General features: G+C 68.6%; 155 protein-coding genes, 2 tRNA genes and 2 pseudogenes (2 of these 159 cut by a window edge). 66 read left to right on the forward strand and 93 right to left on the reverse strand.

The window, feature by feature from the left end; all coding sequences use genetic code 11:
* Positions 1–1924, forward strand: the 3' portion of a protein-coding gene (lptF, locus tag OXI49_08645; GenBank protein ID MDE2690567.1) for an LPS export ABC transporter permease LptF. 518 nt of this gene lie to the left of the window's left edge; only the last 1924 of its 2442 coding nucleotides appear in the window; the start codon falls outside the window, past its left edge; the stop codon is at positions 1922–1924.
* Between the two features lie 15 nt (positions 1925–1939).
* Here the strand turns inward: lptF and metK are convergent, their stop codons facing one another.
* Positions 1940–3121, reverse strand: coding sequence for a methionine adenosyltransferase (gene metK / locus OXI49_08650; GenBank protein MDE2690568.1), 1182 nt, complete (start codon positions 3119–3121; stop codon positions 1940–1942).
* 89 nt (positions 3122–3210) lie between these two features.
* Here metK and OXI49_08655 point away from each other — a divergent pair, with 89 nt between their 5' ends.
* Positions 3211–4035 (forward strand): RNA methyltransferase, encoded by an 825-nt coding sequence (locus OXI49_08655; GenBank protein ID MDE2690569.1) that lies wholly within the window; start codon positions 3211–3213, stop codon positions 4033–4035.
* Positions 4036–4128: 93 nt separating this feature from the next.
* On the opposite strand, the gene OXI49_08660 is transcribed toward OXI49_08655, so the two are convergent.
* Both OXI49_08660 and OXI49_08665 read right to left on the reverse strand, forming a co-directional pair.
* Positions 4129–5049, reverse strand: coding sequence for an electron transfer flavoprotein subunit alpha/FixB family protein (locus OXI49_08660; protein ID MDE2690570.1), 921 nt, complete (start codon positions 5047–5049; stop codon positions 4129–4131).
* An 8-nt stretch (positions 5050–5057) separates the two neighbouring features.
* Positions 5058–5870 carry an electron transfer flavoprotein subunit beta gene (locus tag OXI49_08665; GenBank protein MDE2690571.1) on the reverse strand — a complete coding sequence of 271 codons (813 nt, stop codon included), beginning with the start codon at positions 5868–5870 and terminating at the stop codon, positions 5058–5060.
* 147 nt (positions 5871–6017) lie between these two features.
* Between OXI49_08665 and OXI49_08670 the strand changes: the two genes are divergently transcribed.
* The 7 genes from OXI49_08670 (at position 6018) to rpsT (ending at position 11255) form a co-directional block, all read left to right on the forward strand.
* Positions 6018–6740 carry a MotA/TolQ/ExbB proton channel family protein gene (locus OXI49_08670; GenBank protein MDE2690572.1) on the forward strand — a complete coding sequence of 241 codons (723 nt, stop codon included), beginning with the start codon at positions 6018–6020 and terminating at the stop codon, positions 6738–6740.
* Positions 6741–6762: 22 nt separating this feature from the next.
* Entirely contained in the window at positions 6763–7182 is a 420-nt protein-coding gene (locus tag OXI49_08675) for a biopolymer transporter ExbD (protein ID MDE2690573.1), read from the forward strand.
* Between the two features lie 13 nt (positions 7183–7195).
* On the forward strand, positions 7196–7966 hold the full coding sequence (locus OXI49_08680; protein MDE2690574.1) for an energy transducer TonB: 771 nt from the start codon (positions 7196–7198) through the stop codon (positions 7964–7966).
* 17 nt (positions 7967–7983) lie between these two features.
* Positions 7984–9366: a hypothetical protein gene (locus OXI49_08685; GenBank protein ID MDE2690575.1), complete on the forward strand. Its 1383-nt coding sequence runs from the start codon at positions 7984–7986 to the stop codon at positions 9364–9366.
* 107 nt (positions 9367–9473) lie between these two features.
* Positions 9474–10052, forward strand: coding sequence for an OmpA family protein (locus OXI49_08690; protein ID MDE2690576.1), 579 nt, complete (start codon positions 9474–9476; stop codon positions 10050–10052).
* 83 nt (positions 10053–10135) lie between these two features.
* Positions 10136–10879: a tol-pal system protein YbgF gene (gene ybgF / locus OXI49_08695; protein ID MDE2690577.1), complete on the forward strand. Its 744-nt coding sequence runs from the start codon at positions 10136–10138 to the stop codon at positions 10877–10879.
* A gap of 76 nt (positions 10880–10955) precedes the next feature.
* On the forward strand, positions 10956–11255 hold the full coding sequence (rpsT, locus tag OXI49_08700) for a 30S ribosomal protein S20 (protein ID MDE2690578.1): 300 nt from the start codon (positions 10956–10958) through the stop codon (positions 11253–11255).
* 26 nt (positions 11256–11281) lie between these two features.
* On the opposite strand, the gene OXI49_08705 is transcribed toward rpsT, so the two are convergent.
* The 7 genes from OXI49_08705 to OXI49_08735 all read right to left on the reverse strand — a co-directional run bounded on the left by OXI49_08705 (position 11282) and on the right by OXI49_08735 (position 15479).
* Entirely contained in the window at positions 11282–11833 is a 552-nt protein-coding gene (locus tag OXI49_08705; protein ID MDE2690579.1) for an LptE family protein, read from the reverse strand.
* Between the two features lie 22 nt (positions 11834–11855).
* On the reverse strand, positions 11856–12359 hold the full coding sequence (gene nusB / locus OXI49_08710) for a transcription antitermination factor NusB (protein MDE2690580.1): 504 nt from the start codon (positions 12357–12359) through the stop codon (positions 11856–11858).
* Positions 12360–12372: 13 nt separating this feature from the next.
* Entirely contained in the window at positions 12373–12840 is a 468-nt protein-coding gene (gene ribH / locus OXI49_08715; GenBank protein ID MDE2690581.1) for a 6,7-dimethyl-8-ribityllumazine synthase, read from the reverse strand.
* Between the two features lie 21 nt (positions 12841–12861).
* A tRNA-Pro gene (locus OXI49_08720) sits at positions 12862–12938 on the reverse strand.
* A gap of 67 nt (positions 12939–13005) precedes the next feature.
* A complete protein-coding gene (locus tag OXI49_08725) occupies positions 13006–13482 on the reverse strand; it encodes a MerR family transcriptional regulator (protein MDE2690582.1) in 477 nt (158 codons plus the stop codon).
* Between the two features lie 111 nt (positions 13483–13593).
* Entirely contained in the window at positions 13594–14931 is a 1338-nt protein-coding gene (gene der, locus OXI49_08730; protein MDE2690583.1) for a ribosome biogenesis GTPase Der, read from the reverse strand.
* Between the two features lie 20 nt (positions 14932–14951).
* Positions 14952–15479 (reverse strand): hypothetical protein, encoded by a 528-nt coding sequence (locus OXI49_08735; GenBank protein ID MDE2690584.1) that lies wholly within the window; start codon positions 15477–15479, stop codon positions 14952–14954.
* Positions 15480–15553: 74 nt separating this feature from the next.
* On the opposite strand from OXI49_08735, the gene OXI49_08740 reads away from it, so the two are divergent.
* A tRNA-Leu gene (locus OXI49_08740) sits at positions 15554–15640 on the forward strand.
* A gap of 8 nt (positions 15641–15648) precedes the next feature.
* Here OXI49_08740 and rsmD read toward each other — a convergent pair.
* The 6 genes from rsmD to OXI49_08770 form a co-directional block, all read right to left on the reverse strand.
* Positions 15649–16221, reverse strand: coding sequence for a 16S rRNA (guanine(966)-N(2))-methyltransferase RsmD (gene rsmD / locus OXI49_08745; GenBank protein MDE2690585.1), 573 nt, complete (start codon positions 16219–16221; stop codon positions 15649–15651).
* Entirely contained in the window at positions 16218–17933 is a 1716-nt protein-coding gene (locus tag OXI49_08750) for an amidohydrolase (GenBank protein ID MDE2690586.1), read from the reverse strand. Before OXI49_08750 ends, rsmD begins: the two co-directional genes overlap by 4 nt.
* Entirely contained in the window at positions 17933–19711 is a 1779-nt protein-coding gene (locus OXI49_08755; GenBank protein ID MDE2690587.1) for a LysM peptidoglycan-binding domain-containing protein, read from the reverse strand. Before OXI49_08755 ends, OXI49_08750 begins: the two co-directional genes overlap by 1 nt.
* A gap of 78 nt (positions 19712–19789) precedes the next feature.
* Positions 19790–21247, reverse strand: coding sequence for an adenosylhomocysteinase (ahcY, locus tag OXI49_08760; GenBank protein MDE2690588.1), 1458 nt, complete (start codon positions 21245–21247; stop codon positions 19790–19792).
* Between the two features lie 235 nt (positions 21248–21482).
* Positions 21483–22505, reverse strand: coding sequence for an LLM class flavin-dependent oxidoreductase (locus OXI49_08765; GenBank protein MDE2690589.1), 1023 nt, complete (start codon positions 22503–22505; stop codon positions 21483–21485).
* Complete coding sequence (locus OXI49_08770) at positions 22506–23357, reverse strand: PIG-L family deacetylase (GenBank protein MDE2690590.1); 852 nt, start codon at positions 23355–23357, stop codon at positions 22506–22508.
* A 53-nt stretch (positions 23358–23410) separates the two neighbouring features.
* Here OXI49_08770 and OXI49_08775 point away from each other — a divergent pair, with 53 nt between their 5' ends.
* Positions 23411–25213 (forward strand): VWA domain-containing protein, encoded by a 1803-nt coding sequence (locus tag OXI49_08775; GenBank protein MDE2690591.1) that lies wholly within the window; start codon positions 23411–23413, stop codon positions 25211–25213.
* On the opposite strand, the gene OXI49_08780 is transcribed toward OXI49_08775, so the two are convergent.
* Genes OXI49_08780 through OXI49_08795 form a run of 4 tightly spaced genes read right to left on the reverse strand, consistent with a single transcriptional unit; the run spans position 25200 to position 29304 of the window.
* Positions 25200–26195 (reverse strand): sugar-binding protein, encoded by a 996-nt coding sequence (locus OXI49_08780; GenBank protein ID MDE2690592.1) that lies wholly within the window; start codon positions 26193–26195, stop codon positions 25200–25202. The two genes, OXI49_08775 and OXI49_08780, sit on opposite strands and share 14 nt — an antisense overlap.
* Entirely contained in the window at positions 26192–27100 is a 909-nt protein-coding gene (locus OXI49_08785) for an ABC transporter permease (GenBank protein MDE2690593.1), read from the reverse strand. The genes OXI49_08780 and OXI49_08785 overlap by 4 nt, the downstream gene beginning before the upstream one ends.
* Positions 27101–27132: 32 nt before the next feature.
* Positions 27133–27867: an ATP-binding cassette domain-containing protein gene (locus tag OXI49_08790; GenBank protein ID MDE2690594.1), complete on the reverse strand. Its 735-nt coding sequence runs from the start codon at positions 27865–27867 to the stop codon at positions 27133–27135.
* 15 nt (positions 27868–27882) lie between these two features.
* Entirely contained in the window at positions 27883–29304 is a 1422-nt protein-coding gene (locus tag OXI49_08795) for a divalent metal cation transporter (GenBank protein ID MDE2690595.1), read from the reverse strand.
* A gap of 23 nt (positions 29305–29327) precedes the next feature.
* Between OXI49_08795 and OXI49_08800 the strand changes: the two genes are divergently transcribed.
* The gene (locus OXI49_08800; GenBank protein MDE2690596.1) at positions 29328–31634 is read left to right on the forward strand and encodes a c-type cytochrome; all 2307 of its coding nucleotides are present in this window, start codon (positions 29328–29330) and stop codon (positions 31632–31634) included.
* A gap of 208 nt (positions 31635–31842) precedes the next feature.
* Here OXI49_08800 and OXI49_08805 read toward each other — a convergent pair whose 3' ends face one another.
* From OXI49_08805 to OXI49_08835, 7 genes are all read right to left on the reverse strand, one after another.
* Positions 31843–35172: an efflux RND transporter permease subunit gene (locus tag OXI49_08805; GenBank protein ID MDE2690597.1), complete on the reverse strand. Its 3330-nt coding sequence runs from the start codon at positions 35170–35172 to the stop codon at positions 31843–31845.
* Positions 35173–35206: 34 nt separating this feature from the next.
* On the reverse strand, positions 35207–36754 hold the full coding sequence (locus tag OXI49_08810; GenBank protein MDE2690598.1) for an efflux RND transporter periplasmic adaptor subunit: 1548 nt from the start codon (positions 36752–36754) through the stop codon (positions 35207–35209).
* Complete coding sequence (locus tag OXI49_08815) at positions 36751–39999, reverse strand: efflux RND transporter permease subunit (GenBank protein MDE2690599.1); 3249 nt, start codon at positions 39997–39999, stop codon at positions 36751–36753. The genes OXI49_08810 and OXI49_08815 overlap by 4 nt, the downstream gene beginning before the upstream one ends.
* A 23-nt stretch (positions 40000–40022) precedes the next feature.
* Positions 40023–40586, reverse strand: coding sequence for a hypothetical protein (locus OXI49_08820; protein MDE2690600.1), 564 nt, complete (start codon positions 40584–40586; stop codon positions 40023–40025).
* Between the two features lie 26 nt (positions 40587–40612).
* The gene (locus OXI49_08825; GenBank protein ID MDE2690601.1) at positions 40613–41035 is read right to left on the reverse strand and encodes a hypothetical protein; all 423 of its coding nucleotides are present in this window, start codon (positions 41033–41035) and stop codon (positions 40613–40615) included.
* Complete coding sequence (locus tag OXI49_08830; GenBank protein ID MDE2690602.1) at positions 41032–41661, reverse strand: sigma-70 family RNA polymerase sigma factor; 630 nt, start codon at positions 41659–41661, stop codon at positions 41032–41034. The genes OXI49_08825 and OXI49_08830 overlap by 4 nt, the downstream gene beginning before the upstream one ends.
* A 74-nt stretch (positions 41662–41735) precedes the next feature.
* Positions 41736–43169, reverse strand: a complete 1434-nt coding sequence (locus OXI49_08835) for an HD domain-containing protein (GenBank protein ID MDE2690603.1) — start codon at positions 43167–43169, stop codon at positions 41736–41738.
* A gap of 109 nt (positions 43170–43278) precedes the next feature.
* Here OXI49_08835 and OXI49_08840 point away from each other — a divergent pair, with 109 nt between their 5' ends.
* Both OXI49_08840 and OXI49_08845 read left to right on the forward strand, forming a co-directional pair.
* The gene (locus tag OXI49_08840) at positions 43279–44355 is read left to right on the forward strand and encodes a tetratricopeptide repeat protein (GenBank protein ID MDE2690604.1); all 1077 of its coding nucleotides are present in this window, start codon (positions 43279–43281) and stop codon (positions 44353–44355) included.
* A gap of 4 nt (positions 44356–44359) precedes the next feature.
* The gene (locus OXI49_08845; GenBank protein ID MDE2690605.1) at positions 44360–46867 is read left to right on the forward strand and encodes a S9 family peptidase; all 2508 of its coding nucleotides are present in this window, start codon (positions 44360–44362) and stop codon (positions 46865–46867) included.
* 65 nt (positions 46868–46932) lie between these two features.
* Here OXI49_08845 and OXI49_08850 read toward each other — a convergent pair whose 3' ends face one another.
* The 6 genes from OXI49_08850 to OXI49_08875 all read right to left on the reverse strand — a co-directional run bounded on the left by OXI49_08850 (position 46933) and on the right by OXI49_08875 (position 55545).
* A complete protein-coding gene (locus tag OXI49_08850) occupies positions 46933–50373 on the reverse strand; it encodes an ABC transporter permease (GenBank protein MDE2690606.1) in 3441 nt (1146 codons plus the stop codon).
* Between the two features lie 4 nt (positions 50374–50377).
* Positions 50378–51079, reverse strand: coding sequence for an ABC transporter ATP-binding protein (locus OXI49_08855; GenBank protein MDE2690607.1), 702 nt, complete (start codon positions 51077–51079; stop codon positions 50378–50380).
* Entirely contained in the window at positions 51072–52436 is a 1365-nt protein-coding gene (locus tag OXI49_08860; protein ID MDE2690608.1) for a glycosyltransferase family 4 protein, read from the reverse strand. Before OXI49_08860 ends, OXI49_08855 begins: the two co-directional genes overlap by 8 nt.
* A 76-nt stretch (positions 52437–52512) precedes the next feature.
* Positions 52513–53979 carry a sodium:solute symporter family protein gene (locus tag OXI49_08865; GenBank protein MDE2690609.1) on the reverse strand — a complete coding sequence of 489 codons (1467 nt, stop codon included), beginning with the start codon at positions 53977–53979 and terminating at the stop codon, positions 52513–52515.
* Entirely contained in the window at positions 53976–54227 is a 252-nt protein-coding gene (locus tag OXI49_08870) for a hypothetical protein (GenBank protein ID MDE2690610.1), read from the reverse strand. The genes OXI49_08865 and OXI49_08870 overlap by 4 nt, the downstream gene beginning before the upstream one ends.
* 25 nt (positions 54228–54252) lie before the next feature.
* Positions 54253–55545, reverse strand: coding sequence for a tryptophan 7-halogenase (locus OXI49_08875; GenBank protein MDE2690611.1), 1293 nt, complete (start codon positions 55543–55545; stop codon positions 54253–54255).
* 157 nt (positions 55546–55702) lie between these two features.
* On the opposite strand from OXI49_08875, the gene OXI49_08880 reads away from it, so the two are divergent.
* On the forward strand, positions 55703–58096 hold the full coding sequence (locus tag OXI49_08880; protein MDE2690612.1) for a TonB-dependent receptor: 2394 nt from the start codon (positions 55703–55705) through the stop codon (positions 58094–58096).
* Positions 58097–58227: 131 nt separating this feature from the next.
* On the opposite strand, the gene OXI49_08885 is transcribed toward OXI49_08880, so the two are convergent.
* The 8 genes from OXI49_08885 to OXI49_08920 all read right to left on the reverse strand — a co-directional run bounded on the left by OXI49_08885 (position 58228) and on the right by OXI49_08920 (position 67750).
* On the reverse strand, positions 58228–59586 hold the full coding sequence (locus OXI49_08885) for a coproporphyrinogen-III oxidase family protein (protein MDE2690613.1): 1359 nt from the start codon (positions 59584–59586) through the stop codon (positions 58228–58230).
* A 16-nt stretch (positions 59587–59602) separates the two neighbouring features.
* Positions 59603–60832 (reverse strand): PQQ-binding-like beta-propeller repeat protein, encoded by a 1230-nt coding sequence (locus tag OXI49_08890; GenBank protein ID MDE2690614.1) that lies wholly within the window; start codon positions 60830–60832, stop codon positions 59603–59605.
* Between the two features lie 52 nt (positions 60833–60884).
* Positions 60885–62111, reverse strand: coding sequence for an iron-containing alcohol dehydrogenase (locus OXI49_08895; GenBank protein MDE2690615.1), 1227 nt, complete (start codon positions 62109–62111; stop codon positions 60885–60887).
* A gap of 21 nt (positions 62112–62132) precedes the next feature.
* On the reverse strand, positions 62133–63569 hold the full coding sequence (locus OXI49_08900) for a PQQ-binding-like beta-propeller repeat protein (GenBank protein MDE2690616.1): 1437 nt from the start codon (positions 63567–63569) through the stop codon (positions 62133–62135).
* Between the two features lie 168 nt (positions 63570–63737).
* Positions 63738–65111: a PQQ-binding-like beta-propeller repeat protein gene (locus tag OXI49_08905; GenBank protein ID MDE2690617.1), complete on the reverse strand. Its 1374-nt coding sequence runs from the start codon at positions 65109–65111 to the stop codon at positions 63738–63740.
* 23 nt (positions 65112–65134) lie between these two features.
* Positions 65135–66235: an NAD-dependent epimerase/dehydratase family protein gene (locus OXI49_08910; GenBank protein ID MDE2690618.1), complete on the reverse strand. Its 1101-nt coding sequence runs from the start codon at positions 66233–66235 to the stop codon at positions 65135–65137.
* Positions 66236–66282: 47 nt separating this feature from the next.
* Positions 66283–66702, reverse strand: a complete 420-nt coding sequence (locus OXI49_08915; GenBank protein ID MDE2690619.1) for a VOC family protein — start codon at positions 66700–66702, stop codon at positions 66283–66285.
* Between the two features lie 106 nt (positions 66703–66808).
* The gene (locus tag OXI49_08920; protein ID MDE2690620.1) at positions 66809–67750 is read right to left on the reverse strand and encodes an LLM class F420-dependent oxidoreductase; all 942 of its coding nucleotides are present in this window, start codon (positions 67748–67750) and stop codon (positions 66809–66811) included.
* Positions 67751–67905: 155 nt separating this feature from the next.
* Between OXI49_08920 and OXI49_08925 the strand changes: the two genes are divergently transcribed.
* Together OXI49_08925 and OXI49_08930 are read left to right on the forward strand one after the other, a co-directional pair.
* On the forward strand, positions 67906–69039 hold the full coding sequence (locus OXI49_08925) for a CaiB/BaiF CoA-transferase family protein (protein MDE2690621.1): 1134 nt from the start codon (positions 67906–67908) through the stop codon (positions 69037–69039).
* A 59-nt stretch (positions 69040–69098) separates the two neighbouring features.
* Entirely contained in the window at positions 69099–70553 is a 1455-nt protein-coding gene (locus OXI49_08930; protein MDE2690622.1) for a PhoPQ-activated pathogenicity-related family protein, read from the forward strand.
* A 150-nt stretch (positions 70554–70703) separates the two neighbouring features.
* On the opposite strand, the gene OXI49_08935 is transcribed toward OXI49_08930, so the two are convergent.
* Both OXI49_08935 and OXI49_08940 read right to left on the reverse strand, forming a co-directional pair.
* Positions 70704–72608, reverse strand: a complete 1905-nt coding sequence (locus OXI49_08935; GenBank protein ID MDE2690623.1) for a sulfatase-like hydrolase/transferase — start codon at positions 72606–72608, stop codon at positions 70704–70706.
* Positions 72608–73822: a CoA transferase gene (locus OXI49_08940; GenBank protein ID MDE2690624.1), complete on the reverse strand. Its 1215-nt coding sequence runs from the start codon at positions 73820–73822 to the stop codon at positions 72608–72610. The genes OXI49_08935 and OXI49_08940 overlap by 1 nt, the downstream gene beginning before the upstream one ends.
* Positions 73823–73948: 126 nt before the next feature.
* On the opposite strand from OXI49_08940, the gene OXI49_08945 reads away from it, so the two are divergent.
* Together OXI49_08945 and OXI49_08950 are read left to right on the forward strand one after the other, a co-directional pair.
* On the forward strand, positions 73949–74956 hold the full coding sequence (locus tag OXI49_08945) for a TIGR03617 family F420-dependent LLM class oxidoreductase (GenBank protein ID MDE2690625.1): 1008 nt from the start codon (positions 73949–73951) through the stop codon (positions 74954–74956).
* 35 nt (positions 74957–74991) lie between these two features.
* Positions 74992–76581, forward strand: a complete 1590-nt coding sequence (locus OXI49_08950; GenBank protein MDE2690626.1) for an AMP-binding protein — start codon at positions 74992–74994, stop codon at positions 76579–76581.
* A 63-nt stretch (positions 76582–76644) separates the two neighbouring features.
* Here the strand turns inward: OXI49_08950 and OXI49_08955 are convergent, their stop codons facing one another.
* Positions 76645–78123, reverse strand: a complete 1479-nt coding sequence (locus OXI49_08955; protein ID MDE2690627.1) for an oligopeptide:H+ symporter — start codon at positions 78121–78123, stop codon at positions 76645–76647.
* 14 nt (positions 78124–78137) lie between these two features.
* Positions 78138–80168, reverse strand: a complete 2031-nt coding sequence (locus OXI49_08960; protein MDE2690628.1) for an ATP-dependent DNA helicase — start codon at positions 80166–80168, stop codon at positions 78138–78140.
* Positions 80169–80238: 70 nt separating this feature from the next.
* On the opposite strand from OXI49_08960, the gene OXI49_08965 reads away from it, so the two are divergent.
* Entirely contained in the window at positions 80239–81237 is a 999-nt protein-coding gene (locus tag OXI49_08965; protein MDE2690629.1) for a glutathione S-transferase, read from the forward strand.
* A gap of 4 nt (positions 81238–81241) precedes the next feature.
* On the opposite strand, the gene OXI49_08970 is transcribed toward OXI49_08965, so the two are convergent.
* The gene (locus OXI49_08970) at positions 81242–82012 is read right to left on the reverse strand and encodes an enoyl-CoA hydratase-related protein (GenBank protein ID MDE2690630.1); all 771 of its coding nucleotides are present in this window, start codon (positions 82010–82012) and stop codon (positions 81242–81244) included.
* A 43-nt stretch (positions 82013–82055) separates the two neighbouring features.
* Here OXI49_08970 and OXI49_08975 point away from each other — a divergent pair, with 43 nt between their 5' ends.
* Genes OXI49_08975 through OXI49_08990 form a run of 4 tightly spaced genes read left to right on the forward strand, consistent with a single transcriptional unit; the run spans position 82056 to position 89992 of the window.
* Positions 82056–85115: a TonB-dependent receptor gene (locus OXI49_08975; GenBank protein ID MDE2690631.1), complete on the forward strand. Its 3060-nt coding sequence runs from the start codon at positions 82056–82058 to the stop codon at positions 85113–85115.
* 40 nt (positions 85116–85155) lie between these two features.
* Complete coding sequence (locus OXI49_08980; protein MDE2690632.1) at positions 85156–86376, forward strand: CHAT domain-containing protein; 1221 nt, start codon at positions 85156–85158, stop codon at positions 86374–86376.
* 21 nt (positions 86377–86397) lie between these two features.
* Positions 86398–86889, forward strand: coding sequence for a hypothetical protein (locus OXI49_08985; GenBank protein MDE2690633.1), 492 nt, complete (start codon positions 86398–86400; stop codon positions 86887–86889).
* A 52-nt stretch (positions 86890–86941) separates the two neighbouring features.
* Positions 86942–89992 carry a TonB-dependent receptor gene (locus OXI49_08990; protein ID MDE2690634.1) on the forward strand — a complete coding sequence of 1017 codons (3051 nt, stop codon included), beginning with the start codon at positions 86942–86944 and terminating at the stop codon, positions 89990–89992.
* 346 nt (positions 89993–90338) lie between these two features.
* Here OXI49_08990 and OXI49_08995 read toward each other — a convergent pair whose 3' ends face one another.
* Together OXI49_08995 and OXI49_09000 are read right to left on the reverse strand one after the other, a co-directional pair.
* Entirely contained in the window at positions 90339–91475 is a 1137-nt protein-coding gene (locus tag OXI49_08995) for an acyl-CoA dehydrogenase family protein (GenBank protein ID MDE2690635.1), read from the reverse strand.
* The gene (locus OXI49_09000; protein ID MDE2690636.1) at positions 91475–92662 is read right to left on the reverse strand and encodes an acyl-CoA dehydrogenase family protein; all 1188 of its coding nucleotides are present in this window, start codon (positions 92660–92662) and stop codon (positions 91475–91477) included. The genes OXI49_08995 and OXI49_09000 overlap by 1 nt, the downstream gene beginning before the upstream one ends.
* Positions 92663–92761: 99 nt before the next feature.
* Between OXI49_09000 and OXI49_09005 the strand changes: the two genes are divergently transcribed.
* Entirely contained in the window at positions 92762–94354 is a 1593-nt protein-coding gene (locus tag OXI49_09005; GenBank protein ID MDE2690637.1) for a peptide chain release factor 3, read from the forward strand.
* 41 nt (positions 94355–94395) lie between these two features.
* Here the strand turns inward: OXI49_09005 and OXI49_09010 are convergent, their stop codons facing one another.
* From OXI49_09010 to rnhA, 3 genes and pseudogenes are all read right to left on the reverse strand, one after another.
* The gene (locus OXI49_09010; GenBank protein ID MDE2690638.1) at positions 94396–96207 is read right to left on the reverse strand and encodes a PKD domain-containing protein; all 1812 of its coding nucleotides are present in this window, start codon (positions 96205–96207) and stop codon (positions 94396–94398) included.
* Between the two features lie 207 nt (positions 96208–96414).
* Positions 96415–96777, reverse strand: coding sequence for a ribonuclease HI (locus tag OXI49_09015; protein ID MDE2690639.1), 363 nt, complete (start codon positions 96775–96777; stop codon positions 96415–96417).
* Positions 96778–96879: 102 nt separating this feature from the next.
* A pseudogene (gene rnhA / locus OXI49_09020) lies at positions 96880–97326 on the reverse strand (ribonuclease HI).
* Positions 97327–97409: 83 nt separating this feature from the next.
* Here rnhA and OXI49_09025 point away from each other — a divergent pair.
* From OXI49_09025 to clpA, 6 genes and pseudogenes are all read left to right on the forward strand, one after another.
* The gene (locus tag OXI49_09025; protein MDE2690640.1) at positions 97410–100580 is read left to right on the forward strand and encodes a glycosyl hydrolase; all 3171 of its coding nucleotides are present in this window, start codon (positions 97410–97412) and stop codon (positions 100578–100580) included.
* 26 nt (positions 100581–100606) lie between these two features.
* A complete protein-coding gene (locus OXI49_09030; GenBank protein MDE2690641.1) occupies positions 100607–102820 on the forward strand; it encodes a DUF5916 domain-containing protein in 2214 nt (737 codons plus the stop codon).
* Between the two features lie 73 nt (positions 102821–102893).
* Positions 102894–104471 carry a gamma-glutamyltransferase gene (gene ggt, locus OXI49_09035; GenBank protein MDE2690642.1) on the forward strand — a complete coding sequence of 526 codons (1578 nt, stop codon included), beginning with the start codon at positions 102894–102896 and terminating at the stop codon, positions 104469–104471.
* 38 nt (positions 104472–104509) lie between these two features.
* On the forward strand, positions 104510–105706 hold the full coding sequence (locus OXI49_09040) for a GNAT family N-acetyltransferase (protein ID MDE2690643.1): 1197 nt from the start codon (positions 104510–104512) through the stop codon (positions 105704–105706).
* Between the two features lie 33 nt (positions 105707–105739).
* Positions 105740–106069, forward strand: a pseudogene (locus OXI49_09045) (ATP-dependent Clp protease adaptor ClpS).
* 95 nt (positions 106070–106164) lie between these two features.
* Entirely contained in the window at positions 106165–108561 is a 2397-nt protein-coding gene (gene clpA, locus OXI49_09050) for an ATP-dependent Clp protease ATP-binding subunit ClpA (protein ID MDE2690644.1), read from the forward strand.
* Here clpA and OXI49_09055 read toward each other — a convergent pair.
* Genes OXI49_09055 through OXI49_09065 form a run of 3 tightly spaced genes read right to left on the reverse strand, consistent with a single transcriptional unit; the run spans position 108558 to position 112153 of the window.
* Positions 108558–109736, reverse strand: a complete 1179-nt coding sequence (locus OXI49_09055) for an LLM class flavin-dependent oxidoreductase (protein ID MDE2690645.1) — start codon at positions 109734–109736, stop codon at positions 108558–108560. The two genes, clpA and OXI49_09055, sit on opposite strands and share 4 nt — an antisense overlap.
* Before the next feature lie 21 nt (positions 109737–109757).
* The gene (locus tag OXI49_09060; GenBank protein MDE2690646.1) at positions 109758–110579 is read right to left on the reverse strand and encodes a DUF1080 domain-containing protein; all 822 of its coding nucleotides are present in this window, start codon (positions 110577–110579) and stop codon (positions 109758–109760) included.
* Between the two features lie 20 nt (positions 110580–110599).
* Positions 110600–112153, reverse strand: coding sequence for a propionyl-CoA carboxylase (locus tag OXI49_09065; protein MDE2690647.1), 1554 nt, complete (start codon positions 112151–112153; stop codon positions 110600–110602).
* Between the two features lie 156 nt (positions 112154–112309).
* On the opposite strand from OXI49_09065, the gene OXI49_09070 reads away from it, so the two are divergent.
* Positions 112310–113944, forward strand: a complete 1635-nt coding sequence (locus OXI49_09070) for an FAD-binding oxidoreductase (GenBank protein MDE2690648.1) — start codon at positions 112310–112312, stop codon at positions 113942–113944.
* Positions 113945–114037: 93 nt separating this feature from the next.
* Here OXI49_09070 and OXI49_09075 read toward each other — a convergent pair whose 3' ends face one another.
* Positions 114038–114598 carry a gamma-glutamylcyclotransferase gene (locus tag OXI49_09075; GenBank protein ID MDE2690649.1) on the reverse strand — a complete coding sequence of 187 codons (561 nt, stop codon included), beginning with the start codon at positions 114596–114598 and terminating at the stop codon, positions 114038–114040.
* An 89-nt stretch (positions 114599–114687) separates the two neighbouring features.
* Between OXI49_09075 and gshB the strand changes: the two genes are divergently transcribed.
* Positions 114688–115641 (forward strand): glutathione synthase, encoded by a 954-nt coding sequence (gene gshB, locus OXI49_09080; GenBank protein MDE2690650.1) that lies wholly within the window; start codon positions 114688–114690, stop codon positions 115639–115641.
* Positions 115642–115645: 4 nt separating this feature from the next.
* Here the strand turns inward: gshB and gor are convergent, their stop codons facing one another.
* The gene (gene gor, locus OXI49_09085) at positions 115646–117013 is read right to left on the reverse strand and encodes a glutathione-disulfide reductase (protein ID MDE2690651.1); all 1368 of its coding nucleotides are present in this window, start codon (positions 117011–117013) and stop codon (positions 115646–115648) included.
* Positions 117014–117072: 59 nt separating this feature from the next.
* On the opposite strand from gor, the gene OXI49_09090 reads away from it, so the two are divergent.
* Complete coding sequence (locus OXI49_09090) at positions 117073–117972, forward strand: DUF368 domain-containing protein (protein MDE2690652.1); 900 nt, start codon at positions 117073–117075, stop codon at positions 117970–117972.
* Between the two features lie 92 nt (positions 117973–118064).
* Positions 118065–119369: an amidohydrolase family protein gene (locus tag OXI49_09095; protein ID MDE2690653.1), complete on the forward strand. Its 1305-nt coding sequence runs from the start codon at positions 118065–118067 to the stop codon at positions 119367–119369.
* Between the two features lie 12 nt (positions 119370–119381).
* Here OXI49_09095 and OXI49_09100 read toward each other — a convergent pair whose 3' ends face one another.
* Positions 119382–120173: an enoyl-CoA hydratase/isomerase family protein gene (locus OXI49_09100; GenBank protein MDE2690654.1), complete on the reverse strand. Its 792-nt coding sequence runs from the start codon at positions 120171–120173 to the stop codon at positions 119382–119384.
* A 99-nt stretch (positions 120174–120272) separates the two neighbouring features.
* On the opposite strand from OXI49_09100, the gene OXI49_09105 reads away from it, so the two are divergent.
* The 3 genes from OXI49_09105 (at position 120273) to OXI49_09115 (ending at position 123493) form a co-directional block, all read left to right on the forward strand.
* Positions 120273–121076: an MBL fold metallo-hydrolase gene (locus OXI49_09105; GenBank protein MDE2690655.1), complete on the forward strand. Its 804-nt coding sequence runs from the start codon at positions 120273–120275 to the stop codon at positions 121074–121076.
* Positions 121077–121151: 75 nt separating this feature from the next.
* Complete coding sequence (locus OXI49_09110) at positions 121152–122267, forward strand: acyl-CoA/acyl-ACP dehydrogenase (protein MDE2690656.1); 1116 nt, start codon at positions 121152–121154, stop codon at positions 122265–122267.
* Positions 122267–123493: an acyl-CoA dehydrogenase family protein gene (locus tag OXI49_09115; protein ID MDE2690657.1), complete on the forward strand. Its 1227-nt coding sequence runs from the start codon at positions 122267–122269 to the stop codon at positions 123491–123493. The genes OXI49_09110 and OXI49_09115 overlap by 1 nt, the downstream gene beginning before the upstream one ends.
* Positions 123494–123537: 44 nt before the next feature.
* Here OXI49_09115 and OXI49_09120 read toward each other — a convergent pair whose 3' ends face one another.
* The 14 genes from OXI49_09120 to OXI49_09185 all read right to left on the reverse strand — a co-directional run bounded on the left by OXI49_09120 (position 123538) and on the right by OXI49_09185 (position 145481).
* On the reverse strand, positions 123538–127197 hold the full coding sequence (locus OXI49_09120; GenBank protein ID MDE2690658.1) for a hypothetical protein: 3660 nt from the start codon (positions 127195–127197) through the stop codon (positions 123538–123540).
* Between the two features lie 13 nt (positions 127198–127210).
* Positions 127211–129373 carry a VWA domain-containing protein gene (locus tag OXI49_09125; GenBank protein ID MDE2690659.1) on the reverse strand — a complete coding sequence of 721 codons (2163 nt, stop codon included), beginning with the start codon at positions 129371–129373 and terminating at the stop codon, positions 127211–127213.
* Between the two features lie 12 nt (positions 129374–129385).
* Positions 129386–130279 carry a DUF58 domain-containing protein gene (locus OXI49_09130; GenBank protein MDE2690660.1) on the reverse strand — a complete coding sequence of 298 codons (894 nt, stop codon included), beginning with the start codon at positions 130277–130279 and terminating at the stop codon, positions 129386–129388.
* Positions 130280–130387: 108 nt separating this feature from the next.
* Complete coding sequence (locus OXI49_09135) at positions 130388–131458, reverse strand: MoxR family ATPase (protein ID MDE2690661.1); 1071 nt, start codon at positions 131456–131458, stop codon at positions 130388–130390.
* Between the two features lie 49 nt (positions 131459–131507).
* Complete coding sequence (locus OXI49_09140; GenBank protein MDE2690662.1) at positions 131508–132326, reverse strand: DUF4159 domain-containing protein; 819 nt, start codon at positions 132324–132326, stop codon at positions 131508–131510.
* The gene (locus tag OXI49_09145; GenBank protein ID MDE2690663.1) at positions 132323–135094 is read right to left on the reverse strand and encodes a tetratricopeptide repeat protein; all 2772 of its coding nucleotides are present in this window, start codon (positions 135092–135094) and stop codon (positions 132323–132325) included. Before OXI49_09145 ends, OXI49_09140 begins: the two co-directional genes overlap by 4 nt.
* On the reverse strand, positions 135091–136122 hold the full coding sequence (locus OXI49_09150; GenBank protein ID MDE2690664.1) for a hypothetical protein: 1032 nt from the start codon (positions 136120–136122) through the stop codon (positions 135091–135093). Before OXI49_09150 ends, OXI49_09145 begins: the two co-directional genes overlap by 4 nt.
* Positions 136119–138437, reverse strand: a complete 2319-nt coding sequence (locus tag OXI49_09155) for a hypothetical protein (GenBank protein ID MDE2690665.1) — start codon at positions 138435–138437, stop codon at positions 136119–136121. The genes OXI49_09150 and OXI49_09155 overlap by 4 nt, the downstream gene beginning before the upstream one ends.
* A gap of 43 nt (positions 138438–138480) precedes the next feature.
* Positions 138481–139365 carry a DUF4159 domain-containing protein gene (locus tag OXI49_09160; GenBank protein ID MDE2690666.1) on the reverse strand — a complete coding sequence of 295 codons (885 nt, stop codon included), beginning with the start codon at positions 139363–139365 and terminating at the stop codon, positions 138481–138483.
* Positions 139366–139451: 86 nt separating this feature from the next.
* Positions 139452–140153 (reverse strand): hypothetical protein, encoded by a 702-nt coding sequence (locus OXI49_09165; GenBank protein MDE2690667.1) that lies wholly within the window; start codon positions 140151–140153, stop codon positions 139452–139454.
* Positions 140150–140791 (reverse strand): isochorismatase family protein, encoded by a 642-nt coding sequence (locus OXI49_09170; GenBank protein ID MDE2690668.1) that lies wholly within the window; start codon positions 140789–140791, stop codon positions 140150–140152. Before OXI49_09170 ends, OXI49_09165 begins: the two co-directional genes overlap by 4 nt.
* Before the next feature lie 77 nt (positions 140792–140868).
* Entirely contained in the window at positions 140869–142203 is a 1335-nt protein-coding gene (locus OXI49_09175; GenBank protein ID MDE2690669.1) for a hypothetical protein, read from the reverse strand.
* Positions 142200–143207 carry a tRNA (adenosine(37)-N6)-dimethylallyltransferase MiaA gene (gene miaA / locus OXI49_09180; GenBank protein MDE2690670.1) on the reverse strand — a complete coding sequence of 336 codons (1008 nt, stop codon included), beginning with the start codon at positions 143205–143207 and terminating at the stop codon, positions 142200–142202. Before miaA ends, OXI49_09175 begins: the two co-directional genes overlap by 4 nt.
* A 27-nt stretch (positions 143208–143234) precedes the next feature.
* Positions 143235–145481, reverse strand: coding sequence for a DNA internalization-related competence protein ComEC/Rec2 (locus OXI49_09185; protein ID MDE2690671.1), 2247 nt, complete (start codon positions 145479–145481; stop codon positions 143235–143237).
* A 155-nt stretch (positions 145482–145636) separates the two neighbouring features.
* Here OXI49_09185 and dnaE point away from each other — a divergent pair, with 155 nt between their 5' ends.
* Together dnaE and OXI49_09195 are read left to right on the forward strand one after the other, a co-directional pair.
* Positions 145637–149446, forward strand: coding sequence for a DNA polymerase III subunit alpha (gene dnaE, locus OXI49_09190; GenBank protein ID MDE2690672.1), 3810 nt, complete (start codon positions 145637–145639; stop codon positions 149444–149446).
* Positions 149404–150870, forward strand: coding sequence for a hypothetical protein (locus OXI49_09195; protein MDE2690673.1), 1467 nt, complete (start codon positions 149404–149406; stop codon positions 150868–150870). The genes dnaE and OXI49_09195 overlap by 43 nt, the downstream gene beginning before the upstream one ends.
* Here OXI49_09195 and OXI49_09200 read toward each other — a convergent pair.
* Complete coding sequence (locus tag OXI49_09200) at positions 150867–154076, reverse strand: c-type cytochrome (protein ID MDE2690674.1); 3210 nt, start codon at positions 154074–154076, stop codon at positions 150867–150869. The genes OXI49_09195 and OXI49_09200 overlap by 4 nt on opposite strands.
* Positions 154042–155145 carry a hypothetical protein gene (locus OXI49_09205; GenBank protein ID MDE2690675.1) on the reverse strand — a complete coding sequence of 368 codons (1104 nt, stop codon included), beginning with the start codon at positions 155143–155145 and terminating at the stop codon, positions 154042–154044. The genes OXI49_09200 and OXI49_09205 overlap by 35 nt, the downstream gene beginning before the upstream one ends.
* Before the next feature lie 182 nt (positions 155146–155327).
* Here OXI49_09205 and OXI49_09210 point away from each other — a divergent pair, with 182 nt between their 5' ends.
* Positions 155328–155825, forward strand: a complete 498-nt coding sequence (locus OXI49_09210) for a peroxiredoxin (protein ID MDE2690676.1) — start codon at positions 155328–155330, stop codon at positions 155823–155825.
* Between the two features lie 109 nt (positions 155826–155934).
* On the opposite strand, the gene OXI49_09215 is transcribed toward OXI49_09210, so the two are convergent.
* Genes OXI49_09215 through OXI49_09230 form a run of 4 tightly spaced genes read right to left on the reverse strand, consistent with a single transcriptional unit; the run spans position 155935 to position 161628 of the window.
* Positions 155935–156390, reverse strand: a complete 456-nt coding sequence (locus OXI49_09215) for a VOC family protein (GenBank protein MDE2690677.1) — start codon at positions 156388–156390, stop codon at positions 155935–155937.
* Positions 156391–156448: 58 nt separating this feature from the next.
* Positions 156449–158116: a VWA domain-containing protein gene (locus tag OXI49_09220; GenBank protein ID MDE2690678.1), complete on the reverse strand. Its 1668-nt coding sequence runs from the start codon at positions 158114–158116 to the stop codon at positions 156449–156451.
* 15 nt (positions 158117–158131) lie between these two features.
* Entirely contained in the window at positions 158132–159817 is a 1686-nt protein-coding gene (locus OXI49_09225; GenBank protein MDE2690679.1) for a VWA domain-containing protein, read from the reverse strand.
* A gap of 38 nt (positions 159818–159855) precedes the next feature.
* Positions 159856–161628, reverse strand: a complete 1773-nt coding sequence (locus tag OXI49_09230; GenBank protein MDE2690680.1) for a VWA domain-containing protein — start codon at positions 161626–161628, stop codon at positions 159856–159858.
* A gap of 105 nt (positions 161629–161733) precedes the next feature.
* Here OXI49_09230 and OXI49_09235 point away from each other — a divergent pair, with 105 nt between their 5' ends.
* Complete coding sequence (locus OXI49_09235; protein ID MDE2690681.1) at positions 161734–163221, forward strand: amidase; 1488 nt, start codon at positions 161734–161736, stop codon at positions 163219–163221.
* On the opposite strand, the gene OXI49_09240 is transcribed toward OXI49_09235, so the two are convergent.
* From OXI49_09240 to OXI49_09250, 3 genes are read right to left on the reverse strand one after another with little or no spacing between them, the layout of a single operon-like run.
* Positions 163215–164159, reverse strand: a complete 945-nt coding sequence (locus OXI49_09240; GenBank protein ID MDE2690682.1) for a phenylalanine 4-monooxygenase — start codon at positions 164157–164159, stop codon at positions 163215–163217. The genes OXI49_09235 and OXI49_09240 overlap by 7 nt on opposite strands.
* Positions 164156–165316, reverse strand: a complete 1161-nt coding sequence (gene hppD, locus OXI49_09245) for a 4-hydroxyphenylpyruvate dioxygenase (GenBank protein ID MDE2690683.1) — start codon at positions 165314–165316, stop codon at positions 164156–164158. Before hppD ends, OXI49_09240 begins: the two co-directional genes overlap by 4 nt.
* Positions 165317–165353: 37 nt before the next feature.
* Positions 165354–166523: a PLP-dependent aminotransferase family protein gene (locus OXI49_09250; protein ID MDE2690684.1), complete on the reverse strand. Its 1170-nt coding sequence runs from the start codon at positions 166521–166523 to the stop codon at positions 165354–165356.
* A gap of 181 nt (positions 166524–166704) precedes the next feature.
* Here OXI49_09250 and OXI49_09255 point away from each other — a divergent pair, with 181 nt between their 5' ends.
* The 4 genes from OXI49_09255 to OXI49_09270 are packed head-to-tail and all read left to right on the forward strand — an operon-like array spanning position 166705 to position 170936.
* On the forward strand, positions 166705–167262 hold the full coding sequence (locus tag OXI49_09255) for an Lrp/AsnC family transcriptional regulator (GenBank protein ID MDE2690685.1): 558 nt from the start codon (positions 166705–166707) through the stop codon (positions 167260–167262).
* Positions 167263–167287: 25 nt separating this feature from the next.
* A complete protein-coding gene (locus OXI49_09260; GenBank protein MDE2690686.1) occupies positions 167288–168841 on the forward strand; it encodes an acetolactate synthase large subunit in 1554 nt (517 codons plus the stop codon).
* Positions 168838–169875, forward strand: coding sequence for an isocitrate/isopropylmalate family dehydrogenase (locus tag OXI49_09265; GenBank protein ID MDE2690687.1), 1038 nt, complete (start codon positions 168838–168840; stop codon positions 169873–169875). The genes OXI49_09260 and OXI49_09265 overlap by 4 nt, the downstream gene beginning before the upstream one ends.
* Positions 169872–170936, forward strand: a complete 1065-nt coding sequence (locus OXI49_09270) for an isocitrate/isopropylmalate family dehydrogenase (protein MDE2690688.1) — start codon at positions 169872–169874, stop codon at positions 170934–170936. The genes OXI49_09265 and OXI49_09270 overlap by 4 nt, the downstream gene beginning before the upstream one ends.
* Here the strand turns inward: OXI49_09270 and OXI49_09275 are convergent.
* Positions 170933–173236 (reverse strand): transporter substrate-binding domain-containing protein, encoded by a 2304-nt coding sequence (locus tag OXI49_09275; GenBank protein ID MDE2690689.1) that lies wholly within the window; start codon positions 173234–173236, stop codon positions 170933–170935. The genes OXI49_09270 and OXI49_09275 overlap by 4 nt on opposite strands.
* Entirely contained in the window at positions 173233–174033 is an 801-nt protein-coding gene (locus OXI49_09280; protein MDE2690690.1) for a DNA alkylation repair protein, read from the reverse strand. The genes OXI49_09275 and OXI49_09280 overlap by 4 nt, the downstream gene beginning before the upstream one ends.
* 38 nt (positions 174034–174071) lie before the next feature.
* On the opposite strand from OXI49_09280, the gene OXI49_09285 reads away from it, so the two are divergent.
* On the forward strand, positions 174072–176552 hold the full coding sequence (locus OXI49_09285; GenBank protein ID MDE2690691.1) for a thioredoxin domain-containing protein: 2481 nt from the start codon (positions 174072–174074) through the stop codon (positions 176550–176552).
* On the opposite strand, the gene OXI49_09290 is transcribed toward OXI49_09285, so the two are convergent.
* From OXI49_09290 to OXI49_09305, 4 genes are all read right to left on the reverse strand, one after another.
* A complete protein-coding gene (locus OXI49_09290) occupies positions 176542–177882 on the reverse strand; it encodes a PQQ-binding-like beta-propeller repeat protein (protein ID MDE2690692.1) in 1341 nt (446 codons plus the stop codon). The genes OXI49_09285 and OXI49_09290 overlap by 11 nt on opposite strands.
* Before the next feature lie 19 nt (positions 177883–177901).
* Entirely contained in the window at positions 177902–178789 is an 888-nt protein-coding gene (locus tag OXI49_09295) for an MBL fold metallo-hydrolase (GenBank protein ID MDE2690693.1), read from the reverse strand.
* Between the two features lie 119 nt (positions 178790–178908).
* The gene (locus OXI49_09300; GenBank protein ID MDE2690694.1) at positions 178909–179823 is read right to left on the reverse strand and encodes a hypothetical protein; all 915 of its coding nucleotides are present in this window, start codon (positions 179821–179823) and stop codon (positions 178909–178911) included.
* 101 nt (positions 179824–179924) lie between these two features.
* Positions 179925–180767, reverse strand: a complete 843-nt coding sequence (locus OXI49_09305) for a DUF4159 domain-containing protein (protein ID MDE2690695.1) — start codon at positions 180765–180767, stop codon at positions 179925–179927.
* 85 nt (positions 180768–180852) lie between these two features.
* On the opposite strand from OXI49_09305, the gene OXI49_09310 reads away from it, so the two are divergent.
* Positions 180853–181719, forward strand: a complete 867-nt coding sequence (locus OXI49_09310; GenBank protein ID MDE2690696.1) for a TIM barrel protein — start codon at positions 180853–180855, stop codon at positions 181717–181719.
* A 56-nt stretch (positions 181720–181775) separates the two neighbouring features.
* Here the strand turns inward: OXI49_09310 and OXI49_09315 are convergent, their stop codons facing one another.
* Positions 181776–183053, reverse strand: a complete 1278-nt coding sequence (locus tag OXI49_09315; GenBank protein ID MDE2690697.1) for an MFS transporter — start codon at positions 183051–183053, stop codon at positions 181776–181778.
* A 52-nt stretch (positions 183054–183105) separates the two neighbouring features.
* On the opposite strand from OXI49_09315, the gene OXI49_09320 reads away from it, so the two are divergent.
* The 6 genes from OXI49_09320 (at position 183106) to OXI49_09345 (ending at position 197287) form a co-directional block, all read left to right on the forward strand.
* A complete protein-coding gene (locus OXI49_09320) occupies positions 183106–185622 on the forward strand; it encodes a CoA transferase (GenBank protein MDE2690698.1) in 2517 nt (838 codons plus the stop codon).
* 12 nt (positions 185623–185634) lie between these two features.
* The gene (locus OXI49_09325) at positions 185635–187371 is read left to right on the forward strand and encodes a CRTAC1 family protein (GenBank protein MDE2690699.1); all 1737 of its coding nucleotides are present in this window, start codon (positions 185635–185637) and stop codon (positions 187369–187371) included.
* Entirely contained in the window at positions 187368–189170 is a 1803-nt protein-coding gene (locus OXI49_09330) for a tetratricopeptide repeat protein (protein MDE2690700.1), read from the forward strand. The genes OXI49_09325 and OXI49_09330 overlap by 4 nt, the downstream gene beginning before the upstream one ends.
* Positions 189171–189172: 2 nt before the next feature.
* A complete protein-coding gene (locus tag OXI49_09335; GenBank protein ID MDE2690701.1) occupies positions 189173–191419 on the forward strand; it encodes a CRTAC1 family protein in 2247 nt (748 codons plus the stop codon).
* Between the two features lie 192 nt (positions 191420–191611).
* Entirely contained in the window at positions 191612–195238 is a 3627-nt protein-coding gene (locus OXI49_09340) for a TonB-dependent receptor (protein ID MDE2690702.1), read from the forward strand.
* Positions 195239–197050: 1812 nt separating this feature from the next.
* On the forward strand, positions 197051–197287 hold the full coding sequence (locus OXI49_09345) for a type II toxin-antitoxin system prevent-host-death family antitoxin (protein MDE2690703.1): 237 nt from the start codon (positions 197051–197053) through the stop codon (positions 197285–197287).
* Between the two features lie 41 nt (positions 197288–197328).
* Here the strand turns inward: OXI49_09345 and OXI49_09350 are convergent, their stop codons facing one another.
* Positions 197329–197925, reverse strand: a complete 597-nt coding sequence (locus OXI49_09350) for a hypothetical protein (GenBank protein MDE2690704.1) — start codon at positions 197923–197925, stop codon at positions 197329–197331.
* A 546-nt stretch (positions 197926–198471) separates the two neighbouring features.
* On the opposite strand from OXI49_09350, the gene OXI49_09355 reads away from it, so the two are divergent.
* The 4 genes from OXI49_09355 (at position 198472) to OXI49_09370 (ending at position 209769) form a co-directional block, all read left to right on the forward strand.
* Positions 198472–202176: a carboxypeptidase regulatory-like domain-containing protein gene (locus OXI49_09355; protein MDE2690705.1), complete on the forward strand. Its 3705-nt coding sequence runs from the start codon at positions 198472–198474 to the stop codon at positions 202174–202176.
* A 213-nt stretch (positions 202177–202389) separates the two neighbouring features.
* Positions 202390–206091 (forward strand): carboxypeptidase-like regulatory domain-containing protein, encoded by a 3702-nt coding sequence (locus OXI49_09360; GenBank protein MDE2690706.1) that lies wholly within the window; start codon positions 202390–202392, stop codon positions 206089–206091.
* Positions 206092–206287: 196 nt separating this feature from the next.
* Positions 206288–208036 carry a CRTAC1 family protein gene (locus OXI49_09365; protein MDE2690707.1) on the forward strand — a complete coding sequence of 583 codons (1749 nt, stop codon included), beginning with the start codon at positions 206288–206290 and terminating at the stop codon, positions 208034–208036.
* Positions 208033–209769, forward strand: coding sequence for a tetratricopeptide repeat protein (locus tag OXI49_09370; GenBank protein MDE2690708.1), 1737 nt, complete (start codon positions 208033–208035; stop codon positions 209767–209769). Before OXI49_09365 ends, OXI49_09370 begins: the two co-directional genes overlap by 4 nt.
* A gap of 228 nt (positions 209770–209997) precedes the next feature.
* On the opposite strand, the gene purU is transcribed toward OXI49_09370, so the two are convergent.
* Positions 209998–210891 carry a formyltetrahydrofolate deformylase gene (gene purU / locus OXI49_09375; GenBank protein MDE2690709.1) on the reverse strand — a complete coding sequence of 298 codons (894 nt, stop codon included), beginning with the start codon at positions 210889–210891 and terminating at the stop codon, positions 209998–210000.
* Between the two features lie 22 nt (positions 210892–210913).
* On the opposite strand from purU, the gene OXI49_09380 reads away from it, so the two are divergent.
* Genes OXI49_09380 through OXI49_09395 form a run of 4 tightly spaced genes read left to right on the forward strand, consistent with a single transcriptional unit; the run spans position 210914 to position 220786 of the window.
* On the forward strand, positions 210914–213235 hold the full coding sequence (locus OXI49_09380) for a PSD1 and planctomycete cytochrome C domain-containing protein (protein ID MDE2690710.1): 2322 nt from the start codon (positions 210914–210916) through the stop codon (positions 213233–213235).
* Between the two features lie 27 nt (positions 213236–213262).
* On the forward strand, positions 213263–214741 hold the full coding sequence (locus tag OXI49_09385) for a DUF1501 domain-containing protein (protein ID MDE2690711.1): 1479 nt from the start codon (positions 213263–213265) through the stop codon (positions 214739–214741).
* Between the two features lie 36 nt (positions 214742–214777).
* The gene (locus OXI49_09390) at positions 214778–217741 is read left to right on the forward strand and encodes a VWA domain-containing protein (protein ID MDE2690712.1); all 2964 of its coding nucleotides are present in this window, start codon (positions 214778–214780) and stop codon (positions 217739–217741) included.
* A gap of 6 nt (positions 217742–217747) precedes the next feature.
* A complete protein-coding gene (locus OXI49_09395) occupies positions 217748–220786 on the forward strand; it encodes a VWA domain-containing protein (protein MDE2690713.1) in 3039 nt (1012 codons plus the stop codon).
* Here OXI49_09395 and OXI49_09400 read toward each other — a convergent pair.
* Both OXI49_09400 and OXI49_09405 read right to left on the reverse strand, forming a co-directional pair.
* Positions 220783–221643, reverse strand: coding sequence for a fumarylacetoacetate hydrolase family protein (locus tag OXI49_09400; protein ID MDE2690714.1), 861 nt, complete (start codon positions 221641–221643; stop codon positions 220783–220785). The two genes, OXI49_09395 and OXI49_09400, sit on opposite strands and share 4 nt — an antisense overlap.
* The gene (locus tag OXI49_09405; protein ID MDE2690715.1) at positions 221640–223634 is read right to left on the reverse strand and encodes a pyrroloquinoline quinone-dependent dehydrogenase; all 1995 of its coding nucleotides are present in this window, start codon (positions 223632–223634) and stop codon (positions 221640–221642) included. The genes OXI49_09400 and OXI49_09405 overlap by 4 nt, the downstream gene beginning before the upstream one ends.
* Positions 223635–223875: 241 nt before the next feature.
* Here OXI49_09405 and OXI49_09410 point away from each other — a divergent pair, with 241 nt between their 5' ends.
* The gene (locus tag OXI49_09410) at positions 223876–225324 is read left to right on the forward strand and encodes a M20/M25/M40 family metallo-hydrolase (GenBank protein ID MDE2690716.1); all 1449 of its coding nucleotides are present in this window, start codon (positions 223876–223878) and stop codon (positions 225322–225324) included.
* 6 nt (positions 225325–225330) lie between these two features.
* Positions 225331–226914: a carboxylesterase family protein gene (locus OXI49_09415; protein ID MDE2690717.1), complete on the forward strand. Its 1584-nt coding sequence runs from the start codon at positions 225331–225333 to the stop codon at positions 226912–226914.
* Positions 226915–226923: 9 nt separating this feature from the next.
* Here OXI49_09415 and OXI49_09420 read toward each other — a convergent pair whose 3' ends face one another.
* Positions 226924–227598: a hypothetical protein gene (locus OXI49_09420; protein ID MDE2690718.1), complete on the reverse strand. Its 675-nt coding sequence runs from the start codon at positions 227596–227598 to the stop codon at positions 226924–226926.
* Here OXI49_09420 and OXI49_09425 point away from each other — a divergent pair.
* Positions 227597–228658 carry a cytochrome c gene (locus OXI49_09425; GenBank protein MDE2690719.1) on the forward strand — a complete coding sequence of 354 codons (1062 nt, stop codon included), beginning with the start codon at positions 227597–227599 and terminating at the stop codon, positions 228656–228658. The genes OXI49_09420 and OXI49_09425 overlap by 2 nt on opposite strands.
* A gap of 72 nt (positions 228659–228730) precedes the next feature.
* Here OXI49_09425 and serC read toward each other — a convergent pair whose 3' ends face one another.
* Positions 228731–229867 (reverse strand): 3-phosphoserine/phosphohydroxythreonine transaminase, encoded by a 1137-nt coding sequence (gene serC / locus OXI49_09430; GenBank protein MDE2690720.1) that lies wholly within the window; start codon positions 229865–229867, stop codon positions 228731–228733.
* Between the two features lie 155 nt (positions 229868–230022).
* Here serC and OXI49_09435 point away from each other — a divergent pair, with 155 nt between their 5' ends.
* Positions 230023–230686, forward strand: partial view of a molybdopterin-dependent oxidoreductase gene (locus OXI49_09435; GenBank protein ID MDE2690721.1) — the beginning only. It continues 1481 nt past the right edge of the window; the window shows 664 of its 2145 coding nt (coding positions 1–664); the start codon lies at positions 230023–230025; its stop codon lies beyond the right edge, outside the window.

Raw genomic sequence — 230686 nt, forward strand, 5'->3', positions numbered from 1 at the left:
GAACGGCCAAGGCTGGCGAGGTGTCTTTCTCGCCGACGCCGTGCCGGGCCCGGAACAGCAGGTGATCGTGGGCGAGACCGGCCGGATCAACCTGAACCAGGCCACCGGCCAGGCGGTCCTGCGGTTCGGCGTCGCCGACGTCCACGAGGTGGACACCAACAACCCGGGCGCCTACCAGCTCCAGCGACTCAGGGACGCCAACATCGCACTCGAGGACAGCCTCTTCCGGCACGAAGAGCGGCTGGTACTGGCGAAGGACGTCCGTTCCATGACTCTCCCCGAGCTCATCGAACGCACCGTGGAGCCCGGAAGGACCGCGTCGGAGCGGAACAGGGCGCTGGTCGAGATCCACAAGAAGTTCGCTATCCCGGCGGCCTGTCTGGTGTTCGGGCTCTACGGAATCCCGCTCGGTTTCCGGAACCGGCGGGGCGGCCGCTCTTCCGGTTTCCTCGTGTCGGTCGGCATTTTCCTCTTCTATTACGTCCTGCTGGGGAACGGAGAGGAGGCGGCAGCGAGCGGTCAGCTTCCCCCCTGGCTGGCCATGTGGGCGCCGAACATCGTTCTGAGCGTCCTCGGCACGTTCCTGCTGTGGCGCCGCAACCGGGACAAGAGCCTCATGATCAGCGCTCTCGACCGATTTGCGCGGGATCACCTGTGGCGGCGCTTCGCTCGCCTCGGGCGCCGGCGGGAGCTCCTGGGACGCAGGCGGCGCGCCCGGGAGCACCGGCTCGCGCGCGTACGGCCGCAGTCGCTGGCCTCCTCCCCCACTCCGGCTCGCGTGAAGGTCCGCGTGGAACCACCGGCCTTCCGCTTCCCCGGAGTCTTGGACCGTTACATCTTCGGCGTGTTCGTCCGGGTGCTGGCCGTGACGATCATGGCCGCGCTCGCCGTCTTCATCGTCTCGGACTTCACCCAGCTCGTCGACGAGATGCTCCGGAACAATGTCCGTTCCATTGTCTTCGTCGAGTACTACCAGTACCTGTCCCTCCAGGTCTTCTACGACAACGCGCCCGTTCTCGTCCTGGTCACGACGCTCGTCACCTTCGGCTTGCTGTCCCAGCGCAACGAAGTCGTAGCCGCCAAGGCGCTTGGGTTCAGCCTCTTTCGACTGGCCGTGCCGGCCCTGTTCGCAGCGGTCGGCGTCGCCCTCCTGAGCGCCGCCCTGGAGAACTCTGTGCTACCGGCCTCGAACGCGAAGGTCGTTGAAATGAGGGATCGGATACAGGGCGGTACCGGCCCGGTCAAGAGCTATCACCGGGCCGATCGTCAGTGGCGCTTCGCCCAGGAAGAGAACGGTGGCGGCTACATCTACAACTACCGGCACTACGACGCGGACCGCGCCACGTTGCAGCGCCTCCAGGTGTTCCGTTTCGACGCTCAACACAGGCTCACCCGGCGTCTCTACGCTGCCGCGGCCCGATACATCCCTGGCGACGACCAGGGCCGCTGGGAACTGGTGAATGCCTGGATTCGGGAGTTCGACGGACTGAGAATCACCAACAGCCAGCGATTCGCCGGTCCCCAGCCGGTGGATCTTCCGGAGGAACCGGACTTCTTCAACACGGAGGTGAAGTACGCGGAGCAGATGAACCGGCTCGAACTCCGCCGCCATATCGACGAACTCGTGGCCGCGGGAACGGACGTACCGGAGCTGGAGATGCAGCTCCACAACAAGACCGCGATGCCTGTCGTCAGCCTGGTGATGGCCCTGGTCGCGCTGCCTTTTGCCTTCCGCCTGGGCCGCCAGGGCGCCCTGTACGGCATTGGCATTTCCATCGTCGTGGGAATCGTGTACTACACCGTGATCAGCGTCTTCACGACACTGGGCCAGTCCGAGGCCCTGCCGCCGCTGATCGCTGCCTGGAGCCCCAACGCCCTGTTCGCGACGCTGGCGCTCTACCTCTTCCTGGGCGTGCGGACCTAAGCGTCGGCCGCCGGCTCAGGCGACCGCGCGACGAAGCGTGGGGGCCCGGTCGACCCGCTCCCAGGGGAACTCGGACCGCCCGAAATGGCCATAGGCCGCGGTCTGGAGGTAGCGCGGCTGACGCAGATGCAGCTCGTCGATGATCGCGAGTGGCTCGAGAGCGAACTCACTCACGACGATCTCCTCGAGCAGCCGGTCGGAGAGCCCCTCGCGGGCGGTGCCGAAGGAGTCCACGTAGACCGAAACCGGCCTGGCGACACCGATGGCGTACGCCAGTTGCACCTCCAGCCGATCGGCCATCCCGGCCGCCACGAGATTCTTCGCCACGTAGCGGGCCATGTAGCTGGCGGAGCGGTCCACCTTGGTCGGATCCTTGCCGGAGAACGCGCCGCCGCCGTGGTGACCGACGCCACCGTAGGTATCGACGATGATCTTCCGGCCCGTCAGCCCGCAGTCCCCCTGCGGACCGCCGGTCACGAAGTTGCCGGTCGGATTGACGTGGAGCTTTGTTTTTCGGGCGCCGTCCTCGCGATACAGATCGCCCGGTAGCGAGGCCCGCACCACATGTTCACGCACGACCCGTTCGATCTCATCGTGCTCGACACCGGCCGCGTGCTGAGTGGAAACGACGACTGTGTGGACCCGGTGGGCTTTCCCATCCTCCCCGTACTCGACGGTGACCTGGGACTTTCCGTCCGGACGCAGCCAGTCGAAGTCCCCCGAACGGCGCAGTTCGGCGAGCCGCCGCGTCAGGCGATGCGCCAGCTCGATCGGCAGCGGCATGAAGTCGGCCGTCTCACGGCAGGCGTAGCCGAACATCATTCCCTGGTCACCGGCGCCGCCCTTGTCGACACCGAGGGCGATGTCCGCGGATTGCTCGTCGAGCCGAACCTGCACTTCGCAGTCGTCGGCGCCGAAGCCGGCCCCCCTGTCGCCATAGCCGATGTCGCGGATCGTCTTTCGCGCCACGGCCTCGTAGTCGATCTCGTCGTCGCCGGAACGAAGCGTGATTTCGCCAGCGAGCACCACGAGGTCGGTGCTGACCAGCGTCTCGCACGCCACTCGGGCCCTCGGATCCCGGCTCAGTGCGGCATCGAGGACGGCGTCCGAGATCTGGTCCGCGACCTTGTCGGGATGTCCCTCGGTAACCGACTCGGAAGTGAACAACCGGCGCATTCCGGTCGCGGGCCTCGACATGGGCCGCGACACTAGCAAGTTCCAGGACAGAATCCACGCCCGGGGGCTTCCCACGCGAGCCGGCATCGGTCCATAACATCGCCAGCGTCATGATCCGCAGCCGGAGCAACCCACAGGTCAGGACGATTCGTCGACTGCGCAGCAGCTACGGCCGCAGGAACGCGGATCTCCTCCTTCTCGAGGGCCCGCACCTCGCAACAGCCGCCGCCGAAGCCGGCCTCACCGTGCGGCACCTACTGGTCACCCCCGACTTCCAGGTACGGCACGCCGAACTCGTAGACCGTGTCGAGCACGAGTCCGGTACCCGTGCCGCCCCGATCGACCCAGAGCGTCTCCGCGAACAGGCGGACGCGGACGCTCCCCAGGGAATCGCCGCCATCGCCGAACCGCCTCGCACCTGGAAGACGGCCGAGAGCACAGCCCCCCCGCTTGATCCCGGCCTTCATCTCTACGCCGACGGCATCCAGGATCCGGGCAACCTCGGCGCCATGGCCCGATCAGCCGAAGCCGCCGGCGCCGCGTCCCTGCTTCTCTCCCCGGGCACCGCCCGGGCCAGTCACCCTCGAGCACTCCGAGCCTCCGCCGGCAGTCTGCTACGTATTCGGCTATGGACCGACGTCGGCGTGGACCAACTCCCTCCCGATGCCCGCTGTCTGGCCCTGACGCCCGACTCCGCGGATCCGGAGTCGCCGCCCTCCGTCCCCCTGTTCTCCAGCGACGGCGAACCCCTGCCCCTCTCCCCCACCGACGCGCTCATTCTGGCCGTCGGCAGCGAGAGCAGAGGCCTTTCGGCCCCACTCCTGGATCGTGCCGACCTCCTCCTCTCCATTCCCACTGTCGCTGCCGTCCAGTCCCTGAACGCCACCGTCGCAGCCTCGCTCGCCTTGTTCGAACTTCGCCGCCTGCTCGACTAGCAGAGCGACCTCTTCCCACTTTCTCCGATCAGCCAACCCGTCCGGAGCTTCCGATGGCGCGCCGTCCGACGCCGTCATGTCAGCCGGGGGCCGCTACGCCGACTGACGTCGCGCCTTCAACAGGCGCGTCAACGCCGGCGCGACGTCGTGGAGGTCGGCGACGATGCCGTAGTCGGCGACGCTGAAGATCGGCGCCTCGGGGTCCTTGTTGATGGCGACGATGATGCGAGAGCCGCTCATGCCCATCAAGTGCTGGATCGAGCCGGATACGCCGAGGGCGACGTAGAGGTTGGGAGTGACGATGTGGCCGCTCGAGCCGACCTGGTGCTCGCGAGGCAACCAGCCGTTGTCGACCACGGGCCGGCTTGCTCCGAGTTCGGCGTCGAGCGCCGCGGCCAGGTCGGCCGCGACGGAGACCTCGTCGGGTCCGCCGACCCCGCGACCGGCCGTCACGATCCGCTCCGCGCTGGCCAGATCGACGCCGCCGCCGCTCGCCGCTTCGCGACCGAGGATCTCCCGCTCCTGGTGTTCTTCGATGTCGGCCGGCCGACCGACCTCGAAGACGCCGTGCGGCGACGGTGCGGGACCGGCGCCGCCGAACGCGCCGACCTGCACCGTGGCGACGACCGTTCGCTTCTTCGGTCGAACGTCGGCCCGGAGCCTGGCCTGGAAGATGGACCGACGGAAACGGAGGCCGCCGTCATCGTCGAGCGACGCCCCGCTGACCGAGGCGACGTAGGCGGCACCGAGCCGTACCGCAAGTCGTGGCGCGTACTCGGCCGACTGGTAGGTGTGCGGCAGGAGAACGACGATCGGCCGCTCCGGATCCTCACCGTCCCCCTGCGAGATCAGGGCGTGAAGCGCTTCGGCGTAGAGTCCCGGCGCATAGGGCCCGAGACGCTCCTCCTCCAGAAGGGCGACCCCGCAGTTCCCGCCGAGCGCTCGTCCGCAAGCGCGGACTTCCTGCGTCCCCGGTCCGCCGCGAGTGTCTTCGACCAGCCATACGGCGGGCACTGGCGCGTTCAGAGCACCGCCTCCCGCTCGAGATGCGCGATCAGCTCCCCCGCGGCCGCTTCGGCCGAAGCGCCGTCGATCACCACGCCGCCGGCGCCGGCCGGCGGTAGGCTGACGGCCTCGATTTCAATCCCGGCGCCCGCCGCACCCACCAGCCCGGGATCGACGCCCAGAACCGAGCAATCCTCGCGGCGTAGCGGCTTCTTGCGGGCCTGGAGCGTTCCCCGCAGGGAAGCGAAACGCGGTCTGTTGATGCCGGCCTGAATCGCCAGTACGGCCGGCAGCTTCAACCCCAGGACCTCGTTCATGCCGCCTTCCAGCTCGCGCACGATACGCAGCGACCTGCTGCGGGAGTCCAGTTCGACTGCCATGATCAGCCAGGCGTAGGGACAGCTCAGGACTTCGGCGATCACCGCCGGAGTCGCCGCCTGCCCGAGATCGTCCGACTGGGCTCCGGTCAGCACGAGGTCGCACCGCTCTCCCGCCAGCGCCGCCGCCAGGGCGTGTCCGTCGGCGATCGCGTCGCCTCCCTGCAGCGCCTCGTCCGCAACGTGAACGGCGCGGTCGGCACCCAGCGCCAGGGCCTTTCTCAGAGCTTCCTCGACCCGTGCCGGACCGAGGCTGAACACGACAAGCTCGGGGCGCTCCTCCCCGCGCGACACCTCCGCTTCGGCAAGCAGAAGCGCCTCCTCCAGCGCACACAAGTCACAACTGGAGATCACCCAGTTCAGATCGCTGTCGTCGATCCACCGTCCGGAGTCCGCGATCCGCAGTTGCGAATCCGTATCCGGTACCTGTTTGACGCAGACTCCGATCCTCAACCTCTCCTCCCGCGCCTCTCTCCAAAGACACTCCGCCTGTGGCGCGCGAGCATAGCGTCGCACCCGCGAGTGCCGAAGCCGGCTCCCGGCCGGGCCCGGTACGCCAAGCTATAGACGTCTGTCTATCTCTCTGGTACTTTCCTGACGGTGCTTTCGTACGCCATTCCCGTTGCCACCCTGATGGCCCCCGGCGATTCTGCGGTCATTCACTTCTTTCTGCGCTCGGGTCCGGTGGCGTGGATCGTGCTCAGCATCCTGGCGCTCATGTCGCTTTCCTCCTGGTACGTGCTGTTCCAGCGACTGCTGCTGTTCCGGCGCACCGGCCGGCAGAATCGGAGTTTCCTGGCCCTCTTCCGCAAGGCCGCCCGCTTCAGCGACATCGGCAAGGCCGCGTCGGACCACAAAGCCTCCTCCCTGGTCGGGCTGTTTCAGGCCGGCTACCTGGAGATCGACACACAGATCAAGGCGTTGCGCGAGCCTCACGGAGACGACGAGGGTCTGCGCCTGCAATCGCTGATGGGCCTCGAACGGACTCTCCGCCGGGCTGCCAACGTCGAACTCCGGGTCCTCGCACGGAACACGTCCTGGCTGGCGACGACCGCCGCGGCGGCCCCCTTCATCGGCCTGTTCGGCACGGTATGGGGAATCATGATCGCCTTCAACGACATTGGAACCTCCGGCACGGCCACGATCACCGCGGTCGCTCCCGGCATCGCCGAAGCGCTGGTGAACACGGCCGCCGGCCTGGTTGCTGCCATCCCCGCCCTGGTCGGTTACAACTACCTGGCGACCAGGCTCCGGCAGTTGCGCGCCGAAATGGACGACTTCACCCTTGAGTTCCTGAATCTGGCCGAACGGAACTTCGGCTGAGCCGGCTCCCGGAGGGAACAGAATGGCGTTCTTCCAGGACACCGACAGCGACGATTCGGTCCTCGCCGACATCAACGTCACGCCCCTGGTGGACGTCATGCTCGTCCTGCTGATCATCTTCATGATCGCGACGCCGATGCTGCACCAGGGCGTCGAGGTGACGCTGCCGGAGATGGAGTCTCCCGCGTCGCTGGCCATCCGGGACGAGGATCCGATGATTCTCACCATCGCCCGGAACGATCTCGTCTACATCAAGGACGAACCGGTGGCCACGGCGCTGCTGGTCGACCGGCTGCTGCCGATGCTCGAGCTCCGCGACTACGAAGCGGTGTTCGTCAAGGGAGACGAGGACGTCCCCTACGGAAGGATCATCGACGTGCTCGACGTTCTTGAGCGTGCGGACATCCATCGCGTGTCCCTCGTCGTACAACCAGCGGATTGAGGCCCGAGGCCCTTTGCAGAACCAGGACGACCGCACGCTTCCGCTCGAACGCGCTCTCGCGGGCCGGGAGCGGCGCGGCCAGAGCCTGAGCCGGCCCTGTCTGGCGGCATCGCTGGCCCTGCACATCACTCTGATCGGCGGGCTCCTGTTCGGACCCGGGCTGTTCGCCGAGCGGACCCAACTCGAACGGCAGCCGCTCGAGATCGTCCGCCTGCCGACCATCCGGCCGGAGCCCATTCCACCACCGCCGCCGCAGGAAGAACCGGAACCGGCGTCCGTTCCCGAACCCGAGCCGGAACCGGCGCCCGAGGAGCCGCCACCCGACGTTCCGACCCTGGCCCCCGAAGCGCCCGAACCGGAACCGCAGCCTGAACCGCCGCCACCGGAGCCGGAGCCTGAACCAGAGCCCGAACCGCGCCCGCGGCTGGAGCGGCCGTTTCAGCCCGAACGCACCGTGGACGACTCGCTGGCGGGTACTGACGATGCCGAAGTACCGGCGATCGGCTACGACAGCGAGGACTTCACCTACGCCTACTACACATCCCGGCTGATGGCCGCGATCAAGGCCCGCTGGACAAGACCCCCGATCGAGGGGGTGGAGGCGGTCGTCTTCTTCCGGATCGCGACCGACGGCACCGTCAGCGACCTGGAGCTTCTCCTGTCGTCCGGGGTCACGCGATTCGACAATGCCGGTTTGAGGGCGATCGAACTCGCCTCGCCGGTGCCGCCGCTGCCGGTCAGCTTCCGGAAGCCCAGCCTGGGTGTCACGATGACGATCCGGTGACGACACAGGAGCCAACGATGAGAGTTCCAATCCTTCGCATGATGGTCCTGGCCACCGCGGCCTGCCTCCTCGCCGTGGCTCCCGTCCTGCCGCAAACCGCGCCGGAGGCCGCCGCGGCGGATCCCGCGCCCCTTCCGTCGGACCTCCAACTCGTCCTCGAGCCCGACGCGGCGGTGCGTCTGAATCTCGCGTTGCCCCGCGCCGGACGCCCTCCCGGCGCGAGACCGGAGTTCCTCGACGCGATGGGCGAACTCGAGCAGACCCTCCGCGAAGATCTGGCTTTCACCCAACTGTTCGATGTCCAGGGTCCGGAGGTGCTTTCCGCGGTCCGCTTGAGCGGCGACCGCGCCAGAGACCTCGAGCAGTACCGCGCATACGGCAACGAGGTCGCTCTCCTGACGGAGTTCAAGCTGAACGGAGACGAGTTGATCCTCGAGGGGCGGGTCTACGATCTGGCGAGCGGCCAGTTCATCCTTGGCAAGCGGTTCAGCGGGGGCATCGATCTGGCACGGCGCATCGCGCACGCCCTTTCCGACGAGATCGTCCTCTACTTCACCGGTCGCCGCGGCATCGCGATGACCTCGATCGCCTTTGTCTCGGACCGGGAAGGCCAGGCGAGCAAGGAGATCTTCCTGATGGACTACGACGGTCACGCCCAGCGCCGGATCACCGGCCACATTTCGACCAGTCTCTCGCCGGTCTGGGCCGTCGACGGCAGCGGACTCGCCTATCTCTCGTACTTCCAGGGACGTCCCGGCGTCTACTGGGCCGACCTGACGACCGGCCGCAAGACGCCGATCGTCTTCGAGGAGCAGCCGGCGTACTCGCCGAGCGTCTGCCCGGACGGCGAAACCGTCCTCTTTTCCCGCCCCGTCCGCCGCAGCGGAAAGAGCAGCACGGAGGTCTTCTCCATCGAGCGCGGGGGCGGCTCTCCTCGGCAGATCACACGCTCGAGCGGCGAGGACACGAACCCCGACTGTTCACCGAACGGCAGCCGTATCGCCTTCACGTCCAGCCGCTCCGGAACCCCGCAGATCTACGTGATGGGCATGGACGGCGACGATCTCCAGCGAGTGACCGTCAATGGCCGGTACAACGAAGGGGCCTCCTGGCATCCCGACGGCAGCAAGCTCGTGTACGCGCGACGTACCGAACGCGGCGACCGGTTCGACATCGCGGTTGTCGACCTGGTGACCGGTCAGGATCAACTGCTGACAGCCGCGCCCGGCAGCCACGAGTACCCCACGTTCTCCCCCAATGGCGAGTGGATCGTCTTCGAGTCCCGCCAGCGCGGACGCGGTCGCCAGATCTACATCATGAGCGGCGACGGCCGCTACCTGCGCCAGGTGACCACGCGCGGCAACAACTACTCGCCCTCGTGGTCCGGCTACTTCGACTGAAGCTGAAGGGGCACCGGAGAATCCGCTGTTGCCGCCCGAGCACCGCTCTGGTAGTGTCCGTGCAACCGAAATGTTTCAGGTTTCCAGGCTTTAGGAGTAGTCCCCGCATGTTGGCCAGAAGGTTCTCTGCACTCTTCCTGTCGGCTCTCGTTCTGCTGGCCATCGGTGCCTGCAAGAAAGCCGAACCCGAACCGCCGCCGCCACCGCCACCGCCGGCTCCCGCGCCCGAGCCGCCGCCGCCGGAACCCGTACCGCCACCACCGGAACCGCCCGTCGAGCCGGCGTACGTCTCGCCGTGGTCCGAGGACATCGTGGAAGCGAACGACGAAGTCCATGAGAAGGGTCTGCTGGGCGACGTCTACTTCGAGTTCGACAAGGCGACACTGACCGACGCGACACGGTCCCAGCTCGGCAAGAACGCCGACTTTCTCAAGAGCCAGGATGGCGAGGACTTCGTCATCACGATCGAAGGCCACTGCGACGAGCGGGGCACGAACGACTACAACCTGGCCCTTGGCGACCGCAGGGCGAACTCGGCACGCGACTACCTCACCTCCCTCGGCATTTCCGGCGATCGCCTGAAGACGATCAGCTACGGAGAGGAGCGGCCACAGTGCGAGGAGTCGAACGAGGACTGCTGGCAACTGAACCGGCGCGCCTACTTCCGCGTAACCGACCGCATGTGACGCGGCTGGCGCGAGGACGCGCCAGCCGGATACTGGCGGGTGTTCTGCTGGTGCCGGCGTTAGCCTGCACCTCGTCTACCCAGTTGACGGAACTGGAGGCCGGGCTGGCGGCCCTTGAGCAGCAGGTCGCTTCCTTCCGGTCCCAAACGCCCACCCGCGACGACCTGACCGTCGTAGCTCGTGCCGTCGAAGAACTGCTGGAGAGCGACGTCAGCGCCAGGGCGGACCTGAAGGAGGATCTCCGCCAGATCATCGCCGAGATTGAAGCCCTGCGAACCTCGACCCAGGAACAGCGACGGACCCTCAACGCGTCTCTTGAACGAATCGGCCAGGTGAGCGACGAGTTCGACCTCCTTCAGGGCCAGCTTGAGCGCCAGGAAACGATCCTGGCCACGCTCAGCGAGCGGCTTGAGGCCAGCCGCCAGACCCCTCCCGCCCAGTCCGTGGAGCCGAAGACGCTGTACGACGCCGCCTACCAGCGCTACCTGAGCGGAGACTACGAACAGGCAGCGACCGGCTTCGAGCGGTATCTCGACACCTTCCCCGACGGCGAGGACGCGGACAGCGCCCAGTACTGGCTTGGGGAGTCGTACATGGGACAGGGGAGGTTTCGCACGGCGATCGACGAACTCGGCCGGGTCGCTGAACGCTACCCGTCCAGTGACAAGGTCGCTAGCTCCATGCTGCGCATTGGCGTGGCGCACATCGAACTCGGCGAACGCGAGTTGGGCAACGAGATGTTGCTCCGCGTCAGGCAGGAGTATCCGGACTCGGACGAGGCGGCCCTGGCCCTGCAGCAACTCGACAACCCGGCCGACCAACTGTAAACTGCGCCGCCGGCGCTGGTAACCCAAGGCTCGGCCAACACGAACCCTACGGCCCCGAGCCCAGAGAGAACACGAAATGGCGAACAGCAAGCAGGCCGAGAAGCGCATCCGGCAGTCCCTCATCCGGCGAGATCGGAACCGGGCCGCGATGTCCAGACTCCGCACCTCGATCAAACAGCTCCGCACCGCCGCGGACAGCGACGTGACGAAGGCGCACGAGCTTCTCCCATCGACGCTCAGCCTGATCGACGCGACGGCCCGAAGAGGCGCGATCCACCCGAACGCGGCGGCCCGACGCAAGTCGCGCCTGACCAGGCTCGTGAATCGTCGCGCCGAGGCGGCCGCCACGGCAGCACCCGCCGAATCTTCCGACTGAATCGTCCGCGGCGGCGCGGATCGTAGTCAGAATCCCTCGAGCAGGTCCGTCACCATCGTGTCGGCGAAGCGTTCGGCGCTGTCTTCGATGGCGATGTTCTCACGGTCGAAGAAGTCGCTGTCGGCGCTCTCGACCTCGTAGCTCTCCTTGAACTGGTAGCGATCGTTCGCCCAGATCACCTCCCCTTCCTCGCCGGTCGGCGTGGGAATCCGCCGGAACGAAACGTCAGTCACGATCGCCAGTTCGTACTCTTGGGCGCGGCCGTCGCTCGTGAACGTGATCGGCGCCACGCGGAATGCCGTCACCGCGCCGCGAATCACAGCGTCCGCCTCGTCCTCGGTCGCCACCAGTTCGAACCGCGGCCGGGTCACGAGTTCGTCGGCGATCGCCTGAGTGAGGAACTGCTCGACCTCGACCCGAATGGTCCGGTTCTCGAACGGCTCCAGGAACACCCGCCGAATGTCCTCGGGGATGTTCGAGGCCTTGCCCACCAGGGTGTAGCCGCAGCCGGTCAGCGCCAGGCCGACGGCAAGGACGGAAACCACCGCCACGAGTCGCACCGGCCATGCCGCCTTCATCGCCATCAGCCTAGCAGCAGGGTCAGCGGCTGGCATCCCGGCCCAGGGTGGCCAACAGAGCGTCCAGGATTCCGTTGACGAACCTCCCCGACTGCTCGGAACCGAACTTCTTGGCCAGCTCGATCGCCTCGTCGATCACCACGACAGCAGGCACGTCCGGCTGGTGACGTAGCTCGTAGACGGCAAGCCGCAGGACATTCCGGTCGACCAGGGGCATTCTCTCCAGCCGCCAGTTCTCCGCCTGCTCATCGATCAGCGCGTCGATCGATTCCTGGTTGACGAGGCTGCCTTCCAGTAACGTGCGCGCGTAATCCAGCGCCAGCTTCGAGGCCCGCAGCGTGGCGCCCGCGTCGGCGGTTTCGGCGCGGAACGCATGGACATCGAACTCGCGGACCAACTGCGGTGGCTCAAGCCGCCCGACTTCGCGCTGGTAGAGCATCTGCAGCGCCATCTCACGTGCCTGGCGGCGTTTTCCCGCCGGGGCACGGCCAGTCGTCTGGGCTGCCGCGACTCCCGTCCTGGTCATCGCCTCGTCCTGGTCATGGCCTCAACGACCGCAGCAGAACCGCCATCTCCAGGGCAGCTTCCGCGGCCTCCTGGCCCTTGTTGCCCGCCTTGCCGCCCGCCCGAGCCACCGCCTGGTCCGCATCATCGCAAGTCAGAACACCAAAGCCGACGGCGAGTCCGGTCCGTGCCGTGACTCGCGCACATCCGGCCGCGCACTCGCTGCAGATGTACTCGAAGTGCGGCGTCTCGCCCTGGATCACCGCTCCAAGCGCCACCAGGGCATCGAACCGCCCGGTATCCGCCAGGGCGTCCAGAGCGGCCGGCACCTCCCAGGCGCCAGGGACCCGGACCAACTCGATGTTCTCGTCCAGGACACCGTGCCGCAGCAGCGCCTCTCGCGCGCCGGCGATCAGTCCTTCAACGATGGCGCCGTTGAATCGCGCCGCGACCAGACCGAGCCGGAAGCCAGCCGCATCGGCTGCGGTCTTCACGTCGTGCACGGGCCGTCACCAGGGGGTGGATGGTCGGGACGGCGAGATTCGAACTCGCGACCCCCTGAACCCCATTCAGGTACGCTACCAGACTGCGCCACGTCCCGACCGAAGGGCATTCTCTATTGGATTGCGGCCCTTTGGCAACACGGTAGCGCCATACCGCGTTCACCGCTAGTCGCTTTCGGCGCCCGCTTCCGGCCTGAGTTCGGCGACGAGCTGGCGAGCCTGAGCGACCAGCGCCGCCACTCCACCTTCCAGCCGCTCGACGCGTCGGGCAAGGGCCCCGATCTCGCTCGTGTCGACGGGCGGAGCCTCATCGACCGGCGAACCCTCGTCGACGGCCGCGTCCTCCTCCACCTCGTCCGCCGGCGACTGACCACCATTCGGCCCGTCTTCCGTTGCAGGAAGCAGGGGCCGGCCGCGGAGCCGACCGTCCTCCAGTTCCGCCGCCAGCTTCTTCTTGGCCCTTGCGATCGTGTAGCCCTCGTCGTAGAGGAGCTCCTTGATCCGACGAATCGTCTCCAGATCCTCTGCATCGAAGTCACCGCGGCCCCCGCCGGCTTTCCTCGAGGCCAGGGCCGGGAACTCCGTCTGCCAGTAACGGAGTACGTAGGGCTGGATATCCAGCAACCGGCACGCATCGGCGATCTTGTACTGCTTGGAAATGAGGGGCCTCCCCGGCTACGCGTCAACTACGCCCGAGCGCGACCGAGAAAGGAGGGCAGTTTCCGGCTGGAGTGCGACCGTACGAACGAAGGATTATACGAAACGCGAAGATCCGCGGCTTGCGTCGGCGTCGCCCCTCCGCTCCCGCACCACGATCCGAAGCGGAACTCCGTCGAGCCCGAACGTCTGCCTGATGCCGTTCTCGAGATACCTGCGGTAGTTGTGGCCGCGCTTGAGACGTCGGTTCGCGAACAGGAGAAAGGTGGGAGGCGCGCCGGCCACCTGGGTCGCGTAGAAGAGCCGCCAGGGCCTCCCGCGCTCCGCCGGCGGTTGATGACGAGCCACGATCCGGCGAACTTCGCGGTTGAGTTCGGACGTGGGCACCTCCAGGCGATGCCGTTCACCGACCCGGTCGAGCGCGGGCATGACGTTTCCCACTCCCCGACCGGTCAGGGCGGAGACGTTGACTCGAGCCGGTTTGGCGAACAGTTCGGAAAGCCGGTCCCAGCCCGACTCCAGCCGCTCCCGCTTCTCTTCGTCCACGAGATCCCACTTGTTGCAGGCCACCACGGCTGAGCGGCCCGCCTGCCAGGCCACGTCGCCGATCGCAAGATCGCCGGAACCTATGCCCTCGCTCGCGTCCACGACCAGGACCACGAGTTCCGCCCGCTCTATCTGGCGACGGGCAAGCATCACCGCCAGGTCCTCGGGGGCGTCCTGGACCTGGGAACGCCGCCGGATGCCTGCCGTGTCGACGAGCAAGTAGTCCGGACCGCTGTCGCGCTCCAGCAGACTATCGATCGGGTCCCTGGTAGTGCCGGCAGTGGGAGAGACGAGCGTCCGTTCCCTGCCCAGCAGGCGATTGACCAGCGAGGACTTGCCTACGTTCGGCCGGCCCACGACCGCGACAGGCGGCGCCGGCGGCACGACCACACCGGAGGCTGCCGGAAGATGTCCGGCCATCTCCCTGTGCAGGGACTCGAAACCGGCGCCATGCTCCGCCGACAGGAGCACCAGCGCGTCGCCCCCCAGGGCGTAGAACTCGTGGTAGCCCTCCGTGGCGGCCCGCGTATCGGCCTTGTTGACGACCACGACGATCGGCCGGCCGCTGGTCCGGAGGCGCTCCATCACCTGTTCGTCCGCGGCCGCCAGCCCGTCCCTGCCGTCAACGACCAGTAGCAGGACGTCGCTCTCTTCGACCGCGAACTCGACCTGCGCGTTCAGGCCCAGAGGGTCGTCGCCCGGGACCAGGCCGCCCGTGTCGATCAACTCGACGGCGCCGTGCCCCTCCAGCTCGAAACGCCCGACGAGGCGGTCTCGCGTGACCCCCGGCGTGCCGTGGACGATCGCCTGCCGGCGACCGATCAGCCGGTTGAAGAGTGTCGATTTGCCAACATTCGGGCGACCGACGATGGCGATCGCGGCGGGCATGGGGAAGGACGATCGCGCTGCTACGACTCGAACTGATGTTCGATGCGCCGATCGATCACCATCCAGCCCTCGTCGCGGCGCTTGAACTGGTAGCGAACGCGGTAGCGATCCGTGGCGGACGACAGCAGCCGTTCCGTGCCGCTCGCGAGCGAGTCGATGTCCCAAACCTCGATCGTCGTCACCGCCGCGTTGGAGTACCGCCAGACGTTGATCCGCTCGATCTCGAAACTCTTGAGCATCGGGCGCAGGGTGCGGCTTGCCTCCATCTCGAGATCGTGGACGCGTTTCCTGACGGTGGCGATCTCCTTGGGCACGGCACCCGAGGCAAGTGCGTCAAAGTCTCCCTCGGCGTAGGCGTTACCGAGCTTGGGCAGGTAGTCGGCCAGGACGATCTCGATCGCGATTCGATCCTCCTCGGAGGCGCCGTCCGGCCCCGTCTCAGCGCAACCAGCAGCTCCGCCGGCGAGCAGAATCGCCGAAATCACGACCGTTGGGGCGGACGCCCTGGGAAGACGGGCGAACGGACACACCTGGGTTGAGATGCTCATGAGATGAGACTAGCAGCCTGCTGCTGATGAGCCGATATGCGGATAGAATCCCGCTCCGGCTCAGGCCGCAGCCTGCGAAAGTGGCGGAATTGGTAGACGCGCAAGATTCAGGATCTTGTGGTAGCAATACCGTGGGGGTTCGAGTCCCCCCTTTCGCACCACGGCCCGCTCAGGTGTAGATGGCCAGCGCGCTGTCCCCGTAGCGCTTGTGCCGCCGCAGCCTGAACCTCCCGGCTGCCGCCGGCGGCGGGTGCCGGCTGGAATGTTCCAGGACGATCTCGCCCCCGTCCACGACCACCGCGGAGACGACGCCGAGCAACTCGCAAACGCCGGCCGCTTCGTAGGGCGGATCGACGAACACGAGGTCGAACGCGACTTCCCCGTCCACCACCTTCTCCAGGTCCCCCGGCAGAACCGCTGCCGCCAGACGTAGATCGTCCGCGCCGAGCGCTTCCCGGCTCTCCCTCATGCAGGCCTGGGCGAGGGAACTCCGATCGACCGCCAGGGCGAAGCCGGCGCCGCGAGACAGGGCTTCGAACGAGACGGCTCCAGAGCCGGCATAGAGCTCCAGCACGCGACTGCCGTTGACGCGATCGCCCCAATGGGAGAACAGGGCCTCGCGCACGCGCGCCTGGGTCGGGCGGGCGCCCTCTGGCGCCGCCAGCCGGCGCCCGCGCCAGTAGCCGCCAAGCACCTTCACGCCCCCCGGGCGCTTCGCCGCGGCGGACCGGCGACGGCTCATCCGGTGGGCGACGGGGACAACGGCAGGCGGTACGCGAGCCGGCCGCCGACGATGGTGTAGACGACCCGGGTCCCCGGGATCTCCTCCTCCGGGATGGTCATGATGTCCCGCGACAGGACGGTCAGATCGGCGTACTTGCCGACTTCCAGGCTTCCCTTCGTGCCCTCCTCGAAAGCCGCATAAGCGGCGTCGATCGTGTAGGAGCGCAGGGCCTCTTCGCGGGTCATCCGCTGTTCCCCGTAGAAGACCTCGCCATTCGCCATCCGGCGAGTGACCGCGGCATGGAACGACGCGATCGGATCGACATCCTCGACCGGCGCGTCCGTGCCGTTCGTAACGACGGCGCCGGAGTCGATCAGGTCCCGCCAGACGTAGGCGCCCTCCGCGCTCCGCTGCTCGCCGAGACGATCCGGCACCCAGGGCCCGTCAGACGTGCAGTGCACAGCCTGCATCGAGGCGATCACGCCAAGTTCGGCAAACCGGGGCACATCGTCGGGATGGAGGTGCTGAGCGTGCTCAACGCGCCAACGCTTCGTCCGGTCGCCGGCCAGAGCCCGCTCGAACAGATCCAGGGTCTCCCGATTGGCCCGATCACCGATCGCATGGACACAGAGCTGGAAGTCATGTTCCCGCGCCAGCCGGGCGGTTTCCTCCATCACGCCGAGACTCGTCGTGTTCAGCCCTGCGGACTGCGGCATGTCCTCGTAAGGATCGAGCAGCCAGGCGCCGTGCGATCCCAACGCCCCATCGATCAACCGCTTGATCCCCCGGACGGTGAGGAAGCCGTCGCCGCGGTCGATCATCCGATAGCGGCCCAATCTCTCGGCCAACGCCTCGTTGTTCTCGCTCACCATCACCCAGAGCCGCAGCGGCAAGGCGCCGTCGTCCGCCAGCTGCCGATAGGCGTCGATCAGTCCGAAACTGGAGCCCGCGTCCTGGAAGCTCGTGATGCCCTTGGCCAGGCACTCTTCGCCAGCCAGCCGCACGACCTGCCGCGCGTAGCTAGGCTCGAGGCTCTCCGAACGCAGCCCGGCGACGAGGGTCTCGGCGGTCTCCCTGAGCGCGCCGGTCGGCCGACCGTCCGCGTCCCGTACGATCTCCCCGCCCTCCGGATCGGCCGTCGCGGCATCGATGCCGGCCAACTCCATCGCCCTCGCGTTCGCGAACGCCATGTGGCCGCTGGCATGACCGAGAAGCACGGGGTTCTCCGGAGACACTGCGCTCAGGCGGTGGTGCGTCGGCAGTCCCTGAACCGCCGGAACCGGCGGATCGGACCACTTCGACTGGTGCCAGCCCCTGCCCAGGATCCAGGCTCCCGGCTCTGCCTCCGTTACTGCTTCCGCGACCTGCGCGACGATCTCGTCCCAGGTTCGCGCCCCATCGAGCGCCAACTGGAGCCGGGCCTCCCCAACGCCCCAGAAATGGCCGTGTCCCTCGATGAACCCGGGAACGCCCAGCCGCCCCTCCAGATCAACGACCTCCGTGTCCGGCCCGATCCACGACCGCGCCTCGCCGCTCGAGCCGACGAAGACGATCCGACCGCCGGAAGCGGCAAGCGCCTCTACCTCTGCCGGAACCGCCAGGGTCACCAGGCGGCCGTTCAGGACCACCAGGTCCGCCGGATCCGGACCGCCTCCCCCACAGCCGGTCAGGGCGACTCCGAGCAGCGCCCCGAGGACCGGACCGCAGCGCGCACCGGCACTGGGGTCCATCATCCCGCCGGGATGCGCAACGTCTGGCCGACGATGATCCGGCTGCCCCGCAAACCGTTCGCCCGCTGGATCTCCGCCGTGGACGTTCCGAAGGTCCGCGCCAACTGGCTCAACGTGTCGCCGCGCCGGACCCGGTAGACGACTTCCTTGCCGCCCGCCGGGATCCGCAGGCGTTGCCCGGCATGGATCAGGTCGGGCCTGCGCAGGTCGTTCGCCGCTACCACCGTGGCGACCGTCACGCCGTACTTGCGGGCGATGCGATTGACCGACTCGCCGCGCACCACGACGTGGACGATCTCAGTCTGAGCAGGTTGCTCCGTCCTCGAAGCCCTCTCCGCGGGCGGATCGACCGCGGCTCGCCGGATCGGCGGCGGGGCCGCGCGACCGGAACCGGGTGTCGGGATCCGGAGGCGCTGACCGACGTAGATCCGGTCCGCCCGCGGCAGGCGGTTGGCGCGCTGGATCGCGGAAACGGAGGATCCGAATCGCCGGGCGATCCCCCCCAGGGTGTCGCCCCGCCGCACCCGGTAGCCAAACGCCGCCTGCCGATCGGGCTTGCGCTCGGACGGCAACTCGGCGTAGGCCAGTTCGAACTGCTCCCCCGTTCCCGCCGGCACTCGCAACGGATACCGGGGCGGCACCAGCAGGGAGCCGGCAAGCACCGAACGGTCGAGCGCCGGGTTCAGCTCCGCCAGATCGTCCATGTCCACGCCGGTGGCGGACGCCAGGTCGGTCAGGGCGACGTAGCGCTCCCGATCGACGACGTCGAACCGGATTTCGGGGAACGGCTCGACGCCGGGGAAGTACCGCTCACGCTCCGCGAAGACGATCACGGCCGCCAGGAACTCGGGATAGAAGTTCCGGGAGGCGAAGCCGAACGTCCTGGACCGGTACTTCTCGGCGATCACGCCGATGTCCCGCGTGTCCAACCGCCGCACGGCCCTCGCCATGCCGCCGGCGCCGTGGTTGTACGCTGTCAGCGCCAGCGGCCACGCCTCCAGCGACTCGTGGTCCTGGCGGAGCTTGCGAGCCGCGCCTTCAGCCGCGAGCAGAACATCCGAGCGGGCATCGACGGCCTCGTCCATCTGCAGAAAGGCCCGGCCGGTCGAGGCGGTGAACTGCCAGGCGCCCGACGCACCGACCTTGGAACGGGCGCGGTAGTTGAACATCGACTCGACGAAAGGCAGGCAGCGGATCTCGACCGGCAGGCCGTACTCCGTGAGGATTCGCCGAATCCCCGGCATGAACATCCCGGAGATCTCGATCGCCTCTTCGAAACGGTTGCGCAGCCCGCGCTGCGAGCGGATCAGGCCGGCTGCTCTCCTGTACTTCGCCCTGCCCCCGTCGATGTGCTCCATGCGACCGGGTATGGCGCGGAGATCCGCCGGCAGACCCGACGCCGGCCGTCCCGCCGCGAGATCGCGCAGCGCCTTGGCGATCCGGTTCATCTCGGCGCGAACGCGCCTGATCCGTGTCCGGTCGATCTCGAGTTCGGACGAACCCATCGCCCGCAGATCGCCCATGTCGACGACGCTGTAGACGACGTCCAGGTGCCGCTCGTCGTGCAGGATGACCTGATCGCTGCTGTAGGTAGCGAACACGTCCTTCCAGAACTCGACCGCAGCCTCGAGGTTCTCCGGCAACGGGAACAGCGCCGGATCGACCGCCGCGTGGTAGCGCTCCTCGGCCGCGGCTACCGACGCGACCAGAACCAGCGCCGCACCGCAAACCAGGATCAGCCCGGGAAGCCGGGCGCCACTCCTTCGGTTGCTCTGCATCGAGACCCGTATCTTACTGAAAAACAGGGACTTACGCATCTCCGAGGGTCCTCGTTCCGGATTCGCTACGGGCAGCGATCAGTACCGGTAGTCGTCCCGCTTGTACGGACCGTTCACCTGCACGCCGATGTACGAGGCCTGCTCCTCGCTGAGCTCGGTCAACCGGACGCCGAGATGGTCCAGATGGAGGCGGGCAACCTCCTCGTCGAGGTGTCTCGGCAGGAGATACACCCTGTTCTCCCGGGGCTGATCCCCTCTTGACTGGGCCGTGCGGTGCAGGTCGATCTGGGCCAGCACCTGGTTGGCGAAGGAAGTCGACATGACGAAACTCGGGTGGCCGGTCGCGCAGCCGAGATTCAGCAGCCGGCCTTCGGCGAGAACCAGGAGGCTCCGGCCGTCCGGGAAGATCCACTCGTCGACCTGGTCCTTGATGTTGCGGTTCGTGATGCCCGGCAGCCGCTTCAGGCCGGCCATGTCGATCTCGTTGTCGAAGTGGCCGATGTTGCCCACCACCGCCTTGTCCTTCATCCGCGCCATGTGTCCGGCGGTGATGACGTTCCGGTTTCCGGTGCAGGTGACGAAGATGTCGGCGGTCTCCACGACGTCTTCCAGGCGCGCGACCTGGTAGCCCTCCATCGCGGCCTGGAGCGCGCAGATGGGGTCGATCTCCGTGACGATCACCCGGCAGCCCTGGCCGCGCAGCGACTGCGCGCAGCCCTTGCCGACCTCCCCGTAGCCGCAGACGACCGCCGCCTTGCCGCCGAGCATCACGTCGGTGGCGCGGTTCAGGCCGTCGATCAGGGAGTGCCGGCAACCGTAGACGTTGTCGAACTTGGACTTCGTGACCGAGTCATTGACGTTGAACGTCGGGCATAGCAGCGTCCCCGCTTCTTCCAGCTCGTACAGGCGGAGAACTCCGGTCGTCGTTTCCTCGCTGATTCCCCGCAGCCCGCCGGCCATCCGCGTGAAGTAGTTCCCGTCCCAGGAGCGGACGCGCCGGATCAGATCGAGAATGACGCCCCACTCCTCGGGCTCGGTCTCCGGGTCGAAGTCAGGCACGTCGCCGCCGCGCTCGTACTCCACGCCGCGGTGAATGAGCAGCGTGGCATCGCCGCCGTCGTCGACGATCAGGGTCGGCCCGCTCGCGTTCGGCCAGTCCAGCGCGCGCAGCGTGCACCACCAGTACTCCGGCAGCGTCTCGCCCTTCCAGGCGAACACTGGCACGCCCTTCGGGTCCGCGGCGCTGCCGCCCCGCTCCGGCGGACCCACGACCACCGCCGCGGCCGCCTCGTCCTGGGTCGAGAAGATGTTGCAGGACGCCCAGCGCACCTCGGCTCCGAGGTCGATCAGGGTCTCGATCAGCACCGCCGTCTGCACCGTCATGTGCAGGCTGCCGGTGATCCGCGCGCCGGCGAGCGGCCGCTCCGCACGGTACCGGCCGCGCAGCTCCATGAGCCCCGGCATCTCGTGCTCGGCGAGTTCGATCTGCCTGCGGCCGGCATCGGCCAGCGAAAGGTCGGCGACGGAGTAGTCCATGCCGCTGGAGGCCGGGAAGATCTCCCGCTCCGCTCCGCTCCTGGGCGCTGCCGCCGCTCCGTCCGTAACGGTCAGCCTGTCTGTAATCGTCATCGTCTCGGCTCTCCAGGGACCCGAAGAGCGGGTCCGCGGTCAATCGTCGGCATGGGCCAGGGTTCCGGCGGAGAGTACGCGCGCGGCGACTCCCTCGCTCCGCGTTCGGCAGATGGGATCCTCAGGCTTCAGGGCCGGGCTGTCAACCGGCCAGCGCCACGGCGTCGGCGAGCAGTTCGTAGGACCGCAGCCGCGCCTTGAAGCTGGGACAGATCGTCAGCACGACGAGTTCGTCGACTCCGAGCCGGCCGGCGAGCTCGCGCGCCCGCGCGGCCACCGCGTCCGGCTCCCCGACCAGGCTGCGGGCCCGCATCCTCTCGATCATGACCCGGTCGGCCTCCGTGAACTCGTACGCCTCCGCTTCCTCCAGGCTCGGGAACGGCCCCGGTCGGCCTTGCGTCAGCCGGATCCACCAGAGAGACCGGCTCAGCGACTGGCGCCGCGCTTCCTCCTCCGTGTCCGCGACCATCGCGCTGACGCCGACGCTTGCCCGCGGCTCGGGGTGCCGCTCCGACGGTCGATACTCGCTCCGGTAGAGCTCGAGCGCGGCCTCGGCATCGCGGGGCTGGATGAAATGGGCAAAGCTGTAGGGGCAACCGAAGTGGGCCGCGAACCGCGCGGAGCCGAGGCTTGAGCCAAGCAGCCAGACCTCCGGCTGGGTCTCGCCCTGGGGCATCGCCCGGACGCCGTTCAGCCGAGCGTCCTCGTGACCCCGGCCCAGATAGCCGAGGAGGTCGGCGACCTGCTCCGGGTAGTGCTGCACCCCGAGCCGTCCCGGCCCGTGCGCGAGCAGGTGCGCAGTGAACCGATCGGATCCGGGCGCCCTGCCGATACCCAGGTCGATCCGGCCTGGATACAGGATCTCCAGCATGCGGAACACCTCGGCCACCTTGAGCGCGCTGTAGTGGCTCAGCATGACGCCGCCCGAGCCCACCCGCATGCGGCTGGTCGCCGCGGCCACCTGGCCGATCAGGGCCTCGGGCGCCGCGCAGGCCAGCGACTGCGAGTTGTGGTGCTCCGCCAGCCAGTACCGGCGATACCCGAGGCGATCCGTCGCTCGGGCGAGTTCCACCGCCTCGCGGATCGCGGCCGCCGGGGTGCTCCCGGCCCGCACCGGGCATTGATCGAGAACGCTGAGCGCCAGCGACGGCGGCGCCTCAGCCATTCAGTATGCCGTGGACCGCCGGAAGCGCTCCACTACTCTGCCGTTCTCGCGCTCAGCGCGCGCCAGCAGCCGCGCCGCCCACTCCTTGCGCTGCTCCTCGACGGCTGCCGGATCGTAGCGATCCACCATCGACCCGAACTGGCTGATGTGCGCCGCCGAGGCCCGGGCCTTCGTCTCCGCCACTTCCGTGATGTCGACGGTGTAGTTCGGATTCGCGCTGTAGTAGAAGAACACGAGCGGCACGTTCCAGGCCTCGAAACCCTCCGCCTCCAGCTCCGGGAAGTACAGCCGCCAGCGCGCCGCGCGGATCGCGTCGACCGTGATGATCGCGCCCGAACGGTGATCCGACTTGTGGTACTGCTCGAAGGGCGAGCCCGGATCGACGGAGAACAGGGCATCGGGCTGGAACCGCCGGATCTCACGGGCCACCTGCCGCGTCAGCTCGCGACGGTCGACGTACTCCAGCATGCCGTCGTCGTGGCCGAGCCAGACGATGTTCTCCTTCGGGATGCCGAGAATCCGGCATGCCTCCTCCTCCTCGGCCCGGCGGATCGCCTTCAGGCGGTCCTTCGTCATCGAAGGATCCCGGGAACCGGCATTGTCCGTCGTGTAGACCACGACCTGGATGTCGTTGCCGCTAGCGGCCAGGATGGCCAGTGTGCCGCCGGAGGTGAAGGTCTCGTCGTCAGGGTGCGGCGTCACGACCAGGATGCGACGGCCGGACCACTCCTCGATCCGGTCATCTCCCTCGTAGGTAGGCTCCGGGCGAGAGACCTGGGCTCCGAGTTGCGTCACCGCGAAGACGGCGACCACGGCCGCGACCAGCAGCCGCGCCACGGTCGAAGAGAACACTGTCGTGGGGCCTTTCGCGCCCGCCGGGACCATCGCCTCAGTATAGTGAATCCATGGCACTCCCCCGGCTGCGTCGACGACTCGCCACGACCCTGCTCGCGCTACCGGCTATCGCTCCCATTCCTGCGACCGCGCAGCAGGTGGAAGCACCGGATTCTCCAGCCGCAACGATCGCCGAACAGGTGGACGTGAGGATCGTGAACATCGACGTGCATGTCACGAATCGCCGGGGTCGGCCGATCGCCGACCTCACGGCGGCCGACTTCGAGGTCTACGAGGACGCCCAACGGGTCGAGATCACGAACTTCCTGAATGCCGCCGCACGTGACGACCTGGAGTGGACAGACGGGGGCGAGCTCGAGCCGCCCACGGACACCGAGGCGCCCCTGATGGTGGCGCTCTACGTCGACCGCTACCGGACAAGCCACGGCAACCTGCTTCGGATCGAGGACGACCTTGCCTCCTTCCTGAGCGCCCGACGCGATCAGGGAGGCCGCATCCGTTTTCTGCTCGCCACGGGAGACCCGGAACTGAACGTTCGGGTTCCCTTCAGCGACGACCCGCAGGAGTTGCTTGGCGCCCTGGAGCAACTGCGCGAGGAGCCGCGTTCCGGCCTCCACGACGACGATCTGCTCCGCCGCCGAACCCTGAGTGAGATCCGGACCGCCTACGAGACCTGTATTCAGCCCCCCGCCAGCGACTTCAACCCCGGCTGTGTTCCGTGCGTCGACACCTGGGGCGCGCTTCTTGGCGCAGCAAACCAGTACGCCGCCGAAATGCAAACACGGGCCGCAACCTCGGTCTCCGCACTCGCCGAACTGACCACCGCGCTCGGCGGCCTGCCGGGCCCCAAGGCTCTCGTCTACGTCAGCGATGGATTGCCCCAGCGTCCAGGAGCGGACCTGTTCCACTACCTGGGCCAGATCTGCGCCGATCGGCGGTCCGAGACCGATGCCCTGGAGCGCGAGTGGGACGACACGACCCGCTTCAATCGCTTCAGCGCCTTCAGCAACGCAAACCGGGTCACCATCTACCCGGTGGACGCCGGCGGCGTCCGAGCCTCGTCGTCGGTCGATTCGACCCTCGCCGGCCCGGTTGGCAGCGTCGAGGGATTCAGCGGCACGAGTGACTCGAGACTGTCGACGGTTCTCGTGCCCAGCACCGAGAACGACCGCCTGCGGGTCGACAACCTGCAGGGGACACTGAGCCTGCTGGCGGACGAAACGGGCGGCCAGGCGGTCTTCAACCAGGCGAATCCGGCGAATGCCCTCGAGGACATCGCGTCGGACTTCGGCTCCTACTACTCCCTTGGCTACCGGGCCCCGCCAAACCGGCGCCATCCGATCCGCCAGATCGAGGTCCGCCTGACCAGACCGAGACAGGGCTGGCAGGTGCGCTACCGGCGCTCCTACGTTCTCAAGTCGGACGACCAGCGGCTGGCGGACCGGCTCTTTGCCGCCCTGAAGCTCGACGAGCAGACCAACCCCCTTGCCGCGGAGGTGACGTTCGGAGAGCCCTCGCTGGCCGCCGACGCGGACCGGAGCACGTTGCCCGTCGAGGTCGAAGTCCCCGTTTCGGCGGTCACCTTCCTTCCCGGACCCTCCGGCACATCGGGAGCGGTGCGCATCTTCCTCGTCGCCGAGGCCGAAGACGGCCGCCGCACGCCGATGCGACAGAAGACCCTTGCCCTGAACGAGGCGCAGCTTCAGGCCGGACGGGCGAACACCGTCGTGGTGAACGTAGATCTCCCGCCGGGAAAGTTCGCGGTCGCGGTCGGCGTCCGTGACGAAGCGTCGGGCCGCGGCAGCTACCTGGTGAGGGACGTCGAACTGCCCGCCGCCGTCAACGCTCCCTGAACGCCTCGACGTCTTCGGCGCTGGTCAGGACGTCCAGGCCGGTGTAGATCGGATCATCGACCGGCGCACCGTTCACCAGCTCGAGCAGCACTTCCATCGACCGGTAGCCCATGGCATACGGGCGCTGCCCCACCTGTCCGTGGCTCAGGCCCTCGGCCAGCAGGTCCAGTTGCATCGGCAGCACGTCCGCACCCATGATCACGAGGTCCCCGGAATCGATCCGGTCCCGGTACGGTTCGACGGCCTGCCGGTAGGCCTGGTCCACGAACTGCGGGAAGCCGCCGGTGATCGAGAACACGTCGAGGTATGGCTCGGAGGCCAGCACGTCGGCCATCTGCTGTACGGCCAGCGGAAAGTCGTCGTTCGTGTAGAGCGGGCAGGCCGCTACCTCCGTCCAACCGTTTCGACCGTCCAGCCGTTCACCCGGCGGTGCGGCCGAGGCAGTACCTGCCAGCGTGTCCCGGAGCCCCTGCATCCGCTCGTTGTGGTTCATTGCCGCAGCACCGCCCGACTGAATGCAGATGCGGCCGCCTTCAGGCTTGAACTCCTGGAGCAGCTTCGCTTGCTCGACGCCCATGGCGCGGTTCTCCGTACCGATGTATGTCGTGCGCAGCCCGGCGTCGTCGACCAGGAGATCGGAGTCCCAGGTGATCACCGGGATCCCGGTTTCGCGAGCGCGCGCCAGCGCGCGCGCCATCGCCGTCGCGTTCGAGGGCGATACTGCGATCCCGTCGACCCGGCGGGTGATCAGATCTTCGACCACCTGAACCTGGTCCGCCTCCGTGTGCTCGCTGGGACCGATGTACAGGCAGTCGACGTCCTCGAGGTCCGCGGCCGCCTGCATGCAGCCGTCGCGGGCGAGGTCGAAGAACGGGTTGTTCATCGCCTTCGGCACCAGGGCGAACGTGTAGCCGGACTCTTCGCGGGCACAGCCTCCCACCGCCAAGGCAAAGGCCAGAGCCACCGCCACGCCACGATTCATCGCCTGGCCCGTCTCATTCGCTCGACCAGCATAGCGACGATGATCGAACCCCCGATGAAGGCCCCCTGCCAGTACGGGTCCACACCGAGCAACAGCAGGCTGTTGCGGATCAGTTCGATCAGCGCCGCGCCGGCCACCGCGCCGAACGCGCCGCCTTCCCCGCCCATCAGATTGGCGCCGCCGATCACGGCCGAAGCGATAACGCGCAGTTCGTAGTTCTGGCCCAGCGCATTCGTGACCGCTCCCAGCCAGCCGATCATCAGGATCGCCGAAACCCCGGCAAGCAGGGAACTGAGCACGTAGACGGTGAGCTTTACCCGGGCCACGGGCACGCCCGCCAGCCGGGTCGAATCCTCGTTGCCGCCGACCGCGAGCACATGCCGCGCCAGCCGGCTGTAGCGGAACCACGCTGCCGCGCAAAGTGCCGCCAAGACAAGCAGCCAGACGGGGTTCGCCACTCCCAGGAAGCGGCCGCCGCCCAGCGCGAGCAGCAGGTCCTCGTCGGGACCGAAGTCATGGATCATCCGGTTGTTCGAGATGACGAGCGCCAGCGACCGCGCGATGCTCAACATGCCGAGCGTGACGACGAAGGGCGACAGGCGGAAGTACGCCACCAGCGAACCGTTGACGATCCCGCACAGCAGGGCGCAGCCGAGTCCCGCCGCCGCCGCCACGATCAGCGGTTGCCCCGACCCCAGAACGAGACCGGTGACGATTCCTACGAGCCCCATGACGGAGCCGACCGAAAGGTCGATGCCGCCGGTCGCGATGACCGCCGTCTGTCCGAGGGCGATCAGCCCGATGAACGCGAAGTTCCGGCTGATGTTGAAGATGTTGTCGGCGCTCGCGAACGGCTCGGAGACCAGGCTCATCACGCCGGCCAGAGCCGCGACGGTCAGAGTCACCCACAGCGACTGCGGCGCTCGGAGGAGGCTCCTCACGCGGCTTCGAGCGCGCCGGTGATCAGCGCGGTCACCTCCTCCGGCGACGACTCTGCGACCGCCTTGTCCGCCACCTTTCGCCCTCTTCTCAGGACGACGACGCGGTCCGCGACCGCGAAGACGTCCGACATCCGGTGGGAGATCAGGAGCACCGAAACGCCCCGGTCGCGCAGGCTGCGAATGAGCTCCAGTACTTCGGCGATCTGACGCACGCTGATGGCCGCGGTCGGCTCGTCCAGCAGCATGAGGCGTGGCGCACTCAGCCGAGCCCGCGCCAGCGCCGTGGCCTGGCGCTGCCCGCCCGACATCCTCCGCACGAGATCGTCCGGGCGGGTGTCGGAACCGAGCTCGTCGAACAGTTCGGCGGACCTCTTTCGCATGGCCGCGTGGTCCAGCACCGGCAGGATCCCGAACAGCCTGCGGTGCAACTCGCGGCCCAGGAACACGTTGGCCGTCGCGGAGAGGTTGTCGCAAAGGGCGAGGTCCTGGTAAACGGCCTCGATGCCGTTCTCCCGCGCCGAGAGGGGCGTGAGTTCGACCGGCTGCCCGTCCCAGCGGAGCTCGCCCGACGTCGACGCGAAGTTCCCCGCGACGATCTTGAGCAAGGTGGACTTGCCGGCGCCGTTGTCGCCCATCAGTCCGACGACTTCACCCGGGGCGAGTTCCAGGTCGACGCCCTGCAGCGCCTCGACCGCGCCGAACCGCATGCCGACCGACCGGAGTTCAAGCATTGAACGATCCGGTCGTCAGCCGGTCAGGCGTCCGAAGTAGCCCGGCCCCTGGGTCCAGACGTACCAGGCCATGAAACCGGTCAGGAACAGCGTCACGCCGACCATCAGGGCCCACCACAGCCAGCCGCGGGTCCCTTCCGGCCGGTCCTTTCCCAGATAGCCGCGCTTTCGCTGCAGGATGACGAAGCCGATGTAGGCGGCCGGCAGGAACAGGCCGCAGACGATGTTCGTCGGCACGGCCAGCCAGACCGCGATGTCGCCCCAGAACACGGGACCGAGCACGCCGGGCGCGGGAAGCAGCATGGCCAGCCGGTGCTTCGTGCTGCCAAACTCCCAACCGAACAGCTCGCAGGCCACGAACCCGGTCGCCAGCATGTGCAGGGTGATCGTCGACAGCGCCATGCCGAGCACGCCCAGGTCGAACACCACGCGTCCCACCGCGGGTCCCGCGACGGCCGCCAGGGACTGCGCCGCCTCGACGGGACTCAGCCGCACGCCGTCGTAGGCGGGATCGAGGTGAATCGTGTTCGCAGCGGCGATCACCATCAGGCTTGCGGCCAGGACGTAGGGCACGAAGGTCCCGGTCCACAGGTCGAACCTGGCCAGCGACCTGTGCTCCCTCGACCAGCCGCGGGCGAGCAGTGAGTACGGGTACAGGAACACCATGTTGATCCCGACCGCGGCCGACAGGCCGCTTAGAATCACCGTCACGCCGAGCACGCCGTTCCGCTCGCCGGGAACCGCGAAACCGACGAAACCGCGGACGAGGCCGCCCCAGTCCGAGACTCCCGTGCGGATCACCACCCAGGCGAAGCAGACGACGATTCCCCACACCATGTAGCGCAGTAGCCGCTCGTAGACGCGAATCAGTTCGGGCCGCCGGCCGTAGAGTGAGGAGATCAGCACGGCCCAGACGAGGACGACGAAGCCGAGCGCCGCCGCAGGCAATCCCTCGATCCCCGCCGCTTCGCCGAGGTCCACCAGCACCGCGGAGGCCAGCGAGTACTGAGGGAAGTGCCAGACGATCGACGCGATCAGCGCGCCCAGGGCCCAACTCCAGGCGAGGGGCGCCCCAGCGAAGCGGCGCATCGCATCGAACGGCCGCATTCCCGTCGACAGGGTCTGGTGGGCGACCGCGGAGAGCATGACCAGTCCCAGCAGCATGGCGAGCGGCGCGACCCAAAGGAGCTGGTAGCCGAACACGGCCCCGGCGAACAGGGCGGAAGCCGCCGTCCCGCTGCCGAGCGTCATCGCGCTCTGCATGTATCCGGGGCCGATCAGTCCGGCGAAACCTCGCCAGCGTGCCGTCCGCGGCGCCTGCTCCAGTTCGGCCAGTTGCCGTCGCTCGGCCGCCAGAACCGCCGGGTCGGGCGGGTGGGCCATCCGGAGACCGACCCGCAGGTCGTCCCGCTCGGCAGCGGACAACTGTTCCGGCATGTCGGCTAGGCTACTCCACCGCCATGGACCGGCGATTCCCCTCTGCGCTTCTGATCGCGCTTGTCGCCGCGGCATCACCGGGCCTGGCCCAGCGCGGCGACCGCGAGGGCCACGTTATGGAACAGGTGTGGCGCCAGTTCAAGGTGCCCGAAGCGCCTCCCCTCGTCCCCGAGGAGGCGATGGAAACACTGCGCGTGGCTCCCGGCTTCCGCGTCGAGCTGGTCGCCGCGGAACCCCTGGTCGAAGACCCGGTGGCGATGTCCTGGGACGAACGAGGGCTCCTCTACGTCGTCGAGATGCGCGGCTTCATGCCGAACGTGGACGGCGTCGGCGAGCAGGAGCCGGTCGGCCGGGTCGTCGTGCTCGAGGACACGGACGCGGACGGCGCGATGGACCGGAGCGCGGTTTACCTGGACCGCCTGGTCAGCCCGCGCGCAATCGCGGCCGTCTCGGGCGGCGTCCTGATCGGCGAACCGCCGAACCTGTGGCTGTGCCGGAGTGAAGCGAAAGCCGGCGGCCTGCCCCGCTGCGCGAGCCGGGAGCGGCTCCTCGACTACGGCGACCCGGACCCCGATCTTCTGGAACACACGGAGAACGGACTCCTCTGGGCCCTGGACAACTGGATCTACAACGCCAAGTCCGACCGGCGCTTCCGGCTACGGAGGGGGACCGAGGGCGCCTTCATCGAGATGGATCCGACGCTCTTTCGGGGCCAGTGGGGCATGGCCCAGGACGACGTCGGCCGCCTCTACTACAACACGAACTCGCGCTACCTGTACGCCGATCTCATTCCCGCCGACTACGCCCTGGCGGACCCGGACCATCAGCCCCGGGGCGGCGGCATCGGCGCCAGCGAGCGGCTCGTCCACGACGAAACGGTCTATTCGATCCGGGTGAACCCGGGCATCAACCGCGGCTACGTCGGCAGCATGCTGCGCGGCGACGGCCGGCTCGCGGTCACGACCTCGGTCAGCGGACTGACCGTCTACCGCGGCGATCAGTTCCCCGCCACCTTCCGCGGGGACGTCTTCGTGCCGGAGCCGGCAGGCAACGTAGTCGCCCACTTCGATCTCGCGCCCGGTCCAATGGAGAACGGCATCCCGACCCTGATCGCCGAGCACCGTCGCTACGAGGATCCGGACTGGGTCGAACGCGAGTTCCTGGCTTCGACCGACGAACGCTTCCGTCCCGTCGACGCGAAGACCGGACCGGACGGCGCCCTGTACGTGATCGACATGTATCGCGGCATCCTCCAGCACGTGCGGTACGTGACGACCTACCTGCGCGAGTACATCCTCGAGCACGGGCTCGACCGCCCGATCGGCATGGGCCGCATCTACCGGATCGTCTGGGAAGGTGACGCCGATGACCCGTTCCCGGTCCGCCGCGACCCGCACCCGCTCGATACCGCATCCGACCGCATCGCCGCCCTGTCCCACCCGAACGGCTGGCACCGGGACACCGCCCAGCGTCTGCTGGTCGAGAACGAACTCGACGACCCCGGCCGGGATGCACTGCGCGAACTTGCCCGTTCAGGCGCCGATCCGCTGGCCCGCATCCACGCCCTGTGGACCCTTAACGGCCGAGGCGAACTCGATGAGGCAACGACTCTGGCAGCCCTCCGGGACGGCAACCCGTGGCTCGTCGTCCACGGTTTGCGCGCTGGCGAGGAGACGCTGGCGGGAAGTGCCGCCGGTCAGGCCGCCATCGGCGAGTTGCTCGACTCCTCGTCGCTTCAGGTCCGGACCCAGGCCCTGCTGACCCTTGGCGCCGTGGCTCCCGAAGCGCCCTGGGCCCGGGCCACCCTGGCCGAACGGGTCGCCGCGCGCCCGGACGACCCCTTCCACCGCCAGATCGCCCTCGCCGCGAACCGCGGCGGCGCCGGCGATCCCGAGCCACCGGTGGTCCCGGCCGCGGCTCCCGCCATGACCGCCGAGGAAGCGTCCCGGTTCAACCACGGACGACGCCATTACCGCGCCTGCAACTCGTGCCACGGCAACGACGGGCGGGGCCTGGAGGGTCTCGGCCCAAGCCTGGTCGGCTCCCCGTGGGTCGTGGACTCCCCCGAACGCCTGACCGCCCTCGTTCTCCAGGGAATCGAGGGACCGATCGAAGTCCACGGCGAGTTCTGGGACGACCTGATGCCCGGCTTCGCCGCCGACCCCCGCCTCCCCGACACTGCCATCGCCGCACTCCTCACCTACATCCGCCGAAGCTGGGGCAACACTGCTGACCCAGTTTCGCCCGAACTCGTCACCAACGTCCGGGCCCAGACGAGTGAACGCGTGGAACCCTGGACTGCTCCGGAACTCGAACAGGCGTTCCCCTAGCACGCTCCGTCTATCGACGGAGTCCAGTCCGCAGCGGCGCCCCCGGGGGAGGGTCCCAGGGCGTCGGAGGCAAACGACTTCCTCGCGCCTCCACCAACCCACGTCGACGTGGAGTGCAGCCGACAACAGCGAGCCCCTGCTCCCCATCCTCCGCGTGCGGGCGAGCGTGCCTCTGGGACCCTCCCCCGGGGGCGCCGCTGCGGACGGCCTACGTAGCAGCAGCCTCGGCGGCGGCCTCAGGGTCGATGGCGTCGCGCTTGTGGAAGTCGAGCAGGAGATAGAGCGCCGGGATCACGATCAGCGTCAGCAGCGTTGAGGTCAGTAGCCCGCCGACCACGGTCAGGGCCATCGGCGTTCTGAGCTCCGCCCCCTCGCCCAGGCCCAGCGCCATCGGCAGCAGACCCAGCACGGTAGTTGACGTCGTCATCAGGATCGGCCGCAGGCGGACCAGGCATGCCTCGCGCAAGGCCTCCACCTTCGCCTTGCCGGCGCGCCGCAAGCGGTTCGTGTAGTCGATGAGGATGATCGCGTTGTTCACGACGATGCCGGCCAGCAGGATGCCGCCGATCAGGACGACGATGCTGACCGGCGTCCGCGTGAGATAGAGGATGCCGACCGCGCCGATGATCGAGAACGGCACCGCGAAGAGGATGACGAAGGGATGTAGCAGCGACTCGAACTGGGACGCCATGACCAGATAGACCATGAACACGGCCAGCAGGATCGCCAGTCGCATGCTGTCGAACGAGCGCTCCATCTCCTGGCGCTGCCCGCCGACCGAGTAGTCGAAGCCGACGGGGAACCGCGTCGAGTCCAGGATGGCCTGAATGTCGTCGGAGACGCTGCCCAGATCGCGGCCGACGATGTTCCCCTCGATCAGCGCCACCCGGCCGCCGTCGCTGCGGCGAATCTCGGCCGGCCCTTCAGTCTCGATCACTTCCGCCACCGCCGAGAGAGGCAGTGGCGTGGCGCCGTTCTGGCGGATGTTCAGGTTGCGAAGATCACGGACCGAGTCGCGGTAGCCCTCGTCGGCCCGCATCCGGACCTCGATGTTCCGATCCTCGCGCACGATGTCCGTCGCGATGTCGCCCTGCACCTTGGACCGGATGACGGCGCCGAGTTCGGCAACGGTGTAGTTCAACGTCGACAGCCGTTCCCGGTCGAAGATGATCTGCAGTTCCGGATTGCCGCCCTCCGTCGAAGACTTGACATCCACAAGACCCTCGACTTCGCGCATCCGGGCCGCCACCTGGTCGGCAAGCACTTCCAGCAGCGCCAGGTTGTGGCCGCGGATCTGCACCTCGACCGGGCTCCTGAAGCTGAAGTAGGTCGGACGGCCGAACCGGTACTTCAGGGAGTCGTCGCCGAGCAACGCTCCGCCGTCGGCCGCGGCCCCGGCCCGAACCGACGCCGCACCCGCGATCGGCGGCATCCCACCGCCAAAGGACGCGTTCTCCGCGTCGATCAGGTTCCGGATCCGGCCCATCACCAGCTCCTCGCGCTCGGCATCGATCGGCGGTTCCATCCGCACGTTGACCTGGCCGATGTTCTCCCGTCTCTCGCCGGCCGCGCCTCCCTGCTCGTTCGAGGTGCCGACCACCGTGTAGACCGACTGCACGCCGAGCTCCTCGCGGAAGTCGCGCACCCATTTGTCAATGTTCTTCAGCCGCCGGTCAGTGACCTCCAGCCGGCTCCCGGGCGCCAGTTCGGCGTCGACGTAGAACTCGCCCTGGATCAGCTCCGGCACGAGTTCGGTTCCCAGCGAGCCGATGAGCTGGACGCTCCCCGCGAGCAGCACGACTGCCGCCAGGACGACCAGTGCGGGGTGGCGAAGGGCCCCGCGAAGGATGCGGGCGTAAACCGCCGTGATGCCGCGAAGCACTGCGTCGAAGCCGACGAGAACGGGCCGCAGCAGCAGGGACATGACCGTGGCAACGGCGCGGACCACATGCTTGACGGCCAGCGCGATGCCGACACCGATCGCGCTGAAGAAGGCCGAAAGGACCCTGGTCACCGGGTTGGAGCGGCCCACGTGTTTGACCGACTCGACCTCGGCATCGGCCGCCAAGAACCTCCGGGAAGCCAGCATCGGGATCACCGTCAGCGCGACCCCGAGCGACACGAGCAGGGAGAACGTCACGGTCAGCGCCTGGTCGCCGAACATCTGGCCGGCGACGCCCTCGACGAACACGATCGGCACGAACACGCAGACGGTCGTGATCGTGCTCGCGATCACCGCCCGGCCGACTTCGGAGGCCCCGGCCCGGGCCGCCTCGACGACCCCCAGGCCCTGGTCCCGCCTCCGCTGGATCGCCTCCAGGACGACGATCGAGTTGTCCAGCAGGAGACCGATGCCGAGCGTGATCCCGCCCAGCGACATGATGTTGAGCGACACGCCGGCGACGTACATCAGGAAGAAGGTCGCCACGACCGAGACCGGGATCGAAATCCCGATGATCAGCGTCTTCGGCGCGCTCCGCAGGAAGAGGAACAGGACAACGATCGCCAGCGAGCCGCCGATCAGTGCGGTTTCGATCACGGCCGACACGGAGTCGCGGATGTAGCGCGACTGGTCGGTGAGAACGGTCAGCTCGAGCTGGGGATCGATCTGTCTGATCTCCTCCACGAGACCGTCCACCCGATCGAGAACGGCGGAGGCGACGGTGACCGTGTTCGTGCCCCCCTCCTTGTAGACCGCGATCTCCACGGCCTCCCGGCCGTCGATCCGCGTGATCACCTCGCGCTCCCTCGCGCCCTGGTAGACCCGGGCGATGTCTTCCAGGCGAACGATCGCGCCCTGGGAGCGGTCGATCACGATCTCCCGCATCTCCTCCGGACGCAGCAGTTCGTTGATCGTTCGCACCAGGTAGTCGGTCTGGCCGTCGCGCAGCCGCCCGCCCGTGAGATTCACGTTCTCCTGCGCCAGGCGGTTCATCACCTGATTCATCGTCAGGCCCAGGGAGGTCAGCCTCCGTTCATCGATCTCGACCTGGATCTCCTCCTCCAGACCGCCGCTGACGACGACGGCCGCCACGCCTTCCAGGCGCTCCAGCTTCCGCTTCAGATCCTCCTCCGCCAGCAGGCGCAGCGCGATCAGGTCGCTGCCGCCGCCGGCGAGCCCCATCCGCAGGATCGGGTCGAGCGACGGGTCGTAGCGCAACAGAACCGGCCGGTCGGCCGCGATCGGCAACCGCACCTGATCGAGACGCTCCCGCACGTCGAGCGACGCGAAGTCCATGTTCGTGCCCCAGGAGAACTCCAGGGTGACCTCGCTGATGTCCGCCCGGGAACTCGATATGACCCGGTTGACCCCGTTGACCACCCCGACCGCGTCCTCGACCGGCCGCGTGATCAGGGTCTCCATCTCGACCGGCGCCGCGCCCTCGTACCCCGTCTGGACGGTCAGCGACGGGTAGGTGATGTCCGGCAGCAGGTCGACCGCCAGATCGCGGAAGGCGACGCCGCCGAAGACCACCGCCGCCAGGGCGAAGATGAACACCGTGACCGGTCGCCGGGTGGCGAAGGAAACAACTCGCATGTCGCGCTACCTGGTCAGATGCCCCGGGTGCCGGTCAACCTTGCGGTCGGCCGCGCGCTCCGCCCTGCCGCCTGCCCGCCGGAGCGCCAGGCGGCCTTCCCGGCGGTCCCTGGCCGCTCCGGATTCGCTCCATCATCTGGTCGATCTGCTCGTCGCTCATGCCCCACTCCTTCATGCGGGCCCGCATCATCTCCATCCGTTCGGGCGTCATCTGGCTGGGATCGAAACCGCCGGGAGGTCCACCGCGGATGCCTCCGGGGCCGCCTGGCCCGGGCCGCCCCGGTACGGCCTGCCCTGCGGCGTCGGCACCGCCAGCCGCGGCAGGTGACCCGCCGGCCGCACCTGCGGTATCGGCCGCCGGCACGGAAGTGAACATCGCAGGCGCCGCGGCCGGCCCCTCCCGCTCGTCGACCGAAATCGGCGTCTGGTCCGAGAGGCCGTCCTGTCCGACGATCACGACGTCCTCGCCCTCGCGGAGGCCGGAGAGCACTTCCAGGCTGTCGCTCTCCTCATAGCCGAGCTCGAGTTCGCGGCGCTGGGCGACGGTACCGCCCTGCCCGTCGTCGACCGCCACGTACACCGTGTCGGAAGTGCTTTCCAGGACCAGGGCCTGCTTCGGCACGACAATCGCGTTCTCGTGAACGTCCGTCTCGACAAACACGCTGGCGAACATCCCGGGCCGCAGGCGGCCCTGGGCCTGCACTTCCAGCGTGACCTTGACCGTACCGGTCGCCGCGTCGACGACCGGACTGATCCTCAGCACCCGGGCCGGAAAGCGCACCCCGGGCCAGGCCTCGACCGTCAGGTGGGCGGACTGGTCCAGCTTGAGTCGCGGCAGGTCCTTCTCCGGAAGCTGGATCGGACAGAGCAGCGGGTCGAAGTCGGAAATCCGGAACAGCCTCGCGTTGGTCGGGACATGCTCCGCGTTCTTGATCACGCGTTCGATGATCAGGCCGTCGAACGGCGCCCGGATCACGGTGTAGTCCAGCAGAATCTCGGTACCGACGATCTGGGCGGCGGCGCTCTCGAAGGTCGATCTGGCGAGGTCGTAGGCCTCCTGGCTGATGACTTCCTCGCGGTAGGACGACTGGGCCCGGTTCCAGGACAGTTCCGCCTCGGCCAGGTTGACCCGGGCGATGCCTAACTGCGCCTCGATTTCCGCGGCGTCGATGCGTGCCAGCACCTGGCCCTCCCGCACGAAATCCCCTTCCTCCACGTTCAGTTCGACGATGGGACCCGCCGTCCGAGCCACGATGTCGACCTCGTTCTCGGCCTCGAGCGAACCGTTCGTCTCCAGGTAGTCCGCGATGTCGCGTCGAATGGCGCTCGTCACCCTGACCGGAATCACGGCGGTGGGTGCCGAGCCTCCGAAGCCCGGCGGGAATCCCCCCGGAAAGCCGCCCGGCGGTCCGCCCCCCCGGCCCCCGGGACCACCTCCGGGTCCGCCCCGGCCGGCGCGGGGGTTGTCGCCGCCCGCTTCGGCGTTGGACTGCCCGCAGCCGATGCCCGCGGCGGCCACGGCCGCTATCAGCAGAAGGGCGCCGGCCGGCCGCGCCTTGCCCAAAAGTCTCTTGAGTTTCATGCCATCTTTCTCCGCGGAACGGTCGTGACCGCCCGCACAACCCGCTGGACGAAGAGCTTCACGTCGTCGACCAGGGAATAGACCGTCGGAATCACAAGCAGGGTCAGGAAGGTGGACGTCGTGAGCCCGCCCAGGATGACGAGGCCCACCGGCGCCCAGAAGGCGGCCCGACCCTCGGGCTGTCCGAACACCTGGGGCAGGAAGAAGGGCGCCACCATGGGTGACAGGCCGAGAATCGTCGTGACGGCCGTCATCAGGATGGGCCGCAGGCGATTCTTGCCGCCGAGAACGATCGCCTTGTCGCGGGCGATGCCTTCGCGCCGCAACCGGTTGATGTGATCGATCAGGACGATCGCGTTGTTCACCACGATCCCGGCCAGGATGAGGAGTCCCATGTTCGAGGAGTCGGACCGCGGCTGGCCGGCCAGGTACATGATCAGGCCGACGCCGATGAAAGCGAAGGGAATCGACAGCATGATCGTGAACGGCTGGAGAAAGTCCTCGAACAGGGCCGCCATGATCATGTAGATCAGCACGACGGCCAGGATCATCGCCAGGACGGCGCGCGATGCGTCCTCCTCGGCCTCCATGAACCTCCTGCCGAGAGACAACTCGTAGCCAGGAGGAAGCGGAACATCCCCGAGGGCCATCTGGACCGGCCGCCGAAGCATGAAGCCTGGCGTGCCGCCCGCGGCCGTGATGTCGATCTCCACCTTGGAACGGCGATTCTCCCGCTCGACCTCGGACGGCCCGCTCTGAACCTGGAACGAAGCGAGACTCGAGATCGGCAAGGTCACCGCTCCCGACTCCTCGTTCGGGTCCGACACGAGCACCGGCATCTTCTTCAACTGATCCAGCGTCTCCCGGTCCTCCTCCCGGTACTGCATGACCATGCCGATCTCGCGCTCCGCGGTCTTGAAGTACGCCAGCGAGCGGCTCGACAGCGCGCCGTTCACCGTCATCGCCACGGCCTGGCTCGACAGGCCGCCCTGGAGGGCGCGCTCACGGTTCACGGAAACCCGGATCTCGTCGTCGCCGCTCTCGAACGAGTTGTCGATGTCGCCGACGATGGGGAGCTGACGCAGCCGGTCGGTGATCCGCGGCACCAGGAGTTCGAGGGTGCCCATGTCGTCGCCGATCAGTTCCACGTCCATCCCGGATCTCCCGGAACCCGGAGGCCCGAACTCGGTTCGGGCGAGCTTGAAGAGCACGCCGACCTTCTGCGGCATCGCCTCCCGGATGAGCTCCGTGACCTCGTCCGTGGACATCTCCGAAACCTCCTCCGGCTTGAGATAGACCTCGAAGCGGTTACCGCCGCCGTACCCCCGGGTGCGGCCGCCGCCCCGCCGGACCTGGTGGGCGATGTCGGCAATCTCCCACTCGTCGCGCTTCGAGTCGAGCAACCCGTAGACCTCGTCATAGAGAGCCAGACGATCATCCATTCCCATCTGCCGCGGCGTTTCGACGAAGATGGTCAACGCTCGGCCCTGAGACGGCTGGTTGAAGCTCCGTTCGATGCTGTTGTAGAGCTGCCAAGAACCGTAGAGCAACGCGCCGATGACCATCGTGAAGATGAAGCGGTGGCGGAGGGTGAAGGCCAGCGTTGCCCCGTAGAGGTCGCTGATCCGGTCGAGCAGCTTGAACCGGCGCTTGCTCTCCGACTTGAGCAGGATCGCCGCGATCATCGGCACGACGGTCAGGGAGATGACCAGGGAGCCGAGCATGACCACGCAGACCGTGGTCCCGATATCCCCCATGAAGCGCGAGAAGCTGCCCGGTCCGCCGCCGCCGCTGCCGAAGAAGATGAGCGGCACGAACACGCACATCGTGGTCATTGTCGAGCAGATGATCGGCATCGCCACGTCGCTGGCGCCGCCCAGGGCGGCGTACTTCGCACTCGCGCCGAGGTCCTGGCGGTGCCGGAAGATCGATTCGATGACGACGATCGAGTTGTCGAGCAGCATCCCGATCGCGAGCATCAACCCCATCAGACTCATCACGTTCAGGGTGATCTCGGTGACGCCCGCCTGGCGGCCGAGATACATCATCACGAACGTCATGACCAGCGACAGCGGTACCGCCAGGGCCACCAGCAGCGTCGTCCGGAACTTGCGCAGGAACAGGAACATGAAGACGATCGCCAGGCCTCCGCCGATCAGCCCGCTGCGGCCCAGCTCGGTCAGGCCCTGGCGCACGTCGACCGAGGTGTCGTGGAAGTGGCGGAACTCGAGACCTTCGCCCTCGGGCGTCTGCTGGATGGCCTGGAGCTCGGCCTTGACCCGGCCGACGACCTCCAGCAGATTCGCGTCGGAAGCCTTGTTCACACTCAGGCTGATCGCCTCCGACCCGTTCAGGAAGCTGTACTCGTACTTGTCGGGGTAGCCGAACTTCACGTCGGCGACATCGCCCACGCGCAGGCCGTCACCGCGGATCGGCAGGTCGCGGATTTCGTCCGCCGTCCGAAACTCGCCGACGGTGCGTACCAGCAGGCGGCGGCTGCCTTCTCGCAGGTAGCCGCCCGAGACGTTCACATGGTTGCTCTGCAGAACCTGCCGTAGCTCGCGAACATCCACGCCGTGGGCGGCCATGCGGTCGGGCAGCAGCTCGATCCGTAACTCCCGGCTCAGCATGCCCCAGACTTCCGCCTGCGCCACGCCCTCCAGTCGCTCGATCCGGGGCAGGAGCACGTCCTCGACGAAGTCGTTCAGCTCGTCCTGGGTCCAGGGCGCACTGAGACTGCTCCGGAGGACCGGAATGTCCGTGCTCTCGAAACGGCGGACGTAGATCTGCTCCACATCGCTCGGCAGTTCGTTGCGCACCCGGTCGATCCGGTCGCGCACGTCGACGGCCGCCAGCTCCATGTCGGTCCCGTCCTGGAACTCGATGTCCACCGACGCCGAGCTGCCGCTGGCCCGCGAGCGGAGCAGCCGGACGCCGTTGATCGTGCCCAGGCTGTCCTCCAGCGGCCAGATGATCGACCGCGCGATCTCTTCCGGAGAGGACGACTGGTACGGCACCCGGACCGAGATGTTGGACGACTGGAAGAGAGGCAGGAACTCAAGCGGCAGGCGCGTGAGCGACAACCAGCCGAGCACCAGCACGCCCAGAGTGGCCATGAACATGGTGACACGGCGCTCGACGGCGAAGCGGATGAGCGGGTGAACGGGGACATGCGCCGCCGCCTCCTGCAGTGCCGCCTCCTGCTCCTGCGGCCCGCCGCGCACGCCAGCTGCCTGCCTTTCCATCGCGGTCTCCTTCTCCTCGACGCTCACCGGCACTCACCCAATGAGACGTCGTCACCACCGCGGCGGCGGCCACGACCGTCCTGGTTGTGATCATCGTGACGCCGGCCCCGTTGCCAGAGCTCCCGGCTCATCTTGTCGAAGCGGGCGGCCTGGTCCGGACGAAGCAGCTCTCCCACCTGCCGGTGGAAGTTCCTCTGCATGGCGCAGAACTCGTCGCGCGCACCGGTCCAGTAGCGCCGGCCTCGCACCATCGCCTCGCCGACAATCGGCTCCAGCGCCTCGATCTGCTCCGCATCGAGCTCCAGGCGCCGCGCCATGCGGTTAGTCATCTTCGACCTGTGCTCAGTGAAGGCCTCGGAACGCGCCGCATCGGCCGCGGCTTCGGGCGCCGAAGTCGCCGCCGTTTCGTTCGCGGCTTCGTCCCAGCCGCGGCAGTCGAAGTGGAACATCGACGACGGTCCGGGAGCGTGCGCCCCCCCCGTGGTGTCCTGCTTCCTCTCGGCGGCACGACGTTCCGGCAGGAGCCGGTCCGCCACCAGACCGGCCGACAGGCCCACGACCAGCACGGAACCCAGCGCGACACTCATCCACAACTTCGTGGGACCGTTCGACATCACCGTGTCCCCAACGGCTCGTAGAGAACGGCCAGCAGTTCGTAGCCGGCGTCGTCGTCGTTCATCGCCAGGCTCGCCACACCGGCCTCCTCCAGCCCCGCCACGAACGGATCCGCGTACTCGGCGGTTTCCGGAGCTTCCGGAACAGTCTCCGGAGGCATGGCCGGTGCGCCGCCGCCGAGTGTCATGACCAGCGCGGCGCCGGCCGCAAGGGCGCCGACGGGCGACAGGCGCAGGGCAAGCAACCGCCACGGCGCAGCCTGCTCCGCGCGCTCCAGCCAGGCTTCGCGACGGGCTCTGAAGCCCGCCAGGAAACCGGGCGCCGCCGGCGGCGCCGCGCACTCCTCACGCAGCCCCTCGAACAGCGCGTCGAACTCGCCTCCGGCCTCATCCGGTCGGCTCGACTTCTTCTCCTCCCTCATCGTGTACCTCCTCTACGTCCTCCTGCCTTGCCCGGCTCGCCGAGCCGGTCCCGGAGCTTCTGCCGGCCCCGATGGACCCGGATCTGCGCCGTGCCGATCGGACAGCCCAGAAGCTCCGCAATCTCCACGTACTTCATTCCCACCACATCTTTCAGTACGACTGCCGTCCGCTGGCTCTTCGGCAACCGCGACAGCTCGCGCACGAGGGCGCGCCGGAGCAGCCGCGACTCGACGGCCGACTCCGCGCCAGCCGCCGGCAGCTCGGCGAGGGCCTCCTCCCCCACGTTCCGGTCCAGCCGCTTGCCCCAGCGCGCCGACCGGCGCAGCTCGTCGTGGGCCCGGTTGATCGCGATCCGGTAGAGCCAGCTCTTGAACGCGGCCGACTCCCCAAGATCGCCCAGCTTCCGGTAGGCCACCAGGAAAGCGTCTTGCGCCACGTCCTCCGCGACTTCCCAGTTGAGTACGTAGCCGTAGACCAGCTTGCGCAGCGGCGTCTCGTAACGAAGCACCAGGGCTTCAAACGCGCTGCCGTCGCCCGCCGACGCCCGCCGAACGAACTCGGCGTCCTCGGTGGGGCCGGTCGACTCGTCGGTCGATACCGGGTCAGACAGTTTCTGTGCTGGCAAGCCATCGTCCTCTCGGTGCAGGGACGACCCGCCGGCGGCCCTTGTTTCGCTCGGCCGGTCGCCGGAGGCGCCGGTCATGGTTGCGCTCGGCCGGAGCTGCCCCGCGTGGCTCCCGAGGCGGCCCGGCGCCGGAGCAGCGAATCGAGAAACCGAAGGCCCGCGGCCCGACCCTCGAAAGTGCCATCCAGTTGTGCCTGATAGCAGCGATCGACCAGGTCCCCGATCTCGGGGCCGGACGCCAGACCGCGGTCGATCAGGTCACGACCGAGGACGAGGCGTCGCGGCGCCTGGTCCCTGACTCTCAGCGCCTCCGCCCGCGCAGCCAGCCAATCGCAGTCCTCGCAGTCTGCGGGCGGCAGCGGCGGGCGGCCCCGGGCGTCCGCGCGCGCGACGCGCACGAGACGGTCGATCCGCTTGACCCGGTGGGCCAGCCGGCGAACGGCGGCGTCACCCGCGCCACCCTGGTAGAGCTGCCGCGGTTTCAGGTGGTCGACTACCAGTCGCACGACGTCGTCCACCAGTCCGCGGCGGTTCGTCAGCCGCGCCAGGAAACTCCGTGTCGGCGTCTCGCCAGCCGCCTCGTGGCCGCGTGAGCGTAGCCGTCCGTCGACGAAGCGCGTCGTGGCGGGCTTGCCCAGGTCGTGGCAGAGACAGGCCAGGCCGACGATCAGGTCTTCCTCTGCGTCGCCCAGGCGCTCGGCCGCGAAGGCGTCCAGGACGTAACCCGTGTGGGTCCAGACGTCGCCCTCAGGATGCCATTCCGGGTCCTGCTCGCAGCCGACCGTGGCGTGGAGTTCCGGGTAGGCCTCGATCCACCCGGTAGCCTCCAGGAAGCGAAGGCCTGCTCCGATCTCGACGCCCAGGACGAGCAGCTTCCGCCACTCCTCGAACACGCGCTCGACGCTCAGCTCGCGCCAGTCCAGCCCGGAACAGAGACGCACGGTAGCTGCGTCGGCTTCGAGCCCCAGCCGGGCTACGAGCTGCATCCCGCGCAGCACCCGGAGGGGATCCTCGGGGAACCGGCGCGAGGCGTGACGGAGCCGGCCGCGCATGAGGTCCGCCCTCCCTCCGAGAGGATCGTCGACGCGGCCCGCCAGCGGTTCGTACGAGATCGCGTTGATCGTGTAGTCGCGGCGCTCGGCCGCCTCTTCGGCCGTCATTCCCGGGTCCGCGCTCACGAGGAAGTCGCGGTGGCCCGTTCCGGTGCTCACCTCGCGGCGCGGCAGAGCGATGTCGACGCGGATGTCCCTGAGCTTGAGGACGGAGAAGGCGCGGCCGACCCGGTCCACGCGCACGCCCAGGTCCGCCAGCATCCTGTCGAGATCGTCGGGCTCGATCCCGAAGGCTTCGAGATCGAACTCCTCGAACGACCGGTCGAGGAGGGCGTCCCGCACGGAGCCGCCCACCACACGGACGCAGCCGCCCCGCTCCGCCGCGGCCCGGCAGATCTGCAGCACCCTCGGCCAGGCCGGATGGTGCGCGAGGCGAGAGCCAGGATCCGCAACCACGGCTCTGTTATTCTACGAGGCCCTTCCGGGAACGAGGTCCGCCGGCGGGAGGAGGCCCGCCGCGCGCCAGCAGATCCGCCATGGGCCCGTGCGGCCGAAGGAGAAGACAATGAAGCCGATTCGCGAACCGTGGACCCTGCAGCAGCCGGCGCGGCCCGGACTCTTCGCTGCCGCCCTCGGCATCTGCCTTTCGCTCACCCTCGTCGCCCCAGGGGCGGCGCAGCTCCCGGGCACCGTGTGGGGGCAGATCTTCGACGCCACGAGCGGCGACACGCTAGAGGGCGTGGAGATCATCTTCACGAACCCCGAGGCGCCGACGTTCCGGGAGGTCCACTACTCCGGGCGGAACGGACGGTTCCGGATCATGATCAAGAACGTCGTCACGCACGAGCGCGGCGGTTTCACCGTCGAGCTGAAGAAGGAAGGCTACGTGACACGGCGCGTGGGCAACGTCCGCATCCCCGCCCGCAACGAGACCCGGCTCAGCCAGCTCCCGGGCGGCGGCGACTGGAACCTGACCTCCGAAGAGGAGGCGCTGAAGCAGCAGGCGGCGGAGTTCCAGGCCGCCGGCATCCCACAGCCCGACCAGGCCGTGGACCTGGAGGCCGAGGCCCGGGGCAGCGCGATCAAGCTCTACAACCAGGGCAGCAACGCGTTGAACTCGGGCGACTACGAGACCGCCGAGTTCATGTTCCAGAGCGCCCTCGAGAAGAAGGCGGACCTGACCTCGGCGATGGGCGGGCTCGCCCGCATCTACTCGTTCCGGGAGGACCACGTCCGGGCCGTGGAATACGCCGAGAAGGTGGCCGCGGAGGGAGAGGACCTGGAGAACATGAACCAGATCCTCTACGCCGGCTACAACGCGCTGGGCATGGACGACAAGGCCGCGGCCGCCCTGGCCTCCCTCCAGAACACGGATCCGGAGAAAGCCGCCAAGAACCTCTACAACGAGGCGGCCGATCTCTACAACGCCGGCAACATTCCCGAAGCCCTGACAAAGCTGGAGCAGGTCGTGGGTTTCAACCCGAGTCATCCTGAGGCGCTCAACATGCTGGGCCTCTGCTACGCCGCCCAGTCGGAGAACGACAAGGCCCTCGAGACGTTCAGGAAGTTCCTGGAGGTGGCGCCCAACCATCCCGAGGCGGCGACCGCTCAGGCGATGGTCGAGTACTTCGAGTCCCTGTAGCAGCTTGCCCGTTCGACCGGTCGCGGTAGCACTGGCCGCGGGCCTGCTCCTTCCCGTCCTTCCCCTCGGGGCCCAGGACGATGTCACCCTCGAACGGATCATGGCCCATCCCGATTGGCTGGGTCGCCAGCCGGAGGGCCCATACTGGAGCAGCGACGGCGGCAGCGTCTACTTCCAGCGCAAGCGCGAAGGCGAGGACGCCCGTGATCTCTACCGGGTCGACCTCGGAGCGCGAGCGCCGATCCGGGTCTCCGACCGCGACCGTGCCGGTGCGGACGCCGCCGGCGGCAACTGGGACCGCGAACGGCAGCGCCGAACCTTTGTCAAGGCCGGCGACGTCTTCGTCCGCGACGTGGACCGTGACGGCGGCCTGATCCAGATCACACGCACCGTCGCCCCGGAAAGTGCGCCCTTCTTCACCGCCGGTGGCGACCTCGCCTTCCGGCGGACCGGTGTGTGGTTCGTGCGGGAGCAGGAAACCGGCCTTCTGTGGCAGCCGTTCGACGTTCGCGCGGAAGACGAGCCGGAGCAGGCGCGCTCCGAGCAGGACGCCAGGGCCGGTTACCTGGAGCGCCAGCAACCCCGACTGCTCGAGATCGTGCGCCTGCGGCGCCAACGCGAGGAACGGAGTCTCGAGGTCTTCAGGGAGCGTCAGGCCGGCGACTCCAGCCGGCCGGCCCTGCCCCACTATTTGGGCAAGGAAGTGGAGATCGTCGCCTCGATGCTGTCGCCCGCGCTCGACCGCCTGGTTCTTCGAACCCGTCCGAAGCAGCGCGGCGAAGGTCTCCGCGACAGGATGCCGAACTACGTCACCGCCACGGGGATGGTCGACGTCGAGGAGGTGCGGCCGAAGGTCGGCACGGCGGAGGCCGCCGGCGAAACGCTGCTCCTGCTGCGGGCCGGCGACCCCGAGCCCGTGACGCTGGACGTCTCCGTGCTGCCAAACATCGCCGACGATCCGCTGGCCGACCTGCGCGCGGCGGCGCGCGAGCGGAAGGACGCCCGGGAAGCGGCGACGAAGGCGCACCCCGGTGGTGAAACCGCGGCCGAGGCCGGACCGGAACCGATCGAGGAGAAGGACGAGGAGACCCGCGAGGACGAGCCCGGACCCAGGCCGGTCCGCTTCGGCCCGGTCTCCTTCAACCGCGACGGCACACGGGCCGTCGTACAGGTCTACTCGGTCGACAACAAGGACCGCTGGATCGCCGGAATCGACCTCGGAACCGGCGACCTTGAAAGCGGCGAACTGCGCCCTCTGCATCGGAGGTCCGATCCGGCCTGGATCAACTACGCTTTTCGCGATCTTGGCTGGCTGCCGGACGACCGCACGATCTTCTTCCTGTCTGAGGAAACCGGCTACTCCCATCTCAACCTGATGGACGCGGCAACCGGTGAACGACGCCAGGTCACGGAGGGCGCCTTCGTCGTCCGTTCACCCCAGCTCTCGGCCGACGGCGCCTTTCTCTACTTCGAGGCGAACCGGAATCACCCCGGCGTTTTCGAGATCTTCCGCGCGCCCGTCGCGGAAGCAGCCGGCGCGATCGAACAGGTCACCGCACTCGGCGGGCTCAACTCCTTCCTCCTCTCGCCGGACGACCGCCATCTCCTGATCGTCCATTCCACTGCCACCCGGCCGCCCGAACTATGGCTCCAGGAGGCGTCGCCGGGTACCGAGGCCATCCCCCTGACCGACACGGCGTCGCCGGAGTTTCTGGCCATCGACTGGGTAGCGCCCCGCTTCGTCGAGGTGCCCTCGTCGCACGTCGAACACCCGATCCACGCCCGCCTCTACCTGCCGGACAGCCCCATGGAACCTCGGCGACCCGCCGTCGTTTTCGTGCACGGCGCCGGCTACCTCCAGAATGCCCACCAGGGCTGGTCCTCCTACTTCCGGGAGTTCATGTTTCACACCCTGCTCGCCCGTCGCGGCTACGTCGTGCTCGACATGGATTTCCGCGCTTCCGCCGGCTACGGCCGCGACTGGCGTACGGCGATCTACCGCCAGATGGGCACTCCCGAAGTCGAGGATCTGGCCGACGGCATCGACTACCTGGTCGCCGAGCACGGAGTCGACCGGGAGCGGATCGGCGTCTACGGCGGCTCCTACGGTGGCTTCGTCACCTTCATGTCGATGTTCCGCCGCCCCGAGCTGTTCGCGGCGGGCGCCGCGCTCCGGCCGGTGACGGATTGGGCCCACTACAATCACCGCTACACCTCGAACATCCTGAACACGCCGGAGCTCGATCCAGAGGCCTACGAACGGAGTTCGCCGATCGAGTTCGCCGAGGGCCTGCGGAAACCCCTTCTCATCTGCACGGGCATGCTCGACGACAACGTCCTGTTTCAGGACTCCGTCCGCCTCGTTCAGCGCCTCATCGAACTCGGAAAGGAGGACTGGGAACTCGCCGTCTACCCGGCCGAAGCCCACGGCTTCGTCGAGCCGTCAAGCTGGCTCGACGAGTACCGCCGCATCCTGAAGCTGTTCGAGACCCACCTGAAACCCCAGGGCTAGGACCTCTCGCGGCAGAGACTGGATGCGCCGGCGTCCCCGCCGGCATCCGGAAGCTCTGCCGCGCCTCAGCCGCCGCGAAGCGCCGGCAGCAGATCCTCCCGGGTCACGCGCCTTACCGCGGCAAGACTGGCCAGCGTGCCGGCCGCCAGCACGAGCAGGAGAGTGAGACCGAGCGAGACCCATGGCACCAGGGCGTGCCCGCCCAGGAGGTGCGGACTCACCGCGACGAGCGCTGAGGCGGCGCCCACGGTGACGCCCGCGGCCAGGAGCAGGCCGTTCTCGGCCACCACCAGCCACGCCAGGGCGCGCCGCCAGAAGCCGATCGCCTGCATGGTCGCCAGTTCGCCGCGGCGTTCCAGCAGGTTGCGCAGCAGGACCACCGAAAGGCCCAGCGTGCCGAGCAGCAGGCCGAGGCCGCCCAGGGTCTGGAAGGTGCCGAGGTAAGTGTTCTCGACCGCCTGGTACGCCTGGAGGCGCTGGGCGGTCGGGACGGCGTCGAACCCGAAGCCCGAGAGCGTCCGCTCGAGCTCCTGCATCGTCCGGTCCTGCTCGTCCGGCGGCGTACGGAACAGGAAGTAGGACGCCCCGGTCCGGCTCGGGAAGTGCTCCGCCAGGTTGGCCTCGGAGATTACGAGTTCGCTCTGGAACACGCTCTTGCGCAGGAGCCCGACGAGCCGCAGTTCGATCGTCTCGCCGCGCTCGGTCTCCATCTCGATGCTCTGGCCCAGCCCCGAGTGCAGGATCCACATGACCGAGTTGAAGTCTCCGATCGCCGGCACCACCCCGGGGCCCAGATCCTCCTCCAGCAGCGCCCACGGATTGTCCCCCGCCCCGTCGACGAGCGACTGGAAGCGGAAGCCCCCGCGCTCGACGAACCCGGGCGGCGCGCCGAGCAGCCGCGGCCGCTCCGGCTGGAACAGGTTCAGGCAACTGATGTCGTCCCCGGGCACCGTCCGAAAAGCGACGATCTCGCTCCCGCCGACGAGTTCCGACGCCTCCCTCCCGAAACCCAGGTCGTACCGGCCCTCCACGCTGGCCAGGTCGGCGAGGATGGAGACATCGGACTCGGCGACCAGGTCGAATCCCCCGGCGCCCGAGTCCAGGTTCCGCGTCTCCTCGCCGAAGCGGAGCCCATAGGCACCCACGGCCACGATGACGAACGACGCGCTCGCCACGAGGGCAGCGCAGAGCAGGCTACGGCCCGGGTTGAGCGAAGCGTTGGCGGCCGCCATGCTCGACCCGGCCCGCCAGGACCAGCCGCGAAGGGGCGCCTCGGGGCGGCGGCGGAGCCACAGCGTAAAGCCGGCGAGCCCCGCGACCAGCAGGCAGGCGCCCCCCGAGAAGAACAGGTAGGCGGCCGCCGACGCCGGGGCGGCCGCGGACCCGGCCAGCAGGGCCACCGCGAGGCCGCCGGCGATTCCCCTCGTCCAGCGCGCCCTGCGGGCCGCCGCGGAAACCGCCGCCGCCAGTTCGGCGGTCTCTCCCCGCAGCAGCCGGATGGGCGAGACCGCCGCCAGCCGGCCCACCGCGCCCCGGATCGCGAAGAACACGACAAGCAGCGAACCCGCCCCGCCCAGGGCCAGAGTCAGCGGCTCGACGTGCAGGTACAGGTGGCTCGAGCCGACGGCCGAGCGCCACAGGGTGCGGAGCGCGGCCATCATCGCGCCGGCGTAGAGCACCGCTCCGCCCAGGCCGAGCAGGACGCCCGCACCGCCGAGCAACGCGCCTTCCAGCAGGAAGCGCCGCCGCACCCGCCTGATGCCGTGGCCGAGGGCCAGCAGGAGGCCCATCTCGCTGGCGCGGCTCTCCGTTCCCAGACGGAAGAACAGGCCCACCAGCAGCGCCGCGGAGACGATCAGGAACAGGCTGAAACCGATGAACAGGCCTCCGAAATCCGTCGCGCCGGTGGCGCCGCGCAGGCCCGCGGCCTTCACCGGCTCGACCGCCAGGCCGGCCGCGTGAAGCCCGATGCTGGCCGGCGCCTCCGCTTCGAGGGCGATCCGGAGCCCCGCCGGATCGCTTCCTCCCGCCGGCAGCAACCGCAACGAGGTCAGGAGGCCGAAACGGCTGGACCAGAGCTCGGCGCCGTAGTCCAGGTCGACGAACAGCTTCGGTGTGCCCCGGTACTCGTCCCAGTACGCCTCGTCCCGGTCCCGGATACGGCCGAGATCGACCGGAAAGGTCGGATCCCAGTCGCTCATGTTGTCCGCGTCGGCGACGCCGGGAAAGTCGGGTGTCAGGTCGCGGTCCGCGGCCCAGCCCGCCATCTCGACGACCCCGGCGACCGTGGTCCGCACCGTCCGCTCGACCAACTGTTCGCGGTCGCCGACGACGAAGTAGTCGACCTCCAGCCGGTCGCCCTCTCCGATCTCGAGGTCTTCCGCCAGGAACGTGTTGACCAGCACCTCGTCCGGCCCGAGCGCGGGCGCCGGTCGACCGTCTGCGAGCCGTAGCACGCCGAGTTCCCCGGCTCTCCCGGTGTCGAGCGCGGCGATCGTCGAGTACGGCGCCTCCGAGCCGTTCTTCGCCGCGGTGCGGTTGGCGAGGTAGGTCGAGACGCCGAGCGCCTCGACGCCCGCGTCGGCCGCCAGTACCTCTACGGCCGCGGCGAGCTCCTCGCCGAACACGATCTGCGACGTGGCGACCCGCAGGTGGTCCTCCGCCTCGACGAACGCGAGGCTGAAGTCCTCCGCCCGGGCCTGGGAGCGGATCCACCGCTCAAGGTCCAGGACCGCGGCCTCGGGATCCGCCTCGGCGCCGTCTCCCGCCCCGGCGCGCTCGCCGACGAGCAGCGCGTTCGCCAGCCCGCGGCGATCCAGCTCCCGCTGGAGATCGCGCAGCCGCGCGTAACCGACCAGCGGCTGGCTCTGGTGCGGCGCCAGCCCGAAGCTCCCCACGCCAACGTCGTCGAGCACCGAGACGACGCTCAGCCGCACGCTCTCCAACTGGTCCTCCGGGTCCTTCTCCCCCATCAGACTGGCCCTAGGCGCTTCGCTCGGTCGCTCCAGATAGAGCACGACCGAATCGCCCGGCTCGACGGCGAGTGCCTCGGCGAGCGAACGATTGACCGCCAGCGACGCGAAGAGCTGGCCCTCGCGCCGGGACAGGTCGAGCGCCTCCTCGCTGCCCGGGAAGAAGGCGGAGAACTCGTCGTCGATCCCCTGCACGTTGACCCGGGCGGCACGCCGGCCGCTCTCGGGTTCGACCACGCTGCCCTGCATGAGGATGGCTGCCGACACCGGCCCGTAGCGGGCCGAGAACTGCCCGTAGGCCGCCAGCTCGTCCCGCAGGCGCTCACGGAAGAAGCCGGCGCCGAGCAGCGCGTGATCGATACCGCCCAGCCGGTCGAGGGTGAGCTGGCGCAGGCTCCCCCGCACCGAGTCGCCAACCATCAACGCGCCGGTCAGCACGGAGGTCGCGACCGCCGCGGTCAGCACCACTGCGACATTCGACCGCCAGTAGTGACGAAGACTCGGCAGGGGTCCGCCCGGACGCGCGGCGCCCATCGCCTCAGCCTCCGCCCGCCGGCTCGGACCGGTGATCCTGGATCAGGCCGGCACGCAACTCCACCCGGCGCGGCACCCTCGCCGCCAGCTCCAGGCTGTGAGTCACCACGACCAACGCGCTCTCCCCACCCGCGTGAAGCTCGAGCAGCAGATCCGCCACGTACCCGGCCGTATCCGCGTCCAGGTTGCCGGTGGGTTCGTCGCAGAGGAGCAGACTCGGCCGGTTGATCACCGCCCGCACGATCGCGGCCCGCTGGCGTTCCCCGCCCGACATCTGCGCCGGCCGATGATCGACACGGTCGCCGAGGCCGACCCGCCCCAGCAAAGTCCGCGCCCGCTCTTCCGCGTCGTCCTGCCCTTTACCCGCCGCAACCGTCGGCAACAGCACGTTCTGCAGCATCGTGTACTGCGGCAGCAGGTAGTGATCCTGGAACACCAGACCGACGCGCCGGCAACGGAACGCCGCCAGTTCGCGTTCGGGCAGGTCGTGGGCCGCCTCGCCGCCGATCCGGATGCTGCCCGAAGTCGGCGTCTCGAGCGTCGCGGCGAGGTGCAGCAGGGTGCTCTTGCCGCTGCCGGAGGGTCCCGTGACGGCCATCGCCTCTCCGGCCTCGAGAGAGAACGAGATACCCCGAAGGACCTCGACGATACCCGCCTCCGTCCCGTAGGACTTCGCGACCTGCTTGAAGCGAAGGGCTTCAGCCATGACCGGCCGATGCTACCGCCGGCCCGAGGTCGCCGCTCCGGCGCCGTGCCAGTCCCCGTCGGTACGAGGCGAGCGTGTCCGCCGCCATCAGTTCGGCCGAGTAGTGACGGCGCACACCGTCCATCCCCGAGCGACCGAGGTGGCTCCTTCGTTCCGCGTCCTGGGCCAACTGTTCGACGGCGTCCGCCAGGGCCGCCGGGTCGCCGGCCGGTACCAGCACCCCGCCGCCCGTCCGCTCGAGCATCTCAGGAAACGATCCATGGTCGGGCAGCAGGACGGGGACCCCGTTCGCCATCGCCTCGAGCGCCGGCAGGCCCTTGGCCTCGCGGTAGACGGTCGGCAGCACAAGCGCGTGCAGGCTGCACAGCAGCTCGATCTTCTCCTCACGGGAGACTTCGCCGAGCCAGTCGAAGTGGGCTTCGAGGCCCCAGTCGGCGATCCGCCGGCGTTGCTCCTCGAAGTACTTACGGTCGCGGCCGCCCAGATAACCCGCGGCGCGGAAGCGGACCCGGCCGACGCCCAGGCGGTCGCTCAGCGCCTTGAACGCCTCGGCGGCGAGATGAAACCCCTTCTCCGGGCACATCCGGGCCAGATAACCGATGACGAGAGGCGACTCCGGAGGCTCCGCCTCGCGCCCACCGTGCCCCTCGAGTTCAATGCCGAGACGCGCCACGTCGATGCCTGCCAGAGGCAGCTCCAGCAGGTCCGCCATCGTCGCCGCGTAGTAGTCGTTCGGCGCCACCAGCACGTCCACCTCCCGCACCCGCTTCCGCATCTCCTCTACCACCAAGGACTTGTGGGGCTCGTCCAGGTCTTCGAGGAAGATGTCCTCGCCCTGAAGGCCGCAGACGATCAGCGCTTCCGGCAGCGCCTCGCGCAGCCGGTGAGCCATCCCCACGAGCATCGAGTTCGTCAGGTGGACCACGTCCGGCCGGAACTCGCCGGCGAGCCACTTCGTCAGGCCCTGGAGTTCCGCCAGTTGACGGCCCTCCTCGCCCCGCACCATGGACAGCGCGAGTTCGCCGAGCTGGTGAGCGTCGGTCGCCGAGGCCGAACGAGTCACCCGGGACAGCAGCCCGGGGTTGTCGAGCAGGCGACGAATCGCTGCCGGCGCGCGACTCCAGACCGGCAGCTTCTGCTCGAGGTAGATGTTCACGGCGCCGTAGAACACGCGGCCGTAGCTCACGTTCTCCTCGTCGGTCCGCAGCGGCGTGTAGATGGGCAGCAGCAGCGCGTTGTGCCCCCTGTGCTGAAGTTCACGGACCAGGGCGTTGTCGTGAATGCAGCTCCCGCAGATCATGCCGCCGGCGCCCGCCGCCAGATAGGCGATCCGCAGCGGCTGGCCTGAATCGCTCACGTTAGGAACCTGCCGCTCACGGGATGCACCCGTGCAGCGCGTTTCCGCGCCGCACGTGACCATCGCCGTGCGCACGTCATCGGGCGCACGGGATGAAGCGCGCTACCCGCTCGGGCGCGGGCGGCCTGCTCAGCAGGGAGCCGGCGATCATGGCCAGGGTGGAACCGGCGAAGACGACGGCGACCGGCATGATCCCGGTACCGCCAACGCTGTAGTCCGGGTTGCCGATGCCCCGCACGAAGAACCAGGTCCAGAGCACGATCACGGTCAGGATCGCGGCTCCGGCCCCCGCCGCCGTACTGCGCCGCCAGTAGAGCGCGGCCACCACGACCGGCAACAGCGAGGCGAATCCGGTGAACGACCACACCGACAGAGCGAAGATGCTCCGCTCGGCGACCAGCGACAGGAGAAACACCGTCGCCACGACAACGATGACGAAGAACCTGCCCAGGCGGATCTGGCGGGACTCGTCCAGGTCTCCGCCCCAACGGTAGTGCCTCACGATGTCCTGGGTGAACATCGTGCCAAGGGAGAGGGACTGCGAATCGAGCGACGACATGATGGCCGCGAAGACGCCGGCCCCCAGGAGGCCCGCGAGCAGTTCCGGTGCGTAGAGCGCGATCATCCGTACCAGGACTGAGTTCGAGGCCGCGCCGTCGAGGCCCGGAAAGTCGATGTTCCCGAACAGACCGAGCAGCACACTCGGAATCCACACCACGGCGATGCAGACCGGATACAGCACGACCGGCGCCTTGAAGGTCGTCGCCCGCTTCGCCGACAGCCAGTGCGCGAAGATGTGGGGAAAGGTCCCCACGGACAGGGGAATCAGCGTGTAGCTGAGCAGCCGCAGGGGGTGGATCGCCTCGCCCCGGACCAGCAGATCGGGCCGGCTTTCCGCGACCCGGTCGAGCGCCACACCGACGCCACCCACCTTCGTCACGATCAGGACCGCCGTCACCGCCCCGAGCAGCATGAACATCGCGGTCTGGAACGTGTTCACCCAGGCCGTGCCGCGAAGCCCTCCGCTCGTCACGTAGCCGATCACGACCACGGACACGAGCAGGCTCCCCAGCCACGCCGGCGCCGCCCCGTCCGTTATCTGCCCGAGGACGACACCGCCTCCCATGGCGCCGATCAGGAGGTACGGCAGGAGCAGCAGGACCAGCACGACGAAGAGCAGGAGGCCGACCCCGTCCGAACCCCAGCGGGCCCGGACGAACTGCACCTGGGTCAGGAGTCCGAGGCGCCGCCCCACCGCCCAGACCCGCGTGCCGACGAAGAAGAAGACGATCGGCACCATCAGGGCGGATGACGACGCCATCAGGGAGAAGACGCCGATGCCGATCCGGTAGGACTCCGCCGAAGCGCCGAGCAGGGCGAACGACGTCATGTGCGTGCCGAACAGGGTCATCAGCAGCACGAACGGACCGATCGTCCGGCCGGCGACAAAGAAGTCCTCGCCGGTATCAGCCAGACGCCGATTGCTCCAGACGCCGATCAGCAGTACGGCCGCGAGGTACGCAAAGATGACGGTCAGGGTCATCCCGTCTCTTCCGCTCCAGTGCCGTCCCCGTCCGCAGCCAGCCTCTCGAGTGTCTCGCCGGGCCAGGCAACCCGGACCAGCCGCCACATCACGAGCACCACCGCCGCGGAGAACAGGATGTGGTACGTCAGCCCGACGGGCAAGCCCAGGAACCGGTTCGGGTCGTCCCAGAGCCAGAGGTCGTTGTGCAGCAGGTACAGCGCCGGCAGCGCCGCGTAGGCCGTGACTCGGGCCGCTCGTGCTGCCATGAATCCGCTCGGAAGGCTTCCCGGCTCAGGAGGCCTGGAGCGGCTGCGCGGCGGCTGCCGCGCGGGCACGCACCGCTTTCCCACCGCCAGCGGCCGCGAAGGTCGCCATGTCTTCGAACATCGACGTGAAGTCCAGTTCGAACACGTCGCCGATCAGGATGCGTGTGACCTTGCTCTGGTGTTGCGGATAGAGCCGCAGGAACGCGCCGACACTGAAGTTCCGGTCGTAGAAGACGTTGACCAGCTGCCGCACGGCCTCGACGCCGCGCATGAGCAGCGGCTGGAACGCTCCCAGGCGCTCGCCGGAGAGGTCGTCCGCGGCAATCGCTCCGATCGAGGCTTCGGCAGCCATCTCGCCCGACTTGAGCGCCAGGAAGACACCCGACGAGTAGACCGGGTCGATGAAAGAGAACGCGTCGCCGATCGCGATCCAGCCGTCACCCGCCATCTTCTCGATCCGGTAGGAGAAGTCCTTCATCACGGACACCGGGCGACACTGATGAGCTGGTGCGATGCGCCGCTCGATCTCGGCGCAGTTCCTGACCTCCTCGAAGAAAATCTCGTGCGGCCTGCCCTCGCGGTTGCGGATCAGGCCGTCCATCGGTCCCACGACCCCGACGCTCACGACGTCCCCGGCGAGCGGGATGTACCAGAACCAGCACTCGCCTGACTTCGTGTGCAGGATCAGGGTTGCTCCCTCGTCCTTGCCCTCGTCCCGGATCGCTCCCCGAAAGTGGGTGTAGATCGAAGCGTGGCGCAGGCCGTAGTCGACCCGGCCGAGGTCGAGTCTTCGGGCCAGGAGGGCGCTCTGTCCGGTAGCGTCGATAACGACCCGGCTGGCGAGCTCGACGGGACCCCCGTTGCCCACCGCGGTCGCGCGCACACCAACCGCGCGGCCGTCCTCGAACAGCACGTCGCGAACGTTGACGCCGCGGTGGACTTCCGCGCCCTGTTCGGCCGCCGTGTCCATCAGCAACTCGTCGAACTCGGAGCGCCGAACCTGCCAGGTGCGCGCGCTGTCGTCGCCCGGCCGTTCCTTCTCGAAGTAGAACGGCATGGACGCCTTGCCGGTCTTCGTGAAGAACTGGACGGAGTGCTTCTCGACGAAGTGGCTCTCCTGCATCGCGCGCAGGGCGCCCATCTTCTCGAACACGCCGTGGGTATCGGGCATCAGCGACTCGCCGATCTTGAAGGCCGGCACGGCCTCGCGCTCCAGCAGCAACGTGCGAAGGCCGCCGCGCGCGGCGATCGCCGCCGCCGCCGAGCCGCCCGGACCGGCGCCGATCACGATCACGTCGTAGGAGGATGCGGCAAACATCGCGGCGAGTCTACGGCAGGGAGTCGACGCCGACCACCGGCAACCTGAAAGGCCTCCGGCGCGTAGTGCCTATGTTGTAGCCTGCGCCCATTACTGACTCCGGTCGGACCCGAGTCGTTCGAGTCCGCCTGTCCGTAGCCTTGAGAGGTACTTGCCGATGCGCTTCACTCCTGCCCCGTTTCTGACCGTCACTCTCCCGCTGGCGCTCATCGCCGGCGCCGCGGTGGCCCAGGATCCCGATGACCCGGACTCCACCGTCACCGACGAGATCACCGTCACCGCGCAGCGAGTCGAGGAGGCCATCCAGGACGTGCCGATCTCGATCATCACCCGCTCGGGCGAAGAACTCGAGCAGCAGGCGATCGGCGACGTGCAGGCCCTGGCCGAGGCCTCGCCCGGCGTCGTGATCTCCGGCCAGAGCCCGACCACGGGAGAAGTCGCCATCTACATCCGGGGCATCGGCTCGAGCACGCTCGGCATCGGCACCGAGCCGACGGTCGGCTACTACGTGGACGGCGTCTACATGCCGCGACCGCAGGCCGCGGTGAACCCCTTCCTCGACCTGGAACGGATCGAGATCCTGCGGGGCCCCCAGGGCACGCTGTGGGGACGGAACTCGACCGCCGGCGCGGTGAACGTCGTAACGCGCGCGCCGGAAGGGCAATTCCATGGACGCCTCTTCACCTCGTTCTCCGAGTACGACTCGAGCGAGCCGGCTGACGGGCGCCGCTACGGCATGTCGCTCACCGGTCCGGTCTCGAGCAAGGTCTGGGGCCGCTTCACCGGCGCCACGGCCCAGGTCGAGGATCCCACCTACAACGACTTCCTGGACGCGAACGCCGACAACTTCGACGGGGTCACGCTGCGGGGTTCGCTCACCTTCCTGCCCTCCGACTCCCTGACCTTCACGATTCGCGCCGACAGCACGGACGACGACGCACATGCGAACTTCCCCTTCAAGCCGTTCGAGGTGTCCCCCTACAGCACGGTGGGAACACTGAACCGGTTCTACGGGTACTCCGAGCCGGCCGACGTCCATCGCATCTCGACCGAAACCCCGGCGCTGTCCCTCTACGAGGAGTCCGGCTTCTCGTTGACGGTGAACAAGGCGATGGCGAGCGGCACGAGCCTGACCTCGATCAGCAGCTGGCGCGAGTTCGATTCACGGCGAGACGCGGACATCGACGGCTCACCACACGTCTTCGTCACCAACGCCGCAACCCTCAACTCCCAGTGGTGGTCGCAGGAGCTACAGCTCAGCGGCGCCAGCGAGCGCGCCAACTGGGTGGCCGGCGCCTATGCCTTCGACGAGGAGAGCGGGACGCACGTCAACAACATCACCGACACGGCACTGCTCGGCGTCTGGCTGTTCGCGAACAGTCCCCAGACCTTCCTCTTCGACCCGACGAACTACTGTTCGCTTGGCTTCCTGGCGCCGCCGTTCCTGTGCGGCCCGGCCTACTACAACGCCATCGCACCGTTTATCGGCCTTCCCCTTCCGGGAACCCCGACACCACTGCCGTTCGAAAGCAACGTCGACTCGTCGCTCTACGCGGCCTACGGCCAAGTCGACTGGCATCTTGGCGACCGGGTCAGCCTGACCACCGGAGCGCGCTACACGGCCGACGAGAAGGACCACAGACAGGCCGCCCTCAACTTCCAGACATTCATGCCGGAACTCCAGCAACTCAGCGACAGCTGGAGCGCGTTGACGCCAAAGCTGGGGCTCGAGGTCCGGCCCCGGGAGAACGTGATGCTCTACGGCGCGGTGACCGCCGGCTACAAGAGCGGCGGCTACAACTCGGTCTCGCTGCAACCGGCCTTCGACGAGGAGACGGTGACGAGTTTCGAGATCGGCATCAAGTCCTCCCTCGCCGACCGCAAGGTGAGGATCAGCGCCGCCGCCTTCAACTACGACTACGACGATCTGCAGGTGGCGGTGCTCTACCCTGATCGCTCGGTGGTCGAGAACGCGGCCAAGGCTCGTATCCGGGGTCTCGACTTCGAACTCTCGGCACGGCCGAACCCGCGCTTCGCCTTCGATCTCTCGCTGGAACTCCTCGACGACGAGTTCACCCGGTTCACGACGCTCGATCCCTTTCTCCAGGCCCAGTTCGTGGAGCAGTTGCTGGCCGCGGGCCTGATCGATCCGAGCCAGGTGCTTCTGGGCGGCGGCGGCGCGCTTCCGATCGAGCCTAGCGACCTCTCCGGTAACGGGCTGCCGCGGGCGCCGGATTTCTCCGCCACCGCCTCATTGCGCTACACGTTCGACCTCGGCAGCAGCGGTTCGCTGACCGCCCGCGGCGAGTACCAGCACACCGACGACGTGGCCTTCGACGCCTTCGAGCGCTTCATCCAGCCCTCCTACGGCCTCTTCCACGCCCAGTTGCGCTGGACCTCGGCGCAGGGCCGGATGTTCCTGGCGGCCTACGGACGGAATCTCGGCGACGAGGAGTACCGGCTCAGCCAGTTCTTCGTGAACTACACCGGGTCGCTCGCGGTCTGGGCGCCGCCGACGGAGGTCGGCCTGCAGCTGGGCTTCGACTTCTAGGAGCCTCCGTCGCAGAACGCAGCGAAGCAAGTTCGCGGCGCAGGCTCCGCCGTGGGGACGGGATGGGCCGAAACACCGAGCCTGCGAGGCGTTTCGGGGCGCTAGGCGCCAGGTAGCGGCCGCGTCTACCGCTACGTGTAGCGGGCGCCGCGGTACTGCTCGTCGTAGAACCGCGGCAGGAGCTGATCCACCCGCAACAGGCCGCCCTCGCTGAGTTCCACCCGTTCCGGACCGACCGTGGCCAGTCCTTGCTCGGTCAGGCTGCCGAAGGCTTCGGCGTAGTCCTCCACGACGTCGACTCCGAACTTCCGCTCGAAGGCTCCGCGCTCCAGCCACCCTCTCTTGAGCTGCAGGATGATTTCGCGGGTCAGCCGCTCGCGCGCCGTCGTGGCCAGGGCCCGGCGCGTGGCAAGACCGCCTTCGTCGATCGCGGCCAGGTAGCCGTCCCAACGATCGTGGTTCTGCATGTGGACGCCGCCCATGTGACCGAACGACGAGACGCCGATCGGGATCATGTCGGCGCCACTCCACACCTCGCGCGCGTAGACGAACTTGCAGCCCCGATCACGCCTCATCATCGTGTAGGCGCTCCAGCGCTCGAAGCCGGCGCGCTCGAACTGCTCGAAGGCGTAGGCGTGCCACTCGCGCTTCGTGCGCCAGTCCGCGAACGCCGGTACGTCCTCGTCGCCCCGCAGCCTGGCTTTCGAATAGACCGTGTTGAAGGGCAGTTCCATCTGGTAGAGAGTGATCGAGTCCGGGTCGTACTCGATCGTCAGGTCGACCGTTCGCTTCCAGCTTTCCCAGGTCTCGCCGACCATGCCGGCGATCAGGTCGACGTTCAATTGTCGGAAGTCCTGCTCCCGAATCCAGTCGCGTACCCGGTAGATCTCCTTCGACACATGGGCGCGCCCATTCTCCTGGAGGATCTCGTCGTCGAAGTTCTCGATTCCGAGGCTCAGCCGGGTGACCCCGATGCTGCGGATCGCTTCCAGTTTGGACCGGGTCAGCGTCCCCGGCTCGCACTCGAACGCCACCTCCTCGGCGCCGTCCCAGGACATCACGCCCTGCAACCGCTCGGCCAGCGGAATCAACTGCTTGGCCGCGATGTAGGACGGCGTGCCGCCGCCGAAGTAGACGAAGTCGAGCTTCCGGCCCCTGATCGCGGCTTTCTCCGCGAGGCGTTCGATCTCCACCCCCAGAGCGTCGAGGTAACGGCCGATCTGCTCGTGGTTCTTGTCGATGTAGACGCGGAAGTAGCAGAACTTGCAACGCTTCCGGCAGAACGGAATGTGGATGTAGAGGCCCAGCGACGTGTCGGCGGCGGGCGCCCGGTCGAGCGCGGCGAAGGCCTCCGGCACGGCAGCCTCGTTCCACGCCGAATACGGCGGGTAGTTCGACACGAAGACGGAACCGATGTCCGTCGCTTCGAGATCGAGCAGACCGGTCGCCGGCTCAGGCCTGACCGGGCTCCTCGTGGCCGTCTCTTGCATCTTCGAAAACGCTCCGTTAGCCGAAGCAGTAGAGGACGCCGTCCAGGCTGCCGATGACCAGGCGCTCCGAGGCCACGGCGGGCGACGCCATGATCGCCGAACCGGTGTCGAATTCCCAGACCGGCTCTCCCGTCGCCTTGTCCAGGGCAAGCACCGGCCCTCGCTTCGACCCCAGGAAGACCCGATCCCCCACGATCACCGGCGAGGAGTCCAGCCGCGCCCCGCTGTTCCACTCCCACTTCCGCTGGCCGGTCGCGGGGTCGAGGGCGTGGACGATCTTGTCCCGGCCGCCGATGACGACGATCTCGTCGTCCGCCGCGGCCGAGGCGTAGAAGGGGAACTTCCGGATCTCGTGCTCGTAGGCCCAGGCGACCTGACGCTTCTCGAGATTGATGCCGAGCACCTCGTTCTCGTAGGTAGCGACGTAGGCCATGTCGCCGATCACGGCAGGGCTCGAGGCCGCCTGGCCGTGAAGGTCGATCTTGTGGATCGTCTCCCCCGTCTCGATGTCGATCAGCCACATGAAACCGTCACAGCCGGAAACGGTCGTCAATCCGTCGGCGACCGCCGGCGTGCCATGGACGTAGCCCTCCGTCTCCACCTGCCAGATCTTCTCGCCGCTCTCGCGGTCCAGGCAGTAGAGCGAGTTGTCGTAGGAACCGACAAGCAGCCGATCTTCGTGGAGAGATACGCCGGCGTAGATCTCGCCAAGCGTCTCGAACTTCCACTTCTGCTCGCCGCTGCCGGCGTCGAGTGCGTAAACGTAGCCGTACTCGTCGCCAACGTAGACCACGTCGTCGAAGACGGACACGGGCGCCTTGATCGGCGTGCCGGCGTCGAACCGCCAGAGCTCCCTGCCCTCGGCAAGGGTCAACGCGTACACCCGGCCCTCGTAGTCGCCGAAGTAGACGACTCCGCCGACGATCGCCGCGGTGCCCTCGATCTCGCTCTCCGTGTCGAAGGTCCACAACAGCTTCGGTTGCTCGGGCAGGGTCGTGGCGGCGACGCCGGTGCCCAGCAGGTTGCCCCGGAACACCGGCCAGGCGTCGGCGGACGGCCGGAACAGGTCGGTCTTCGGCGCCGGATCCGGATTCCCGCCGTCTCCCGCTGTCGCCGTGGTTACAGCGACAACGAGCCCGACAAGCAGCAGGGGCACGACCGGCACCAGATCCTTCAGGGGGCGCGGAAGCTCTCGTTTGGCCAGGCTGCGGCGCCGGCGGTTTCGAAGCTGAGCGAAGTCCAACATGGCAGTTACCAGGACGGTGGTCGGCGGCTCGAGGCGATCCGATCCTTGCCCGTCAGAAGGCCGCCTCGTAGAGGCTCAGCATATCGGAGGCGGTCACGGCGCGCGGATTGAACTGAGCCGTCCATTGCTTGGATGCCTGGCTTGCCAGCACCTCCAGATCAGCCTCCTCGACACCCAGGTCCCTCAGGCGCCCGGCCACCCCGACACTGCCGCGAAGACCGGTCCAGGAGTCGGCGAGCCGCGTGCTCGCGGACCGGTCACCCACCCCGTCGCCGCCCAGCAGGCGGACGAGCCCCCCGTAGCCCGTGTCGCCGGTCTCGCCGTTGAAGCGAACCACGTGATCCAGCATGACGGCCACGGCCACGCCATGCGTGATGTCGTAGCGAGCGGTCAGCGGATTCGCCAGGCCGTGGGCCGCACCCAGCATCGACGCCTCGATCGCGGCCCCGGCAAGGTGCGCTCCCAACAGCATGTCGCCCCACGATTCGTTGATCGCTGCATCCGGCTTCGGCTTCGAGCGCGCGCGGGACTCCGCGCACCGAGCTCCAACGACCACTTCGAATCCGCGTAGAAGACGCCGAAAGCCCTCGGACGCGAACATTCGGGAGTAGGGGTTGGCAGCGGTCGCAACGAAGCTCTCCATCGCATGGGAGAACGCGTCCAGGCCCGTCGCGGCCATGACGTAGGGCGGGGCCGTGCGCGCGAGTTCCGGATCGAGGAGGGTGGCCAGAAACCGTGCTTTCGGGTCACCGCAGGCCATCTTCCGGTGGTCGTCCTCGCGTGAGATCACGGCAAACGACTGCGCCTCGCTGCCGGTCCCCGCGGTGCATGGAACCCCGATCGAAGGCAGCATCGGCCGGCTGGCCTTGCCGAAGCCCCAGTAGTCCTCCATCCGGCCGCCGTTCGTGAACACGAAGTTCGCGCCCTTGGCGCAGTCCATCGCCGAACCGCCCCCCAGACCGACGAGGAACGTGGCGCGGTGGGCCTTTGCAGCAGCGGCCGCCAGGGCCACGTCGCGTTCGCCGGGGTTCTCCCTGACCTCAGAGAAGACGGCGACTTCGAGGCCGGCACTCCGGAGTGAAGCGGATGCGCGGTCTAAATGGCCGGCAGCGGCAACCCCCGGGTCCGTGACCACCAGGACGCGGCCGCCGCCGAGTTCCTGCACGAGGTCGCCAAGGAGATCGATCACGCCGGCGCCGAAAAGCACCCTGCCCGGCGCGGTGTCGACGCTCCAGGAGTCCTCCGTTTCGAGCGGTCGTTGCCCTCGCTTGATTCCCACGGGTGGTCTGGTGCGGCCCCCTCAGTCGGATCCGATCGCGAACACGTCGGAGCGGGTGGCCACGTAGATGCGGCCGTCCTCGGCGACCGGCGTCGTGTACACCGCCGAGCCCATGTTCTGCTCCGCGATCACCTTCTCTTCGCGTCCCGCCTCGAGCACGACGATGTCCCCGTCCTCGTCGCCAAGGTAGACCTTGCCGTCCGCCACGAACGCCGAACCCCAGACCGCCGCGAAGGTGTCGTGAGTCCAGAGATGCTCGCCCGTTTCCACGTCCAGCACATAGAGGAAGCCGCTCAGATCCGGGATGTAGAGCAAGCCGTCGGCGATGGCCACGGTCGAGATCGTCCGGTTGAAGTCCTCGTCACCGAAGTGCCAGAACGCAGCAGTGCCGGTCGCGTCGCCTTCGACATCCGCATCCAGGGCGTAGAGGTGACCCGGTCCCTCGCCGTGCTCTGGATCCTGGCCGACGCCCAGATAGAAGCGGTTGTTGTAGAAGACGGGCGTCGAGATGATGTTGTTGCGGGTGCCCGCACCTCCAAGCTCCCAGACCGAGTCCTTGGGGTTCAGATCGAACTTCCACAGCAGGTCTCCGGTCGCCGGCTCATAGGTGTAGAGCCAACCGTCGCCGCCCGGAAACGCGATCTGCGGCTGGCCGTCGACCACGCCGTAGGCCGGATTCGACCACGAGCCGTGCAGGACCGCATCGCTGCTGTCGATGCTCTCCCAGACCAGTTCGCCGGTGTTCTTGTTCATCGCGACGAAGGCGGGCGACGCCGGTGAGGGGAGGTTGATGTGTCCCTCGTCGACCCCGGCGCCGGTCACCGTGAACAGCAGGTCGCCGACGACGAGGGGCGATCCGGCCGCCAGGTTGTGGGGGAACACGTCGAGCTCGGCGATCATGTCGTACTCCCAAACGATGTCGGCGTCGAGTTCCTCCTTGTACTGCTCGTCCGTCATGCCGTCGTTCACGCCGTCGCGAAACCCGTCGACATCCACGGCCACGATCGTCGCGCGGTTCGAGACGTAGTAGACGCGTTCATCGTCGACGTAGGGCGTGGAGCACACACCCTGAAGCGGCCAGTCGTTGACGCGACCGGCGCCCAGCTTGTCGTGGGTGGCCTGCCAGAGGAGGCCGCCGGTGTCCTTGTCCAGGGCAATGACGACACCCTTGTCGCCCTCGATCCCGGGACGGCGAAGACCCTCGTTGTTCGTACCCACGAACACTCGCCCGTCGCGGAAGACCGGGCCCGCATAGGTCTGGGAGCCGACCTTGGCCCTCCAGATGATGTTCTCGCCGCTCCTGACGTCCCACTCGGTCGGCAGGCCCTTCGCGTCCGAAACCATGTTCCGCGCGTGCGTGTTGCCGAACATCGCCGGCGGCTCGGGTTCCGTCGCCGCGATCGGCGCCGTCGCGGCGCCGGCCAGAAGGAGCGCCGCAGCTAGAGAGAGTCGAGACATCATGGTGTTCCAGTCCGTTGGTCGAATGAGCGTGTCGCTGCTGCCGACGCGGAGCGCGAGAATCCGTTCACGGCGACTGGTCGCCGCGGCCCCGCCGCCGAAGGCCGGCAACGGTATCAAAGGGTCGGGATCCCCTTCGAGCCCGCATTCCAGCCCTGAACTCCCGTCCTAGCGCTCGCCCGCGCCGAACCGTGCGCTGCCACGACTCCGCAACGCGTAGAGCGTGTCGCTGGTCGCGACGTACAGCCCGGAGCCGTCGGTCGAGGGCGAGGCGTAGACCGCCTGCGGCATGACGTTCTCGGCCAGCACCTCGAGCGTGCGGCCAGCCCGCAGCACCGCCACATCGCCTTCCGTATCGCCCGCGTACACCTTGCCGTCCGCGACCAGGGGCGAACTCCAGAACGGCGCCAGCGCGTCGTAGGTCCAGAGCTTCTCGCCCGTTGAGGCGTCTATCGCGAAGAGGAAGCCGTTCAGGTCCGCCGTGTAAACGATGCCGCCCACTACCGCGACCGTGGCAATCGCACGGCCGAGATCCGGATCCTCGAAACGCCAGCGGACGCCGCCCGAAGTCACGTCGCCCCGCCCGCCCGCGTCGACCGCCCAGACGACGCCCCGGCGCAGGGAGACTTCCGGGTCCCGGCCTACCGCGGCAAAGACCATGCCTTCGTGCAGTACCGGCGTCGCCACGAACACATTCCTGGATTCCCCTCGGGCCGCCTCGTCGCTGGTGAGTGCCGAGTTGCCGTCGAACCGCCACAGCGGCCTTCCCGTCGTGGGCTCGAAGCCGTAGAGCCAGCCGTCGCCGCCCGGGAAAACGGCCTGGTCCCCGCCGCCGGCACGCCCGTAGGAGGGACTCCCCCACTGCCCGTCGACGAGCGCCGCGCCGGGGCTGCCATCGCGCCATACCGGCCGGCCCGTCGCACGCTCCAACGCCGCAAAGCTGGGCGCTTCCGGGGCCGGAACCCGCCCGTCGTCCGTCACCCCGTTGCTGGTCGACACGAACACCAGATTGCCCACGGCCAGCGGCGTAGAGGCCGCCATGTGTTTCGGGAACACGCCCCACTCGCCGACCATGTCGAACGACCAGTCGACTCCCCCGTCGAGGTTCGCCGCGACGACCTCCCCCCGGTTCGAGACGTAGTACAGCCTTTCGCCGTCGAACGACGGAGTCGAGCACACTCCCTGGAGCGGCCAGTCGTTCGCATCCCCGGCTTCCAGCTTCTCGTGGGTGATCTGCCAGCGGAACCCGCCGTCACGGCGGTCGAACGCCATCACCACGCCACGGTCGCCGACAACCGCCGGGTCGCGGGGCCGCTCGTTGTTCGTGCCTACGACGATCAGGCCGCCCGCGATCGTCGGACCGCCGTAGGTCACCGTGCCGAGGTCGGCGGACCAGAGAACACCCTCGCCGGAGGGAACATCCCAGGTGACCGGCAAGTCCTCAGCCTCGGCCACCCGGTTGCGCCCGGGATTCGGGTCGTCGGCAACGAGCGCACCGCCCCACACAAACGCGAACAGGGAAACGGCGGGGAGAAACCTCAATGGCCTCAGCCCCGCAACCGCGCTCAGGCCTCCCGCAACTGCGGCTCGATGATGCCCAGCTCGACCGACGTCTCCACGACGGCCTGGATCGTGTCCTCCACGGGTCGGAGGGTGGCCCCCAGCACGGAGACCGCCTTCTTGCTGTGGTTGAGCGCCGCCGGTGGTGGCGTGCCGCCTTCAGGGACTTCCGGTTCGCCGACCGTGAACGCCGGGAAGAGTTCCTGGATGATCCCACGCACCTCCGTGCCGAGCCGGAGAGCGGAACGCCCGCCGCTGCCGTGCAGGAGGTAGCGGTTGCCGCCGTTCGACGCCCGGTGGTCCACATCTGACTCGGCCGCCAGCCGTTCCGCCTTGACCAGGTCGCGCACGTCGATGATGTTGTAGTACATGTCGTACGGCGTCGGCCACGACGTCGCCTGTCCCGCGGCGAGCCGGCCGATCTGCTCGATCCACTGGCCGACCTGGGCCTTGAACAGGATCGGCCCGCAGATCATCGCCGGGTTCAGGGTGACCACGTCCCAGCGGCCGCCGCTGTCGTCGGCGGCCTGATTCAGCAGATGCTCCGTGTCCACCTTGCTGCGGGCATAGGCCATCCGGGGGTGCTGCCAGACCTCCGGTTCGAAGTTGTCGTTCGCCCAGTCCGTCTCCGTCCACGCATAGCCCGGAGGCATGGCCGGCGCTCCCAGGCCCGCCACCGCCGCCAGGGAACTCGTGTAGACGACGCGCTTGACGCTGCCGCTCCGGTTCACCGAGTCGATCACGTTCCGCGTCCCGGCCATGCCGCCCTCGTAGACGTCCGTCGACACGTTGCCGGAGCCCAACGGCTGCGACTTGCCGTCGGCCGAGTTGCCGAGCACCGCGGCGACGTGGAACACGGCCGAGCAGCCGGTAAAAGCCTCGTCGTACGAACCGGGGACGAACAGGTCGCAGCCGTCGACGATCTCGACGTTCGGCAGCCGGTTCAGGTACTCGACGCAGTCCCTGCCGCGCCAGGAATCGGCGTTGCGCAAGCAGGCCCGGACCGTGTAGCCCTGGAGGACGAGCTCGCGCACCATGTGGCCGCCGGTGAAACCGGAAACACCGGTGACGGCGACCGGGCCGTCGTGCGGAGAAATGGCAGTCATCGTGTTGGCTCCTTGCAGCTCCCGGTAGCGGGCGCCGGGCTTCCCGCCTACTCCTGCGGCGGTGCGTACACCAGCATCCAGTTGACGCCGAAGCGGTCGACGCACATGCCGAAGTAGGCGCCCCAGAACTGGTCCTCCATCGGCATCGTCACCGCGCCGCCGTCCGACAGCTTCGCGATCAGCTCGTCGGCACGTTCCCGGCTCTCGGCCTCGACCGAGATCGAGAAGTTGTTGCCGACCGCAAGCGGCGGCCCGAACGTCGTGCTGTCGCTCCCCATCAGCACGCTGTCGCCGACCGGCAGGGACACGTGCATGATCTGGTCCTCCTGGCCCTCGGCCAGCGGCAGCCCCTCCGGGCCCTCGCCGAAGGTGTTGAAGTCCGAGAACTCGCCGCCGAAGACGGACCGGTAGAAGTCGAACGCCTCGCGGCAGTTGCCGTCGAAGGTCAGGTAGGTGTTCAGTGCCATGAAGGATCTCCTCTAGTCAGGCCGGCACGGGAATGAGGCTGACCCGTCCGGCCCCGGGGCGGCGGGAGCTTACGTCAAGGCCGAGGGACCTGACGAGCGAGGCCGCCTACTCCGGCGCCAGCGCGCGGATCGTCTCCCGCAGATCATCCCCCGGATGCATGATCTGAATCGCCGGGGTATGCACCCCCGCCTCGATGTACTCCTGGATCCGCTCCCGGCACTTGCCGGGCGAACCGATGATCAGGATGTCGCGAAGCGCCTCCTCGGGGATGACCTCCAGCGCCTTCTTCCTGTCGCCGGCTGCCCAGGCGTCCCACATCGGGCCGAGGACGTCGCGGCGGCCCAGCCAGTCGTGAAAAGCGGCGTAGACCGGCACGTTCAGGTAGGCGGCCATGGAGCGTTTGCCGACGAAGTCGATCACGCCCTGGTCTTCGGTGGCGATGACGAAGATGCGCGCCGCGATCTCCTTGCCGGGGCCGGCCTCGTGGACGTAGGGAACGACCCTCTTCACGTCGCCGGGCGACAGCCAGTTCAGGATCGCGCCGTCGCCTTCGCGGCCGGCCATCCGCAGCATGCCCTGGCGCAGCGCCGCCACCAGGATCGGCGGAGACTCCTTCAGCGGCCTGCCCATGCGGAAGCCGCGGACGTGGAAGGTCTCGAACTCCTCCTCGATCCGGTCGCCGGTGAGCGCCTTCTTGAGGAAACGGACCATGTCCCGGGTCTTGTAGTAAGGCCGCTCGAACGGGATGTCGTTCCACTGCTCGACGATCACGTTGGACGATGTGCCGATGCCCATGACGAAGCGCCCCGGCGCCGCCTCGGCCATCGCGCCGACGGTCTGCGCCATCAGCGCCGGGCCGCGGGTGTAGGCGGGGATGATCGCGATGCCGAGCCGAGCGGTCGGCGCCCAGATCGAGGCCTGCACGAGAGGCGTGAAGCCGTCGGAGCCGTTCGACTCGGAGGACCAGAAGTCGGTGTACCCCAGGTCCACCATCTCCTTGATCAGGTCTTCCTGCTCCGCCAGGGGCAGGCCGAATGGGATCGTCATTCCGTATCGCTGCATGGTCTCGGGCTCCCCTGGCGCGACCCGGAAGTCGCGGTCCGGCTGAGTCTGCGGTTGCGGAGGCGAACGGGATTGTACGGCAGACGTCTCCTATACTGACCGGCCTCGATTCCGCAGCAACGTTCCACCTGGAGATACGGATCATGGGACCACTCGACGGCTACCGCATTCTCGAGATCGCCGGCATCGGACCGGGGCCGTTCTGCGCAATGGTGCTCTCGGACCTGGGCGCCGAGGTCGTTCGCATCGACCGGAAGGCCTACGCGGGCCGGGGCTCGAAGTTCGATGTGCTGAACCGCGGCCGCCGCTCCCTGGGATTGGACCTCAAGCGTCCGGAGGCGGTCGAAGCAGTGCTCGACATGGTCGAGAAGGCCGACGGCCTGATCGAGGGCTTTCGTCCGGGGGTCATGGAGCGGCTCGGCCTCGGCCCCGACGTCTGCCTGGAACGGAACCCGAAGCTCGTCTTCGGGCGCATGACCGGCTGGGGCCAGAACGGCACGATCGCCCACGCCGCCGGCCACGACATCAACTACATCGCCCTGTCGGGCGTGCTGCACTCGATCGGCAACAACGGCGGCAGGCCGGTGCCGCCGCTCAACCTGGTCGGCGACTTCGGTGGCGGCGGCATGTTGCTCGCCCTGGGCGTCGTCGCCGGCCTGCTGGAGGCGCAGAAGTCCGGCAAGGGCCAGGTCGTCGACGCCGCGATGACCGACGGTTCGGCGCTGCTGCTGGCGGCCGTCGTCGGCATGCACAGCGCCGGCGTGTGGAAGGACGACCGCGGCTCGAACATGCTGGACAGCGGCTCCCACTTCTACGACACCTACGAGTGCTCCGACGGCGAGTACGTCTCCATCGGCTCGATCGAGCCGCAGTTCTATGCCCTGCTGCTCGAGAAGACCGGCCTCGACGGCGCCGAGTGGGAGGGCCACCTCCAGAACCGGGACCGCTGGCCGGAGCTCAAGGCGAAGCTGGCCGAGGTGTTCCGGACGAAGACGCGCGACGAGTGGTGCGAAATCATGGAAGGCAGCGACATCTGCTTCGCCCCGGTGCTCCGCATCGGTGAAGCGATCGAGCATCCGCACAACCGGTCCCGGCAGACCTTCGTCGAAGTCGACGGCGTGGCCCAGCCGGCGCCGGCGCCACGCTTCAGCCGGACTCCGGTAGCGGTCCAGGGTCCGCCGCCGAAGGCCGGCGAGCACAGCGACGCGGTGCTGGCGGACTGGGGGTTCGGCGGCGAACGGATCGACGCGATGCGGGCGGCGGGAGCGATCTGAGGCTGGCTCGACGGAACAGCGTCGGCTGGCGGACCCGGACGCAAAGGAGGATTGAAACCATGAAGAGAGCGCGCGACCTGCTCACTCTGCTCGCCATCGGACTGCTGGTTGTCGGCTGCGCCGGCGGGGCCGACTACGGCGGCGCCGAGCCGGCTAGCGACGCCGGTCCGGCCTCGAACGAGATCCTCCAGAACTACGTCGACACACCCGACCTGGCCTACGGCTGGACCCTGGTGAACAGCGAGCCCGGCAACGGCTACACCCTGCACACGATCGAGATGACGAGCCAGACCTGGCTCACCGAGGCCGAGGTCGACCGGCCGCTGTGGACCCACTGGCTGATGGTGGTCGAGCCCGATGAGGTGCGGAGCGACCACGCTTTCCTCTACATCTCGGGCGGCCGCAACGGCGGCGACCCGCCGGAACAGGCCAATCCGCTCACCCTCCAGCCGGCCCTCGCGACCGGTTCGTTCACGGCCGAACTGCGGATGGTTCCGAACCAGCCGCTCAACTTCGTCGGCGACGACTACGGCGAGCGGGTCGAGGACGAACTGATCGCCTACGGCTGGGACAAGTTCCTGCGAGGCGAGGATGCGATCTGGCTCGCCCGTCTGCCGATGACGAAGGCCGCGGTCCGGGCGATGGACACGATGACCGCCTTCGCGGCGTCCGGAGACGGCGGCGGGAACGACGTGAGCCGGTTCGTCGTCGCCGGCGGCTCGAAGCGCGGCTGGACCACCTGGACCACGGCAATGGTCGACGACCGGGTGGTCGCGATCGCGCCGATCGTGATCGACCTCCTGAACCTCGAAGCCTCCTTCGAGCACCACTGGAAGGCCTACGGCTTCTGGGCGCCGGCGATCGGTGACTACGTGTACGAGGGGATCACGGACTGGTTCGGAACTCCCGAGTACCTGGAGCTCCAGAAGATCGTCGAGCCCTACAACCACCTCGACAAGCTCACGATGCCGAAGTACCTGATCAACGCGACCGGCGATCAGTTCTTCCTGCCCGACTCGGCCCAGTTCTACTTCGACGACCTGCTCGGCGAGAAGCACCTGCGCTACGTGCCGAACACCGAACACTCCCTCGGCGGCAGCGACGCGGCGGTCGGTTTCCTGGCCTTCTACCAGGCCATTCTGGATGGCGTGGACCGGCCCGACGTCGACTGGTCGATCGAGACCGACGATTCGGGCGGCGCCGCCATCACTGCCTGGGTGGCGAACGACATGGAGCCGAGTCGGGTTCTCCTGTGGCAGGCCTCGAACCCGGAAACGCGCGACCTTCGGGTCGACACGATCGGCCGGTCGTGGACCAGCGCCGCCGTCGAACCCGGCGAGGACGGCAGGTGGGTCGGCGCCGTCCCCGCGCCGGAACGCGGCTGGACCGGCTTCTACCTCGAGTTCGCCTTCCCCGGGCCCGGCGAGGCGCCGTTCCAGTTCTCGACCGAGATCAAGGTGGTGCCGGAGGATCTACCCTTCGGCTGGCCACCGGAGACGCCGGCGAGCGAGTAGGCCGATGGCGGAGAACCCGCGGAAGCGAGGGCGACCGGCAACGGATCGGCCGACGTCCTGGATCGCCAAGGCCATGGGTGCAAGGGTCAACCTCTCCGACAAGGAAGCGGTCTACCGCGCCCTGGGGCTGCCCCACCCGAGACGGCGGCTTCAGCGGTCCGGGGAATCGAGTTCGATCGCCTCCAGCAGCCGAGGTACGTAGTTCCTGAATCGGCGGTCGAGGCCTTCGAGTTCACTCGGCAGGGCGTGCAGTCGTTCGCGCCACGCTTTGGCCTGCGGGTTCTCAGCGCCCAGGACGTCCGGTTCCAGATAGTCGAGCGCGTTGAGCGCGAGCAGGGCGTCGAAGAAGTCGTTGTCCTCGATCGAAGCCGAGGCTAGGAGCAGTTCCACCGCGGGCGCAAGGTCCCTCTCCTCGCCGAAACGGCCCAGGGCTTCGGCAGCGTGAATGCGCACCGGCGGTGACGGGTCGTCGAGCACCGCCCTCAGCGCGGCAGCGGCCGACCGCACCGCCTTCTCGCCGCGAGTTCGCAGCCCGATTCCGGCCCAGGCGCGTACTGCGGAGTCCGGGTCGCGGAGCATGCGGGTCAACCGCTCGATGTCCCCGCTCCGCCACTTCGACCGATCCGTGGCGAGTTCGGCCGCGGGCAGGACACGCTCGATCTGGTAGCCGCCCTGGCCGTAGGTCCAGGGCACGCCGCCCATGTCCGCCGCACGTCGGTGCATTTCGCCTTCAGGCAGGAAACTGAGATCGCGGATGGTCATGAGCTGTCGCCGCAACGCCGCGGCCAGCCGTTCCCGCTCGGCTTCGTGCTCGGCTGAACCGGCGAGGTTGTTCACCAGATCCGGATCGTTCGCCAGGTCGTAGAACTCCTCGCTCGGCTTCTCCCGCCAGAAGGCCGACTGGGCCCCGTTCAGTTCGCCCTCCTGGAACAGCCGCAGCCAGACCCGGGTCGTCGGCGTCTCCATCTGGTAGGAGAGACGCTGGCCGTACGGCCGGTCGACCAGGAAGTTGCGCGCGTAGAGATAGCGCTTGTCACGGACGCTCCGCACCAGGTCGTAGCGCTCGTCCATGCGGTCGGCGAAGCCGAACAGGAAGTCCTTCGGCTCCGCCTCGTGGGCGCCCAGGAAGGCCCGGCCCTGGAGGTGCGGCGGTGGTTCGATCCCTGCAAGGCTCAGCATGGTGGGCGCGAAATCGATGAAGCCGACCAGCCGGTCCGTGCTGCCGCCCGCCTCGTAGTCCGCCGGCGCCAGGTGCCGGTACTTCTCCGGCACCGAGACGATGAGCGGCACATGGAGACCGGTCTGGAGCGCCGTGCGCTTGCCGCGCGGCAGGCCCGGACCGTGATCGGCCCAGTAGAAGACGATCGTGTCGTCCGCGAGACCGGCCGCATCGAGCTCGCCCAGGCGCTCCCCGACGAGCGCGTCCATCTCGGTCAGCTTGTCGTAGTACTGCGCCCAGTCCCGCCGCACCTCCGGTGTGTCGGGGTGGTATGCCGGCACGCGAACGCCGGCCGGATCGTGGACCTGCGTGTGCGGTCGGCGCCGGATCTGGCTCTCATGGGTGACGGTGAAGTTGAACACCGAGAAGAACGGCGCCCCCTCCGGGCGGTTCCGCCAGTGCGCCTCACGGGACGACTCGTGCCATACGGCTCCATGGCCGCCGGGCTTCTCGAGGTTGTAGTCCTCCTTGGCGTTGTTCGTCACGTAGTAGCCCGCCTCACGCAGGACCTGCGGGAAGAAGCGGAAGCCCTCCGGAAGCCTCGATTGGCTCCGCATGTGTTGCGAGCCGGTGGACGACGGGTAGAGGCCGCTGATGATCGTCGTGCGTGCCGGCGCGCACACCGGCACGGTCGACCAGGCGTTGCGGTAGACGAGCCCGCGAGCGGCGAGGCGGTCGAGGTTCGGTGTCGTGGCGTAGTCGTCGCCGTAGGCGCCCAGATGCGGGCCGTTGTCCTCGCTCGAGACCCAGAGGATGTTGGGCGGCGGGAGGTCGGGCGCACCCTCCTGACTGACGGCCGGTACCGCCAGGAACAGCAGCGCGAGGAGACCGCGCACTACACGACCCGTTCAGCCCGGAACGCCGCGATCTCGTCGCTGCTGTAGCCGAGATCGCCCAGGATCTCGTCGGTGTGCTCGCCCAGGGTCGGTGCACGGTGACGGATCATGGCCGGAGTCTCGGTCAGGCGCACGGAAGGCTGCGCCACCGGCGCCGGCCGCGCCATGCCCGGATAGTCGAGTTCGGCAAAGGAACCGACCTCCGCGATGTGTGGATCGTCCAGCGTCTGCTGCATCGAGTACACCGGCCCCGATGGGATCATCGCCGCGTTCAGGGTCTCTACCGCTTCCCCGGTCGACCGGGAGGCGCACCACGCGGACATCCGTTTGCCGATCACGTCGCCGTGGTCGCCCCGCGAGAGATCGTCGGCGAAGCGTGGATCGTTCAGCCAGTCGATCTCTTCGCCCTCGCCTCCGGCGCCGTTGTCCTCGGCCATCAGGTCGACCCAGCGCCTGAACAGCGGTTCGCCGATCACCGAGCACAGGATCCAGCCATCGGCGGTGCGGAAGATGTCCCCCGGACCGGAGGTCTGCGACATGTTGCCGGTCGGCAGCCGGTTGCGCTCGATCACCGCCTGCTCGATCAGGTTCGCGTTGCCCATCATCAAGGCGGTCTTGAGCAGTGCGCCCTCGACCATCTGCCCCTTGCCGGTCTGCTGGCGGGCCATCAGGGCGGCCAGCGTGCCGTAGGCGCAGGAAAGCGCCGTCCCGAAGTCGACGAAGGGAGCGGCCGCGCGCCGCGGCCTGTCCGCCTCGCCGGTCATGTAGGCGATGCCGGACATGACCTGACCGATGCCGTCGAAGCCGACCCGGTCGCTGTACCGGCCGCCGCGGCCGTAGGCCGACACAGTCGTCAGGATGATGTCTTCCTTCACCTCGCGCAGGCTGTCCAGGTCCAGTCCCATCGCCTGGAGGGTCTTCGGCGGCAGATTCGCCACCACGACGTCCGCGGTCGCCAGAAGGCGCTTCACGATTTCCCGGCCGGCCGGTTTCGTCGGGTTCAGCGTCAGCGAGCGCTTGTTTCGGTTCATCTGCAGGAACATGCCGCCCTCTCCACTCGGCGCCACCGGAGCGATGAACCGGTCCTCGCTGCCCCGGACCTTCTCGACCCGGATGACTTCAGCCCCGAGATCGCCGAGCAGGGCGGCGCAGAACGGTCCGGCGATGTAGCGGCCGAAGTCCAGGACGCGGACGCCGGCGAGCACCTGGTGCATGGGAACTCCGTAGGGGTGGAAACGCAGTCTTCTCGCGCGAGAGAGCCGGGATCGTAGCAAGCCCGTCCGCTCCTCTATACTCGCGCGCCACCCTCGGAAACAGGCGCACCAAGCCAGGAGAACGACATGAAGGTTGACGGCGGACTCCCCACCAATCTGCGCGAGGTTCCGGCCCGAATTCGCGAACTCGAAGACGCCGGTTTCGCGGCGGCGATGACCGCGGAGACGGCCCACGATCCGTTCTTCCCTCTGCTCCTGGCCGCGGAGCACAGCAAACGGATCGAACTGATGACGTCCATCGCGGTCGCCTTCGCCCGCACTCCGATGAACCTGGCGAACGTCGGCCACGACCTGAACGCCTACTCCCAGGGCCGCCTCATCCTCGGCCTGGGCTCGCAGATCCGGCCGCACATCACGAAGCGCTTCAGCATGCCCTGGTCCCACCCGGCCCGGCGGATGAGGGAGTTCATCCTGGCGATGCGCGCGATCTGGTCGAACTGGTACGAGGGCGAGCGGCTGCGCTTCCAGGGCGAGTTCTACTCCCACACCCTGATGACGCCGATGTTCACGCCGACCGACACGGAACACGGACCGCCGAAGGTGTTCCTGGCCGCCGTCGGGCCGCTGATGACCGAGGTCGCCGGCGAGGTGGCGGACGGTTTGATCGTCCATCCGTTCACGACGCAGTCCTACATGCGCGACACCACCCTGCCGGCCATCGAGCGCGGTCTGGCAACCGCTGGCCGCGACCGCTCGACGTTCGAGATCGCCTACCCCGGCTTTATCGTCTCCGGTCAGGACGAGAAGACCTTCGAGGCGACGAAGCAGGCGGTCAAGAAGCAGATCTCCTTCTACGGCTCGACGCCCGCCTACCGGCCGGTGCTCGAGTCGGAGGGCTGGGGCGACCTGCAGCTCGAGCTGAACCGGATGTCGAAGCAGGGCCAGTGGGACGAGATGGGTCTTCTCATCACCGACGAGATGCTCGACGCCTTCGCCGTCGTCGGCGAACCGGCCGACCTGGCCCGGGGCGTCCTCGACCGCTACGGCGAGGTCGTCGACCGGATGAGCCCCAACCTCCGCTTTCTCGACGAGGTGACGCAGCGCGACGTGATCGCCTCCCTGTCCGCGAACTGAGCCCAGGGATCCGATCCCCACAGGAGTTGCACGCGATGAAGGAGTTGATCTTCCACCGACTGTTCGTTCCAGCCATGAACTACCTGGCGAACAAGGAATCGATCATCGATGGCGCCTACAGCGCGACCTTCGGGAAGCATGCCGACCGCACGATGCGCCTGTGCACGGCCCTGAGCGGCGAGTTGGGCGTCGGCCGTGCCGATCGCTTCGCCGTCATGGCGCTCACCAGCCATGAATATGTCGAGCTGTACCATGCCGCCTACCTCGGCGCCGGCGTGATCAACCCGCTGAACCTGCGTCTGGCCGGCAAGGAACTCGACTACATCGTGCGTGACTCGGGCACCGAGGTCGCCTTCGTCGACAAGACCTTCGCGCCCCTGTTCGCGCAGGCGATGGCGCTCGCCGGCGACGAGTGCACGGTCCGGCGCACGGTGTTGATCGGCGGGCCCGACGACGACACCGACGCCCCCTACGACCTGCGCTACGAAGACCTGATCGCCGGCAGCGACCCCGTCCTGCCGGACGAGCCGGAAGAGACCGATTCGGTCGTGCTGATGTACACCGGCGGCACGACCGGTCTGCCCAAGGGCGTTCTCTGCAACCAGCGCGCCGAGATCCTCAACACCTACCACGGGGTCATGCGCTTCCCGCAACTTTCCGACGGCGTCGCGCTGCTGCAGACACCGATCTTCCACGCCGCGTCCATGGTCGGGGTCATCGCGACACAGACATTCGGCGGCAAGTTCGTCCTGATGCCGATGTTCGACCCGGGCGCGGCGATCGCGCTGATCGAGAAGTACCAGGTGACCACCACGACCATGGTGCCGACCATGATCCACATGCTGATGAGCCACCCGGATTTCGCGCCGGAGAAGCTCTCCTCGCTGCGCAACCTGGGTTATGGCGCGTCGCCGATGCCTGCGGCCCTGCTCGACCGGCTGCTCACCCTCTTCCCGGAGATGGAGATCGGCCAGGGCTACGGCATGACCGAGAGTTCGTCGTTGCTTACCGTTCTCGACGCTGAGGACCACAAGGTCGGCGGCGACCGCCTGCGTTCGGTCGGCCGGGCCGTGCCCGGCGTCGTGCTGTCGATCCAGGACGAGGACGGCAACATTCTGCCTTCCGGCGAAGTCGGCGAGGTCTGCGCCAAAGGCGGCAACTACATGACCGAGTACTGGAACAAGCCGGAGGCCACGGAGGAAGCGTTCCAGGGCGGCTGGTACCACACCGGCGACGCCGGCTATCTGGACGAAGAGGGCTACCTGTTCCTGGTCGACCGGGTCAAGGACATGATCGTCTCGGGCGGCGAGAACGTCTACTCCGCCGAGGTCGAGAGCGCGATCTCGACCCATCCGGTCGTCGGCCAGGTGGCCGTGATCGGCGTCCCCCACGAAGTCTGGGGCGAGCAGGTCCACGCCATCGTCGTGCCGAAGGAGGGCGCCGACGTCGACGAGGGCACGGAAGCCTCGATCATCAGCCACGCCCGCGAGTCGATTGCCGGCTACAAGGTGCCCAAGTCGGTCGAGTTCCGGGCCGAGCCCCTGCCTTTGTCCGGCGCGATGAAGGTGCTGAAGCGCGAGCTGCGCGCCCCGTACTGGGAGGGCAAGGAGCGCGGCATCAACTGAGCACGCCGCGGCCGGACTGTCGGTGCGCCGACCTACTGGCCGGCATCAGGTCAGTCCCGGCGTCTACTTCACTCCGGCGCACAGCCACTTGATCGGCTTGAACAGGACCAGGAACACGGCGCCGCCGACTGCCACGATCAGCGCCACCGTGCGGAACAACTCGGCCGGCGGCAGCGCCTCGATGTAGCCGGCCACCCGACCCGCGATCAGGTTGCCGAGGGCGGCGCCCATGAACCAGGTCCCCATCATCTGGGACACCAGACGGTCCGGCGCCAGCTTCGTCATGCTCGACAGGCCCACCGGGCTCAGGCAAAGCTCACCGACCGTGTGGAAGAAGTAGGTCACGACCAGCCAGGCCATCGCCGCCTGCTCGCCGCCCGCTTCGGCCATCGAGGCGCCCCAGGAGAGCACGCCGAAACCGACACCGAGCAGCACCAGACCAAGGCCGAACTTGACCGGGATCGACGGGTTCCGGTCCCCGAGCTTGACCCAGAGGGCGCCCATGACCGGCGCCAGGACGATGATGAAGAAGGGGTTCACCGCCTGCAGCGAGCCGATCGGAACCTCCATGAGTCCCCAGAGGTCACGGTTCACGTAGTCCCTCGTGAACAGGTTGAGAGTGGACCCCGCCTGCTCGAAGCCTGACCAGAACAGGGCCGCGCCCACGAACAGCACCGCGCATGCGCCGACTCTTCGCCTCTCCGTGGCGTCGTTGCAGACGAAGCCGATCACGTAGGCGAAGTAGACCGCCGCCAGCACGACAACGATGACGCCGGTCGCGTCAGCGAAACCGACCAGGGTGATCGGCGCGCTTTCGCTGGCTCCGAGCCACCACAGGATGCCCGCCAGCACGACGATGCAGGCGGTACCAGCGATCAGGCTGCGCTTGGCGTTCGCGAGCTGAACGGGATCGGCCGCCGGCCCGCGCGGATCACCGGCGCCTTCCAGGTGCTTCTGTCCGCGGACGTAGGCGACGATCGCCGCGGTCATGCCCACGCCGGCCGCGCCGAAGCCCAGGTGCCAGTTGATGTTCTCGCCCAGGTAGGAACAGACGAGCGGCCCGGCGAGGGCGCCGATGTTGATCCCGGAGTAGAAGATCGAGAAACCGGCGTCGCGCCTGGCCGCGCTGTCGCTCACGTAGAGGTCGCCGACCACGGCCGAGACGTTCGGCTTGAGCAGGCCGGTGCCGACCACGACCAGGAACAGGCCGAGGAAGAAGGTCACGAGACTCGGCACCGCGAGGGCGTAGTGCCCGAGCGCGATGATCACGCCGCCCCAGAGCACCGCCTTCTTCTGCCCCAGGATGCGATCGGCGACCCAGCCGCCCGGCAGCGCCAGGGCGTACACGCCGAAGGTGTAGAGGCCATAGATCGCCGAACTCCTCTCGGTGCCCAGGTCGAGCCCGCCGGTGGCGACGTCCGTCATGTACAGGAGCAGCAGCGCGCGCATGCCGTAGTAGCTGAAGCGCTCCCAGAGCTCCGTGAAGAACAGCGTCGAGAGTCCCCGCGGGTGACCGAACCACTGTGCCGTCGTTGTCGTCATGACCGGGGATTGTGTCACTTCGGATCCGGCTTCCCCGCGGCAGCCACGATCCGCAGAAGGGCCGTGCCGTAGCGCTTCACCGTCGTCGGGCCGATGCCGGGGATCCTGAGCAACTCGTCGCGGTCGCCCGGCATCGCGGCCGCGACCGCGACGATCGTGCGGTTGTGCAGCACCGTGTACGCCGGCAGCCGCTTCTCGCGCGCGACCTTCCCCCGCCACTCGCGCAACTCCTCCACCAGGGCCGGGTCCGCGTCGGCCTCGGAGATCTCGATCGCCGTCGCCGCGGACCGGTTCCGGCGACTCGCCCGCGGTTCGTCGGCCGGATCGTCCGGCAGCAGGACCTGCTCCGCCAGATCGACACCCCGGCGCCTGCCGCTCGGCGTCAGGCCGGCGCGCTGGTAGTGAATCGTCTCGCCTGCCTTCTCGAAGGAGGCGTCTTCCACGAACAGCACACGCGCCTGGCCCAGCGCGCCGAGCAGATCCTCGAACGCTCCCCGATCGTAGGAACCGTGAATCGCGTGGAACTCCCTGAACAGCCTGCCCGTGCTCAGGCCGTCCCGTCGCCGGAGCATCGACACGACGGTCTGCATCGCCTGGACCTCCTCGGCCAGAGGCGTTCGGAAGCGCCGCACGAGACACGCTTCGGGCGAGCAGACGTCGCAGACGCCGCAGCGCTCGCCGCTGTCCGCACGGTCACCGAAGTGCCGCACCAGGCGCAGCATCCGGCAGCCCCGGTGATCGGCGAAGCGGGTCATCTCGTCGATCTGATCCAGCCGGAGCTGCCGCTGGACCCGGTAGGAGCGGATCCACGCGTCGTCCCCCCGGCGGACGCGGTAGCCGCCGCCGACGACGGCGCCGCCGTGAATGCGCAACTGGTCGAGCGCCGACTCGAACGTCTCTTCCGCGATTCCGAGCCGGCGCCGCAGATCCGCCTGCTCGCGAGGCTCGTCGCCGAGCGCCCCGAATAGGCCCGAGAGGACCTCGACTTCGGGGTAGGAGAGCTTGTGCAGGAACTCCTGGGTCCGGCGATCGGCCCAGGAGTACAGCAGCAGCGCTCGCGCGGATTCGCCGTCGCGGCCGGCCCGCCCGATCTCCTGGTAGTACCCCTCGACGGTCGCCGGCAGCGCGGTGTGGACAACCGTGCGGATGTCCGGCTTGTCGATCCCCATGCCGAAGGCCGTCGTCGCGACGACGACGTCGATCTCGCCGCCCAGGAAGGCGCCCTGCACCTCGTCCCGCTGGGCCGTCGGCAGCCCGGCGTGGTAGGCGGCGGCCGGGAAGTCCTCGTCGAGGCGCGCCGCCAGCGTCTCCGTCTCCTTGCGGGTCGGCGCGTAGACGATCGCCGGTCGCCGCTCCTCCTTCCCCAGCACCTCCCTGACGACCGCCGCACGCGCCCCGGGCCGCTTCTGCACCACCTCGACCGCCAGGTTCTCGCGCCGGAAGCCGTAGATGTAGCGCTGGTCGCCTTCGAGGTCGAGTTGCGCGGCGATGTCGTCCTGGATGCGCGGCGTCGCGGTCGCGGTCAGGGCGAGCACCGGCGCCGGACGCAGGCGCGGCAGGCGCCGGCCCAGAAGCCGGTAGTCGGGCCTGAAGTCGTGGCCCCACTGCGAGATGCAGTGGGCTTCGTCGACCGCGATCAGGGCCGGCCGGCAACGTTCCAGGAACTCGATGAAGCCGGGCACACCGAGACGCTCGGGGGCGATGAACAGGAAGTCCAGCTCCCCGTCCCGGTAGAGCCGGCAGGCCTGCCGCGACTCGTTCCGGCGGCGGCCGGAGTGAATCCGTTCGGCGCGCAGGCCCAGCTCGCGGAGCTTCGCCGTCTGGTCTTCCATCAACGCGATGAGCGGCGAGAAGACGAGGGTCGGCCCGCCACGCATCAGGCCCGGAAGCTGGTAGCAAAGCGACTTGCCGGCCCCCGTCGGCATGACGATCAGGCCGTCGGCGCCCTCCGCCGTCCGGCGGCAGACTTCCTCCTGGTGCGGACGGAAGGCGGGGTGGCCGAACGCGCTCCGCAGACGCTGCTTCAGATCGAGAGTCGTTGCCACGAGGTCCGGAATCCTCCTAGGATGAGCCTCCTTCGTCTGACAACGACTCCCCTCCAGGAGGCTTCTGCCAATGGCCCGACCCTACCGAATCTTCGGCGGAGATCTCTCGCCCTACTCCATCAAGGTGCGCTCCTACTTCCGCTACAAGCAGATCCCCCACGAGTGGATCCACCGGAGTCCCGCCAACCAGGACGAGTTCCGGCGCTACGCCAGACTGCCTCTGGTGCCCCTGGTCGTCACGCCGGACGACCGCGGCATGCAGGACTCGACGCCGATCATCGAGGCGATGGAGGCGGAGTACCCGGAGCCCTCGATCCATCCGTCCGACCCGACCGCGGCCTTCGTTTCCGTCCTGCTCGAGGAGTTCGGCGACGAGTGGGGCAACAAGTGGATGTTCCACTACCGCTGGGCCCGGCCCGCGGACCAGGAGTCCGGCGCGCGCCGCATCGCGCAGGGCATGAACCCCGCTGCCGACGAGGAGACGCTCCAGGCGATGACCGCCCAGGTGCGTGAGCGGATGGTGCCGCGGGTCTGGTTCGTCGGTTCGAACGAGCAGACCGCGCCCCAGATCGAGAAGTCGTTCCTGGACGCCGTCGACCTGATCGAGGCCCACCTCGACGGTCGCGACTATCTGTTCGGCGACCGGCCCGCGTTCGGCGACTTCGGCATTGGATTCCAGATGCACCAGGCCTGGACCGATCCGACCCCCAACTCGCTGCTCGAGGAGCGGGCGCCCCGCACCGTCGCCTGGGTGAAGCGCCTGGTCGATCCGACCGCGAATGGCGACTTCGAGGACTGGGCGGCCCTGGCGCCGACCCTGACGCCCCTGCTCGAGCAGCAGGTGGGCGCCATCTTCCTGCCCTGGAGCGTCGCCAACGCCGGGGCGATCGCCGGCGGGCAGGACGAGTTCTCGGTCGCCCTCGGCAGCGGCGAGTGGATCCAGAAGCCGCAGAAGTACCACGCCAGGTCGCTGGGGGCACTGCGCGGCAAGTACGGCGAGCTCTCCGAGCGCGGCGAGATCGACGCGGTGCTGGAATCGACTGGCTGTCTGCCGTGGTTGGCTGCCTGATCGGCTAGGTGCCTTCGCCGTCCGCGTCGCGGGCACGCCGCCGCCAGAACCTCTCCATCTCCCTCTTCGGCCCGTCCGTGCCATAGGCGGCCCGGAACGCGGAGACCCCCGCCTCCACCGCCTGGTCCAGGGGCAGGTTGAGCCAGCGGCCGATCAGGCGCTTCTGCAGCGCGAGCGCCTCGGGGCTGAGCCGCAGCAGCCGTTCGACCTTGGCGTTCACCGCCGCTTTCAGGTCCGCGGCCGAAACGACCTCGCCGACCAGCCCGATCCGCGCCGCTTCGGTGGCGGCGATCGGATCGCCCAGGAACAAGAGCTCCCTGGCCCGGCCCAAGCCCACGAGGCCCGGCAGCAGGGCCGCCTCGATAACCGAAGGCAGACCGACGTGGGGTTCCGGCATCCCGAAGATCGCGTCGTCGGCGGCGACCGACAGGTCGCAGGACACGAGGAGTTCCAGGCCCGCGCCGAGAGCCGCTCCCCGGACCTCGGCAACGACCGGCGCCGGGTGCTCGCGGATTGCCAGAAAGGCCCGGTGCAGGCCGCGGATGAAACGTTCCGCGTCGACCGCATCGAGGTCCTCCATCTCGCGAATGTCGGCGCCGCCGCAGAACACACCGTCGCCGGAGATGACCAGTACCCGTGGACTCGCCGCGGCCGACTCCCGGACCGCCTGGCGCAGCGCCGCCGTGGTCGCGGAATCGAGCGCGTTTGCCTTCGAGCGCCGGATCAGAACGATCCGCGCCACGTCGCCATCGAAGTCGAGCCGGACGTTGGACACGGTCCGGGATCGTACCCGGATCGGCCGGATAGGCTCCGCGGCCATGTCGATGGCCTCCCGCCCGTTTCGCCTGGCGGCGGCGCTCTTCTTTCTCTGTGCGGCGCCCGGGATGACTCAGGAGGACAGCCCGGCACCGGCTGACGAACACGACCACGGCGAGGCGACCGGGGCCGACCACGACCACGAGCACCATACTCACGAGTTCGAGACCTTCAGCCACACGGTCACCGTCACCGGTTCGTGGATTCCCGGCACTCCCGAGGACGCGGCGCAGCCGGTTTCCGTTCTTTCGCGCGACGACCTGGAGGCGGAAGGCTCGCCCAGCGTGCTCGATCTCATCCGGAATCTCCCGATCAGTCTCGGCGCGAACCTCGGCTCCGAACAGTTCGGCGTGCGCGCCGGCGCGGACCGCTCGAGCCTGAACCTGCGCGGTCTCGGCGCGAGCCGCTCCCTCGTGCTCCTGAACGGCGACCGCCTGCCCTGGTCGCCAGGCGCGATCCCTGACCAGGCTCAGCTCATGGTCGACACGAACGTCCTGCCGATGGTCGCGGTCGAGCGGGTCGAGTTCCTGCGCGACGGTGGCGCGGCGACCTACGGCTCGGACGCGATCGCCGGCGTGATGAACGTGATCACCCGCAGCCACTTCGACGGCCTCTCGTTCGAAGGCAAGCACAGCGTGATCGACGGCTCGAACGGCGATAACGAAATCGGCCTGATCGCCGGCCGGCCTTTCGCCGCCGGCCGGGGCCATGCGGTCAGTTCGCTCGGCCTCGCGCGGCGCAGCCCCATCCGCTTCCTCGACCGGCACTGGGCGCTCACCCCCTATGCCGACAACCCGCGCGGCGGCTGGTCGGGAACCGGCCGGCCGGCGACGTTCCATCCGCTATCCGGCGACCCCGGGATCCGGGACCCGAACTGCGAGCGCATCGGCGGCGCGGCCAGCAGTCCCGGGAGTTCACTCTGCCGCTACCAGTACACGGCATTCGACAACCTGGTGCAGGACACCCGCCGCGGGCAGTGGTTCACCGAAGCCTCCTGGGACACGGAGAACGGATGGCACCTGGGCGCCGAGGTTCTGCTCGCCCGCAGCGAGGTGCCGTCCTGGTTCACCTCGCCGTCCTATCCGCCCACCAGGGTCATGGACACCAGCCGCTCGGTGCGGGCGAACAACCCGGGCTTGATCGACATGGCCAGGCTGTACCCGGAACTCTACGGGCCCTACGCCTTCTGCGACGCACCCTACTGCCTGTGGAGCGGCGACGGCGACACCCAGGATGCCGCCGGCATCGACCCCGGCTGGCAGGAGGTCGCCTGGATTCGCGGCCGGACGTTCGGCCAGGAGGGGCCCCTGCGCAGTTACCTCCGGGAGTCCAGGACCGAACGGGTCGCCTTCGACTTCGAGGGGGTGACGGGAGAAACCCTGTGGGCGTTCCGCGCCTCGTGGTCGGCCGCGGAGCGGAAACTCGAAGACGGCGACGTCCTGGACTACCGGCTTCGACGCGCGCTGGCGGGGCTCGGCGGCCTCGCTTGCGAGGACCAGGCGCCGAACGAGTACGACGGCGACGGCAACCTGATCTTCTCGCTCGACACGTTGCGCCGGCACGCGGGCCAGGGGGATTGCAGCTACTGGATTCCCTTCTCCAACTCGATCAGGCCCCATCCCGCCGTGCCTGGCGTCACGAACCCCGAGTACGATCCGGCGTTCGACAACGGCCACCTGTTCGACTACCTGACGACGACGCTGGGGACTCGCGGCGAAACGACCCTGTTCGTCCTGGAAGCCGTGGCCAGCGGTCTGCTGGGGTGGAACCTCCCCGGAGGCGCGGCGGAGTACGCAGCCGGCGTCCAGTGGCGCGGGGAGACCTACGAACTCACGCCCTACTCCATCGGCGCCGCGCCGCCCCGCGGCGGTGCGCTCCACGACATCGGAATCTATCCCTGCCCGGGCGGCCCGGAGATCACCTCCTGCGACAACCCGGACGGCCTGTTCGTCTACCTGCCGCCCGGCTTCTCGACCGAGGCCGATCGCGATATCGGGTCCATCTTCGGCGAACTGTCTCTGCCCCTCGCCTCCTCGCTCGACAGCCAGCTCTCGCTGCGCTTCGAGGACTACGGCGGGGATGTCGGATCGAGCCTCGATCCGAAGGTCGCGCTGCGCTGGCAGGCGACCGAAGCGCTGGCGCTGCGCGGTTCGCTGGGGACCACCTTCCGCGGTCCGACGCTCAACCAGACGGTCTCCGGCATCGCCGAGACTTCGCGCGAAGACATCGGTCCCATCGGCACGGCGAAGCCGGTCCGCATCCACGGCGATCCCGCGCTCGAACCGGAGTCGGCGACGACATTCAATGCGGGGCTCGTGGTCGAGCGGAGCGATCTGGCCGGCGCTGGCAGCAGACTCTTCGTCACCCTGGACTACTGGCGCTACGACTTCAGCGATCCACTGGTCATCCAGCCCTTCGCCACCCTGATCGGTCTCGCCTGCCCGCCCGCCGACCATCCCCTGTGCGACCCGGGCTCACCCTGGTTCGACGCCCTGACGATCAGCGGCAACGTACCGACGATCGAGAATCTGGACTCCGTGTCGGTGCGGATCGTCAACGGGCCGGACATCGAAACCGACGGCATTGACTTCCGGGCCGACTTCGAGGCTGATGCGGGCCGGGGCCGCCTCCGCGTCGGTACTGCCGCCACGTACGCCCTGTCCTGGCGAATCGATGGCTGGGCACTCGGCGAGGCGTACGACGCGAGGGGCCGGCTCAACTTCGACACCTCCCTCGCCCGGCCGCTTCCGAAACTGAAGGGCCGCCTCTTCGCCGGTTACTCGCGCGGCCCGTTCACCGCCCGCTGGCAGTTGAACCACACCGGCTCGTTCCTCCAGGACGCGCCGCCGCCCTGGGGCGCCGACTACCCGGTCGACGCCCACGCCACCCACGACGTCCACGTCTCGTGGGCGCTGCCCGGCGAGCGCGCCACGCTCTTCGCCTCGATCCTCAACCTCGCGGACGAGGATCCGCCGCCGATCTTCCGCCCGGCGAACTACGACGCCTCGACCCACGACCCCCTGGGCCGGGTCCTCAGCATCGGCATGCGGTTGGAGTTCTAGGACCTTGCGGGGTCGAAACCGGGTGCGCCGGCGTGCTTTGATGCTGGGTCTGCTAGTTCTTGGCGGACCGGCCGCTTGGGCGCAGAAGGGCGGAGACCGGACGCCACTCCCCGAGCACTTCCGGCCCGCCGTCGAAGGCGTCGCCACCCTGATCTACGACGCCTCGCCCGGTCGCCCGCTGCGCCTGACCGTCGTTCCGGGTCCGGGCGGTCCGGAGCCCGCCACGCTGACCCTGGAGACGACCGCCGAGGACCTGCAACCTCTCGTCGCGGAGATCCGGGAACTCTCGCTGCTCCGCCCACCGGCTTCGCTCGGTCGGATCGTTCGCCTCGGAGACGAGCTGGGTGAACTTCTGCTCGCACCGGCCGCCCAGCAACTCGGAAACGTCTCCCGGCTAGGCGTTTCCGCCACCGGACAGCTGAGCGACCTGCCCTTCGGCGCCATCCGGGCGCCCCGATCGCTCGATCCTCAGGGCCGCTTCCTGGTCGAAACGCGGACTCCGTGCTGGATCGACCCGACCCTGGGCGCCGTCGACCCGGCCTCTCCGCCGGCAGGCGAACGGCCGGTCGCGCTGGCGATCGCCGACGCCGTCTACCGTCCACCGGCACGTCCGCTCGGCGCCTCGATGAGCGACGGCGGCATCTCCTGGCGCCGGCACGCCGCGCGCCGCAATCAGGCGAGCACGATCGCCGCCCTGGGCCTGCCGGTGATCTCCCGCTTCGGTCAAGCCGCTTCGCCGGCCCTCTTCTGGGAGTCCACCGACAGTTACGCCGTCCGGTCTCTGCACGTGGCGGTGGAAGCGAAGATCGACCCCGGAAGCACCAGCGCTTCCGCTCTGCTGCTTTCCCCGGAACGGTACGACGAGCAAGCCATCGCCGTCACCGCCGGCCAACTGGCATCGCGACTCGAGCTCGAAGGCCCATCGCTGGTCGTCCTCTCCGGCCTGGACACCGGAGGCCACGGCATCGGCCCCGGACCCTTCATCGAAGCCCTCGGCGCCGCCGGTGCGAGTTCCGTCGTCGCGTCGCTGTGGCCCGTCGTCGATGAGTCGGCCACGCACCTGTTCGCCGCGTTCTACAACAGCGTCGCCGACGGAACCCACCCGGCCGCCGCGCTCCGGGAAGCGCAGCTCCGGCTGCTGGCCGACCCCCTCGTCTTCGATCAGGGTGAGGGACGGGAACCCGTGGAGTTCGACGCCTCCCATCCGTACTTCTGGGCGGGCTACCGGATCTACCGGGAATCGGCAGAAGCCTGCGGTTGAGAAGAGCGTAGAATCCCCACCATGACTCGCTGCGCCGACCGTCGCCATCTTCGTGCCACTACCGCCATCCTCCTGCTGGGCGCATTGACCTCCTGGAGCTGCGGCAGCTCAGCACCGCCGGCGACGGTGGACCCTGACGATCCCGTCGGCGCGCTCCTCGCGCTGCCAATGGAGCAACTGATCGCGTACGACGCGGAGATCCAGCTGACCGCGGAGCAGGAAGAGATCAAGCGCGCCGCGCTGACCCCGATTCCCGCCCCCTGCTGCAGCGACCGCTCGGCCTACACGTGCTGCTGCCAGTGCAACCTGGGGCGGGCCTGGTGGGGGCTGTCGAAGGTGCTCATCACGGAGCACGGCCAGAGCGCGGCCGAGGTCCAGGCGAACGTCGAACGCTGGATCGACAACGTCCGTCCACAGGGTTTCGCGGGCGATTCCTGTTACACGGGCCGCTGCTCGACAGCAGCGAAGCACGATGGCTGTTCGGGCATGAACCCGAACCGGATCGTGAGCTAGTCCGCCACCACAGGCCGGCTTCAAGCCACGGAACCCAAGGGAACCTGAAGGCGTGGCCCCGACCTTCACCTTCTCGAAACGTCGTCCAGGACCGGCTCCAGCGCTCCTGCTCGCGCTGATCGCCTGCCTCTGCCCGGCGGCCAGCCCCGCTCAGGAGACCGACCCCGACCACAACGACGAGCCCGAGCACCACAGCGACGACGTCGAGACCTTCAGCCACACGGTCACGGTCACCGGCTCCTGGATCCCGGGAACGCCCGAGGACGCCGCCCAGCCGGTGTCGGTCCTGTCGCGCGAGGATCTCGAGGCGGAAGGCTCGCCATCGATGCTGGGCGTCATCCGCAACCTGTCGTTCAGTCTCGGCGCCGACCTCGAGTCCGACCAGTTCGGCGCGCGCACGAACGAGGATCGCTCGACGCTCAACCTGCGCGGCCTTGGACCGAGCCGATCGCTGGTACTGCTCAACGGCGACCGCCTGACCTGGTCTCCGGGCGCCATCCCGGACCAGGCGCAACTCATCGTCGATACCAACGTCCTGCCCATGGTCGCGGTCGAGCAGGTCGAGTTCCTGCGTGACGGCGGCGCCGCGACCTACGGCTCCGATGCGATTGCCGGCGTGATGAACGTGATCACCCGGAGCCACTTCGACGGTCTGTCCTTCGAGGGCAAGCACAGCGTGATCGACGGTTCGAACGGAGATGGCGAGGTCGGCATCATCGGCGGCGGACCGTTCGGCGAAGGACGGGGTCACACGGCCAGCTCCCTCGGTCTCTCGCGGCGGAGCCCGATCCGGCTCCGCGACCGCGACTGGGCCATTCGGCCCTACGCCGACAATCCCCGAGGCGGCTGGTCGGGGACCGGACGGCCCGCGGTGTTCTACCCGCTCTCGGGCGCACCGGCTGTCCGCGACCCGAACTGCGAGCTCGTCGGCGGCGCGGTCAGCAGCCCCGACAGCCCGCTCTGCCGGGTCCAATACACGCCGTTCGACAACCTGGTGCAGGACACGCGCCGCGGTCAGTGGTTCACGGAAGCCTCGTGGGACACGGAGGGCGGCTGGCACATCGGCGCGGAGTTCCTGTTCGCGAAGGGCGACGTGCCTTCGTGGCAGACCTCGCCCGGCTATCCACCGAACAAGGTCGTCGATCTGACACGTTCCGTGCGGGCGAACAACCCGGGGCTCGTCGACATGGCCCGGCTCTACCCGGAGCTGTACGGCGCCTACACCTTCTGCGACGCTCCCTACTGCGGCTGGCGGGGGGACGGCGGCGCCCAGGACGCGGCGGGAATCGACCCGGCCTGGCAGGAAGTGGCGTGGATTCGAGGCAGGATGTTCGGCCAGGAGGGCCCCCTCCGGAGCCACATCCGCGAGTCCGATACGCAGCGGGTCGCGTTCGACCTCGAAGGGGTGACCCGAGAGACCCTCTGGGCGTTCCGGGCCTCCTGGTCGAGCTCCGTTCGCAGGTTCGAAGACGGCGACGCCCTGCACTACCGCGCCCGTCGGGCGCTCGCCGGACTCGGCGGCCTTGCCTGCGAAGAGCAGGTGCCGAACGAGTACGACGCGGGCGGCAACCTCACTTTCTCCCTGGACACGCTCCGCCGGCATGCGGGCCAGGGCGACTGCCGATACTGGATCCCGTTCTCCAACTCGATCAGCCCCCATCCCCTGGTGCCGAGTGCCTCGAACGCCGACTACGACCCGGCCTTCGACAACGCCCCGCTCCACGACTACCTGACGACGATCCTCGGCAACCGGGGCGAGACTTCCCTGCTCGTCCTGGAAGCGGTGGCGAGCGGCCTGCTCGACTGGAGCCTTCCCGGCGGCGCGGCGGAGTACGCGGCCGGCGTGCAGTGGCGCGGCGAGACCTACGAGCTACGGCCCTACACGCTCGGCGCGCCGACACCGCGGGGCGGCGCCCTGCACGACATCGCGATCTACCCGTGCCCGGGCGGCCCGGAAGTCACGACGTGCGAGAAACGCGAGGGCGTGTTCGCCTACCTGCCGCCGGCCTTCCCGATCGAGGACGATCGGGGGATCGGCTCCGTGTTCGGCGAGCTCTCGCTGCCGCTCGCCCCCTCGGTCGAGAGCCAGGTCTCGCTGCGCTTCGAGGACTACGGCGGAGACGTCGGATCGAGCCTCGACCCCAAGCTCGCCCTGCGGTGGCAGGCAACGGAGACCTGGGCGCTCCGCGGCTCGTTCGGAACGACCTTCCGCGGCCCGACGCTGAACCAGACGATCGATGGCATCGCCGACACGTCGCGCTTCTTCATCGGTCGCATCGGCACCTTCAAGCCAATCCACATCCACGGCGACCCGACGCTCGACCCGGAGTCGGCCACGACCCTCAACACGGGTCTGGTCCTCGAGCGCGGCGGCCTCGGCGGCGGCAGCGGCCGGGTCTTCGCCACCGTCGACTACTGGCGCTACGACTTCACCGACCCGCTCGTCATCCAGCCCTTCAACTCCATTCTCGGCCTTGCCTGCCCGCCCGCGAACCATCCACTGTGCGACCAGACCTCGCCCTGGTTCCACGGGCTGACCATCAGCGGCGGCGTTCCCAGCCTCGAGAACCTCGACACGCTCGCCGTACGGATCGTCAACGGTCCGGACATCGAGACCGACGGTATCGACTTCCGCGCCGACCTCCAGACCAGCGTGGGTCCGGGACGTCTGACCCTGGGCGCCTCGGGCACGACCACCCTGTCCTGGCGCATCGACGGCTGGGAACTCGGCGACCCCTACGACGCGAAGGGAAGGCTGAACTACGACACCTCCCTCGCCCGGGCGCTCCCGGAGTTCAAGGGCCGCCTCTTCGCCGGCTACACGTTCGGCCCCTTTACCGGCCGCTGGCACCTGAACTACACCGATTCCTATGTCCACGACGCCCCCGCCCCCTGGGGCGACAACTACCCCATCGACGCCTTCGCCACCCACGACCTCCACGTCTCCTGGACCATCCCCGGAGACAAAGCGACCCTCTTCGCCTCCATCCTCAACCTCGGCGACCAGGATCCACCCCGCGTCTTCCGCCAGATCAACTACGACCCCTCGACCCACAACCCCCTGGGCCGCGTCCTCAGCATCGGCATACGGTTGGAGTTGTAGTCCAGGTCAACGTCCTCCCGGTCCAAGTCGATACGGTTCCGCTCCGCAACCGAGGTCGGCCTTCGGCCGGCGTTACTGCCGCCTTCGGCGGCGAGCCGGCGGGGACGCCGGCGCACCCACTGTGTGGCACTCCGAACCTCGTGCCCGACTTGCACCGACGCCCAGCCGGTTCCGGGCCGGAGGAGGGGCCCAGGGGGTCGGAGACAAGCGACTTCCGACACCCTCACAGGAACCGACGCCGCCTTGGAGCGCAGTCGACAACAGCGAGCCCCTGCTTCCCATCTTCTCCCTGAGGGCGAGCGTCCCCTGGGCCCCTCCTCCGGCCTGGAACCGGCGGCAGTCGTGCTCAGAAGCCGCGCAGGCGGGCGAAGCGCTGTCGGTGGAAGGCGGCGTCGCCGAAGGCGAACTCGAGCGCCCGGGCCCGCTTCATGAACAGGCCGATGTCGTGCTCGTCCGTCATGCCGATGCCGCCGTGCATCTGCAGGGCCTCGTTGGTGACCAGGATCAGGGCGTCCGAGCAGCGCGCCTTGGCATTCGAGACCTGGAGTTCGGCGTCGTCGCTGCCCTCGTCGAGCGCCCGGGCCGCCGCCATGACGGTCGAACGGGACAGCTCGATCTCGATGAACATCTTCGCCGCCCGGTGCTTGAGCGCCTGGAAGGTGCCGATCAGGACGCCGAACTGGCTGCGGGACTTCAGGTACTCGACCGTCCGCTCGAAGGCCTCCGTCATCAGCCCGAGCATCTCGCCGCAAACCGCCACAGTGGCCCGGTCTACGGCCCGGCCGAGCGGTTCCAGACCGCCGCCGACGGCCCCCAGGACGGCGCCGGCCGCCACGTGAACGTCGCTCAGCCGCACGATCGCCGAGTTGCGGGAGTCGACCCGGCCTTGAGCCACCACCTCGATACCGTCCGACTCCGCCGGCACGAGGAAGAGCGTCAGACCGCTGTCGCCGCCTTCGGTCCGGGCTGCGATCACGAACCCGTCGGCGCCGACACCGCCGACCACCTGGACCTTCTCGCCCGACAGCGACCAACCGCCGCCGTTCGCCTTCGCCCGCGTCTCGACCCGGTCCAGTCCGTACCTGCTTCCCACCTCGAGCAGGGCCGGCGCGAGACGCTTCTCCCCGTCGATCAAGGGCGGCAGCCACGCGGCCCGCTGCTCCGCAGTGCCGGCGTCGGCGATCAGCCCGCCGGCGAAAACGACCGCCGACACGAACGGTTCGGGCGCCAGGCCGCGGCCCATCGCCTCCGTGATGAGCACCGTCTCGGCCAACCCCATGCCGAGGCCGCCGTCCTCCTCGGCCAGGGGAATACCCAGCCAGCCGAGCTCCGCCATCTCGGCCCACACTTCGGGGCTGTAGCCGAGTTCGCCGCCTTCGTCGCGCAGCTTCCGCTGGCGGTCGACTCCGCCGTGCTTCGAAACGAGCTCGGCCGCGGTCCGGGCCAGCATCTCCTGGGGAGCGGTGAGGACCAGTGAAGCCATCAGTCCGGCAACCCCAGCACGCGCTTGGCGATGATGTTCAACTGGATCTCCGACGTCCCGCCCTCGATGCTGTTCGCCCGCGAGCGAAGCCAGGTGCGGGTCTGGTTGAGTTCGGCCGGCTCGAAGCCCTCGCCTTCCCAGCCCAGCGCCTGGGGGCCCCGGATCGAGAGCATCAGCTCCTCGCGGCGCATGTTGAGCTCCGTCCCGTAGTACTTGAACATCGAGCTCTCGGGGCCGGGCTTGTGGCCCGCCTCCAGTCCGTCGCCGTGGCGTTTGATCGTCAGCCCGTAGGACATTGCGTCCATCTCGTGCTGGGTCACCCGCTCCCGGATCGCCGGATCGTCGATCCGGCCGTTCTCGTCGACGCCGACGTAGTCGCGCGCAAGACCTGGCAGCGAAGCTCTGGCGCCGCCGCGCCCCATGCCGCCGATCGAGGTGCGCTCGTGGCCGAGCAGCGCCTTGGCCACCGTCCAGCCGCTGTTCACCTCGCCGATGACCTGGTGCACCGGCGCCCGCACGTTGTGGAAGAAGGTCTCGCAGAACGGCGAAGCGCCGCTGATCAGCCGGATCGGCCTCACTTCCACGCCGGGCGACTCCATGTCGACCAGGATGAAGGTGATCCCGCGCTGCTTCTTGACGTCCGGATTCGTGCGCACCAGCATGAAGATCCAGTCCGCCTGGTCGGCGCCGGACGTCCAGATCTTCTGGCCGTTGATCACGTAGAAGTCGCCGTCCCGTACCGCCGATGTGGCGAGCGACGCGAGGTCAGAGCCGGCATTCGGCTCGGAGTAGCCCTGGCACCAGCGGATCTCGCCGCGCGCGATCTTCGGCAGGTGCTCCGCCCGCTGCGCCTCCGTGCCGTGATCGAGAAGTGTCGGCCCGATCATGCTGTAGCCGAAGCCCGTGAGCGGCATCGGCAGCCCCAGGCGCGCGATCTCCTCGTGCAGCACGAGCGCCTCGTCCCGCGAGAGGCCGGCGCCGCCGTAGTCCTCGGGCCAGGTCGGCACCGAGAATCCCCGATCGGCCGCGGCGAGCAGCCAGTCGCGGCTCTCCGGATAGATGAAGGGCGCCTTGCGGCCGCCGGCGGCCCAGGCGTTCGGGTCGGAGGCCCTGCCGCGCAGGAACTCCGGCGCGTTCGCCTCCACCCAGGTCCGGGCCTCTTCACGAAATGCGGACAGATCACTCATGCGTTTACCTCGGGAGACCGGTATCTGGACCTGACGGAACGGCCGCGCATTCTTGCACGGCGCCCGACTATAGACTCCCGCGCCGCCAGGGATCCCGCCATGACCAACCTCGCCGAAGCGGTCGCCCGCCGCCGCACCTTCGCCATCATCTCTCACCCGGACGCGGGCAAGACCACGCTCACCGAGAAGCTGCTGCTCTATTCGGGCGCGATCCAGCTCGCCGGCGCGGTGAAGGCCCGAGGCGAGGCTCGCCGGGCCCGCTCGGACTGGATGAAGGTGGAGCGCGAGCGCGGCATCTCCGTCAGCGCTTCCGTCATGACCTTCGAGTACGAGGGCAACACCTTCAACCTGCTGGACACGCCCGGCCACGAGGACTTCAGTGAGGACACCTACCGGACCCTAACCGCGGTCGACTCGGCGGTCATGGTCCTCGACGCGGCGAAGGGGATCGAGACGCAGACGCGAAAACTGTTCGAGGTCTGCCGCCTGCGCGACATGCCGATCACGAGCTTCATCAACAAGCTTGACCGCGACGTCCGCGATCCGTTCGATCTCCTCGACGAGATCGCCGACACCCTGCAGCTCGAGGTCGCTCCGATGACCTGGCCGGTCGGCATGGGCCGGGGCTTCAAAGGCTGCTACGACCTGGTCGGCGACCGGCTCGTCCTGGTCGAGCAGCGCGACAGGGAGCGGCGCGGCAAGGAACGGATCGTGCCCGGCCTGGCCTCCCGCGCGATCGACGAAGCGCTCGGGGAGGCGCCGGCAGCAAAGCTGCGCGAGGAAGTCGAAATGGTCCGCGAGCTCTGCCCGCCCTTCGACGCCGCCGCGTACCTCGAGGGCAACCGGACACCGGTCTACTTCGGCAGCGCGCTGCGCAGTTTCGGCGTCGGCTCCCTACTCGACGGCCTAGCCCGCCACGCGCCGGCGCCGCAACCACAGCAGGCGGCCGAGCGAACGGTCGCTCCCGGCGAGCGGACGGTGACCGGCTTCGTGTTCAAGATCCAGGCGAACATGGACCCGAAGCACCGCGACCGGATCGCCTTCGTGCGGCTTTGCTCGGGGCGCTTTCATCGCGGCATCCGCCTGTTCCATCCACGCAGTGGACGCACCCTGAACATTCACAACCCGGTCCTGTTCCTGGCCCAGGACCGGGAACTCGCCGAGGAAGCCTGGCCCGGCGACATCATCGGCATCCCGAACCACGGCAACCTGCGCATCGGCGACGCCCTGTCGGCCGGGGAGCCGATCCGCTTCGTCGGCGTTCCCAGCTTCGCCCCCGACCTCCTGCGGCGGGTCCGGCCCGAGGACCCGCTGCGGGCCAAGCATCTCGGCCGCGCGCTGCTCCAGCTCGCGGAAGAGGGCGTGGCGCAGGTGTTCCGCACCCGGGAGGGCAACGACTGGATCGTCGGCGTCACCGGCACCCTGCAGTTCGACGTGCTCGCCGACCGCATCCGCACCGAGTACGAGGTGCCGGTGCGCTTCGAGTCGACGGCGATGTCCCTGGCGCGGTGGATCGAGGCGGACGACGATCGGACGGTGCGCGACTTCGTGCGCCGCAACGAGGCGAAGATCGCGCACGATCACAACGGCGCGCCCCTGTTCCTGGCCGCGAACCGCTACTGGCTCGATCGTGCCGCGGAGAACGCTCCCGAGGTCCGGTTTCTGTCCAGCCGGGAGCAAGTGCTCGGCTAGCGCGCCGGCCGCGACTGCCGGGCCCGGGACGTTGCGGTCGACTACTCGGGGCTGGGCCGGCAGGCGTCGGGGAACGCCGCCACGTCGGTCATCGCCGGGGCGGGCGCTCCGGGATCCTTCATGTAGTGGCGGACCTTTCCGGTCACCGTGTCGGTCACCGTGATGTCGAGACCCACGTCCGTCGCCGAAGCCAGGTAGACCCAGAAGTGGCCGTTGAAGCCGCAACCGTTCAGCACCTTGATCAGCATCTCCCAGTTGTCCGGCTCGAAGAACCAGAACAACCCGGAGTCCGCCGTCCGCGGACGGGCCGTACGCGCCCGGCCCCGCCGCCCGTCAGACGTCGACCACTCCACCGCGACCTCGAAGCGAGCGTCGTCGAGGTGGAGCGTCGAAGAGGCCGCGGCGCCGGTGTTCACCGCCGCGGGACCATCGCCGCGCTGGGCGCCGCCGCCGGAGGGCGTCGAAGCGGCCGCCTGGGCTCGCCGGTCCGTGCAGCGGTCGCTGAAGGCGCGCGTGTCGGTGAAGGCGTCCGCTGGCCGGCCGGATTCCTTCTCGTACCGCCTGACCTCGCCGGTGACCGTGTCCGTAACCGAGATGCGGAGGCCGAGGTCGGTCGCCGAGGCGGCGAACACCCAGTCCGCGCCGTTGATCGCACAGCCGTCCAGGACCTTGACCAACGCCTCCCAGTTCTCCGCATCGTGGAACCAGAGAAGGCCGGAGTCGTTCGTGCCGGCGCGCGCCCCACGCGCCGGCAACAGCTCGCCTTCCGGGCTCTGCCAGGTGGCACGCACCTGGTAGCGGGAGTCCTGGAGGCAAAGCGTCTCGCCGTCCGGCTCGCACGTGCCAGCCGGGCTCGCGGCCTCGACCAGGAACACGCGCGACGCCGTGGACTCGGCGCCGGCGCCGCTGACCGTCAGGGTGACCTCGTAGAAGCCCGGCGAAGACCATGCGTGGCGGACCACCGGACCAGACGGCGCGCTGGCCGCGGGGACGTAGAAGTCCCACGATCGCCGCGAGACGCTTCCGGAGGTCGTGTCCGTGAACGCTACCTCTTCGCCGGTCCGGACCCGGCAAAGTCCGTCCGTGCACGGCACGTCCACGTCGAAGGTCGCGTTGGGCGGTTGAGGCTCGGGTTCCGGCTCGGGGTCGGGCTCGGGGTCGGGTTCCGGCTCGGGTTCCGGCTCAGGCTCGGGTTCAGGTTCAGGCTCGGGATCGGGATCGGGGTCAGGCTCGGGATCGGGATCGGGGTCAGGCTCGGGTTCGGGATCGGGTTCCGGCTCGGGTTCAGGCTCAGGCTCAGGCTCGGGGTCAGGCTCGGGCTCCGGCTCGGGATCAGGCTCGGGATCAGGAACGGGCGCGGGACCGGGCTCAGGATCGAATCCGGGGCAGGACATCCGCATGATGTGCCCAGGTTCCGGCGGCGGCTTCGACGTATCATTCAATGGCGCGATACTGGTGGCCTTCGCCGAGTCTCCGATCTCGTTGTTGCTGCCGATCCCCCTGACCTGTAGATCATAGGACTTGGTCACGTCCAGTGAGGCGTAGACCTGCTCGCAGCGGCTCGCCGGAACAAACGTACCTCCCGGAGTTCCCCCCGTTTCCGCGATGAGCACCTCCCATTTCGCCACTTCGCCGCCCGTGGTTGCGGGCGTCCAGGTCATCCTGATGTAGCCGTGACGCGGACCGGCGACGACGGTTCCGGTCGGGGCGTCCGGACAACCGGACCCCGTGCAGCCACCTCCGACATCCGTGAGACTCGTCTGCGCGTTGACGCCGCCCGAAGCGAACAGCAGCGCGAGGGCCGCGAGCCACCGTAGACGACCCGCGGTTGTCTGCGAATCCAGGTCACACATCGACAGCCCCTCATAGCTGACTCTAGAGTGGATCGTCGACCCTGCGCATCTCCCGTTTTGGGGGTGAATGACGTTCGTGAATCCACCCAACAGATGGAGGAAGACAGCACAGGAGAACGAAGGGGGGTCCTCCCAGTTGGTAGCTCTCGAACGGTCGAAGAGAGCGTGGCGGCCCCGCCGCAGACGTGGTCAACGGCGGCCAGCGGCTCAGAACAGTTCGCGTACCCGGTTCTTCAACTCCGTCAATCGGTCCGCGGCGTCTCCTGCAGGTGCCGGCCAGACCACGCGACGAGCCTCGAGTTGCCGGTCCAGTCGATGCCAGAGTTCGGCGTTCTTGACCTGCGCCCCGGTCTTCGTGCGCCAGCGGTTGCGCTTCCACGAGTGGATCCAGAGGGAGGCGCCACGTCTCAGGTAGTCGCTGCCGGTGTAGACCGCAGCCGGCTGTCCCGCGGGTAGCTCGGAGAGCAGATCGAGAACGCAGGTGAGTTCCAGACGGTTCGGAGTCGTCTCCGAAGCGCTTCCCGTGCGCTGGTCCACGCCATCCGCGGTTTCCAGGTCGGCCGCCCACACGCCGCGGCCACGAACGCAACGGACCTTCAGGAAGATCCGCGCGCTGCCCGGCGGGATCTCGGCCTCGGAGTCGGGCTCGGCGGCAGCGCCACCGCCCCGAGCCGCGATCTCGGCGCTGGCCAGTTCGTCCACCCGTTCGTTCCACTCGTTGCCGGCATGACCCTTGACCCAGTGCCAGTGGACGCGGTGGCGGCGGTTCAGGCCCTCCAGACGCCGCCACAGGTCGACGTTCTTGACCGCGCCCCCATCGCGACGCCGCCAGCCCTGAGCTCGCCAGCGAGCGAGCCAGGAGGTGATTCCCTGCCGGACATACTGGGAATCCGTGTAGAGATCGACCGCGCTCGGTTCTGAGAGGTTGGCAAGAGCGGAGATCGCCGCCTGGAGTTCCATGCGGTTGTTCGTGGTGCTGGGTGCGCCGCCCGCGAGTTCCCGGGGGTCGCCGCCCGGCTCGAGAATCACCGCCGCCCAGCCGCCCGGCCCGGGGTTCGGGCTGGCGCCGCCATCGGTATAGATGACAAGCGCCGGCCGCTCGGCGCGCTGTGCGGTCACGACGGCCTGGAATGTAGCAGCAGGACCGCGCCCGTACTTCCCGCCGCTGCGTCACTCGACGCGAGTTCATAGACTCGGCAGCCATGTTGCTCCCCCGCCCCTCAGCCATCCTTGCGCTCGCGGTAGCCGCCGCCACAGCCGGTCCGACCTGGAGCCAGGACGAGCCCGACCCCTTCCAGGGGATCGAGTTTCGGCTCGTCGGCCCCAGCCGCGGCGGCCGGGTCACCGCAGTCGCCGGGCACACATCCCATCCCTACTCCTTCTACATGGGCTCGACCGGCGGGGGCGTCTGGCGCACCACGAACGCTGGCATCTCCTGGGAGAACCTGAGCGACGCCTACTTCAAGGCCGGTTCCGTCGGCGCGGTGACCGTCGCCCCGAGTGACGCCAACGTGATCTACGTGGGGATGGGATCGGCCCAGCCCCGCGGCAACGTGTCCATCGGCGACGGCGTGTACCGCTCCATCGACGCTGGCGAGAGCTGGCAGCACATCGGCTTGCCGCGGGCCGGCGCCATCAGCAAGGTCGAGGTGCATCCGAACGACCCGAACGTGCTCTGGGTCGGCGTGCTCGGCCAGATCTTCGGCAGCAACCCGGAACGCGGCGTCTACCGCTCAACCGATGGCGGGGCAACCTGGGAGCAGGTGCTCTACATCTCGGACGACGCCGGGATCGCCGACCTGGAGCTCGACCCCTTCAACCCCCGCGTCCTCTACGCTGCGGCCTGGCGGGTCGAGCGCAAGCCCTGGACCCTGATCGACGGCAGCGACGAGGGCGGCCTCTTCCGCTCGACGGACGGCGGCGACACCTGGGAACAGCTCGAGGGCGGCCTGCCCACCGGTGTGCTCGGCCGGATCGGCGTCTCCGCGTCGCCGGCGCGGCGCGGGCGTCTGTGGACGATCATCACCGCGGCGGAAGGCCGCGGCGGCATCTTCCGCTCCGAGGATCACGGCGACACCTGGAAGAAGGTGAGCGACGAGCCGGAACTGCTCACGCGCGGCTGGTACTACAGCCACATCGACGCCGACGCGGCCGATCCGAACACGGTCTGGGGCTCGAACGTCCGCTTCTTCCGGTCCGTCGACGCCGGGGCCACCTGGGAACGGGTGGGCACGCCGCACGCCGACAACCACGACCTCTGGATCAACCCGGAGCACCCCCACATCATGGTGCAGGGGAACGACGGCGGCGCCAACGTGAGCGTGGACGGCGGCCGTTCCTGGTCGACCCAGAACAACCAGCCGACCGCCGAGTTCTACCGGGTCACCGTCGACAACCAGTTCCCCTACCGCATCTACGGCGCCCAGCAGGACAACAGCACGATCTCCGTGCCGTCGCGGCCGATGCCCGAACTCACGCCGACCCAGCACTGGCACTCGGTGGCCGGCGCCGAGAGCGGGCACATTGCCGTCCACCCCGAGCAGCCCCACCTCGTCTACTCGGGCAACTACCTGGGCCGGATCGACCGCTACGACCACCGCAGCGGCACGGCCCGCAACATGATCCTCTACCCCCAGATGCAGGACGGCACGGCGCCGCGCGACCTGCGCTACCGCTTCCAGTGGAACGCGCCGATCCTCATCTCCCGGCACGATCCCGACGTCGTGTACCACACGTCGAACTACGTCCATCGCACCCGCGACGGCGGCTGGACCTGGGAGACGATCTCGCCCGACCTGACGACCGACGACGACGAGAAGCAGGGAGTGCCCGGCGGCCCCGTACAGCACGACCACACTGGCGTCGAGGTCTACAACACGATCTTCGCGCTCGCCGAGTCGCCGCACACGGCGGGCGAGATCTGGGCGGGCAGCGACGACGGCCGCATCCACGTCAGCCGGGACAACGGCGCCACTTGGGTCGACGTCACGCCGGCGGGAATGCCGGCCGACGGCACGGTCAACTCGATCGACGTTTCGCAACACGATCCGGGGCGCGTCTACGTCGGCGTCTATCGCTACCGGATGAACGACTACACGCCGTACATCTTCCGCACGGACGACGGCGGCGAAAGCTGGAGGACCCTGACCGATGGTCTGCCGGCCGACCATTTCGTGCGCGTCGTGCGTGAAGATCCAGAGGCCTCCGGCCTGCTTTTCGCCGGTACCGAGTTCGGACTCTACGCCTCCTTCGACGGCGGGGATTCCTGGAGTTCGTTCCAGTTGAACCTGCCGCGGACGCCGATCACCGACCTGCTGATTCACGAGAGCGTCGGCAACCCGGACCTGGTCCTGGCGACTCAGGGCCGGAGCTTCTGGGTGCTCGACGACCTCGGCGCGGTGCGCGAACTCGCCGGAGAAGTCGCCGCCGGCACGGTGCGCGACGAGCCCCGGCTGTTCACCCCCGAGCCCACGGTCCGAATCGACCGGCCCGGCAGCGGCGGGGGCTTCACCAACGGCGCCTCGATCTGGTTCGACCTCCCGGAAGAGCCGGCGAGTCGGGTCGAACTGGTGATCTTCCCTGACGGCAGCGACAGGGTTCTGCGGCGCTTCGTGTCAGTGCCGGAAGGCGAAGAGATCGAGGGCGGCGAGAAAGAACGTCCACGGATCGAGTCCTTCGAGGCGAAGGCGGGACTCAACCGGGTTGTCTGGAACCTGCGCGGTCAGGCGCCCCACCTGGTCGAGGGGGCGATCATGTCCCTGTCCTACACCGGGGGCCCCTATCTGCCGCCGGGGAGCTACCGGGCGACGCTGACGGTCGCCGGCAGCGCTGAAGCCGAGGCCGGCGACTGGTCGGACAGCCGGACCTTCGAAGTGCTCGCGGACCCGCGGCTCGAGGACATTTCCCGGGCCGATCTGGAGGAACAGTACGCCCTGCTCGACCAGTTGTCGGCACGCTTGACGGCGATCCACGACGCGATCGGCGGCCTGCGCAGCGTCCGGGAACAGGCCGGAGCCCTCGAGGAACGCCTCGACGAGGCCGGCGTCCCGGAGCTGAGACCTGCCGTCGAGGCGATCCTGGAGCGCGCCGGGGAACTCGACGAGCGCCTGATCCAGTCGCGGAGCCGCGTCTCCCAGGACGCGCTGAACTTCCAGCCCCGGATCGACAACCAGTACGCGTACCTCTACACTCACGTCTTCGGCAACACCGCCCGGCCGACGGCCGGCGCGCGGCGTCGCCTTGAGGACCTCGAGGCCGAACTCCTGCCGATCCTCGAGGCCGTAGCCGAGTTGACCGGACCACAGCTTGCAGAACTGAACCGGCGAGCCCGGGAGCTGGCGATTCCCGCCGTCCAACCACCAGCCGGACGATAGAACAAAACCCGCACCGCAATCGTTCGATGCCGCGACAACACCTCCAGCGCGGCGCTATCGCGCTGATCGCCCTCCTTGCGGCCGGCGACGGCGTCGCGGCAGCGCAGGTCGAGACGCGAAGCGATCGCCCCCGGCTGCGCGCCCAGCGTCTCGCTGAGGCCCCCATGATCGACGGCGACGTGCTCGGCGAAGAGCTCTGGCTCGACGTCGACTACGGCACCGGCTTCCAACAGGTAGAGCCGTTCGAAGGTCAACCGGCGAGCGAACGCACCGAGGTGCGGGTGGCGTTCGACAGCGCCAACCTCTACATCGCAGTCATCTGTTTCGACCGTGACGCTTCCTCCCTGGCGATCTCGGACAGCCGCCGCGACGCCATGCTCCAGAACGAGGACAGCTTCCGGGTCGTTCTCGACACGTACGGCGACCGGCAGAACGGTTTCGTCTTCGGGACGAACATCGCGGGCATCCAGTACGACGGCCAGTTCACGAACCAGGGACGTGGCGGCGGTTCCTCCCGCAGCGGCAGTTCCGGCGGCGCCAATCTGGACTGGGACACCTCCTGGACAGTGCGGACGTCGAGCGGCGACTTCGGCTGGAGCGCGGAGATGGCGATTCCCTTCCGCAGTCTCCGGTACGGATCGGACCGCGCGGTCTGGGGCCTGAACTTCGAGCGCAACATCCGGCGCAAGAACGAGACCGCGTTCTGGGCCCACCTCGGCCGCCAGCACGACGTGTTCCGGGTGTCGGAAGCCGGGCACCTGGTCGGCGTGGAACCGCCGCGCCAGCGAAATCTGCAGTTGACTCCCTACGTCCTGAGCACGGGACGCGAGAACGTGGACGGCAGCGTCGATGACAGCGAAGTTGGCATGGACCTCAAGTACAGCGTCACCCCGAGCCTCACGCTCGACGTGACCGTCAACACCGACTTCGCCCAAGTGGAGGCCGACGATCAGCAGATCAACCTGGACCGTTTCAGCCTGTTCTTCCCCGAGAAGCGACCCTTCTTCCTGGAGAACTCCGGCCTGTTCCGGGTCGGCAGCCGGTCCTCGTTCCGGGGCGGCACCGAACTCTTCTTCAGCCGCCGGATCGGCCTGAGCGGCGGCATGCCCGTGCCCATCCTCGGCGGCGCCCGCCTGTCCGGTAGGGCCGGTGGATTCAACGTCGGCTTCCTGAACATGCAGACCGACGGCATCGGGGACCTCCACGGCAACAACTTCACCGTGGCGCGGCTCGGCCGCGAGTACCGCAACCGGAGCCGGGCCGGCGTGCTGGTCGTGAACCGCGAGGGCACCGGCTCGCTGGCGCCTGACGACGACTACAACCGGACCTTCGCCGTCGACGGCCAGGTCGGCATCGGCCAGTTCACGGACGTGTCGGGCTGGGCGGCCCGGACCGAAACCCCCGGCCTGACTGGCCGGGACCATGGTTTCGGCCTCGACGGCGGCTACAGTTCCCCGTTCTGGCGCTGGCGTCTCGGCTATGCCGAGATCGGCGAGGACTTCAACCCCGAGGTCGGTTTCCTCAGCCGCTCCGGCTACCGCCAGTTCAACGGCTACATTCGGCGCCGCTTCCGCCCGGCCGGCGAGGGCCGTGTCAAGGAGTTCGGTCCGCGCGCCTTCTACGACGGCTTCTGGAACTTCGACGGTTACAAGGAAACCCAGCGCTACTCCGTCGGCGGCGAAGTCGAGTTCCGAAACGGCGCGCAGATCAGCCTCTCCGCCGGCGGCCGCTACGAGGGGCTGCTCGACCCCTTCACGCTCGCCGGCATCGTGCACGTACCCGCCGGGGAGTACGACGACCACGGCTTCTTCCTGTTCGGCAACACGAACCGGGGACGTGCCGTGAGCCTGTTCGTCAGAGTCCAGGGCGGGGGCTTCTTCGGCGGCGACCAGCTCGTACTGGATCCCTGGCTGAGCATCCGCCTCGGCGACTACCTGACATCCGAGCTGAGCTGGTCCTACAACGACATCGACCTCCCGATGGGCGCCTTCAAGACCCACCTCGGCAGCCTGCGCGTCACGTACGCCTTCAGCACCAGTCTGCTCCTCCAGGCGCTGATCCAGTACAACGACCTGACCCACAGCGTCAACACGAACGTTCGCTTCAGTTGGCTGAACGAGGCGAACCGGGGGCTCTTCGTCGTCTACAACGAGATCTCGGAGTTCGGTGTACTCGGCCTGGATACGCCGGACCGGAGCCTGGCCGTTAAGTTCAACCGCACTTTTGACGTCTTCCGCTAACGACCACTCCGTGTCCCCGCGGCTCGCCAGCGCCCACCGGCCAGGGCGCAGTGTTGTCATGGCGCGCCGGGGGATGGTGGCGACATCCCACCCCGCCGCCACCCTGGCCGGGCTCGACATGCTGCGGGCCGGTGGTTCGGCGATCGACGGCGCGGTCGCGGCCGCCGCGATGCTGGCGGTGGTCGAGCCGATGATGACCGGCATCGGCGGCGACGCCTTCCTGCTCTACTACTTGGCCGATCCCGACGGCGGACGTGGCGAACTCCTGGGCCTCAACGGCAGCGGCCGCTCGCCGCTGGCCCTGGAGCGGAACGACATCACCGGCCCGGCGATCGATCCGGACACCTGGCCGGCAGTCACCGTCCCCGGCGCGGTCGATCTCTGGCAGACCGCACACCGGCGCCTCGGACGGCTTCGCTTCGCCGACCTGCTCGGTCCGGCGCTCGAAACGGCTGAAGCGGGCTTCCCCGTCAGTGAGCGCGTCCAGTCGATGTGGACGGCGTGCACGGAGCGACTGCGCCGCGATCCCGCGGCGACGGAGCACTACCTCCTCGACGGCGACGCGCCCGCACTCGGCGCGGTGTTCCGGTCTCACGCCCTCGCAAGATCGCTGCGGCAGATCGCGCAAGACGGCCGCGACGCCTTCTACGAGGGTCCGATCGCCGAGGAGATCGTCCGCTACGCGCGCGCCACCGGCGGTTTCCTCCAGCTCGAGGACTTCCGGCGGCATCGCTCGACCTGGGTCGATCCGATCGGCACGCTGTACCGCGGCCGCGAGGTCTTCCAGTTGCCGCCCAACGGCCAGGGACTTGGCGTCCTGCTGATGCTGAACCTGCTGGAGAACTTCGACCTCGCCTCGATGGACGTGGCTGGAACCGAGTACACGCATCTCCTGGTCGAGTCGAAGAAGCTGGCCTACGCCGACCTCCACGCCCACGTCGGCGATCCGGAGAACAAGCCGCTTCGGGGCTCCGGAGGCGTTCCGCTGGCCGAGCTGCTCGATAAGGCCTACGCCCGCGAGCGCAGCCGCCTGATCGACCCCGGTCGGCCGGCCGACGGCCCCGCGCCCGGCGGGATCCCGACCGGCGCCGCCGCGGTGGGCTCCGACACGGTCTACCTGGCCGTCGTCGACGGCGACGGCAACGCCGCCTCCTTCATCAACTCCCTGTTCTCGCCCTTCGGAGCGGCAATCGCCGGCGGCGACACGGGCATCATGCTCCACTGCCGGGGCGCCGGCTTCACCCTAGAACCCGGCCATCCCAACGAGTACCGCCCCGGCAAACGCCCCTTCCACACGATCATCCCCGGCATGGTTCTGGACCGGGGCCGGCTCGAGCTCTGCTACGGAGTGATGGGCGGTCCGTTCCAGCCCCAGGGCCACGTGCAGCTCCTGACCAACCACTACGATCACGGGCTTCCCCTCCAGGCGGCGATCGACCGGCCCCGGTGGCGCCACACGGCCGGCCTCGATCTTCTGTGCGAGCGAGGCATGGAGCCCGAAACCGTAGAGGGGCTCGCGGCGCTCGGCCACCGGGTACGCAACGCCGGCGGCGCCGAGTTCGGTGGCGCCCAGGCAATCAGGGTCGACCAGCACGGCACGCTTTACGGCGCCTCCGATCCGCGAAAGGACGGAGCGGCGCTCGGCTACTGACGGTCCGCGCGTCGCGACCGCCGTGCAAGACTCGCCGGATGGACGATGCTGCGGCCCAGGCAGGCGACCGCACCGAACAGCGGCAGATCGAACTCAGGATCGTCCAGTCGATCGCCGACATTCCCTCCAGGGCCTGGGACCGTCTCCTCCGGCCCGGCGACCGGCCGTTCCTGTCCTGGACATTCCTCGAAGCGCTCGAACGGACCGGCTGCGTAGCGCCCGACCGCGGCTGGCTGCCCTTCCACCTCACCGCCTGGAACGCTGACGACGACCTGATCGCGGCTGCCCCCGCCTACATCAAGAACGATGGCATGGGCGACTTCTCCCGGGACTGGGCCTTCGGCGACGCGGTACAGGCGGTCGGCGGCCGCTTCTACCCGAAGCTGGTGGTCGGCGTCCCCTTCTCTCCGGTCACCGGACGCCGCATTCTGGCCGCCGCCGACATCGACCCGGCGGTCGCTGCCAGGCTCCTCGTACAGCTTGCCGCTCACACCGCTCGTGAAGTCGGTGTGGCCTCCGTCCACGTGCTCTACCACAGCGAGCGGGAGGCCTCAGCCCTCGGCGAGGCCGGCCTCTCCCGACGGGTCATGGTGCAGTACCACTGGAACAACTACGACTACCGCACGCCGGAGGACTGGCTACTGAAACTCCGCTCCAAGCGCCGCACCCAGTGCCGCCGCGAGCGCCGCGAACCGGCAAGGCAGGGCATCGCCATCCGCACCGTGCGCGGCCAGGAGATCGCGGCCGATCCCGAGCATTGGGCCGAGACCGCATTCCGTCTCTACGGCACGACCTGCGACAGGTACATGTGGGGTGGCCGCTACCTGAACCGCGAGATGTTCTCCGACCTGTTCACGCTCCTCGGCAACGAGGTCGAGCTGGTGGTCGCCGAACGCGAAGACCGGGTCGTCGCCGGTGCTATCAACCTGCGCTCGGACACGCACCTCTACGGCCGCTACTGGGGCTGCCATGAGCAGCACCGCTTCCTCCACTTCAACGTCTGCCTCTACCACTCGATCGACGAGTGCATCGAACACGGCGTCCAGGTTTTCGAGGGCGGCGCCGGCGGAGAGCACAAGATCAGCCGGGGCTTCGAGCCCGCGCCCGTCTACAGCTCGCACCTGTTCCTGGACGAGAAGCTGAACTCGCTGCTCGGCGCGGCACTGCAGCGCGACGCGAAGCGACACCTCGAGGGAATCGAGGCGTGGCGCGGCAACCGGGCCCAACTCGGCTAGAGCCGCCAACGCCGGACCTATAATCGAGACGCCATGCCGCACTTCGAAGACGACCAGCAGGGCGACAGCAAGGTCCTCACGAAGACGAAGACCAGGACCAAGCTGGCCCGTCCCCGGCTGTACAAGGTGCTGCTCCACAACGACGACTTCACGCCGCGCGAGTTCGTCGTCGTCGTGCTGCAGCACGTCTTCCACCTGACCGAATCGGACGCCTCGCGGCTCATGCTCTACGTCCACAAGAACGGTGTCGGTGTCGTGGGGCTCTACCCGTTCTCCGTGGCCGAGACCAAGGTGGCCGAGGTCGGCAGTCTCGCCCAGCAGGCCGAAGTCCCCCTGCTCTGCACGATCGAGCCCGACACGGGAGACGGCGACGGCGACAGTGGCGACGGCGACGGCGGAGACGACGGCGGCGACGTCAACTGACGGGCGAAGGAGGTACAGCCATCGCTTCCGTGCACATGACCGAGGACCTGCGGCAATCGCTGCGACGGGCGATGCTCGAGGCGTCCTCACGCCGGCACGAGTACGTCACGCTCGAGCACCTGCTGCTCGCTCTGTGTGGCGACCCGGTGGGGGCGAAGGCGCTGCAGTCGGTCGGCGTTCGCCTGCCCCGACTGGTCCACGAGCTCGAGGAGTTCCTCGAGCAGCAACTGGAAACGCTGCCGCCGGTGCTCCCCGCCGATGCGGCGGACGAGTCGGCAGGCGCCGCGCCAGTCGAGGCGGAAGGCGAGACCGACAGGGTCGAGCAGGCCCCGGACTCCGGCGACGAAGACGAGTCGCCTCCCAAGCAGACGATCGCGTTCTGGAGGGTCATCGAACGCGCGGCCATGCACGCCCACGGCGCCGGCAAGAGTGAACTGGACGCCGGCGCGGTGATCGCTTCGCTGATGCGGGAGAAGGAATCCCAGGCGGTCTACCTGCTCCAGCGCCAGGAAGTAACCCGCCTCGACGTCATCCGCTACCTCTCACACGGCACGGTCAAGCAGGGCGGCGGCCTTCCAGCCCCACAGCGCGTCGAGCCGAACGCGGAAGGCGAGGAGGAGCAAGAAGAGGTCGAGGATCCACTCGAGCAGTTCGCATCGAACCTGAACGAGCGCGCGGCCGAGGGATCCATCGATCCCCTGGTCGGGCGGCTCGATGAGGTCCGGGTCCTGTGCGAAACGCTGGCCCGCCGGCGCAAGAACAACCCGGTCCTGGTCGGCGATCCGGGGGTCGGCAAGACGGCGATTGTCGAGGGGCTGGCGCTCGCCGTCCACGAGGGGAACGTGCCCGAGCTGATCTCCAAGGTGACGATCTACGCGCTCGACATGGGCGCGCTCCTCGCTGGAACCCGCTATCGCGGCGACTTCGAGCAACGGCTGAAGGCGGTGATCGACCGGATCATCTCGGAGCCCGAACACATCCTCTTCATCGACGAGATCCACACGATCGTCGGCGCCGGCGCCGTGTCGTCGGGCTCGCTCGACGCCTCGAACATCCTGAAGCCCGGCCTCGCCTCGGGCAAGCTGCGCTGCATCGGCTCCACGACCCATGCCGAGTACAAGGGCTCGTTCGACCGCGACCGGGCGCTCGCACGCCGCTTCCAGATGATCGAGATCGACGAACCATCGATCGAGGAATCGGCGGAGATCCTGCGCGGCCTGCGGGACCGCTACGAGGACCACCACGAGGTCAAGTACGCGGACGAAGCGCTCGACGCGGCCGCCGACCTCTCGGCCCGCTACCTGCTCGACCGCCGGCTGCCCGACAAGGCGATCGATCTGGTGGACCAGGCCGGCGCAGCGAACCGCCTGGTGGCCGCGAAGGAGCGCAAGAGCGTGCTCGACCCGGTCGACATGGAGCGTGTCGTCGCCTCGATGGCCAAGATCCCCGAGAAGTCCGTATCGAGCGACGACCGCGACGCTCTCCTCAACCTCGAGGAGGAACTGAAAGCGGTCATCTTCGGCCAGGACGAGGCGATTCGATCGATCTCGTCGGCCGTCAAACTGGGCCGCGCCGGCCTGGGTACCCTGGAGCGGCCGATCGGCAGCTTCCTGTTCTCGGGTCCCACGGGGGTCGGCAAGACGGAACTCGCCCGCCAGCTGGCCCAGGTGCTCGGCATTGCCTTCACCCGCTTCGACATGAGCGAGTACATGGAGAAGCACACCGTGTCGCGGCTGATCGGCGCACCTCCCGGCTACGTCGGCTTCGACCAGGGCGGTCTGCTGACCGACGCGATCCGCCGCACGCCCCATACCGTCCTGCTGCTGGATGAAATCGAGAAGGCTCACCCGGACGTCTACAACATCCTGCTGCAGGTCATGGACCACGCCACGTTGACCGACAACAACGGCCGCAAGGCCGACTTCCGGCACGTGATCCTGATCATGACGACGAACGCCGGCGGCCGGGAGCTGACGACGAAGCCGATGGGCTTCGGCGACCGCTCGAAGCTCTCCGCCGAAGCCGCCTCGAAACCGGCGGTCGAGCGCCTGTTCACGCCCGAGTTCCGCAACCGGATCGACGCCTGGGTCGTGTTCAAGGCGCTCGAGATGGACTCCGTGCGCCTGATCGTCGACAAGCTCGTGGGCGAACTCGGCGGCCAACTCGACGACCGCAAGATTGCCATCGAGTTGACCGAGGCCGCCCGCGACTGGCTGGCCGAACACGGCTACGAACCGGACTTCGGCGCCCGCCCGATGCGCCGTCTGATCGACGAGAAGATCAAGCGCAAGCTGGCGGACGAGATCCTCTTCGGCAAGCTGGCCGACGGCGGCAAGATCACCGTTGACGCGAAGGAGGGCGCGTCACTCGAAGACGGCCTGCTCCTCAGGACCCGGCGGAAGCGCCGGGCCAAGCGCAAGAAGCCGAACTAGCGATCCGCGCCCACGCGGGGCAGCACCTCGGTCTTGAACCGTTCGATCGTCGACATCAGCCGCGCGTGCGGCAGCAGGCCGTTGTAGGCCCAGAAGTAGAGCCAGGTCACCGGCAGGCGCTCGCGCAGCGTCTCGAGCTGCCGCGTCACCGTGTCGACGGTGCCGACCAGCGCCATGCCGGCGCTCATCAGGTCGTCGAACTGTTCTCCCGTGTCCGGGTCCGCCATGCCCCGGCTGAAGCCGAACGGCTCGAACCAGGCGGAGCCGCAGAAGGCGCCGCTGGCCTTCCACAGACGCTCAGCCTCGGTGTCCGTGTCGGCGATCACGACATCCCGCAGAACGCCGATCCCTTCTCCCAGCGGCCGTCCGGATTCCTCCGCGAACAGCTCAAAGAGTGCCCGCTCCCGCTTCGGGTGAAGCGGCGGCAGGATCGCCGTCACGCCCTCCCGAGCGCACCACCGGATGCTCGCCTCCGACGACGCGAAGGGCTGGAAGATCGGCGGATGGGGCTTCTGCACCGGCTTCGGCACCACCCCCACCTGGCGCAGCACCCCGTCCTCCACTCCGGCGCCCCACTGCTCCGTCGCCTCGAGCGTCCACGGCGTGCCGCCCTCCGCACCGCCCACGGGCACCTTCCAGAACCGGCCGTCGTAGTCGAGCATCGGCTCGGTCCAGGCCTTCTTGACGATCCGGAAACACTCCTCGAAGGCGGCCCGGTTGGTCGCGTCGATCTCGTCGTGCTTGTGAGGCAGCGCACCGGAGATGCCGTGGGTCTGCTGGGCCATCACGTCGACCCAGCGCCGCTGATAGCCACGGGCGAACCCGGCGTTCGCGCGTCCTCCGGTCATCCGGTCGAGCATCGCGATGTCCTCGGCGACGCGGATCGGGTTACGCGCCGGCAGCACGATGCCCAACTGCCCCACCCGGATGTTCTTCGTCTGCATGCCGACGAACAGGTCGAGCAGCACCGGGTTGTTCGACAGTTCGAAGCCTTCGATGTGGAAGTGGTGCTCGGTGAAGCTGATCGAGTCGTAGCCGAGGTCGTCGGCGAGCCGGGCCTGCTCCGAGACCTCGGCCAGCATCCGGTCGTAGAGATCGCCGCGCAGGCCGGCCATGCCCCGCTTGATGTCGGCCCGGGAGCCGATCGAGGGCAGGTAGAAAAGGGAGATCTTCAAGAGAGTAGGACTACCGCAGCCTCAGCCGCCACTGTCGTAGCCCGGAAGCTCGCGGATCCAGACGTTGCGGAATCGGGTCGGGTTGCGGTGGTCCTGGAGACCGATCCAGCCGCGCGGCTCGTGCGGCCGATCGTAGACGCCGACCCGCCGGTGGATCGTCCGGCCGATGTACTCCTTCTTGTGATGGATGACCACTCCGTTGTGGAGCACGGTGACGTTCGCCTTCTTGACGAGTTCGCCATCCTTCCAGCGCGGCGCCTCGAAGATGATGTCGTAGGTCTGCCAGACGCCAGGGGCTCTCGAGGAGTTGACCATGGGCGGCGTCTGGCCGTAGAGCGCGCCCGCCTGGCCGTCGGCGTAAGACCGGTTCTCGTACGAGTCGAGGATCTGGACTTCGTAGTCGCCGTAGATCATCACGCCGCTGTTGCCACGGCCCTGGCTGTTGCTCTCGACCTTGCCCGGCGTCGCGAACTCCAGGTGGAGCTGGAAGTCGCCGAACTCGTCCCGGGTGCGGATCGACCCGGTCGAGGTGACCTCCATGTAGCCGTTCTCGACCTTCCACTCGGGTTCGTCGCCATTCGGCTTCTGCCACCTCGTGAGGTCCGTCCCGTCGAACAGCACGACCGCGTCGGCGGGAGCAGCCGCCATGTCACTGAACGAGGCGCCCGGAGCGACGACCGGCGGGACCGGCCGGTTCGGGTCGTGCACCTTCCAGGGCAATCCCGGCAGCTTCGGGGTGTCCTCGTAGCCGATCGGCTGTTGTTGGGCGGCGGCGGCCGCGGTCAGCAGCAGGCCCGTCGCCAGGGTGGCGCACGACGTTCTCTTCTTTCGGTTCACAGGCATTCCGGCCTCCTTGAGAATCCTCACCGCACCCGCGACGCGAGCAGCGGCTCCGACAGCTTCAGCCACTTGACCACCTCGGCGCGCGTGCCGCGGGGGTCGATCAGGTCATGGACCGAGAAACCCTCGGCCCGCGGGAAAGGCGTTCGCCGCTTGGCGAACTCGGCCTCCAGTTCGGCCCGCTTCTTGTCCGGGTCGGGCGCGGCGGCGATCTCTCGCCGGAAGGCGACCGCCACGCCGCCCTCGATCGGCAGCGCACCGCTCTCGGCCGAGGGCCAGATCAGCACCCTGCCGCCGGGGCCGTAGTGCGCCGCCGCGGCGACGCCGTAGGACTTGCGGATCTGCACGGCGCACCAGGGCACGGTCGTCCGCACGGTCGCCGCGATCGCCTCCATGCCGTAGCGGATCGTGCCCGACGCCTCCGACTCCGAACCGATCATGAAGCCCGGCTCGTCGACCAGGCTGAGGATGGGCAGGTGGAAGGTCTCGCAGAACTCGACGAAGCGCCGGAACTTCTGCGCACCGGCGGCGTCCATCGCGCCGCCGATGTGCTTGCAGTCGTTCGCGACGACTCCGACCGTGTGGCCGTCGACCCGGGCCAGACCTGTGATCTGGGACGGGCCGTAGCCCGCCGTCATCTCGAAGAAGCTGTCCCGGTCGACGACGAGCGAAACCAACTCGCGCATGTCGTAGAGGAAGCGACGGTCACGCGGCACGATCTCGAGCAGTCGTTCTTCGCGGCGGTCTACCGGATCACCCGACTTCCGCCGCGGCGGTAGCGTGTCGACGTTCGAGGGCAGGTAGCTCAGGAAGCGACGGACCTGGGCCATCGCGTCGTCCTCGTCCTCGGCCACGTTGTCGACGACGCCGCTGCGACTGTGGACCTGCCAGCCCCCGAGTTCGTCCTTCGTCTTCTTTTCGCCCAGCGCCCGCTCGACCAGCGCCGGGCCGCCGATCAGGATCTGTGCCGTGTGCCGCGTCATCACCGAGAAGTGGGAAGCGACCAGACGTGCCGCGGGGAACCCCGCAACGGCACCGACCCCGATCGAGGCCACCGGCACGGTCCGCAGGATCTCGGCGATCGACCAGAAGCGCGCCCGCGAGTAGACCGGCTCGCCCATCGGTCGCGGCGGCGTCTTCGCCGCCCCTTTCTGGCGGCCGGCGCTGCCGCGCACGCTGCCGCCGCCGCCTTCGAGGAAGCGCACCAGGGGCAGCCGGTACTTGAGGGCGAGCTCCTCGGAGTAGATGCTCTTGCGCAACCCGGCCGGCGACGGCGAACCCCCGGCCTGGGTGAAGTCCTCACCGGCCACGATCGCCTGCCGTCCGTCGACATCGGCGAAGCCGACGACGTAGTTCGCCGGCGTGAACGCGACGACGCGACCCTCCTCGTCCACCTCGGCGGCGCCTGCCTGGCGGCCCTCCTCGACGAAGGAGCCGGGGTCGGCGACACGCTCGATCCGCTCGCGCACCGTGAGGCGTCCGCGCTCGTGCTGGCGCTCCACCGCCTCCTCGCCGCCCATTTCAAGCGCCAGGCGCCGGCGGCGTTCGATCTCGTCGACTTCGGGCTGCCAGGACATTGGACGGGGATTCTAGGGGCTTGAGCCGCGAGACGCAGCAAAGCAACTCCGCGGCTCAAGCGCCTGGGAGAGGACGGGATGGGCCGAAACACCGAGCCTGCGAGGAGTTTCGGGGCGGTAGATGCTCCGCTATCCTGCGCCGTCCGGGAGGTTCACGTGACGGAAGCAAGACGCAAACTCTGTGGTTGGGGATACGAAGGGCAGGGGCTCACGCAGGCGGAGGCGGACACTTTCCGCGCCCGCACCGGGGAACGCTTCGGCGTCCCTCTAGAACCTCGGGCGACCGCGCCCCAGGTCGCCGACTTCGACCTCCGCCCGCCGCGTCTGGCGCCGCCGGCATCGCTTGAGCCCCTGTTCCGGAACGACCCGTACGAGCGACTCCTCCACGCCTACGGCAAGTCCTTCCCGGACGCGGTGCGGATGTTCCGGCGCGAGGTGCCGGAACCTCCCGATCTCGTCGCCTACCCTGAAACCACGGACGACGTCGTCCGCATCCTCGACTGGGCCGGCGACGCCGGCGCCGCGGTGATCCCCTTCGGCGGCGGTTCGAGCGTCGTCGGCGGCGTCGAGCCGGCGGTCGGCGACAGCTACGCCGCCGCGGTGACGATCGACCTGCTCAAGCTCGACAGGGTGCTCGAGGTCGATCGCGCGAGCCGGGCCGCGCGCATCCAGGGCGGTGCGCGTGGCCCACACATCGAGGCGCAGCTCCGTGAGCACGGCCTGACGCTGCGTCACTTCCCGCAGAGCTTCGAACACTCCACCCTGGGAGGCTGGATCGCGACCCGTTCGGGCGGCCACTTCGCCAGCCTCTACACCCACATCGACGACTTCGTCGAGGCGACGACGACCGTGACGCCCGGTGGCATCATGGAAACCCGGCGGTTGCCCGGCTCCGGCGCCGGGCCGTCGCCGGACCGGATGGTCATCGGCTCGGAGGGCATCCTGGGCGTCATCACGGAAGCCTGGATGCGGCTTCAGGACCGGCCGACCCACCGGGGCTCGGCGGCGGTCCACTTCGCAGACTACGCGAGTGCGGCCGAGGCCGTGCGGATGCTGGCGCAGAGCGGGCTCTACCCCTCGAACTGCCGCCTGATCGACGCTCAGGAGACCGCCGGCGCGGGCGCGGGCGACGGCTCGACCTCGCTGCTCGTCCTCGGCTTCGAGTCCGCCGACCACCCGGTCGACGCGTGGATGAAGCGGGCGCTGGAGCTGACCGCGGACTGCGGCGGCGACCACAGCGCCTCGGCCGGGCGGTCCCATCGCGAGGGCGCCGCCGGGGCCTGGCGCGACGCCTTCATCAAGGGACCCTACTTCCGGGAGGTCGGCGTGCCCCTGGGAGTGATCGGCGACACCTTCGAGACCGCGATCACCTGGGACCGCTTCGCCGACTTCCACGCCCGGATCATGGCCCGGACCGCCGAGATCCTCGAGCGGGCGACCGGCAGACCCGGCAGCGTCACCTGCCGCTTCACCCACGTCTACGCCGACGGACCGGCACCCTATTTCACCTTCTCGGCGCTTGGCGACTGGGAGCGGCTCGCGGAGCAGTGGCGCGAGATCAAGCTGGCCGCCAACGAAGCGGTCGTCGACGCCGGCGGCACGGTGACCCACCATCACGCGGTCGGCCGCGACCACCGACCGGCCGGCTACGACCGCCAGCGCCCCGACGTCTTCGCCCGGGCCCTCGCCGGCGCCAAGGCGGCGGTTGATCCGGACGGCCTGATGAACCCCGGCGTGCTGATCGACCCGCAGGGCCGGGACGTCGGCGTCACCGGCGCGATGGCGCCGTAGCGCGGCAGCCGCACCCGCCAGCCCGAGGGTCCGAGGGGGCCGGCCCCCTCGGACCCTCGGGCTGGCGGGACGGCGTCGCCGACTGCGGACGATCTAGCCGGGCAACCTGGCGGCCAGAGCCGCGACGTGAGTGTCCTGGGCGCCGAGGGCTTCGAGTGCGGTGTGGAGGTCGCGGACGTAGTCGGCGTTGGTGCCGCTCGGGCCTGTTGCTTCTGCAACCTGGGCGGCGATCTCGGTGAGTGGGGCCGGACCGGCGTAGTTCCGGTTGCCGGGCCAGGCCTGGTAGGTGAGGCCCAGGACGGTCTGCGGCGCCGCGGCTGAGGCGTCCGGTGCCTTCCCGACGGACACGTCCAGTTCGAGTTCGACTTCCATGCGGATGTATCCGCCCCGTTCCCGGATGTCCAGGTCGGCGAGGATGGTCTCGGCGGCTTCGTCGAGACGATAGGCCATGCCCCAGCAGATGTCGTCCGGCGCCGGCGCCAGGGTGACCACCCGGCCGGGCCGCCAGGGTTCGCCGCGGTGGTCGGTCGACCACTGCCAGAAACGCCGGGTCCAGCCTCGGACGCGGGCGGGCCGGCTTTCCACGAAGGGAATCGCCGGGCGGAAGATCAGCGAGCCGTAGCCGAAGAGCCAGCATTGATCGGTTGGGGCCACGGCGCAGGATTGTACGGGCCGCGCCGTCGATTCCGCCGCGATACCGCGTGATAGCTTGCGCGGCCCGTTTTCTCCCCGACTGACCACCCATGCGCCACCTCTTCGTCATCGATCCGATCGAGCGTCTCGACCCGGAGAAGGACACGACGATCGCGTTCCTGCGCGAGGCGGATCGCAGGAGTCACGAACTCGCCGTCTGCACGATCGACACGCTGGAACTCGGCCCGGACGGCCGGCCGCGGGCGGAGGCGATTCCCGCCCGCACAGTCGACCCGGTCCCCGGCGGACCCTGGCACGAGATCGGGACCGGCCGGGCCGCCTTTCTCGATGAGTTCGACGTCGTCTGGATGCGGAAGGATCCGCCATTCGACATGGCGTTCTTCTACGCCACCCACCTGCTCTCCATGGTGGCGCAGAGCACCCTCGTGGTGAACGATCCGCTGTCGCTTCGCGACGCGAACGAGAAGCTGTTCGCGCTTCGGTTCCCGGCCGTCTGCCCGCCGGCGCGCGTCTCCCGGCGCATCGCGGAGCTGCTGGCCTTTCAGGAGGAGATGGGCGGCGAGATGATCGTCAAACCGCTCGACGGTGCCGGCGGCGAGGGCATCTTCCACCTGAAAGCCGGCGACCGGAACACCAGCGCGATCCTGGAGGCGGCGACCGGCCACGAGAGCCGCTACATCATGGCGCAGCGTTACCTGCCGGAGATCCGGCAGGGCGACAAGCGGGTCATCCTGGTCGAGGGCAAGGCGCTCGGCGCCGTGCTCAGGATACCGGCCGAGGGGGAATCGCGGGCGAACTTCCACGTCGGCGGCCAGCCGGCGGCCACGGAGGTCGATGATCGCGACCGCGAGATCGCGGCGGCGATCGGCCCGGAGCTCGTGCGGCTCGGGATCGTCTTCGCCGGCATCGACGTGATCGGCGGCTGGCTGACCGAAGTCAACGTGACGAGCCCCACCGGCCTGCGCGAGATCGCCGACCTGGGTGGACCGCGCCTCGAAGTCGACGTGCTTGACGCAGTGGAAGCCCGCCGCAACGCCGGCTGATCCGTCACCGAAGCGTCACGAACTCCTCGGCCGAGGTTGGATGGATCGCCATCGCGGCGTCGAAGTTGTCCTTCGTGGCGCCCATCTTCACCGCCACCGCGAGGCCCTGGATGATCTCGGGCGCGTCCGGGCCCAGCATGTGGGCGCCGAGGACGCGGCCGCTGGACCGGTCGGCGATCAGCTTGACCAGGGTGCGCTCCTGGTTGTCGGTCAGGGTCAGCTTGAGCGGCCGGAACCGGCTTCTGTAGACGTCGACTTCACCGTAGCGGGCTCTTGCCTCCTCCTCGGTCAGGCCGACCGCGGCCAGGGGCGGCTGGCTGAAGACGGCGGTGGCAACGGTCTCGTGGTCGACTGGGGTCGGCTTCTCGGCGAAGAGTGTTCGCGCCAGGCACATCGCCTCGTGGATCGCGACCGGAGTCAGGTTGAGCCGGTCCGTCACGTCGCCAATGGCCCAGATGTTCGGCACGTTGCTGCGCGAGAACTCGTCGACGAGGATCTCTCCCTGCTCACCGAGCTCCACGCCGCAGGTCTCGAGCCCCAGGTCGGCGACCAGGGGCCGCCGGCCCGTCGCGTAGAGCACCTCGCCGACATCCACTGCGTCGCCATCGTCGAGGCGGAGTCGCAGAGAATCGTCCCCGCTTCCCGGCAGCTCTTCGATCGACTCCACTTGGCAGTCGAACCGGAGGTCGATCCCCCGCGACCGCATCTCCTCGACCAGATGGGTGCGGATCTCCTCGTCGAATCCCCGCAGGAACAGCGGACCGCGGTAGATCAGCGTCACCCGACTGCCAAGACCGGCAAAGATGCCCGCGAACTCGACACCGATGTAGCCGCCGCCGACGACCGCCGCCCGCTCCGGCAGACGCTCCAGGTAGAAGGCCTCGTTCGAGCTGATCGCGTGTGCGATTCCCGGAATCGGCGGCATATCGGGCCAACTGCCGACGGCTATCAGGATCTGATCCGCAGTGACCCGGCTCTCACCCGACAAACCTGCATCGATCTCGACGGTATGCGGATCGACCAGCCGCGCCCGGCCCTCGAACAGCTCGACGCCGGCTGAATCGAGCAGGCCGCGGTAGATCCCGTTGAGCCGTTCGATCTCACGGTTCTTGTTCGCGATGAGCTGGCCCCAATCGAAAGCAGGCCGGGCGGCCGACCATCCGAACCCCGAAGCCTCCCGGTAGTGGTCCGCGAAGGCCGAAGCACAGACCAGCAGCTTCTTCGGAACGCAGCCCACATTGACGCAGGTACCGCCGAAATAGCGCTCCTCGGCCACCGCCACCCGGGCGCCGTAGCCCGCAGCCATTCGGCTGGCGCGCACGCCGCCCGAACCCGCGCCGATCACGAAGAGGTCGTAGTCGTAGTCCGTCATGGGCGCAACGCTAGACCATTCGGGCGCGGAATCGCCACGCGCCCTTAGACTCCGACCCGATGGCCGGCAGTCCACGCATCTCGCCCCGGTCCTGGGCGCCGCGCGCCGTCGCCGGCGGCGTCCTGATGGGGCTCGCGAACCTGGTGCCCGGAGTCAGCGGCGGCACGATGCTGCTGGCCGTCGGCATCTACCCCCGTTTCATCGAAGCCGTGGCGGACACGACCCGGCTGCGACTTCGGCTCCAGCCGCTTCTTCTGCTCGTGACGGTGGCCGCCGGCGGCGGTCTGGCGATCCTGCTCCTGGCCGGCGTGCTGCGCGACCTTGTCGTCCACCAACGCTTGGTCATGTACAGCGTCTTCATCGGCCTGACGCTCGGCGGCGCGCCGCTGGTGTGGCGTCTCGCCAGGCCGTTGGACCGGCCTTTCTGGGGCGGAACGGCGGGCGGCTTCGCCGCGATGGCCGGGCTGGCCCTGTTGCAGAGCGGGCCCGCCGGCGAGGGCCTGTTCGCGAGCGGGCCGCTGCCGCTCGCCGTAGCCGGAGCGGCAGGCGCCGCCGCGATGATCCTGCCGGGGCTGAGCGGCGCCTACCTGCTCCTCGTCCTGGGCCAGTACGAAGCGATCCTCGGCGCCGTCGATCTGCTCTTCCAGGGGATCAGAGGACTCGATGCGGCGGACCTGCTCGAGGCCGGCGCCGTCCTGCTGCCGGTTCTGATCGGCATCGCCCTCGGCGCGACGGTCATCAGCAACGCCGTGCGATTCGCGCTGCGACGCTTCCGACAGGCGACCCTGGGCGTGCTGCTGGGCCTTTTGCTGGGCGCCGTCGTCGGTCTCTGGCCCTTCGAGGCCTCTCCGCCAGGCGCCCTCCAGCTCGGATCGGCAGTGGTCCTGGCCGCCGCCGGCTTCGTCCTGACCTGGGGCGTGGGCCGGCTCGGACGGGTCCCGAACGAGACGGCAACGTAGGCGCCGGCGCACCCAGTTCGCTGCGCTACAGTCCCTGCCTGCTTCACACCGTGTCAACGCCCGGAGCTGCCGAAATGCGCCGAACCTCCCGTATGCCTCGCCCCGCCCTTCTCTTCCTTGCTGCGGTCCTCCTGTTCGCGACAACCTCCGCTCTCGCCGCCGACGGCCGGACCGTGATCCACGCCGGTGCCCTGGTCGATGTCGAAGCCGGCGAGGTCCTCGGCAGGCACACGATCGTGGTCGAAGGCGAGACGATCACGGCCCTCGAAGAGGGACTCGCCGATCCGGAGAGCGGCGACACGCTGATCGACCTCTCCGGCCACACGGTCCTGCCCGGCCTGATGGACATGCACGTCCACCTGACTTCGCAGCAGGCCGGCGCCGCCTCGTACCTGGACCGCTTCCAGGAGAACCCGGCGGACCTGGCGATCAAGGGTCTCATCTACGCGGAGCGGACCTTGATGGCCGGCTTCACGACGGTGCGCGACGTGGGCGGCGAGACGACGGCGATTCTAGCCGTGCGCAACGCGATCGCCCGGGGCGAGATGCCGGGGCCGCGGATCTTCGCGGCCACGATCTCCCTGGCCTCCACCGGCGGCCACGGCGACCGGACGAACGGCATGAGGGCGGATCTGACCGGCGATCCCGGCCCCAGGGAGGGCATCGTCAACGGCGTTGCGGACGCGCGCAAGGCGGTCCGGCAGCGCTACAAGGAGGGCGCCGACCTGATCAAGATCACCGCCACCGGCGGCGTCCTCAGCCTGGCCAAGAGCGGCCAGAACCCGCAGTTCACGGAAGAGGAGATGCGGGCGATCGTCGAAGCGGCGAACGACTACGGCTTCATGGTCGCCGCCCACGCCCACGGCGCGGAGGGCATGAAGCGCGCCATCCGGGCAGGCGTCACGACGATCGAGCATGGCACCTACATGGATGAAGAAGCGTTCGAGCTGATGAAGGAGCACGGCACCTGGTTCGTCCCCACCATCTCGGCAGGCAACTTCGTGGCAGAGAAGGCGGCGGTGCCGGGCTACTTTCCCGAGATCATCCGGCCCAAGGCGGCCGCGATCGGACCGGTGATCCAGGAAACCTTCGCCAGGGCCCATCGGGCCGGCGTGCCGATCGCCTTCGGCACGGACTGCGGCGTCTGCCCCCACGGCAGCAACGCCCAGGAGTTCCTTTACATGGTCGAAGGGGGCATGGCGCCGATGACGGCGATCCAGTCGGCCACGGTCGTGACGGCGAAGCTGCTCGACATCTGGGAGGAGACCGGCTCAATCACGGCCGGCAAGGCGGCTGACCTGATCGCGGTCGAGGGCGACCCGATCGCCGACGTCACCAGACTCCAGGACGTGCGCTTCGTCATGCGGGTCGGCCGGGTCCACAAGGCCCCGGGCTAGCAGCTAGCCGCTCTAGGCTCGCCTGCCGCCGAGCGTGCGCTCCGTGTAGCGCAGCCGGGCCGCCTCCGACTCGGCATCTCCCCTCACCCACTGCAGGGTGTCGCCGTCGGCGAAGTCGGTGGCGCCCGCGATGGCCCGGCTCACTGCGTTCACGTGGTCCTTCGTGATCGCCGCCGGCACCGCGGGCATCGCAGCCAGGGACTGGGCGAGGTCGAGGGTCTCCTCCTCCAGCCGCTCGGCCGGCACGATCCGGTTGACCATCGGAGCCACTTCGGACGGACCGAAGCGGCGGCAGGTGATGATGAGCTCCTTGGTCAGAGCCGGTCCGATCTCGCGTACCATCCGCGGCACGCCGCCCCAGGCCAGGGGGAGACCCAGCTCGATCTCAGGAATGAAGAACACGGCGTTCTCCGCAACCACCCGCAGGTCACAGGCCGCCATCAGCAGAAAGCCGCCGCCGACCGCGTACCCCTGGACCTGGGACACTGTCAGCGCCCGCATCTGCTCCAGCGCGTCCATCGCCCGGCGGCCGAGTTGACCCGCCTCCCGGCGCTGGCGCCAGTTCGACTCCGAAGCGGCACCCATTGCCTTCAGATCGGCCCCGGCGCAGAACGCGCGGCCCTCGCCGCGGAGCACGACCACATCGATCTCGCTCCGGTCGTCGAACCAGGCCGCGGCAAGGGTCAGTTCGCGCAGCATGGTCCCGTCCACGGCGTTCAGCCGCTCGGGACGCGCGAGAGTCAGGAATCCGAGGTTTCCGTCGCTCTCGACCCGGATCGTCTCGAAACTGGTTTGCCTTCCCATTCCCCATCTCCTCCTGCTCGTGATGCCGTCGTTCCGGCTGGCTCTCTCCTGCCGTCCCATCCTGGATAGCCTGGTGCTCTATCATGCCGCCCGCCAGGCATGCATAGCCGCGGCCGCGTCGCCGACGCACGGATGCTGGTCCACACCCCGATGACGTTCCAACTCCAGGTCCTCGGCTGCGGCGACGCCTTCAGCAGCGGCGGCCGGCTGCACACCTGCTTCCTCCTGGGCGGCCAGACGAGCGCCGGCGCTCTTTCTCCGACTCTGCTCGACTGCGGTGCGACGTCTCTCGTCGCGATGAAGGCCCGCGGCATCGAGCCCGCGTCGATTCGCACGATCCTCATCACCCACCTGCACGGAGACCACTTCGGCGGTCTGCCCTTTCTCCTGAGCGACGCCCACTATCGGGCCCGCCGAACTACACCCCTCACCCTCGCCGGCCCGCCAGGGCTCCGGGAGAGAATCCGGCAGGCGGCGGAAGCTCTGTACCCAGGCTCCTCCAGACGCGAACTGGCGTTCGAACTCGAGATCGTCGAGCTCCACAAGCGCGAAACCGTCTCCGTCAACGGGCTCCGGGTGACCGCGTTCGAGGTCGTCCATCCCTCCGGGGCGCCGAGCTACGCCCTGCGGGTCGAGTACGGCGGCAGAACGCTCACGTTCTCCGGCGACACGGAGTGGACCGAAGCGCTGATCGACGCGGCCGCGGGCGCGGACCTCTTCATCTGCGAGTGCAACTTCTACGACCGGCCCGTCCCGAACCACCTAAACTACGTCGAGCTGCTCGCCCGGAGGCATCGTCTGGACTGCGGCCGGATGCTCCTCACGCACCTCGGCGACGACATGCTCGAACGCTCCGATCTCGAGATCGAGACCGCTGTGGAGGGCCGAACCTACGAGGTCTGAAGGGGTTCGGCGAGCGGGCGGCATAGCCCGTTTTCGCTTGCTACACTCCGCCTCCGGAACTGACCAGGAGCAGCAATGAACTTCGATTTCTCGGATGCCCAGAAGGCACTGAAGCAGCAGACGCGCGACTTCCTGCGCGCGGCCTGCGATACGACCGTCCCCCGGCGGGTGCTGGAGGACGCGGACGAACCCTTCGCGCGTGACTTGTGGCAGCAAATCGGCGCCAACGAATCCCCCGGCATCGCGGTTCCCGAGGAGTACGGCGGCATCGGCTTCGGCTATCTCGAACTCTGCGTCGTCGCCGAGGAACTCGGACGCGCGGTCGCGCCGGTGCCCTTCTCCTCCTCGGTCTACCTGGCCACGGAGGCGGTGCTCCTCGGCGGCTCGGAAGAGCAGAAGCAGCGGTTGCTTCCCAAGCTGGCGACTGGCGAGACGATCGGCACCTTCGCTCTCTCGGAAGGCCCCGGTCTGGCAACCCCGGCGAACCTGCAGGCGTCGATCAAGGACGGCACCCTGTCGGGCACCAAGATGCCCGTACCTGACGGCGACATCGCCGACTTCTGCGTCGTTGTCGCGAAGGACGGAGACGACGTTTCGCTCGCGCTCGTCGACCTGGCAGGAAGCGGCGTTTCCCGCGAGCCGGTCGAGACCCTCGATCCCTCCCGTTCCCACGCCAGGATCACGTTCGACGGCGCTGAAGCGGAACCGCTCGGCGAAGCCGGTCAGGGCTGGGCGCTCAAGGACCGTGTGTTCGACCGCGCTGCCGTGCTGTTCGCGATGGAACAGCTCGGCGGCGCCGACGCCTGCCTCCAGATGGCGATCGGCTACGCGAAGGGCCGCTACGCCTTCGGCCGGCCGATCGGCTCCTTCCAGGCGATCAAGCACAAGCTCGCCGACATCTACATCAAGAACGAACTCGCCCGGGCGAACTGCTACTACGGCGCCTGGGCGCTGTCGACCGACGCGCCGGAGCTGCCGGTTGCGGCGGCCGCGGCCCGCGTTGCCGGCACCCAGGCCTTCCATTTCGCCTCGAAGGAGAACATCCAGACTCACGGCGGCATCGGCTTCACCTGGGAATCCGATTGCCACCTCTACTATCGCCGCTCCAAGCTGCTCGCGCTCAGCATCGGTAGCGAGAGAGTGTGGAAGGACCGGCTCATCTCCGGACTGGAACAGCAGGAGGCCGCCTGATGGACTTCAACGACACCCCCGAACAGGCCGCGTATCGCGCGGAGGTCCGCACCTGGCTCGGCGCCAATGCCCAGCCGCGCAAGGACCGTCCCAGCGTCAGCAGACGGCTCGACGCCGAGGAGGGCCTGCTACTCGCCAAGCGATGGCAGGCCAAGAAGGCGGACGCCGGCTACGCCTGCCGCCACTGGCCGGTCGCGCATGGCGGCCAGGGCAGGCCGATGATCGAGACGATCATCTACGACCAGGAAGAGGCGAACTTCGACGTGCCGACCGGCTTCTTCAGCATCGGTCTCGGCATGTGCGGCCCGGTCATGGCGCAGTACGCGACCCAGGAGCAACAGGCCCGCTTCATTCCGCCGCTGATGCGCGGCGAAGAGGTCTGGTGTCAGTTGTTCTCCGAGCCCGCGGCAGGTTCCGACGTCGCCGGTCTCCGCACCCGCTGTCACCGTGACGGCGACGACTGGGTGGTCAACGGTCAGAAGGTCTGGACCTCAGGGGCCCACTACTCCGACTGGGGCATCCTGGTCGCCCGCCACGATTCGTCGCTCCCCAAGCACAAGGGCCTGACCTTCTTCTTCATCGACATGAAGTCGCCCGGAATCGACATCAAGCCGATCAAGCAGATCAACGGCGGCTCCAACTTCAACGAGGTGTTCTTCACGAACGTCCGCGTGCCGGACAGTCAACGCCTCGGCGCGATCGGCGAAGGCTGGCAGGTGGCGATCACGACGCTGATGAACGAGCGACTCGCCGTCGGCGACGCGCCGCCGCCGGACTTCCGCGAGGTGATGAAGCTCGCCGCCGCCTGCGAACTCGACGGCCGGTCCGCCCTCGAGGATTCGTCGGTCCGCGAGAGGATCGCCGACTGGTACATCGAAGCGATGGGCATGAAGCACACGAAGGCGCGCACGCTGACGGCCCTCTCCCAGGGCAAGGTCCCCGGACCCGAAAACTCCATCGGCAAGGTCGTCTCCGCCTCGAAGCTACAGAACGTGTCCTCGTTCGGGGCAGACCTGATGGACATGGGCGGCGTCATCACGGACCCCTCGTTGATGCCCTCCGACGCCCTGTTCCAGCAGTCCTTCCTCTACAGCCCCGGCCTCCGCATCGCCGGCGGTACGGACGAGATCCTCCGCAACATCATCGCCGAGCGCGTCCTCGGCCTCCCCGGCGAGATCCGCGTCGACCGCGACGTGCCGTACAACGACATCCCGACGGGGAACTGAGAATGGAGCCGGCCTGACGGCCGGCACCGTCTCGTGGCCGCCAGCTAGCTCTCGTTGGCCAGCTTGCGGAAGTACTCGTCGACGAGTTCGCGATAGCCGGGCGGTACCTGGTCCGAGTTGCCGAGGTAGACGCGTTCGGCTTCGCCGCCGCGTAGTTCGCGCCACAGGCGGTACTCAAACTGCCGCAGGCCCTCGACGATCTCGTTGCGGAGTCGCTCGAGCGCCCGCGGGTCGCGGTTGAGGCCGAGCAGGCTCAGATCGCCCATCTGCTGGAGTAGCTGGTCGAGGTCCGCCGTGTCCATCCGCTCCCGCCGCAGGTCGTTCCTCAGGCTCTCCAGGTCGGCGCGTCGCTGATCCAACTCCCGGTCAACCTGCCGGAGATCCTCGGCCTGGAAAACGCCCGGCTGGTAGTACCCGCCTGAGCTCGAACCGTACTGACTGAAGCGGCCCCGGTTCCGGCCGCCCTCCGGGTTGGCCGCGTCGCCCCCAGTCTCCGAAGCCGTGTCGCCGGGTCGGCCGCCCTGCTGCTGGCCGCCCTGCTGCTCGCCGCCGGGCTGCCCACCTTGCTGCTCACCGCCTTGCTGCTCGCCATCCTGCTGCTGCCGGCCGCCCTGCTCGTTCTCCTGCCCCGGACGCTGGCCGAGCCGGCTGCCCTCCTCGACGCGGTCACGCAAACGAGCCTCCATCGAGGCCAGGTTCTCGACCAGGTCGCGCGTCCGCTCGAGCATCCGCTCCTGACGCTCGCCGCCTCCCTCGCCGACACTCTCCCGCGCCTCGGCGATCCGCTCCGTCACGTCGTCGATGTCCTGCCGGATCTGGTTCTCGAACAACCGCGCGAACTCCGGGTCGCGACCGGCCAGCACGCCCTTCGAGTAGCGGATCTTCTCCTTCAACTGTTCATCGCGGATGATCGTCGCCGATTCGCGCAGCTTCCGTGCCGTCTCCGGCTGATCGCTGCGGGCGCCCTGGCTCATCCTGTTGAGCTGCGCCTCGAGGCCCGACACCTCGTCGGTCAGACGGTCCTTGCGCTCCATGATCCGTTCGATGAGGTCGGAGCGTTCCCGCGCGGAAAGGTCGCTGCGCCTCTGACCGTCCTCGCCTTCCCGGCCGGCCAATTCACCAACCTGCTCCTCGATCCGGCTCTGCATCCGGGACACGCGGTTGGCGCGCTCCTGCAGTTCCTCCATGTCCCGCCCGAGCTGCTGGCGCTGGTTTCGGTCCAGCAGCCGCCTCGCCTCGCGCAGCTTGTCGAGAGCCGCGATCCCGTCCGCGCCGACATTCGACTGCGACCTGGACGAGCCAGCCTGGGAACGCCTCATCTCCTCCGCCGCCTGTCGCAGCGCCTGCGTCGTCTCCCTCAGTTCCGGGCGCTGCTGTTCGCGCGCCAGCCGTTCCAGGCGCCGCGCGAGCTCCTCCGTTTCCTCGATCAGGTCCTGCTGTCTGCCGCCGCCACCGCCGCCTTGCTGCGAGCGGCTACGCAGCCGGTTCTGACGCTCGTTCTCGCGCTGCTGGCGGCGGGCCAGCTCGCGCAGCTTCTGCATCAGTTCGTCGACTTCCGCCTGCGCCTGCTCCGCGGCGCCGCGCTGGACCGTCTCGTACTGGTTGCGCAGCTTGTCGAGCTCGAGCTCGAACAGATCCGCCAGATCCTCGGACAGTTGCTGATTGCCGCCGCCACCGCCGCCTCCCTGCTCGAACGACACGCGCACGTCGCGGAACACGGACTCGGCGCGCTGCAACGAAGCCAGAGCCTTCTTCTCCTCGGCCAGCGCCTCCTCGGGACGCTCCGCCTCGAGCTCCTTCTCCGCCATGGACATCTCGACGTCGGCCTTCCCGAGGAACTCGATGATCTTCGAGAAGTCGTCGTCCTGGAGCAGTTGCTGGCCGCGGTTGCCCATCCGGGTGACCAGGGATGCCACCTGTTCGCGCAACCGACCCTGCATCAGGGCAACCGTCTTCACGTGCTCGGACAGTTCCTGGGCCGTGTACTCGTCCTCGTCGCGGATCAGGCGGAACGTTGCCGAGATGATCATCTTCTGCTGCACCGAGAGCGTCTGGTCCAGGCCGCCGGCGCCGCCGCCCATGCCGCCTCCGCCCTGCTCGGCCTGGCGATAGTTCCGGTCGAAGGGCCGGATCTCCAGGAAGTAGATGTCGCTGACCGTCGGCTGCGCATGGCTGCGGTCCCAGGCTTCGGCGTGGTAGGAGATGGAGTCGCCGACCTCAAGGTCCATCTCCTCGAGGAAGAGCGTGTGTCCCGCGCTCACCTTCTTCATCGAGGAGGCGCTGTCGAGCAGCGTAACCTCTGTCTCGTCGCCGCCGTTCACGGCGTAGCGGATGTTCAGACGACGCACGCCGTAGTCGTCCTCTGCCTCGACTTCGGCGAACACCTCGTCGATCATCGACACCTTGACGTCCCGGCCGGGGGCGATGAAGCGCACGATGGCGGGCTGGTCTTCGAGGGCCGTGACCATGTACTCGGCCGAGGCACGGTGCCACCGGCCCTCGTCGTCCATCAACTCGATCCGGTAGTAGGTGCTCTCGTCCACCGTGTACGCGGCGACTAGCCGGTCACCTTCGAGGTTCAGGTCCCTGGGTTCGTCACCTTCGACCAGCAGCCGCCCTGCCTCGACCTGGAAGATCGGCAGGATACTGAACCGCACGTGAGTACCCTTGAGGACCGCGATGTCGCCGGCGTCCTCGACGCTCTGGTCCGACAGCCCGCTGTAACCGGGGAAGCGGTACAGGAGGTCTATCCGGTCGACGTAGGGCAGGTCCTTGACCCGGATCCGGTAGATGGGCGAGCGGACGCCAGAGGCGTCGACGTAGTAGTCCGTGTCGGCGCGCAGGTTCAGAGCGATGAAGTCGTGAGTCGCGGGTTCGCCGCCGATCATCCTCTCCTCGTCCAGCTCGAAGCCCTCGCCGACCCGGTTCATCGGCCACTGCTGCCACTCGCCGTCCGGATTGCCGGCGGCGTCCAGCGGCCTCAGACCGAGTTCGACGCGATCCGGGTCGAAGCCCAGCACCGCCGCGCTGATCAACTGATCGGAGCCGCGGGCCACCGTAGTGTTCCCCGGCGCCACCACCAGGCGATACGGATTGTCGACGGCCGCCGCCCGCCAGGGCGTGAACAGCAGCATCGCGCCGTGCTGAAGGAAAGCCGGGCTGAGCAATACGGCCACCATGCCGGCGCTCGCGACACCGGCCAGAGCCGCCGAGAAACGCTGCAGCGCGCCGCGCTCGATCCGTGTCGCGAAACCGCTCTGCTGGCAGCGCTCGATCGCGTCTTCCAGAACCTGCCGCTGGAGTTCCGGCGACACCCGCTCGGCGTCCGCGGGCGAACCCTGCTGCACGGGACCCAGTTCCACCGCGCTCAGCACCGAAGCCTTGAGCGTCGGCTCGTTCTCCTCCACGTAGAGCGCCACTTGACGCGTGGACACACGTCTCGCAAGAGGAATCGCGAGCAACCGAACCGCGAGAGCGATCAGTGTCAGGTAGGCGAGCCAGCGGAACACCTCGACCGCTCGCTCGCTGTAGAGGAAGTAGTCCATGCCCCAGACCGAGACGGCGAACGCCGCAAAGCCGGTCACGATCAGCGTGACCAGCCCGCGCAGCGCCACCTTCATCCGCCAGCGCAGGCGAACGCGACGGATCACGCTCATCAGTTCGCCGTAGGTCGGGTCGTAGATGGGATCGAAACCGGAAGCCATCGGGTCTCCTCAGTCAGCTCTGCTCGCCGGTGGGGCTCCATGCTGTCACGACCGGCGCCGCGGCGGCGCGGCGCCGGTTGGCGAACAGGGTTTCGGCAGCCAGTACCAGAGCCGCGGCAGCGATCAGGAACCACCAGAGTCGCTGCCGCCGCTCGCGTTCTTCCGGAGTCAGCGCCGCCTCCGTCGCTGAAGCGCTCTCCTCTTCCCTCGGCCGAATGCGGGACATGAACTCGTCCAGGTCGAGTCGGCTCAGATCGGACTCCGCCACGGGCACGTTGCTCGCCAGGGTCAGGGGCTCGGTGGAGACGTCGGCCCGCACCTCCCGGAACTCGTAGAAGCCCGGCTCCTCCACATCAAGCAGCAGACCTCCGCCGTCCGCGTCGATACGGCTCTCTCGGCCCGACGGGGCGACCGAGACGTATCCGTTCCCCTCGCTTTCCGCCTGCCCGCCGGGAAGTTCCACCTCTGCGACTTCACCCACGCGATACCAGGAGCGAGGCAACGAGTAGCCCGCCAGGTACTCGACCGAGCGATGGACGAAGGGGAGAAACACCGCCTGAAGCGGCAGCGTGTTCCAGAACGTGTCGAACGAGGTGGGCAGCACGAGGACGCGGCCGGAAGGGGCGCCCGACGCATCGCCGTCCTCCACCGCCGCCGGCATCAGATCGAGTAGCGCCGGAGCGCCGTCGTCGAAGCGGGCGATCGCCGCGGCGCCTTCCGGAGGCACGAGCCGGTGATAGCGGAAGAACGACGCGGAGGAGAAATCGCCGCTCCTGGCCGCTGCGAAGACGTCGAAGACCGGATGACCCGTGTCGAACCAGGCCAGGGAACCCGCGCTGCCGGACAACCGGTCCGCTTGACGTTCGGTGGTCACGCCGAACTCCCTCAGCAACCCTGCAGTCGACGTCATGCCGCGCTCGACCGAGAGCAGCAGGCCACCGCCGTCCCGGACGAAGCCGGCGATCGCGTCGCCGGCCGAGGCCGACAGTTGCTGGGCCGCGTCGTTGATGACGATGACCGACTTGCCGTCCAGTATCGATCGCTGGAAGCCGGACGCCTGCACCCGGCTCACCCGGAAGAACGGCCGCCGGCCGAGCGCCAGGGCTTCTTCGAGATACCGGCCACGGCGGCGGTCGCCGTCCGGTTCGATCACGAGCACGCCGACTTCGTGCGCCGGCGACAGGACGAAGCGGAACTCGTTGTCTGCGGCGAGGGCGTCGTCGCGCAGACGCACCGTGCCGCGGGTCGTGCGTTGCCGTTCGAGTACCTCGGGTGCGAAGTTGACCATCGCCGACGAGTCTGCGCCCAGTTCGACTGCCCTGGTCTGGACCACCTCGCGATCGAGCAGCAGGTCGACCTCCGCCCGCAAGGGCGTCCCGGCCGGAGCCGCCGACGGCTCGCGGACGACCAGGTAACTGACCCGGGCCGCGATGCCCACCTGTTCACGGTCACCGCTGCGAGAGTGGTCGAAGGCGACGTCGGTAATGGCGGCATTGCTCACCTCGTCGTCTTCCCCACCCACGTCCACGAGCCGTAGTTCCACGCCGGCAGGCAGCGCCGCGACGTTCTCCGGTGTCCAGGACGAGCGTTGAAAGTCGCTCACGATGAGGAGTTCGCGCCGGCCGAGTTCCCCCGCCTCGGCCAGCACTCCACGAGCCATCTGGATCGCCGGCAACAGCGAGGTGGACCGCGGCGCGATCTCCACATCCTGGACCATCGCGGCCAGCAGCGCTGCATCCGTCGTCGGCGCGCTCTGGAGTTCCGCCTCGTCCGAGTAGACGACCAGGGCGCCCCGGTCGGCAGCTTCGAGGTCGGCGAAGGCCGACTCGGCCGCCGCGGCGGCCCGCTGCCAGCGATCGCCGAAGCCCATGCTGAACGAGTTGTCCAGCAGCACGACGACCAGCCGGCTGGAAGAGGTGGCGCCGGCAGCCGCGTCACCCTGCCACAGTGGCCGGGCAAAGGCCAGGGCAAGCAGGGCCACCGCGAGGCAGCGCATCAGGAGCAGTAGAACGTCCCGCAGCCGGCGCCGGCGCATCGAACGGTACGGCGCCTGGGAGATGAACATCAGCGACGGGAACCGGACCACCCGGCTGCGGTGCCGCAAACGCAGGTGAATGAGGACCGGCACCGCGACGGCGGCCAGACCGAGCAGAAACAGAGGTGCCAGCAGACCCATGGCCGTATCGACCTATCTGGCCTTCATCGCGTAGAGCCGGGCGGACAGGTAGCTGTAGAGCGCCGCGTCCAGGGGTTGGGAGATGTCGACCAGCGTGTAGTCGATGCCCGCCTCGACCAGGGACCGGTCCAGCGTCCGCGTGTGTTCCCGGATCAGCTCCAGATACTGGTCCCGCAGCACATCCGGCATCACGGCTTCCCGCACCCCGGTCTCCAGATCCCTGAGGTCGAGCTCGCCGTCGAAGTCGAACCGGAGCTCCGCCGGGTCCAGCAGATGGAAGAGGATCACGTCGTTGCCCTTGTGCCGGAAGCCGGCCGCGGTCCGGATTACCGTCTCGGGATCCTCGTAGAAGTCCGAGATCAGGACGACCATGCTCCGGCGCCGCACCGCGTCGACCACCTCGAGCAGCGGTTCGCGCAGGCTGCCGCCGCCACCCGGTTCGATCCGGTCGATCGTGTGGAGCACGACCTGAAGGTGCTTGGCCGCCGGCGGCACGAAGTCGACGATCCCGCTGTCGAAGGTGACCAGGCCAATGCGGTCCTTCTGTTTGGAGGCGAAGTAGCCCAGGCACGCGGCGAGGTAGCGCCCGTAGTCGAGCTTCGTCACGGCGCCTGTTCCAAAGTCCATCGAGCGGGAGACGTCGAGCGCGATCGTCAGGTTCGTGTTCGTGTCGGCTTCGAACTCCTTCACGTAGAAGCGGTCGGTACGGCAGAAGAGCTTCCAGTCGACGCGCCGGATGTCGTCGCCCGGCTGGTACGCCCGGTACTCCGCGAAGTCCATCGACCGGCCGAGGAACGGCGACCGGTGTAGACCGCTCACGAAGCCCTCGACCACGGTCTTCGCGAGCAGGTCGAGACTGCTGATGCGCGCGAGCGTCCCGGTGTCGACGAACCTGCCGTAGCTCATGCCGCCGCCTCGCCCGTCAGCAGATTCCACTCGGGGTGACGGACGCGAGTGTGTCGCGGGTCTGACCCGCGATCCGTCTCCTCAGCATCGCTTCCCGCTCCAGCTTCTTCACTTCATTCCACTCGGAGTCACGGGCGCCAGTTCCAAGAGTCGGCCGACGATCTCGTCAGTGGTCACCCGCTCCGACTCGGCGTGGAAGTTCGTCAGGATGCGGTGCCGCATGACGGGCTTGGCCAGGGCTCGGACGTCCTCGTGCGCGACGTGGTAGCGCCCGTCCATCAGCGCCTTGGCCTTGGCGCCGAGAACCATGAACTGGGCCGCGCGAACGCTGGCCCCGTACTGCACCCACTGGTTCACGAAGTCCGGCGCCTCCGGGGTGTCGGGACGGGTCATTCGCACCAGGTGGACGGCGTAGCGGAGGATCGGCTCCGCGATCGGCACCCGCCGCACCAGCCGGTGGAACGCGCGCAGGTCGTCGCCCGTGACCCGGGTCTCCAGGGTGAACTCGCGGATCGTGGTCGTCGCGTCGACGATCTCCATCTCCTCGTCCTCGGGAAGATGGTCGATGACGATGTTGAACATGAAGCGGTCGAGCTGAGCCTCGGGCAGTGGATAGGTGCCCTCCAGTTCGATCGGGTTCTGGGTCGCGAAGACGAAGAACGGCTGCTCCAGCTCGTAGGTCCGGCCCTGGACGGTCACGCGGTGCTCCTGCATCGCTTCGAGCAGCGCCGCCTGGGTCTTCGGCGGGGTCCGGTTGATCTCGTCGGCGAGGACGATCTGGGCGAAGATCGGCCCGGGCATGAAGATCATCTCCCGCTTGCCGGTGTCCTGATCCTCCTGGATGATGTCAGTGCCGGTGATGTCGCTCGGCATTAGGTCCGGCGTGAACTGGATGCGGCTGAACTTCAGGTCCAGGATCTCGGCGATGGTCTGGACGATCAGGGTCTTCGCCAGACCCGGTACGCCGGTCAGGATGCTGTTGCCGCCCACGAACAGCGTCATCAGGACCTGACCGAGAACCTCCTCCTGGCCGACGATCTGCTTGGCGAGCTGGGCGAGGACCTGCTCCCGGCCTGTCGCCAGCCGCGCGGCCAGCTCGATATCCGTTTCGCTGGTCAGGCCCTCGCCGTCGCCTTCCAGGACGGCGGTCTGGGCAAGGCTTTCCGAAGTGTCGTTCATCGAGTTCTCCATGCTTGCGGAATCGGGGCCGCGTCCGTTCGCGAACGGTTCAGTGAGTCATCCCGTAGATCAGGTAGTTGACCCCGAGCTTGAAGCCCTTCTGGGTCACGTCGACCGGGTAGAAGGTGGTCTCCGACCACTCCCAGAAATCGCCTATGTCCATGTTGTAGTTGATGGCGACCATCAGCCGCCGGCTCGGATCGTTGTCCTCGAAGACACCGTAGATCCGCCCCCGCACGGGGTAGAAGCGGGCGTCCTCGATGTCGAAGTTGATGTCCTCGAGCACGAAAAAGGAGCGGAAGACGGGGTGATCGACGGTAAGGGGGACGAGTTCGTAGCCAGGCAGGAGCCGGCCCATCTGCCGCTCGAAATTCTCCCACTGAACGGGATAACCGCGTATGTCGAAGAAGTCGTCGATCACCAGAAAGCCGCCCTTGAGCAGGTAGGAGCGGAGGTTCTCGACATCTTCCTCGGTCGGGTTCCAGAAGCCCGGCTCGCAGAGATAGGCCCAGGGATGCTCGAACAGCCGGGGATCGCTCAGCTCGAGGACGTTGCCGCCCTCCGTCTGCACCTCGATGTCGGTGATCTCGTCGACGATACGGGTGAAGTTCTCCTCGGCGAACGGATAGTCGTGGTTCCACTTCAGGTCGAGGCCCCACATGAACGGGCCGCCGCCCCAGATCGTCGGCTCGAAGCGGATCCGGGCGAAGGTGAAACCGCCCGAGTAGGGGAACGACGGCGTCTCCACCTCGGGCGCCGCGGGGCGCCAGTTCTCGTCGCGCGCGGACAGTCCCCCCGCCAGCAGGGCGAGCGACAGGATGCCCGCCACGGCTCGAAACGTCCGACGTTTGCTGCGTGCTCCGGTCACGGCCCCTCTACTCCAGCCTGCCGTCCTTTCCGCGCGGGTTCCTTCCCGACCAGGTCGAGCAGCAGTTCCTGGGCCGGATCGTACCCCGGCGCAACCTCCAGGGCTCGTAGCACGGTGCGCCGGGCCTGCTCGGCCCGACCCGCGTCCCGCTGGGCGAGCGCCAGCCGGTACAGCGCTTCCGCGCGGTCGGGCGGGTCCAGCGCGATCAGGGCGGCGCGCTCGCGCACGGCGACATCGAACCGGCGGTCGGCGGAGGCGAACTCGGCGAGACGACGGTGTACGCCGGCGTCGAACGGCGAGATGTAGAGGGTTCGCTCCAGGATATCCGCTTCTTCCTCGCTCCGGCCAGCCCCGGCCAGAAGATCGGCCAGCGCCAGGTGCTCGTCCCACGCCGTCTCGTTGTGCCGGAGCAGACTCTCCAGCGCCTCGATCGCCTCCTCATCCCGTTCCAACTCCCGGTAGATCGCCGCCAGCAACGTGTAGGCGTTGCCGGGACCCACGAACTCGGGGAAGAGGTCGCGGCCCCTCAGCAGCGGTGCCTCCGCCTCGGCGTAGCGCTCTTCCGCGAAGAGCGCGTTCCCGTAGGTCATCTGCACGCGGAAGTCGTCCGGACGTTCCTTCGCCACTCGTTCGAGCGCTTCCAGGTCCGGCCCGGAGCCCGCAAAGAGGTTCCGTCTGGGGCCCCGCGACGGCCCATCCTCACCCGATTCTTCATCTTCCGCGTCGTCCCGGCCGACGGCTCCCGGCAGGTCGTAGAGGGCCGCCATCGCGGTGCCGAAACGCTCGCGCAGATGCCCGAAGAATCGCTCGTCGAAGCTCTCCAGAGACAGCGACATCGCCTCCTGGAACACTTCTTCGGTGCTCTTGCCTTCCCGGTAGCCCGCGAGCATGAGGAGAATCGCGTCGAAGCCATAGTTCTCCTCGATCCAGTCGCAGATCAGGGAGGCCTGGTAGTAGGAGAGTCCAATCTGGTTGGGGAACTTCGGCCGCATGAAGCCGTCGTTGAGCTCGGCGATCCCCAACAACTCGCCGTCCCGCAAGGAAGTGATGAAGGGGATCTGGACGTCGTCGCCCCACCCTGGCCGGGCCCGACGCTCCTCGAACACGGAGAGACCCTCGGTCAGCCAGCGCGGGATCTTCGCGTCGGTGACGAGGAGGGTGAAGGTGTGGGCAAGTTCGTGCCAGAGCGTGGCGCCCCAGTTGAAGTGGCCGACCTGGCGGGCCGAGGGCGAATCGAGGGCCAGCACCGGACCGAAGCACACGCCCAGAGCGCCCAGTCCGGCAAGCCCGACCGTGCGGACCGAGAAGTCGGCGTGTGACGGATAGAGCTCGACCCGGACCGGCGTCGGGGGCTCGAACCGGTAGCGCTCGACCAGCACGGCCCAGGCCTCCTCCGCCAGCTCGACCACGTAGGGCGCCAGCAGTTCCGCCTCGCTTTCGTGGATGTGGAACTCGAAGTGTTCACTCTGGATCGTCCGGTACTGGACGAACGTGTCGACGAGGTCGAGCGTGTTCTTGATCCAGACGTTGTACGGGTCGCCCGCGAAGGCCCGCTCCAGATTGGCCTTCCCGACCTCGATTTCCCCGAGGCGGAGCTGGTTCTGACCGAGCAGCCCGTAGCCGCGCCAGGACTTCGAATCCAGCCGCACGGCCTCGGCGGCGAAGTCCCGCGCCTGCGGGTAGAGCCGGTTCTCGACGCTGGCGTCGGCCAGTTCGTTGAACAGGTCGGCGTAGCGCGGGTTGTCCGCCAGAATGCCGTCGCGGACGCTGGCAAACTCCTCCTCCCGCCCTTCGATGAACTCGACCGCCGCCAGCACGGTCCGTGCCGTGAGCGATTCGGGATCGGCCTGGATCGCCTTCTCCGCCTCCTCGCGGGCCTCCCCGAAGCGCTCCGACGCCAGGCGGAGTCGGGCCCGGAACACCCGGGCCGCGATCAGGTTCGGGTTCACCTCCAGGGCCGCGTCGAGAGTCTCGGCCGCCCGCGGGTCGCCGTCGAACCGCATCGTCCGGGCCATCGCCAGCAGCGCCTCCGGGTGTCGCGGGTTCGTCCGCAGCACGTCGGCGATCGAGGTGCGGGCCTGGGAGCTGTCGTACTTCTCGAGGAACAGCTCCCCGAGCCGAATCCGGGGCAGGGGCCATGAGGGATCGAGCGCCACGGCCTCGTCGTAGGCCCTCAGCGCGTCCTTGAACAGCTCCGGATCATCGCGCCCCAACCACTGGCAGGCCTCGGCGACCGCCACGAGCTCCTCAGCCGTGTCGGCCGCGCCGCGATTGTAGGCGTCGATCATCGCGTAGAAGCCCGTCGTGGCTTGTTCGATCGCGCCCTGGTCCCGGGCCAGCCGCGCCAGCTCGAACGAGGCGACCAGGGCTTCCCCGCGCCCGGCCAGGCGTGCCGACTCGAACGCCTCTCGGGCTCCCTCGCGGTCACCGTCCAGCAGAGCCACCCGGCCACGGAGAACGCCGAGTCCCGCGTCCGCCGGATCGACGCCCTCGAACGCCGCGGCGGCTTCCTCGTAGCGCCCGGTAGCGATCAACGCCTCTACGAGCAGTCGCAGCGCGCGCGGCGCTGCCGCCTCCCCGGCGCTCGTCCGCACCTGCAGCCGGGAGATCGCGTCCTCGTACCGGCCGGTCCGGAGCATCGACTCGATCTCGTCGAGCGAGGCCGGCTCCTGCGCCGCGGCCGGCCAGGTCCCGGCCGACCAGACGACCGCCAGCGCCAGCACGCTCGCCGCGGTTCCTGCCAGGGAGCGCCTGCCGCCAGAGATCACGGATCGGGCTCCCCGCCGGCGCCGCCCGCCTCCTCCAGCTCCCGATCGACCAGTGCCAGTTCGACCATCAGCTCCTGGAGTTCACTCAGGTAGACCTCTTCGTCCAGCGTCTCCCGCTGCAGCCGCAGCTCATCGATTCGCCGCTGTATCCCGGCACGCCGCTCCGTCAGTTCCCGCGCCTCCGCGGTGAGCGTCGAAGGCTCCGCCTCCTGAGCCAGGTACACGAGACTCGCAAGCCGGCCGTCGGTCGCTTCCGACGCCTCCAGGCCGGCCGGCTCCGAACTGCCCAGACCGTCGCCGTCGTCGTCGAGCAGCGCATTCTCGGTGCGCAACAGCCCGGTCTGCCGGTAGTAGCGCTCGATCTCGCGCTGAGCGAACTCGAAGGCCTCCAGCGCCGACGTGCGGCCGTCCTTGTTCGCGTCCCCCGCGGCGCCGTCGAAGGCCTCCGCCAGGAAGCCGCCGAACAGCGACTCGTTGCTCTGGCCTCCCGACTTGGTCGCCGTGATGACGACGCGGCCCTCCTGCGACAACGGTCCGACGAAACCGCCCGACGCGGAACTCGCATTGATGAACACGACGCGGCGATCCGGGAGCTGCTCCAACGCCGCGGCGTACTCCGCGGCGACCAGGTCGCGACCGGGAAGATTGAACCGCGGCGGTCCCGCGGCGCCACTGCCATGGCCGAAGAGGACGATCCACACGTCGTCGCCGGGGCTCGAGCGCTCGGCCAGGGCCGCGATCTCCGCCAGCACGTTCTCCCCGGTCGAGCGCGCGCTGATCCGCTCGGGATCGATGTCCTCGCGCTCCCCCAGGTAGACGACGTTCTCCGGCCGGAGCCCGGCGGCGGCTGCCGCATCCGCGACCCGCGTCGACCACAGATGGAAGCGTTCCGTGTAGGCATCCTCGCCGCCGACCCCGGCCACGACCAACAGGTGAGCGTCGGCGCAAAGCGGCGCCACCGAGAGCAGGCCGGCCACCGCCAGGCGGGATGCCAGGACGGCGCCGCGGCGCGCTTCCGCACGGTTCACGCCATCCCCAGACGGCGACGGACAGCCCACTCGCCGCCCAGCAGCGCGACCAGGACCAGGAACAGGATCGGCATGTCCCAGAGATCCCTGGCCTCTCTCACCAGGGTGCCTTCGCGGCTCACCGAGAGGTCCTCCACCAGGCGCTCCGCCTGGCCGAGTCCGACCTGCCGGCCGCCCGTTTCGCTCGCGATCCGCGTGAGCACGGAATCCCGGCGGGCCGCGCCGAACAGCTCCTCGTTCAGTTCATCCACGGCAAAGCGGGAAGTCGCAACGCCGAGCAACTCGCCTTCAGACCGCGCGTCGACCTCGACCCGGTAGAGGCCGGGCTCCCTTGCCGTGAAGGTGCCGATGAACTCTCCGTCACGTTCCACCGACCAGTCGAGCGGTACCTCGACCTCCTCGCCGGACGGCTGCTCGATCGCCGCCACGACCTGGGCCCGGTTCACTTCCTGGAACGCCTCGTCCCGGACCGTCGCGCGCAGCGTCACGGTGCTTCCCGGCTCGAAGCGGTCGCGGTCCGCCTCTATCTCGATCCGATCGGGCACGTAGGACACCAGCCAGCGCAGCATCTGCCGCCAGAGGCGCTCGTGAGTCTGGTCCTCGAGCGGGATGTCGGCGCTCATCTGCCAGTGCCAGGAGTCGTGAGGCGTGAACGCGATCGCCCGGCCACGGCCGATCCGATGGTGCGCCAGGACGATCATCGGATCTCTGACCATCGGACTCTCCGCCTGAAGCAGCGCCGTAGCGCCGGCCTTCAGTTCCGTCGCCCGCTGGTAGGCGGAAAGAGGCGGCAGCGTGGGCCAGAGTTCGTTCGCCTCCTGCCGGTCGTCGCGCAGGAGCGTTGCCGGGTGGCCCCGCCCCTGAGGCGTCAGATCGATCCGCAGATTCGTCATCAGTTCCGGGCGACCCTGGTCGGCCGGCCGGTCATAGAGCACGACCGGTGAGAGTTCGGCAAGCGGAGTGCCGGCAAAGCCTCCCTCGGAGAAGGCCCGCCGACCACCCAGGAGCAACACGCCGCCGCCGCGCTGGCTGGCGAAGTCGACCAGCATCCGCATCTGGTCGTGAGTGAAGAAACTCGCCTCCATGCTGCCCAGGATGACGCCGCTGTACTCGAACAGCTCCTCGCGCCGGGTCGGAAACCCCTCGAAGCGCCGCGTGTCCTCGTCGAAGTTCATGCCGTAGAACTTGTTGGCCGCCTGCCTCGTCATCGACACGACGTGCAGATTCTCGTCCTGACTCACCGCTCGCCGCAGGAACTTCGACTCGTCGCGCGGCTCGCCCTCGAAGAAGAAGACCTTCTCCCGCCGCTTCAGCACTTCCACCAGGGCGGTCCGCTCGTTGTTCAGCACCAATTCCTCACCCGGTTGGCCGGCGACCTGAAACCGGAACTCCCTGGCGCCCTCGTCGTTCGCCGCGAACATGACGCGGGCCGTGACGGCCGAGCCGCCACGTGGGAACGTCACCTGCTCGAGGTTGACGATCCGGCCGTCGTCTTCGACCTCCAGATCCACGGTGCGGCCGCCGAACCCCGTTTGGGACAGTGTGACCTCGACCTCGACCGTTGAACCCTCGAGCACCCGCCTGGGGGCGACTACCCGGGAAACCTCGATGTCCTTGCGAAGCCGCGGCCGGCCGACGCCGACCGTGTACACGGGTGTGCCGGCGGCCTTCAGCGTGAGCAGGGCGTCACCGAGCTCGGCCGGCGCCGAATCGGCGCCGTCCGAGAGCAGAACGAGGCCGGAGAGCGGCAGTCCGGCCAGTTCGTCACTCGCGGCGACCAGCGCCTCGCCGATCCGGCTGTCGGCGCGTCCAAACCGAAGCTGTTCCGTGGACTCGATCCGCTCGGCGCTGCGCCCGAAGGCGAGGAGCCGTACCTGGAAGCGCTCAGCGAGGCGATCCAGCATCGAGCCGGACTCGCCGGACAGGGCCTCGAGCACGGCTCCCGCGCGCGTGCCGTCGGCGGCCGCCGCCTCATCCGGCATGGCCATGCTGCGCGAGTCGTCCACCACGACGCCGACAAACGTCTCCTGCGGCACCACGGTCGACAGGACCAGGGCCGGCTGCAGCAGGCAGAAGACGAGGACACTGATCGCCAGCGACCGGAACACCGGAGGCAACCAGCGCAGGCGCTCGGCGCCGGCGGTGCGGTCGGCCGTACCAGCACCGAGGCGGCGGTAAGAGAACGCGGCGAAGACGAGCAGCGCGCCGGCGAGGAGCGCCGCGACCTGCATCCAGCCCGGGCTGACGAAGGTGAACCGGCCCTCCTCGAACAGCGCCGGCCGGTACTTGAACAGAAACTCGAACAGGCCAACCATTGGGAACGTCGAGAAGAAGAACGCCGAAGCCGGGAGACGTCGCTCAGTGCGACATCGCGTACACGACGAAGTTGACCCCCATTTGGTACGCGTAGTGGGAGAACCGCACCGGGTACCACTCGTCTTCCGCCCATTCCCAGGCGTCGCCGAGGTCCGTGTTCCAGTTGATCACGACCAGCAGGCGGCCGTCCTCGTCGAAGATGCCGCGAACGTGAGGGGTGAAGCCGTCCTGCTCCCAGGTCGGGCCCCCGTACCTGCCCTGACCCACGTTGGGCACCTGGATGATCTCCTCCACATCGTAGAAGCAATGGAAGATCGGGTGATCAAGAGGAATCTCGACGATCGGGTACTCCGGCAGCAGCAAGGACAGCTCCCGCTCCAGGTTCGCCCACTCCCAGGAGCCCCAGAAATCGTCGATGACCCAGAAACCGCCGGCCAGCAGATAGCGCCGCAGTGCCTCGCGCTCCGGTGGACTGAGGGCCATGTAACCGACCTCCACCGAGTACAGGAAGGGGAAACGAAAGAGCTCGGGATCGGTCGCCGGCAAGGCGTGGTCGTAGTCGTAGGCGTCCAACTGGTCGAGCAGCCGCTTCAGCCCGACCATGAACTGGCGATCGGCCTTCGGATAGTCGATCGACCAACTCCCCGCAAACCCCCTGTACATGTGGCCGCTGTAGGCCAGCCGGGTGAAGTAGAACTCCCGGAGCACCTCGTCCGGGTGAACGGGTCTGTACAGATACCTCTCGAAGGTCCGCATCGCCTGAGGCGGCAACGGTCCGCGATGGCGGCCGCGAAAAGCCCGGCGCTCGTCGGAGGCGCCGACCTGGGGTGTCGCCGGCGGCGCCGCACCCCTGGCCACCAGGGCCGCCGCTCCACCCGCGAGGAGGGCGGCAACCAGGACCACGAAGGCTGTTCGCCGGCTCGGCACGGCGGGATCGTACCGCACTGAACGGCCGGACGGTCGGCCAGGCGGAGTCCCCGCGAGGCGCCCGATCCGCCAGCGATCCTGCCCGGTCAGCGGTCGTGCGATTCCCAGACCTCGGGCAGCACTTCGACACCGGTCAGGGACTCGACCAGGGTGAAGATGAGGTCGTCCTCGTCCGCGCCGAGTTGCGCCGCGAGATTCCGCATCACACCGTCGATCGAAGAGACGAAAGAGCTGAACCGGAACTTCCACTGCCCATCCTCGTTCACGAAGCGGTACTCGAGTTCATCCATCCCGCCGGCGAGGGAAGGGTCCTCGAGCGACGCCCGGGTTCGGGCCGCAGCCACGGCCTCGCTTCCGTCCATCCGGCCGTTCTCCTCGATCCGGATGGGGCCGACCGCGAGCTGCTCGATCGCTGTCGAGTTGATCCAGCCGAGATCCATCGCCCGCACGATCACGTCCGCGAGTTCCATCGCAGCCAGTTCGTCGCTGCCGAACTGATGACGGAAGGCGACGACCAGGAAACGGTCGACGAACGTGCGCTGGCGGACTTCCTCCTCGCTTCCTTCGAGCACCAGCCGCTTGAGCTGCCGGTAGTACTCGCCGGTCTCCCGATCGACCAGGGAGGCCGCCAACTCACCGTCGCCGGCCATCAACGCCTGGCGATACGCCTCGAAGGTCGCGCGGACTGCCTCCGCGTCGCCCGTGCCGGCGGGTGTCTGCGCGGCAGCCGGCAGGCACAGCAACGCCGGCAACACGGCCCGGGCAAGGCGCGGGCCGGCGAGCGTCAAGCGATCTGTCCTTCTCTCAGGAGCCGGTTCACGCCCTTGAACTGCGGGTGGTTCTTGTCTCTGGCGAGCTCGAAGGCCACAGACTCGTGGTTCGTGATCTGGGCGCCCGCGTTGCCCATCCGCTCGAGCGCGTGGCGGCGGTACTCCTCGCCGCGCGAGCTGACGCAGTCCCAGCAGACGTGGACGTCGGTCCCGCGCGCCGTCAGATCGAGCACGGTCTGCACGACGCAGATGTGCGCCTCGATCCCCGCCACGACGACCTGGCGCTCGGGCGCCGGCAGTCCCGGCCTGGCGGCATCCAGGGCCTCCTCGAACGCCGGCACGCCGCAGCAGCCGAAGGAGTCCTTCTCCACCCGCCACGTGCGGTCGCCGTCCGGATCCGTCTCCAGAATCGCCGCCTCCACCTCTTCGCGAGTCGACCCCAGCCCCTGCGGATACTGCTCGGTGACGATCACTGGCAGGTCGAACAACTGCGCCAGACGCAGCAGCCTCGCGGTGCCGTCGAGCAGCATCCGGGACCGGTCCATCAGGTCCACCAGACGACCCTGGAGGTCGATGACCACAACGATGGCCCGCTCCCGGTCGAGCGTCGCAACGGCGGAGGCAGGGTTGACGACGGAAGAAGCGGCTTCGGTCATGGGTAGCTCCGGATGGTCGATTCGTGGCGACCGTGCCCCGATCGGCACGGCGGGTTCGACGTTGCCGATCGACGACGTTACTGAATCAGATGCAGCGTCCGGCGCAGTGCTTCCACCGCCTCCGGCCCCGAGATCGCCCGTTCAGGGCGGCAATCCGCCTGTTCCGAGATAAGCCGGCAGCGCAGGGCAGCCTCACACACGACGTCCACGTCGTCCGCGGCCGGCCCGCCCGCCTCGCCGACGCAGGCCGCACCGCCGCCGACCCGGCCCGGCATCCGGAGCAGCGCGGCCAGTGCCGGACCGCGCCGCATGTAGTTGTTCGGCCCGAAGCGGCGCACCGCCGCGTCCGCCGGCTCCATCAGTCCCAGGTTGAGGAGCCGCGCGATCTCGCGACGATGCGGATGCTCCAGGATGTCGCTGACGATCACCGTGGTGCCGGCCGGCCCGGTTCGGATGCCAGGCACGAGCCAGGCCGTGAGCGCCGCGAAGTCGCCGCGCAGGAGGCTCGAGGCCTCGAAGAGCTCACGCACGCTCTCCGGCAGCAGCCTGGTTCGCCAGGTGAAGCGAGCCGCGGCCAGACCCGCAGCGATCTCGCTGTTGCCGGGATGCCGTTGGGCGAGCTCTTCGTACAGCTCGAGTCCCCGGCGGGCGTCGCCCGCCTCGAGTTCCAGCGCCGCCTGGCGATGGAGCACGTCCAGCGAGTCGTTGCCGGCCGCAACGAGTTCGCGCGTCGCCGCCAGTTCGGCGCCGGTGTCCCCCCGCGCCAACGCCAGGCGCCGGCCCAGGTCGAGGGCCGCCGGGTAGCCCGGCGCCCAGACGCGCAGGGTCTCGAGCGCCGTTCCGGCGTCCGCAAGTCCGCCGCCATCGATGGCCGCGGCGATCCGGCCGCTCAACTCTGCAACGGCCTCGTTCTTGAGCGCCCCGGCGCGCTCCGCCGCGACCTCGTCGAAGGCCGCGATGCTCCGGTAGGCCCGATAGGCGGCGACCGCGTGACCGGTCCGTTCCGCCGCCCGCGCATAGACGAGCTGACCCGCCGTGTAGCCAGGACGAGCCGCCAGCGGCGCCGCCAGGAGGTCGACCGCCAGCGCGTTCTCACCGGCCGCGAAGTGGGTCTGGGCCAGCAACACTGAGGCCGGCAACAGCGTCGGGTCGATGCCGAGCAGCGTCTCCGCGCTGGTACGGGCTACCTCGACCTCGCCGCGCCTCAGCGCCGCCGACGCGCCAGCCAGCTCGTAGCGGCTCTGCTCCGGGATGTTGCCGTCGTAGCCGAGAAGCGGTTCACGAAGGAAAGAGCGAACGCCGGTGTCGAGCTCAGTGATCTCAGGTGGCGCTTCGACAATGGCGGTCGTCACGCAGGCAACGCCCCACAGGCAGGCGACGAGCAGCGCCGCCATGCGGCCCGCGGCGCTCACGGCGCCGCCTCGAACGGCCGGTCGTCGATCAGCGCTTCGACGATCCGCCTCCGCGCCCGCTCCGGGTCGCCGGTTGCCGCCGCGTCGATCCACCAGACCTGCGACTCCTTCCGGAACCACGTCTCCTGTCGCTTGGCGTAGCGGCGCGTCGCCTGGACCGTTTCCTCCAAGGCCTGCTCCAGCGTCAAGTTCCCATCAAGGTGATCGGCAAGCTGCCGGTAGCCGATGGCCTGGAACGCCGGCAACTCCCCGAGGGAGCAACCGCCACGCCCGCGCGCATGTTCCGGGAGATAAGTATCCCGCAGGCGCTCGACCTCGGCCAGCCAGCCGCGCTCCAGCATGCGTCTGGCCCGTTTCTCCACGGCATCGTACAGAACCGCTCTCGGCAGGGTCAATCCGACCTTCAGCAGCCTTCGATCGAGCCGGCCCTCCGTGCCCCGGCGCTGCCACTCGGTGAGCGGCCGGCCGGTTGCCCTCACCACCTCGAGCGCGCGCAGCACACGCTGCGTATCGCCCGGGGCAAGCGTTTCGGCGCCCTCCGGATCCACTTCCCGCAGCTCCCGGACGAGCCTGCAGAGTCCATGGGAGCGAAGGTCCGCCCGCAAGGCCTCGCGCACTTCCGCGCCGACCGGCGGCACCGGCGCCAGCCCTTCGAACAGCGCGCGCAGGTAGAAGCCGCTGCCGCCCACCAGGACCGGCAGCGCCCCGCGCGCTTCGATCTCCTCTACCGCCACCGCCGCGCGTCGCGCGAACGCCCCGGCCGAGAACGCCTGGTGCGGCTCGATGACGTCGATCAAGTGGTGGCGAACCCGAGTCCGCTCTCTCGGTCCGGGCTTCGCCGTGCCGATCGTGATTCCCCGATAGGCCTGCAGCGCGTCGGCGCTGATCAACTCGACGTTGAGACCCCGTTCGGCAAGGTCGGCGGCCAACGCCATCGCGAACGCGCTCTTGCCGGTGGCGGTCGGACCGAGGACAGCGATCACCTGCCAGGGAGGCGAGGACATCGTTGCAGGATAGCTCCGGCGTCGACCCTACTCCGCCTGGCGCCGCGGCCAGGCCGCGACCCGCACGACCGGGCGCCGGCCGCCGGAACCGTCGCGGCGGAAGCGAACCTCGATCCGTCCGTGGAGGTCCGTCCGAAGAACCCGGACTCCGCGGTCCTCCATCCGTGACACGACCTCCGGCGAGGGATGGCCGTACGGGTTGCGTCGGCCGGCCGACACGAGGCCCAGGCGCGGCCTCACCGACGCCAGCAGCCCGGGACCGGTCGAGGTCTGGCTGCCGTGATGCCCAACCTTCAGCACGTCGCTTCGGAGCGGGATCCCGTAGAGCCGAGCCCGGGCGAGAAGTTCCCGCTCGCCCGCGAGATCGACATCCCCGGTCAGCAACGCGCAGGACCGGTCGACGCACGCCCGTACGACCATCGACGCGGAGTTGCCGCCGTCCGCGCGGTCCGGCGGAGGATGGAGGACCTCCAGGCTCCAGGCCCCGAACTGGCCGCTTTCACCCTGCCCCACTCCACGCACGCGCCGGCCCAGGCGGTCGGCGAGGGCTCGCCCGCATCCGTCGCGAAGTTCAACCGGCACCGCCCACAGCCGCTCGATCCTCAGGTAGTACGTCAACTCGAGCAGTCCCCGGCAGTGGTCCGAATCGCCGTGCGAGAGGATCGCCAGGTCGATCCGTTGAACCCCTTCCGCCGCGAGAGCCTGAAGCAGCGCCGCCTCCGCGAAGTTGCCCCGCCGGTAGCCGCCGCCGTCCACCAGGATCACGGGGCCTCGCTCGCCGCTCCGCAGCAGGATCGCCTCCCCCTGGCCCACGTCGAGCATCGCCAGGCTCGGTTCGTCCCCCGGCAGCGCCGGAGTGCAAACCAGAACCAGCGCCAACGCCCACAGGGCGCGCCGGAACCCGGACACCAGGACGCCGAGCCAGATCGCGAGCGCCAGCGCGGCGACCAGATCGACGCTCAAGGGCAAGGCCAGCCAGGAGCCCGCCGGCAGGTGTGCGAGCGACGCGAACGGCAGGGTGAGAAGGTCGAGAAGCGCCTGGAGCAAGCGAGCACCGGGTCCCAGGATCTCCCCCAGTACGGGAACCGAGGCCGCGAACGCCAGACCGACCCAGGCCATCGAGACGCCGAGCGTGACGGCGGTGAGCGGTACGAAGGCCAGGTTGAGCAACGGCGAGAACGGCGTCAGCAGGCCGATCTCGAAGGCGGTAGCTGGCAGGGTGGCGAGTTGAGCAGCGATCGTCGCCGCCAGACCGACCATCAGGGCCTCCGGGCCGGCCATCGTCGGCCGCGCCTGTCCGGCGAAGGCAGGACGCCGCCACCACCTCAGCAGTCGGGGCGCCAACACCAGAATGCCGGCGGTAGCCAGGAAGCTGAGCTGGAAGCCCAGATCGAATGCGGCAGGCGGATCGAAAGCCAGGATGACGAGGAGCGCGGCGGAGAGAGAGTTGAGTGCCTGAGGCGGACGCTCGACGGACAGCGACAGGATGACGAGCAGCGCCATCACCGACGCGCGGAGCAGCGATGGCCTTGGACCGACGAGGCAGCCATAGAAGAGCAGCACCGCAACCGCGCCGACCGCCGCGACCCGGCTCGGGAGCGCACCCGTGAGCCACCACAAGCCGCCCAGGAGCAGTCCGACGTGAAGACCCGAAACGGCAAGCAGGTGAGACAGGCCGGCTCGACGGAGCCCCGTCCGCCACTCGGGCGGCACCCGCCGCGCGTCGCCGAACACGAGTGCCCGGGCCAGCAGGGCGCCAGGCCCCGGCGTCTCGTCGAGCGGGCGCAGTAGGCGCTGCCGCAGTTTGGCAGCGACCCGAAGGCCCCACGCCGTCGCTCCTCCCATCGGCTTGATCAGCCCCAGGCTCTTCACGTTGAGCCCCCAGTCGCCCGGCCGCGACCGGTTCAGGTTGCGATACGCCGGCCTCCGGCTGAAGTACCCGCGCACGCGAAGCCGTCGCTCGGGCGGCGGCGACCCCTCGCCGCGCAACCGGAGCCAGGCGCGCTCCGGTCCGGCAACCGGCCTCCCCGCCTGTTCCACCGCGTGGACGTCAACTCGTGCCGTCCACCCTTCGTCGGTACGCTGCCAGGCCGCGGCGCCAAGAACGGGCACGACGACATCCACCGTGACCGCCCGCTCCGGGTCGAAGGAGAGAAGCTCCCCTCGCTCCCTGCCGGCCGCGAGGATCACCAGCACGAACAGCGCGGCCAGGGGCAGGAGCGGCGCCCGGGCCAGCGCCGTACTCCAGTCGACAGAGGTCGAGGCCGCGGCCACACTGACTAGGACGCAAGAGAACGCCGCGAAGCCGTTTGGCGGCCAGTTCCACACCCGCTTGCGTCGGCCTGCCGCCGGTGAGAAGCTAGGCGCTGTCTCCGCCCGGGGCGGACCGGTTCGAGGTTCCGGCCGCGGCGTGGACTCATCACCCGCGCATGGCACCGGACTTCGTCCACCTTCACCTCCATTCCGAGTACTCGCTGCTCGATGGAGGCAACCGGATGGAGTCCCTGGTGGACCGGATCGCCGGCCTCGGCATGGACGCGGTCGCCCTCACCGACCACGGCAACCTGTTCGGCGCCGTCGCCTTCTACGAGGCCTGTCGGAAGAAGGGCGTCAAGCCCATCCTGGGGATCGAGGCGTACGTGGCGCCCGACATCAGGACGGAGACGTCCGACCGCCGGTTCAAGGAGACCCAGGGCGTCGCCGACGGCGGCTTCCACCTGGTGCTGCTGGCTCGCAACGAAGCGGGCTGGCGCAACCTGGTCAAGCTCTCGTCCGACAGTTACATCGAAGGCTTCTACTACAAGCCCCGCATGGACAAGGGAACGCTCGAGCGGTGGAACGAGGGCCTGATCGCGATCAATGGCCACCTCGGCTCCTCCCTCGCCTACCACCTGAGAAAGCACATCGAAACCGGGGGCGACGATCACTACGAGAGGGCCCGGCAGGAAGCCGAGTGGCACCGGCGCACCTTCCCGTCCGATGAGGCCGGCGAGCCCTGCTTCTACCTCGAACTGCAGCGCCACGACACGCGTGAGCAGGAAGAGGTCAACGAGCAGATCCTGCACCTAGCTTCGGACCTCGACCTGCCCGTCGTCTGCGACAACGATTCGCACTTCCTCACTGCCGAGGACTGGGACAGCCACGACACGCTGATCTGCGTTTCGACGAGCAAGTCGAAGCAGCAGGAGGACCGCCTCCACTACCCGAGGGACCTCTACGTCAAGAGCCCCGAGCAGATGGCCGAGCTCTTCGGCGCGCCGGAGACGGTCGACGCCCTGGTGAACACCCGGCGCATCGCCGACCGCTGCAACGTCGAACTCGACTTCTCCGCCAATCACGCGCCGCTGGTGCGCGTCGAGCGCCTGGAGCCTCCTCCACCGGCGGCGGGAACGGCAGAGCCGGAACCGGGCAGCGGGGCCTGGTTCGACCGCTTCTGCGCCGGCTACCGCGTCGAGCCGCTGGCCGAGCAGCCGGGCGAAGAGGAGCTGGACGCCCTCCATGCCGACTGTGACCGGGCGCTGCGCGAACTCAGCGAGGCCGGCCTCGTCTGGCGCTACGGCGACCGGGTCGAGGACGCGCACCGCCGCCGTCTCGACCATGAACTCTCGGTCCTCGCCGTCAAGCGGATCAGCGCCTACTTCCTGATCGTCTGGGACTTCGTGAACGAAGCCAGGAAGCGCGACATCCCGGCCACAGCGCGCGGCTCGGGCGTCGGCACGATGGTCGGCTACACGCTCGGGCTCTCGCACGCCTGCCCGGTGCGTTACGGCCTGCTGTTCGAGCGCTTCACCGACCCTGACCGCAGCGAGTACCCGGACATCGACATCGACCTCTGCCAGGACGGCCGGGCCGAGATCCTCGAGTACGTCCGCGAGAAGTACGGCTACGTCGCCCAGATCATCACCTTCGGCACGATGAAGGCGCGCGCCGCGATCCGCGACGTCGGACGCGTGCACGAGCTCCCGCTCGCCCAGGTCGACCGCATCTCGAAGCTGATTGGCGCCGAACTCGGTGTCACGATCGAGCAGGCCCTGGGTCGCGAGAAGGAACTGAAGGAGCTTTACGAGAGCGACGAACAGGTCCGCGAAGTCATCGACACGGCCCAGGAACTCGAGGGGATCACCCGGCACAGCGGCGTCCACGCGGCCGGGCTGGTCATCGCGACCCAGCCCCTCGAGAACCTGGTGCCGCTGGCCACCAGCCGCACCCAGGGCTCGAAGGACGTGCTGGTGACCCAGTGGGACGGGCCCACGGTCGAGAAGATGGGCCTGCTCAAGATGGACTTTCTGGGGCTGACGACCCTGTCCATCATCGAGCGTTGCCGCCAGCTCGTGCGCGAGACCCTGCCGCCCGGCGCGATCGCCGAAGCGGTTCCAACCTGCCCCGAGGGCCGGCACCCACTCGACCTCGACCACATCGACCTCGCCGACCCCACGGTCCTGCAGGTCTTTTCCAGCGCCGACACCGCCGGTACGTTCCAGTTCGAATCGGAGGGTATGCGCAACCTGCTGCTGCAGATGAAGCCCGACCGGCTCGAGGACCTGGTGGCCGCCAACGCCCTCTTCCGTCCCGGGCCGATGGCGTTGATCCCGAGGTACTGCGACCGCAAGCACGGCCGCGAGGAGACCCCCCAGGTCCACGAGATCGTCGACCGGCACACGGCCGACACCCACGGCATCATGGTCTACCAGGAACAGGTCATGCAGATCGTCCACGAACTGGGCGACGTGCCGCTCCGCGAGGCGTACACGCTGATCAAGGCGATCAGCAAGAAGAGCCGCAAGACGATCAACGCGGCCCGCCAGCGCTTCGTCGCCGGCGCGCTGGCAAAGGGACTCCCGAAGCAGCAGGCGACCAGACTGTTCGGGCTGATCGAGGAGTTCGCGGGCTACGGCTTCAACAAGTCCCACTCGGTCGGCTACACCCTGCTCGCGTACCAGACGGCGTACCTCAAGACCTGGTTCCCGGTCCAGTACATGGCGGCCGTCCTCACCTATGCCGCCGACAGCACGGACAAGCTGGTCCACTACGTCGACGAGTGCGCGCGCGTGAAGCTCCCCGGCGGCCGCCGTGGCATCGACGTCGGAGCGCCCGACATCGACCGCTCCGGCGTCCGCTTCCATGTCGTGTTCGAGCCCGGGGAGGAGCAGGCAAGCGGCAACGGACACATCCGCTTTGGCCTGTCGGCGGTCAAGGGCGTCGGCGAGAAGGCGGTGCGGGCGATCCTCGAGGCGCGCGAGGAAGGCGGCCGCTTCCGCAGCCTTTGGGACTTCTGCCGGCGCGTGCCGCTCCAGACCGTCAACCGCTCGACGATCGAGGCGCTGATCAAGTCCGGCGCCTTCGACGGCATCCACGGCAAGGACCAGCGTGCGGCGATGATCGATGCGCTGAGCGCCGCGGTCAAGGCCGGGCAGCGAGCGGCGGCCGACCGGGAGAGCGGCCAGGCCAGCCTCCTGTTCGGGGGCGGTTCGAAGGACTCGCCCGAGCCCGATGACGACGCCCGCCAGGAACTGCCGGCGGTGCCGCCATGGAGCGCCGGCGAACTGCTGGCGCACGAGAAGGAGGCGCTCGGGTTCTTCGCCTCCAGCCACCCCCTCGACGACCACCGCGACCTGCTCGAACGTTTCGGCAACGTGAACGTCGAGCAACTGAAGGCCTTGCCGGCCGACACGGAGGTCGTCCTGGGGGCGCTGCTCGGCTCGCTCCGCACCACCCGCACCCGGAAGGGACGCAATCCCGGCCAGAAGATGGCGATGATCCAGCTCGAGGACAAGAGCGCGCGCGTGGAGGGCGTGCTGTTCGCCGATGCCTACGCCGAGTACGAGGAACAGTTGGAGCGCGGCGCGGTGCTGTTCTTCACCGGGCGCGTCGACCGGCGGCGCGAAGAACCGAACCTGGTGGTCAGCAAGGTCGTGCCGGTCGAAGAGGCGCCGGTGAAACTCGCCCGCCGCCTGCGCATCCACCTCGACCTCCGGGGCGAGGCCCAAACCCGGGACGAGCCCCTGAACGAAGAGCTGGAACAACTGCGCGACCTGCTCGACAGGCGCCGCAGCCGGGGCAGGAACGGCGGCGTCGAGGTCGAATTCGAGCTGGAACTCCGGGACCGCACGGTACTCGCCGGTGCGAACGGCAGCCGCGCGCCCGTCGACGATGCCGTGACCTCCGAGATCGACGATCTGCTCGGTGATCGCGGCCATTGCCGCTACATCGGCGCACCGCCACCGCCTTCCCGGCCCTGAACCCACCAGAGATGACCCGCGAGCGGCGAAACATCGCCCTGGTGCTGACCGCGGTCCTGGCGGTCGGGCTGTTCGGTCACTGCCGGGGCAGCGGTTACCGGAACTTCTTCCGCCACGATCCCCGGCAGGCCCACGACTACGCTCTCGACCGGCGCGACGGCACGACCTGGGAGGTCCGCCTCGGCCGGGACGGCTTCGACTGGCCGGGCGAGGCACCGCGCCGAAACATCACAGCTCTGCTGGAGCTCCAGGCCAGGACCAGACCCCTGCTGCCGTCGCTATCCCCCAGCATCGAGTTCCGCGCGGACGGCCGGAGCTTCACCCAGTCCTTCGCGCCGCGCTCGACCGGCCGCCGCTACCTGAATGTCTCGCCCGCGGCGGGCGCCGACCGAATCGAGATGGTCGGCCGGCAGATCGGCTGGCAGCTCGGACCGACGCGCCTGGTCGTGTTCGAGAACCCGCCCATCGACGAGGCGACCCGCGTTCTCGTCGTCGCGCCCCACCCGGACGACGCCGAGATCGCCGCCTTCGGCCTCTATGCAACGACGCATTCCGACGTCGTCACCGTCACGGCGGGCGACTACGGCGGCATGAACTATGGCGGCCTTTTCCCTGACATCGGCGAGCACTACCGGATCAAGGGCTGGATGCGAACCTGGGACAGCCTGACGGTGCCCTTCCTGGGCGACGTTCCGTTCAATCGGGCGCGGAACCTGGGCTACTTCGACGGCACCCTCCGCCGCCTCTACGAGCAGCGGCCCGAGACTGTCGACTCGATCCTCGCCGACCTCGAGGAACCGGCCCACTTCCGCCGGCTGAACACGGAACCGCAACTGGCCACGCGGCCGTTCACGTCGACCTGGTCCGAACTCGTCGCGGACCTGCGCCGGGAGGTGGACTGGACGGGCGCCGAACTGATCGCGACGGCGAACCCGCTGCTCGACAGCCATCCGGACCACCAGTACGCGACCGTCGCCCTGATCGAGGCGATCGAACAGAACGGCTGGGACGGTCGCCTCCTCTTCTACACGAACCACGCGACCCGCGCCGAGCCCTATCCCCTGGGGCCGAACACCGCGCTCGAGTCACTGCCACCCTGGTTCGGCGACCCGATGCCCTTCGGCTCCATCCTGTCCTACCCGGTCGACGAGACGACCCGCCGGCTCAACTACCTGGCACTCGAGGCGATGCACGATCTCCGGCGGTTCGAGCACCGGGTCGTGACGCCGTTCTCCGAGCGCGCCCGCGGCCTCGCGACCGAAGCGTTCTGGCGGATCCTCGGCCGTCACGACAAGCTCCCCGGCTATCTCTACGACTACCTCCGCCGCGGACCGAGGCCGAACGAGATCTACCTCGTGCTGGACCGGGACCAGGCGGTCCGGCTGAAAGAGCGATTCCTCGAGATCGAGGCGGCGCGGCGCTAGCGATTCAGAAACGCGAGCAGGTCCGCCATGTCGGCGGGTTCGAGGCCCGCTTCGAGCTCCTCCGGCATCATGGACAGACTGTCGCTGCGGACCTCCCGGACTCGTTCGGCGGGCACTTCGACCAGAAGGTCTTCGGCCGCCCGCAGGACGATCCCGCCGCCGGCGCTCTCGGCCAGAAGACCCGAGTGGACCTCGCCGTCCGTCGTCTCGACCACGTAGTTCACGTAGGCGGCGTCGACCGCCGCGTTCGGGTCCAGGATGTCGTGCAGAAGGGTCTCCGCACTCTTGCGGCCGACGCCGGACAGGTCCGGGCCCGGGCCACTGCCGGCGCCGCCGCTCCGGTGGCAACGGGCGCAGAGTTCGTGGAACAGGGCTTCTCCCCTATTCGGATCGCCGTCGAGCTGGAGCGCCGGCCGCATTGCCTCGATCGCCTCGGCACGGGTAACGACGCCGGCATCGTCGAACAGGGCCCGCGCCCGCCGGCGGATCTCCTGGTCGGGCGAGCGCAGCAAAAAGCGCCGCCGCTCCAGAATGAAGTTCATCTCCCCGAGCCCGATGCGTCCGCTCTCGAGCGCGTCGAGAAGAGCCCCGTGCCGGCTCCGGCTTCGGATCAGGTAGCTGCCCGCATCGCGCCGGGCGTCCGGTCCCAGGTACGACCAGCGTTCGACCAGGTACGCCGTGACCGCCCCCTCGTCCGCCGACGCCAGCTCCGCCATCGCCGCTCGCTGCACCCGTCGGGGCTGGTCCGCGTCGAGCAGGGCACCCATTCGCTCCAGCCACGTTTCTCCGACCGGGACCGTCTCGGCGACTCGAGTTTCGGCGGTGTCGGCGGCTTCCGGGCAGCGCGGGACGACCTCTTCCGACGCCGCCGGCCAGTGCCGGCGTAGACCGAAGAGAGCCACCGCCTCAAGCCTCTCCTCCAGGCCACCGGCCGGGTTCGCGGCCCGCACGCCGGCACAGTCGAGAAGACCGACTTCTGCAGGAGACGCCTCGGCCCCCAAAGCCGCACTCAGGCGCCAGGCGGAGGCCGCGAGGACGTCGTCGCCGGATTGCCGCAGGCGCCGCAACGGACCGGCCAGGGCTGAGTCGTCGACCGTTCGGTCTCCCTCGCCGGTGGCCGCGGCCGTCAGGCCGGCGAGCAGGGCGTCGCCAACCCCGGAACGGCCTTCAGCGGAGGCGGACAGGGCCCGGAGCACCGGCTCGCCCGCCATCAGCTCGCCCAACCGTTCCGCGGGCAGCAGAGTCGCGACCCGTTCGACGACTTCGCCGTCGGCGACGCCCGAGGTCAGCAACAGCTCGAGCGAACGGACCGGATCTACGGCGAGGACGGAGGCCGCGGCGAGCCGGAGCCAACGCTGCCCGGTTGCCGACTCCGCCGGCACCGGCGCCTCCTCTGCCGCGGATGTGACTCCGGCCACCACCGCCGACATCGTCGCGCCCCGAAGCGGCGCCTCGCCCCCGACCTCCGACCGGAGGAGCATCCCGGACGTCAGCATCGCCTGGAGACGCACGGCCGGATCGGGATCGCCGATCAGGGCCACGACCCGGGGCACGAGGGGCATCAGCGGACTGGCGGGCGCGTCGTCCCGAAGCGTCTCCTCAAAGGCCAGCACGGCGTTGCGCCGAAGCTCCGGGCCGGGGTCGTCGAGCGCGGCCTCGAGCGACTCCCGGTCGAGTTCACCGAAGCCGCTCAGGGTCCAGAGCGCGTGCAGTCTCCCGAGCGGCTGCGCGTTCTCCAGCATCTCCCGCAGGTCCCCGACGAGCGCCTCAGGCGGGGCCGCCGCGAACTCCTCGACCAGTAGCCGCTGCGCGGCAAGGCGCCGCCACCGGTTCGGGTGAGACAACGCATCGAGCAGGTCCGCAGGGCGCGAGCGGTCGAAACCCGCGAAGTCTTCGAACGCAGCCGGCAGTCCACGGGCAGGCACGATCCGGAAGATGCGGCCCCGATCGCCACCTTCGTAGAGGTCGAGTTCCGCCTCCATCGGGTCGGGAATCCACTCCGGGTGTTCAACGACGGCGCGATGCATGTCGAGGACGTAGAGGGCGCCGTCAGGCCCCACCGTCAGGTTGACCGGCCGAAACAGCGGGTCGGTCGAGGCCAGGAATTCGACTCCGGGCCGACCCCTGACCGCCTCCGCCGCCGCGCCGGCCGTGTCGACGACCGCGCGATGAACCACGTTCGCGGACGGGTCGGCGATGAACACCTGGGTTCCCTGTTCCTCCAGGCCGACGCCGTCGAACGCGCCGCCGGCATACACGGTGACCGAACACGCGGCCGAGAAGCTCCTGGACTGCTCCGGGTGGTTCGGGCGCGTCTGCCGCACGCCGATCGGAAACAGCTCGGCCGGACCACCCTCCGGAGGCGCCGCCAGTCGCAGGCGGCCGTCCTGCCAGGCCGCCGGCAGCGGCTCGAGGTAGCGGCGCGGAATGACGACCTGGCTGAGGTGGTCCAGGTTGTGGGTGCCGAAGACGCGGCCCCAGGGACCGAAGGTCATGCCGAAGCCGCCGGCGCCACGACCGGTGCGCTCGAAGCGCCGGGCGCCGAAGTCGACCCGGAAGTCGTCCTGCCCGATGTCCTCTTCCGCGCGCGGCAATCCAACCTCGTCCGGCGATTCCGGCCAGAAGACGCGGGCGCCGTTGCCACCGTTGACGCCGTAGATCCAGTTGTCCAGGCCGTAGCGGAGCGCGTTCACGTTGTGCTGGGGGTTGCCTTCGGCGAAGCCGCTCAGAAGCACGTCCCGGCGGTCCGCCCTGCCGTCGCCGTCCGTGTCCTCCAGGTACACGATGTGCGGCGGCGCCGCCACCAGCAGCCCCCGGCGCCACGGCAGGATCGAATCCGCCATGCCGAGATCGTCCGCGAACAACCGGCGGTGGTCCCACGTTCCGTCGCCGTCGCGGTCGGCGAGTTCGACGATTCGGGCCGGCCGCTCCATGTCGGGGTAGCCCGGCAGTTCGAGGACGAAAGCCCGCCCCCTTTCGTCGAAGGCAAGGTCGATCGGATCGACCGTGACCGGCTCGGCGGCCGCGAGTTCGAGCGCGAACGCCGGGTGAAGCTCGAAGCCCGACGGCACGCCATCGAGCACCGGCCCGTTGGACCTCGGCCCAGCGCAGCCGGCGACCACCAGTGCGGCGGCCGCCAGCGCCAGGCCGGCCGACCGGCCCTCCGGAACGCTACTCGCCGCCGCCGCCGGCCGCGGCGGCCGCATCGGCCTCGAGCAGCCGGGCGCCGCGCATGATGTTGCCCATCGCATAGTTGCCTTCGTGGCAGGCGTACTCGTAGACCCTGCCATCCGCGGCCGGCCACGGGAACTCGCCGCTCCAGGCTTTCTCCCAGGTCGTCGGATCCTCGACCGTGAAGCTGTAGTTCAGCGTGTCTTCATCGATCCGGCTGAAGCGCTCGGTGACCTTGAGGCTTTCGCCGGCGCCGTAGGTGTACATGCCGGGTTTCTTGCCGAAGTTCCTCGTCTCGACCACCAGAGTGTCACCGTCCCAGCGACCCACGGAGTCACCCATGTAGGCCGTCATGCCGTCCCGCAGGTGGGCGCCGCCGATCCGGATGATCCGGGCGTCGTGGATCATCTCGGCCAGGATCATCACGTAGTCCTCGGTCTGCACCACCCGCTTCAGGTTGTTGTAGGCGGTAGGCAGCATCGGCGGGCCGGAGGTCGAACCGAATCCGAGGATGCACCGCTCGCCGAGCGGACGCTGCTCGATGTCGTCGTACGGACCCGGTCCGTCGTTCTCGAGCCACCAGGCGGTGCCGGTGTTTTCGCGGAAGAGCGTGAAGAACGCCATCCTCTTCTGCTGCGCCTCCGGCGTCATCTCCGGCAGGCGGCCGTTGGGCGGATCGAAGACGAGAGACGTGCGGAACCGGCCGTCGATCGAGATCGAGCGGCTGCCGTAGTCGAGCCAGAAGTCGTTGTAGCCGCCGACGTTGCCCGCGGCGCCCGGGGAGCCGTCGCCGCCCGGCGGCGGCGCCTCCCGGGTCGGGTCGCTCGCCTCGAGGTCGGCGGCCCGGCGGTCGGCGACCGTCCGCGCGATCTCTTCGGCCTCTTCCGGGGACAGATACAGATTGTCCCCGAACTTGGGATCGCGCTCGAGTGGCGTCAGCGTCGCGATGTCGTAGACGCCGGTGAGATCCGGTCGTCCGCTCGCCGTCCGCGGAATGTCGCCGGCGCCGTCCGCGGCGGACAGGGCGGCGGGCAGCAGCAGCACCGCACCCGACAGTGCGGCGGCGCCCGCGGGGGAAGCGATGCGGTGTCCAATCGTCTTCATGATCTGCTCGACCTCGTCTTCATCATCTGCTCAACTCCCTCCTGGAAGGTCGGCTGCAGCGAGCTGCCAGTCTAAGCTACACTCCCGCCGCCACGACCACCAAGCGCAACGCCGTCCGGAGTTCGAAGAGTAGGGCGGTACCGAGAACGGAGAACCCCATGAGATGCCTCGTGCCCGCCGCAATGCTCGCTAGCGCCGTCACGCTCGCCTCGGCGAGTGCCGGCGCCGCGAACCTCGCCGTCGGCGACGCCGCGCCGGACTTCACCCTGCCGAGCACCGACGGCAGCCAGGTGACCCTGTCCTCCTTCGCCGGCCAGAAAAACGTCGTCCTGGCCTTCTTCCCCAAGGCCTTCACCGCCGGCTGAACGATGGAAATGAAGGGATACCAGGCTGGTATCTCCGACTTCACGGGCAGTGATTCCATCGTGTTCGGCATCAGCACCGACGTGCTGGACGAAAACAAGCGGTTCGCCGAGGAGCTGGAGCTCGACTTCGCGCTCCTGAGCGACGCCGGCGGCGAAGTCGCCAAGCAGTACGGCGGCATGATGGAGCGATTCCCCACGGCCGCCAACCGCGTCACCTACGTGGTCGGCAAGGACGGGAAGATCGCCTACATCGGCGAAGGCGCCGAAGCAATGAACCCGGCCGGCGCGAAGGACGCCTGCCTGGGCCTGGACTAGCAGCATCTCGCCGCGGAACGCGGCGTAGCAAGTCTGCGGCGAGAGGCCGCCGGTCAGGACGGGATGGGCCGAAACGCGGCGCTTGCGACGGGTTTCGGGGCTGCGGCAATCAGGCCTGCGCGGCGCTGAGGGCCGCTTCGACGCGGGGCTGGTACAGCTCGACCCGGTTCCCGTCTCCGTCCAGGATCCACGCGAACAGGGCGTAGCCCTCGTCGTCCGTGCGAAGGGGCTCGACGCCCCGCTCAGCGAGGTGTGCCAGCAGGGCGGCGAGGTCCCGAACGCGCAGGTTGACCATGAACGGCTGATCGCCGTACATGTCGCCCTGCCCCACGCCCTCGTTGCGGGCCATCCGTGGCACCGGACGCTTCGCCTTCATGATCGCGAACGTCGTGTCCATGACCCACGCGGGATCCTCCGGGTCCGCGGCCACGTAGCGGACGTAGAAGGCCCCGAACTCTTCGCTGCCTTCGAACTCGATGCCGAGGTGCTCCGTGTACCAGTCGGCGAGCCGTTTCGGGTCCTCGCTGAACACGAAGGCGCCGCCAACGCCATCGATCAGGCTCATGGCGAGCCGCCGTCCGGATTCGGCCCCATCAAGGGGCAGCCAACGCCATCGATCAGGCTCATGGCGAGCCGCCCGTCGTCGTCGGGTCCATCCGCGACCTGACCTGCGTCCGCACACTGACGGTCTGGCGGCTCACCGGGTCGTGCACCGAAACCAGGAGATCGTGAGGCCTACGGCGCAGGGTCAGGACGGTGTCGTATGACACGACCGCATCCGGCGCCGGCTGTGTCCCGCCGGCCAGGTTGAGCGGAATGACCGGCATCCGCGCCTGCTGTCCGTTCCGGTCGACGACGGCGAAGCGGAGTTCAAGCCGGGCCAGGAACCGATCCTCGAAGGGAAACACCGGGAAGTAGCCCACCGGGATGTAGACGGTCACCGGCACCAGCATCTTGCGGCGAAACGGCCCGGTCGGTTCCGGCTCGCCGACCTCCACGCGCAGCACCGGTTCTCCGTGGGTACGGGTTTCCTCGGGGAACAGTAGCCGGCCCTGCGTCTCCATGTCGGCTTCGGCCCGGCGCGAGAGGTCGACGTAGCCGCTGCGCGAACGGACCCGCAGGCCGGGCCGCCGGAGCTCAACCCGCACCTCGTGCGCCCGATCGTCGCGGCGGTACTCAGGCACGAAGCCGAGCCAGTAGTAGTTCGAGGTGTCTTCACTGACCCTCCGGAGCGCTCCGAGGTTCGCCCCGGCCACGTAGGCCCTGCCGCCCGTCTGCTCCGCGATCTGCCGCAGGTTCTGCCAGCGCATCAGACTCGGCCGCTTCTGCTGATCCACCGGATAGACGGTGTAGCCGAGGACGTTCGCGGTGTCGATCAGCGCGTCGAGGATGCTCCAGTCCGAGCGGAGTCCGATTCCCTGACTCGCCAGCCGAAACGAGCCGACCGGCCAGTCGCCCGCCAACAGCAGGAGCACCTTCCGACCTTCCGGCACGTCGAGCGACCGCATCGTCGAGCTGACGGCGGTGACGGAGAACTCGAGATCCCGCGCCAGGCTCTCGGCCCGCGCTTCGCTCGCCGCGCTCGGCAGGTCCATCGCCGCGAACGGCAGGTCGGCGGCTACGGAGGTGAGGTCTTCGTCGAAGCGGGCGCCCGGCGCCAGACCGCCCTCCGCGTTCCGGGCGAAGCGCGACTGGTCGATCAGCCGCGGCGACCTCAGCAGACCTCCGAAGGAACGGCCGCTTTCGAGTTCCGCCAGCGCGGCGCGGGTCCGCCGGCGGTCCGTCGTGAACGGGCTGAGAACCTGCAGCCGGCGGCGGCTCTGCACGACGACCGCGACCTGATCCCGCAGACCGAGGTTCGCCAACTGGTTGCCGAACCCGCGGACAACGGGCCGCCTGAACGTGACGTGAGTGTGGTCGTCGTCGACGAACAGGAGGTAGTTCGTCGGCACCGAATCGCCCTCGCCGATCGCCGGCGGCACCTCGCCTCCGCGCGACTCCACCGCCCTGTTCTCCAGGATCTCGGTGAAGTAGTCGACCCCCACCTCCAGGTCGTCCACGAAGATCCGGAAATCGTCGGCGTCGAGCCCATGCACTCGGTTGCCCGACCGATCCTCGACCACCACCTCCAGGTTGACCACCCGGACGTCGATCTCCTCGCCGAAGAAGAGATCGGGAGCCGGTTCGTCCGACTGCCCGGACGGCGGCTGCGCTACAGCCGTCTGCGTCCAGGCGAGGATCAGAGCAGCCGCGAGTACGAGTGAAGACCTGGGGGAGTTGGAGTAACCCACGCGCAGCCGATTCTGTCAGGGATTCGGCTCGACCCTTTGCGGCGCCACCCGCATGCGCGCGCTGGCGGTCTCTCGCGACAGTGGATCGTGCACGGTGACCACCACGTCGTGGAACAACCGGCGCAGAGACAGGGACGTCCGGTACAACACGACATCGTCCGCGGCCGGTAGGGAAGCGCCGCCGAGGCGCAGGTGCTGCACCGGTGCACCGGTCCGCCGACCCACGCGGTCGACGGCGGCGAAGCGAACTTCGAGGTCCTGCACGAACTGCCCGTCGTAAGGCAGTGCCGGGAACCTGCCCACCGGCAGGTAGACCGTGATCGGAACGTTCATCCTGCTTCGTTTCACGCTTTCCGCTGCTCCGACCTCGACCAGCAGCGGACCGCCGCCCGGCTTTGCTTCCGCCGGAAACAGGAGCTCGCGCAGAGCTTCCATGCCGGCTTCCCCGCGCCGGGACAGGTCCAGGTAGCCGCGGCGGGACCGGACCCGCAGGCGCGGCCGCTTGACCTCGACCCGGACGTCGTGCGCCCGGTCGTCGCGCACGTATCCGGGCACGAAACCCAGCCAGTAGTAGTGCGACGTGTCGGCGTTGACGATCTCCAGGGCCTTGACGTTGCTCCCCGCCATGAACGCCCTGCCGCCCGTGCCGTGCGCGACGTAGCGCATGTTGGCCCAAAGCCATCCGCCGGGGCCGCCCTGCTGGTCCACGGGATAGACGGTGTATCCGAGCAGGTTCGCCGTGTCGATCAGAGCGTCCAGGAGGTGGAGATCCGTCGACTTTCCGATGCTGGCCAGCCCAAGGTCCCCCGAGGGCCAGCTTCCCGCAAGCAGCAGGAGCACCTTGCGACCCTCCGGAGGGTCGAGAGCCCGCATCGTCGAAACGACCGCGTCGACGGAGAACTGCATGTCCCGGAACTGCATGTCGGGAGCCACCCAACCGCCAAGTCCAAACGTCCGGATACCCTGGGGACCGAGCGGAGCGAAGGTGGCTATACCCCTGCCCGGCCATCGAGCCTCAGGGTCCAGTGAGCCCTCGCCGGCGTAGGACTCCGCTTGCGCCAACTCCTCCGAATCGATCTCGCCCCGAATCGACGCGGCCGACACGGAGTCCCGGGAGGAAACGGCGTCTCCGCCTCCGGGCAAGCCATGATCGTCGGCAAGCCGCAGGCGCCGTTGGGTGCGCAGAAAGCCACCGAAGCGGCCGCCCTTGTCGAGGTCACCGAGGGCCCTGCGGGTCGCCTCACGGTCCGTAGTAAACGCACTCAGGATCTCCAGTTGGCGCCCGCTCTGGACGACAACCGCGACCTGGTCGCCCGCAGGCAGCTCCGCCAGCCGGTCCCGAAAGCCAAGCAGCACCGGTCGCCGGAGGACCACCTGAGAGTGGTCGTCATCAACGAAGAGGACGTAGTTCGTGGCAACGGTTTCTCCGGCTCCGATCGAAGGCGGACTGCCCGACCTGCCGCTGGCTACGGCCCGCTTGCCTCGGACTTCGGTGAAGTACTCGATAGCTACCTCGTCTCCGTCGACGAGAAGCCGGAAATCGTCGCTGTCGAGCCCGGTCACCCGCTCGCCGGCACGGTTCTCGACCACGACCTCCAGGTTGATCACCCGGACGTCGATCTCCTCGCCAAAGAGCAGCTCGGCCTGCGGTACGCCCGTCTGCTGAGCCGCCGCCGGCCAGCCGAAGCCCAGTACGAGCACAAGGGCTGCGAGCGGGCTACGGATGGTCCGGGTTCCCGTCAGGGCTTCACCTCGATACGGGCGCTCGCCGTCTGGCGCGACACGGGATCGTGGACCATGACGACCACGGTATGAGGCAGATGCCGCATCTCCAGGTCGGCGCGGAACCAGTGCACGCTGTCCTGGGAAGGAGCGGCGTCGTGACGCAGGTCGAGAGGAATCGCCGGCTGTTCCGCCCGCCAGCCGTCGCGATCGATGGTGGCGAAGCGCACTTCCAACCGCTGGACGTACCGGCCGTCCCAAGGTACCGCCGTGAAGCTCCCGACCGGGATTTCGACATCGACCGGAACGCTCATTCGCTTCCCGCGCAGGGACGTGGCGGTGCCGGTTCTCACCCTCAGCCCGATTTCGTCCGCTTCCCGCTGCCGCGGAAACAGGAGATGCCGTTGAGCCTCCATGTCGGCTTCTGCGACTCGCGACAGGTCCAGGTATCCCCGGCGAGCCCGCAGCTGGACGCCGCGGGCTCGTACCCGGACTTCGATGTCGTGTACGCGATCGTCGCGCCGGTACTCCGGCACGAAACCCAGCCAGTAGTAGTTCGACGTGTCGCTGGCGACCAGCTCGAGAGCCGAGATGTTGCTCCCAGCCATGAAGGCCAAGCCGCCCGTGTCGCGCGCGACGTAGCGCAGGTTCTGCCACAGCCTCGTGTTCGGCGAACCGGTCTGCTGGTCCATGGGATAGATCGTGTAACCCAACAGGTTCGCAGTGTCGATCAGACCGTCCAGTAACTCGAGATCGGTCCGCAGCCCGGCACCCGGACCGGAGGGCCGAAACTCCCCGGTCGGCCAGTATCCCGGCAGAAGCAGAAGCACCTTGCGTCCCTCGGGCGGATCGAGCGCCCGCATCGCCGAGACCACGGCATCGACCGACAGGCTCAGATCCTGCTCGAGGATCGAGCCTCTCGCTTCCTGCTCGAAACTGTCGGGCTTCATGCCGGCGAACACAAGGTCGGACGCCACGATCTCCCCTGCGGCGCCCAGGCTCTCGGCAACGACCGTCCGGCTGTCCAACGGCCCGACTGTTCCCGTTTCCCCGTCAAAGTAGTCCGTCACGCCTCCGCCGTGGCGAGCGAGGTCCGCCGCTGCCTCGGACGCCCAGCTCTGCGGCCCGGCATCGCGGAAGTACGCGGCCGTTCCGCCACGACCTCCGGTGAATGTCCTGAGGACTCGCCGGGAATCCAGCAGGCCGCGAAAACGTCGACCCCGATCGAGCTTCCCGAGTGCGGCCAGGGTCGCCTCGCGGTCCGTCGTGAACGGACTCAGGAGCTCCAGGCGCCCGTCGTTCTGCACGACGACGGCCACCCGGTCGGCCGGATCCAGTAGGCCGAGCCTGTCCGCGAACCCCCGCAACACGGGCCGCCTCTGGGCCACCAGAGTGCGCTCGTCGTCCACGAAGAGGAGGAAGTTCGTGGCGACGACATCGCTCTCGCCCACGGCCGGCGGCGTCTCGGCGCCGGACGTCGACCGCGCACGCCCCTGCGAGACCTCGGTGAAGTACTCGACATCGACCTCCTCACCGTCTACCAGCACCTGGAAGTCGTCCGCCATGAGCCCCGGGACGCGGCGTCCCTCACCGTCCTCGGCGACGACCTCGAGGTTGACCACCCGGACGTCGATCTCCTCGCCGAAAGCGACCTCAGATGAGGACGATGCGTCCGGCTCCTGGGCTCCCGCGGGATACCCGAACGCCAAGGCCGCCGCGAGGACGGCCAGCAAAGCCCGACAGGAGTCTCTCCTGCCGCAGAGCCGCGGATGGAGGTTCACGATTGTCATGCCTGTCCCCTGTGAGCCGACACCATAGTCCACATCCTGATTCGATCAGGCCAACTGTGCTGCAAACGAGGTGCCATCGGGTGTGCCGCTGCTAGCCTGCGGGCCATGAGCGAACTCTCTCCCGTCATCTCCACCGATCCGGCGCCGGCCCTGAACGCTGCGTACTGGTCCGCCACCGAAGCGGCCACCGCCATCCGGACCCGCCGCGTTTCCTCCCGTGAGTATCTCGAGCATCTGCTCGACCGCGTCGAACGGTTGAACCCGCCTCTCAACACTGTCGTCACCCTCGACGCCGACCGTGCCCGCCACGAGGCCGACGCCGCCGACCGGGCGTTGGCGGACGGCCGGAACCTGGGCCCGTTGCACGGCGTCGCGATGACGATCAAGGACTCCTTCCAGACCGTCGGCATGCGCACGACGTCCGGCGCGCCCGAGCTCAGCGACCATGTCGCGGAGGTCGATGCGGTACCGGTCGCCCGCCTGCGCGGCGCCGGCGCCGTCATCTTCGGCAAGACGAACCTGCCGATCTACGCCGGCGACACGCAGAGCTACAACGCGGTCTTCGGCCAGACGAACAACCCCTGGAACCTGGAACGGACGCCCGGCGGATCCTCGGGAGGATCGGCCGCGGCACTGGCGGCCGGGTTCACTCCGTTCGAACTTGGCAGCGACATCGGCGGTTCGATCCGCGGCCCCGCCTCGACCTGCGGCGTCTTCGGCCACAAGCCGAGCTACGGCATCGTGCCCGCTCTCGGCCAGATTCCGGGTCCTCCCGGCACCCTGACCCAGGCCGACATCGCCGTAGCCGGACCGATGGCGCGCAACGTCGAGGACCTCAGACTCGGGCTCGACCTCCTCGCCGGGCCGGACGAATGGCACGCTTCCGGCTACCGACTGGAACTGCCGCCGCCTCGCCACGGCAACATCTCGGACTACCGGGTCGCCGTCTGGTTCGAGGAACCGTCCTGCCCCATCGACGACCGGGTCCGGGAACGCCTCGAGGCCGCCGCGGAAGCACTGGAGGCCGCCGGCGCCACCGTCGATCGCGAGGCCCGACCCGACTTCACGTTCGACTACGCGACGCGCGTCTTCGGCCAGCTCCTGGGCGCCGCCATGTGCGGCGGGTTCAGCCACCAGGAGATCGAGGAACTCGCCGAGCGCGGCCTGCGCGAGGAAGAGGAAGGCGCGCTCGCCGCGCGCTGGGCCTCGCAGCGACACCGCGCCTGGCTGTCGGCGAACGAACGCCGGCTCCAGATGCGCCGCAAGTGGCACGAGTTCTTCAAGGACTGGGACGCCGTGCTTCTGCCCTGCCTGCCGACCACGGCGATTCCCCACGATCACGGCGAACCGATGGGCGCGCGCCGCATCACCGTCAATGGCGAGCAGCGCGCCTACGGAGAGCAGACGTTCTGGGTCGGCCTCACCGGAGTCGCCTACCTGCCGACGACCGTGATCCCGGCCGGAACCGCTTCGGACGACCTGCCCGTCGGACTCCAGATCGCGGGGCCCTTCCTCGAGGACCGCACGACCCTCGACCTCGCCCGGCGGCTGAGCCGGCGCATCGGCGGTTTCGAGCCCCCGCCGGGCTACTGAAACCCGGCGTCCAGGAAGGAGCGCAGGTCCTCCCGGCTGACCGCCGGCTCGCCGGAGGCCACGTTGTCCAGGCGACCCTCGCCGAGCCAGCGCTCCAGCCGGCGCACCTCGCGCTCCAGGTGACGGAAGCTGTCGACGACGAACAGCAGCGGCTGCCGCGAGTCGATCTCGAAACCCTGGTTCACGACCCATTCGAGCTGGAAGGGCACGCGCTGCACCCTGGGAGACTCGAGCGCGTATCCGATCTCGCCCGCCGAACTCAGGAGGCCGCTGCCATAGGCGCAGAGTCCCGCGCCGACCGGACGGCGCATCAGGCCGAACTCGATCGTGAACCAGAAGAACCGCGCCAGTGCCCTGAGCGCCCCTTCGACCCTGGAAACTCCGGCGACGCTCCGGCAATCGCCGTCCCCGGCACGCAGTGCCGCCGCCCGCGCCGCGTCTCCGAAGCGGACCAGCACGTCGGCGAAGGCCGGGTCCGTGTGCATCGGCACGTGCCCGGCCAGGTCGTGGAAGATGTCCGGCTCGGGAAGGTAGTCGAGCCGGTCGCCGTCGCGGACAGTAATCGTCGTCGGGAACTCCCGGCGGCGCAGACAGTCGAAGAACAGGTAGGCCGGCACGTAGCCGCTGACCGCCCGCGCCCTGAACCCGCTCAGCGGCTCGAGAAAGCGGTTGACGTCCTCGAGCCTCGGGATGCGATCCGGATCCAGGCCCAGACGCGCCACGCCGTCCAGGAAGCGCGGGTGGGCATGCTGCTCCCACTTCCCGGCAAGCGCCCGGTACAGCCGCCTCCAGGTCTCCTGGTTCGCCTCGCTGTAGAGATCGTAGGGCTGCTCGACGAACAGGTCGCCCCGAGTCTGCGCGCGCTCGATGAAGTCGGCCCGGCCGGTCGTCAGGTCCCCGCTGGCGACCGGGACCGGCGGAGCCTCGACCGCGCTCACAGGTTCCCCCTCGCCGCCTGCTCCCGCTCCAGCGCGACGAACAGGCTCTTGAAGTTCCCCGCGCCGAAGCCGGTGGCGCCGTGCCGCTCGATGATCTCGTAGAACAGCGTGGGACGGTCCTCGACCGGCTTGGTGAAGATCTGCAGCAGGTAGCCGTCTTCGTCGCGGTCGGCGAGGATGCCGAGTTCCGCCAGGCGATCGATGGGCTCGTCAATCGTCCCGACCCGCTGCTCCAGGTCCTCGTAGTAGGAGACCGGCACGTGCAGGAACTCGACGCCGTTCTCGCGCAGGCGCGTGACGGTGCCGAGAATGTCGTTCGTCCGGCAGGCGATGTGCTGCACGCCCGGCCCTTCATGGAACTCGAGAAACTCCTCGATCTGCGACTTCTTCCGGCCCTCGGCCGGCTCGTTGATCGGGAACTTGATCGCGCCCGTGCCGTCCTGCATGACCTTCGACATGAGCGCCGAGTACTCGGTCGAGATCGCCTCGTCGTCGAAGTGGACGAGCTGGCTGAAGCCGAGCACTTGCGAGAAGAAGGCCGCCCAGTCGTTCATCCGTCCGAGCTCGACGTTGGCCACCAGGTGGTCGATCGCGACCAGGCCGCAGCCGCGGCCGGCGGCGGCGCCGGGGATCACGGGCGCCGCCCGGAAGCCGGGACCGAAGACGCCTCCGTAGCCCCGGCGATCGATGAACTGAAGGACGCAGTCGCCGTAGAGACGGATCGACGCGTGCCGGAGCCGGCCGTGAGTGTCTGCGGCCGTCGCCGGGACCGCGGCCACCTCGGCACCACGCGCCACGGCGGCGCTGAACGCCGCGTCCGCGTCCGGCACGGACAGCGCGATGACCGCGACCGAGTCGCCGTGCCGCCGCACCGAGCGCGCGGCCTGATGCGAGGAATGGAGACCGCTGGTCAAGAGGAGGCGGATGTCCCCCTGTTCGACGAGGTAGGACGCGCACTCCCGTTCTCCGGTCTCCAGACCGCGAACCGCGGTGCACTCGAATCCAAAGGCGTGGCAGTACCAGGCGGCCGACTGCTTCGCGTTGCCGACGTAAAGCTCCAGGTGATCGAAGCCGAGAATCGGGCAGAAGTCCTCTTCCGCGAGGGCGCTCGCCGCCAGATACCCCGTCCCTGTTGTCTCCGCTACTCCCAAACTCATGTTTCTTTCCTCCCGTTGTCTTCCTTTGCCGCCTTCGTCAGAGACAGGCCGCGAACTTCGCTACGGCTCGACGCAGCGATTCCGGCTCCAGCGTCGAGAAACTCAGTCGGACCGCATTGGCCGGCGCGTCCAGGTCGTGGACATCGGCAAACGCCGCTGAGGGCACGAAGGCCACTCCGTGCTCGTCCAGGGCCCGCTCGAGCAGTCGCTCTCCATCCGTCCCCGGGGGCAATTCGACCCAGACGAACATGCCGCCGGCCGGTGCTGAGAAAGCGCAGCCGTCCGGGAGGCGATCCGCCAGCTCTTCGAGCAAGGCGTCCCGGCGGCTCCGGTAGGTGGACCTCAACAACTCGAGGTGGCGTTCAACGTCGAGCTCGGCAAGCAGACGGCCGACGGCAAGCATGGTCAGCCTGGAGCACTCGAGGTCACCCGCCTCCTTGACGGCCGCGAACGTGTCGACCAGCGGCCGCGGCAGGCGCATCCACCCCAAGCGCAGAGCCGGCGCCAGGATCTTCGAGAACGTGCCGACGTGAATGACCCGCTCCGAGTCGAGAGCCGCGAGCGGCTGCTCGAACTCCCCGTCGCAGCACAGCAGGCCATACGGATCGTCCTCGACGATCGCGAAGTCGTAGTCCTCGGCCAGAACGACGAGCCGCTCACGTTTCTCCCGGGTCAAGCTCACCCCGAGCGGGTTGTGGGCGTCCGGAATCACGTATACGAGACGCGGCCGTTCCCCGGCCAGCAGATACCGCTCCAGGGCCTCCACGTCGAGCCCGTCGTCCAAGCTGCTGGGCAGCGTGAGAAGCCGCGGCGAATGCGGCGCGAGCGCTTCGCGGATGCCGGTGTAGACGAAGCGCTCGAGTGCGACGCATTCACCCGTTGCCACCAGCGCCTCCACCGCGACCTGCAACGCCTGCTGGGCGCCCGCCGTGATCAGAATCTCCTCCGGGCGACACGGAACGCCGCGCCGCTGCATCAGGAGAGCGACCTGCTCCTTCAGCGCCCCGCTTGGCGGCCCGTACTGCACGGAGCACGGGTCGGCCAGAAGCTCGCACAGCTTCGCGCCGTACGTTTCGGCCGGAAACAGGTTCACCGCCGGCAGGCCGCCGGCCAGCGACATCACGTCGCGGCGAGCACCCTGGTTCACCAAGCGACGCAGCAGGGAACGTTCGCGGCCGCGCAGCCAGGGCGCCAGCAGGTGCGCCATCGTGGGTTGCCGAGGCGGCTGCCCGCCAATCGGCGGAGGGAAGGCGCCGTTCCTGGTGCCACGATGTATCTCAACAGCCACTTGCGGGACGCTATCAGAACCAACAGGTGCGAACAAGTGAAGATTCCACTCTCCACACTCTCGTCCGGGCCAACTCCCACTCTGTGCAAGAATCCGCCCAATGGACTCCAAGAGCAACCACCAGAGCACCGAGTCGCAGCGCTCGGTCGGCCGCCCCCTCGACGCCACGGACTACGCGATCCTCGAGTTGCTGCAAGAGGACTCGAACCGCACCGATGCCGACATCGCCCGGCGGGTCGAACTCTCCGCCTCGGGCCTGAAGAAGCGCCTCCGGAAACTCGAAGACCGCGGCGTGATCCAGCGTCAGGTCACCCTGCTGGACCGCAACGCCGTGAATCTCGGTTTGCTCTGCTTCGTTCAGGTCTTCCTCACGCACCACCAGGCGGACGCGGTGCGCCGCTTCAGCCAGGTGATCAGCGAGCTCCCCGAAGTGCTCGAGTGCCACTTCCTGACCGGCGAGCACGACTACCTGCTGAAGATCGTGGCCCGCGACTACCGGCACCTCGAGCACATCCTGGCGGACGAACTCGCCGCCATCCCCGGCGTCGACCGCCTGCTCACCAGCATCGTGCTGAACGAGATCAAGCGCACGACCGCACTGCCGCTCGAGTCCCGAACCCCGACCGCGGAAGCGCAAGAAGGACGCGAGCGCCGATGAGGCGGCTTGCTACCCTCCCGCTCCGATGAACGGCGCCCAGGCCATGCTCCGGACCGCCGCAAACGCCGGCGTCGAAGTCTGTTTCGCGAATCCGGGCACCTCGGAGATCCACCTCGTCGCCGCGCTCGACGAGATTCCCGGCGTCCGCGGCGTGCTAGCCCAGTTCGAGGGAGTGGCCACCGGCGCAGCCGACGGCTACGGCCGGATGACCGGCAAACCCGCCCTGACTCTCGTCCACCTCGGACCGGGCTTCGCGAACGGATTCGCGAACCTCCACAACGCCCGCCGCGGACGCACTCCCCTCGTCAACGTGATCGGCCACCACCCGACCTGGCACCGGAACTACGACCCGCCGCTCAACACCGAGGTCGAGAGTCTGGTCCGGGCAGTGTCCGACTGGCAGCGCACCGCGGCCTCGGCCGAACACATCTCCCGCGACATGGCGGACGCGATCTCGGCGGCCCGCCGTCATCCCGGCCAGATCGCCACCCTGATCGTGCCCACCGATTGCCAGTGGAACGAGGCATACGGTCCGATCGTCGAACCAACTCCCCCGCCCGCCGCGCTTGTAGGCCCCGAAGCGGTCGATCGAGCCCGCATCGCCACTCTGAAAGGTGAGCGAACGATGCTGATGCTCGGCAGCTCCGGCTTCACGGAAGCCGCCCAGCGCGAGGCGGCCAGGGTGCAGGCGAAGACGGACTGCCGCCTCGCCGCCGAGACCTTCTGTGGACGCATGGAGCGCGGTCCGCATCTGCCACCGCTGCCGCGCGTCCCCTACTTCCCCGAACCGGCGGTCGACTTCTTTCGCGGCGTTGACACCGTGGTCCTGGCCGGCGCGCTCGACCCCGTCGCCTTCTTCGGCTACGAGGGCGGCGTCAGCCGGTTGATCCCGGAGTCCACGGACGTCGTCGTCCTCAGCCACCCGACGGAGGACAGCGGCCACGCCCTCAGCGAGCTCGCTGGCGCGCTCGGCGCGAAGGAGGAACCTCCGGCCCGGACGGTCGAGAGGCCACCGACGCCCACAGGGTCCATCGGCGTCCGGGTCGCGGCCCAGGCAATCGCCGCTACCCTGCCCGAGCAGGCGATCGTGATGGACGAGGGGATCACCGCCGGCGCCGGCTTCTATCCGGCGACGATGAACGCGCCGGCCCACACCTACCTCCAGGAGAACGGCGGCGCCATCGGCATGGGCCTGCCGGCTTCCCTCGGCGCCGCCATCGCCTGTCCGGACCGCAAGGTCCTGAACCTCGAGGGCGACGGCAGCGGCCTCTACACGATCCAGGCGCTGTGGAGCCAGGTCCGCGAGGGCGTCGACGTCGTGAACCTGGTATTCGCGAACGACGTCTACCGCATCCTCCAGGTGGAGCTCCACCGCGCCGGGGTCGAAGAGCTCGGGCCACAGAGCGTCAACCTGACCGACCTCTCCGGCCCCCGCGTCGAGTGGCTCGACCTGGCCCGCGGCTTCGGCATGCCGGCCGTTCAGGTGCGGACCGGCGAGGAACTGACGGAGGCGCTCGAACGCGGCTTCGCGGAACCGGGCCCCTGCCTGATCGAGGCGATGGTCGACGACGCGGCTTGAAGTACGCGGTCACTCTCCTCCCGGGAGACGGAATCGGCCCCGAGGTCAGCAAGGCGATGGTGCGCGCGGTCGACTTCGTCACCGGCGGCCGGATCGAATGGGAACCGGTCGTGGCCGGCAGCACGGCGGTCGACCAGGGACTGTCGCCGCTCCCCGACGAGGCGATCGACTCCATCCGCCGCAACCGGATCGCCATCAAGGGGCCGCTCCAGACGCCCGTAGCGGGCGGCTGGCGCAGCGTCAACGTCCTCCTCCGGCAGTCCCTCGACCTGTTCGCCTGCGTCCGGCCCGTGCGCTCGATGCCGGGCAACACGCTGGCCCGCTACCAGGATGTCGACCAGATCATCGTCCGCGAGAACACGGAGGGGCTCTACAGCGGCCGCGAGCACGAGGTCGTCGACGGCGTGGTCGAGGCGCTCAGGATCGTCACCCGGGACGCCTCGCGCCGCATCATGCAGTTCGCTTTCGAGTACGCCCGCAGCCACGGCCGGAAGAAGCTGACCATCGTGCACAAGGCGTCCATCACGCCGCTGTCGGACAACCTGTTCCTGGACTGCGCCCGCGAGTGCGCGCGGCGCTACCCCTTCTTCCAGGTCGACTACCTGCCGCTGGACAACCTCGCGCTCGAGCTCGCCACGGACCCCACCCGCTTCGACATGCTGGTCATGGGCAACCTCGACGGGGATCTGATGAGCGACCTCTGCGCGGGTCTGGTCGGAGGCCTCGGCGTCGTTCCGGGAGCGAACTACGGCGATGGTTGCGCCGTCTTCGAGGCCGTTCACGGCACCGCCCCCGATATCGCCGGCCGCGACCTTGCCAACCCGATCGCCCTCATCCTGTCGGCGGAGCTGATGCTCCGGTACGTCGGCGAATCCGACGCCGCGGATCACCTCCGCGCCGGCGTCGAGCGACTGCTCGTCGGCGGGAAGTCCCTGACCCGCGACCTGGGGGGCTCGGCCAACACGTCCGAGCTCACGGACGCCCTTCTCCACGAACTCGAGGGCGTTGCCCTGGAGCGGGAGGCCGGCCGATGACCGCGAACGGCAACGCCGGTTCGGGGGCGGATCGGAACACGGCGCGGCCCAGGGTGGCCCTGATCGTCGGCACGAGCGGCATCGGCGCCGAGACCGCGCCGCCGGTACTCGAGATCCTCGAGTCCGCGGGCGCCCGTTTCGATTTCGTCCGCGTCGATGTGCCGACCGCAGTGCGACGGAACACGGAAACCGTTCTCGGTGAAGCCGCCGAGGCGATCCGCGACTGCCGGGTGGCACTCAAGACACGGCTCATCGGTCCTGGCCCCGACGCCGTGCGGGTCGGACCCGGGCCGCAGAACCCGAACGTCGCGCTCCGGCAGATGCTGGGACTCTGGGCCAGCGTGCGCCCGGTCCGGTCGATGCCGGGTCTCCCCACCCGCTATCCCGACCTGGACGTGCTGCTGATCCGCGAGATCACCGAGAGCGTCTACCGCGGCATCGAGCACGAGATCGTCGACGGCGTGGTCGAGAGCATGAAGGTGGTCAGCCGCGACGCCTGCCGCCGGATCGCCGACTACGCCTTCCGCATCGCCAGGCGGCACGACCGCAAGAGGATCACCGTGATCCACAAGGCGAACATCATGAAGCAGAGCGACGGCCTGTTCCTGGACACGGTCCGCTCCGTCGCCGCCGGGTACACCGACATCGAGGTCGACGACTGCATCGTCGACGCGGCCTGCATGCGCATGGTGCTCAACCCGTACGACTTCGACGTCATGCTGATGGACAACCTCTACGGCGACATCCTGAGCAACCTCGGCGCAGGCCTCGCGGGCGGCATCTCCACCGGCCACGCGATCAACGTCGGCGACGACTGCCACGTCTTCGAGGCGGTCCACGGCGACGCCCCCCATCTGATCGGCACCGGCCAGGCGAACCTGCTGCCGCTGTTGACGCCGGCCACCGCCCTGCTGCGGCATTTCGACCGCCACGACGACGCGGCCCGGATCGATCAGGCCGTGACCGCGGTCCTCGAGGAAGGCCGCAGTCTGACGCCCGATCTGGGCGGGCAGTCGTCGACCTGGCAGATGGCGCGCGCCATCATCGCGGCGATGAACTAGCGCTGCAGCCCCGCCAGAAGCCGCGCCAGTCCGGCGCGCACTCTCTCCGTCTCCACGCCGCTCAGATACGACGCGAGGACCTCGAGGTCTTCGGGGGCGGGCTCTCGGACCGGTCCGGCGGCCATCGCCCGCAGAGCCCGCACCTGGCGCTCGCCGAGGCGGATCAGGGCCGGCCGCATCGCGTCCAGTTCCAGTGTCGGCGCCGGCGGCGCGGTCCGGCCCTGCACCGCCTTCGCCAGGTCGATCTGGAGCGCGAACCACTCGCGTACCGGCGCCGGGTCGAGCCCGAACTCCGCCGCCGTCCGCTCGGCCGCCTCCAGCACGATCCGTTCGCGTTCCGGATCCTCGACCGGCACGCCGCGCGCCGCCTTCCAGACCGCTATCGGCGGCATGAAGGCGAGCCGACGGGCCACGAGATCGAGCAGATGGTCCAGTTCGTCGCGGCCCTGGCCGCGGCCGAACCACTCCTCGCGCCGACCTTCCAGCCAGCCTTCGTTGCGCTGGATCCAGCGGTCGATCGCGGGTCCGAGGTCGTCCGCGCTCCCGGGAGCGACCCAGAAGACCTTCCGGTCGACCGGAGCTTCGCAGCGACGCCGCCAGTCTTCGCGGCCGAAGTGCTCGACCTCGAACGAATCGGTGACGAAGGCGTCGACCTCGCCGCGTTCCAGGCGGCCGGGTAGAGACAGGTTGTCGTCCACGGCGACGATCCGGGTGGCGCCGTTGCCGAAGCGGTCCCGCGTCCAGGGCTCCAGGATGCCGCCGCGATTCACCGCCACGCGGGTAAGCGGCGAAGGCGCGTCCTCCGCCGAGACGACGCACGGCCCGCCGGATGCGACCGCCCGGCTCATCCATCCGGCAGCGGCGCGGCCTGGCCGCCAGGTCACGCCGCCCATCGCCACGTCGAAGCCGTTCGCCGCGACCGCGCTCCCCAGGTCCGGCCAGGCGAAGGGGACGAACTCCAGGTCGTAGCCGAGGTCCCGCGCGAGGCGCTCAGCAACCTCGACGGCGAAGCCGCTGCGACTCGCGGAACCATCGGTCGCCACGTCCCCGACGGTCGAGAACGGCGGATAGTCGCCGCTGGTCCCCACCCGGAGCACGGGCTTCGGAGGCACGCCTGCCGGCGCCGCTGATGAGGCCTCGTCCAGTTCCGCCACCGCGAAACGTACGGACGCGATCCAGGGTTCCTCCCCCGGCGTGAAGTGACCGTAGGTCGTCGTCACGAAGGTGCCGTCCGGCAACAGCTCGAGGCCCGGGTACGCCGTGTCAGCGGCGTACCTGTTGTCCATCAGACGCACCCGCGCCTGGCCCGCCCAGGGTTCGCGGGCACCCCGGCGTAGATCCTCGTAGCGGCCCAGCCACCCGACCCAGTCGCCGCGCCACGGGCTGGCCGGCTCCTGATCGCGGAACGTGATGAACAGGCGGCCGTCCGGCGTATAGCGGCCGACGTGCCGGTCACCGGTGAGCGAAGCCGGCAGTTCGATCGGCCGGCTCCAGGTACGGCCCTCGTCGGGCGAGAAGATGACGAAGGAGTTGAACCGGCGGCTGTTCTCCCTGAGCAGCACGGCGATCTCCCGGCCGTCCGGCGAACGGATCAGCCCCGGCTCGCAGAGGTGCGCCTCGGGATGCCGGGCGATCACTTCCGGCTCCAACCAGGTGAGACCGTCGTCGAGCGAGACCGTCTTGTAGACCTTGAACTCCGGTTCGAAACCGGGGATTCGCTCGTAGCGGGACGTCGGCCGGCGAAAGAAGCGTCCGTCGTCGTGGAACAGCGCCATCAGTTCGCCATCCAGGCTGCGCAGGCGCTCGACCGACGACATGGCGACGACGCCGCCGAAGTGACCGATCGGCTCGAGTTCGGTCCAGGTCTCGCCCTCGTCGTCCGAGCGAGCCATCCGCACCGGGTAGAGCCCCGAGAACATGATGAGCCGCCGCCGGCCGTCCGCGAGGTCGACCGGAAAGACGGTCGGCGTCTCCATCGACGTCGCCCAGCTCGCCGGCGTCGGCTGCCGCTGGCTCCAGCTGAGTCCGCCGTCGCCGCTGCGCTTCATGACGACCGGACCGGCCCCGTGGCCCTTCGGATAGACGGTCAGGATCGAGCGCTGGTCGGAGAGGAGCACCGTCGTCGGATGGCCGAGGTACTGGCCCGGCTCCCGGTCGACGACGACCTGACGATGGGTTTCGTTCGCCCAGTCGACCCAACGGAGCCGCTCGTCGCCGGCGCCCCGGCATGCCAGCGCCGCCGGCAGCAGAAGCGCCGCGACGAGGACGGCGGTCCCGCGCCGGATGGAAGCCGTCCTCACGGCTCCGTCCCCACGTGACATCCCCGCGCCCGCTGACGGGCGCGGGGACTGCGACGTTTCTCGCGCGCCAGCGCGCGATCCAGGTTCTTCAGCGCCTCCCGCCGACTCAACGGGCTCAGCCGCTCCTCGTGCGCACGCACGAACCGCCGCACCTCCTCCGGATCGTGCCAGGCCAGGTCGCGCAGCGCCCAGCCGATCGCCTTGCGAATGAAGAACTCGCCGCCGAAGCGCGACTCCAGCAGGTTCTCGCCGATCGTCGCGTACAGAAGGTCCAGATCCATCGAGCCCTTGCGGCCGAGCTGACAGATCATCGACGCGCGCCGCTTCCACATGTCCGGACACCGGCTCCAGACCTTCATCCGCCTCGCCATCGTCCTCGGATAGCGCTCGACGAGTTCTCGCAGCCGGTGGCTCGCCACCGCGTCGACGTAGTCCCACCAGGCGCCGGAAGCGATCATCTCTTCGAAGACAGGCAGAGCCTTCATCGTGCGGATGGGCTGGTAAGCGCGGTAACCGCTCAGGTCGATCGCGGCGTGCCGTTCCTCGCGGCGGCCGGCCGTGCGCCAGAGGTCCAGAACCGTCGAGCGCCACTCCTCGAAGCCGTCCAGCGGATGGCGCTGGAAAGCTGCGCGGCCGATCTTCCTCAGCTCGGGCGTCTTCACGCCCCAGAAGGGCATCTCCGACTTCATGTAGGCCTGCTGCCCCTTCGCCCGCTCGGGGTCTCCGGCGGCCTTCAACTCGCGCCGCAGTTCCAGAATCAGCTTCCGGCCCACCGGCGGGGGCCGCAGTTCATGCATCGCGGCGAATGGTACAGCGGCGGGCTATCCTCGATGGCGTGCAGACCGCCGCCTGGATCGCAGGGGGCTTCATCGTCGCCCTGCTGACCGTGTCGAACGCCCCCGCCCTCGCCGTCCCGCCTCCCGGCGCCGGAGAACGTCCGCCGGAAGTCCAGGCCCGGCTGGAGGCGGCGCTGGCGGAAATGCCAGCCGACTACGAGCCCCGCACCGAGCACGTCGACGCCGATGGCCAGCCGCACTACCTGAACCGGCTGATCCTGGAGACATCGCCCTATCTCCGCCAGCACGCACACAACCCGGTCGACTGGTTCCCCTGGAGCGAGGAGGCGTTCGAGCGGGCGCGGGCGGAGGGCAAGCCGGTCTTCCTCTCGATCGGCTACTCCACCTGCCACTGGTGCCACGTGATGGAGCGCGAGAGCTTCGACAACGTCGAAGTGGCGCGGCTGATGAACGAGCTGTTCGTCTGCATCAAGGTCGACCGGGAGCAGCGGCCCGACATCGACGACATCTACATGACCGCGGTCCAGGTGACCCAGCAGCGGGGCGGCTGGCCGATGTCGAGCTTCCTGCTGCCCGATCGCCGGCCTTTCTTCGGCGCCACTTACTTTCCGCCCCAGCAGTTCGTCAACCTGATGCGCCAGGTCGACACGGCCTGGCGCGAGCGGCGTGCGGACCTCGAAGCCAGCGCCGCCCAGATCACGGACCTCGTTCGGCAGATCACGGCGGCCCGCGGCGCGGCGAAGAACCTGGGCCGCGCGGTGATCCGCCAGGCGGTCCAGGGTCTCGTCGCCAGCACGGACCGGCTCCACGGCGGCTTCGGCGGCGCGCCGAAGTTCCCTAACGAAACGAACCTGCTATTGCTGCTGGAGGAGGCGCTCCGCACCGGCGACAGGGCGCCGATGGACGCCGCGCTGATCACGCTCCGCGCGATGGCCCGCGGCGGCATCCACGACCAGGTCGGGGGCGGCTTCCACCGCTATTCGGTGGACGGGCACTGGCTCGTGCCCCATTTCGAGAAGATGCTCTACAACCAGGCCCACCTGCTCCGCGCCTATGCGCTGGCCTACCGGCTGACCGGCGACCCGCTGCTGGCCCGGGTGGCCCGCCAGACCGCCGATTACGTCCTGCGCGACATGACCTCGCCCGAGGGCGCCTTCTACTCCGCCACGGACGCGGACAGCGAGGCCGCAGACGGCGAATCGGTCGAGGGCGAGTTCTTCGTCTGGACGAAGGACCAGCTTCGCGAGGCGCTGTCACCCGACGACGCCGAACTGACGATCCGGCTCTTCGGCGTCACGGATACGGGGAATTTCGAGCACCGGAACATTCTCTTCCTCGACCGGCCGCTCGACGAGAACGCCGCCGATCTGGGCGTGCCGCTCGGGGATCTCCTGGCCAGCCTCGACGCCGTTCGCGAGCGCCTCTACCCGATCCGAGAGGAACGGCCGCACCCCCTGCGCGATGACAAGATCCTGACCTCCTGGAACGGGATGATGATCCGCGCCCTCGCCGAGGCCGCCGACGCACTGGCCGAACCGGCCTACGCCGAGGTCGCCGCGCGGGCGGCGGACTTCCTGTGGCGACACAATCGCCGCGACGACGGCGGCCTGTGGCGCGTCTGGCTGGACGGCGAAGCGTCGACCCCCGGCCTGGTCCAGGACTACGCCCACCTGGCTCACGCCTTCGTCGCTCTGCACGATGTGACGTCCGACGGCAAGTGGCTCGAACGATCCGCGACGGTCGCGGCGGAAATGGTCGAGCGCTTCTGGGATCACAGTCCGGCTCCGGCAGAGGAAGGCGCCCCCGCTCCACCGAGCCTCGGCAGCGGCTTCTTCATCGCCGAGCGCGAGAAGGCCAACCTGCTGATCGCCCAGCCGAAGAGCCCGACCGACGGCGCCGTCCCCTCCGGCAACTCCGTGGCCGTCCGCGCGCTCGCCGAACTCGGGCGCCGCACCGGCGACCGGAACGCCACCGACCGCGCTCTCGCCACCGTCGCCGCGTTCGCCGCCAACATCGAACGGATGCCCGCCGCCTACACCTACATGCTGACCGGCCTCGCCGTGGCGCTCGAAGGCGACGCCGGTGCCCGAGCCACCGCCGGCAACGGCGCCGTGGTTGCCGCCGCCACCCTGAGTCCCGCCAGCGACACCGGCGAGTACGAAGTCAACCTCGACCTCGTGATCAGGGAAGGATGGCACCTCAACGGCCCCAAACCCCTCCAGGAAGACCTGATCGGAACCACGGTCGAAGGTGCCGGCAGCCGCTTCGAGGTCACCAAACTCCGCTACCCGGAACCCCGGCGGACTCAGGTCAGCACCCAGTCCGGCGATGTTCTGATCTACGAAGGCACGCAGCGCATCACCTTCGCGCTCCGCCCTTCAAGCTCCGCCCCGGAACAACTCCCGGCGTCAGTTCCGATCTCGATGCGTCTCCAGGCTTGCGACGACCGCCTTTGCCTGCTTCCCGAGATGGTCGTACTGGAACTGCCGGTGCGCCGGCCGGTTCAATCTACGGAGTAGCTATGCAGTACAGGTTGCTGCGGCCGCGCAGGTAGATCTCGTCGCCGACGATGGCAGGCGACGCGTCGAAGCGGTCGTCGAGTTCGTTCTCCGCCAGGACCTCGAAGGTCGGCCCCGCCTTTGCCACGAGGAACTCGCCGTCGCGGCTGGTGAAGTAGACGCGGTCGCCGACCGCGACCGGAGAGGCGTAGATGTTGCGCACGGGCCCCAGTCGCTGGTTCGCATAGAGCGCTTCGCCGCTGGCCGCGTCGAACGCCGACAGAATCCCGTTGTTCGACTTCGTGAAGTAGATGACGCCGTCGTGCAGCAGCGGCGAGGGCACGTACGGCGTGTCCCGGTCCACCGACCAGACCACATTGTCCGTTCCGGTGATGTCGCCCTCAGCGCCGTCGAGCCGCACCGCCATCAGCTTGCTGCCGCGGAAACCACTGGTCAGGTAGACGACGCCGTCCGAGTAGACCGGCGAAGGGATCGCGTTCAACGTCATCCCCATCGCCTGCCAGATCGGCTCCCCTGTGTCCGCATCGTAGGACCGGACCCGGTTCGTCGCACTCGTGATCACCTGCGTCCGGCCGTCATGCTCGACCACCAGAGGCGTCGTCCAGGCCGTCATCTCGTCGCGGTCGCGACGCCAGATCTCCTCGCCCGTCTTCTTGTCGAGAGCGACCATGAAGGAGTCGTCCTCGTGGTCCCAGATGACGAACACCCGGTCGCCGTGAAGCGCCGGCGAGCTTCCCTCGCCGAAGCCGAGCCGGGTCCTCATGTCGCCGAAGTCGCGGCGCCAGAGTTCCGTCCCGTCGAGATCGAAGGCGTAGAGGCCCTGCGAACCGAAGAAGGCCACCAGCACCTCGCCGTCCGTGACCGGCGACCCGGAGGCCCAGGTGCCGTCGGGATGGGTGCCGCCGGACGGCGCTTCCGTGCGCACGGTCCGCTTCCATACAGTCGACCCGTTCGCGCGGTCCAGCGCGTGGACCTCGTAGCTCAGCACCTGGTCCGGCGGGATGCCCTCGCGCCTGCCGCCCCGCGGCGCATCGCCAACCTTCTCGCCGGTCGGCACCGCGGTCGTCAGGTACAACCGCTCTCCCCACACGATGGGCGACGACAGGCCGAGACCCGGCACCGCCTTCTTCCACCGCACGTTCTTCGTTTCGGACCACTCGATCGGCGGATTCCCCGCCGGCGCCGATCCGGTTCGGCTCGGGCCACGCCACGCCGGCCAGCCGCCTTCCACATCCGAAGTCGCGGGCGGCGCCGCCATCGCAACGGTCGCAAGAACCAGCGTGCCCGCCACCGCGACCCGCTCCGAGCGCAGCACTCCATCCAAACGCATGACCGGCACGGCGACCCTCCTACAGACTCTCGTGAATCGAAGTGATGAAGACCGACTCGTTGATGAAACCGGAAGCCCAGCCGCTCCATTCCTCGGGCAGTCCGGCAGCCTGGATCTCCTCCACCGACTTGCCGGCGGCCTTGCCGGCCTTGACCGTGGCGACACACTCCGTGAGCATCCGGTGGTACGTCTTCAGGTCGTCGACCGACGACAGGGGCCCGTGGCCGGGAATCACCTTCGCGTCGGCCGGCAGGTGCTCCAGCACCTCCCCGATGCTGTCGCGCAGGCCCACCGCGTTGCCGCCGTTGCCGACGTCAACGAAGGGAAAGCGTCCTGCGAAGTACTGGTCGCCCAGGTGGATGACGTTCGAGTCCGTGAAGTAGATGTAGCTGTCGCCGTCCGTGTGGCCGCCGGTCAGGTGACCGATCATGATCTCCTCGCCGTTGAAGTGGATCGACACTCCGTCGTCGTAGGTCACCACGGGGAGAGCCTCCTTCGGCGCCGGCTCGGCGGGCCGGCCGCGCACGCCGGCGCCCTCCGCCAGACGCTTGCGCACGTTCGTATGCGCCACGATCAGCGCCTCCTTGCCGAAGATCACGTTGCCGCCCGTGTGGTCGAAGTGGAAGTGGGTGTTGACGACGAACTCCAGGTCGCCGGGCGAAATCCCCGCGAGCGCCGCCCGGATCTTGTCGGCCAGCGGCGCGAACTGATCATCGACGATCAGGATGCCGTCCTCGCCGGCCGAAACGCCGATGTTGCCGCCGGCGCCGGTCAGCATGTGGACGGTGCCCGCGACGTGTTCGCCGGTCACCTCGACGGCCGAGAAGTCCTGCTGCGCTGCGGCGGGGAGGGCAAGCAGGGCTGCGACAGCGCCAGGGGTCGCCAGGAAACGGGAACGAAGCGTCATGGGTGCCATGCGTCTGTCCTCGCAGGAGGGTGGTGAGGCCGCGCCGGCAACCTCCGGACGCGTTGTCGGACCCTATAGCAGTCCGCGTCGGTGGACCGGACAATCCGTTCCCGATCCTCCTACAGGCTGTCGTAGATGAAGCCGATGAAGACCGGTTCCGTGATGCCGCCCCAACCCCAGCCACTCCACTCCGTGGGGAGTCCGGCCGCTCGGATCTTCTTCAGTCGCTTCCCGGCATCCTTGGCATCCTTGACCACGGCTACACACTCCGTGAGCATACGGTGGTACGTCTTCAAGTCGTCGACAGACGACACCGGGCCATGGGAAGAGACCACCTTCACGTCGTACGGCAGGTAGTCGATGAGCCACCCGATGCTCTCCCTGAGCCCGACCGCGTTGCCACCGTACGACATGTCGACGTACGGAAACCGGCCGGGTCGGAACTGGTCGCCAACGTGGACGACGTTCGAGCCGGTGAAGTGGACGAAGCTGTCGCCATCGGTAACCCCGGCCGGCAGATGTCCGATCACGACCTCCTCGCCGTTGAACTGAATCGACATGCCGTCGTCGTAGGTCAGTACGGGCATCGCTTCCTTCGAGTAGGCACTCCGAACGCGCCGTACCGGCCGCCGCCGGTCCCAACGCTCCCAGAAGCTCTCAGAGTGGCTGCCTCGGTGGGGAGGGCCGACCACCGCTTCGATGCGCCTCTTTCCCGGCCGGAGCTTGCCGGTCAGACGGTCGCGAACCTTGGTGTGCGCCACGATCCTTGCCTCCGCGCCGAACATCGCGTTCCCACCGATGTTGCTACTGTGCGCGTGCGTGTTCACGACGAACCTGGGCGATCCCGAACCGATCTCCTCGATCGCCGTGCGGAGCTGCTCAAGCAGCGCAACATAGCGCCCATCCGTCAGGGGAACGGGCCCACTGTCCACGAGCAGGAGGCCATCGCTTCCCGCCGACGCCGCCATAGTGCCTCCCGCGCCGGTCAGAAGGTAGACGGAGCCGGCGAGGTGCTGGGCAGCGACTGTGCGCACTGGGGCATCCGGCTCCGATTCAACGGGAGCAGCGAAGGCGGTCGTGGCGGTCAAAGCTGCGCCGGCTGCGAACAGCAGGGAACTGCGCGTCCTTCGAGCCATCAGTGCGACAGCGCGTACAGAACCAGGTTGACGCCGAACGGATACGACTTCGTCAGCGAGAAACGCTCGAAGAACTCCCGCGACTCCCCTTCACGCTCCCAGCCGTCCGCGATGTCCGTGTTGTGGGTCATCGCGACCATGAGCCGGCCGTGCTCGTCGAAGATGCCGCGGAAATGCGGCTCGGCGGAGCGGTGGCCCCGTTCCGACGTGTCCGCCCGGCCGGTCATGTTCCAGTACTGGATCGACGGGATCTGCGGCACTTCCTCGACGGTGAAGAAGGTCCTGAAGATGGGGTGGTCCAGCGGAATGTCCACGATCGGGTACTCGCCCGGCGGCAGCACCCGCCCGATCTGACCCGCCCAGCGGTCCCAGGCCTGCGGGCCCCAGAAGTCGTCGACGTAGAGGAAGCCTCCGGCCAGCAGGTACTTCCGCAGGTTCTCCGCCTCGACATCGTCGATACCGATCGTGCCGACGTCCGACATGAACAGGAACGGAAACTCGAACAGACGCGGATCGTCCAGCGTTAGAACCAGATGCTCCGGGTCGCCGTAGGCGGTGCGCTGGATCTCGACCGTCGTCAACTGGGCCAGGCGGGTCATGAAGTTGTACTCGGAGTCGGGATAGTCCGTGAACCAGCCTTGCCCCAGCCACTCGTCCACGACCTGCCGGTACTGGCCACGGCAGAACACGAAGCCCTCGAGGTACTGGCGTCCTTCCTCCGGGTAGCGCGCGGGCACCGGGCGCCACCACTGGGCGGGCAACAGGGAGGCGAGGAGCAGGGCGAACGCGGCCACGCCCGTCGGCGCCAGCCACCTTCTTCCCGAGCCTGCCCTGAACTTCATCGCGACGATCGTACCCCGCGGCGAACAGTACAATCGAACTTCCCTCTCCACTCCAGGCAACGACGTCCACCGGGAGGACTGACCCGTGAACCCAGAGTCCCTGTCCCGCCGCACCCTGATCGCCGGCGCCGCTTCGGTAGCCGCGGCTGCTGCCGTTCCCACGGCTACTCCCGCCCAACAGGAGCGAGTGATCACGAACGGGAGAATCCGCCAGTCGGTGTGCCAGTGGTGCTACGGCCGCATGCCGCTTGAGGAACTCGCCGCCGCCGCCAGCGCGATGGGCCTCGAGTCGATCGAGATCCTCGGCCCCGAGGCCTTCCCGACGCTGCGGGAACACGGTCTCTCCTGCGCCATGACGAACAGCCACGGCATCACCGAGGGCATCAATGATCCCGCCAACCACGAGGCCTGCCTGGCGGCGATCACGGCCGCGATCGACGCCACCGCCGAGGCCGGTTTCCCCAACGTGATCACCTTCTCGGGCAACCGCAACGGCATGCCCGATAGCGAGGGCCTCGGGAACTGCGTGGCGGCCCTGAAGCAGATCACCGGCCACGCCGAGCAGAAGGGCGTCACGATCTGCATGGAGCTGCTGAACTCCAAGGTCAACCACGCCGACTACATGGCCGACAACATGCCCTGGCTGGTCGAACTCGTGGACCGCGTCGCATCCGACCGTTTCAAGATCCTCTACGACATCTACCACGCCCAGGTCATGGAAGGCGACGTGATCCGCACGATCCGCGACTACCACGAACACATCGGCCACTACCACACCGCCGGCAACCCCGGACGCAACGAGCTCGACGAGAACCAGGAGCTGTTCTACCCGGCGATCATGCGCGCGATCCTCGAAACCGGCTACACGGGCATCGTGGGCCAGGAGTTCATTCCCAAGAGCAGCGACAAACTCGCTGCTCTTGCGCATGGTGTGAGTGTCTGCGACGTCTGACGATCGCAGACACTGCACGACATCCCCAAGGGCGAGGACAAGCTGGCCGCGCTAGCTCACGGCGTTCGCGTCTGCGACGTCTGATCCCGGAACAACGCGCCAAACCCCAACATCGTGACCAGCGCCAGCGCCGACAGCGAGTACCACAGCGCCGAGTAGTCCAGCACGCCGGCGTCGTTCGTGAAGGCTTCGGACAGCACCTGGAGCACCGGCGCCGCCAGGACCGGCCCGAGACCGAGAATCACGATCCCGAACACGGTCTGGGCCGAGTGGCGGACGTCCGGCTCGGCGATCCGGTCGACGTAGATGAAGGCGGCGGCGAAGAAGCATGCGTAGCAGAGGCCGTGCAACGCCTGGCTGGCGACGATCACCTCGACGGGCAGGAAGTCGCTGCCGAAGATCGCGTAGCGGGCGCAGTAGGCGAAGGCGCCGATGACGATCACGCCGCGGAACCCGAGCCGGGCCAGCAGCCAGCCGGTGGCCACCATGACCGCGATCTCGGCAAACTGGCCGATGCTCATGGCCGGTCCGATCCGGCTGTCCGGAAGCCCCAGGACCTCGCTCATGAACGGCGCCGTCTGCATGAAGTAGATCTGGTGGATCACCGCGATCGGCAGACTCGCCGCGACCAGCACGGCGAACGAGCGCTGGCGGAACAGCCCGAAGGCCTTGGCGAAGGCGAGCTTCTCCTCCGCGTCCCGCCGCGGCGGCGTCGGCGGCAGGAAGAGGCAGAAGAGCGCGTAGCCGAACGCCAGTACGCCGCTCCAGATCAGTGAATCGACCAGTCTGGCGGTCGCATCCACCGCTTCCGTCCCGGCATAGAACGGCGGCAGCCAGGAGAACCGGACGTCGGAGAGCAGCCAGAACAGCGGGAACGCCCAGCTCGCCGCGATCCAGCCGATCGTGCCCCAGACCCGCACCTTCGGGAACTGGGTGTCGGGATCGTCGAGATTCGCGAAGGCGAGCGAGTTCGAGAGCGCCAGCGTTGGCGTGTAGAGGACGGAATACGCCACGGAGAGCCAGAGCCAGGCGGAGAAGCTCGTCTGGTACGCCGTGACGATCTTGATCGCGCCGCCGGCCAGCAGCAACACGGCGAGGACGCGCTGGGTCGAGAACGAGCGATCGGCGAGCTGGCCGGCGACGAACGGCGCGGTAACGGCGCCGATCGAACTCGCCAGGCCCAGAATCCAGCCGACCTGCCCGGGGCTGAACCCCAGACCGCCCTCGGCCTGACCGGCCTGGAGGTAGCGCGCCAGCACCGGCAGCCAGACACCCCAGACCCCGTACTGCAGGAGCATCATGACGGACAGCCGGAGATAAACCTGACGATTCACCCGAGGCATCCTACGCCCTTCCGATCTACACTCCCCGCCTCCATCCAGGTCCATGCAGAACGAAGACACCACTACCGGAGCCCTGGCCGGGATCCATGTCGTCGACCTCGCCGGTACGGTCGCCACCGCCTACTGCGGCAAGCTCTTCCGCGACCTCGGCGCGACGGTGACGAACCTGGAGCCGCCGGGCGAAGGCCACCCGATTCGCCGCCTGCATCCGATCCATCCGCAGACGTCGGCGCCCGAAGCCAGTGCGCTCGCGACCTGGCTCTCGCTCGGCAAGCGAAGTGTCGCGGCCGGACCGGAGGACCCCGACGCCCGCGACCTGCTCACCGGCGCGGATCTCATCCTCGACGACGACCCCGCCGTCGAAAGGCAACTGCTCGACGGCCAGACCCGGATCTCGATCTCCTGGTTCGGCGCCTCGGGTCCCTACGCCAGACGCCCCGCCACGGACCCCGTCATCAGCACCCACACTGGCGCTGCCAGGGCGATCGGACCGGCCGAGGGGCCACCCATCCTGGCCACCGGGCACACGCCGCAAGTGGTCGCCGGGACGCTGGCCTACGTCGGCGCCGTCGGCCACCTGCTGGCGCGGGAGACGGGGCGGCTCGACGCCCCGTTGCACCTGGACGTCTCGATCTACGAGGCGGCCATGTGCATCACCGAGCCCGGCCCGTCGGGAACCCTCGCGACGGGGGAAATCCGGCCCCGGATCGGCATCAACCGCTTCTGGCCCACGTATCCGGTCGGCATCTATCCCTGCCGTGACGGCTGGCTCGGTGTGAGCACGGTGACGCCCTCCCAGTGGCGGAGCCTGTGCGCGCTCCTGGGGCTTGACGAACTCGGGACAGAGCCCCGCTACCAGGTGTCAATCAACCGCCTCGAAGACGCCGACGCGATCGACGCCGCGATCGGGCCACGGCTGCTGGAACGGACCGCCCACGAGTGGGTGGAGGCAGGCCAGGCAGCGCGCGTCCCCCTGGCGCTCGCGCCGACACCGGCGGAGCTGTTCGACCTCGAGCAGTTCCGGGATCGCGGCGCCTGGGTCAAAGCCGAACACCCCGACCAGGGCAGCTTCGTCGCGCCCGGCGCTCCGTACCGCCTGCACCGCACGCCCGCCACGCCAGGGGGCTCGGCTCCGCGCCTGGGAGAGCACGGCAGAAGGCGGGCCTGGGGGGAGGCGCCCAGCGACCTCGGAGCGAGCGACTGCCGATGCCGTGCGAAAACCGACGCCCAACCAGAGCGAGCGGAGCGGAGCGAACGCCCTGCCCTCCATCCACCGAGGAGGCGTGAGCGTTCGCTGGGCGCCTCCCCCCAGGCCCGCCGTCCCACGCTCCTTGGCGACATTCGCATCGTCGATCTGACGATGGGCTGGGCCGGCCCACTCGCCACCCGCCAGCTCGCCGACCTGGGCGCCGAGGTGATCAAGGTGGAGTCCTGCCAGTACTTCGACTGGTGGCGCGGCTGGGAATCGACGCTCGAGTCGATCGCCCAGAAGCTCTACGAGCAGTCGACCGCCTTCAACACGACCGGCCGCAACAAGCTGGGGATCACCCTCGACCTGACCAGCCGGCGCGGCGTCGATCTCCTGCTGCGCCTCGTCGCGAAGTCGGACGCGGTGATCGAGAACTACACCGCCAGTGTCCTGCCCAAACTGGGCCTCGACTACGAGAGGCTTCGCCAGGTGAACCCCGAGCTGGTCATGGTCTCCATGCCGCCCTTCGGCAGGAGCGGCCCATGGATGAACCACCGCGCCTACGGTTCGACCGTCGAGCAGGCGTCCGGACTGCCCCATCTGAACGGCCGCGCCGGCGACCCGCCGACCATGCAGCACGTCGCCCTCGGCGACCCGATCGCCGGTATCAACGCCGCCGCGGCGCTCCTGACCGCCCTGCGCCACCGGCGGCGAACAGGCGAGGGCCAGTACGTCGACCTCTCCCACGTCCAGTCCATGTTCCCGCTCGCCGCCCACGGCCTGATCGAGCAGGCGGTCCGCGGCGCCCCACCCGAACGCTCAGGCGGCCGCCACCCGCTGTTCGCGCCGTGGGGCGTCTACCCGTGCATCGGCGCGGAGCCCTGGATCACGATTACGGTCGAGACCGGGAGCCAGTGGCGGGAGCTCTGCGACGTTCTGGGCATGGACGCCGAGGACCCGCGTTTCGCAGATGCCACGAACCGCAAGCAGCACGAGGACGAACTCGACGCGGCTCTGGCTACCCGCACCAAGCTCCACGACGGTCTGGCCCTGGAACGGCGCCTCACCTCCGCGGGCGTGCCAGCGGCCGTGCTGCGCAACACGCTCGACGTGCTCTACGACCCGCATCTCGAGACCCGCGGCTACTGGCAGTGGCGTGAGCGGGCGTACGTCGGCAATCAGCCCAACCCCTCCGCGCCGTTCCGTCCGGCGGCCCAGGATGGCGCGAGCCGGCCCTATGCCGTCGAATGGCCGGCGCCGACGCTCGGCCAGCACAACCGCGAGGTGCTGACGCGCCTGCTCGACCTGAGCGAGGATGAGCTCGACGCGTTGGACACCGATCGGGTCATTGGAACCGAGCCGGTCGTATGATCCCGACCACTCATGTTGGCCACACTGGCGCTTTCCGTCACCCTCGCCGTAGCGCCCGGAAACCTCGAAGACGCCGCGCCGGCATTCGTGGAGGCCGGCGCCGACCTGGGGATCGACTTCGTCCACTTCAACGGCATGACCGGGCAGCTCTACACCGCCGAAGTGGTGGGCGCCGGGGTCGCCCTGTTCGACTACGACAACGACGGCGATCTCGACGTCTACCTCGGCCAGGGACGCTTCTTCGACGGTGACGAGAACCGGAAGCCCGTCTTCCCGCCGCCGGCGGTCGAGCCGACCGACCGCTTGTTCCGGAACGGTCTCGCCGAGACCGGAGAACTCCGCTTCACCGATGTCACGGCCGAGGTTGGACTCCACGAGCCGGGCTACAACATCGGAGTCGCCACGGCCGACTACGACCGGGACGGCTGGATCGATCTCTACCTGACGAACCTGGGCTCGAACCGGCTCCTCCGTAACCTCGGGGGCCGCGGCTTCGAGGACGCCACGGCGACCGCCGGAGTTGACGACCGGCGGTTCAGCGTGCCGGCCGTCTTCTTCGACTACGACGCGGACGGCTGGGTCGACCTCTACGTCGGCAACTATCACCGCTTCCACCGCGCCAACCGAAAGCGCTGTTTCCTGACCAGCGGGCAGCCCGACTACTGCGGGCCACTGAGCCAGCCGGCCGAAGCCGACCGGCTCCTGCGCAACCTCGGCGACGGGACCTTCGTCGACGCCACCGTCAGCTCCGGCCTGGGCGCCGACTCGGTCAAACCCGGCACTGCGCTGGGCGCGGTCGCCGACGACTTCAACGGCGACGGGCTCGTCGACCTCTATGTCGCCAACGACCAGATGGCCAACCACCTGTGGCTGAACCAGGGCGACGGCACGTTCATCGAGGACGCGGTGTTCGCGGGCGCCGCCTTCGACCGGGACGGGCGGCCGCAGGCCAGCATGGGCGTCGCGGTCGGCGACTTCGACGGCGACGGCTCACCCGACATCTTCCTCTCCCACCTGGTTCGCGAGCACAACACGCTCTACCTGAACGACGGCGACGGGCTCTTCGACGACCGCAGCCGCGAGGCCGGCCTGATCGACGCGAGCTGGCCGATGACCGGCTTCGGCGCCGCCAGCCTCGACGCCGACGGCGACGGCGTGCTCGACCTTTTCGTCGTGAACGGAGCGGTGCGGCGGATCGAAGCCCAGGTCGAAGCCGGCGACCCGCACCCGCTGCGGATGGAGAACCAGCTCTTCCGCGGCCTCGGCGGCGGCCGCTTCGAGGCCGTGTCGGCTGAACGCCGGGAGCGGCCGGTCCACCTCGAGGTCAGCCGCGGCCTGGCGGTCGGTGACCTGGACAACGACGGGGACCCGGATCTCGTCATCTCCAACAACGCAGGACCGGCCCACGTGCTCCTGAACCAGCGCCGCCCGGGACGCGACTGGATCGGCCTGAGACTCGTCGAGGCCGCCGGCGACGACGGGCAGGGGATCGTCGACGTCTACGGCGCCCGCGCCCGCCTCGCCGCCGGAGGCGGCTGGCGGAGAGTCCACACCGACGGCAGCTACGCCGCGGCCCGCGATCCGCGGCTGCTGTTTCCGCTGCCCGGCGACAGCGATTCGGCCGAGGAAGGCGCCGTCCGCGCCATCGAAGTCCGCTGGCCAGACGGAACCACGAAGACAATCACGCTGGAGACTGGCCGCTACCACATCGTGCGGAGGGGCGCGGAAGACCGAGGGGCACCGCCTTGATCCGGCGCCGCTTCCTCTGGGTGCGCGGGTCTTCTGACCCGCTGCCGCCGCAGGCGGCCAGAAGAACGCCGGCCGCAGGCCGACCGCTTCCAACGAGCGTACTCGTCCTCAGCTTCTCGCTCGCCGCCGTGGCGGCCGCGCAGGCCGCCGCCCAGGAGCCGCCGACCACCGACGACGCTCGCCGGGTACGCGCCCTGCTCTCGCTCGACGCCGTGCCGGAACCGACCCTCGACCACCTCGACGCCGAGACCCGGCAACAGATCGCCGCCGACCGCCTCGCCGCAACGGAGGCCCTCGCTGCCGCCGCCACCGACGAGGAGGCGCAACACGCCGCGAACGTCTTCGGCGACCTCTGCCTCCAGTACCTCCACCACGAACTCCACGGTGCCGCCGCCGTGTGCCTGGCCCAACTCCGCCTGCTGGCGCCGAACGACTTCCAGTGGACCTACTATGAGTTGCTGCTCCACGACGCCACCGGCAACCTGGAGCGCGCCCGGCTCGCGGCACGCGCCGCCCTCGCACTGCGCCCCGACGACACGGCGACCCTGATCCGCAGCGGCGACCTTCACCTCGACGCCGGCGATCTCGATGGGGCCGCAGCCGCCTATGCGCGGGCGCTGGAGGCTCGCCCCGAAAGCGCCGCGGCGCGGTTCGGACTCGGCCGGGTGGCGATGGACCGGGGCGAGATCGGGGAGGCGATCGTCGCATTCGAGGAGGTGCTGGCCTCGCAACCGGAAGGAAGCGTCGTCCACCACCACCTCGGAATGGCCCTGCGGACCGGCGGCGACAGCACCAGGGCGCGCGCCGAGCTGGCGCGCAACCTGCAGGTCCCGATCGCGATCGTCGATCCCCTCCGTGACCGGCTCCGGATCTACGGAGTGAAGACCGAGGCCCGGTTCGACCGCGCGGTGCGGGCCGCCCGTTCCGGCCAGAACGACGAGGCGATCGCCCTGTACCGGGAGCTCCTGGCCGAAGACGGCGGCGACCCGGAGGTCCACTTCAACCTCGCCCGCTCCCTGATCGAGACCGGCGACCAGGCGGGCGCCGAGGAGCATCTCCGGCGCGCGATCGAAGCAAACCCCGCGCACGGAGCGGCTCACTTCAACCTCGCCCTCCTGCTCGGCCGCACCGGGCGCACCGCCGAAGGCGCGCTGCACCTGGAGCGGGCCGCCGACATCGACCCGGAGAACCTGCAGTGGCGGATGATGCGGGCCCAGGCCCGTGCCGACGCCGGCAACGCCTCCGGCGCCCGCTCCGAGCTCGAGGAGATCGTCCGGCTCGACCCTGGCGCGATCGAGGCGCACCGGCTGCTGGCGGCCATGCTGCTCGAGGCGGGCGAAGCGGCCCGGGCCGCCGACCACCTGGAGGCCCTGGCCGCACTGACCCCGGACGACCTGCGGGTCCACTTCAACCTCGGTCTGACCCGGTTCGGGACCGGACAGTTCGCCGCCGCCCGGGAGGCGCTGGAGACCGCGCTCGAGCGCTTCCCCGGCGACCTCGCGGTGCGACACCTGCTCGCCCGCCTTCTCGCCACCAGCCCCGACGCCGCCGTGCGCGACGGCGAGCGGGCCGTGGAACTCGCCCGCTCCGTCGTCGACGAGCAACCGGCCCTGGACCACCTGGAGACGCTGGCGATGGCGCTGGCCGAGGCCGGCCGTTTCGAGGACGCCGTCTCCTGGCAGCAGCGAGCCCTGGACCGCGAACGGGAGACCGCCGGCGGCAACTCGCCGCAGCGCCTCGATCGTCTCCGCCTCTACCAGGCAAGCCAACCGCTCCGCGCTCCCGGAGGCGGTCCCTAGGCATGCAAGCCCACTCTTCGCTTCTGGCCATTCTCCTCCTGGCCCCAAGCGCCACCGCCACCCAGCAACCCGCTGCCCGGATCGCCGCCGTGGAAGCCAGTCACCAACGCATGCTCCAGGCCCTGGAGACGATCCGCACGGAAGACCTTGACCGCAACCCATGGCTCGGCGAGGCACCGGCCCGCGCCGCGCGTGAGGCGCTCGCGGCGGCCGCGGACGCTCCCGCTGTCACGCGATTCCGGCTGCTGGTCGAACTGGCCGAACAGGAACTTCGGCTCGGCGACGAAGCCGCCTCTCTCCTGCGCTTCGGCGAGGCCCACAACCTCCTGACCAACCCGGCCGGACCGGCCGCCGAACTCGGGAGCGAGGCAACCGAGGTCCTGTTCCGGATCGCCGTCGCCTGGCTTCGCTACGGCGAGAGCCGCAACTGCGTCGGGATGCACGGCGCAGACGCTTGCATCCTGCCGATCCGCGGCGAAGCGGTCCACCGCGAGCGCGAGGGCTCGGAGCAAGCGGCTCGCTTCCTGCGCGAGTACTTGGCGGCCGTGCCCCCGAACTCCGTGCAACAGGTCAAAGCCAGGTGGCTCCTGAACCTGGCCCACATGACCCTGGGCGATCACCCCGCGGCGGTCGAGCCCGAGCACCGGCTGCCGCTCGCGGCCTTCGGTTCGGAAGCTGAGTTTCCCCGCTTCGTCAACGTCGCGCCGGACCTCGGCATCGACAGCTTCAACCTCTCCGGCGGCGCCGTCGTCGACGACTTCGACGGCGACTTCGACCTCGACATCTTCACCACGACCTTCGATCCGGCGGGCTCGCCCCGGTTGTTCCTGAACGACGGGCGCGGCGAGTTCACGGACGCCTCCACCGCGGCGGGACTCGACGGACTCTACGGGGGACTGAACGTCGTCCACGGCGACGCCGACAACGACGGCGACGTCGATCTGTTCGTGCTCCGCGGCGCCTGGTTCGGACCCCACGGCCGCCACTCGAACTCGTTGCTGCTGAACCAGTCGGCCGATGGCGGCCAGGCCGGGCCGCCTGTCTTCCGCGACGTCGCCTTTCTCTCCGGCCTGGGCGACACCCACTACCCCACCCAGACCGCCGCCTGGGCCGACTTCGACAATGACGGCGATCTCGACCTCTTCGTCGGCAACGAGCACAGCCCGGCGGTCGACGCGCCGTCGCAGCTTTTCCGCAACGAAGGGCCGGGCCAGGACGGCGTCGTGCGCTTCCGCGATGTCGCGACGGAAGCCGGCGTCGCCACCCGTGCCTTCGTCAAGGCGGCGGTGTGGGGCGACTACGACGACGACCGCTTCCCCGACCTCTACGTCTCCGTGCTGGGCGGGCCCAACCGCCTGTACCGCAACCGCGGCGACGGCAGCTTCGAGGATGTCGCGCCCCGGCTCGGCGTCACCCGGCCCCGGCAGAGCTTCCCGGCCTGGTTCTGGGACTTCGACAACGACGGCAACCTGGACCTCTTCGTCTCCAGCTACACCGGAGACCGGGGCGGCCTCGGCTTCGTTGCCGCCAGCTACCAGGGCTATCCCGGTCCGTGGGAGTCGGCGCGGCTCTACCGGGGCGACGGCGAGGGCGGCTTCGAAGACGTGGCCGCGAGGAGCGGCCTCACCCGCCTGCAGCTTCCGATGGGCTCGAACTTCGGCGACCTCGACCACGACGGCTACCTCGACTTTTACCTCGGCACCGGCTATCCCGACTACGAGGCGGTCATGCCGAACGTCCTCTACCGGAACCTGGCGGGCCGCCGGTTCGTCGACGTCAGCCTCGCCGCCGGCTTCGGCCACCTGCAGAAGGGCCACGCCGTCGCCTTCGCGGACCTCGACGGCGACGGCGACCTGGACGTCTTCGAGCAAATGGGCGGCGCGTATCCCGGAGACCGCTTCGGCGACGCCCTGTTCCGCAACCCCGGCTTCGACAACCGCTGGCTGGCGCTGCGGCTGGTGGGAACGGAGAGCAACCGCTCGGCGATCGGCGCCCGCATCCAGGTCGACCTCGTGGACCCGGACGGTGCGCGACGCAGCATCTACCGCCGCGTTAACGGCGGCGGCAGCTTCGGCGGCAATCCGCTCCGCCAAACGATCGGCCTGGGCAGGCCGGAAGCAGTCGAGCGAATCACCGTGTACTGGCCGGCAACGAACGTCTCGCAGACCTTCGGCCGCGTCGAACCGGACCGGCTCTACCGCGTCGTCGAGGGGCGAGACGAGCTGGAGGCCGTCGCAGCACGGCACTGAGCCTCGGTCGCGCCTCCGCGTGCAGTCGAACGCCAACACTCCAAGATGCTGGACGCCGAACCAACATCTTGAATCGAAGCGTCCCATTCCACCTCTATGCGGACCCGATTTGACATTGGACATGGACTCAGTGAGGATGCCCCGCTTTCTTCTATCCGTACGTCATCGAACCAACCAAGGAGGATGATCTCGATGAAGCGATTCCTGGTGGCCGCGTTGCTGCTGCTCCTGCCCGTCGGCGCCCTTGCCGACGCGCCGGAAACGGCAACGATCAGCGGTCAGATAGTTGACCCCGGCGGTTCCCCGCTACCCGGCGTGAGCGTCACGCTGAGCGGCGAGCGCGGGGACAAGTTCGGCATCACCGACGAGAACGGTAACTACCGCTTCGTCGGCGTAACGCCCGGCGACTACAGCCTGACCGCCACGCTGGAAGGCCTCGGCGAAGCCGCGGCTCAGGTGCGCGCCGTAGCCGGCGATCGCACATCCCTCGACCTCACGTTGCAGGCTGCGATCGAGGGCGAGGTCACCGTCACCGGCGAGACGCCCATGGTCGACAAGTTCAACGTCTCCGCCGGCGCCACGGTTTCCGGCGAGATCGGCGAGCAGATCGGCGGCGTCACCCGCACCTACTACGGGATCATCAACGCGCTGCCCGGCGTCACCGCCGACGCGGAGAACGACGACATCCAGCAGACCCGCCCCTCGGTCAACGGCGCGCACTTCGCCGACCAGGGCGTCTTCATCGATGGCGTCGACACCACGTTCGCGAAGTTCGGCGGCAGCCGGGTCCGGGTGCCGACGACGGCGTTGACCGAGGTTTCGATGGAGGCCGGCGGTTCTTCGGCCGAGTACGGCCGCTACGTCGGTTCGGCAACGAACGTGATCGTCAAGTCCGGCACGAACCGGTTCCACGCCGACACGCTCTGGAACCACCAGCGGGTCGACTGGGGCGCCGACTACAAGGACCAGCCCTCGCTCACCGAGCGGACGAACAAGCCCTACCCGGCCGACTGGTTCAGGCGCTGCCACGGCGATGAGCGGGACCAGGGCCGCGGTCTGATTCCCGGCGGCACGGACGGCTCCCGCGAGCTAGAGCCCTGCCGGCCCGGCGGCTCCGAGTGGGCCGGTGCCAGCGACGGCTTCGAGGTCTCCCTCGGCGGGCCCATCGCACGCGACAAGTTCTGGTTCTACACCGGCTACAGCGAGTTCGACGACGCGTACTCGGAGCGGCTGGTCGGCGGCGACCCGTACGACATCAGCCTGTTCGACGACACGCGCATCATGAAGCTGAACCTGCAGGCGAGCAACGCCCACTCGATGAACGCTTCGTGGATCGAGACGCCGACGTTCCGGAACTACTTCAACCCGCAGTCGTTCGACTACTGGACGCCGACGCCGCACGAGAACGACAGCGACCTGATTACCGCAAACTGGAACTGGGCGATCTCGTCCAACTGGTTCCTGGAGGCCAAGCTGGCCGAGCAGGAAACGCAGGAGAACAAGTTCCTCGGCTGCCACAACACGCTGGCCCAGGAGAACCCGGAAGTTCTCGACGTTGACGGTCAACCGATCCTCGACTGGCTCGGCCTCAGCCATCTGCCGGAGGTTCCGGCCGAGATGGTCACGACCTGCCTGCAGGCGAAGGCGCTCGACCGCGGCCCGGAAGCGGGCCACTCCGAGTTGAACACCTCGGGCGGGGATACGAACTTCCCGCTGCGGTTTCCCTTCGACCCGAGCATGGGCTTCTTCTGGCCGGGAAACAACTACAAGGTCTACGTCGACGGCGAGAACCTCGGCGCTTGGCACAACGGCTGGATCCTCTCGGACGGTTTCGGCTTCAACGCGTTCCCGCGCGAGCAGGCGAACGTCGGCCTCACCCAGTTCGTCGGCGCCAACCACGAGCTGAAGTACGGCATCGACTACCAGGATACGAAGTGGGAGGGTGAGAACGCCCGCACGTCCTTCATGGACGGCTGGGGCTACGACTCCTACAACCCGTTCGGTTACGGCGGCGCCGGCGGCTTGGGCGACGACAGTTGTTCGCTCACCCGCAACGCCGCCACCAGCCCAGACAACCCGCACTGGTCGGGGCTTACGACTCGCGGTCGCGGCTGCGTGTACGTCGACTACAACTCGCCTAAGCTGAGTTGCCAGGGTGAGATCGGCGCCGAGCTCACGCCGGTGGAGATCACCAGAGTCAACGGTCAGGTTCATCGCACGGACTTCAGCGACATCACGAGCTGCATCGGCCGCGGTACTGGCGACGCCGAGATGAAGGACACCGCCTTCTACCTGAGGGACCGCTTCACGGTTGGGGATCACTGGACTTTCAACCTGGGCGTCCGCGCGGAGGTCCAGGAAGGCTGGAACGACGTTCGTCGCAAGGTCGTAGACTCCACCTACGCGGATCCGCGCGTGAACATTACCTACGACGTCAAGGGCGACGGGCGGTTCCTGCTCACCGCGAACTGGGGTCAGTATCACGCAATGCTCAACCAGGCCTGGATCTCAGGCGGCGGCGACACCGCGGGCGGCATGCACGATCAGTGGAACGGCTACGAGGGCTACGAGGTCTGGCTGTTCTGTGACCCGATCGAGGCGATCGTGTTCTGCCGCGTCCCGGACCGGGAGGACACCCGTCGCGCGGGCACGGCCGGCTTGCCGCTCCCCGGCTACAACTTCGCCTGGAGCACGTTGGTGCCGGGCCTGATGTGGGACGCGGTCCGACCCTGCCAGGACGGCGAGATGTCCGGCGTGGACTGCGAGATCTGGGGCCACGACATCGATCCCTACTACCGGGACGACCTGATCCTCGGGATCGAGTGGCAGTTCGCTCCCAACTGGGCGCTCGACGTCAAGTACATCGACTGGCAGATGCAGGACATGATGTTCTCCAACACCCAGTACGACCACAAGGGCCGGAACATTTTCATCACCGGCAACTACCACGACCTCGCCCCGATCGTGACCGCGACGGCGGATGCGCGTGAGGCCAGGGGCCAGCCGCGCAATCTGAACGACGAAGCGCTTGCTCAAGCCGACTCGGCGAGGAACTCCTACCGGGGCCTGCAGCTCCAGCTCAACCGCCGGTTCGCGGACGGCTGGGCTCTGTACAACAACGTGTCCTGGTCCGAGACCGACACGACCGGCGCCGGCGCGTGGTGGAACAACACGAACAGCAGCTACCTTGAGAACCTGAGCGTCGTGCTGACCGAGGGCCACATCGAGCAGTGCAACGCTGGTCAGGCGGTTCCCGACCGGCGTACCGGTCGTACAGAGCTCTTCCCGGTGGACTGCACCCAGGCCCTCACGCCGTGGCTCGGCTATCCCGTGTCCATGATCAACCGGCGCGGTCTCAACGGCGCCTACGACCGGACCTGGATCTACAACTCCTTCGGGTTCAAGACCTGGCGCATCGGAAGCCAGGATCTCACCTTGTCGGGACATCTCTCCTTCCAGACCGGCACTCCGTGGGTCCGCAGCGAAGGAACGTCGATCGACTTCGACGATCTGGAGCGGGTCCAGCGCAACCCGAACGATCCGAAGCCCGGCACGGCCAACACCGGCGTCGGCTTCAACCTGCATCCTCCGGGCACGCAGGGACGGTTCACGTCGGACGAGTACACCATCAATCTGAGCGGCGCCTGGGGCTTCCCCATGGGCTACCGCGACGTGCGGGGTGAAGTTCGGGTCGAGGTCCTGAACGCCACCAACCAGCAGCGGCGACGCTCCTGGGGCGGCGACGGTCAGGTGTACCCGGTGCGACGCTTCTTCCAGCGTCCGCGCCAGGTGCGCGCCTCGCTGAGGTTCCGCTTCTAGGAGCGGTCCTCACAGACGACGGGTTTGCCCGTCGTTTCAGGAATCCAAAGGGGAGAGAGCTTCGGCTCTCTCCCCTTGCTTCTTTATGTGTCCCCGGCCACTTCACCCTGGTCGCGCCTCCGACACCTGTGCGGCCTAGTCGGGTGGGTCGTCTCTTGCTGCACGTTCACTTCGCCGCAGCTTGGGCAGCACAAGCCCATCGGACCACCGCTGTACGTAGCACCGGCGTTCCGCCGCCTCGTCGTCGTCCGGGAACATCTTCCTTACGAGACTCGGCCAAGGAAATCGAGCTCCTACTGAGGCGAGCAACTTCAGCCGGTATCCGGGCCCGCGGCTTCGGTCACGGTCACGGCGGCCATCGTGGAGGACTTGCGCCACTTGAAACTCCTCCGATGTGCTCCACCCAAAGGGATACCGGAACGTCAGGGAGGCAATCGAATCGAAACTGGACGGTGATGCCGGGCCAGTGAATCGCCATGCGCGTGGAAACGGCAAGGTGCCCGCCTTTTCACCGGGCAGAGGAGCGACCCCGGCCCTTCAACGGCTCTGGTATGGGACGGGTGACCCGGCGCAAAGGCCGACCACGCACTTGACGATTCAATCCGAAACCTACCATATGGTAGGGATTGACGCGCGAGCCCTAAACTGCGACCGTCGCTGCTTCCGCCAGCGAGACAGCCTTCAGGATGTGGTGAATCGCACCGCGAACTGCCTCGTTGGGAGAGACAGGAGGGTTGCATAGTGAAACACACGACTTGGGTCGGATTCGTTCTAGTGGCCTCACTCTTGGCGGTTCCCGCCGGAGCCCAGGCAGACGACGGGCGAGCGACCGGAACGGAAAGTCCCGCGGTCGATGGAAGGGCTTCCCAGTCAAGGCAAGCTAGCGTTGCGGTGCCACGCGGCCCAACTCCCCAATACCAGCGAGACTACGACTCGTCTCAAGGGCTGATCCAGGCTAGCCAAGGTGGGCCAAGATCCGAGTTGGGCAAGAGTGACGACACGTTGATCGTCGCGAGTGCGGCCGCGTCTCAGGGAAGTTGTGAGCTACCCTATCCGTCTTGCACCGCAGGCCCCTACTTCGGTAACGCCTGCTGCGTCCTGCTTCCCCGGATTCCTGGTCTAGGACAGCCGTACTTCTGCCTCGCCAAGGACGGCAACGGTTTTCCAATAACCTGCATTGCCAGCGGGATGTGTCCCTAGCCACGACCTCATGTGACGACGACTCTTCACGCTGACTAGGCACAAGGGGAGAGAGCCGCGGGCTCTCTCCCCTTTCCTTCTCCTGCCGACAGGAGGTCCGACTTGCGCCGCCCTCGAATCGGCTCTTTGAGGCCGCCGCGCACGGCCATACCTAGCGACTGCAATTCGAAGTCCTACACGTTGACGCTGCTTGCACTAGTCCGGGTGGCACCGGTCACGAACAAGCCCCGCTCCGCACACGCAATGGCAAAGTCTCCTCAGTGATGAAAGGGCCTCCGTCCCTTAGCGCTCAACGACGACGGCATGCCGACGAGCGGCCAATGACCTCACGGGCACTATCTAGTCGGCCAGTTGCGGCCAACAACGGACATTGGTGAGTGTTCGCAACCGACTCGGCCTCAACCCGTACATCTATGGCCTTGACGGCGCCCCGTCAAGACGCTGGGCCTCGGGCCTGGCGTTCAAGAAGAAACAGGGGGAGAGAACTTTCGGCCTCTCCCCTTTCTCGTTCAGACCCGGACGGGCATCCGATAGCCTGAACACAAGAAGCGTCCGGTCGTACTATCTGCCCACTTCTGGCGAGAGCGCGGAACGAACCAGGAAGGGGGCAGAATGGCCCGGACGATCGGAGCCGCCCAGTTCAAGGAGAAGTGTCTGGCGCTTCTCGATCAGGTCGACCCGGATGGCGTGGTGATCACCAAACCCGGACGCCCCGTAGCCAAGCTAATCCCGGTCGCGCGAACGTCAGAGCACCTGATCGGCAGTCTCAAAGGCAGAATCCGCGTCCACGGAGACATCATGAGCACAGGTGTCAAGTGGGATGCCGAGTCCTTGACACCCACACCCTGATCCACACGAACGGCACCGGCTGCGGCCCGAACGACCGCAGCTCAGGACAGCAGGTCGCGGAAGAGGAGGATCATCAGGGACACCGTCGTACCGGTGTAGAGCGTCAGACCGACGCCCATGAACCAGAGGATGAGCCTCAGGCGGCCGTCCAGGCCGTCGAACCGCGCGTTGACTTCGCCCCTGAACCCCTCGAACCGAGCGTTCATCTCGTCCCGCGCACCGTCGAACCGGGCATTGAACTCGTCCCGCGCACTGTCGAACCGGGCATTGACACCGTCGAACCGGGCGTTGACCTCGCCTCGCGCACTGTCGAACCGGGCATTGACACCGTCGAACCGGGCGTTGACCTCGCCTCGCGCACTGTCGAACCGGGCATTGACGCCGTCGAACCGGGCGTTGACCTCGTCTCGCGCACTGTCGAACCGGGCATCGACACCGTCGAACCGGGCGTTGACCTCCTCCCGCGCGCCGTCGAACCTGGTACTGAACTCACTCCTCAGACCGTCCACCGCAGAGCGAACAGCGGCGATCTCGCGCTGCATCTCGATGCGGAAAGCCCGGTCCTCGCCGGTCACCTCGACCAGCGCCTGGGCCTGTTCATCGCCGAAACCGGCCTCCCTGAGGCGTCGTCTCGTCATGGCGTCGTCGGAGCCTACTACGGCGGTTCCCTGCATCGTCTCGATCTCCCGTGGTGACGAAGAGCCCGATACCGCTCGGGCCTCTACAGGATCCAGACGGATTCGGCGAAGTCCCCTTTGTGCGGTCGCCCAACTCCAGGAGCGACGCCCATGAAGAACGCTGGGTCTCGGACTTGGCGTTCAACACTCACATCTTGATCCGCAGCCTCGAGGATGCTCTGGGTCCCGCGGCGATCCGGCCGACGAGCTGATCGCGGCAACCGGCGTCGTCGAGCAGGTGCCCCTGCTCACGCGGGACGGGAAGATCCGCGCCTCACGGCTCGTGCCGCTGGCGCGCGAGCCGCAGCGCTGAGCAGAGACCTCTCCAGAGAGTCGCCCCTGAGCTCCCGGAGAACGTCCACTACCGCCGATGGCGTGCCCTCGATCCAACGATCTGGATCCAGCACACCATTTCAAGGCCAGTCCGCCCCGTTCTTGACATCCGTCCAGCCCGTCATATAGTGCTCTCTTCCCATTCCCGTACAACTTGATCCGAGGAGGAGCTCTATGAAGCGACTCGCAGCGGTCCTGATGTTGCTGGTCCCGTTCGGTGCCTTGGCCGACGCACCGGAGACGGCAACCGTCAGCGGCACGATCGTTGACCCGGGAGGCTCTGCGCTTCCGGGCGTCAGCATCACCCTGTCCAGTGAGCGTGGCGACAAGTACGCGATCACGGACGAGAACGGCCAGTTTCGGTTCGTCGGCGTCGTACCAGGTGAGTACCACCTGAAGGCGGAACTCCAGGGCCTGGGCGAAGCCGCCGCTACCTTCCACGCCGCGGCGGGCGACCGGCAGTCGGTCGACCTCACGCTGCAGGCCGCCATCGAGGGCGAAGTGACCGTCACCGGCGAAACGCCCATGGTCGACAAGTTCAACATCACCGCGGGCAGCACGGTCACGTCGGAGATCGGCGAGCAGACCGCCGGCACGACGCGGACCTACTACGGCGTCATCAACGCCCTGCCCGGCGTCACCGCCGACGCGGAAAACGACGACATCCAGCAGACGCGGCCCTCGGTCAACGGCACCCACTTCGCCGACCAGGGTGTCTACATCGACGGCGTCGACACGACGTTCGCCAAGTTCGGCGGCAGCCGGGTCTTCCTCCCCACCACGGCGGTCACCGAGGTCTCCATGGAGGCCGGCGGTGCCTCAGCCGAGTACGGCCGCTACATCGGCTCCTCGACCAACGTGATCGTCAAGTCGGGCACTAACCGGTGGCACGTCGACGCGCTCTGGCAGCGCCAGGCGATCGACTGGGGTGCCGACTACAAGGACCAGCCGGCCCTCGACCAGCGGCAGAACAAGCCATATCCGGTCGACTGGTTCCGGCGTTGCCACGGCGACGAACGGGACGCGGGAAGGGGGCAGATCCCGTCTGGCGACCTGAGTTCGGAGCTGTTCACGACGAACCGCGAGCCCTGCCTGCCCGGCAGCGATGAGTGGGCCGGCGCTTCCGACGGCTACGAGTTCTCGGCCGGCGGCCCGATCCAGCGGGACAAGTTCTGGTTCTTCCTCGGCGTCAGCGAGTTCGACGACGCGTACTCCGAGCGGCTGATCGGCGGCGACCCGTACGACATCAGCCTGTTCAACGACGCGCGCATCTTCAAGCTGAACATGCAGCCGACCGCGAGCCATTCGTTCGCCGCCTCGGCCATCGACACACCGGCGTTCCGGAACTACTTCCACATTCCGTCATCGGACTACTGGACCCCGACGCCGCACGAGAACGACAGCGTGCTGTCGACGGTCAACTGGAACTACGCCGTCACGAGCAACTGGTACCTAGAGGCGAAGATCGCCTTCCAGGAGACCCAGGAGAACAAGTACCTCGCCTGCTACAACAAGCTGGAGCAGGAGAACCCCGAGGTCCTGAACGTCGACGGCATTCCGATTCTCGAGTGGCTTGCCCAGGACAACTTCCCCAACGCCTCGGCGCGCATGGTGGAGACCTGCCTGCAGGCCAAGTCGCTCGACCGCGGTCCCATCGCCGGCCACATGGCGACGAACACCTCGGGTGGCGACACCAGCTACCCGCTGCGATTCCCGTTCCGACCCGAACTCGGCATCTTCTACCCCGGCAACAACTACAACGTGTACCGGGACAACGAGAACCTTGAGGCCTGGCACAACGGCTGGATCCTCTCCGACGGCTTCGGCTTCAACGCGTTTCCGCGCGAGCAGGCGAACGTCGGCCTGACCCAGTTCATCGGCGCGAACCACGAACTGAAGTACGGCCTGGACTACCAGGACACGAAGTGGGAGGGCGAGAACGCCCGCGTGCCGCTGTTCAACGGCTGGGGTTTCGATGCCACCAACCCCTTCGGCTACTACCAGGCCGGGTCGATGGAGGACGATTCGTGCTCCCTGCTGCGGGGCTATACGACGTCGCCTGACAACCCGAACTTCCTGGGCTCGACGACGCGCGGCCGCGGTTGCTACTTCGTCGACTACAACTCGCCGCTCCTGACCTGCGAGGGGAATCACACGGACGGGATGCCGCACCGGCCGACCCAGATCGACAGGGTGAACGGCGAGATCGTCCGCACGATCGGCACCTGCGTCGGCCGCGGCAGCGGCGACACGGAGGTCCGAAACGTCGGCTTCTTCGCCCGTGACCGCTTCACGATCGGCGACCACTGGGTGATCAACCTCGGCCTCCGGGCGGAAGTCCAGGAGGCCTGGAACGACGTTCGGCGCCAGGTCGTGGACGACACCTACGTCGACCCGCGGATCAACATCGCCTATGACATCAAGGGCGACGGCGCCCTGTTGCTCAACGCAACGTGGGGTCAATACCACGCGATGCTCAACCAGGCGTGGATCTCCGGCGGCGACGTGGCCCGTCCCAGCATGCACGACCTGTGGAACGGGTACGAAGGCCGCGAGGTCTTCCTCTTCTGCGACGCAGGAGACGTCTTCGGGATGAACCTCCTGAGGTCGATCGGCTACGTCAGCTACGACTGCAACCACCCGTCGCGGCGCGACACGATCCGCAACGACACGGTCGGCGCCGGGATCCCTGGCTACAACCTGTCGTGGGAGCTGGCGCAGCCCGGCCTCATGTGGGACGCGGTCCAGGAGGGCTACTACGACTTCGACATCCAGACCTACTACAAGCAGGAGGCGATCATCGGCCTCGAGTGGCAGTTCCGCCCGGACTGGGCGCTGGATGTCAAGTACATCGACTGGCAGTTGCAGGACATGATGTTCTCCAACTTCCAGCTCGACTACCGGGGCCGTAACATCGGCATCACGGAGAACTACCACGACCTGGAGAAGATCGTTCTCGCGTTCGACGACGCGAGAAGGGACAGGTGGGCGGCGGCAGGCTTCGATGAAGCCGACCGCACGAGCGCGGTCAACCGTGAGGCCCTGGCCAACGCGGATCCGGCGAAGAACTCCTACCGGGGTCTGCAGGTCCAGTTGAACCGCAGGTTCGCCGACGGCTGGGCGCTCTACAACAACGTGGCCTGGTCCGAGACGGACACCACGGGCGGAGGCGTCTGGTGGAACAACACGGACAGCGGCTACCTGGAACTGGCTCACGTGAACCTCGGCGAGGGTCACCTCGAGGATTGCCAGGAAAGCCAGACGGAACCTGATCGCCGCACCGGCAGGACGAGGACGTACCCCGAGGACTGCTTCGCGCGGCTGTCGCAGTTCATCGGCATGCCGGGCAGCATGATCAACCAGCGCGGCCCGAACCACGTGTACGACCGCACCTGGATCTACAACTCCTTCGGGTTCAAGACCTGGCGGATCGGTAACCAGGATCTGACGCTGGGTGGTCACCTGACCTTCCAGACCGGCACTCCCTGGTACCGGTCGGAAGGCGCCGGCGTCGGCGCCGCGAAGACCTGCGCCCCGGGCGCCAGGCCTTCCGGTCTCCGGACCTGCCCGCCGATCACTCCCTCCGATCCGACCAGCGACGCGCGACCGGGCACGGCGAACTCCGGTGTCGGCGTTCGCCTGTTCCCGGCGGGCGCGGAGGGACACCGGACCGCGGATGAGTACACGGTCAACCTGAGCGGCGCATGGGGCTTCCCCATGGGCTACCGGGACGTTCGTGGCGAACTCCGGGTCGAGGTCCTGAACGCGACGAACCAGCAGCGTCGTCGCGATTGGGATGGTCGTGGCGAGGTCTACCCGGTGCGCCGGTTCTTCCAGCGCCCGCGGACGATCCGGGCCAACATCAAGTTCCGGTTCTAGACCGGAACGACAGAACCCGGGGCTTCGGTCCCCGGTTCAAGGGAAACGAGGGGAGAGAGCTTCGGCTCTCTCCCCTTTCTCTTTCCGCGGCAACGGTATCCGGCTGCGGCCGTCCAAGATTCTGGATCCGCGCCCGCCTCTTTGACATCGCTCCGGCCCGGCATATAGTGCAGCCCTTGTCTTTCCCAACAACTTGATCCGAGGAGGAGCTCAATGAAGCGACTCGCAGTGGCTCTGATGCTGCTGGTCCCGTTCGGCGCATTTGCCGATGCACCGGAGACCGCAACTGTCAGCGGCACGATCGTTGACCCGGGAGGCTCGGCGCTTCCAGGCGTCAGCGTCACCCTGTCCAGTGAGCGCGGCGACAAGTTCGCGATCACGAACGAGAACGGCCAGTTCCGGTTTGTCGGTGTCGTGCCCGGCGCCTACAATCTGAAAGCGGAACTGCAAGGCTTGGGCGAGGCCGCGGCCGAGTTCCACGCCGCCGCCGGCGACCGGCAGGACCTCGACCTGACGCTGCAGGCAGCAATCGAGGGCGAGGTGACCGTCACCGGTGAAACGCCCATGGTCGACAAGTTCAACGTCACCGCGGGCAGCACCGTCACGTCCGAGATCGGCGAGCAGACCGCTGGCACGACGCGCACCTACTACGGCGTCATCAACGCACTGCCCGGCGTCACGTCGGACGCGCGCAACGACGACATCCAGCAGACGCGTCCGGCGGTCAACGGCACGCACTTCGCGGATCAGGGCGTCTACATCGACGGCGTCGACACAACGTTCGCCAAGTTCGGCGGCAGCCGCGTCTTCCTTCCCACCACGGCCGTGACCGAGGTGTCGATGGAGGCGGGCGGTTCCTCCGCCGAGTACGGCCGCTACATCGGCTCCTCGACCAACGTCATCGTGAAGTCGGGCACGAACCGGTGGCACGTCGACGCCCTCTGGCAGCGCCAGGCGATCAACTGGGGCGCGGACTACAAGGATCAGCCCTCGCTGGCTGAACGCCGCACTCAGCCCTATCCCGTGGACTGGTTCCGACGCTGCCACGGCGACGAGCGCGACGCCGGCCGCGGCCAGATCGCTCCCAGCCTCGTGCAGGAAGCCATCACGACCAACCGCGAAGCGTGTCTGCCCGGTTCCGATGAATGGGCGGGCGCGTCCGACGGCTACGAGTTCTCGGCCGGCGGCCCGATCCAGCGCGACAAGTTCTGGTTCTTCCTCGGCGTCAGCGAGTTCGACGACGCCTATAACGAGCGCCTGCTCGGCGGCGACCCGTACGACGTCAGCCTGTTCAACGACGCCCGCATCTTCAAGCTGAACATGCAGCCGAGCGCGAACCACTCGTTCGCCGCCTCGGCGATCGACACGCCGGCGTTCCGGAACTACTTCAACGACCAGTCCTCCGACTACTGGACGCCGACGCCGCACGAGAACGACAGCGTCCTGTCGACGGTCAACTGGAACTACGCGATCTCCGGCAACTGGTACCTGGAAGCCAAGGTCGCGTTCCAGGAGACGCAGGAGAACAAGTACCTCGCCTGCTACAACAAGCTGGAGCAGGAGAACCCCGAGGTCCTGAACCCCGACGGCATTCCGCTGCTTGAATGGCTGGCCCAGGACAACTTCCCCAACGCGTCGGCGCGCATGGTGGAGACCTGCCTGCAGGCCAAGTCGCTCGACCGCGGTCCGATCGCCGGACACAGCGCGACGAACACCTCGGGCGGCGACACCAGCTACCCGCTGCGGTTCCCGTTCAACCCGAGCCTGGGCATCTTCTACCCCGGCAACAACTACAATGTGTACCGGGACAACGAGAACCTGCAGGCCTGGCACAACGGCTGGATCCTCTCCGACGGCTTCGGCTTCAACGCCTTCCCGCGCGAGCAGGCGAACGTCGGCCTGACCCAGTTCATCGGCGCCAACCACGAGCTGAAGTACGGCCTGGACTACCAGGACACGAAGTGGGAGGGCGAGAACGCCCGTGTGCCGCTGCTCAACGGCTGGGGCTTCGATCCCACGAGTCCCTTCGGCTACTACCAGTCCGGGACGCTGGCCGAGGATTCGTGTTCGCTCCTGCGGGGCATCAACACCTCGCCAGAGAACCCGAACTTCGTCGGCGGCACGACCCGCGGCCGCGGCTGCTATTTCGTCGACTACAACTCGCCGCTCCTGACCTGCGAGGGCAACCACACCGACGGTCTCCCGCACCGGCCGACCCAGATCGAGCGGGTGAACGGGGAGATCGTCCGTACCGTGGGTACCTGCGTCGGCCGCGGCACCGGCGACACGGAGGTCCGGGACATCGGCTTCTACGTCCGGGACCGGTTCACGATCGGCGATCACTGGGTGGTCAACCTCGGCCTTCGTGCGGAACAGCAGGAAGCCTGGAACGACGTTCGGCGCCGGGTCGTCAACGACACATACGTCGACCCCCGGATCAACATCTCGTACGACATCAAGGGTGACGGCGCCCTGCTGCTCAACGCCAACTGGGGGCAGTACCACGCCATGCTCAACCAGGCCTGGATCTCCGGCGGCGACGTCGCACGGCCCAGCCTGCACGACCTGTGGAACGGGTACGAAGGCCGCGAAGTCTTCCTGTTCTGCGACCCGCTCGATGTCGTCGGCATGGGCATCCTGAAGGCGATCGGCTACGTCGACTACGACTGCAACTCGCCGTCGCGCCGCGACACGATCCGCGACGGCACGGTCGGCGCCCCGGTTCCCGGTTACAACCTGTCCTGGGAGCTGGCGCAGCCGGGTCTCATGTGGGACGCGGTCGCGGCCGGGCTCTACGACTTCGACATCCAGACCTACTACAAGCAGGAGGCGATTCTCGGCCTGGAGTGGCAGTTCCGCCCCGACTGGGCGCTGGACGTCAAGTACATCGACTGGCAGATGCAGGACATGATGTTCTCCAACTTCCAGCTCGACCACCGGGGGCGGGCCATCGGCATCACGGAGAACTACCACGATCTGGAGAAGATCGTGCTGGCCTTCGACGACGCCCGCGCACAGCGGTGGGCGGACGCCGGCTTCGATGAGGCGGACCGGCCGAGCGCGGTCAATCGCGACGCTCTCGCCAATGCGGACCCGTCGAAGAACTCGTACCGCGGCCTCCAGGTCCAGTTGAACCGGCGTTTCGCCGACGGCTGGGCGCTCTACAACAACGTGGCCTGGTCCGAGACCGACACGACAGGCGGCGGCGTCTGGTGGAACAACACGGACAGCGGGTACCTGGAACTCGTGCACGTGAACCTCACGGCTGACGCCGTCGAGCAGTGCCAGACGTCCCAGAGCATTCCGGACCGCCGGACCGGTCGGACCCGCACCTATCCGGAAGATTGCCATGCGCGGCTTGACGAGTTCGTCGGCCTGCCGGCCAGCATGATCAATCAGCGCGGTGTAAACGGCGTAGCCGACCGGACCTGGATCTACAACTCCTTCGGGTTCAAGACCTGGCGCATCGGAAACCAGGATCTGACGCTCGGCGGTCATCTGACATTCCAGACCGGTACGCCCTGGGCCCGGTCCGAGGGCGCGGGCATCAGCGCCCAGAAGACCTGCGCCCCGGGCGCCAGGCCCGCGGGGCTGCGGACGTGTCCGCCAATCACACCCTCCGACCCGACCAGCGACGCGCGGCCGGGCACGGCGAACGGTGGTGTCGGCGTCCGCCTGCACCCGTTCGGCGCGGAAGGCCGCCGCACGCTGGATGAGTACACGATCAACCTGAGCGGCGCCTGGGGCTTCCCCATGGGCTATCGGAACGTTCGTGGCGAACTCCGGGTCGAGGTCCTGAACGCGACCAACCAGCAGCGCCGCCGCCGCTGGGACGGTCAGGGCGAGGTCTACCCCGTGCGCCGGTACTACCAGCGCCCGAGGCAGATGAGGGCTTCGATCAAGTTCCGGTTCTAGGACCGGACCGAGAGAACCGGGGGCTTCGTCCCTCGGTCGAGGGAATCAAGGGGAGAGGGCTTCGGCTCTCTCCCCTTTCTCTTTGCGCGCTTCGACATCCCCTCAAGGCTGTCGATATGGTCTCCCACATGCTTCTCGCGGAGTCGACCTGACTAACGTTTCCGGGAGCCCCTCCCTGTCCCCGCCGGCACTCACCGTGCTGCTGATCGCTGCTGCCGGAGTCACCGCCTGCTCCGGCGATTCCCGCACGGCGGACAGCCGCGAACCGATGGGTTCGGGCACTCCCGCGCCGCCGACCGAACCCGCCGTCTTCGACGAACGAGCCGAAGACGTCGGCCTCGCCTTCCGCCACGGGAACGGCGCGCACGGACGCTACCTCCTGCCAGAGATCATGGGTTCGGGCGCCGCGCTCTTCGACGCCGACGGCGACGGCGACCTCGACGCGTACCTGGTGCAGGGGGCCGAGTTCGAATCAGGCGCCGGTGACGGCGGCTCCCCCTCCCGTGACCGCCTGTTCCGCAACGAGTTGGTCGAGACCGGTGAGCTTCGTTTCGTCGACGCGACGCACGACTCCGGCATCGAGTCGACCGGCTACGGGATGGGCGTAGCCGCCGCGGACTACGACGGGGACGGCCGCGTCGACCTCTACGTGACGAACCTGGGCCCCAACCGGTTCTGGCGGAACGTCGGCGGCGGCCGCTTCGAGGACGTGACGGCGGCTGCCGAAGCCGACGATCCCAGGTGGAGCGTGCCCGCCACGTTCTTCGACTACGACGGCGACGGCATGCTCGACCTGTTCGTCGCCAACTACGTCGACTTCAACCTCGGCAGCCACACGCTCTGCACCTTCGGCAGCGGCGAGCCGGACTACTGCAGCCCGAAGACCTACCGGGCCGAGCCGGACCGCCTGTTCCGCAACCTCGGAAATGGCCGCTTCGAGGAGTCGACGAACCGCGCCGGCCTCGCCGCCGAGTTCGGCAACGGCCTCGGCGCCGTGGCGGGCGACCTCGACCTGGACGGGCGCCTCGACCTCTACGTCGCCAACGACGGCACGCCGAACCAGATGTGGATGAACCGCGGCGGCGGTCGCTTCGAGAACCGGGCGCTGTTCGGCGGCTCGGCGGTCAATCGCCGCGGCGAAGCCGAGGCGGGCATGGGCATAGGCGCAGGCGACATGGACGGAGACGGCGACGAGGATCTCTACGTGACCCACATCACGGGAGAGACGAGCACCCTCTACCTGAATGACGGCCACGGCCACTTCACCGATGCCGGCATGCCCGCCGGCCTGGACCCTCCCAGCCTGCCGATGACCGGTTTCGGCACCGGCTGGCTCGACTTCGACAACGACGGCGACCTCGACCTCCTGGCGGTGAACGGCGCCGTGCGGCGCCTCGACCGCACCCGCAGCGGCGAAGAGGCCATGGCGCGCGCGTCCGCGGCTACCGACCACGAGCGTCGCTTCGGACAGCCGAACCAGCTCTTCCGCAACCTGGGCGACGGCCGCTTCGAGGACGCGTCCCCGCTCGGAGGACCGGCCTTCACGGCCTATGAAGTCACGCGTGGAGCCGCCTTCGGCGACGTGGACAACGACGGCGACACGGACGTTCTCGTCACGAACAACGACGGACCTGCCCGGCTGCTGATGAACCTGGTCGGCCAGGACGGCGGCTGGATGGGACTCCGGCTCGTGACCGCGGACGGCAAGCGCGATGCGCTCGGCAGCGTGGTCCACGTCGCGCTGGACGACGGCCGCGTCCTCATGCGCCGCGTGCGTGCCGCCATGAGCTACGCCTCCTCGAGCGACCCGCGGGTGCTGGTCGGACTCGGCGACGCCGGCATCGAGGATGTCCGCGTGGCCTGGCTCGGCGGCAAGGAGGAGTCCTTCGGGCCGCTTGCGCCGCGCACCTACCACGAGCTTCGGCAGGGCAAGGGCCGGCGATGAGCCGACCCTGCCTCGCGGCCGCCCTGCTGGCCCTCCTCGGCTGCGGAACCCCCGAGCGGGTGACGCTCCCCGCGGTCCACCAGGCCCATGACCCCGCAGTACGCGCCCAGGTCAACGGCCTCGAACGGAAGATCCGCACACTCGAAGGCAGCAACGCCAGCGAGGCGGAGCTCGGTGCGGCGGTTGGCGAGCTCGGCAGGCTCTACCACGGCGTCCAACTGCTGGACAACCACGCCTTCACCGCGCTCGAGGCCGCCGAGGACTGCTACCGGGAAGCGCGGCGGCTCGATCCAACCGACCATCGCTGGCCCTACCTCCTCGGATTCGCCGAGGAAACCCGCGGCGATCACGAAGCAGCGGCCGCCTCCTACCGGGCTGCACTGACGATCGAGCCCGAGCTGGTGCCGGCGATCCAGCGCCTCGCCCGATCGGAGGTCGAACGCGGTCGGCCCGACGATGCGGCCACGCTGTGGAACCGCGCACTGGAACTCCGGCCCGGGTTCCCGCCCGCGCTCTACGGACTCGGGAATCTCGCCCTCGAAGGCGGCGACGCCGAAACCGCCGCCGACTACCTCGAGCGCGCCATCGCCGCGGAACCGGGCGCCGGCCGCGGCCACTACTCGCTCGCCATGGCCTGGCGCCGCCTCGGCGATGAAGACCGTGCGGCCCGGCACTTCGCGCAGGCAAGCCACACCGACTTCCCGTTCGACGACCCCCTTATCGGGGAACTCGCCTACCTGCCGGCCGGCAGCGCCGCTCTGGTCCAGCAGGGCCTGATCGCGGTGCAGGCCGGCGAGTTCACCGCCGCGGCGGCCGTCTTCGCCCGCGCCATCGAAGCGGATCCGACGAACCTGGAGGCCCGCAAGCACCTGGCGCTGGCCCACGTCGACGCCGGTCAGTTCGAGCGGGCCGAAACCGCCTACGAAGAACTCCTGGAGCTCCACCCCGACCAGGCCTCGGCGCACTTCGAACTCGCCCAGCTCCAGGCCAACCGCGGCCAGGCGACCGAGGCGATCACGCATCTGACCCGGGCGATCGGGTTGGCCCCGGACTACAAGCAAGCGCACTACCAACTCGCCCTGCTCCTCGACCGGGCGGGTCGTCCCGCGGAAGCGCTGGAACGCTACGACCGCGTACTGGCGCTCGACCCCGACTACGCCGAGGCAGGGACACGGCGGGCCGCCGCCCTCGCCGCGTCGGGCCGGCCGGCGGAAGCGCTCGAGATTCTGACGGCGCGAGTCGCAGTCGCCCCATCGGATACCGCCGCCGTCCAGGCGTTGAGCGTCGTGCTGCGACAGCAGAACCGCCTGCAGGAGGCCCGCACCGCCCTGGACCGAAGCCTTCGCTCGACGGAGTTCGCTCCCGCCGACGAGGCCCGGCTGCGAACCGAGCTCGGCGGCATCCTGGCCATCGAACGGCGCCTGAGGGACGCGGCACGTGAACTTCGCACGGCGCAGGAACTCGATCCGACGGAACCCCAGACCAGCTTCGTCCTCGGCATGGTCCTCCTCGACCTCCGCCGCCCCGAGGAGGCCGCCCGCGCCTTCGCCGCCGCCCTCGCCGTCCGTCCCGACCTCACGCTGGCACGCCTGCGTCTCGCCGCCATCCTGGCCCAGACCAACCGCTGCGAGGAGGCCATTGCTCTTCTCGACGATGGCCGCCGCTTCGCCACGAACGATGCGGTCTTCGCCCAGGCATCGCAGCAACTGCGGGCTGCCTGCACAGAGCAGTAGGTCACCGCACCCAGTGTGCAACGCCCAAGTGGAATCGTCCAGCCATCGCCGGGCCGGAGGGGAGGGTCGCAGGGGGCTAGAGGCCAGCGACTGCCCATGCCATCCCAACGGCCAACCCGTAGCGGAGCGCAGCCGACCGCAGCGAACCCCCAGTCTTCCATCCACCGAGCGGGGGTGAGCGGCCCCTGCGACCCTCCCCTCCGGCCCGGCGATGGCGGGTCAAACGCGCTAGCCGAAGACGATCGCGCGGTTGTCGACGACGAGGACGCGGTGTTCCAGATGCGCCTGGACGGCGCGGGCGAGGACGACGCGTTCGAGGTCCCTGCCGCGGCGCACCAGGGTGGTCACCGAATCGCGGTGGCTGACCCGCGTCACGTCCTGTTCGATGATCGGTCCCTGGTCGAGTTCCGCCGTGGCGTAGTGCGCCGTGGCGCCGACGACCTTGACGCCGCGCAGGTAAGCCTGGCGATAGGGACTGCCGCCGGGAAAGGCCGGCAGGAACGAGTGGTGGATATTGATCACCCGGTTAGGGAAGCACTCGAGAAAGCGGGGAGTGAGGATCTGCATGTAGCGGGCGAGCACCACGAGGTCGACCCGAGCCTCCTCGAGGATGCCGATCATCCGTTCTTCCTGCTCGCTGCGGGTCTCTCGCGTCACCGGCAGGTGGTGGTACGGCAGCCCGTTGTACTCCGCCTCCGCCGTGTGATCGGGATGGTTGCTGATGATGCAGACGGGGCGCCCGGGCAGCTCACCCAGCCGCCAGCGGGACAGCAGGTCGTGCAGGCAGTGCGCCGGCTTCGAGGCGAGTACGCCCACCCGCTGCTCCTCGTCCGAGAAGGCGATGCGGCTCCTGACCGAGAAATGGTCGCCGATCTCCCACTCGAGCAACGGCTTGATCGTCTCCCGGTCCAGGTCGAAGTGGTCGATCTCGAACTCGAGGCGCTGGAAGAACTTGCCGAGTTCCTCGTCCCGGTGGGTTTCGGACGCGCAGATGATGCCTCCGTGATCGTTCACGAAGCCCGTGACCGTCGCGATGATGCCGATCGCATCGTCACAACTCAGCAGGAGGGTCGCCGTTACGTCGTGCGGCTTCAGCAGGGCGCCGTGTCGGTGTTCGGCCACTGGCGATATGATCGCATACACCATGCCAGCAACGGCTCAGTCCAGGCGGGGCGCCGTGGGCGCGGGCCTCGCTCTGCTGACCTTCGGCACAGCCACCGCCGCCGCTCAAACCGCGCAAACGCCGGCCGACGGCATCAAGCTGTTCGAAGAGAACGTCCAGCCCGTCCTGGAGCGGAACTGCTACATGTGCCACTCGGACCCGGAACGGGCCGAGAACGGCCTCCTGCTGACCACGAGAGCCGGACTCCTGCGCGGCGGCGAACGGGGACCGGCGATCTCCACCTCCGAGCCTCCTCTGAGTCTGCTCCTCCACGCGGTCGGCTACGAGGACGAGCAGTTGCAGATGCCGCCTTCGGGCCGGCTGGCCGACGCGGACCTCGAGGCGATCCGCCAGTGGGTGCAACTCGGCGCCCCGTTCGGCGGCGACGAGGACCAGCTCACGGAGGTCGCGCCGGCCGCGGACGCCTTCGAGATCACGGACGCCGACCGGGAATGGTGGTCCGTGCGGCCGCTCGAGCGGCCGGACGTCCCGGCTGTCGCCGACACTGCCTGGCCGCTCAACGCGGTCGACAACTTCCTGCTCGCGAAGATTGAAGCAGCCGGCCTCGAGCCGCCGCCGGCCGCCGACCGCCGGACACTGATCCGGCGGGCGAGCTACGACCTGACCGGGCTGCCGCCGACGCTCGAGGAAGTCGAGGCCTTCGAGCTGGACGACCGCCCCGACGCCTGGGAACGCCTGATCGACCGTCTCCTCGCGTCGCCCCACTACGGCGAGCGCTGGGGACGGCACTGGCTCGACCTCGTCCGCTACGCGGAGACGGACGGCTACGAGCGCGACCGCAAGAAGCCCTCCGCCTGGCGTTACCGCGACTGGGTGATCGACGCGCTCAACGCGGACATGCCGTACAACGAGTTCCTGACCCATCAGCTCGCCGGCGACGAACTCGACAACCCGACCGCGGCCTCGGTCATCGCCACGGGCTACCTGCGGCTCGGGATCTGGGACGACGAGCCGACGGACACGGCGCTCGCCCAGTATGACGATCTGGACTCGGTCCTCGACGTGACCTCCCGGGTGATGCTCGGCATGTCGATCGGCTGCGCCCGATGCCACAACCACCGCGGCGACCCGATCCCGCAGACCGACTACTACCGCATGCTGTCGTTCTTCCGCGGCATCGCGCCCTACAAGGTCGGCGGCGGCAACCAGCCCACGCCCGAGAACTACACGGACTGGATCCCGCCGGACCTGGGAACGGCGGAAGGCGAACGCCCCGTGGTGGAGGGGCCGCCCCGCCTGATCGAGGTCCTGCGCGTAAAGGAGATCGGCCCCGAGGCGCCGCCGACCCACGTCCTCATCCGCGGCAACCCGCATGCGCCGGCGGAACGCGTCGAACCCGGCTTCCCCCTCATCCTCGGCAACGCGGATCCGGGCCTTGGAGAACGCGCGGCGGACTCCCCGACGACCGGCCGCCGGCGCGCCCTGGCCCGCTGGATCGCGGACGACGGCAACCTGCGCACTTCGCGGGTGATGGCGAACCGCCTCTGGCAGTACCACTTTGGCCGCGGCCTGTCGCCGACGCCGAACGACTTCGGACGCTTCGGGCAGGAGGCGACCCACCCCGACCTGCTCGACTGGCTGGCAACGGAGTTCGTGGCCCGGGACTGGAGCCTCAAGTCCATGCATCGGCTGATGATGACCAGTCGGGCCTACCGGATGTCCTCACGCCCTCCCCACGGTGCCCTTGAAGCCGACCCGGGCAACGACCTGTTCAGCCGCTTCAACATGAGACGGCTGACCGCCGAGGAGATCCGGGACTCCGTCCTGGCCGCGACCGGCCGCCTCAACCTGGAACTCGGCGGACCCAGCGTCTACCCGCCGATGCCGGAAGAGGTGCTGGCGACCGCTTCGCAGCCCGACAAGGCCTGGGGCGAGTCGTCCCCCGAGCAGGCGTCACGGCGCAGCGTCTACATCCACGTCAAGCGCTCGCTCCTGCATCCGCTGCTCGAGAGTCTCGACATGGCCGACACCGACTCGACCTGCCCGGTCCGCTTCACGACGACCCAGCCGACGCAGGCCCTGATGATGCTGAACGGAGAATTCATGAGCGAGCAGGCCAGGGCGCTCGCGGCGCGGATCGATGGCGCCGACGGCACGGTTGAAGAGCGCGTGACCGAGGCGCTCGAGGCGGTGCTGGCGAGACGGGCCCATCCGGTCGAAGTGGCCCGAGGCCTCGGGTTGATCGAGGAGCTGCAGCGGCAGGAAGGCTTCGACCCCTCGGCCGCGTTTGCCAGTTACTCCCTTCTGTTATTGAATCTGAACGAGTTCGCCTATCTTGACTGAGAATCGTCTCGACTGAGGAGCGGAACGATGACTCCTGAACCAGAACGCCCCCGCAACACCTTCTGTGGCCAGACCCGGCGCGAGTTCCTCTGGGAAGCCGGAGGCGCCTTCACCTCTGTAGCTCTGGCGGGCATGTTGTCGACGGACGACTTCCTCGCCGCACAGACCGTCGCGGCCGACGGGACGACCGAGTGGAAGAACCCCCTCGCCGCCAGGCCGCCCCACTTCGACGGCCCGGCGAAGGCGGTCATCTTCCTCTTCATGTACGGCGGCCCCAGCCAGGTCGACACCTTCGACTACAAGCCCGACCTTTACCCCTTGGACGGCAAGACGATCGAGATCAACACGAAGGGCCGCGGCGGCACGCGCAACGAGGGCCGGGTGGTCGGACCGAAGTGGCAGTTCAAGCAGTACGGCGAGTGCGGCAAGTGGGTCTCCGACCTCTTCCCGAATCTCGGCGGCTGCGTCGACGACATCGCCTTCATTCACTCGATGACCGCGGACGCGCCGCTTCACGGCTCGGCCATGCTGCAGATGAACAGCGGCCGCATCCTCTCCGGCAGTCCCGCTCTCGGCTCCTGGGTGAACTACGGCCTCGGCACCGAGAACGAGAACCTGCCCGGCTTCGTCGTGATGCTCGACCCCACCGGCGGGCCGATCAGCGGCGCCAAGAACTGGTCCAGCGGCTACATGCCGGCCAGCTACCAGGGCACGGTGATCCGGTCGAGCGGCACGCCGATCCTGGCCCTCGATCCGCCGCCGGGCATGTCGCGCGAAGCGCAGCGCCGCCTCCTCGACCGCCTGCGGGAGTACAACGAGGAGCACGCCGCGCCACGCGCCGAGAACAGCGAGCTGGCCGCCCGCATCGCGAGCTACGAACTCGCCTACCGGATGCAGCAGCACGCGCCGGAAGCGGTCGACCTCTCCGGTGAGTCGGAGGAGATCCGCAGCCTCTACGGTCTCGACCAGGATCGCACGAAGGACTTCGGGCGTCGCTGCCTCCTGGCGCGCCGCCTGGTCGAGCGCGGCGTACGCTTCATCCAGGTCTACTCCGGCGGCAACCACAACGACAACAACTGGGACGCCCACGGCGACCTGGTCAAGAACCACGAGTACCACGCCGGCGGCACGGACAAGCCGATCGCCGGCCTGCTGCGGGACCTCAAGCAGCGGGGCCTGCTCGACAGCACGCTGGTCATCTGGGGTGGCGAGTTCGGCCGCCAGCCGACCGCCGAGTACGCAGAGGGCACCGGCCGCGACCACAACGCCTACGGCTTCACGATGTGGATGGCCGGCGGCGGAATCAAGGGCGGCGTCAGCGTCGGCGAAACGGACGAACTCGGCAACCGGGCCGAGGTCGACCGCTTCCACGTCAAGAACCTCCACGCGACGATCCTCCAGCAGTTGGGCCTGGACCCGAACGCCCTCTCGTACTTCCACGCCGGCCTCGACCAGAAGCTGGTGGGCGTCGAAGGCGCGGCACCGATCCACCAGATCGTCGCCTAGCGGCCTTTGCCTGTGCGTTGGACCGCGGCGGTCGCCTTGTGGGTTTGCGCAGCGACCGCGGCGCTTGGCCAGCAGACGGTGACGTTCGAGGCGAACGGGGGCTCCGAGGCTGAGCTGCGCGGGGAACTGGAGCTCCGGGTCGACGGAGTGAATGTAGGGATCGAGGGCGTCACACGGGCCGAAGACGGCTGGCAAACGCTCGTCTATGTCGACATGGCGCTGACGACTCCGGGGCCGGTGTTTCAGCTTGCCGAAGCGCTGCGCCAGCAGTTGGACCCGCTGCTCGCGACCGGCAGCCTGGAAGTCGTGGTGGCGGATCCGCTTGCGAGGACGATTCTGCCGCCGACTCGGGATCGCGATCTGGCGGAAGCCGCGCTGGACCGCCTCGCCACGGGCGAAGAAGCGGCAAGCGCGCTGGTCGAGAGACGACGCCTGTTCGCCAGCGAGCGGGACATCGAGATCTCGAGGGCTCGGCGGCAGACGGCGGCAGGCGGTGACCTGGGGTCCGAACTCGAAGCCGTGCTGCAGCAGATGGCGACGGACGCGATCCGCGACGAAGCCGCAATGCGCCGGAGCCAGATCGACGAGATCGTCTCGTTCCTGGCGGCGCGGGAGGACCTGAGGCGCGAAGCTCAGCGCGGCCCGGAGACCGCCTCCGGGGAAGAGATGCCTGCTTCCCGCCGACACCTCGTCCTGCTGGCCGACGGCCTGGTCACGGATTCGTTGAGCTACTACCTCGAACTCGTGCCGACGGCCGGCGCGCTCGCCGTCGAGGCGGCGACCATGCCAAGCCTCCGTCCGGTCGCCCAGACCGCGGCCGCCTTCGGCTGGACCGCTGCGCCCGTCGCCTTTGCCGCGGGCGACGACGGCGATGGCCTCAACATCCGTTCGAACGAGGTGACCGTCGGCTTCACGTTGCGCTTCAACCGGCCACGCGCTGGCGTTTCGCAGACGGTCGAGGAGGAACTGGGCCTCTTCGTGCAGCCGGGCGACTGGGCGGTAGCCGCCGACACCACGGGCGGCGAGGTTCTCCTGAACGAGGTCGCCGTCGCGGACTGGATCGAGCGGCTCCCCCAGCGCTTCGAGGCGAGCTTCGACCTGCCGGACGGGACCGCGGCCGCCGGCTCGTTCGACCTGAGCGCCGCCGGGGGTGAGCGTGAGATCAACGCGCCGGTCGTCACTCCGGGAGCGGGTTCACCCGACGAGGTCGCCGAGGTGCGACTGCGGCGCGCCTTCGAGGGCGAACTCGACAGCGAGTTCGAAGGCGGCGACGCCGGAGTCGAGGTCGTGGCGTCGCTCCGGATCGAGTCGGCCTCGCCTGACCGGGTTGTCGGCCGGCTGACAAGCACCATCGTGCCGCCGGCCGGCTCGCCGCCGGCCGACGCCTCGACGTGGAGGGTCAGCACCGGACTCCACCGCGAGGACGGCAGCGTCATCACCAGCCACGGCGTTCCGTTCGGCGCCCCCGGAGCGGAAACCCTGACCTTCGAACGACCGCTTCAGCTTCCGCCCGGCACGGACTCGGCGATCGTCCTGGCCGAGAATCTCCGCGGTGGAGACTGGGGCTACGCTGTCGTCGACTTCCTCGACCTCGTGGAACAGGCCGTCGATTCCGGTACCGCGGCGCGGAGCCGGGCAATCAGCCTCCGGCCGGAGGACCCCCTTAAGCGCCGCGGCCGCGCCACGTTCGTGGCCGAGATTCTTGAACCCTTCACCGATCAGGTCGAGCGGGTCGTCTTCTACTTCAACGGCCGGCGGGTCGCGGCTCGCAACCGGGCGCCGTACCGGGCGCGCATCGATCTCGGCCGCGGCGACCGCCTCGGCCGGGTCGAGGCGGTCGCCTTCGACGCCGAGGACAGGGAACTCGACCGGCACGAACTCCTGGTCAACCAGCCTCCGCATGCGTTCTGGGTCCGCATCACCGAACCCGGGGAAGGGCTACTCGCCGGACCAGTGGACGTCGCCGCCGAACTCAAGCTGCCGCGCGGAGGCCGCCTGATGGAGATGCGCTTCTTCGTCAAGGACCGGCTGGCGGGAACGGCGACCGAGGCGCCGTTTCGCCGTGAGGTGCTGGTGCCGGTCGGCGATCCGGAGTCCTACCTTCGAGTGGAGGCCCAGTTGACGGACGGACGGATCGCCGAGGACGTCCTGTTCCTGAGCCGTCCGGGCCTCTCCGCCCGCATCGGGGTCGAACTCGTCCAGCTCTACGTCGTCGCCACCGACCGTTCGGGGCAACCGGTAAGGGATCTCACGGTCGCCGACTTCGCCGTCTTCGAGGACGATCGCGTCCAGGAGCTCGAGTCCTTCCGGATCGCGTTCGACCTGCCGCTCACCCTGGGGCTGGCGATCGACACCTCGAGCAGCCTGTTCCTCCGCATGCCCGACGTGAAACGGGCGGCCGTTGAGTTCCTCGAGTCGCTCGAGCCGAGGCGCGACCGCGCCTTCCTGGTCGGCTTCGGCACCGAACCACGCCTGGTCCGGGCCGCCACCTACAACCTGAACTCGGTGCGGGGCGGCATCGGAGCGCTCAGGCCGCGCGGCCGCACCGCCGTTTGGGGCGCGCTGTCGCTGGCCCTGGACCAGCTCGAGGGTCTGCGCGGCCGCAAAGCGCTCGTCGTCTTCTACGACGGCGACGACGAGGACTCCGACGCCGCCTTCCGGCAGAGCCTCGAACAGGCGCGGCGCGCCCGGGTGCCGGTCTACCTGGTACTGATGAACGACGAGGCGGCGCGCACCGACGGCCGGAGCTTCAGCACCCGCACCTTCGTCAGCAAGCTTGAGCGGATGGCGAAGGCGGGAGGCGGCCGCGTCTACTACGTCCGCCACGACGAGGACCTGGCGCCGATCTTCGACTCGATCAGCCGGGAACTCCGCAGCCACTATCTCCTGACCTACTACCCGAAGGAGGAGCCGGGCGGCCCCAACTGGCGCGAGGTCAGCGTGGAACTCGAACGCAACGGGGTCGTGGCCCGGACAATCGAGGGGCGGGAGGTAAGGTAAAAGGAGATGATCTCCGCCTGCTCGCGGAGCGGTCTGTTGCCGGCCGTCGCTGCGCTACTCGCCGTTCTCTCCCCCGCCCTCGGCGCGGCGCAGGTGCTGAACCGCGACGCTGAGATCATCCTCCAGGTCCCATCCTCGGCCCCTCCCCGCCAGCTCGACAGGCGAAGCGTCGAGATCCTGGAAAACGGTCAACTCAGGGAAGTCCTGGCGGTCGAACCGATCGAGGAGCGTTGGCGAGTCGTCGTCTACTTCGACCTGCCGGGCTCGACACCCGAGGGGATCGAGGCGGCGGCCGCCGCGGTGGGGAGCGCTGCCGATGCTCTGGTGACGCTCGGCGACGTCGAGATGATCACCGCCGACCGGATCGCCGAGGTCGAGCTCGCACCGACCGCGAACGCCGGGCTGGTGCGGGCGGCTGCCGCGGCGGTCGGTGCCCGGGCCGGCGCCGCGGGCGCCCTGTTCGAGCGGCGCCGGGAGATGCAGGCGGCCGCCGACGAACGCTCGGGCGACCCGGAGGCGGACGCGTTGCGCACCGCCGACCTGCTCGAGGGATTCCTGCTGGAGCTCGACACGCTGCGCTGGCAGCGGGCGAACCTGCTCGAGTCGCTCGAATCGCTCGGTGACGGCGCCTGGACCGGTGGTCCACCGCGGGTGCTGTTCCTCGTGCGCGACGCGACCGACCTGGACGCGGACGCGTTCGCTCAGGAACTGCTGGGCGAACCCATTCCCGCGTTCGAACGCGCGGCCCTGAGCGAACAGCAACAGCAACGCAGCCTGGCTCGAACCGTCGCGGCGCTCGGCTGGCGCGTCCATGCCCTTCAGCTCGCGCCGGCAGCCGGAGAGGTCGACGGTCTCCTGCCCGGAAGACTTCAGTCGGCCCGAGAGTTCGTAGCGGCCAGCGGCGGCGAGGTGCTCCTCGCCGAGAGCGGAGGGATCACGCCTGCGCTCGAGCGGCTGCAGGCGTCCTGGCGGGTTCGCTACCGCTCGTCCGGCCCCCGCGACGGCGCCACCCATCCGATCGACGTTCGCATCGCCTCGACCACTGCGTCCGGCGGACCTCCGCCGGACGTCCTGGCGCGCCGCTGGGCCACCGTCGCGGCGCCGGCGGACCTGGTCGCCCTCCGCGCCAACCGCGCGCTCGACGCCCTGAGCCGGGATGGCGACGGTGCCACCGACGATGGCAGCGGCGAACTCGCCGTCCGGGGCGTCCTGCTGCCCCAAGGCATCCAGTCGGCCACGGAAGGCGCGCCTGCCGAGTTCGTCACGCTCGACGGGCTCGCCACCCTGGGCGCCAATCCCCCACCCTCCAGCGACGCACTCCGGCTCACGGTCTACGGCCGGGGCCTGGACGCGCCGGCCTTCCTGCTTCACCGCGCGGGAACCGGAGCCGACCTCAGGAGAGGAACGTGGCGCTTCCGCACTCTCTTCGACCTGCCGGTGGCCATCGACGAACTCGTCCTGATGGTCGAAGACCTGCGCAACGACCGCTGGCAGGTCGAGTTCCTCGAAACCGCGTCAAGCCCCATCGATGACCGCAGCGACATGGAGCTGCTGGTGCCGGAACCAGGCGCCGGTTCGCTCACGGCCGCCCCGACCGAGGCCGAGATCCTCGCGGCGGCCAGGACCGCTGCCCGCCGGGCCGGCTGGGCAGGTGGCCGGCGGGAGAACATCCTCGACCCCGCAGCCGGCTCCAGCCTCGTGCGTCTGATCCCGCCCCGCGGCGAGCGGTCTGGGCTCAGCGGCAGGAAGTCGTTCAGCACGGTGACCACGAGCGACGTCGTGCGACGGGTGAAGTTCTACCTCGACGGCGAACAGGTCTTCGACGATCGGCGCAAGCCCTTCCAGACCACGATCGACCTGGGGCCGGAGGCGCTGCCCCACACGGTCCGGATCGTCGCCTACGACCGCTCGGACCGCTGGTTGGGTGAGGACGAACTGACGATCAACGAGCGCCAGAGACGGGTCGGAGTCGGTATCGCGGCAGTGGAGGCGCAACCCGGGGGCCGGTACGCCGTGGAGGCCCAGGTCGAGCTGACCCGCGGCCGCGCTCTCGACCGGGTCGAGTTCTACCGCAACGACCGCCTCGCGGCTACCTTGACCCGACCTCCGTTCCGCACCGTCCTGCCCGGACCCGCAATCCCGGGCGCCGACTTCGCCCGCGTTGCCGTTCATCTGGACGACGGCACGATGATCGAAGACGTGGAGTTTCTCTCCTCCGATACGCCAATGGCCGAAACGGTGGTCAACCTGGTCGAGGTCTACGTCGTCGTCAACGATGAGGAAGGCAAGCCGATCACGACCCTCGAAAGCGACGACTTCGTACTGCGGTCCGGTCGACGGGAGATCCCGATCGAGCGCTTCGCGGTCGCCGAAGACGTGCCCCTGGTGCTCGGCCTGGCCGTCGACAGTTCCCAGAGCATGTTCGCCCTGATGCCGGACACCCGTCGAGCGGCGGCCCGCTTTCTCGGCAACACCCTCACCCAGATCGACCAGGCGTTCCTGGTCGACTTCGACACCCGGCCGCGCCTGCTCTCGGACACCACCGCCGACGTCAGCGAACTGATCAGCACCCTGGGACGGATCCAGGCAGACGGGCAGACCGCCCTCTACGACGCCATGCAGTTCTGCCTGGTCCATCTCGCTCGCGACCAGGGACGGCGCGCCCTGGTCGTGTTGACGGACGGCGACGATTACGGCAGCCAGAGCAGCTACCGGCGGACGTTCAGGACGGCCGGAAACACCGGCGTGCCGATCTACGTCATCTCGATGAGCCAGGGCGAAGACCGTTGGGGACGCGGTCCCCGCAAGCTGGACCTTGAAGCGATCACGAAGGCGAGCGGCGGACGCGTGTACTACGTCGCCAGCATGGACGCAGTGCTCTGGGCCTACGGACACATCGGCGAGGAACTGCGTAGCCAGTACATGCTCGGCTACGCCACGGGCGAGCCGCTGACTCCCCGTGAGGTGCAGTCCATAAAGGTGGAACTGCGGGACAAGCGGCAGGACCGCGAAGTGCGGATGACCGTCGGCCGCGGCCGCGGCTAGGGCTCGGCGATCACCGGGTTCTCGAGCCCACCCAGGCCGTCGATCTCGATCCGTACCGTGTCGCCGGCGACCAGGAACTTCGGCGGCTTGAAGGCAAGGCCCACGCCCGCCGGCGTGCCCGTGCTCACCACGTCGCCTGGTTCGAGCGTGCACATGGTCGAAATCGTCTCGACCAGCTTCGGGCAGTCGAAGACGAGTTCCCGCGTGTTCGAGTCCTGACGCAGCTCGCCGTTTACCCAGGTACGGATACCGAGCGCCTTCGGATCCTCGACCTCGTCGGCGGTCACCAGGTAGGGCCCCATCGGACCGTGGGTGTCCCAGCCCTTGCCGAGGATCATCGTCGGCGAACGTCGCTGCCAGTCGCGAACGGAGACGTCGTTGACGATCGTGTAGCCCGCGATCACGGACCCGGCATCAGCCGCAGCGACGCCCCGGCAGCGTCGCCCGATGACGAAGGCGAACTCGCCCTCGTAGTCGACTGCGGAGGACGCGCGCGGGATGTGGATGTCCCCTCCCGGCCGGTTGACGCAGGTGACCTGCTTGTTGAAGACGGTCGGGAACGCAGGGAGTTCCTGGCCCGTCTCGGCAGCGTGATCGGCGTAGTTCAGGCCGATCGCGAAGAACTTGCGCGGCTTGGGCACCGGCGCCAGGAGCGTCTGCTCGGCCAATGCGACCCGTCCGTCGCCGGAGTCGACGGCGCGGCGGGCCGCCTCTATCGCCGCCTCACCGGCGGCCAGGAGCCGGCACATGCCCCGCGGCAGGTCGGGCGCCGCGACGCTCAGATCGACGACCGTTTCTTCGTCCGCGAGCACGCCGATCGCGGAACGGCCGTCACGCAGCAGCGAAAGGAGCTTCACGGGCCGGTCTCCTTCAGAGAGCTCTGCGGCAACGCGAAGGCGATGATCCCTGCTTCGCCCTCAGCTTCGTCCGTGCCGGTAACCGCAAGCGCGATGTACTGGCGCCCGCCGATCGCGTAGGACATCGGCGTCCCGCTCGGCGACGCGGAGAGTTCGATCTCGTGGATCACATCGCCGGTCTTCTTGTCGTGCGCCCGCAGGACGGAGACTTCCCCGCCCCCCGGGCCGCCGGTCAACCCCGGCGCGCCGCCCTGGGCCTGGAAGAGCAGCGTCTTCGTCAGCAGCGGTCCGGCCGCGGGCGGACCGCCGAGCGGACCCGGATCCTCGCCGGCCAACTCCGCGACCTGCTTCCGCGGGCCGTCGCCAAGCGGCTGCATCCAGGCGTGCTCGCCGGTGTTCAGGTCGATCGCCGTGAGCCGGCCGTAGGGCGGCCTTGTCAGCGGCAGTCCCTCCGGTCCCTGCAGGGCGAAGTCGTCAATGCTCGCCATGCCGCGTACGTACCGGAAGTTGGAACGGGCGCCGTCCGGCTCGACCAGCCTGACGACCATCGGCATGGTGAAGGAGGGGATGTAGATCGTCGCCGTCTCGGGATCGACCGCGGCGCCGTACCAGTTGGCGCCGCCGCCCCAGCCGGGCAGCAGCAGGGTCCCCTGGAGCGACGGCGGCGTGAACAGCGGACCGGAAACGTACTGGTCCCGGATCTTCTTGGCCGCTTCGTGGAGTTCCGGCGTGAAGGAGATCAGCATGTCGTCGCTCTCGAAGCCCTGATGCTCGTAGGGCGCCGGCTTCGTCGGGAACGGCTGGGTCGGCGACGTTCGCTCGCCCGGAACGTCGGTCTGCGGCACCGGCCGCTCCTCGATCGGCCAGACCGGCTCGCCGGTCACGCGGTCGAAGACGTAGATGAAGCCCTGCTTCGTCGTTTGGGCGACTGCCTTGATCTGTTCGCCGTCGACGGTTACGTCGACCAGGTTCGGCGCCGCCGGCACGTCGTAGTCCCACAGCCCGTGGTGGACGAACTGGAAGTGCCACACCTTCTCGCCGGTCGCCACGTCGAGGCAGACCAGGCTCTCGGCGTAGAGGTTGTCGCCGAGGCGGTGGCCGCCGTACCAGTCGTTCGTCGGCGTGCCGGTGGGCAGGTAGACGTAACCGAGTTCCGGGTCGCCGCTCATCACGGTCCAGACGTTCGTGTTGCCACTGTACGTCCAGGATTCGTCCTCCCACGTCTCTACCCCCGGTTCGTCCCCCTGGGGAATCGTGTGGAAGATCCACTTCTGTTTGCCGGTACGGACGTCGAATCCGCGGACGTGCCCCGGCGGCATCTCCTTCCGGGTCGGGCCATCGAAGATCGAGGAACCGACAACGACCGTGTCGCCGACGATCATCGGCGCCGAAATGACCGAGTAGATCCGGCGCTGCACCGGCCGCCCGAGCCCAACCGTCAGGTCGACCTTGCCTCCTTCGCCGAAGTCCCCGACCGGCTCGCCCGTGTGGGCGTCGATGGCCCAGAGGTACGCCTGGTTCGTCGGCATGAGGATCCGCGCCTGCTCGCCGTCCGTCCAGTAGCCGACGCCGCGGTGGTTGTAGCCGAGGTTCGTGGGCCGGCTCTGCCTCCAGTCCTCCGTGTCGAACACCCACTTCTGTTCGCCGGTCTCCCCGTCGATCGCGGCCACCTGGCCGAACGACGTCGACGCGTAAAGCACACCGCCGACCATGAGCGGGGTCACCTTGTAGGCGCCCGGCCGGAGCATCCGGTGCCGCTCGGCGGCCTCGGCGTTGTCCGGGGAGTCCCAGCCCCAGACGACCTCGAGTTCGGCGACGTTGTCCCGGTCGATCTGGTCGAGCGCGGTGTACTTCGTGCTGCCGTGGTCGCCGCCGTAGGACGGCCAGTCGCCGGCGCCGACGCCGTGCTGGGCCCAGGCCGCTACCGACCCGACGACCAGCAACGCCGGCATCAGCGTCGATGTCACGAGTCTTCGTTGTGATCTGGTCAAAGGTCTCTCCTTCAGTCCTTCCGTCGTCCTCGGTATCGGCTCGTATGTCCGAGTGCCGGTGCGCCGGCCTTCTGGCCGGCCTCCGCCTGCAGTCTTCGGTCGCTCCGCGGCCGCGCGATCATACCGGCGGCAAGCCACACAACGGCCGCCCATCTTCTGTACGGCAACCAACGCCCCAAGTTCGTGCCATATGCTTGCCCCTTCACCGACCGACCGTTCGGACGCTTCCACGACCAATCCGATGCGCACCGCCACCGTGATCGCTCCGGCGATGACCGCGCTCCTGGCCCTGGCCCTGGCCCCGGCGCCGGGCGCAGGCCAGGACACAAACAGCGATCCACGGCTGCCGGAGGCCTCGCGGCGACTCCAGCAGTATCTCCGCATCGACACGACGAACCCGCCGGGCAACGAGAGCGAGGCCGTCGCGTTCTTCGCGGAGATCCTCGAGCGCGAGGGCATTGCCTACGAGACCGTCGAGCCTGAACCTGGACGCGGCAGCATCTGGGCACGACTCGAAGGGGGCCCTGCGCCGGGCATCATCCTGCTCCACCACATCGATGTGGTACCGGCCGACCCGCGGTTCTGGAAGCACGATCCGATGTCCGGAACCTACGAGAACGGCTACCTCAACGGCCGCGGGGCCCTCGACACGAAGGGCCTGGGCATCATGCACTTCGAGGCCTTCCTCGCTCTCGCCCGTTCCGGGGAGCCCCTCGAACGCGACGTCATCTTCCTGGCCACGGCGGACGAGGAGGCGGGCGGCCGCCACGGCGCAGGCTGGATCGTGCGCAACCGGCCGGACCTGCTGGAAGGGGCCGGCCTCGTGCTCAACGAGGGCGGCAGCGGGCGGGTCCTGGGCAACCGGGTCGTCTTCAGTGTCGAGGTGACGCAGAAGGTGCCGATGTGGCTGCGGCTGAACGCGGTAGGACCGGCCGGCCATGGATCGAGCCCCACGACCCGCAGCGCGGTGACCGACCTGATCGAGGCGCTCGAGCGCCTCCGCCAGGATCCGTTCGCGCCCCGCATCGTGCCCGCGGTCGGCGACTTCTTTCGCGACCTGGCGGAACTCGAGTCCGCGGCCGCCGAACTCGCCGACCCGGAGGGCCTGATCGCGGAACCCGATCGTCTCGCCGCGCTGCATCGAACGAATCCGTCGCTCCACGCCCTGACCCGCAACACCTGCGCCGTCACCCGGCTTCAGGCGTCGAGCAAGATCAACGTCGTTCCCCCCGCGGCGACCGCCGAGCTGGACTGCCGGTTGCTTCCCGACCAGGAGCCGCGCGCCTTCATCCGTGAACTCAGGAAACGACTCGATCAGCCGTCCATCTCGATCGAAGTCCTGCTGTCCTTCAAGGCGGCCATCTCCCCGACCGACACGGACCTCTACCGCGCCATCGAGGCCGTCACCGCCCGCCGCTTTCCCGGCTCCACCGTCATGCCGGCCGTCACCGCCGGCTTCACCGACAGCCACTTCTTCCGCGATCTCGGGATCGTCGCCTACGGCTTCTCGCCGGCCGTCATCCCGGGCAGCGACCAGGGCGGCATCCACGGCAACAACGAGCGGATCTCCGTCCAGAACGTCGAGCGCGGCTGGCGGACGATGCTGGACCTCCTTGAGACCATCGCCGTCGCCCCCACCCGCCGCGTCGCGCCGGCGGACTTCACCCCGACCGCCGGCGGCCAGGACTGAACACCCATGAAGACCCCGTACTGCCTCGCTGCCGCCGCAGCCATCCTCCCTCTCCTCCTCGCCTGCGCCGCCGGAGAGGCCGCGGACCCCTTCCTCGTCGAGACCGACGCCGGCCCCGTCCAGGGCTTCGCCCCCGAAGGCAGCGACGACATCGCCGCCTTCCTCGGCATTCCCTTCGCGCAGGCCCCCGAAGGCCACCTGCGCTGGCGACCTCCCATCGCGGTCGAGCCCTGGACGGAGCCCCTCGAAGCCAACGAGTACCGCCCCATCTGCCCGCAAGGCCGCGCCCAGCTACCCCAGAGCGAGGACTGCCTCTACCTGAACGTCTGGACGTCGGCCGACCGCTCCGGCACGGAAGCCATGCCAGTCATGGTCTGGATCCACGGCGGCGGCTTCCGCGCCGGCAACGGCCGACTCGGCGAAGCCCCCGCGACCGGCCGCGGCGCCGGTTTCGCGCGCCGCGGCGTCGTCGTGATCAGCATCCAGTACCGGCTGGGCGCACTCGGCTTCTTCGCCCACCCCGCCCTGGCCGCCGAGGCAGCGCTCTCCGGCCAGCCCGAGGGCAGCCACGGCGTGACCGACATGATCGCCGCCCTCGACTGGGTGCAACGGAACGCCGCTGCCTTCGGCGGCGATCCGGAACGCGTGACGATCTTCGGCGTCTCGGCGGGCGGCATGGCGGTCAACACCCTGATGAGCGTGCCGATGGCCGCCGGCCTGTTCCACCGCGCGATCGCCCAGAGCGGCTACGGCACCTGGCGGCTCCCCCACCTCAGCGAGCCGCGCTGGGGCCTGCCCTCGGCGCGCGACATGGGTGCGGCGCTGATCGCCGAAGCCGGCTTCGACCTCGGCGCCGAACCCTCGGCCGCCGACCTGCGCGCCCTTTCGTTCGAGGAACTCAACACCCTCGGCACCGGCTTCTGGGTGCCGATCACGGGCACCATGCTCCCTGACGAGCCCGGCATCGTCTTCGCCCGCGGCAAGCAGCACGACGTCCCCTACATCACCGGCGGCAACAGCTTCGAGGGGACGATCTTCCGCGCCTTCCGGATGGCGCCCGACGACTACTTCGCCACCTTCGGCGAGCACGAACAGCACGCTCGGAGCCTCTACGGGGCGGACGCAAGGGCCGATACCGACGCCGGGCGCATCGCTGCCGCCACCTCGTTCGGCGACCAGCGCTACGTGATCTCCGCCCGCTACCTTGCGGAACAGATGAAGACCGTCTCCTCGCCAGCGCGCACCTACTACTTCCGGTTCGTGCCCGAAGCGCAACGCGAGACGTTCCCCGGCGCCCCCCACGGCTCGGAGGTCGCGTACGTCTTCGGTGATCCAGGCGAGCCCGGATCGGAGAACTACCGCGGCGACGACGGCGCCGCCCTCGCCGACGCGATGGCCGGCTACTGGACCCGTTTCGCCGCCACCGGCGACCCGAACGCCGACGGCGCCCCGGAGTGGCCGGAGTACGAGGCGGAGAACGACACCTGGCTGGTGCTTGACGCCCCGAAGCCCAAGGCAACACCCGGCGTGCTCAAGGACAGGCTCGACCTGCTGGAGGCGGTGTACCTGGAGCGGGTCCGCGGGGAGTGAGGCGGATCGCTAGCCGACGGCGCTTTCCCTCTTCCCTCGCGCCTCCTCGTACAACGCCGGCACGAACTTCTCCGTCTCGCCGCTCTCCTCGATGTTGTGGACGATCCAGTCCCGAAGCAGTTCCTCGGTGAACTGCCGACGGATGATCCAGTTCAGGAATCGGCCGATGATCGGCACCCGCACGCCGATTCGGGCCTCGGTGTAGAAGGAGCAGCCGCCCTCGACCTCGGCGTAGAGGTGGTCGAGCGAGCCGACGCGGAGCAGGCCCCCGAGCAGCAGGTCGAAGTTGAACGCCTCGTCGTCGAACCGGCTGACCCGGGCCTTCGCCCGGACCGGGTGCTTCCCGGCAAGATCTTCATGAATCTCGATCACGCTCCCCGGACCCAGGCGTCCGCGAACATAGACTCGGCGGCGCCAGCGCACGGCGATGTGGTCGAACGGATGCCAGTAGCGGTAGACGGGTACCAGGGGGCCGTTGAAGTCGCTGCCGTTGTAACGGGTCCAGGTATCGATGTTCTCGAACCACCAGCGCAGCATTTCGGGCGAGACGCCCTTCATCATGTCGTGTTCGATCGAGGCGCGCAGGCGGCCGGCGGTGAGGCGCTCGACCGTGTGTCGGGCCGAGTCGGGCCCCTTCATCGGGCCGAAGAACCCGGTCTTGGGGCCGGATCGCGGGTCGGACATGGAACCTCCGGCGGCAACGTATCAGCACCGTACCCGGTGGCTCCTGGCCCTTCTTTGTGTGGCCGTGTCGACTGGCGCCGCGGCGACGACGAACGGGCAGAACGCCAACACCGAAGAAGCCTCCTCGCCGGTAGCGGAAACGGAAGTCGACCTCGGACGGCAGGCCTTCCTCCGCTACTGCCGCGAATGCCACGGCGAAGACGGCGACGGCCTGGGCAAGTTCAGTTACACCACCGGTGAGCGGCCCCGCAGCTTTCAGTCGGGACGGTTCAAGCTGGCGACGACCGAGAACTCGATCCCCTCGGATCGTGACCTGGAGGAGACGATTCGCCGCGGAATGCCTGGTACCGGCATGTCGGCCTGGGGCCAGGTTCCGGACGCCGAGATCGCGGCGATGGCGCGCTACACCCGCCGCTTCAGCCTGGACGCCATCCGCAGCGAACTCGATCGGGCGGTCGCCGCGGGTGAATTGAGTGCCGCGGAGGCCGATGCGGAGTTCGCCCGGCGGACGACCCCGGGACCGGCGATCGAGATCCCGCCCGAGCCTCCCTTCAACGACGAGCGCCGCGCCCGCGGCGAACGGATCTACGTGGAGGCCTGCGCTTCCTGTCACGGGCCGAACGGCAGGCGGCTTCGCAACGACCCGATGCCGGACTTCGAAGGCAACCACACGCTGCCGACGAACATCGTCGGCGGCGTCTTCAAGGGCGGAAACGACAGCGCCGCGATCTACAGCCGCCTCTATCTCGGCATGGACGGCACGGCGATGCCGGGCTATCGCGACGCGTACACTCCGGACGAGCTTTGGGATCTCGTCCATACCGTGGAGCGGATCATCGCCGAGGGCGGCCTGGGGCAGCCGGAAGACGAGGCCGCGGTGGCGGCGGCGGCGACCGCGGCACAGGCAGCGGCGGCTGCCTACGACTCGCTCTTCGACGAGCCACGGGACGAGGTGGTCACGTACGAGGAGCGTGGAGCTGCGCCGATCCTCGTCTGGGGCGGAGGCGCCCTGCTGCTGCTGGTGATCGTGGGCTCGGCGCTGTTGACCAGCCGCCGGTAGGGATTCGGGCTCGCAGCTTCGCGGCGTCGCGCTTCATGCCGGCGAGGGCGCCGGCGCACCCAGTGTGAGTTCTCAGTGCCTGGCGCGGAAGGCCAGCATGAAGTCGCGTAACCGCTCGGCCCCTTCCATGGGCATCGCGTTGTAGAGCGACGCGCGGAAACCGCCGACGCTGCGGTGGCCCTTGAGCGCCACGAGATCCTGTTCGGCCGCGCCGGCGACGAAGACCTCTTCCAGATCGCCGCGCCGCAGCCTGAAGGTCACGTTCATGCGCGAACGGCTCCCAGGCTCGGCGTGGGGGACGTAGAACTCGCCGCCGTCGCCGTCCAGCACGTCGTAGATCAGTCCGGTCTTCGCCTCCGCCCCGGCGGCAGCCGCCTCCAGGCCGCCGACCTCGTCGCGCAGCCAGCGCGTCACCAGCAGGAACACGTAGACGCCGAAGACGTTCGGGGTGTTGAGGCGCGAACCCTTCTCGGCCTGACGCGGGTAGCTGAGCATCGAGTGCACGTCGTCGTCGCACCGTTCGAGAAGGTCGTCCGAAACGACGACCACGGTCAGCCCGGAGGGGCCCGCGTTCTTCTGCGCGCAGGCGTAGAGCAGGCCGAACTCGCGCACGTCGACCGGGCCCGAAAGAAAGTCCGACGAAACGTCGCAGACCAGAGGCGCCTCGCCGGCCGCGGGCGGATGGCGGAACTGGACGCCCTGGATCGTCTCGTTCGAGGTGTAGTGGACGTATGCCGAGGCAGGTGGCAGATCGAGCTCGTCGTCGTTTGGCACGCGCACGAAGTTGTCGGCCTTCCCGTCCCATGCCACGTGGACCTTGCCCTCGCGCCGTGCTTCGACCGCGGCCTTGCTGCCCCAGGACCCGGTCAGGATGTAGCTAGCCGGCAGGTCCTGACCGCGCAACAGGTTGATCGGGACCATGGAGAACTGCAGCGAGGCACCACCCTGCAGGAAGAGCACCCGATAGTCCGCCGGAACGGCTAGCAGTTCGCGCAGGTTGGCTTCAGCCTCAGCGAGGATCCCGTCGAACGCCGCCGAGCGGTGGCTGACTTCCAGCACGGAACTGCCGACACCCGGCAACGCCAGCAGATCGCGTTGGATCTCCTGAAGAACCGGCAACGGCAGCACCGCCGGGCCCGGAGAGAAGTTGAAGACACGCCGCTCCGGCGCCTGCTGCGCCGAAGGCTGTCGATCGAGCGTCAGGGTCATCGCGGAAGTCCGTGTGATTGCCGAACCCGGGGCCGGCCGGGGAGCGCGAATCGTAACCCGGTTGGTTGCAGGATGCATGGCCTTCCGGAAGGCCGGCGCACCGGCAGCCGGATCGGCGACACGATCCGCCTGCCCTGCGTTGTACGCTTCCACGGATGACCGTCGCCAATCCGACGCCAGGCCAGGTTCCGCAGGCCGCCGTTCACCACACCGCCTGCACGCTGGACTGCCCCGATTCCTGCTCCCTCGAAGTCGAGGTCCGGGACGGCCGGGTCGACAAGGTGCGCGCCGCGCCACCGGAGGTCGCGCATCCGCTGACCAACGGCTTCATCTGTTCCAAGGTCGGCCGGATTTCGCGGCATCTCTACGGCGAGGATCGCCTGCTTCACCCGGCGCGCCGCGGCGGACGCAAAGGCGAAGGCCGGCTCGAGCCGATCTCCTGGGACCGCGCCATCGACCTGATCGTCGAGCGGATGACGGAGGCGAAGGCCGCGCTTGGCGGCGAGTCCGTGCTGCCGCTGAGCTACGGCGGCTCCAACGGCCTGCTGACCCAGGACACGGCCGATGCGATCCTGTTCCGCCGTTTCGGAGCCTCGGCCCTGGCCCGCAACGTGTGCGCGGCGCCCAGCACGGCGGCCGCGCTCGGCCTCTACGGCAAGATGGCCGGCGTAGCTCTCGAGGACTACGAACAAGCGAAACTCGCGATCGTCTGGGGCGCCAACCCCTCCTCCACCGGCATCCACCTGGTGCCGATCCTGCGCGCCGCCCGGGCCCGCGGCGGCAAGCTCGTCGTCGTCGACCCAAGACGCACGCCGCTGG

Source organism: Acidobacteriota bacterium (assembly GCA_028875725.1).
Taxonomy (GTDB): domain Bacteria; phylum Acidobacteriota; class Thermoanaerobaculia; order Multivoradales; family Multivoraceae; genus Multivorans.

Excerpts from the sequence above, each read along its gene's own strand:
- metK (MDE2690568.1), bottom strand. The coding sequence starts at position 3,121 with ATGTCGAGGCCCGCGACCGGAATGCGCCGGTTGTTCACTTCCGAGTCG.
- OXI49_08655 (MDE2690569.1), top strand. The coding sequence starts at position 3,211 with ATGATCCGCAGCCGGAGCAACCCACAGGTCAGGACGATTCGTCGACTG.
- OXI49_08675 (MDE2690573.1), top strand. The coding sequence starts at position 6,763 with ATGGCGTTCTTCCAGGACACCGACAGCGACGATTCGGTCCTCGCCGAC.
- OXI49_08685 (MDE2690575.1), top strand. The coding sequence starts at position 7,984 with ATGAGAGTTCCAATCCTTCGCATGATGGTCCTGGCCACCGCGGCCTGC.
- OXI49_08690 (MDE2690576.1), top strand. The coding sequence starts at position 9,474 with ATGTTGGCCAGAAGGTTCTCTGCACTCTTCCTGTCGGCTCTCGTTCTG.
- rpsT (MDE2690578.1), top strand. The coding sequence starts at position 10,956 with ATGGCGAACAGCAAGCAGGCCGAGAAGCGCATCCGGCAGTCCCTCATC.
- OXI49_08705 (MDE2690579.1), bottom strand. The coding sequence starts at position 11,833 with ATGAAGGCGGCATGGCCGGTGCGACTCGTGGCGGTGGTTTCCGTCCTT.
- nusB (MDE2690580.1), bottom strand. The coding sequence starts at position 12,359 with ATGACCAGGACGGGAGTCGCGGCAGCCCAGACGACTGGCCGTGCCCCG.
- der (MDE2690583.1), bottom strand. The coding sequence starts at position 14,931 with ATGCCCGCCGCGATCGCCATCGTCGGTCGCCCGAATGTTGGCAAATCG.
- OXI49_08735 (MDE2690584.1), bottom strand. The coding sequence starts at position 15,479 with ATGAGCATCTCAACCCAGGTGTGTCCGTTCGCCCGTCTTCCCAGGGCG.
- rsmD (MDE2690585.1), bottom strand. The coding sequence starts at position 16,221 with ATGAGCCGTCGCCGGTCCGCCGCGGCGAAGCGCCCGGGGGGCGTGAAG.
- OXI49_08750 (MDE2690586.1), bottom strand. The coding sequence starts at position 17,933 with ATGGACCCCAGTGCCGGTGCGCGCTGCGGTCCGGTCCTCGGGGCGCTG.
- OXI49_08755 (MDE2690587.1), bottom strand. The coding sequence starts at position 19,711 with ATGCAGAGCAACCGAAGGAGTGGCGCCCGGCTTCCCGGGCTGATCCTG.
- ahcY (MDE2690588.1), bottom strand. The coding sequence starts at position 21,247 with ATGGACTACTCCGTCGCCGACCTTTCGCTGGCCGATGCCGGCCGCAGG.
- OXI49_08765 (MDE2690589.1), bottom strand. The coding sequence starts at position 22,505 with ATGGCTGAGGCGCCGCCGTCGCTGGCGCTCAGCGTTCTCGATCAATGC.
- OXI49_08775 (MDE2690591.1), top strand. The coding sequence starts at position 23,411 with ATGGCACTCCCCCGGCTGCGTCGACGACTCGCCACGACCCTGCTCGCG.
- OXI49_08780 (MDE2690592.1), bottom strand. The coding sequence starts at position 26,195 with ATGAATCGTGGCGTGGCGGTGGCTCTGGCCTTTGCCTTGGCGGTGGGA.
- OXI49_08790 (MDE2690594.1), bottom strand. The coding sequence starts at position 27,867 with ATGCTTGAACTCCGGTCGGTCGGCATGCGGTTCGGCGCGGTCGAGGCG.
- OXI49_08795 (MDE2690595.1), bottom strand. The coding sequence starts at position 29,304 with ATGCCGGAACAGTTGTCCGCTGCCGAGCGGGACGACCTGCGGGTCGGT.
- OXI49_08800 (MDE2690596.1), top strand. The coding sequence starts at position 29,328 with ATGGACCGGCGATTCCCCTCTGCGCTTCTGATCGCGCTTGTCGCCGCG.
- OXI49_08805 (MDE2690597.1), bottom strand. The coding sequence starts at position 35,172 with ATGCGAGTTGTTTCCTTCGCCACCCGGCGACCGGTCACGGTGTTCATC.
- OXI49_08810 (MDE2690598.1), bottom strand. The coding sequence starts at position 36,754 with ATGAAACTCAAGAGACTTTTGGGCAAGGCGCGGCCGGCCGGCGCCCTT.
- OXI49_08815 (MDE2690599.1), bottom strand. The coding sequence starts at position 39,999 with ATGGAAAGGCAGGCAGCTGGCGTGCGCGGCGGGCCGCAGGAGCAGGAG.
- OXI49_08820 (MDE2690600.1), bottom strand. The coding sequence starts at position 40,586 with ATGAGTGTCGCGCTGGGTTCCGTGCTGGTCGTGGGCCTGTCGGCCGGT.
- OXI49_08825 (MDE2690601.1), bottom strand. The coding sequence starts at position 41,035 with ATGAGGGAGGAGAAGAAGTCGAGCCGACCGGATGAGGCCGGAGGCGAG.
- OXI49_08840 (MDE2690604.1), top strand. The coding sequence starts at position 43,279 with ATGAAGCCGATTCGCGAACCGTGGACCCTGCAGCAGCCGGCGCGGCCC.
- OXI49_08850 (MDE2690606.1), bottom strand. The coding sequence starts at position 50,373 with ATGGGCGCCGCGCGTCCGGGCGGACCCCTGCCGAGTCTTCGTCACTAC.
- OXI49_08855 (MDE2690607.1), bottom strand. The coding sequence starts at position 51,079 with ATGGCTGAAGCCCTTCGCTTCAAGCAGGTCGCGAAGTCCTACGGGACG.
- OXI49_08865 (MDE2690609.1), bottom strand. The coding sequence starts at position 53,979 with ATGACCCTGACCGTCATCTTTGCGTACCTCGCGGCCGTACTGCTGATC.
- OXI49_08870 (MDE2690610.1), bottom strand. The coding sequence starts at position 54,227 with ATGGCAGCACGAGCGGCCCGAGTCACGGCCTACGCGGCGCTGCCGGCG.
- OXI49_08875 (MDE2690611.1), bottom strand. The coding sequence starts at position 55,545 with ATGTTTGCCGCATCCTCCTACGACGTGATCGTGATCGGCGCCGGTCCG.
- OXI49_08880 (MDE2690612.1), top strand. The coding sequence starts at position 55,703 with ATGCGCTTCACTCCTGCCCCGTTTCTGACCGTCACTCTCCCGCTGGCG.
- OXI49_08885 (MDE2690613.1), bottom strand. The coding sequence starts at position 59,586 with ATGCAAGAGACGGCCACGAGGAGCCCGGTCAGGCCTGAGCCGGCGACC.
- OXI49_08890 (MDE2690614.1), bottom strand. The coding sequence starts at position 60,832 with ATGTTGGACTTCGCTCAGCTTCGAAACCGCCGGCGCCGCAGCCTGGCC.
- OXI49_08900 (MDE2690616.1), bottom strand. The coding sequence starts at position 63,569 with ATGTCTCGACTCTCTCTAGCTGCGGCGCTCCTTCTGGCCGGCGCCGCG.
- OXI49_08910 (MDE2690618.1), bottom strand. The coding sequence starts at position 66,235 with ATGACTGCCATTTCTCCGCACGACGGCCCGGTCGCCGTCACCGGTGTT.
- OXI49_08915 (MDE2690619.1), bottom strand. The coding sequence starts at position 66,702 with ATGGCACTGAACACCTACCTGACCTTCGACGGCAACTGCCGCGAGGCG.
- OXI49_08920 (MDE2690620.1), bottom strand. The coding sequence starts at position 67,750 with ATGACGATCCCATTCGGCCTGCCCCTGGCGGAGCAGGAAGACCTGATC.
- OXI49_08930 (MDE2690622.1), top strand. The coding sequence starts at position 69,099 with ATGAAGAGAGCGCGCGACCTGCTCACTCTGCTCGCCATCGGACTGCTG.
- OXI49_08940 (MDE2690624.1), bottom strand. The coding sequence starts at position 73,822 with ATGCACCAGGTGCTCGCCGGCGTCCGCGTCCTGGACTTCGGCCGCTAC.
- OXI49_08945 (MDE2690625.1), top strand. The coding sequence starts at position 73,949 with ATGAAGGTTGACGGCGGACTCCCCACCAATCTGCGCGAGGTTCCGGCC.
- OXI49_08950 (MDE2690626.1), top strand. The coding sequence starts at position 74,992 with ATGAAGGAGTTGATCTTCCACCGACTGTTCGTTCCAGCCATGAACTAC.
- OXI49_08955 (MDE2690627.1), bottom strand. The coding sequence starts at position 78,123 with ATGACGACAACGACGGCACAGTGGTTCGGTCACCCGCGGGGACTCTCG.
- OXI49_08965 (MDE2690629.1), top strand. The coding sequence starts at position 80,239 with ATGGCCCGACCCTACCGAATCTTCGGCGGAGATCTCTCGCCCTACTCC.
- OXI49_08975 (MDE2690631.1), top strand. The coding sequence starts at position 82,056 with ATGTCGATGGCCTCCCGCCCGTTTCGCCTGGCGGCGGCGCTCTTCTTT.
- OXI49_08980 (MDE2690632.1), top strand. The coding sequence starts at position 85,156 with ATGCTGGGTCTGCTAGTTCTTGGCGGACCGGCCGCTTGGGCGCAGAAG.
- OXI49_08985 (MDE2690633.1), top strand. The coding sequence starts at position 86,398 with ATGACTCGCTGCGCCGACCGTCGCCATCTTCGTGCCACTACCGCCATC.
- OXI49_08995 (MDE2690635.1), bottom strand. The coding sequence starts at position 91,475 with ATGGCTTCACTGGTCCTCACCGCTCCCCAGGAGATGCTGGCCCGGACC.
- OXI49_09000 (MDE2690636.1), bottom strand. The coding sequence starts at position 92,662 with ATGAGTGATCTGTCCGCATTTCGTGAAGAGGCCCGGACCTGGGTGGAG.
- OXI49_09005 (MDE2690637.1), top strand. The coding sequence starts at position 92,762 with ATGACCAACCTCGCCGAAGCGGTCGCCCGCCGCCGCACCTTCGCCATC.
- OXI49_09010 (MDE2690638.1), bottom strand. The coding sequence starts at position 96,207 with ATGTGTGACCTGGATTCGCAGACAACCGCGGGTCGTCTACGGTGGCTC.
- OXI49_09025 (MDE2690640.1), top strand. The coding sequence starts at position 97,410 with ATGTTGCTCCCCCGCCCCTCAGCCATCCTTGCGCTCGCGGTAGCCGCC.
- OXI49_09030 (MDE2690641.1), top strand. The coding sequence starts at position 100,607 with ATGCCGCGACAACACCTCCAGCGCGGCGCTATCGCGCTGATCGCCCTC.
- ggt (MDE2690642.1), top strand. The coding sequence starts at position 102,894 with ATGGTGGCGACATCCCACCCCGCCGCCACCCTGGCCGGGCTCGACATG.
- OXI49_09040 (MDE2690643.1), top strand. The coding sequence starts at position 104,510 with ATGGACGATGCTGCGGCCCAGGCAGGCGACCGCACCGAACAGCGGCAG.
- clpA (MDE2690644.1), top strand. The coding sequence starts at position 106,165 with ATGACCGAGGACCTGCGGCAATCGCTGCGACGGGCGATGCTCGAGGCG.
- OXI49_09060 (MDE2690646.1), bottom strand. The coding sequence starts at position 110,579 with ATGCCTGTGAACCGAAAGAAGAGAACGTCGTGCGCCACCCTGGCGACG.
- OXI49_09065 (MDE2690647.1), bottom strand. The coding sequence starts at position 112,153 with ATGTCCTGGCAGCCCGAAGTCGACGAGATCGAACGCCGCCGGCGCCTG.
- gshB (MDE2690650.1), top strand. The coding sequence starts at position 114,688 with ATGCGCCACCTCTTCGTCATCGATCCGATCGAGCGTCTCGACCCGGAG.
- gor (MDE2690651.1), bottom strand. The coding sequence starts at position 117,013 with ATGACGGACTACGACTACGACCTCTTCGTGATCGGCGCGGGTTCGGGC.
- OXI49_09090 (MDE2690652.1), top strand. The coding sequence starts at position 117,073 with ATGGCCGGCAGTCCACGCATCTCGCCCCGGTCCTGGGCGCCGCGCGCC.
- OXI49_09095 (MDE2690653.1), top strand. The coding sequence starts at position 118,065 with ATGCCTCGCCCCGCCCTTCTCTTCCTTGCTGCGGTCCTCCTGTTCGCG.
- OXI49_09100 (MDE2690654.1), bottom strand. The coding sequence starts at position 120,173 with ATGGGAAGGCAAACCAGTTTCGAGACGATCCGGGTCGAGAGCGACGGA.
- OXI49_09105 (MDE2690655.1), top strand. The coding sequence starts at position 120,273 with ATGCATAGCCGCGGCCGCGTCGCCGACGCACGGATGCTGGTCCACACC.
- OXI49_09110 (MDE2690656.1), top strand. The coding sequence starts at position 121,152 with ATGAACTTCGATTTCTCGGATGCCCAGAAGGCACTGAAGCAGCAGACG.
- OXI49_09115 (MDE2690657.1), top strand. The coding sequence starts at position 122,267 with ATGGACTTCAACGACACCCCCGAACAGGCCGCGTATCGCGCGGAGGTC.
- OXI49_09120 (MDE2690658.1), bottom strand. The coding sequence starts at position 127,197 with ATGGCTTCCGGTTTCGATCCCATCTACGACCCGACCTACGGCGAACTG.
- OXI49_09125 (MDE2690659.1), bottom strand. The coding sequence starts at position 129,373 with ATGGGTCTGCTGGCACCTCTGTTTCTGCTCGGTCTGGCCGCCGTCGCG.
- OXI49_09130 (MDE2690660.1), bottom strand. The coding sequence starts at position 130,279 with ATGAGCTACGGCAGGTTCGTCGACACCGGGACGCTCGCGCGCATCAGC.
- OXI49_09135 (MDE2690661.1), bottom strand. The coding sequence starts at position 131,458 with ATGAACGACACTTCGGAAAGCCTTGCCCAGACCGCCGTCCTGGAAGGC.
- OXI49_09155 (MDE2690665.1), bottom strand. The coding sequence starts at position 138,437 with ATGGTTGGCCTGTTCGAGTTTCTGTTCAAGTACCGGCCGGCGCTGTTC.
- OXI49_09170 (MDE2690668.1), bottom strand. The coding sequence starts at position 140,791 with ATGACCGAAGCCGCTTCTTCCGTCGTCAACCCTGCCTCCGCCGTTGCG.
- miaA (MDE2690670.1), bottom strand. The coding sequence starts at position 143,207 with ATGTCCTCGCCTCCCTGGCAGGTGATCGCTGTCCTCGGTCCGACCGCC.
- dnaE (MDE2690672.1), top strand. The coding sequence starts at position 145,637 with ATGGCACCGGACTTCGTCCACCTTCACCTCCATTCCGAGTACTCGCTG.
- OXI49_09200 (MDE2690674.1), bottom strand. The coding sequence starts at position 154,076 with ATGCGGCCGCCGCGGCCGGCGGCGGCGGCGAGTAGCGTTCCGGAGGGC.
- OXI49_09205 (MDE2690675.1), bottom strand. The coding sequence starts at position 155,145 with ATGAAGACGATTGGACACCGCATCGCTTCCCCCGCGGGCGCCGCCGCA.
- OXI49_09215 (MDE2690677.1), bottom strand. The coding sequence starts at position 156,390 with ATGAGCCTGATCGATGGCGTTGGCGGCGCCTTCGTGTTCAGCGAGGAC.
- OXI49_09230 (MDE2690680.1), bottom strand. The coding sequence starts at position 161,628 with ATGACAATCGTGAACCTCCATCCGCGGCTCTGCGGCAGGAGAGACTCC.
- OXI49_09235 (MDE2690681.1), top strand. The coding sequence starts at position 161,734 with ATGAGCGAACTCTCTCCCGTCATCTCCACCGATCCGGCGCCGGCCCTG.
- hppD (MDE2690683.1), bottom strand. The coding sequence starts at position 165,316 with ATGAGTTTGGGAGTAGCGGAGACAACAGGGACGGGGTATCTGGCGGCG.
- OXI49_09250 (MDE2690684.1), bottom strand. The coding sequence starts at position 166,523 with ATGGCGCACCTGCTGGCGCCCTGGCTGCGCGGCCGCGAACGTTCCCTG.
- OXI49_09255 (MDE2690685.1), top strand. The coding sequence starts at position 166,705 with ATGGACTCCAAGAGCAACCACCAGAGCACCGAGTCGCAGCGCTCGGTC.
- OXI49_09260 (MDE2690686.1), top strand. The coding sequence starts at position 167,288 with ATGAACGGCGCCCAGGCCATGCTCCGGACCGCCGCAAACGCCGGCGTC.
- OXI49_09270 (MDE2690688.1), top strand. The coding sequence starts at position 169,872 with ATGACCGCGAACGGCAACGCCGGTTCGGGGGCGGATCGGAACACGGCG.
- OXI49_09280 (MDE2690690.1), bottom strand. The coding sequence starts at position 174,033 with ATGCATGAACTGCGGCCCCCGCCGGTGGGCCGGAAGCTGATTCTGGAA.
- OXI49_09290 (MDE2690692.1), bottom strand. The coding sequence starts at position 177,882 with ATGCGTTTGGATGGAGTGCTGCGCTCGGAGCGGGTCGCGGTGGCGGGC.
- OXI49_09295 (MDE2690693.1), bottom strand. The coding sequence starts at position 178,789 with ATGACGCTTCGTTCCCGTTTCCTGGCGACCCCTGGCGCTGTCGCAGCC.
- OXI49_09305 (MDE2690695.1), bottom strand. The coding sequence starts at position 180,767 with ATGAAGTTCAGGGCAGGCTCGGGAAGAAGGTGGCTGGCGCCGACGGGC.
- OXI49_09320 (MDE2690698.1), top strand. The coding sequence starts at position 183,106 with ATGCAGAACGAAGACACCACTACCGGAGCCCTGGCCGGGATCCATGTC.
- OXI49_09325 (MDE2690699.1), top strand. The coding sequence starts at position 185,635 with ATGTTGGCCACACTGGCGCTTTCCGTCACCCTCGCCGTAGCGCCCGGA.
- OXI49_09335 (MDE2690701.1), top strand. The coding sequence starts at position 189,173 with ATGCAAGCCCACTCTTCGCTTCTGGCCATTCTCCTCCTGGCCCCAAGC.
- OXI49_09340 (MDE2690702.1), top strand. The coding sequence starts at position 191,612 with ATGAAGCGATTCCTGGTGGCCGCGTTGCTGCTGCTCCTGCCCGTCGGC.
- OXI49_09345 (MDE2690703.1), top strand. The coding sequence starts at position 197,051 with ATGGCCCGGACGATCGGAGCCGCCCAGTTCAAGGAGAAGTGTCTGGCG.
- OXI49_09350 (MDE2690704.1), bottom strand. The coding sequence starts at position 197,925 with ATGACGAGACGACGCCTCAGGGAGGCCGGTTTCGGCGATGAACAGGCC.
- OXI49_09355 (MDE2690705.1), top strand. The coding sequence starts at position 198,472 with ATGAAGCGACTCGCAGCGGTCCTGATGTTGCTGGTCCCGTTCGGTGCC.
- OXI49_09360 (MDE2690706.1), top strand. The coding sequence starts at position 202,390 with ATGAAGCGACTCGCAGTGGCTCTGATGCTGCTGGTCCCGTTCGGCGCA.
- OXI49_09370 (MDE2690708.1), top strand. The coding sequence starts at position 208,033 with ATGAGCCGACCCTGCCTCGCGGCCGCCCTGCTGGCCCTCCTCGGCTGC.
- OXI49_09380 (MDE2690710.1), top strand. The coding sequence starts at position 210,914 with ATGCCAGCAACGGCTCAGTCCAGGCGGGGCGCCGTGGGCGCGGGCCTC.
- OXI49_09385 (MDE2690711.1), top strand. The coding sequence starts at position 213,263 with ATGACTCCTGAACCAGAACGCCCCCGCAACACCTTCTGTGGCCAGACC.
- OXI49_09395 (MDE2690713.1), top strand. The coding sequence starts at position 217,748 with ATGATCTCCGCCTGCTCGCGGAGCGGTCTGTTGCCGGCCGTCGCTGCG.
- OXI49_09410 (MDE2690716.1), top strand. The coding sequence starts at position 223,876 with ATGCGCACCGCCACCGTGATCGCTCCGGCGATGACCGCGCTCCTGGCC.
- OXI49_09415 (MDE2690717.1), top strand. The coding sequence starts at position 225,331 with ATGAAGACCCCGTACTGCCTCGCTGCCGCCGCAGCCATCCTCCCTCTC.
- OXI49_09425 (MDE2690719.1), top strand. The coding sequence starts at position 227,597 with ATGGAACCTCCGGCGGCAACGTATCAGCACCGTACCCGGTGGCTCCTG.
- OXI49_09420 (MDE2690718.1), bottom strand. The coding sequence starts at position 227,598 with ATGTCCGACCCGCGATCCGGCCCCAAGACCGGGTTCTTCGGCCCGATG.
- serC (MDE2690720.1), bottom strand. The coding sequence starts at position 229,867 with ATGACCCTGACGCTCGATCGACAGCCTTCGGCGCAGCAGGCGCCGGAG.